Annotated in this window: 176 protein-coding genes, 1 tRNA gene, 2 pseudogenes and 1 riboswitch; of the genes and pseudogenes, 82 read left to right on the forward strand and 97 right to left on the reverse strand. The window is 64.2% G+C overall.

Features of this window, described 5'->3' with window-relative positions:
* Positions 1–139: 139 nt before the first annotated feature.
* Complete coding sequence (serA, locus tag FFS13_RS11625) at positions 140–1,369, reverse strand: phosphoglycerate dehydrogenase (protein WP_137819253.1); 1,230 nt, start codon at positions 1,367–1,369, stop codon at positions 140–142.
* 199 nt (positions 1,370–1,568) lie between these two features.
* Between serA and FFS13_RS11630 the strand changes: the two genes are divergently transcribed.
* From FFS13_RS11630 to FFS13_RS11645, 4 genes are all read left to right on the forward strand, one after another.
* The gene (locus FFS13_RS11630) at positions 1,569–2,960 is read left to right on the forward strand and encodes an FAD-binding oxidoreductase (RefSeq protein WP_171006472.1); all 1,392 of its coding nucleotides are present in this window, start codon (positions 1,569–1,571) and stop codon (positions 2,958–2,960) included.
* A 111-nt stretch (positions 2,961–3,071) separates the two neighbouring features.
* The gene (locus FFS13_RS11635; protein WP_137819255.1) at positions 3,072–3,737 is read left to right on the forward strand and encodes a fumarylacetoacetate hydrolase family protein; all 666 of its coding nucleotides are present in this window, start codon (positions 3,072–3,074) and stop codon (positions 3,735–3,737) included.
* A gap of 90 nt (positions 3,738–3,827) precedes the next feature.
* Positions 3,828–4,736, forward strand: coding sequence for an SdiA-regulated domain-containing protein (locus tag FFS13_RS11640; protein ID WP_137819256.1), 909 nt, complete (start codon positions 3,828–3,830; stop codon positions 4,734–4,736).
* A 72-nt stretch (positions 4,737–4,808) separates the two neighbouring features.
* Positions 4,809–5,729, forward strand: coding sequence for an SdiA-regulated domain-containing protein (locus FFS13_RS11645; RefSeq protein WP_137819257.1), 921 nt, complete (start codon positions 4,809–4,811; stop codon positions 5,727–5,729).
* 14 nt (positions 5,730–5,743) lie between these two features.
* Here the strand turns inward: FFS13_RS11645 and rpiA are convergent, their stop codons facing one another.
* The gene (rpiA, locus tag FFS13_RS11650; RefSeq protein WP_137819258.1) at positions 5,744–6,415 is read right to left on the reverse strand and encodes a ribose-5-phosphate isomerase RpiA; all 672 of its coding nucleotides are present in this window, start codon (positions 6,413–6,415) and stop codon (positions 5,744–5,746) included.
* A gap of 142 nt (positions 6,416–6,557) precedes the next feature.
* On the opposite strand from rpiA, the gene ilvA reads away from it, so the two are divergent.
* The gene (ilvA, locus tag FFS13_RS11655) at positions 6,558–8,072 is read left to right on the forward strand and encodes a threonine ammonia-lyase, biosynthetic (RefSeq protein ID WP_137819259.1); all 1,515 of its coding nucleotides are present in this window, start codon (positions 6,558–6,560) and stop codon (positions 8,070–8,072) included.
* 53 nt (positions 8,073–8,125) lie between these two features.
* Positions 8,126–8,566 carry a DUF2269 family protein gene (locus tag FFS13_RS11660; RefSeq protein WP_137819260.1) on the forward strand — a complete coding sequence of 147 codons (441 nt, stop codon included), beginning with the start codon at positions 8,126–8,128 and terminating at the stop codon, positions 8,564–8,566.
* A 1-nt stretch (position 8,567) separates the two neighbouring features.
* Here the strand turns inward: FFS13_RS11660 and FFS13_RS11665 are convergent, their stop codons facing one another.
* Positions 8,568–9,221 (reverse strand): HAD family phosphatase, encoded by a 654-nt coding sequence (locus FFS13_RS11665; RefSeq protein ID WP_137819261.1) that lies wholly within the window; start codon positions 9,219–9,221, stop codon positions 8,568–8,570.
* 156 nt (positions 9,222–9,377) lie between these two features.
* Between FFS13_RS11665 and FFS13_RS11670 the strand changes: the two genes are divergently transcribed.
* From FFS13_RS11670 to FFS13_RS11680, 3 genes are read left to right on the forward strand one after another with little or no spacing between them, the layout of a single operon-like run.
* Positions 9,378–9,857: an RNA pyrophosphohydrolase gene (locus tag FFS13_RS11670; protein WP_119952845.1), complete on the forward strand. Its 480-nt coding sequence runs from the start codon at positions 9,378–9,380 to the stop codon at positions 9,855–9,857.
* A gap of 38 nt (positions 9,858–9,895) precedes the next feature.
* Positions 9,896–12,175: a phosphoenolpyruvate--protein phosphotransferase gene (gene ptsP, locus FFS13_RS11675; protein WP_137819262.1), complete on the forward strand. Its 2,280-nt coding sequence runs from the start codon at positions 9,896–9,898 to the stop codon at positions 12,173–12,175.
* A gap of 16 nt (positions 12,176–12,191) precedes the next feature.
* A complete protein-coding gene (locus tag FFS13_RS11680) occupies positions 12,192–13,088 on the forward strand; it encodes an SMP-30/gluconolactonase/LRE family protein (RefSeq protein ID WP_137819263.1) in 897 nt (298 codons plus the stop codon).
* Here FFS13_RS11680 and FFS13_RS11685 read toward each other — a convergent pair.
* Positions 13,085–13,831, reverse strand: coding sequence for an NRDE family protein (locus FFS13_RS11685; protein WP_137819264.1), 747 nt, complete (start codon positions 13,829–13,831; stop codon positions 13,085–13,087). The two genes, FFS13_RS11680 and FFS13_RS11685, sit on opposite strands and share 4 nt — an antisense overlap.
* Before the next feature lie 113 nt (positions 13,832–13,944).
* On the opposite strand from FFS13_RS11685, the gene FFS13_RS11690 reads away from it, so the two are divergent.
* The 3 genes from FFS13_RS11690 to FFS13_RS11700 are packed head-to-tail and all read left to right on the forward strand — an operon-like array spanning position 13,945 to position 16,346.
* Positions 13,945–14,727 (forward strand): sulfite exporter TauE/SafE family protein, encoded by a 783-nt coding sequence (locus FFS13_RS11690; protein WP_137819265.1) that lies wholly within the window; start codon positions 13,945–13,947, stop codon positions 14,725–14,727.
* 9 nt (positions 14,728–14,736) lie between these two features.
* Positions 14,737–15,555, forward strand: coding sequence for a prolipoprotein diacylglyceryl transferase (gene lgt, locus FFS13_RS11695; RefSeq protein ID WP_137819266.1), 819 nt, complete (start codon positions 14,737–14,739; stop codon positions 15,553–15,555).
* Positions 15,552–16,346 (forward strand): thymidylate synthase, encoded by a 795-nt coding sequence (locus tag FFS13_RS11700; RefSeq protein ID WP_137819267.1) that lies wholly within the window; start codon positions 15,552–15,554, stop codon positions 16,344–16,346. The genes lgt and FFS13_RS11700 overlap by 4 nt, the downstream gene beginning before the upstream one ends.
* A 61-nt stretch (positions 16,347–16,407) precedes the next feature.
* Here FFS13_RS11700 and FFS13_RS11705 read toward each other — a convergent pair whose 3' ends face one another.
* Positions 16,408–17,310, reverse strand: a complete 903-nt coding sequence (locus FFS13_RS11705; RefSeq protein ID WP_137819268.1) for a LysR family transcriptional regulator — start codon at positions 17,308–17,310, stop codon at positions 16,408–16,410.
* A 128-nt stretch (positions 17,311–17,438) separates the two neighbouring features.
* Here FFS13_RS11705 and FFS13_RS11710 point away from each other — a divergent pair, with 128 nt between their 5' ends.
* Positions 17,439–18,269, forward strand: a complete 831-nt coding sequence (locus FFS13_RS11710; RefSeq protein ID WP_137819269.1) for an oxidoreductase — start codon at positions 17,439–17,441, stop codon at positions 18,267–18,269.
* Between the two features lie 17 nt (positions 18,270–18,286).
* Here the strand turns inward: FFS13_RS11710 and FFS13_RS11715 are convergent, their stop codons facing one another.
* Both FFS13_RS11715 and FFS13_RS11720 read right to left on the reverse strand, forming a co-directional pair.
* The gene (locus FFS13_RS11715; protein WP_137819270.1) at positions 18,287–19,654 is read right to left on the reverse strand and encodes a GTPase/DUF3482 domain-containing protein; all 1,368 of its coding nucleotides are present in this window, start codon (positions 19,652–19,654) and stop codon (positions 18,287–18,289) included.
* Entirely contained in the window at positions 19,647–21,047 is a 1,401-nt protein-coding gene (locus tag FFS13_RS11720; protein WP_137819271.1) for a DUF2868 domain-containing protein, read from the reverse strand. The genes FFS13_RS11715 and FFS13_RS11720 overlap by 8 nt, the downstream gene beginning before the upstream one ends.
* 103 nt (positions 21,048–21,150) lie before the next feature.
* On the opposite strand from FFS13_RS11720, the gene FFS13_RS11725 reads away from it, so the two are divergent.
* On the forward strand, positions 21,151–21,663 hold the full coding sequence (locus FFS13_RS11725; RefSeq protein ID WP_171006473.1) for a dihydrofolate reductase: 513 nt from the start codon (positions 21,151–21,153) through the stop codon (positions 21,661–21,663).
* A 54-nt stretch (positions 21,664–21,717) separates the two neighbouring features.
* Here the strand turns inward: FFS13_RS11725 and FFS13_RS11730 are convergent, their stop codons facing one another.
* From FFS13_RS11730 to FFS13_RS11740, 3 genes are all read right to left on the reverse strand, one after another.
* The gene (locus tag FFS13_RS11730; protein ID WP_137819272.1) at positions 21,718–22,188 is read right to left on the reverse strand and encodes a metallophosphoesterase family protein; all 471 of its coding nucleotides are present in this window, start codon (positions 22,186–22,188) and stop codon (positions 21,718–21,720) included.
* An 83-nt stretch (positions 22,189–22,271) separates the two neighbouring features.
* Positions 22,272–24,119, reverse strand: a complete 1,848-nt coding sequence (gene ilvD, locus FFS13_RS11735) for a dihydroxy-acid dehydratase (protein ID WP_137819273.1) — start codon at positions 24,117–24,119, stop codon at positions 22,272–22,274.
* Positions 24,120–24,424: 305 nt separating this feature from the next.
* Positions 24,425–25,618 (reverse strand): class I SAM-dependent rRNA methyltransferase, encoded by a 1,194-nt coding sequence (locus tag FFS13_RS11740; protein WP_137819274.1) that lies wholly within the window; start codon positions 25,616–25,618, stop codon positions 24,425–24,427.
* Positions 25,619–25,809: 191 nt separating this feature from the next.
* On the opposite strand from FFS13_RS11740, the gene mutM reads away from it, so the two are divergent.
* Positions 25,810–26,622 carry a bifunctional DNA-formamidopyrimidine glycosylase/DNA-(apurinic or apyrimidinic site) lyase gene (gene mutM, locus FFS13_RS11745; protein WP_137819275.1) on the forward strand — a complete coding sequence of 271 codons (813 nt, stop codon included), beginning with the start codon at positions 25,810–25,812 and terminating at the stop codon, positions 26,620–26,622.
* A 171-nt stretch (positions 26,623–26,793) separates the two neighbouring features.
* Positions 26,794–27,132 carry a multidrug transporter gene (locus tag FFS13_RS11750; protein WP_137819276.1) on the forward strand — a complete coding sequence of 113 codons (339 nt, stop codon included), beginning with the start codon at positions 26,794–26,796 and terminating at the stop codon, positions 27,130–27,132.
* A 39-nt stretch (positions 27,133–27,171) separates the two neighbouring features.
* On the opposite strand, the gene ggt is transcribed toward FFS13_RS11750, so the two are convergent.
* The 6 genes from ggt to FFS13_RS11780 form a co-directional block, all read right to left on the reverse strand.
* Positions 27,172–28,896, reverse strand: a complete 1,725-nt coding sequence (ggt, locus tag FFS13_RS11755; RefSeq protein ID WP_371922953.1) for a gamma-glutamyltransferase — start codon at positions 28,894–28,896, stop codon at positions 27,172–27,174.
* Positions 28,897–28,900: 4 nt separating this feature from the next.
* The gene (locus FFS13_RS11760) at positions 28,901–29,152 is read right to left on the reverse strand and encodes a YfhL family 4Fe-4S dicluster ferredoxin (protein WP_119952829.1); all 252 of its coding nucleotides are present in this window, start codon (positions 29,150–29,152) and stop codon (positions 28,901–28,903) included.
* 157 nt (positions 29,153–29,309) lie between these two features.
* Positions 29,310–29,789, reverse strand: coding sequence for a pantetheine-phosphate adenylyltransferase (coaD, locus tag FFS13_RS11765; RefSeq protein WP_137819277.1), 480 nt, complete (start codon positions 29,787–29,789; stop codon positions 29,310–29,312).
* A gap of 194 nt (positions 29,790–29,983) precedes the next feature.
* The gene (locus FFS13_RS11770; protein WP_137819278.1) at positions 29,984–31,579 is read right to left on the reverse strand and encodes a GMC family oxidoreductase; all 1,596 of its coding nucleotides are present in this window, start codon (positions 31,577–31,579) and stop codon (positions 29,984–29,986) included.
* A gap of 51 nt (positions 31,580–31,630) precedes the next feature.
* On the reverse strand, positions 31,631–32,176 hold the full coding sequence (locus tag FFS13_RS11775) for a twin-arginine translocation pathway signal protein (RefSeq protein ID WP_137819279.1): 546 nt from the start codon (positions 32,174–32,176) through the stop codon (positions 31,631–31,633).
* A gap of 30 nt (positions 32,177–32,206) precedes the next feature.
* Entirely contained in the window at positions 32,207–33,637 is a 1,431-nt protein-coding gene (locus tag FFS13_RS11780; RefSeq protein WP_137819280.1) for a coniferyl aldehyde dehydrogenase, read from the reverse strand.
* Between the two features lie 262 nt (positions 33,638–33,899).
* Here FFS13_RS11780 and FFS13_RS11785 point away from each other — a divergent pair, with 262 nt between their 5' ends.
* Entirely contained in the window at positions 33,900–34,565 is a 666-nt protein-coding gene (locus tag FFS13_RS11785) for a TetR/AcrR family transcriptional regulator (protein WP_137819281.1), read from the forward strand.
* Positions 34,566–34,581: 16 nt separating this feature from the next.
* On the opposite strand, the gene FFS13_RS11790 is transcribed toward FFS13_RS11785, so the two are convergent.
* The 4 genes from FFS13_RS11790 to FFS13_RS11805 are packed head-to-tail and all read right to left on the reverse strand — an operon-like array spanning position 34,582 to position 39,043.
* Positions 34,582–35,574 carry a hydrolase gene (locus FFS13_RS11790; protein WP_137819282.1) on the reverse strand — a complete coding sequence of 331 codons (993 nt, stop codon included), beginning with the start codon at positions 35,572–35,574 and terminating at the stop codon, positions 34,582–34,584.
* A gap of 40 nt (positions 35,575–35,614) precedes the next feature.
* Positions 35,615–36,214 carry a 16S rRNA (guanine(966)-N(2))-methyltransferase RsmD gene (gene rsmD / locus FFS13_RS11795; RefSeq protein ID WP_137819283.1) on the reverse strand — a complete coding sequence of 200 codons (600 nt, stop codon included), beginning with the start codon at positions 36,212–36,214 and terminating at the stop codon, positions 35,615–35,617.
* Entirely contained in the window at positions 36,214–37,695 is a 1,482-nt protein-coding gene (locus FFS13_RS11800) for a pitrilysin family protein (RefSeq protein ID WP_137819284.1), read from the reverse strand. Before FFS13_RS11800 ends, rsmD begins: the two co-directional genes overlap by 1 nt.
* Complete coding sequence (locus tag FFS13_RS11805) at positions 37,688–39,043, reverse strand: pitrilysin family protein (RefSeq protein WP_137819285.1); 1,356 nt, start codon at positions 39,041–39,043, stop codon at positions 37,688–37,690. Before FFS13_RS11805 ends, FFS13_RS11800 begins: the two co-directional genes overlap by 8 nt.
* 144 nt (positions 39,044–39,187) lie before the next feature.
* On the opposite strand from FFS13_RS11805, the gene ftsY reads away from it, so the two are divergent.
* The 5 genes from ftsY (at position 39,188) to FFS13_RS11830 (ending at position 44,017) form a co-directional block, all read left to right on the forward strand.
* Complete coding sequence (gene ftsY / locus FFS13_RS11810) at positions 39,188–40,678, forward strand: signal recognition particle-docking protein FtsY (protein WP_137819286.1); 1,491 nt, start codon at positions 39,188–39,190, stop codon at positions 40,676–40,678.
* A complete protein-coding gene (ftsE, locus tag FFS13_RS11815; RefSeq protein WP_137819287.1) occupies positions 40,675–41,343 on the forward strand; it encodes a cell division ATP-binding protein FtsE in 669 nt (222 codons plus the stop codon). The genes ftsY and ftsE overlap by 4 nt, the downstream gene beginning before the upstream one ends.
* Entirely contained in the window at positions 41,343–42,362 is a 1,020-nt protein-coding gene (gene ftsX, locus FFS13_RS11820) for a permease-like cell division protein FtsX (protein WP_137819288.1), read from the forward strand. Before ftsE ends, ftsX begins: the two co-directional genes overlap by 1 nt.
* Positions 42,363–42,473: 111 nt before the next feature.
* Complete coding sequence (rpoH, locus tag FFS13_RS11825) at positions 42,474–43,328, forward strand: RNA polymerase sigma factor RpoH (RefSeq protein ID WP_137819289.1); 855 nt, start codon at positions 42,474–42,476, stop codon at positions 43,326–43,328.
* A 77-nt stretch (positions 43,329–43,405) separates the two neighbouring features.
* Entirely contained in the window at positions 43,406–44,017 is a 612-nt protein-coding gene (locus tag FFS13_RS11830) for a hypothetical protein (protein ID WP_137819290.1), read from the forward strand.
* A gap of 9 nt (positions 44,018–44,026) precedes the next feature.
* Here FFS13_RS11830 and mtgA read toward each other — a convergent pair whose 3' ends face one another.
* Positions 44,027–44,719 carry a monofunctional biosynthetic peptidoglycan transglycosylase gene (mtgA, locus tag FFS13_RS11835; RefSeq protein ID WP_137819291.1) on the reverse strand — a complete coding sequence of 231 codons (693 nt, stop codon included), beginning with the start codon at positions 44,717–44,719 and terminating at the stop codon, positions 44,027–44,029.
* Positions 44,720–44,850: 131 nt separating this feature from the next.
* A complete protein-coding gene (locus FFS13_RS11840) occupies positions 44,851–45,195 on the reverse strand; it encodes a cupin domain-containing protein (RefSeq protein ID WP_137819292.1) in 345 nt (114 codons plus the stop codon).
* A 184-nt stretch (positions 45,196–45,379) separates the two neighbouring features.
* On the opposite strand from FFS13_RS11840, the gene FFS13_RS11845 reads away from it, so the two are divergent.
* The 5 genes from FFS13_RS11845 to FFS13_RS11865 all read left to right on the forward strand — a co-directional run bounded on the left by FFS13_RS11845 (position 45,380) and on the right by FFS13_RS11865 (position 49,372).
* Complete coding sequence (locus tag FFS13_RS11845) at positions 45,380–45,751, forward strand: DUF423 domain-containing protein (protein ID WP_137819293.1); 372 nt, start codon at positions 45,380–45,382, stop codon at positions 45,749–45,751.
* Between the two features lie 100 nt (positions 45,752–45,851).
* Entirely contained in the window at positions 45,852–46,052 is a 201-nt protein-coding gene (gene thiS / locus FFS13_RS11850) for a sulfur carrier protein ThiS (protein WP_137819294.1), read from the forward strand.
* Positions 46,053–46,127: 75 nt separating this feature from the next.
* Positions 46,128–46,922, forward strand: coding sequence for a thiazole synthase (locus FFS13_RS11855; RefSeq protein ID WP_137819295.1), 795 nt, complete (start codon positions 46,128–46,130; stop codon positions 46,920–46,922).
* A gap of 180 nt (positions 46,923–47,102) precedes the next feature.
* Entirely contained in the window at positions 47,103–47,774 is a 672-nt protein-coding gene (gene trmB / locus FFS13_RS11860) for a tRNA (guanosine(46)-N7)-methyltransferase TrmB (RefSeq protein WP_218568617.1), read from the forward strand.
* A 254-nt stretch (positions 47,775–48,028) separates the two neighbouring features.
* A complete protein-coding gene (locus tag FFS13_RS11865) occupies positions 48,029–49,372 on the forward strand; it encodes a DUF1329 domain-containing protein (RefSeq protein ID WP_137819297.1) in 1,344 nt (447 codons plus the stop codon).
* Positions 49,373–49,441: 69 nt separating this feature from the next.
* On the opposite strand, the gene FFS13_RS11875 is transcribed toward FFS13_RS11865, so the two are convergent.
* From FFS13_RS11875 to FFS13_RS11930, 12 genes are all read right to left on the reverse strand, one after another.
* Complete coding sequence (locus tag FFS13_RS11875; RefSeq protein ID WP_137819298.1) at positions 49,442–49,696, reverse strand: hypothetical protein; 255 nt, start codon at positions 49,694–49,696, stop codon at positions 49,442–49,444.
* Positions 49,697–49,715: 19 nt separating this feature from the next.
* Positions 49,716–50,039, reverse strand: coding sequence for a DUF3392 domain-containing protein (locus FFS13_RS11880; RefSeq protein WP_137819299.1), 324 nt, complete (start codon positions 50,037–50,039; stop codon positions 49,716–49,718).
* Positions 50,040–50,057: 18 nt separating this feature from the next.
* A complete protein-coding gene (hemW, locus tag FFS13_RS11885) occupies positions 50,058–51,248 on the reverse strand; it encodes a radical SAM family heme chaperone HemW (RefSeq protein ID WP_137819300.1) in 1,191 nt (396 codons plus the stop codon).
* On the reverse strand, positions 51,245–51,841 hold the full coding sequence (gene rdgB, locus FFS13_RS11890; protein WP_137819301.1) for an RdgB/HAM1 family non-canonical purine NTP pyrophosphatase: 597 nt from the start codon (positions 51,839–51,841) through the stop codon (positions 51,245–51,247). Before rdgB ends, hemW begins: the two co-directional genes overlap by 4 nt.
* Entirely contained in the window at positions 51,838–52,257 is a 420-nt protein-coding gene (locus tag FFS13_RS11895) for a DUF4426 domain-containing protein (protein WP_137819302.1), read from the reverse strand. The genes rdgB and FFS13_RS11895 overlap by 4 nt, the downstream gene beginning before the upstream one ends.
* 42 nt (positions 52,258–52,299) lie before the next feature.
* Positions 52,300–52,920 carry a methionine biosynthesis protein MetW gene (metW, locus tag FFS13_RS11900; RefSeq protein ID WP_137819303.1) on the reverse strand — a complete coding sequence of 207 codons (621 nt, stop codon included), beginning with the start codon at positions 52,918–52,920 and terminating at the stop codon, positions 52,300–52,302.
* A gap of 8 nt (positions 52,921–52,928) precedes the next feature.
* On the reverse strand, positions 52,929–54,068 hold the full coding sequence (locus FFS13_RS11905; protein WP_137819304.1) for a homoserine O-acetyltransferase: 1,140 nt from the start codon (positions 54,066–54,068) through the stop codon (positions 52,929–52,931).
* Positions 54,069–54,206: 138 nt separating this feature from the next.
* Entirely contained in the window at positions 54,207–56,189 is a 1,983-nt protein-coding gene (locus FFS13_RS11910) for a dynamin-like GTPase family protein (RefSeq protein WP_137819305.1), read from the reverse strand.
* A 158-nt stretch (positions 56,190–56,347) separates the two neighbouring features.
* Positions 56,348–56,650: a DUF167 domain-containing protein gene (locus FFS13_RS11915; RefSeq protein WP_137819306.1), complete on the reverse strand. Its 303-nt coding sequence runs from the start codon at positions 56,648–56,650 to the stop codon at positions 56,348–56,350.
* A gap of 1 nt (position 56,651) precedes the next feature.
* Positions 56,652–57,245 carry a YggT family protein gene (locus tag FFS13_RS11920; RefSeq protein ID WP_137819307.1) on the reverse strand — a complete coding sequence of 198 codons (594 nt, stop codon included), beginning with the start codon at positions 57,243–57,245 and terminating at the stop codon, positions 56,652–56,654.
* Between the two features lie 9 nt (positions 57,246–57,254).
* Positions 57,255–58,073: a pyrroline-5-carboxylate reductase gene (gene proC / locus FFS13_RS11925; protein ID WP_137819308.1), complete on the reverse strand. Its 819-nt coding sequence runs from the start codon at positions 58,071–58,073 to the stop codon at positions 57,255–57,257.
* Positions 58,074–58,104: 31 nt separating this feature from the next.
* Positions 58,105–58,791, reverse strand: coding sequence for a YggS family pyridoxal phosphate-dependent enzyme (locus tag FFS13_RS11930; RefSeq protein WP_137819309.1), 687 nt, complete (start codon positions 58,789–58,791; stop codon positions 58,105–58,107).
* A gap of 57 nt (positions 58,792–58,848) precedes the next feature.
* Between FFS13_RS11930 and pilT the strand changes: the two genes are divergently transcribed.
* Together pilT and FFS13_RS11940 are read left to right on the forward strand one after the other, a co-directional pair.
* The gene (gene pilT / locus FFS13_RS11935) at positions 58,849–59,883 is read left to right on the forward strand and encodes a type IV pilus twitching motility protein PilT (protein WP_137819310.1); all 1,035 of its coding nucleotides are present in this window, start codon (positions 58,849–58,851) and stop codon (positions 59,881–59,883) included.
* A gap of 132 nt (positions 59,884–60,015) precedes the next feature.
* Entirely contained in the window at positions 60,016–61,161 is a 1,146-nt protein-coding gene (locus FFS13_RS11940; protein WP_137819311.1) for a PilT/PilU family type 4a pilus ATPase, read from the forward strand.
* A gap of 74 nt (positions 61,162–61,235) precedes the next feature.
* Here the strand turns inward: FFS13_RS11940 and FFS13_RS11945 are convergent, their stop codons facing one another.
* On the reverse strand, positions 61,236–61,832 hold the full coding sequence (locus tag FFS13_RS11945; protein WP_137819312.1) for a C40 family peptidase: 597 nt from the start codon (positions 61,830–61,832) through the stop codon (positions 61,236–61,238).
* A 287-nt stretch (positions 61,833–62,119) separates the two neighbouring features.
* Here FFS13_RS11945 and FFS13_RS11950 point away from each other — a divergent pair, with 287 nt between their 5' ends.
* Positions 62,120–62,521: a TM2 domain-containing protein gene (locus FFS13_RS11950; RefSeq protein ID WP_137819313.1), complete on the forward strand. Its 402-nt coding sequence runs from the start codon at positions 62,120–62,122 to the stop codon at positions 62,519–62,521.
* 55 nt (positions 62,522–62,576) lie between these two features.
* Here FFS13_RS11950 and FFS13_RS11955 read toward each other — a convergent pair whose 3' ends face one another.
* The 7 genes from FFS13_RS11955 to gshB all read right to left on the reverse strand — a co-directional run bounded on the left by FFS13_RS11955 (position 62,577) and on the right by gshB (position 68,496).
* Entirely contained in the window at positions 62,577–63,848 is a 1,272-nt protein-coding gene (locus FFS13_RS11955; RefSeq protein WP_137819314.1) for a dihydroorotase, read from the reverse strand.
* Positions 63,848–64,858 carry an aspartate carbamoyltransferase catalytic subunit gene (locus FFS13_RS11960; protein WP_137819315.1) on the reverse strand — a complete coding sequence of 337 codons (1,011 nt, stop codon included), beginning with the start codon at positions 64,856–64,858 and terminating at the stop codon, positions 63,848–63,850. Before FFS13_RS11960 ends, FFS13_RS11955 begins: the two co-directional genes overlap by 1 nt.
* A 10-nt stretch (positions 64,859–64,868) precedes the next feature.
* Positions 64,869–65,384 carry a bifunctional pyr operon transcriptional regulator/uracil phosphoribosyltransferase PyrR gene (pyrR, locus tag FFS13_RS11965; RefSeq protein WP_137819316.1) on the reverse strand — a complete coding sequence of 172 codons (516 nt, stop codon included), beginning with the start codon at positions 65,382–65,384 and terminating at the stop codon, positions 64,869–64,871.
* 75 nt (positions 65,385–65,459) lie between these two features.
* Positions 65,460–65,909 (reverse strand): Holliday junction resolvase RuvX, encoded by a 450-nt coding sequence (gene ruvX / locus FFS13_RS11970; protein ID WP_137819317.1) that lies wholly within the window; start codon positions 65,907–65,909, stop codon positions 65,460–65,462.
* Positions 65,909–66,478, reverse strand: a complete 570-nt coding sequence (locus tag FFS13_RS11975; protein WP_137819318.1) for a YqgE/AlgH family protein — start codon at positions 66,476–66,478, stop codon at positions 65,909–65,911. The genes ruvX and FFS13_RS11975 overlap by 1 nt, the downstream gene beginning before the upstream one ends.
* Before the next feature lie 59 nt (positions 66,479–66,537).
* Positions 66,538–67,431, reverse strand: coding sequence for an energy transducer TonB (locus FFS13_RS11980; protein WP_137819319.1), 894 nt, complete (start codon positions 67,429–67,431; stop codon positions 66,538–66,540).
* Positions 67,432–67,527: 96 nt separating this feature from the next.
* Positions 67,528–68,496: a glutathione synthase gene (gshB, locus tag FFS13_RS11985; protein ID WP_137819320.1), complete on the reverse strand. Its 969-nt coding sequence runs from the start codon at positions 68,494–68,496 to the stop codon at positions 67,528–67,530.
* Between the two features lie 245 nt (positions 68,497–68,741).
* On the opposite strand from gshB, the gene pilG reads away from it, so the two are divergent.
* The 8 genes from pilG to FFS13_RS12025 all read left to right on the forward strand — a co-directional run bounded on the left by pilG (position 68,742) and on the right by FFS13_RS12025 (position 82,069).
* Entirely contained in the window at positions 68,742–69,149 is a 408-nt protein-coding gene (gene pilG / locus FFS13_RS11990; RefSeq protein ID WP_137819321.1) for a twitching motility response regulator PilG, read from the forward strand.
* Between the two features lie 46 nt (positions 69,150–69,195).
* Entirely contained in the window at positions 69,196–69,561 is a 366-nt protein-coding gene (pilH, locus tag FFS13_RS11995) for a twitching motility response regulator PilH (protein ID WP_137819322.1), read from the forward strand.
* Positions 69,562–69,608: 47 nt separating this feature from the next.
* Positions 69,609–70,145 (forward strand): chemotaxis protein CheW, encoded by a 537-nt coding sequence (locus FFS13_RS12000; protein ID WP_137819323.1) that lies wholly within the window; start codon positions 69,609–69,611, stop codon positions 70,143–70,145.
* Positions 70,146–70,232: 87 nt separating this feature from the next.
* Positions 70,233–72,281 (forward strand): methyl-accepting chemotaxis protein, encoded by a 2,049-nt coding sequence (locus FFS13_RS12005; RefSeq protein ID WP_137819324.1) that lies wholly within the window; start codon positions 70,233–70,235, stop codon positions 72,279–72,281.
* Positions 72,282–72,343: 62 nt separating this feature from the next.
* Complete coding sequence (locus FFS13_RS12010) at positions 72,344–73,210, forward strand: protein-glutamate O-methyltransferase (RefSeq protein ID WP_137819325.1); 867 nt, start codon at positions 72,344–72,346, stop codon at positions 73,208–73,210.
* Between the two features lie 24 nt (positions 73,211–73,234).
* A complete protein-coding gene (locus FFS13_RS12015) occupies positions 73,235–80,551 on the forward strand; it encodes an Hpt domain-containing protein (protein WP_137819326.1) in 7,317 nt (2,438 codons plus the stop codon).
* Positions 80,548–81,567, forward strand: coding sequence for a chemotaxis protein CheB (locus FFS13_RS12020; protein ID WP_137819327.1), 1,020 nt, complete (start codon positions 80,548–80,550; stop codon positions 81,565–81,567). The genes FFS13_RS12015 and FFS13_RS12020 overlap by 4 nt, the downstream gene beginning before the upstream one ends.
* 31 nt (positions 81,568–81,598) lie before the next feature.
* Entirely contained in the window at positions 81,599–82,069 is a 471-nt protein-coding gene (locus FFS13_RS12025; protein WP_137819328.1) for a chemotaxis protein CheW, read from the forward strand.
* Positions 82,070–82,121: 52 nt separating this feature from the next.
* Here the strand turns inward: FFS13_RS12025 and FFS13_RS12030 are convergent, their stop codons facing one another.
* Positions 82,122–82,841, reverse strand: coding sequence for a 16S rRNA (uracil(1498)-N(3))-methyltransferase (locus tag FFS13_RS12030; protein ID WP_137819329.1), 720 nt, complete (start codon positions 82,839–82,841; stop codon positions 82,122–82,124).
* Positions 82,842–82,845: 4 nt separating this feature from the next.
* Positions 82,846–84,249, reverse strand: a complete 1,404-nt coding sequence (locus FFS13_RS12035) for an adenosylmethionine--8-amino-7-oxononanoate transaminase (RefSeq protein WP_137819330.1) — start codon at positions 84,247–84,249, stop codon at positions 82,846–82,848.
* A gap of 174 nt (positions 84,250–84,423) precedes the next feature.
* Here FFS13_RS12035 and FFS13_RS12040 point away from each other — a divergent pair.
* The 3 genes and pseudogenes from FFS13_RS12040 to FFS13_RS12050 all read left to right on the forward strand — a co-directional run.
* Positions 84,424–85,665: pseudogene (locus FFS13_RS12040) on the forward strand (flavin monoamine oxidase family protein); the annotation flags it as partial.
* 235 nt (positions 85,666–85,900) lie between these two features.
* A complete protein-coding gene (locus tag FFS13_RS12045; protein WP_137819332.1) occupies positions 85,901–86,455 on the forward strand; it encodes a cytochrome b in 555 nt (184 codons plus the stop codon).
* Between the two features lie 50 nt (positions 86,456–86,505).
* The gene (locus FFS13_RS12050) at positions 86,506–87,081 is read left to right on the forward strand and encodes a YceI family protein (protein ID WP_137819420.1); all 576 of its coding nucleotides are present in this window, start codon (positions 86,506–86,508) and stop codon (positions 87,079–87,081) included.
* Between the two features lie 61 nt (positions 87,082–87,142).
* Here FFS13_RS12050 and FFS13_RS12055 read toward each other — a convergent pair whose 3' ends face one another.
* From FFS13_RS12055 to ahcY, 3 genes are all read right to left on the reverse strand, one after another.
* The gene (locus FFS13_RS12055) at positions 87,143–89,053 is read right to left on the reverse strand and encodes a DEAD/DEAH box helicase (protein WP_171006474.1); all 1,911 of its coding nucleotides are present in this window, start codon (positions 89,051–89,053) and stop codon (positions 87,143–87,145) included.
* Between the two features lie 357 nt (positions 89,054–89,410).
* The gene (gene metF / locus FFS13_RS12060; RefSeq protein ID WP_137819333.1) at positions 89,411–90,256 is read right to left on the reverse strand and encodes a methylenetetrahydrofolate reductase [NAD(P)H]; all 846 of its coding nucleotides are present in this window, start codon (positions 90,254–90,256) and stop codon (positions 89,411–89,413) included.
* A gap of 111 nt (positions 90,257–90,367) precedes the next feature.
* Positions 90,368–91,762: an adenosylhomocysteinase gene (gene ahcY, locus FFS13_RS12065; protein ID WP_137819334.1), complete on the reverse strand. Its 1,395-nt coding sequence runs from the start codon at positions 91,760–91,762 to the stop codon at positions 90,368–90,370.
* A gap of 21 nt (positions 91,763–91,783) precedes the next feature.
* Positions 91,784–91,907: riboswitch (S-adenosyl-L-homocysteine riboswitch) on the reverse strand.
* A 286-nt stretch (positions 91,908–92,193) separates the two neighbouring features.
* Here ahcY and FFS13_RS12070 point away from each other — a divergent pair.
* On the forward strand, positions 92,194–92,643 hold the full coding sequence (locus FFS13_RS12070) for a cytochrome c (protein WP_137819335.1): 450 nt from the start codon (positions 92,194–92,196) through the stop codon (positions 92,641–92,643).
* A gap of 94 nt (positions 92,644–92,737) precedes the next feature.
* Here the strand turns inward: FFS13_RS12070 and ligB are convergent, their stop codons facing one another.
* The 7 genes from ligB to tkt form a co-directional block, all read right to left on the reverse strand.
* On the reverse strand, positions 92,738–94,417 hold the full coding sequence (gene ligB, locus FFS13_RS12075; RefSeq protein ID WP_137819336.1) for an NAD-dependent DNA ligase LigB: 1,680 nt from the start codon (positions 94,415–94,417) through the stop codon (positions 92,738–92,740).
* Positions 94,418–94,589: 172 nt separating this feature from the next.
* A complete protein-coding gene (fba, locus tag FFS13_RS12080; protein WP_137819337.1) occupies positions 94,590–95,654 on the reverse strand; it encodes a class II fructose-bisphosphate aldolase in 1,065 nt (354 codons plus the stop codon).
* A gap of 158 nt (positions 95,655–95,812) precedes the next feature.
* Entirely contained in the window at positions 95,813–96,130 is a 318-nt protein-coding gene (locus FFS13_RS12085) for an MliC family protein (protein ID WP_137819338.1), read from the reverse strand.
* Positions 96,131–96,175: 45 nt separating this feature from the next.
* A complete protein-coding gene (locus tag FFS13_RS12090) occupies positions 96,176–96,430 on the reverse strand; it encodes a hypothetical protein (RefSeq protein ID WP_137819339.1) in 255 nt (84 codons plus the stop codon).
* A gap of 87 nt (positions 96,431–96,517) precedes the next feature.
* Positions 96,518–97,681 carry a phosphoglycerate kinase gene (locus tag FFS13_RS12095; protein WP_137819421.1) on the reverse strand — a complete coding sequence of 388 codons (1,164 nt, stop codon included), beginning with the start codon at positions 97,679–97,681 and terminating at the stop codon, positions 96,518–96,520.
* 19 nt (positions 97,682–97,700) lie between these two features.
* Positions 97,701–98,795 (reverse strand): erythrose-4-phosphate dehydrogenase, encoded by a 1,095-nt coding sequence (gene epd / locus FFS13_RS12100; protein WP_137819340.1) that lies wholly within the window; start codon positions 98,793–98,795, stop codon positions 97,701–97,703.
* A gap of 218 nt (positions 98,796–99,013) precedes the next feature.
* Entirely contained in the window at positions 99,014–101,011 is a 1,998-nt protein-coding gene (gene tkt, locus FFS13_RS12105) for a transketolase (RefSeq protein WP_137819341.1), read from the reverse strand.
* A gap of 339 nt (positions 101,012–101,350) precedes the next feature.
* On the opposite strand from tkt, the gene FFS13_RS12110 reads away from it, so the two are divergent.
* Positions 101,351–102,364: a metalloregulator ArsR/SmtB family transcription factor gene (locus FFS13_RS12110; RefSeq protein ID WP_137819342.1), complete on the forward strand. Its 1,014-nt coding sequence runs from the start codon at positions 101,351–101,353 to the stop codon at positions 102,362–102,364.
* Between the two features lie 12 nt (positions 102,365–102,376).
* Positions 102,377–103,567, forward strand: a complete 1,191-nt coding sequence (gene metK, locus FFS13_RS12115; RefSeq protein ID WP_137819343.1) for a methionine adenosyltransferase — start codon at positions 102,377–102,379, stop codon at positions 103,565–103,567.
* A gap of 193 nt (positions 103,568–103,760) precedes the next feature.
* Here metK and FFS13_RS12120 read toward each other — a convergent pair whose 3' ends face one another.
* The gene (locus FFS13_RS12120; RefSeq protein ID WP_137819344.1) at positions 103,761–104,450 is read right to left on the reverse strand and encodes a polysaccharide lyase family 7 protein; all 690 of its coding nucleotides are present in this window, start codon (positions 104,448–104,450) and stop codon (positions 103,761–103,763) included.
* Positions 104,451–104,998: 548 nt separating this feature from the next.
* Between FFS13_RS12120 and FFS13_RS12125 the strand changes: the two genes are divergently transcribed.
* On the forward strand, positions 104,999–105,517 hold the full coding sequence (locus FFS13_RS12125; protein ID WP_137819345.1) for a M48 family metallopeptidase: 519 nt from the start codon (positions 104,999–105,001) through the stop codon (positions 105,515–105,517).
* Positions 105,518–105,542: 25 nt separating this feature from the next.
* On the opposite strand, the gene FFS13_RS12130 is transcribed toward FFS13_RS12125, so the two are convergent.
* Both FFS13_RS12130 and FFS13_RS12135 read right to left on the reverse strand, forming a co-directional pair.
* Complete coding sequence (locus FFS13_RS12130; RefSeq protein ID WP_137819346.1) at positions 105,543–105,776, reverse strand: DUF2789 domain-containing protein; 234 nt, start codon at positions 105,774–105,776, stop codon at positions 105,543–105,545.
* Positions 105,777–106,169: 393 nt separating this feature from the next.
* Entirely contained in the window at positions 106,170–106,631 is a 462-nt protein-coding gene (locus tag FFS13_RS12135; RefSeq protein ID WP_137819347.1) for an aminoacyl-tRNA deacylase, read from the reverse strand.
* 262 nt (positions 106,632–106,893) lie between these two features.
* On the opposite strand from FFS13_RS12135, the gene FFS13_RS12140 reads away from it, so the two are divergent.
* A complete protein-coding gene (locus FFS13_RS12140; protein ID WP_137819348.1) occupies positions 106,894–108,132 on the forward strand; it encodes a DUF3422 domain-containing protein in 1,239 nt (412 codons plus the stop codon).
* 305 nt (positions 108,133–108,437) lie between these two features.
* Positions 108,438–109,175, forward strand: coding sequence for an ABC transporter substrate-binding protein (locus tag FFS13_RS12145; RefSeq protein ID WP_137819349.1), 738 nt, complete (start codon positions 108,438–108,440; stop codon positions 109,173–109,175).
* A 79-nt stretch (positions 109,176–109,254) separates the two neighbouring features.
* Here the strand turns inward: FFS13_RS12145 and yccS are convergent, their stop codons facing one another.
* A complete protein-coding gene (gene yccS, locus FFS13_RS12150; protein ID WP_137819350.1) occupies positions 109,255–111,444 on the reverse strand; it encodes a YccS family putative transporter in 2,190 nt (729 codons plus the stop codon).
* 254 nt (positions 111,445–111,698) lie between these two features.
* On the opposite strand from yccS, the gene FFS13_RS12155 reads away from it, so the two are divergent.
* The 4 genes from FFS13_RS12155 to FFS13_RS12170 all read left to right on the forward strand — a co-directional run bounded on the left by FFS13_RS12155 (position 111,699) and on the right by FFS13_RS12170 (position 116,139).
* Entirely contained in the window at positions 111,699–113,105 is a 1,407-nt protein-coding gene (locus FFS13_RS12155; RefSeq protein ID WP_256657881.1) for a nodulation protein NfeD, read from the forward strand.
* A 2-nt stretch (positions 113,106–113,107) separates the two neighbouring features.
* A complete protein-coding gene (locus FFS13_RS12160; RefSeq protein ID WP_137819352.1) occupies positions 113,108–113,866 on the forward strand; it encodes a slipin family protein in 759 nt (252 codons plus the stop codon).
* Positions 113,867–113,921: 55 nt separating this feature from the next.
* Positions 113,922–115,043, forward strand: coding sequence for an alanine dehydrogenase (gene ald / locus FFS13_RS12165; protein WP_137819353.1), 1,122 nt, complete (start codon positions 113,922–113,924; stop codon positions 115,041–115,043).
* A gap of 232 nt (positions 115,044–115,275) precedes the next feature.
* A complete protein-coding gene (locus tag FFS13_RS12170) occupies positions 115,276–116,139 on the forward strand; it encodes a type 1 glutamine amidotransferase domain-containing protein (protein WP_137819354.1) in 864 nt (287 codons plus the stop codon).
* Positions 116,140–116,187: 48 nt separating this feature from the next.
* Here the strand turns inward: FFS13_RS12170 and FFS13_RS12175 are convergent, their stop codons facing one another.
* The gene (locus FFS13_RS12175; protein ID WP_137819355.1) at positions 116,188–117,366 is read right to left on the reverse strand and encodes an NAD(P)/FAD-dependent oxidoreductase; all 1,179 of its coding nucleotides are present in this window, start codon (positions 117,364–117,366) and stop codon (positions 116,188–116,190) included.
* Between the two features lie 167 nt (positions 117,367–117,533).
* Here FFS13_RS12175 and FFS13_RS12180 point away from each other — a divergent pair, with 167 nt between their 5' ends.
* A complete protein-coding gene (locus FFS13_RS12180) occupies positions 117,534–118,268 on the forward strand; it encodes an ABC transporter substrate-binding protein (RefSeq protein ID WP_137819356.1) in 735 nt (244 codons plus the stop codon).
* Between the two features lie 92 nt (positions 118,269–118,360).
* Here FFS13_RS12180 and dbpA read toward each other — a convergent pair whose 3' ends face one another.
* From dbpA to betI, 4 genes are all read right to left on the reverse strand, one after another.
* Positions 118,361–119,740 (reverse strand): ATP-dependent RNA helicase DbpA, encoded by a 1,380-nt coding sequence (gene dbpA, locus FFS13_RS12185; RefSeq protein WP_137819357.1) that lies wholly within the window; start codon positions 119,738–119,740, stop codon positions 118,361–118,363.
* A gap of 216 nt (positions 119,741–119,956) precedes the next feature.
* Positions 119,957–121,639, reverse strand: a complete 1,683-nt coding sequence (betA, locus tag FFS13_RS12190; RefSeq protein WP_137819358.1) for a choline dehydrogenase — start codon at positions 121,637–121,639, stop codon at positions 119,957–119,959.
* A gap of 129 nt (positions 121,640–121,768) precedes the next feature.
* A complete protein-coding gene (betB, locus tag FFS13_RS12195; protein ID WP_137819359.1) occupies positions 121,769–123,241 on the reverse strand; it encodes a betaine-aldehyde dehydrogenase in 1,473 nt (490 codons plus the stop codon).
* Positions 123,242–123,293: 52 nt separating this feature from the next.
* The gene (betI, locus tag FFS13_RS12200; protein ID WP_137819360.1) at positions 123,294–123,878 is read right to left on the reverse strand and encodes a transcriptional regulator BetI; all 585 of its coding nucleotides are present in this window, start codon (positions 123,876–123,878) and stop codon (positions 123,294–123,296) included.
* 244 nt (positions 123,879–124,122) lie between these two features.
* On the opposite strand from betI, the gene betT reads away from it, so the two are divergent.
* Together betT and FFS13_RS12210 are read left to right on the forward strand one after the other, a co-directional pair.
* Positions 124,123–126,132, forward strand: a complete 2,010-nt coding sequence (betT, locus tag FFS13_RS12205) for a choline BCCT transporter BetT (RefSeq protein ID WP_371922954.1) — start codon at positions 124,123–124,125, stop codon at positions 126,130–126,132.
* A gap of 454 nt (positions 126,133–126,586) precedes the next feature.
* Positions 126,587–127,861, forward strand: a complete 1,275-nt coding sequence (locus FFS13_RS12210; protein ID WP_137819362.1) for a tyrosine/phenylalanine carboxypeptidase domain-containing protein — start codon at positions 126,587–126,589, stop codon at positions 127,859–127,861.
* Positions 127,862–128,028: 167 nt separating this feature from the next.
* On the opposite strand, the gene FFS13_RS12215 is transcribed toward FFS13_RS12210, so the two are convergent.
* Positions 128,029–128,616, reverse strand: a complete 588-nt coding sequence (locus FFS13_RS12215; protein ID WP_137819363.1) for a TetR/AcrR family transcriptional regulator — start codon at positions 128,614–128,616, stop codon at positions 128,029–128,031.
* 146 nt (positions 128,617–128,762) lie between these two features.
* Here FFS13_RS12215 and FFS13_RS12220 point away from each other — a divergent pair, with 146 nt between their 5' ends.
* Both FFS13_RS12220 and gloA read left to right on the forward strand, forming a co-directional pair.
* Positions 128,763–129,392 carry a hypothetical protein gene (locus tag FFS13_RS12220; protein WP_137819364.1) on the forward strand — a complete coding sequence of 210 codons (630 nt, stop codon included), beginning with the start codon at positions 128,763–128,765 and terminating at the stop codon, positions 129,390–129,392.
* A 160-nt stretch (positions 129,393–129,552) separates the two neighbouring features.
* The gene (gloA, locus tag FFS13_RS12225) at positions 129,553–129,975 is read left to right on the forward strand and encodes a lactoylglutathione lyase (RefSeq protein ID WP_137819422.1); all 423 of its coding nucleotides are present in this window, start codon (positions 129,553–129,555) and stop codon (positions 129,973–129,975) included.
* A gap of 195 nt (positions 129,976–130,170) precedes the next feature.
* Here the strand turns inward: gloA and FFS13_RS12230 are convergent, their stop codons facing one another.
* The 6 genes from FFS13_RS12230 to FFS13_RS12255 form a co-directional block, all read right to left on the reverse strand.
* Complete coding sequence (locus tag FFS13_RS12230; RefSeq protein ID WP_137819365.1) at positions 130,171–130,464, reverse strand: addiction module antidote protein; 294 nt, start codon at positions 130,462–130,464, stop codon at positions 130,171–130,173.
* Positions 130,457–130,759, reverse strand: a complete 303-nt coding sequence (locus tag FFS13_RS12235; protein ID WP_137819366.1) for a type II toxin-antitoxin system RelE/ParE family toxin — start codon at positions 130,757–130,759, stop codon at positions 130,457–130,459. Before FFS13_RS12235 ends, FFS13_RS12230 begins: the two co-directional genes overlap by 8 nt.
* 243 nt (positions 130,760–131,002) lie before the next feature.
* The gene (gene choV / locus FFS13_RS12240) at positions 131,003–132,247 is read right to left on the reverse strand and encodes a choline ABC transporter ATP-binding protein (protein ID WP_137819367.1); all 1,245 of its coding nucleotides are present in this window, start codon (positions 132,245–132,247) and stop codon (positions 131,003–131,005) included.
* Positions 132,244–133,092, reverse strand: coding sequence for a choline ABC transporter permease subunit (choW, locus tag FFS13_RS12245; RefSeq protein ID WP_137819368.1), 849 nt, complete (start codon positions 133,090–133,092; stop codon positions 132,244–132,246). Before choW ends, choV begins: the two co-directional genes overlap by 4 nt.
* Positions 133,093–133,188: 96 nt before the next feature.
* A complete protein-coding gene (locus tag FFS13_RS12250; protein ID WP_137819369.1) occupies positions 133,189–134,127 on the reverse strand; it encodes a choline ABC transporter substrate-binding protein in 939 nt (312 codons plus the stop codon).
* A gap of 304 nt (positions 134,128–134,431) precedes the next feature.
* Entirely contained in the window at positions 134,432–135,376 is a 945-nt protein-coding gene (locus tag FFS13_RS12255) for a choline ABC transporter substrate-binding protein (protein ID WP_137819370.1), read from the reverse strand.
* 327 nt (positions 135,377–135,703) lie between these two features.
* On the opposite strand from FFS13_RS12255, the gene FFS13_RS12260 reads away from it, so the two are divergent.
* Positions 135,704–137,080 carry an L-serine ammonia-lyase gene (locus tag FFS13_RS12260; protein ID WP_137819371.1) on the forward strand — a complete coding sequence of 459 codons (1,377 nt, stop codon included), beginning with the start codon at positions 135,704–135,706 and terminating at the stop codon, positions 137,078–137,080.
* A gap of 422 nt (positions 137,081–137,502) precedes the next feature.
* Positions 137,503–138,606: a GlxA family transcriptional regulator gene (locus FFS13_RS12265; protein ID WP_137819372.1), complete on the forward strand. Its 1,104-nt coding sequence runs from the start codon at positions 137,503–137,505 to the stop codon at positions 138,604–138,606.
* A 100-nt stretch (positions 138,607–138,706) separates the two neighbouring features.
* On the opposite strand, the gene FFS13_RS12270 is transcribed toward FFS13_RS12265, so the two are convergent.
* The 7 genes from FFS13_RS12270 to choX form a co-directional block, all read right to left on the reverse strand.
* Positions 138,707–138,967: a hypothetical protein gene (locus FFS13_RS12270; protein WP_137819373.1), complete on the reverse strand. Its 261-nt coding sequence runs from the start codon at positions 138,965–138,967 to the stop codon at positions 138,707–138,709.
* A gap of 429 nt (positions 138,968–139,396) precedes the next feature.
* A complete protein-coding gene (locus FFS13_RS12275) occupies positions 139,397–140,584 on the reverse strand; it encodes a gamma-butyrobetaine dioxygenase (RefSeq protein WP_137819374.1) in 1,188 nt (395 codons plus the stop codon).
* Between the two features lie 36 nt (positions 140,585–140,620).
* Complete coding sequence (locus tag FFS13_RS12280; RefSeq protein WP_137819375.1) at positions 140,621–141,565, reverse strand: alpha/beta hydrolase; 945 nt, start codon at positions 141,563–141,565, stop codon at positions 140,621–140,623.
* 2 nt (positions 141,566–141,567) lie between these two features.
* Positions 141,568–142,047: a thioesterase family protein gene (locus FFS13_RS12285; RefSeq protein WP_137819376.1), complete on the reverse strand. Its 480-nt coding sequence runs from the start codon at positions 142,045–142,047 to the stop codon at positions 141,568–141,570.
* 136 nt (positions 142,048–142,183) lie between these two features.
* Positions 142,184–143,149, reverse strand: coding sequence for an L-carnitine dehydrogenase (locus tag FFS13_RS12290; protein ID WP_137819377.1), 966 nt, complete (start codon positions 143,147–143,149; stop codon positions 142,184–142,186).
* Positions 143,150–143,226: 77 nt separating this feature from the next.
* Positions 143,227–144,114 carry a 3-keto-5-aminohexanoate cleavage protein gene (locus FFS13_RS12295; RefSeq protein ID WP_137819378.1) on the reverse strand — a complete coding sequence of 296 codons (888 nt, stop codon included), beginning with the start codon at positions 144,112–144,114 and terminating at the stop codon, positions 143,227–143,229.
* Between the two features lie 78 nt (positions 144,115–144,192).
* The gene (gene choX / locus FFS13_RS12300) at positions 144,193–145,134 is read right to left on the reverse strand and encodes a choline ABC transporter substrate-binding protein (RefSeq protein WP_137819379.1); all 942 of its coding nucleotides are present in this window, start codon (positions 145,132–145,134) and stop codon (positions 144,193–144,195) included.
* Between the two features lie 201 nt (positions 145,135–145,335).
* Here choX and FFS13_RS12305 point away from each other — a divergent pair, with 201 nt between their 5' ends.
* From FFS13_RS12305 to FFS13_RS12340, 7 genes are all read left to right on the forward strand, one after another.
* Positions 145,336–146,322 (forward strand): GlxA family transcriptional regulator, encoded by a 987-nt coding sequence (locus tag FFS13_RS12305; RefSeq protein ID WP_137819380.1) that lies wholly within the window; start codon positions 145,336–145,338, stop codon positions 146,320–146,322.
* A 171-nt stretch (positions 146,323–146,493) separates the two neighbouring features.
* Positions 146,494–147,471, forward strand: a complete 978-nt coding sequence (locus FFS13_RS12315) for a dipeptidase (RefSeq protein ID WP_137819382.1) — start codon at positions 146,494–146,496, stop codon at positions 147,469–147,471.
* Positions 147,472–147,617: 146 nt separating this feature from the next.
* On the forward strand, positions 147,618–148,148 hold the full coding sequence (locus tag FFS13_RS12320; protein ID WP_137819383.1) for a DUF5943 domain-containing protein: 531 nt from the start codon (positions 147,618–147,620) through the stop codon (positions 148,146–148,148).
* A gap of 30 nt (positions 148,149–148,178) precedes the next feature.
* Positions 148,179–150,239: a dimethylglycine demethylation protein DgcA gene (dgcA, locus tag FFS13_RS12325; protein ID WP_137819384.1), complete on the forward strand. Its 2,061-nt coding sequence runs from the start codon at positions 148,179–148,181 to the stop codon at positions 150,237–150,239.
* A 75-nt stretch (positions 150,240–150,314) separates the two neighbouring features.
* Positions 150,315–152,300: a dimethylglycine demethylation protein DgcB gene (gene dgcB / locus FFS13_RS12330; RefSeq protein WP_137819385.1), complete on the forward strand. Its 1,986-nt coding sequence runs from the start codon at positions 150,315–150,317 to the stop codon at positions 152,298–152,300.
* Positions 152,297–153,520, forward strand: a complete 1,224-nt coding sequence (locus tag FFS13_RS12335) for an electron transfer flavoprotein subunit alpha/FixB family protein (RefSeq protein ID WP_137819386.1) — start codon at positions 152,297–152,299, stop codon at positions 153,518–153,520. Before dgcB ends, FFS13_RS12335 begins: the two co-directional genes overlap by 4 nt.
* Positions 153,510–154,289, forward strand: coding sequence for an electron transfer flavoprotein subunit beta (locus FFS13_RS12340; protein ID WP_137819387.1), 780 nt, complete (start codon positions 153,510–153,512; stop codon positions 154,287–154,289). The genes FFS13_RS12335 and FFS13_RS12340 overlap by 11 nt, the downstream gene beginning before the upstream one ends.
* 47 nt (positions 154,290–154,336) lie before the next feature.
* Here FFS13_RS12340 and FFS13_RS12345 read toward each other — a convergent pair whose 3' ends face one another.
* Positions 154,337–154,528, reverse strand: a complete 192-nt coding sequence (locus FFS13_RS12345) for a hypothetical protein (protein WP_137819388.1) — start codon at positions 154,526–154,528, stop codon at positions 154,337–154,339.
* Positions 154,529–154,663: 135 nt separating this feature from the next.
* Here FFS13_RS12345 and FFS13_RS12350 point away from each other — a divergent pair, with 135 nt between their 5' ends.
* The 3 genes from FFS13_RS12350 to FFS13_RS12360 are packed head-to-tail and all read left to right on the forward strand — an operon-like array spanning position 154,664 to position 157,699.
* Positions 154,664–155,638, forward strand: a complete 975-nt coding sequence (locus FFS13_RS12350; RefSeq protein WP_137819389.1) for an HlyD family secretion protein — start codon at positions 154,664–154,666, stop codon at positions 155,636–155,638.
* Positions 155,625–156,578 (forward strand): ABC transporter ATP-binding protein, encoded by a 954-nt coding sequence (locus FFS13_RS12355; protein ID WP_218568616.1) that lies wholly within the window; start codon positions 155,625–155,627, stop codon positions 156,576–156,578. Before FFS13_RS12350 ends, FFS13_RS12355 begins: the two co-directional genes overlap by 14 nt.
* Positions 156,575–157,699: an ABC transporter permease gene (locus FFS13_RS12360; RefSeq protein ID WP_137819390.1), complete on the forward strand. Its 1,125-nt coding sequence runs from the start codon at positions 156,575–156,577 to the stop codon at positions 157,697–157,699. The genes FFS13_RS12355 and FFS13_RS12360 overlap by 4 nt, the downstream gene beginning before the upstream one ends.
* A 369-nt stretch (positions 157,700–158,068) precedes the next feature.
* On the opposite strand, the gene gbcA is transcribed toward FFS13_RS12360, so the two are convergent.
* Entirely contained in the window at positions 158,069–159,361 is a 1,293-nt protein-coding gene (gbcA, locus tag FFS13_RS12365) for a glycine-betaine demethylase subunit GbcA (RefSeq protein WP_137819391.1), read from the reverse strand.
* 391 nt (positions 159,362–159,752) lie between these two features.
* Between gbcA and gbcB the strand changes: the two genes are divergently transcribed.
* A complete protein-coding gene (gene gbcB / locus FFS13_RS12370; RefSeq protein ID WP_137819392.1) occupies positions 159,753–160,853 on the forward strand; it encodes a glycine-betaine demethylase subunit GbcB in 1,101 nt (366 codons plus the stop codon).
* 163 nt (positions 160,854–161,016) lie between these two features.
* Entirely contained in the window at positions 161,017–161,625 is a 609-nt protein-coding gene (gene gstA, locus FFS13_RS12375; RefSeq protein WP_137819393.1) for a glutathione transferase GstA, read from the forward strand.
* 89 nt (positions 161,626–161,714) lie between these two features.
* On the opposite strand, the gene fusA is transcribed toward gstA, so the two are convergent.
* Both fusA and FFS13_RS12385 read right to left on the reverse strand, forming a co-directional pair.
* Positions 161,715–163,760: an elongation factor G gene (fusA, locus tag FFS13_RS12380; RefSeq protein WP_137819394.1), complete on the reverse strand. Its 2,046-nt coding sequence runs from the start codon at positions 163,758–163,760 to the stop codon at positions 161,715–161,717.
* Between the two features lie 375 nt (positions 163,761–164,135).
* Positions 164,136–164,675, reverse strand: coding sequence for a hypothetical protein (locus FFS13_RS12385; RefSeq protein WP_137819395.1), 540 nt, complete (start codon positions 164,673–164,675; stop codon positions 164,136–164,138).
* A gap of 156 nt (positions 164,676–164,831) precedes the next feature.
* Between FFS13_RS12385 and FFS13_RS12390 the strand changes: the two genes are divergently transcribed.
* The gene (locus FFS13_RS12390; RefSeq protein WP_256657883.1) at positions 164,832–165,218 is read left to right on the forward strand and encodes a cytochrome c; all 387 of its coding nucleotides are present in this window, start codon (positions 164,832–164,834) and stop codon (positions 165,216–165,218) included.
* Positions 165,176–165,340: a DUF5666 domain-containing protein gene (locus FFS13_RS20120; protein WP_256657885.1), complete on the forward strand. Its 165-nt coding sequence runs from the start codon at positions 165,176–165,178 to the stop codon at positions 165,338–165,340. The genes FFS13_RS12390 and FFS13_RS20120 overlap by 43 nt, the downstream gene beginning before the upstream one ends.
* Positions 165,341–165,392: 52 nt before the next feature.
* Here FFS13_RS20120 and FFS13_RS12395 read toward each other — a convergent pair whose 3' ends face one another.
* The 13 genes and pseudogenes from FFS13_RS12395 to FFS13_RS12450 all read right to left on the reverse strand — a co-directional run bounded on the left by FFS13_RS12395 (position 165,393) and on the right by FFS13_RS12450 (position 179,903).
* A complete protein-coding gene (locus FFS13_RS12395) occupies positions 165,393–165,686 on the reverse strand; it encodes a hypothetical protein (RefSeq protein WP_137819396.1) in 294 nt (97 codons plus the stop codon).
* Between the two features lie 227 nt (positions 165,687–165,913).
* The gene (locus tag FFS13_RS12400; RefSeq protein ID WP_137819397.1) at positions 165,914–166,696 is read right to left on the reverse strand and encodes an N-acyl homoserine lactonase family protein; all 783 of its coding nucleotides are present in this window, start codon (positions 166,694–166,696) and stop codon (positions 165,914–165,916) included.
* A 328-nt stretch (positions 166,697–167,024) separates the two neighbouring features.
* A complete protein-coding gene (locus FFS13_RS12405) occupies positions 167,025–168,482 on the reverse strand; it encodes a multicopper oxidase domain-containing protein (RefSeq protein ID WP_137819398.1) in 1,458 nt (485 codons plus the stop codon).
* Between the two features lie 282 nt (positions 168,483–168,764).
* Entirely contained in the window at positions 168,765–169,808 is a 1,044-nt protein-coding gene (locus FFS13_RS12410) for a low specificity L-threonine aldolase (protein WP_137819399.1), read from the reverse strand.
* A 254-nt stretch (positions 169,809–170,062) separates the two neighbouring features.
* Positions 170,063–170,680 (reverse strand): SCO family protein, encoded by a 618-nt coding sequence (locus FFS13_RS12415; protein ID WP_137819400.1) that lies wholly within the window; start codon positions 170,678–170,680, stop codon positions 170,063–170,065.
* Positions 170,681–170,720: 40 nt separating this feature from the next.
* Positions 170,721–172,568: a multicopper oxidase family protein gene (locus FFS13_RS12420; protein ID WP_171006477.1), complete on the reverse strand. Its 1,848-nt coding sequence runs from the start codon at positions 172,566–172,568 to the stop codon at positions 170,721–170,723.
* A gap of 661 nt (positions 172,569–173,229) precedes the next feature.
* Positions 173,230–173,370 (reverse strand): hypothetical protein, encoded by a 141-nt coding sequence (locus FFS13_RS19780; RefSeq protein ID WP_171006478.1) that lies wholly within the window; start codon positions 173,368–173,370, stop codon positions 173,230–173,232.
* A gap of 768 nt (positions 173,371–174,138) precedes the next feature.
* A pseudogene (locus tag FFS13_RS12425) lies at positions 174,139–175,328 on the reverse strand (tyrosine-type recombinase/integrase).
* A gap of 208 nt (positions 175,329–175,536) precedes the next feature.
* A tRNA-Phe gene (locus FFS13_RS12430) sits at positions 175,537–175,612 on the reverse strand.
* Between the two features lie 77 nt (positions 175,613–175,689).
* Positions 175,690–175,977 (reverse strand): oxidative damage protection protein, encoded by a 288-nt coding sequence (locus FFS13_RS12435; RefSeq protein ID WP_137819401.1) that lies wholly within the window; start codon positions 175,975–175,977, stop codon positions 175,690–175,692.
* A complete protein-coding gene (mutY, locus tag FFS13_RS12440) occupies positions 175,974–177,041 on the reverse strand; it encodes an A/G-specific adenine glycosylase (protein WP_137819402.1) in 1,068 nt (355 codons plus the stop codon). The genes FFS13_RS12435 and mutY overlap by 4 nt, the downstream gene beginning before the upstream one ends.
* Entirely contained in the window at positions 177,038–179,269 is a 2,232-nt protein-coding gene (locus FFS13_RS12445) for an AsmA family protein (RefSeq protein WP_137819403.1), read from the reverse strand. The genes mutY and FFS13_RS12445 overlap by 4 nt, the downstream gene beginning before the upstream one ends.
* A gap of 277 nt (positions 179,270–179,546) precedes the next feature.
* Positions 179,547–179,903, reverse strand: coding sequence for an acetyl-CoA sensor PanZ family protein (locus FFS13_RS12450; protein WP_137819404.1), 357 nt, complete (start codon positions 179,901–179,903; stop codon positions 179,547–179,549).
* 131 nt (positions 179,904–180,034) lie between these two features.
* On the opposite strand from FFS13_RS12450, the gene hisB reads away from it, so the two are divergent.
* The 7 genes from hisB to FFS13_RS12485 all read left to right on the forward strand — a co-directional run bounded on the left by hisB (position 180,035) and on the right by FFS13_RS12485 (position 185,007).
* Complete coding sequence (gene hisB, locus FFS13_RS12455; protein ID WP_137819405.1) at positions 180,035–180,628, forward strand: imidazoleglycerol-phosphate dehydratase HisB; 594 nt, start codon at positions 180,035–180,037, stop codon at positions 180,626–180,628.
* Positions 180,628–181,266, forward strand: a complete 639-nt coding sequence (gene hisH, locus FFS13_RS12460; RefSeq protein ID WP_137819406.1) for an imidazole glycerol phosphate synthase subunit HisH — start codon at positions 180,628–180,630, stop codon at positions 181,264–181,266. The genes hisB and hisH overlap by 1 nt, the downstream gene beginning before the upstream one ends.
* A complete protein-coding gene (locus FFS13_RS12465; protein ID WP_137819407.1) occupies positions 181,266–181,526 on the forward strand; it encodes a DUF2164 domain-containing protein in 261 nt (86 codons plus the stop codon). Before hisH ends, FFS13_RS12465 begins: the two co-directional genes overlap by 1 nt.
* A gap of 51 nt (positions 181,527–181,577) precedes the next feature.
* Positions 181,578–182,312 (forward strand): 1-(5-phosphoribosyl)-5-[(5-phosphoribosylamino)methylideneamino]imidazole-4-carboxamide isomerase, encoded by a 735-nt coding sequence (gene hisA / locus FFS13_RS12470; protein WP_137819408.1) that lies wholly within the window; start codon positions 181,578–181,580, stop codon positions 182,310–182,312.
* 105 nt (positions 182,313–182,417) lie between these two features.
* Entirely contained in the window at positions 182,418–183,188 is a 771-nt protein-coding gene (gene hisF, locus FFS13_RS12475) for an imidazole glycerol phosphate synthase subunit HisF (protein ID WP_137819409.1), read from the forward strand.
* A gap of 165 nt (positions 183,189–183,353) precedes the next feature.
* Entirely contained in the window at positions 183,354–184,109 is a 756-nt protein-coding gene (locus FFS13_RS12480; RefSeq protein ID WP_137819410.1) for an ABC transporter substrate-binding protein, read from the forward strand.
* A gap of 142 nt (positions 184,110–184,251) precedes the next feature.
* A complete protein-coding gene (locus FFS13_RS12485; protein WP_137819411.1) occupies positions 184,252–185,007 on the forward strand; it encodes an ABC transporter substrate-binding protein in 756 nt (251 codons plus the stop codon).
* A 118-nt stretch (positions 185,008–185,125) separates the two neighbouring features.
* Here FFS13_RS12485 and FFS13_RS12490 read toward each other — a convergent pair whose 3' ends face one another.
* The 3 genes from FFS13_RS12490 to gpmI all read right to left on the reverse strand — a co-directional run bounded on the left by FFS13_RS12490 (position 185,126) and on the right by gpmI (position 189,489).
* Positions 185,126–186,463 carry a S41 family peptidase gene (locus FFS13_RS12490; RefSeq protein ID WP_137819412.1) on the reverse strand — a complete coding sequence of 446 codons (1,338 nt, stop codon included), beginning with the start codon at positions 186,461–186,463 and terminating at the stop codon, positions 185,126–185,128.
* Positions 186,464–186,497: 34 nt separating this feature from the next.
* Positions 186,498–187,760 (reverse strand): murein hydrolase activator EnvC, encoded by a 1,263-nt coding sequence (locus tag FFS13_RS12495; RefSeq protein ID WP_137819413.1) that lies wholly within the window; start codon positions 187,758–187,760, stop codon positions 186,498–186,500.
* A 181-nt stretch (positions 187,761–187,941) separates the two neighbouring features.
* Positions 187,942–189,489 (reverse strand): 2,3-bisphosphoglycerate-independent phosphoglycerate mutase, encoded by a 1,548-nt coding sequence (gene gpmI / locus FFS13_RS12500; RefSeq protein ID WP_137819414.1) that lies wholly within the window; start codon positions 189,487–189,489, stop codon positions 187,942–187,944.
* Between the two features lie 143 nt (positions 189,490–189,632).
* Here gpmI and FFS13_RS12505 point away from each other — a divergent pair, with 143 nt between their 5' ends.
* From FFS13_RS12505 to secB, 3 genes are read left to right on the forward strand one after another with little or no spacing between them, the layout of a single operon-like run.
* The gene (locus FFS13_RS12505) at positions 189,633–190,046 is read left to right on the forward strand and encodes a rhodanese-like domain-containing protein (protein ID WP_137819415.1); all 414 of its coding nucleotides are present in this window, start codon (positions 189,633–189,635) and stop codon (positions 190,044–190,046) included.
* A gap of 1 nt (position 190,047) precedes the next feature.
* Positions 190,048–190,302 (forward strand): glutaredoxin 3, encoded by a 255-nt coding sequence (gene grxC, locus FFS13_RS12510; protein WP_137819416.1) that lies wholly within the window; start codon positions 190,048–190,050, stop codon positions 190,300–190,302.
* Positions 190,303–190,338: 36 nt separating this feature from the next.
* Complete coding sequence (gene secB, locus FFS13_RS12515; protein WP_137819417.1) at positions 190,339–190,830, forward strand: protein-export chaperone SecB; 492 nt, start codon at positions 190,339–190,341, stop codon at positions 190,828–190,830.
* Positions 190,831–190,975 lie beyond the last annotated feature (145 nt).

The following is a 190,975-nucleotide window of genomic DNA, read 5'->3' on the forward strand; positions in this document are numbered from 1 at the left end:
CCTGCCGCATCGGCGAGAAGAGCGTATTTATCCTCGGGCTATCAGGCTCAAATCCCCGAAATATCCGATCAGAAACAAAAATGCCAATCAGCTTAACTGACTGGCATTAGGCCGCAGCCTCCCTTTTTTGCAGTAACGCTTAGAACAGCACGCGACTACGGATGGTGCCGTTGACGTGTTGCAGCTTCTCCAGCGCCAGGTCGGAGTAGTCGGCGTCGACGTCGATCACCACGTAGCCGACCTTCTCGTTGGTCTGCAGGTACTGGCCGGAGATGTTGATGCCGTTGTCGGCGAACACCTTGTTGATCTCGCTCATCACGCCCGGCACGTTCGCATGGATGTGCAGCAGGCGGTGCTTGCCGGGGTGGGCGGGGAGCGCCACTTCCGGGAAGTTGACCGAGGACACCGAGGTACCGTTGTCGCTGTACTTGACCAGCTTCTCGGCCACTTCCAGGCCGATATTGGCCTGCGCTTCGGCGGTGGAACCACCGATGTGCGGGGTCAGGATCACGTTGTCCAGGCCGCGCAGCGGGCTCTCGAACTCTTCATCGTTGGAGCGCGGCTCGACCGGGAACACGTCGATGGCGGCGCCGATCAGGTGCTTGTCCTTGATCGCATCGGCCAAGGCGTCCAACTCGACCACCGTGCCACGGGCGGCGTTGATCAGGATGCCGCCCTTCTTCATCGCGCGGACTTCCGGCTCGCCGATCATCCACTGGGTGGACGGCAGTTCCGGCACGTGCAGCGAGACGATATCGGCCAGGCCGAGCAGATCGTGCAGCTTGCCGACCTGGGTGGCGTTACCCAGCGGCAGCTTGGTCACTGTGTCATAGAAATACACCTGCATGCCCAACGCCTCGGCCAGCACCGAGAGCTGGGTGCCGATCGAGCCGTAGCCGACGATGCCGAGCTTCTTGCCGCGGATCTCGAAGGAATTGGCCGCGCTTTTGATCCAGCCGCCACGGTGGCAGGAGGCGTTCTTTTCCGGGATGCCGCGCAGCAGCAGGATGGCTTCGGCCAGCACCAGCTCGGCCACCGAGCGAGTGTTCGAATAGGGCGCGTTGAATACCGCGATGCCGCGTTCGCGGGCGGCGTTCAGGTCGACCTGGTTGGTGCCGATGCAGAAGCAGCCGACCGCGACCAGCTTCTTCGCGCAGTCGAAGATCTCTTCGGTCAGTTGAGTGCGCGAGCGAATGCCGATGAAATGGGCGTCGGCGATCTTTTCCTTGAGTTGATCTTCGGGCAGCGAGCCGGTCAGGTACTCAATGTTGGTGTAGCCGGCAGCCTTGATGGTGTCCACGGCGGATTGATGGACGCCTTCCAAGAGAAGGAACTTGATCTTGCTCTTGTCGAGAGAGGTCTTGCTCATCTGAGTACCTGTTGTCCCGGTAAAAATGTCAGGGAAAGCGGACAGCGCGGGCGGCCGAGCCGGCGTGGAGCCGCTGCCGCAAAGCGAGCCGAGGGCACGATTCGCGGGGTGCGTATGCTAGCATGTTCTCCTTTTTCCTTGCTCGGTTGCGACCTGAAACGTTCTCAGGGCGACCATGAATATTGCGAGAGTTCCGCAGATGACCGACGTTGCCCTGATTGAACAGCTGAAGACCCTGGTTGAGCCTGGCAAGGTGCTGACCGACGCCGACTCCCTGAACACCTACGGCAAGGATTGGACCAAGCATTTCGCTCCGGCGCCGCTGGCCATCGTCTTTCCCAAGAGCATCGAGCAGGTGCAGGCCATCGTCCGCTGGGCGAATGACCAGCAGGTCGCGCTGGTGCCTTCGGGTGGCCGTACCGGGCTGTCTGCCGCCGCCGTCGCCGCCAATGGCGAAGTGGTGGTGGCCTTCGATTACATGAACCAGATTCTCGCCTTCAGCGAATTCGATCGCACCGTGGTCTGCCAGCCGGGCGTGGTCACCAAGCAGCTGCAGCTGTACGCCGAAGAACGGGGCCTGTACTACCCGGTGGACTTCGCCTCGGCCGGCTCCAGCCAGATTGGCGGCAATATCGGCACCAATGCCGGCGGCATCAAGGTGATTCGCTACGGCATGACCCGCAACTGGGTGGCCGGGCTGAAAGTCGTCACCGGCAAGGGTGATCTGCTTGAGTTGAACAAAGACTTGATCAAAAACGCCACCGGCTACGACCTGCGGCAGCTGTTCATCGGCGCCGAAGGCACCCTGGGTTTCGTGGTCGAAGCCACCATGCGCCTCGATCGCGCCCCGCAGAACCTCACCGCGATGGTGCTCGGCGCGGCCGATTTCGATTCGATCATGCCGGTGCTGCATGCCTTCCAGAACAAGCTGGACCTGACCGCCTTCGAGTTTTTCTCCGACAAGGCGCTGGCCAAGGTGCTGGCGCGTGGCGATGTGCCGGCGCCGTTCGAAACCGATTGCCCGTTCTATGCACTGCTGGAATTCGAGGCCTGCACCGAGGAAGTCGCCAACGCGGCGTTGGCCACCTTCGAGCATTGCGTCGAGCAGGGCTGGGTGCTCGATGGCGTGATGAGCCAGAGCGAACAGCAGTTGCAGAACCTGTGGAAACTGCGCGAGTTCATCTCCGAGACCATCTCGCACTGGACCCCGTACAAGAACGATATTTCGGTGACCGTGGCGAAAGTTCCGGCCTTCTTGCACGATATCGACGCTATAGTCGGCGAACACTACCCTGACTTCGAGATCGTCTGGTTCGGCCACATCGGCGACGGCAACCTGCACCTGAACATCCTCAAGCCGGACAATTTGAGCAAGGACGAGTTCTTCGCCAAGTGCGCCACGGTGAACAAGTGGGTGTTCGAGATAGTGCAGAAGTACAACGGCTCGATCTCCGCCGAACATGGCGTCGGCATGACCAAGCGCGACTACCTGAGCTACAGCCGTTCGGAAGCCGAGATTGCCTATATGAAGGCGATCAAGGCCGTCTTCGACCCCAATGGCATCATGAACCCGGGCAAGATCTTCGCCTGAGACTTTTACTGTAGGAGCGGGCCATGCCCGCGATGCTTTTCGTCGCCGATTCGCGGGCATGGCCCGCTCCTACGTTCAACTGCATTTGCTCTACAGCACAGGAAAGCAGCGATGAGCTACCAGCATCAATACATCGATGGCACCCGCATCCACTTCCCGCTGGGCAAGGTGGTCTGCATCGGCCGCAACTACGCCGAGCACGCCAAGGAGCTGGATAACCCGGTGCCGAGCGAGCCGCTGTTATTTATCAAGCCGGGCAGCTGCGTGGTGCCGCTGGAGGGGGGCTTCAGCATTCCCGTGGATCGCGGCGCGGTGCATTACGAGGCGGAAATCGCCGTGCTGATCGGCAAACCCTTGTCGCGCACGCCGAACCAGGAAGAGGTGCTGGATGCCATTTCCGGCTTCGCCCCGGCGCTCGACCTGACCCTGCGTGACGTGCAAGCCAGGCTCAAGGAGAAGGGCTATCCCTGGGAAGTCGCCAAGGCCTTCGACGGCGCCTGCGTGCTCGCGCCCTTCGTGCCGGGCAGCGCAATCGAAGACCTGACCGACATCGGCATTCGCCTGAGCATCAACGGCGAAGTGCGCCAGGACGGTAACAGTCGCGACATGCTCAACCCGATACTGCCGATGATCCAACATATCTGCGGCCATTTCAGCCTGCAACCGGGCGACGTGCTGCTGACCGGCACGCCGGTGGGTGTTGGCCCGCTGAGCCAGGGCGATGAGCTGGTGCTGGAGTTGGTCGGACACTCGCGTTTCGTCAGCCGGGTGCTCTGACCCTGGGGTGCGGCGCCAACCGCGCCGGTGAAGGAACCTTAACCGATAAAGGTTAGTCTGAGCCCATATCGTTCAGCCGAGTCGTCGTCGATGCCTGCCTTGCTCTCCCGTTTTCTCCGTCCGCACTGGCTGGCCCTGACCGCCGCGCTGTTCGCCGGCGCCGCGCTGATCGACTACCTGCACTGGGACGCCCGCGCCTACTTCTGGCTCAAGGAGCAGCACCTGTCCAAGGGTGAGCGCGACGCCAGCGTCTGGCTGCCGGGTTACAGCGCGGTGCTCCAGGCCAAGCTGCTGGAAGGGCTGGAAGACGACGAGACCTCGGGCCTGACCTACAACCCGCTCAGCGGCACCCTGTTCACCGTCACTGGCAAGCATCCGCTGCTGGTCGAGCTGTCGCGTCAGGGCGAGGTGCTGCGGCGCATCGAGCTGCTCGGCTTCTCCAACCCCGAGGGCGTTGAGGTGTTGGGCGATGGCCGCCTGGCGATCATCGACGAGCGCACGCGGCAGCTGACGGCCTTCGCCCTGTCCGATGTCGCCGAGAGCATCGATGCGCGCGACCTGGAGTCCTTCGATCTGGGCTTTGCCGATGCCGGCAACAAGGGGTTCGAAGGCATCGCCTGGGATGAGCGCCACCAGCGCCTGCTGCTGGCCAAGGAGCGCAGCCCGCTGGGCCTGTTCAGCCTGCCGTTTCCCGGCGAGGAGGGCGGCGCCGGGGTGATGCAGTCGATGCCGGCCGGGCATCTATTCGTCCGCGATCTGTCGTCGCTGACCGTTGACCCGCGCACTGGCCACACCTTGGTACTGTCCGACGAGTCGCGGCTGTTGCTGGAGCTGGACGAGCAGGGCGAACCGCTCAGCTTTATCAGCCTGATCGGCGGGCTGAATGGCCTGGAACACGGCATCCAGCAGGCCGAGGGCGTGGCCATGGACGAAGCGGGCGATATCTACGTGGTCGGCGAGCCCAATCTCTTCTATGTGTTCCGCAAGGACCCCACCTAACTAGGGCGTTAAGCTTCAATTCGGTGTGGCTATGTTATTTCTAGCGGATCTTGCCCTAGTGAGCTCAACCGAATGCATCGCCTGCTAACCCTGAAGCGCCTGCTGGGCGTCCTGTTGCTGGGCCTGTTGTTGCTGTTGGCGGTGGCGGCTCAGGAGTTCCGCCTGTTCGAGCGGGCCTGGTTCCAAGTGCAGGAATGGCGCCATGGCAGTGAGTGGCGGGCGGTCTCGATCTGGCTGCCGGATTATCGGGTGGTCATCGAGGCGCAGCCGATTGCCGGGCTCGACGATGATGTCTCCGCACTGACCTACGACCCGGACCGCAAGACGCTGTTCACCGTCACCAACCAGAATCCGCAGCTCATCGAGTTGTCGCTGGATGGGCGGATTCTGCGGCGCATTCCCTTGCTGGGGTTTGGCGATCCGGAGGCGATCGAGTACATCAGCCCGGGTCTCTATGTGATCACCGACGAGCGTTTACAGCGTCTGATCAAGGTGCGCCTGGGCGAGGGCTCGGCACCGATCGAGGCTGCCGATGCCCAGCAACTGACGCTGGGCATCGGCCTCAGCGGCAACAAGGGGTTCGAGGGCCTGGCCTACGATCCGGCCGGCGAGCGCCTGTTCGTCGCCAAGGAACGCGACCCGGTGCGCATCTATGAGGTGCACGGCTTTCCCCACACCCATCCAGAGCGCCCCTTCGCCGTGCATGTGGTCGATGACCCCGAGCGCGATGCCGGCCTGTTCGTCCGCGACCTGTCCAGCCTCGACTTCGACCAGCGCAGCGGCCATCTGCTGGCGCTGTCCGATGAGTCGCGGCTGGTGCTGGAGCTGAATGCCGAGGGCCGGCCGATCAGCAGCCTGTCGCTGTTGCGCGGTCAGCACGGGCTGAAGAAATCCGTGCCGCAGGCCGAAGGCATTGCTAGCGACGATGCCGGCACTATCTACCTGGTCAGCGAGCCGAACCTGTTTTACCTGTTCAAGAAGAAGCCCGAGTGATCGGCTGCGGTCGATCAGCGGCGCAGGGTTCTTACCCCGTCCGCGGTGCCCAGCAGCAGCAAGTCGGCTGGGCGTGCGGCGAATAAGCCATTGCAGACCACGCCGACTATGGCGTTGATCTGCGCTTCCAGCTCGCGGGGGTTGCCGATCTGCAGGTTGAACAGGTCGATGATGATATTGCCGTTGTCGGTGGTCACCCCTTCGCGATACACCGGATCGCCGCCGAGCTTGACCAGTTCGCGGGCGACATGGCTGCGGGCCATGGGGATGACTTCCACCGGCAGCGGGAAGGTCCCGAGCAGCGGCACCAGTTTGCTGCCGTCGGCGATGCAGACGAAGGTCTTGGCCACCGCGGCGACGATTTTCTCGCGAGTCAGTGCCGCGCCGCCGCCCTTGATCAGTTCCAGGCGCTCGTTGCTCTCGTCGCAGCCGTCCACGTAGAACTCCAGGTCGCCGATGCTGTTCAGCTCGTAGACTGGAATGCCGTGGCCTTTCAGGCGCTGTGCGGTGGCTTCCGAGCTGGCCACGGCGCCGTCGAAGGCGGCTTTGTGCTGGGCCAGGGCGTCGATAAAGCAGTTGGCGGTGGAGCCGGTGCCGACCCCGACGATGCTCTTGTCATCGAGTTGTGGAAGGATGAAGTCGACAGCGGCCTGCGCCACTGCCTGTTTGAGCTGATCCTGAGTCATGCGGGCTCCACGGCGAACGGAAAAACTGAAGGCGCGGATTATAGCGGTATGGCGCGGCAAAACCCCGGGATTCGTATGGTCGTTCGGCGGACGCCTGGGGTAGACTCCGTGATCCCTGCAAGCCTGCCTGCGATGCCTCCCGATGCTCGAACAGTACGTCAAAAAAATCCTTACCTCGCGGGTCTATGACATCGCGGTGGAAACTCCCCTGCAATCTGCTCATCAGCTGTCCGAGCGCCTCGGCAACCAGGTCCTGCTCAAGCGCGAAGACCTGCAGCCGGTGTTCTCCTTCAAGATTCGCGGCGCTTACAACAAGCTGGCGCAATTGACCGCGGTGGAGCTTGCGCGCGGGGTGGTGACTGCCTCGGCGGGTAATCACGCCCAGGGCGTGGCCCTGGCGGCGAAGGAGCTGGGCATCAAGGCGACCATCGTCATGCCCAAGACCACCCCGGAGATCAAGGTGCATGGCGTGCGCTCGCGCGGCGGCAAGGTGGTGCTGCATGGCGATTCCTTCCCCGAGGCGCTGGCCTATTCGCTGAAGCTGGTCGAGGAAAAGGGCTACGTCTACATCCACCCTTACGACGACCCGCACACCATCGCCGGCCAGGGCACGGTGGCCATGGAAATCCTGCGCCAGCATCCCGGCCAACTGGACGCGATCTTCGTTCCGGTCGGCGGCGGTGGGCTGATCGCCGGGATCGCCGCCTACGTCAAATACCTGCGCCCGGAGATCAAGGTGATCGGCGTCGAGCCGGACGACTCCAACTGCCTGCAAGCGGCGATGGCCGCCGGCGAGCGCGTGGTGCTGAGCCAGGTCGGCTTGTTCGCCGATGGCGTGGCGGTGGCGCAAATCGGCAAGCACACCTTCGATATCTGCCGCGACTATGTCGACGAGGTGCTGACGGTCAGCACCGACGAGATCTGTGCGGCGATCAAGGACATCTACGACGACACTCGCTCGATCACCGAGCCGGCCGGCGCCCTGGGCGTGGCGGGGATCAAGAAATACGTCGAGCGTGAAGGCTGCAGCGGCCAGGTGCTGGTGGCCATCGATTCGGGCGCCAACGTCAACTTCGACCGCCTGCGGCATGTCGCCGAGCGCGCCGAGCTGGGTGAGGGTCGCGAGGCGATCATCGCCGTGACCATTGCGGAGAAACCGGGCAGTTTCAAGGCGTTCTGCGAGGCCATCGGCAAGCGCCAGATCACCGAGTTCAATTACCGCTACCACAGCGACAAAGAGGCGCACATCTTCGTCGGTGTGCAGACCCACCCGGAGACCGACCCGCGGGAGGCGCTGGTGAAAAACCTGCAGGTGCAGGGTTTCCCGGTGCTCGACCTGACCGACAACGAACTGGCCAAGCTGCATATCCGCCACATGGTCGGCGGCCATGCGGTGCGGGTCAGCGATGAGGTGGTGTATCGCTTCGAGTTCCCCGAGCGGCCGGGTGCGCTGTTCAACTTCCTGCACAAGCTCGGCGGGCGCTGGAACATCTCGATGTTCCACTACCGCAACCACGGCGCCGCCGATGGGCGTGTGGTGGTCGGCCTGCAAGTGCCGACGGGCGAGCGCCATCTGGTGCCGACGGCGCTGGGGGAGATCGGCTATCCGTACTGGGATGAGAGCGATAACCCGGCCTATCAACTGTTTCTCGGTTAAGCACCTGCGGGCGGCCTTCTAGGCTCAATAAGATTATTGACAGGGATGCAATGATGGATCACTACCTGCTGCTGAAGATTCTCCACAGTCTGCCCGCCGTCCTGCTGCCGCTCGGTGTGATTGCCCATCTCGTGCTGCTATGGAAGGCCCAGCGGCGCGGCGAGCCGGGCGTACTGCTCCGCAAGCTGCGCCGCACTCGCCTGATCAGCCTGCCGGTCATGGGCGTGTTGGCCGTGACGCTGCCCGTCAGCGGCTGGCAGTTGGTGCATGGGGTCGGCTGGCCGCTGGGCCAGTTCTGGCTGCTCGGCAGTGCCGTGCTGTTTGGCCTGCTGGTCTTCTTCGGCCTGCTGCTGGCCGGTCGCCTGGCCGCCTGGGAAGCGCTGGGCGATACGCCGGCGCCGCAGCGGCTGCTGCGTTTCAATCTGGCTTACGCCGCGGTGATCCTGCTGCTCCTGCTGGCGATTCTCGGCCTGATGGGGGCGAAACCGGCCTGATCTAGCGCAGGGAGATCACCGGCCAGCCACGGCGCTCGGCCTCGGCCCGCAGCTTCGGGTCGGGGTCGACGGCGATCGGACGGCTGACTTGCTCCAAGAGCGGCAAATCGTTCATCGAATCGCTATAGAAGCAGCTGCCTTCCAGGTCAAAGCCGTTTTCCTGCAGCCAACGGTTGAGGCGGGTGACCTTGCCTTCGCGAAAACACGGCACGTCGGTCATGCGCCCGGTATAGCGACCGTCAGCCAGCTCGCACTCGGTCGCCAGCAGGGTGTCGACGCCCAGGCGCGCGGCGATCGGCGCGGTGACGAAGCGGTTGGTGGCGGTGATGATCAGCAGCTTGTCGCCGGCCGCGCGGTGTTCGGCCAGCAGCGCTTCGCCCTTGGCCAGGATGATCGGCTCGATGCAGTCGCGCATGAACTCGCGATGCCATTGCTCGAGTTGCGCCATCTCGCTACAGCCAAGAATCTCCAGGCTGAAGTTCAGGTAATCGGTGATATTCAGGCGCCCGGCCAGGTAGTCCTGATAAAACGCATCGTTGCGCGCTTTATAGGCCACGCCGTCGAGAATCCCGCGCGCACACAGGTAATCGCCCCAGGCGTGGTCGCTGTCGCCGGCCAACAAGGTGTTATCAAGATCGAATAAAGCCAGGCGCATGTTAGATTCTCGCTGCACTAGTTGAAGCCGGGGGCTGGAAAAGGCCCACAGAATACGAGCTTTCGCCCAGCCTGCCCATAAGGTGGGCAGTCGCGTTGCTGCTGTCACGACCTTTGTGAAAGAATGCCGAAACAAGCGTTTACGAGGTCGTGTGCCGTGATCGATTCTGATGGTTTTCGCCCGAATGTCGGCATCATTCTGACCAATGATGTCGGTCAGGTGCTGTGGGCGCGTCGTATTAATCAGGATGCCTGGCAGTTTCCGCAAGGCGGGATCAATGATCACGAGTCGCCGGAAGAGGCGCTGTATCGCGAATTGAACGAAGAAGTCGGCCTGGAACAGCACGATGTGCAGATTCTTGCCTGCACCCGTGGCTGGTTGCGTTATCGTCTGCCGCAACGTTTAGTCCGTACCCACAGTCAGCCGTTGTGCATCGGGCAGAAACAGAAGTGGTTCCTCCTGCGTCTGAAGTCTGCCGAAGAGCGGGTGCGCATGGATCTGACCAGCAAGCCGGAGTTCGATGGCTGGAAATGGGTCAGCTACTGGTACCCGTTGGGCCAGGTGGTGACATTCAAACGCGAGGTCTACCGCCGCGCGCTCAAGGAACTAGCGCCGCGCCTGTTGGCGCGCGACTGACTACGCTGTACCACTGACTAAGGAGCCGACCCCGAGCCATGCTCAACACGCTGCGCAAGATCGTCCAGGAAGTAAACTCCGCCAAGGATCTCAAGGCGGCGCTGACGATCATTGTGCAGCGGGTCAAGGAGGCCATGGGCAGCCAGGTCTGCTCGGTTTACCTGCTCGACCCGGAAACCAATCGCTTCGTGCTGATGGCCACCGAGGGTTTGAACAAGCGCTCGATCGGCAAGGTCAGCATGGCTCCGAGCGAAGGCCTGGTCGGCCTGGTCGGCACCCGCGAGGAGCCGCTCAACCTGGAAGACGCCGCCAGCCACCCGCGCTTCCGCTACTTCGCCGAAACCGGCGAGGAACGCTACGCCTCCTTCCTTGGCGCGCCGATCATCCACCATCGGCGGGTGGTGGGCGTGTTGGTGATCCAGCAAAAGGAGCGCCGGCAGTTCGACGAGGGCGAAGAAGCCTTCCTGGTGACCATGAGCGCCCAGCTCGCCGGGGTCATCGCGCACGCCGAGGCCACCGGCTCGATCCGCGGCCTGGGCAAGCAGGGCAAGGGTATCCAGGAAGCCAAGTTCATCGGCGTCGCGGGCTCGCCGGGTGCGGCCGTGGGGACTGCGGTGGTCATGTTGCCGCCGGCCGACCTGGAAGTGGTGCCGGACAAAACCGTCGAGGATATCGCAGCCGAGCTGCTGCTGTTCAACAACGCCCTCGAAGCGGTGCGCGCAGACATGCGGGCGCTGTCGGCCAAGCTGGCGACCCAGCTGCGCCCGGAAGAGCGCGCGCTGTTCGACGTCTACCTGATGATGCTCGACGACGCCGCCCTGGGTAGCGAAGTGACCACGGTGATCAAGACCGGTCAGTGGGCGCAGGGCGCATTGCGCCAGGTGGTCGGCGAGCACGTCAGCCGCTTTGAGTTGATGGACGACGCCTACCTGCGCGAGCGCGCCTCGGACGTCAAGGACCTCGGCCGCCGGCTGTTGGCCTATCTGCAACAGGCGCGGCAGCAGACCCTGGTCTACCCGGATAACACCATTCTGGTCAGCGAGGAGCTGTCGCCGGCGATGCTTGGCGAAGTGCCGGAAGGCAAGCTGGTCGGCCTGGTCTCGGTGCTCGGTTCGGGTAACTCGCATGTGGCGATTTTCGCCCGGGCCATGGGTATTCCCACGGTCATGGGCGCGGTCGACCTGCCCTATTCGAAAATCGATGGCATTCAACTGATCATCGATGGTTACCACGGTGAAGTCTTCACCAACCCCAGCGAAGTGCTGCGCAAGCAATACGCCGAGGTGGTCGAGGAAGAACGCCAGCTGACCCAGGGCCTGAGTGCGCTGCGCGCGCTGCCGTGCGAGACCCTGGATGGCCACCGCATGCCGTTGTGGGTGAATACCGGCCTGCTCGCCGATGTGGTGCGTGCCCAGGAGCGGGGTGCCGAAGGCGTGGGGCTGTATCGCACCGAAGTGCCGTTTATGATCAAGGACCGCTTTCCCAGCGAGAAAGAGCAGCTGGCGATCTATCGCGAGCAGCTGGCGGCTTTCCATCCGCTGCCGGTGACCATGCGCAGCCTGGATATCGGCGGTGACAAGGCACTGTCGTATTTCCCGATCAAGGAAGACAACCCTTTCCTCGGCTGGCGCGGCATTCGTGTGACCCTCGACCACCCGGAAATCTTCCTGGTGCAGACCCGCGCGATGCTCAAGGCCAGCGAGGGGCTGAATAACCTGCGCATCCTGCTGCCGATGATCTCCGGCACCCATGAGCTGGAAGAGGCGTTGCACCTGATCCACCGCGCCTGGGGCGAGGTGCGCGACGAAGGCACCGATGTGCCGCTGCCACCGGTCGGGGTGATGATCGAAATTCCCGCGGCGGTCTATCAGGTGCGCGAACTGGCGCGCCAGGTCGACTTCCTTTCGGTCGGCTCGAATGACCTGACGCAATATTTATTGGCGGTGGACCGCAACAACCCGCGGGTCGCCGATCTCTACGACTTCCTGCATCCGGCGGTGCTGCAGGCGCTGCAGTTGGTGGTCGATGGCGCCCATGCCGAAGGCAAACCGGTGAGCATCTGCGGCGAGATGGCCGGCGACCCGTCGTCGGCGGTGCTGCTGATGGCCATGGGGTTTGACAGCCTGTCGATGAACGCCACCAACCTGCCCAAGGTGAAATGGCTGCTGCGGCAGATCAGCCTGAGCAAAGCCAAGGAACTGCTGGCACAGCTGATGAGCTTCGACAATCCGCAGGTCACCCACAGCGCCCTGCACCTGGCCTTGCGCAATCTCGGCCTGAGCCGGGTACTCAATCCCGCGGCGATGATTCAGGCCTAAGCGGCGTACTGTCTTGATGGAACAATCGGTTTTGCTGGGGCAGTCGGCTTTGCTGGCGCAAGCGGCTCAGCCGTTGTCGCTGTGCTTGCTGGCCAAGCTGCGGCTGTCGGCGGCCAGCGCGCTGGTCTGTCAGGGGCCGAGCCTCTGGCTGGTGGCCGACGATGCGCTGAGCCTGCAGCACTACAGCCTGACCGGTGCCTGGTTGGCTGAGCAGGCGCTGCTACCCGGCGAGCTGCCCGAAGACGCCAAGCTGCGCAAAAAACTCAAAGCGGATTTCGAGGCGTTGCTGCTGTTGCCCGATGGCGCCTTGCTGGCGCTCGGCTCTGGTTCGACCAAGCGGCGCCGTCGCGGTTGTCTGATCCGGGGCGGAGTCGTTCGCGTCATCGACCTCGGCCCGCTGTACCTGAAGCTCGCCGAGCATTTCCACGAGCTGAATCTGGAAGGCGCAGTGGTGCACGGCGGGCAGTTGCTGTTGGCGCAGCGCGGCAATGGGGTGGGCGGGGAAAATGCCTTGGTGTTTCTCGACCTGCAACAAGCCCTGGACGACCTCGACAGTGGCCAGTTAAGCGCGAGTGCTCTGTTGCGCATCCTGCCGTTGCAGCTGGCGGAATTGGACGGCGTGCCACTGAGCCTGACCGACCTCAGCGTGGATCCCGCCGGACGCCTGTATTTCAGCGCCGCAGCCGAAGCCACCGACTCCAGCTACCTGGACGGCGCCTGCGTCGGCAGTGTGCTCGGACGTTTCGATCAGGATTTCAACATCGTGCAGCTGGCTCGACTGGAACCACGAGTGAAGATCGAAGGCTTGGCCTTCCAGGCCGACGGCCGTTTGCTGTTGGTGGCCGATGCCGACGACCCGAGGATTGCGGCGCCGCTGTTTGCCCTGGATGGCCTTGGCGACAGGCTGCTCTAACACTCCAGGCTGACCTCGCCCAGATGCGCGCCATAAGGCCCAAAACTGCGCTCGACCAGTTGCCGCCGGCCATCGGCCTGGACGATCAGCGCGCTGCTGGCGCGCGTGCCGTAGTTGGGGCCGGCGATGAAAATGCTCGAGAGCAGTCGTTCGGTGGCCAAGCCGAGGCCGGTGTCCGGTAGGGAGGCTTCCGGTGCCTGCTGCGGATCGCCCAGAATCCCCAGTAATGTCGGCGCTTGCGGCGGGTCGAGGCATTCGGCGAGCGCCGCCTTGGCGCGCCGCACCTTCGGCCAGGGCGTATTCAGATTGGCATTGGACAGCCCGTAGATACCGCTGCCCAACCGCAGCGGCGCGCCTTCGTGAGAGTTGAAATGCCAGAGTTCGTGGGTGCTACCGACCAGTAGATTGAACCCGGCGTAGTCGCTCGCCCGTTGGGCGAGCTCGGCTAAAAAGGCTTCAGGCGATTGCGGGCCGCGAAGAAACTGTGCCACCAACTCTCCCCGCGAGCGGCCAATCTGTGGCTGGCGCGCGACGCGGATATTGGTCAGCGCGGCGAAACGGCCTTGCGGACCGATGCCCAGCCAGGTGCCGCCGGCCTCCAGGTCGCGCCCGGCGATCACCCCGGGGGCATCCTCCCAGGCGCCGAGCGGCAGGCTCGGACGGGCATAGAATTCGTCACGGTTGGCGGCGAGCACCAGGGGGATGGCATGCCCCGGGCGCCAGGCGAATACGATCAAACACATAGAGGCTCCTTGGAGAGCCTCACTGTACGAGAAGCGCGTCGTGGCATCCATAGTCGCGGTGGAGGGGTGGGGGCGCATCCGTTACCATGCCGCATGGTTTTTCGGGGGTGTCGATGGAATTTCTGCTCTATTTGCTGCTGGGAGCTGGTGCCGGTGTGCTCGCCGGGCTGTTCGGCGTGGGTGGCGGGCTAATCATAGTGCCGGTGCTGGTGTTCAGCTTCACCGCCCAGGGCTTCGATGCGTCGATCCTCACCCACCTGGCGGTCGGTACCTCCTTGGCGACCATCATCTTCACCTCGATCAACGCGGTGTTGGAGCATCAGCGCAAGGGGGCGGTGCGCTGGCCGATCTTCGCCTGGATGACCCTCGGGATTCTGCTCGGCGCCGGTTTCGGTGCGCTGACGGCGACGGCGATCAACGGGCCGCTGCTGCAGCAGGTCATCGGTGTATTCGCGATCATCATCGCGCTGCAGATGGCCCTGGAGCTGAAACCTCAAGCCAGTCGCGGTGTCCCAGGCAAGCTCGGTTTGAGTGCGGCCGGTGTGCTGATCGGTTGGGCCTCGGCAATTTTCGGCATCGGCGGCGGCTCCTTGACCGTGCCCTTCCTGAGCTGGCGCAGCGTGCCGATGCAGCAGGCGGTGGCCACCTCGTCCGCCTGTGGCTTGCCGATCGCCGCGGCCAGTGCGCTGAGTTTTATGCTGTTGGGCTGGCACGATCCGCTGCTGCCGCCGTGGAGCCTGGGCTTCGTCTATCTGCCGGCGCTGGCCGGGATTGCCATCACCAGTATGCTGTTTGCCCGCTTTGGCGCGCGCCTGGCGCATAAATTGTCGCCGCGCTTGCTCAAGCGTTTGTTCGCCCTGCTGCTGCTTTGCGTGGGCACGAGTTTCTTGATTTAAGGAGTCCACATGCTGGCTTACCCGCAAATCGACCCGGTGGCGCTGGCCATCGGCCCGCTGAAAATCCACTGGTACGGGTTGATGTACCTGGTCGGCATCGGCGGCGCCTGGCTGCTGGCCTCGTACCGGTTGCAGCGTTTCGACCCGGGCTGGAGCAAGGAGAAACTCTCCGACCTGGTGTTCTGGGTGGCCATGGGCGTGATACTCGGCGGGCGGTTGGGCTACGTGTTGTTCTACGACCTGCAGGCCTATATCGCCAATCCGCTGCTGATCTTCGAGGTCTGGAAGGGCGGCATGTCGTTCCACGGCGGCTTTATCGGCGTGATGCTGGCGACCTGGTGGTTCGGTAAGCGCAACGGCAAGAGCTTCTTCGAGCTGATGGACTTTATCGCGCCGCTGGTGCCAATTGGGCTGGGCGCCGGGCGGATCGGCAACTTCATCAATGCCGAGCTGTGGGGCAAGGCCACCGATGTACCCTGGGCGATGATCTTTCCGACCGACCCGGCGCAGCTGCCGCGCCATCCGTCGCAGCTCTATCAATTCGCCCTCGAAGGCGTGGCGCTGTTCCTGGTGCTCTGGGCGTTCTCGCGCAAACCGCGGCCGACCATGGCGGTCTCCGGCATGTTCGCGCTGTGCTACGGCTTGTTCCGCTTTATCGTCGAGTTCGTCCGCGTGCCGGATGCCCAGCTGGGTTACCTGGCCTTCGGTTGGCTGACCATGGGCCAGGTGCTCTGTGCGCCGATGATTCTCGGCGGTATAGGCCTGCTGGTCTGGGCTTATCGTCGCCCCGCCGCTGCACCACCCATTACTCGGGGAGCCGCACAATGAAACAGTACCTCGAGCTGATGCGTCTGGTGCGCGAGACCGGCACCTTCAAGCCCGACCGCACCGGCACCGGCACCTACAGCCTGTTCGCCCAGCAGATGCGCTTCAACCTGGCCGATGGCTTTCCGCTGGTGACCACCAAGAAGTGCCACCTGAAATCCATCATTCATGAGCTGCTGTGGTTCCTCCAGGGCGACACCAATATCAAGTACCTGCAGGACCACGGCGTGCGTATCTGGGACGAGTGGGCCGACGAAAACGGCGACCTCGGCCCGGTGTACGGCTACCAGTGGCGCAACTGGCCGGCGCCGAACGGCGGCTCGATCGACCAGATCGGCAAGCTGATCGAGATGCTCAAGAACAACCCGGACTCGCGCCGACTGATCGTCTCCGCCTGGAACCCGGCGCTGGTCGATGAAATGGCTCTGCCACCCTGTCACGCGCTGTTCCAGTTCTACGTCGCCGAGGGCAGGCTCAGCTGCCAGCTGTATCAGCGTTCGGCCGACATTTTCCTCGGCGTGCCCTTCAATATCGCCAGCTACGCGCTGCTGACCCTGATGGTGGCACAGGTCTGCGACCTCGAACCGGGCGAGTTCATCTGGACCGGCGGCGACTGCCACCTGTACGCCAACCATCTGGAGCAGGCCGATCTGCAACTGTCGCGCGAGCCGCTGCCGTTGCCGACCATGCAGCTGAATCCGGCGGTGAAGGATCTGTTCGCCTTCAAGTTCGAGGACTTCGAGCTGGTCGGCTATCAGGCGCACCCGCATATCAAAGCGCCGGTCGCGGTCTGAGGTCTGCACCGCCTCTGCATGGGGCGGTTGGATCAATAACGACCACCCAGCCTTGTCTGGGCTACGCGCTGCTATCTCGCTCTGCGCGGGCGAACTCGATAAAGGCCCTGAGCGCGGCAGGAACCTGGCGCCTGCTGGGGTAGTAGAGGTGCAGGCCGGGGTAGTGCGGACACCAGTCGCCTAGCACCTGCAGCAGGCGGCCGTCGGCGATCTGTTCGGCGACCATCTCCTCGAACACATAGGCGAGACCGCTGCCGTGTAGCGCCGGGCCGAGCATCAGGCCGACTTCATCCAGGGTCAGTGGGCCATCCACTTCGATTTCCTGGGCGATGCCGGCGCGCGCGAACTCCCAGCGATACAGCACCCCGCTGGGAAAACGGTGGCGAATGCAGGGTAAACCGTGCAAGTCCTCGGGCTTTTGCGGCATGCCATGGCGCTGGATGAATGCTGGTGAACCGACCACCACCGAGCGCATGGCGGGGCCGATGGGCAGGGACACCATATCGGCCTCCAGGCGTTCGCCGAAGCGCACCCCGGCATCGAAACCGGCAGACACCACATCCGCCAGGGCGTCGTTGACGCAGACCTCGACCCGCACATCGGCAAAGGTGTCGAGGAAGCGTTGGATCAGCGGCAGCAGCACCAGTTGCACTGCGGGGCGGCCGGCGTTGATGCGCAGGGTTCCCGTCGGTGTGTCGCGGAACTGGTTGAGGTCTTCCAGGGCGTCATCGATATCGCGGAACGCCGGTTTAATCCGCGCATGCAAGCGCTCTCCTGCCTCGGTAAGGGCCACGCTGCGGGTGGTGCGGTTGAACAACCTGAGCCCCAGGCGTTGTTCCAGTGCGCGCAGGGCATGGCTGAGCGCGGATGGCGACTGGTTCAGTTCGACCGCGGCGCGGCTGAAGCTGAGGTGCCTGGCAATGCACAGGAAGATCGCAAGATCAGAGGCGGAGACTGGTTTCATTTGTGAATTTTTCTCAAAAGCCCATGCTGTTTTGTTCGGATTATCACATCAATAGTTAGGTTCTAGAGTGACGTCAACTCATCGAGATAACCCCGCATGCGGCGGGTGCTCAAACAGGAGGAGTTGATATGCGTACTTGGTTGATTACTGGCGCGTCCCGAGGTTTTGGTGCCCTGATCGCAGAACAGGCATTGATCGCTGGTGATGCGGTGATTGCAACTGCCCGCAACCCGGCGGATGTCACCGCGCGCCTGGGGGCACAGCCCAATCTGCTGGCCGTACGCCTGGACGTCACCCGCGAGGACGAGGCCCTGCAGGCCGTTGCTGCGGGCATCAAGCACTTCGGGCGACTCGATGTGCTGGTCAACAATGCCGGCTACGGTCTGCTGGGCGCGGTGGAGGAAACCAGCGCCGCCGAAGCCGAGCGGCTGTTCGCCACCAATGTGTTCGGCTTGCTCAATGTGACCCGTGCGGTACTGCCGCAGATGCGTCGGCAGCGCAGTGGGCATGTGATCAATATCTCGTCCATTGGCGGCTACCAGGCTTACCTGGGCTGGGGCGTTTACGGTGCGACCAAGTTTGCCGTGGAAGGGATCAGCGAAGCGCTATCGCAGGAACTCGCGCCCCTGGGTATCCACGCCACCGTGGTTGAGCCGGGGTTCTTTCGCACCGATTTTCTCGATGCCCAGTCGCTGGTCAAGACTGCTCTGGAGCTGCCTGACTACGAGGAAACGGTGGGGGCCATGCGCCGCTTCGCACACGGCGCCAACCATGCTCAGCCCGGTGATCCGGCCAAGCTGGCGGGCGCGATCCTGGCGCTGGTGAACGCGCCGAATCCACCCCAGCGCCTGCCGTTGGGTAGCGATACGGTGGCGCGGATCGACGCCAAGAATCGTCTGGTAGAAGCGGAGCTGGCGCAGTGGGCGTCCTTGGCATTGTCCACGGATTTTGGCGCCTGAGCCCCGGCCTTCAAGAGTCAGTCGAACTGCTGCGCCAGGCGCTTCACCTGCTCCTGGCGCTCGTTGTCTTCAAGTGCGGCGCCGGGGTTGAGTGACGACCACTCGGGGTGGGCGCGGGCCCTGTTCAGGGCATCCGGCAGCTTGCCTTCACGCCAGCTGGTGTCCTGCGGGGTGGCTAGGCTGATGGCCTCGACCGCCGCATGGCCGCGGGCCTCCAGCGCCTGCAGCAGTTGTTGTTGGCGCAGGGCGAGCAGGCGCAGCACGGCGTCGTCCACGGTCAGCTCGCGCTGGCCCTTGAGCTTGTCCTTCAGCCGCGCGCCATAGCCGCGCAGGGTCTGCGCGCTGCCGCCGAGTAGCGCACCGAGGGCGGCGGCCGCGCCCAGGGTGATGCCGCCGACCAGCAGGTCGACGCCCACGCCGGTGGCCGCGCCAGCGGCCATGCCGCCGCCGACCTTGATGCCGAGCTGCTTGAGGCTTTCCGGGTTGAACAGGTCGTCGCCCCAGCGGCCATCGAGCAACGGCAGGTCGCCGGCCTTGGCGTCGTCCTGGCGGAAGGCATACAGGCGCAGCAGGGCGTCCACGCAGCCTTGTTCGCGTTGGCGGATGCACTGATGCAGTTCGCGGATCGCTCCTTGTTCCAGCGCGCTTTGCGCGGCCACGCTGCGCCGGCAGGCGGCGCAGTCCAGCAGCAGTTCGGCGATCAGCCGCGCGCCGCTGCTTTTGCGCAATTGGCGTTGCGCCTGGTGATCGTCGATCAAGCGTTGCAGTTGCGGGCGGGCTTTTTCCTGCAGCAGCGCCAGGCTGTCGTACAGGCGGCGCTCGCCATCCAGTGGCGGCGCGACGCTGTCAAAACACACCAGGGCATGCAGGCCCAGACGGGCCAGGGCGTCGCGCCAGTCATCCTCGCGGTGGTTGTGCCCGGCGACAAAATTCAGCACCGGCAGCAAGGGGCGGCCGCACATGGCCAGCACCGCCAGCTCGTCGCGGTATTTGGCCAGCACCGGTTCGCGGGCATCGATCACATAGAGGCCGGCATCCGAGGCCAGCAGCTGGCGCAGCACCTTGGCCTCCTGCTCGAAACGCTGGCGCGCCTCGCTGCCGTCGAGAAAGCGCGCCAGCAGTGCCGGGCCGTCCAGGCGTTCGCCGGGGCGCTCCAGCCGTTCCAGATAGTCGAGCAGGGCGATGGCGTCTTCCAGGCCGGGGGTGTCGTACAACTCCAGCAGCGCCTGCCCGTCCACCGACAGCCGTGCGCCCTCGACATGGCGGGTGGTGCTGGGGCGATGGGACACCTCGCCGAAGTCGACGTCGCGGGTCAGGGTGCGCAGCAGCGAGGTCTTGCCGACATTGGTATGGCCGACCACGGCCAGTTTCAGCGCTTTAGTCATGGCCATGCTCCAGCCAGCTGAGCGGCGCGCTGTCGCTATGGCTGAGCTGTAGTTGCTCCAGCGCGCGGTGCCAGTCGCCCAGGCGCGCGCTGTCGAGGGCTTCACCGGGCGGCGGCTGCAACAGCCAGATCCGGGTGGCGGCTGCGCTACGCGCCAGTTCGCCGAGCAGCGCCAGGCTGCCGCGGTCTGGCGAACGGCGCGGGTCGCAGGCAATCAGCAGGCGCGCCGGGGGGAAGCGGCTGAGCTGGTCGAGCAGCTGTTTGCGCTGCTCGCGGCTGTCGATCACCCCGGCGTCGCCGATGCCCTTGGGCAAGGCGGGCGGCCAGCTGCGCTGCGGGTCCAGCTCGATGGCCACCAGCAGCGCGCCCTGGCTGCCTTCCCCGTGGCTGCCAGCCTGGGGCTGATGCAGCTGGCTGGGGGCGGCATCGCACACACCGAGGCGTTCGCTGCTCGGTTGCAGGCGTTCGCGCAGCAGGCTGTAGCCGGGCAGGCTGAGGTCCAGACTGAGATCCGCGTAACCACGTTGCCAGCGCCACAGGCAGAGCAGCAACAGCAGCAGGCGCGGCAGTACGCCGTAAACCAGCAGCACGCCGACCAGCCAGGCGGCCCAGGCCTGCCGGGCGCTCTCGACGGCCAGCGGACTAGCGCCGCTGGCGCGGATCAGTTCGGCATCCGGCAAGGCAAACCCCAGTAGCGCGGGGAATGCGCCGAGCCCCTGGGTCAGCGCGACAAAGGTCTCGCTGCCGAGGATGGTGGTCTCCCAGACAAAGCCATAGCGGCGAGTGGCCAACAGGGCCAACAGGCTGAGCAGCGCAATCAGTAGCGCCACTAGCCAGAGGCCATGCACCAGCAGACCCAGAGCCCAGCGGCTGAGACGCTGGCGTTGCAGCAAGAGCAGCAGGGCCGGCGCGAGCTGCGCGGCCTGGGCGTCTCGTGCGAGTTTTTCACTCAGCCATAGCCAGAGCCGACCCAGCGTACCGCCGCCGTCCCCGGCGAATACCAGACCCAAGGCCCAGCCGAGCAGCATCAGCAGGTGCAAGCCGAGCAGGCTGCCCAGCGCCCAGAACACATTGACCGGCCGTTGTCCGTCGCCCAGTGCGGCGAGCGCCAGGCCGGCGCCGCTCAATAGCGCCAGGCCCAGCAGGACGATCAGTGCCAGCCGCGCGCCTTGGCGCCAATGCTGCAATGCGCCGAGCAAGCCATCGCGTTGCGCCAGCCATAGCGCACGGGTCTCGATGCGGCTGGCCAGGTCGCCGCCCGCGGCCTGGGCGCGGCGGTTGGCTTCGCGATCCTCCAGCGGGCCGGCGTGCTCTTCGCGCAGGCGCACGGCTTCGGTGAGCCAGAGGCGTTCCAGGGAGGACAGGGCGTGGGTGGGGCGGTTCGGCTCGGTCACGTGGCGGCTCGTGTTTGGGCTGTGCCCAGAGGATAACCACTCGGGGCCAGCCCATCATCCGTTTGCTTTCTTTCCGGTCCCCGGAGCCGTTATCCTCGCGGCCATGAAAAAAACACTCCCCCTCTGCCTCATCGCCGCCCTCGCCGACAACCGCGTGATCGGTCGCGACAATCAACTGCCCTGGCATTTGCCGGCGGATCTCAAACACTTCAAGGTGTTGACCCTCGGCAAGCCGATCATCATGGGCCGCAAGACCTGGGACTCCCTCGGTCGGCCGTTGCCGGGTCGCCTCAATCTGGTGGTCAGCCGTCAGCCGGGTCTGCGCCTGGAAGGCGCCGAAGTCTTCCCGTCGCTGGAGGCGGCGCTGATCCGTGCCGAAGCCTGGGCGCGCGCGGAGGATGCCGAAGAGCTGATGCTGATCGGCGGGGCGCAGTTGTACGAGCAAGGGTTGCGGCTGGCTGAGCGGCTGTACCTGACCCGTGTCGCGCTGAGCCCTGAGGGTGACGCCTGGTTCCCTGAATATGCGGACAACGACTGGCGCATGGCTTCCAGCATCGAGCATGAGGCAACGGCAGAAACACCGGGCTATGCCTTTGAGGTGTGGGAGCGGCGCTGAGGAGGCTGTCAGTTGGTCGGTTGAGATGCAGGCCGTGGCCCGGTTTGCATCCGGTTACGGGATGAGGTCGATCAGCTCGCCGCGCACGCCCTGGTCGTCCACATGCAGCAGGCCGACGGAGATGGGCAGTTTGAAGCGCCTCGGTCCGGCACTGCCGGGGTTGAGGTAGAGCACGCCGTTGCGCTCTTCCCGTTTGGGTTTGTGGGAGTGGCCGCTGACCACCACACGAATGCCTTCGGCGGCGGGATCGAGCCTCAGCTCGGCCAGGTCGTGTAGCAGATAGAGCGAGACGCCCGCCAGGTTCAGCTTGAGGTGCTCCGGCAAGCTGCTTACCCACTCGCCTCGATCGTTATTACCGCGCACCACGCTCAGTGGCGCGAGCTCGCGCAGGGTGTCGAGGATTTCCGCTTTGCCGATATCGCCGGCATGGAGGATATGCTCGCAGCCTTGTAGGGCAGCCAGTGCCTCGGGACGCAGCAGGCCGTGGGTGTCGGAGATCAGGCCGATTTTCACGTGGGTCTTCATGGGCTGATTCCCCTCTCGCCTTTTTCATAAAGGGTAGAAAGCAAAAGCCCGGCATGCTGCCGGGCTTTTGTTTTGCCGGGTGCTTACGGCATCAGCTTGTCGAGCATCGCCTTGTCGCGTACCGCACCCTTGTCGGCGCTGGTGGCGAGCAGGGCGTAGGCCTTGAGCGCGGTAGTCACCTTGCGTGGGCGTTTTTCCACCGGCTTCCAGCCGAGCTTGTCCTGCTCGTGACGGCGGTGGGCCAGTTCCTCATCGCTGACCAGCAGGTTGATGCTGCGGTTGTGGATGTCGATCAGGATCTTGTCGCCTTCACGCACCAGGCCGATGGCACCCCCGGCTGCCGCTTCCGGCGAGGCGTGGCCGATGGACAGGCCCGAGGTGCCGCCGGAGAAACGCCCATCGGTCAGCAGTGCGCAGGCTTTGCCCAGGCCCTTGGATTTCAGGTAGCTGGTGGGGTAGAGCATTTCCTGCATGCCGGGGCCGCCTTTCGGGCCTTCGTAACGGATGATGACTATGTCGCCGGCTTTCACTTCGTCGGCGAGGATGCCGCGTACGGCGCTGTCCTGGCTCTCGAAGATCTTGGCGTTGCCTTCGAAGACGTGGATCGATTCGTCGACACCGGCGGTTTTCACCACGCAGCCGTCGCGGGCGATGTTGCCGTAGAGCACGGCAAGTCCACCCTCCTGGGAATAAGCGTGCTCGACGCTGCGGATGCAGCCCTCAGCGCGGTCGTCGTCGAGGGTTTCCCAACGGGTCGACTGGCTGAACGCGGTCTGGGTCGGGATGCCCGCCGGGCCGGCCTTGAAGAAGCGGTGCACGGCTTCATCGGCGGTCTGGGTGATGTCCCACTGGGCGATGGCGTCGGCCATGGTCTTGCTGTGCACGGTCGGCAGCTCGGTGTGCAGCAGGCCGCCACGGGCCAGTGAGCCGAGGATGCTCATGATGCCGCCGGCGCGGTGCACGTCTTCCATGTGGTACTTCTGGATGTTCGGCGCCACCTTGCACAGCTGCGGGACTTGGCGCGACAGTCGGTCGATGTCGCGCAGGTCGAAGTCGATCTCGGCTTCCTGGGCGGCGGCCAGCAGGTGCAGGATGGTGTTGGTCGAGCCGCCCATGGCGATATCCAGGCTCATGGCGTTTTCGAACGCCTGGAAGCTGGCGATATTGCGCGGCAGGGCCGATTCGTCGCCGTCCTGGTAATAGCGTTTGCACAGCTCGACCACGGTGCGCCCGGCCTGCAGGAACAACTGCTCGCGGTCGCTGTGGGTGGCCAGGGTCGAGCCGTTGCCGGGCAGGGCCAGGCCGAGGGCTTCCATCAGGCAGTTCATCGAGTTGGCGGTGAACATGCCGGAGCAGGAACCGCAGGTCGGGCAGGCGCTGCGCTCGTACTCGGCGACCTTTTCGTCGGAGGCGCTTTCGTCGGCGGCGATCACCATGGCATCGACCAGGTCCAGGCCATGGCTGGCCAGCTTGGTCTTGCCGGCTTCCATCGGGCCGCCGGAGACGAAGATCACCGGAATGTTCAGGCGCAGGGAGGCCATCAACATGCCGGGGGTGATCTTGTCGCAGTTGGAGATACAGACAATCGCATCCGCACAGTGGGCGTTGACCATGTATTCGACAGAGTCGGCGATGATCTCGCGGCTCGGCAGCGAATAGAGCATGCCGTCGTGGCCCATGGCGATGCCGTCGTCGACGGCTATGGTGTTGAATTCCTTGGCGACGCCGCCGGCCCGCTCGATCTCGCGGGCGACCAGCTGGCCGAGGTCCTTCAGGTGCACGTGGCCGGGCACGAACTGGGTGAAGGAGTTGGCGATGGCGATGATCGGCTTCTTGAAGTCCTCGTCCTTCATCCCGGTGGCACGCCAAAGGGCTCGGGCGCCGGCCATGTTGCGGCCGTGGGTGGAGGTTTTCGAGCGATAGTCAGGCATGGTAGTTCCTGCGGCTAATCAGGTAGCGGATATATGCGTATGGTGAGCGTCGCTTGGATCGGAAGCAAACAGCAGTCGCTGTGTGGTCGGATCAAGGCCGGGAGACGTAGCGGGATCACCGCATGCTGGGCCTGGGCTCACATGCCCGCCGGGGATAGCTGGCGAGAGATGCCCGGATTCTACCCCTCACGCCTTCGCCGAGGAAAGGCTGGCGGTCGGCCGGGAGGGCGTAGGGTGTGTTACCCGTAGGGCAACGCACCGGCAGAAGGTTAATGGTGCGTTGCAACGCACCCTACAAGAGCGGCTTAGCTCGGCAGCAAACGGCAGGTCAGGCTCTTGATATAGCGGGTCTCGACTATCGCCGGGTGCACCGGGTGATCCGGGCCTTGGCCGCCACGTTCGAGCAGCTGCATATTGCGATCCAGGTGACGGGCGCTGCTGAGCAGGATGTTCTGCAGGTCGTCTTCCGGCAGGTGCATGGAGCAGGAAGCGCTGACCAGGATGCCGTCCTTGTTCAGCAGGCGCATGGCTTGTTCGTTGAGGCGACGGTAGGCGGCCTCGCCGTTTTTCAGGTCTTTCTTGCGCTTGATGAAGGCGGGTGGGTCGGCGACTATCACGTCGAAGCGCTCTTCGGCGGCTTTCAGTTCCTTGAGCGCTTCGAAGACATCGCCTTCCACGCAGGCCACTCGCTCGGACAGGCCGTTCAGCGTGGCATTGCGCTCGACGCCGTCGAGGGCAAAGCCGGAGGCGTCTACGCACATCACTTCGCTGGCGCCAAACGCCGCCGCCTGCACGCCCCAGCCGCCGATATAGCTGAACAGGTCGAGCACGCGCTTGCCTTTGACGTAGGGTGCCAGGCGCGCGCGGTTCATCCGGTGGTCGTAGAACCAGCCGGTTTTCTGGCCTTCCATGACCGGCGCTTCGAACTTCACGCCGTTCTCTTCCAGGGCCACCCACTCCGGCACCGTACCGAACGCGGTGTCGACGTAGCGGCTCAGGCCTTCGGCGTCACGGGCGGCGGAGTCGTTCTTCCACAGTACGCCGCTGGGTTTGAGCACTTGGATCAGCGCGGCGAGCACGTCGTCCTTATGTCGCTCCATGGTGGCGGAGGCCAGCTGGACCACAACGATATCGCCGAAACGGTCGACCACCAGACCCGGCAGCAGGTCGGAATCGCCATAGACCAGGCGGTAGTAAGGCTTGTCGAACAGACGCTCGCGCAGCGACAACGCGACATTGATCCGGTGCACCAGCAGGGACTTGTCCAGCACATGCTTGGTATCGCGGGAGATCAGGCGGGCGCAGATCAGGTTGTTCGGGCTCAGCGCGACTATGCCCAGCGGTTTGCCGCCGGCCGCTTCGAGGATGGCCTGGTCGCCGGCATTGAAGCCGTTCAGCGGGGTGGCGACGACATCGACTTCGTTGCTGTAGACCCACAGGTGTCCGGCGCGCAGGCGGCGATCGGCATTGGCTTTGAGGCGCAGGCTGGGCAGGGACATGGGTCGCTCTCCGGAAAAAGAGCGGGATTATAGCCCAGGCGACACGCTAGCTGGTTGCAGCGGGTGACCGTGCAGCGGCGAGTATGTGGCTAGGCCGTGGCGGGTTGCGCTCGGCGCGCCTCGTCGGCCTTGGCCTTTCCTGCTAAGGTGGCCGTCTGCTCTTCAATTTGCCGTTGCCGTGCCCGCCTTTTATGCCTGAGCTACCCGAAGTCGAAACCACCCGCCGCGGTATCGCGCCCTATCTCGAGGGCCAGCGCGTCAGCCGGGTGATAGTGCGTGAGCGCCGCCTGCGTTGGCCGATCCCCGAGGACCTCGACGTGCGCCTGTCGGGGCAGCGCATCGAGTGCGTCGAGCGGCGCGCCAAGTACCTGCTGATCAAGGCCGAGGCGGGGACTCTGATCAGCCACCTCGGCATGTCCGGCAGCCTGCGCCTGGTGCCTGCCGATACGCCGGTGGCCAAGCACGAGCATGTGGATATCGTCCTGGAGTGCGGGCTGGCGCTGCGTTACACCGACCCGCGACGTTTCGGTGCGCTGCTCTGGAGCATCGATCCGCTCAACCACGAGCTGCTGCGGCGCCTGGGGCCCGAGCCGTTGACCGAGCTGTTTGACGGCGAGCGGCTGTATCGGCTGTCGCGCGGCAAAAGCATGGCGGTCAAGCCGTTCATCATGGATAACGCGGTGGTGGTCGGGGTCGGCAACATCTACGCGACCGAGGCGCTGTTCGCCGCCGGTATCGACCCGCGCCGCGAGGCCGGCTCCATCTCGCGGGCGCGTTATCTGAAGCTGGCGGAGGAGATCAAACGCATCCTCGCCGCCGCCATCGAACGCGGGGGCACCACATTGCGGGATTTCGTCGGTGGCGATGGTCAGCCGGGTTACTTCCAGCAGGAATTGTTCGTGTACGGGCGCGGCGGTGAGTTCTGCAAAAACTGCGGCAGCACCTTGCGCGAGATTCGTCTGGGCCAGCGCGCCAGTGTCTATTGTCCGCGCTGCCAACGCTGAAGTTATCGGCCGGCTTTCTGGCCCAGTGGCAATGAGCGCTTCCATTCGCCTTATCTGCCGAAAAAGCCGCACTATGCGTTCTACGGCGATTGACGGCCGTCACGCTGACAATCGCCCGAGCGCTGTTATAGTTAGAGCCACCGCACCCTGAATAGCTGAAGGATCGCACTCATGAACCTGTTTCGCTCAACCGCTGTTGTCTTGGCGCTGACCACTGGCCTCCTGGCGCTGCCGGCACAGGCGGAAATGGTGCAGCAGAATGCCAGTGGTGATCCGACGTACACCGTCGAGGCACCACCGGCCTATTCGATGATCGGTGATTTGCTGATTGCCCGCCCCTTGCTGATTGGCGCTACGGCGATTGGCGTTGTGGCCTTTGTCGTCAGCCTGCCGTTCACGGCGCTGGGTGGCAATGTCGGCGAAGCCGCGCAAGAACTGGTGGTTGTGCCGGGCAAGGAGGCGTTTGTGCGCTGCCTGGGTTGCACCAGCAGCGGCTACAAACAAGACTGATCAGGTAGTACTGAACAGGTAGTAACGCTGAAAAGCCGGTCAATCGACCGGTTTTTTGGTTTCTGCGTTTGGCGTGAAGAGTATGGCCTGGCCAATTCCGCGCGGATCGCTGGCGGTCTCGACGCTGGCGCTGTCCTTGTTCCACAACAGCACCTGCTGATTCCCGTAACTGCGCCCTACGGCTTTGAGCCGATAGCCGCGGGCTTGCAGGGCGGTGATTTCTGCCGGGGTGAAGGCCGCGGGCTCGTACTCGATCTGGTCCGGCAGGTATTGATGGTGGTAGCGCGGCACCGCCGGCCAGCCCGCCACCGGTTGGTCATCGAGGTATTCGAGCACCGCCAGCAACACCATGCTGGGGATGCGGCTCCCGCCCGGGGTGCCGAACGCGCTGAACTGGCTAGGGCTCTCGATAAAGCTCGGGCTCATGCTCGACAGCGGGCGTTTACCGGCGGCGATCGCATTGGCCTGGCTGGCGCTTAGGCCGTAGGCATTGGCGCCTTGAGGATCGGCGGCGAAGTCGTCCATCTCATCGTTGAGCAGCACACCGGTGCCCGGCACGGTGAAGGCGGCGCCAAATGGCAGGTTGACCGAGAGGGTGGCGGCGACGGCGTTGCCGGCGCTGTCGAGCACCGCGAAATGGGTGGTGTGCTCGCCTTCGCGCCAGGCCGGAGCCGGCGGCAGGCTGCTGCTGGGTGTGGCTTGCAGCGGGTCGATGCCGCGCGCCAGCTGCTGCAGGTAGCGACTGTCGAGCAACTTGGCGATGGGGTTGGCGATAAAGTCCGGGTCACCGAGCAGGCCGCGGTCGCGATAGGCGCGGCGTAGCACTTCCACCACATAGTGACTGCGCTGCAGCTTGTCGGCCTGGCGCCAGGGCAGCTGTTGCAGCATGGCCAGGCTTTGCGCCAGGGCGATGCCACCGGCGGAGGGCGGCGGCGCGCTGATCAACTCACGTCCCTCGGCCAGCGGGTAGCGCAACGGCGCGCGCTCCACCACGCGGTATTGCTCCAGGTCAGCGAGGCTCCAAATCCCGCCGGCCGCCCTGACTCCGCTCACCAGTTTCTGCGCCGTTTCGCCGGCATAGAAGCCGGCCTTACCGTAGCGGGCCAGACGCTCCAGGGTGTCGGCGAGTTCCGGCTGCTGCAGCAGGCTCCATTGTTCGGGGACGGCGCCCTTATCGAGGAAGATCCGCGCGCTTTCCGCATCGTCGCGCAAGGCCGCCAGGCGCCAGGTGGCGCGCTCGCGGTAGACGCGGTCGATGGACACGCCGTCGCGCGCCAGGCGGATCGCCGGAGCCAGGGAGTCGATCAGGCGTAAGCGCCCGAAGCGCTGGGCCAACTCCACCAGGGCCGCGGGCAAGCCAGGAATGGCCGCGGCCAGGCCGCCATCCAGGGACAAGGCCGGCTGCACCTGGCCGCCGCGCCGGTACAGATCGGCGTGGGCGGCCAGCGGTGCCCGTTCGCGGGCGTCGAGAAAGCGGTAGGTCGGCGGCTCGCCCGCCTCGCGCAGCAGAAAGAAGCCGCCACCGCCGAGGCCCGAACCATAGGGCTCGACCACGGCGAGGGCGGCGCTGACCGCCACGGCGGCGTCGAAGGCGTTACCGCCCGCCGCCAGGGTTTCCAAACCCGCTACTGTGGCGGCGGGATGGGCGCTGGCGATGGCGGCTTGCTTGGGGGTTGGCGCGGCTTGGGCGAGCAGGGCACAAAACAGCAGCAGGGCGCCGAACAGCGCTCTGGCAGGCGAGCTGCCGCGGATCAGGCGGCTCACGGGCTCAGGCTTTGCCGGTGAGGATCAGGTATTTCTGCATCAGCTCGTCTTTGCTCTCGACGTGCGCCTCGTCGAGCGGGATGCAGTCGACCGGGCAGACCTGCTGACATTGCGGCTCGTTGTAGTGGCCGACGCATTCGGTGCACAGGTTGGGATCGATGACGTAGATCTCTTCGCCCTGCGAGATGGCGCCGTTCGGGCACTCAGGTTCGCAGACGTCGCAGTTGATGCAGTCGTCGGTGATGATCAGGGACATGGAACAACTCCTGCCGTGGCGGTTGCCGCGACATTGGGGAACTATGCGGTAATTGTGCCGCATCGGCGCCCGCAGTGCACGCGACCGCCATGGCGGGTGGAAATGCCGAAAATGCAGGGAGCATTTTTTCGGCCGGGCGCCTTACCGGTTGGCGGACTCAGCGCTTGAAGCGTTCGGTCAGGGCCTCGGCCACCACCGGGTGGACGAACTTGGTGATGTCGCCACCTAGGGCTGCGATTTCACGCACCAGGGTGGAGGAAATAAACGAGTACTTCTCCGACGGCGTGAGGAACAGGCTTTCCACGTCCGGCACCAGTTGCCGGTTCATATTGGCCAGTTGGAACTCGTACTCGAAGTCGGAGACGGCGCGCAGGCCGCGCAGGAAGACATTGGCGTTCTGCTCCTTGGCGAAGTGCGCGAGCAGGGTGGCGAAGCCCACGACCTCGACGTTCGGCAGGTGCTTGGTGACCTCGCGGGCCAGCTCTACCCGTTGTTCCAGAGGAAACATCGGGTTCTTCTTAGGGCTGGCGGCTACCGCGATGACCACTTGATCGAACAGGCGCGAGGCGCGCTCGACGAGATCGCCATGGCCCTTGGTGATGGGGTCAAAGGTACCTGGGTACAACACTCGATTCATCGCGACGTCCTGGCGGAGTCCGTAGGGGATTCGGATGGTAGCGCAGCAGGGTCCCGCCGGCCAAGTCAGGAGGTGCAGGCGCGCATCTTGGTGGCCAGGGTGAACCCAGCTGGGTTTCACCCTGGCGGGTTCCAGTCAGGCGTAGGGTGGATTCAGCGAAGCAATCCACCAATGCCGGCGCAGGCTAACCCGCCCTACGCTTTGCCGAGCCGCTCGGCCAGCCGCGTGGCCAGCTTGGCGGTGAGGCCATAGACCGACAGCTGCGGGTTGGCGCCAATGCTGGTGGGGAACAGCGAGCCGTCGTGGATCGACAGGTTGCTCAGTTGGTGGTGGCGGCCGAGGCTGTCGGTAACGGCCTGCTGCGGGTCTTCGCCCATGGCGCAGCCGCCCATCACGTGGGCGCTGCCGAGGCGGGTGCGATACAGCTCCAGGCTCAGATTGTCGATCAACGCATGGGCTTGCTTGGTCGTTTTCACGTAGTCGGCGTCGGCGTGCATCGGCAACACGGCCTTGGCCCCGGCGGCGAACTGGATCTCGGCCATGGTGTGGAAGGCGCGGCGCACGCCATCCCAGGTGTAGTCGGTCATCCGGTAGTCGAGTACCGGGCTGCCATCGCCGCGCAGCTCCACCCTGCCTTCGGCGCTGTCCGGGTGGAAGCCGTCGCGCAGCAGCGCCAACATCATGTTGGTATGCGGTAGCTGTTCCATGCGCAAGGCGTTGTCGACGCCGAAGCGGCCGAGCAGGGTGGCGGTCAGCGCCGGATGCAAGGGCGGTACTTCCAGTTTGTAGGACATGCGCCCGGTCGGGCCCTCGTCCCACTGGAAGTGGTCGGAGTAGATCGACTGCGGCGCGCCGTAGAACGGGTTGATCACCTGCTCGAACTGCGCGGCGGAGAAGTTCACCAGGTGCAGGAAGGTACGCTTGCCGGCCCGTTGGTGCGGATCCGGCGCCTTGGAGCGCAGCAGGATCGCCGGGCTGTTGATGCCGCCGCCGGCCAGCACGTAATGCTTGGCCTTGACCCTGATCTTGCGGCCGTTCGGCGCCACGCAGCGCTCGTCCATGCCCACGCATTCGATGCCGCTGACCCGCTCGCCGTCGAGCAGCAGGCGCTCGGCACGTGCCAGATAGAGCAGCTCGCCGCCTTTCTCCAGGGTCGCCGGGATGCTGGTGACCAGCATCGATTGCTTGGCGTTGGTCGGGCAGCCCAGGCCGCAGTAACCGAGGTTCCAGCAGCCGCGGACGTTGCGCGGGATGACCTTCCAGTGGTAGCCGAGCTTGTCGCAGCCGGCGCGGATCACCTCGTTGTTGGCATTGGGCGGCAGCAGCCAGGGCGCAACGCCCAGGCGCTGTTCCATCCTCTCGAACCAGGGGGCCATCTGCGCCGAACTGTGGCCTTTGACGCCGTGTTCCTTGGCCCAGTGTTCCAGGGTCGGGTCGGGGGTGCGAAAGCTCGAGGTCCAGTTGATCAGCGTGGTGCCGCCGACTGCGCGGCCCTGCAGGATGGTGATGGCGCCATCCTTGCTCATCCGCCCGATGCCTTCCTGATACAGGCTGGGATAGGCCTCGGCCTCCTGCATCTTGAAGTCGCTGCTGGTCTTCAGCGGCCCCTCTTCGATCAGCAGCACCTTGAAACCAGCGGCGCTGAGAATTTCCGCGGTGGTGCCGCCGCCGGCCCCCGTGCCGACGATGGCGACGTCGGCCTCCAGGGTCAGGTCATGCTCCAGGCGTGAGCCGTTGTGGGTTTTCCAGCCGCGGGCGAGGCCTTCGGCGAACAAATCGGGTACGGGCATGTCAGGCTGCTCTCAGGCTAATTCTTATGGTGTGCCGCTACAGGTGTTGCCTCAGACCGTCGGCGGCCCCGGGTAGCCGCAATGCGCCCAGGACTCCGGGCGCCCGTACCAGGCCATCATCACCAGCTGGAGCAGCGAGCTGTGGCCCATCTTCAGCAGACCGATGGAGCTGTTCTGCCAGCGCTCGAGGAAGTTGCGCACCTCTGTGTCGGACGCAGTTGCCCAGCTGCCCCAGACCCCGGTCAGCGGGCCGCGGGTGATCGGCAGGGCGAGCACATCGAACAGCTGTACGGTGAGTTTGAGCATCGCTGGCGACAGCCGGTTGAGGCTGTAGTCGAGGCTCTGCAAGGTGCCGTCGATGGCGTCCGGCATCTGCTCCGGGGCGACGGCGCCTTCGAGCAGTACCGGGATCAGGGCCTTAAGGAACGGCAGGTCGGAAGCCCGCAGGACGCTCAAGCCGCTGGCCGGCGTACTGGCCGAGCAGCCGCTGAGGGTCGCGGTGACCCCGGCGGTGGCGAGCAAGGCCGTGCCGAACAGGCCGACCTTGAGCAGGCCGCGGCGGGACAGGCCCGGCGCGTCGAAGCTGGTGTCAGTCATTGTGGTTATGCACCTCGCTCTAATGGCGACTTAACGGATAAACAGCTTGTACACCAGCTTCTGCAGCGCCTTGCCGTAGGGCGGGTAGATCAGCTTGGCGGCGTTGAAGCGCTGTTTGATAAACACGCCCTTGGCTTTGCTGAAGGTCAGGAAGCCTTCGTGGCCGTGGTAGTGGCCCATGCCGGACGGGCCGACACCGCCAAACGGCATGTCGTCCTGGGCCACATGCAGCAGGGTGTCGTTCAGGCACACGCCGCCGGCGTGGGTCTCGTGCAGCACGCGTTGCTGCTCGCCCTTGTCGTAGCCGAAGTAGTAGAGCGCCAGCGGCCGTGGACGGTGGTTGATGTAGGCGAAGGCCTCCTCGATGCGCTCGTACGGCACTATCGGCAGCAGCGGGCCGAAGATCTCGTCCTGCATGATCTTCATCTCGTCGCTGACGTTCAGCAGCAGGGTCTGCGGCATGCGCCGGCCCTGGCCTTCGGCGAACAGGGGGATCAGCTTGGCGCCTTTGCTTTCTGCGTCGCTCAGGTAGCTCTGCAGGCGCTGCAGCTGACGCTCGTTGATGATCGCGGTGTAGTCCGGGTTGTCCTTCAGGCTCGGGTAGAAACCCTGCACCGCCTGGCGATAGGCGGCGACGAAGCCGTCCACGCGATCTTTCGGCACCAGCACGTAGTCAGGCGCCACGCAGGTCTGCCCGGCGTTCATGGTCTTGCCGAAGGCGATGCGTTCGGCGGCATCCTGCAGCGGCACGTCGGCCGAGACGATAGCCGGCGACTTGCCGCCCAGTTCCAGGGTGACTGGGGTCAGGTTTTCCGCGGCGGCGCGCATCACGTGCTTGCCTATGCTGGTGGCGCCGGTGAACAGCAGGTGGTCGAAGGGCAGTTTGGAGAAGGCCATGCCGACCTCCGCTTCGCCCAGCACCACGGCGACCAGGTCTTGCGGAAAGATCCGCGCCAGCAGGTCCTTGAACAATTGCGAGGTGACCGGCGTCGACTCGCTCATCTTGACCATTACCCGGTTGCCGGCCGCGAGGGCGCCGACCAATGGGCCGACGGCGAGAAATAGCGGGTAGTTCCACGGCACTATGACGCCGACCACGCCCAGTGGCTGGTACACCACCTTGGCGCTGGCCGGCTGGAAGGCCAGGCCGACCGCGCGGCGCGAGGGTTTCATCCACTTCTTGAGGCGCTTGCTGGCGTAGTGGATGCCTTGCACGCTGGGCATGATCTCCGCCAGCAAGGTCTCCTCGGCGGCGCGGTTGCTGAAGTCCTGGGAAATCGCCTGGACCAACGCCTCCTGCTCGCCGAGCAGCAGCTCACGCAGGGCGTTCAGCCACTGCATGCGCTGCTCTGCCGTGGGCATCGGGTTGGCGCGGAAGGCCTCGCGCTGGCGGCTGAATAGGTCATCCAGTTGGGCGATCTGTTGCTGGCTCTGTTGCAGGTAAGCGATGTCGGCGACCATGCTGCGGCTCCTTGGCGATCCAGCGTGGGAAACCCGGAAACCGTTTGCATAGCGGTTTGGGGCTTCATGGAAAGTGCGTGCTGGATTTTTAGAGTAATTACTCTAATGTGTCAAATAGAATGCCGTGGCAGCTCGTCGGGTGCAGCCCAACGAAAAGTCAGTATTCGCTCGTCTGCGTGGTATTGCGTAACACTGCGCAGACTTGCCCCTGTACCTTTGGCACAGCACGGCGACGTACCCGTATCCAACCCAGAGCAGCTTTATGGCCGCGCCGATCAAAACCCGCGAACGTATCATCCAAGCCAGCCTGGAGCTGTTCAACGCCCAGGGCGAGCGCAACGTGACGACCAATCATATTGCCGCGCACCTGGGGATTTCCCCGGGCAACCTGTATTACTACTTCCGCAACAAGCAGGCGATTATCGCCGAGCTGTTCAGCCAGTATGAGCGGCAGGTGGACGTCTTCTTGCGCCGCCCGCAAGGCCGTGCGATGACGGTGGAAGACAAGACCTTCTACCTGGAGGCGCTGCTGGCGGCGATGTGGTACTACCGCTTCCTGCATCGCGATCTCGAGCATCTGCTGGAATCCGATGCCGAGCTGGCGGCGCAGTATCGGCTGTTCTCCCAGCGCTGCCTGAGCCATGCGCAGGCGATCTATCAGGGTTTCGTCGAGGCGGGGATTCTGCTGATGGATCGTCAGCAGATCGAGGCGCTGACCCTCAACAGCTGGATCATCATGACGTCCTGGGTGCGCTTTCTCTGCACTTCACGCGGGGATCCGGGCGATCTCAGCGAGGACATGCTGCGGCGGGGCATCTATCAGGTCTTGGCGCTGGAAGGTGGCTATATCGCTCCGGATGCGCAGACGGCTGTGCAGGCGTTGTATCAGAAACTCTATGTGCCGCTGGAGCTGGTGATTCCGAGCTAGACGCGCCGGGCGTGATTTATTCGCCCGACGCCTGTTCCGCCAGCCAGTCCGGAATGCGCCGCTCCAGGTAATAGCCGGGACGTACTAAGGAACCTTCGATAAAACCAACGTGGCCACCGCGCGGGTGCAGCTCGAGCCTGGTGTTGGCGGCCAGCTCCGAGGCTTCCGGCAGGCTGTGGCGGAATACGAAGGGGTCGTCGATCGATTGGATCAGCAGAGTCGGGATCGTGATCGTGCCGAGGTAGTAGCGGCTCGACGCGCGCCGGTAATAATCCTCGGCATCGGCAAAACCGTGCAGCGGCGCGGTGATGCGGCCGTCGAAATCCCAGAAGGTGCGGATGCCGTCCAGTGGCCCGAGCTGCTCCAGGGTGGTCAGGCGCTCGGCTTGGCCGTCGAGTTTGAAGCGCTTCTGCTTGTCGCGCACATAGGCGAGCATTTCGCGCATAAAGTGCGTTTGGTAGACCTTGGAAAAGCCGATGCCGATGCGGTCGGCGCAGTGATCCAGGCGAAACGGCACCGATACCGCGACCGCCGCCCGCAACCCGCACGCCGTGCCGGTTTCGCCCAGGTGCTTGAGCAGCACATTGCCGCCCAGCGAATAGCCGACGGCATACAGCGGCGCCAGCGGCCGCTGGCGGCGCAGGTGCTCGATGGCGGCGGCGAGGTCTTCGCTGACCCCGGAGTGATAGCCGCGCGGCAGCAGGTTCGGCTCGCCGGAGCAGCCGCGCCAATTCAGCGCCGCACTGGCCCAGCCCTGAGCGGCCAGGCTTTGCTGCAAGCCGAGCACGTACAACGAACTGGATGAGCCGGTCAGGCCGTGCAGGATCAGCACCAGCGGCGCCTCGGCCGCATGGGGGCCGTGCCAGTCCAGATCGAGAAAGTCGCCATCGGCGAGCCACAGGCGTTCGCGCCGCCGCTCGAGCACGGGTGGCCGCCGGCACAGCGCATTCCACAGGGTTTGCAGGTGGGCGCTGGGCAACCACCAGGCGGGTTTGAAGCTCGTGCTCATAGTTGTTGCTCATCGATCAGTCGCAGCCGCGCGGGTGGCTCTACGCCGTGCGTTGCCAAAGCGCGTAATAGACCTGGCCGGCTTTCTGTTCCCGATGCAGGCGCCAGTTGCCCGGCAGACCGAGGCCCGAGGGTGGAGTTTCGCTTTCGGTATAGATCCAGGCGTCGTCGGCTAGCCAGCCTTTTTCTTCCAGCAGGGTGCAGGTCGGCAGCAGCAGGTTCTGGCCGAACGGCGGGTCGAGAAACACCAGGTCGAAGGCGCTGCCCGGCTGATTCTCCAGATAGCGCAGGGCATCGCTCTGCAGCAGCTGGCCGTTGCCACATTTGAGGGTGTCCAGCGCCTGGCGCAGGCTGGCGATGGCCGCCGCGTTCAGGTCCAGCGCCAAGGCCATGCTGGCGCCGCGGGACAAGGCTTCCAGGTACAGCGCACCGCTGCCGGCAAACGGGTCGAGCACGCGGGCACCGGCCACATAGGCGGCGAGCCAGTTGAACAGGGTTTCGCGCACCCGGTTCGGGGTCGGCCGCAAGCCGTGGGCCATCGGGAAGCTGAACTGGCGGCTACGCCACTCGCCACCGATGATCCGCAGCTGGCCTTGGCCGCCGTGGGTTGGAACGTTGCTGGGTTTCGCGGGACGGCTCATCAGTGCTCCGGTACGCCGAGCGGCTGCTCGACGGGGTGGTCGGTGGGGGGCGGCAGTTGTTTCTGCGGCACGCTCGGGCCGGCGCTGACTATCACCAGGGCATCCGGGTGCAGGTGCTTGGCCATCGCGGTTTTGACCTGCGCGACGTCGAGCGCCTGAACCTGCCGCATGAAGTCTTCCAGGTAGGTTAACGATAGGTCGTAGAAGCCAATGGCACCCAGTTGCCCGACTATATCGGCATTGCTCGCGGTGGACAGCGGGAAGCTGCCGGCCAGTTCGCGCTTGGCGTCATCCAGTTCCTTTTGCGTCGGGCCGCTGGCCAGGTAGTCGCGGAGGATGTCCTGCACCAGTTTCAGGGTGCCTTCGCTGAGTTCGGCGCGGGTCTGCAGGCTGATCATAAACGGCCCGCGCGCCTGCATGGCGCTGAAGCCGGAGGATATGCCGTAGGTCAGCCCGCGTTTTTCCCGCACTTCCTCCATCAGGCGCGTGCCAAAACCGCCACCACCGAGAATCTGATTGCCCAGGTACAGCGCGGCGTAGTCCGGGTCGCGGCGGTCGATACCCAGTTGGGCCAGCAGCAGGGTGGTTTGCTTGGAGGGGAACTCGATATGGCTGGGCCCGGCTTTCGGCTCCTGCGGCTGGGCCACCTTGGCCAGCGCCGGACCTTTCGGCAGCGCGCTGGAGACCTGCGCCGCCATGGCCTCGGCCTCGGCCCGCGTGAGGTCGCCGACCAGCGCGATCACCACATTGCCGGCGGTGTAGGCCTTGCTATGAAAGGCGCGCAACTGCGCGATGCCGATAGCCGGAATCGACTGCGCGTCGCCTTCGCTGGAGTGGGCGTAGGGATGCGCGCCATAGAGCCGTTCGAACAGTTGCAGGCCGGCCAGTTTGCCGGGGTTCTGCTTCTGGTATTCGAAGCCGGCCAGCACCTGGTTCTTGATCCGCGCCAGGGCGTCGGCGGGAAAGCTCGGCTGGCCGATGACCTGGGCGAACAGCTGCAGCGCCGCTTCGCGTTTGTCGGCGGCGCTCAGGCTGCGCAGGCTGGCGACGGCCATGTCGCGATAGGCGCCGTTGCCGAAGCCGGCGCCGAGGTTTTCGAAGCCTTCGGCGATGGCGCTGACATCCTTGCCGGCCACGCCTTCGTTGAGCATGGCGTTGGTCAGCATAGCCAGGCCGGGTGTGCCGCCGTCCTGGCTGCTGCCGGCGGCGAAGGTCAGGCGCAGGTCGAACATGGGCAGTTGGTGCGCCTCGACGAACAGCACCTTGGCGCCCTCGGCGGTTTGCCAGGTCTGGATCTCCAGGGCCCGGTGGCTGGGCGCCTGGCCGTCGAGGGTGGCCAGCGATTGCAATTGATTGCTAGGTGCCGCTGCCGGGGTGGTCGGGGCTTGGGCCGGGCGGCTGACAAGGAAGGCCAAGACTGCCAGCAGCGCCAACAGGGCCAGACCGAGCAGGCCGTAACGCAGAGCGTTGCGCTCACTCATGGGAAGCCTCCTTCGGCAGGATCTCGGCGACGCTTAGGCGCTCGCGGGTGAAGTAGGTGCGGGCCGCTTGCTGGATATCGGCGGCGGTCACCGCCTCCAGGCTGGCAAGATCCTCATCCATCAGCTTCCAGGACAGGCCGACGGTTTCCAGCTCGCCTATGGTGGTGGCCTGGCTGGTAATGGAGTCGCGCTCGTAGACCAGGCCGGCAATCACCTGGGCGCGCACGCGCTGCAGTTCCTCGGCGGACGGCGGGCTCTGCTTGAGGTCGTCGAGTTGCCGCCAGAGGCCGGCTTCGGTGTCTTGCAGGGTCTTGCCGGTTTGCCCATTCGGGGTGGCGGACAGCACGAACAGGCTGTCGCCGCGGGTGTAGGCGTCGTAGTAGGCCGAGGCGCCGGACACCAGTTCTTCGCCGCGCTCCAGGCGGGCCGGCAGGCGCGCGCTGTAGCCGCCGTCGAGCAGCGCGGCGATCAGCCGCAGGGCATGCACAGCGCGGGCATTCTTGGCGCTCGCCAGGCCCGGCACGTTAAAGCCCATCAGCAGGCTCGGCAACTGGGTCTGCAGGTGCAGGCGAATGCGCCGCTCGCCCGGTTTGGCCAGCTCTACCGGCGGCTTCGCACTCGGCACTGCGCGGCGGGGGATGGGGCCGAAATAGCGTTCGGCGAGGCCCTTCACCTCGTCGGCACTGACGTCGCCGACCACCACCAGGGTGGCGTTATTCGGCGCGTACCAGGTTTCGTACCAGGCGCGCAGTTCCTCCACCGTCATGCGCTTGAGGTCGGCCATCCAGCCGATGGTCGGGGTGTGATAACCGCTGGCGGGGTAAGCCAGGGCCTGGAAGCGTTCATAGGCCAGCGCGCTGGGCTTGTCGTCGGTGCGCAGGCGGCGCTCTTCCTTGATGACCTCGATCTCGCGGCTGAACTCCTCCGGCGGCAGGCGCAGGCTGGCCAGGCGGTCGGCCTCCAACTCGAAGGCCACCGCCAGGCGGTCACGGGCCAGGACTTGGTAGTAGGCGGTGTAATCGTCGCTGGTGAAGGCGTTCTCCTCGGCACCCAGTTCGCGCAAGATCCGCGAGGCTTCACCCGGGCCGAGCTTGCGGCTGCCCTTGAACATCATGTGTTCGAGGGCATGGGACAGGCCGGTCTGGCCCGGCGTTTCGTAGCTGGAGCCGACCTTGTACCAGATCTGCGAAACCACCACCGGGGCGCGGTGATCCTCGCGGACTATGACCTTGAGGCCATTCTCCAGGCTGAATTCGTGGGTCGGCTGAGGGTCTGCGGCCAGTGTCGTCAGCGGCACGCAGAGGGCCGCGAGCAGCAGACCAGCGGCGCGGCGGGCTAGCATTTTCATTAAGTGGTCGACCTGTCGGGCGGCCCGCGTGGTCTTAGCGTCGGCGGGCGCGGAGGTGCTAGGATACTCATCCGTTTTACTGGCGGCCACGGCTGTTGGGTTTTTGCCCTGTCGGCGCGTCGCTCCCTTGAGATAGCCGTCTCCATGTTTGGTTCCCACGACGACAAGAAGACTCCAGCCGCGGCTGGAGAGAAAACGCCGGCTGAGTCCGGAGAGAAGAAGAGCCTGTTCGGCTGGCTGCGCAAGAAGCCGCAGGAGACTGCTGCCGAGGCGTCGGCCAAACCACGGCCCGCCACGCCTGAGCCGGTCGCAGTGGTGCCTGCCAGCGGCCCGGTCGAGCCGACCTTGACGGTTGAGTCGCCGCCAACGGCCGAACCGAGCCTCGCGCCACAGCCGCTGGCCAGCCCGCCGCCGCTTAGCCCTGCTGAGCCGCCCGCGCAGGCCCAAGCTGTGCCCGACAGTCGCGTGCCAACGCCTGCCCAGGCCGCTCTCGAAACTGTAGAAGAAGCCGCCAAGCCAGGCTTTTTCGCGCGCTTCAAGGCGCCGGAGAGCCAGGCGCCGAGCCCGGTGGCAGCGTCGCCGGCAACCGCCGAGCCGGTAGCGCCCGCAGCGCTCGAAACTGCTCCGCCGGTTGCGCCGCCGGTGCCGCTAACGCCCGCGCCGGTCAGCGTCACCAGCGTGGCTGCCAGTGCCGAAGAAACTAAAGCCGGCTTCTTCGCGCGTCTGAAGCAGGGGCTGTCGAAGACCAGTGCCAACCTCGGCGAGGGCATGGCCAGCCTGTTCCTCGGCAAGAAAGCCATCGATGACGAGCTGCTCGACGAGATCGAAACCCATCTGCTGACCGCCGACGTGGGCGTCGAAGCCACCACCGCGATCATCCAGAGCCTGACGCAAAGGGTCGCGCGCAAGCAGCTGACCGACAGTGGCGCTCTGTATAAAGCCTTGCAGGAAGAGTTGACGGCCTTGCTCAAGCCGGTCGAACAGCCGCTGCAGATCAATCCGCAGAAGAAGCCATTCGTGATTCTGGTGGTCGGCGTGAACGGTGCCGGGAAAACCACCACCATCGGCAAGTTGGCGAAAAAACTGCAGCTGGAAGGCAAGAAAGTCATGCTCGCCGCCGGCGATACCTTCCGCGCCGCCGCCGTCGAGCAATTGCAGGTCTGGGGCGAGCGCAACCAGATCGCGGTGATCGCCCAGCACACCGGCGCGGACTCCGCTTCGGTGATCTTCGATGCGGTGCAGGCCGCCACGGCGCGCGGCATGGATGTGCTGATCGCCGATACCGCCGGGCGCCTGCACACCAAAGACAATTTGATGGAAGAGCTGAAGAAGGTCCGCCGAGTGATCGGCAAGCTCGATGAGGCGGCGCCGCACGAAGTGCTGCTGGTGCTGGACGCCGGCACCGGGCAGAACGCCATCAACCAGGCCAAGCAGTTCAACCAGACCGTGAGCTTGACCGGTCTGGCGCTGACCAAGTTGGATGGCACGGCCAAGGGCGGGGTGATCTTCGCCCTGGCCAAGCAGTTTGGCCTGCCGATTCGCTATATCGGCGTCGGTGAGAGCATCGACGATCTCCGTACCTTTGAAGCCGAGGCCTTCGTGCAGGCCTTGTTCGCCGAGCGGGAGCATGCATGATTCGCTTTGAGCAGGTCGGTAAACGCTATGCCAATGGCCATGTCGGCCTGCACGAGCTGAGTTTCCGCGTGCGGCGTGGCGAGTTTCTGTTCGTCACCGGGCACTCCGGTGCCGGCAAAAGCACCTTGCTGCGGCTGATTCTGGCGATGGAGCGGCCGACCACCGGCAAGCTGCTGCTGGCCGGACAGGATCTGGCGCAGATCACCTCTGCGCAGATTCCGTTTCTGCGCCGGCAGATAGGTGTCGTATTCCAGAACCACCAGCTGCTGTTCGACCGTACCGTGTTCAACAACATCGCCTTGCCGTTGCAGATTCTCGGCCTGTCCAAGCCGGAGATCGCCAAGCGGGTCGACGCGGCGCTGGAGCGCGTGGCGCTGGCGGACAAACGCGAGCTGTTTCCCGGCGATCTGTCCACCGGTCAGCAACAACGGGTCGGTATCGCCCGTGCGGTAGTCCATCGCCCGGCCCTGCTGCTGGCGGACGAACCCACGGGTAACCTCGACCCGCGGCTGGCGGCGGAGATCATGGGCGTATTCGAAGACATCAACCGCTTGGGCACCAGCGTGCTGATCGCCAGTCACGATCTGGCGTTGATCGCCCGCATGCGCCATCGCATGCTGACCTTGCAGCGCGGCCGTTTGATTGGCGATGGGGAGGCCGGCTAATGAGTGCGACTCGCAACCCACAAGAGCCGTCGTCCGCGGCCGAGCGCGTAGGCGCTGCGCCGAAGAAGAACGACAAGAAGGATGACGGCGGGCCGGATTTCCGTACCCTGCTGCACGCCTGGCTGGAGAGCCATCGCTACAGCCTGGTCGACAGCCTGCGCCGGTTGGGCAAGCAGCCGATCGGCAGTTTCTTCACCTGCCTGGTGATGGCCATCGCCCTGAGTCTGCCGATGGGGCTTTCCCTGCTGCTGAATAACGTCGAGCGCCTCGGTGGCTCCTGGCAGCGCGCCGCGCAGATTTCCCTGTTCATGCAGCTCGATGCCAGCGATGCCGAAGGCGAACAGCTGCGGGCGCAGATCGCCGAGATGGCGGATGTCGCCGAGTCCGAGTGGATCAGCCGCGAGCAGGCGCTGGCGGAGTTTCAGCAGCAGTCGGGCCTCGGCGAAGCGCTCAAGGAGTTGCCGCAAAATCCGCTGCCGGGGGTGATTCTGGTCACGCCGAAGGAAGTCGATAAAGCCGGGTTGGAGGCCTTGCGTCTGCGTCTGGCGGAGTTGCCGAAGGTGCAGCAGGCGCAGCTCGATCTGCTCTGGGTGGAGCGCCTGAGCGCGATCCTCAAGCTCGGTGAGCGCTTCGTCTTCGGTCTGACCCTGTTGCTGGTGATGGCGCTGCTGTTGGTCATAGGTAACACCATTCGTCTGCATATCGAGAACCGCCGCACGGAGATCGAGGTGATCAAGCTGGTCGGCGGGACCGACAGCTATGTGCGCCGGCCCTTCCTCTATATGGGCGCGCTCTATGGTTTGGGCGCCGGGTTGCTCGCCTGGGCGGTGCTGGCCTTCGGCCTGGACTGGCTGAATGGCGCCGTGGTGCGGCTGGCAGGGCTCTACGGCAGTGATTTTGCCCTCGGAGGGGTGCCATTAGCCGATGGTCTATCTCTGCTGCTGGGCGCACTATTGTTGGGGTATATTGGCGCCTGGCTAGCGGTCGCTCGGCACTTGAACGAGCTCGCGCCAAAGTAGTAAGAGTTTGTTTCTATTTGTGTTTTCGTGCTTTTTGAACTTTTGAGTCAACTGTATAGTCTTATTCGCAGTGCTTGAAAGGCACATGTTTTCGTGAGTCGGAGGATTCGCATGAGCAATTCTTTGCAACCTGTCTATGCCTTGGTCCCGGGTGCCAACCTGGAGGCCTACGTGCATGCGGTTAACAGCATTCCGCTGTTGAGCGCCGAGCAGGAGCGCGAACTGGGCGAGAGTCTCTATTACCATCAAGACCTCGAGGCGGCCCGGCAAATGGTGCTGGCGCACCTGCGTTTTGTCGTACATATCGCCAGAAGTTATTCCGGTTACGGTCTGGCCCAGGCCGACCTGATCCAGGAAGGCAACGTCGGCCTGATGAAGGCGGTCAAGCGCTTCAACCCGGAGATGGGTGTGCGCCTGGTGTCCTTCGCGGTGCATTGGATCAAGGCCGAGATCCACGAATTCATCCTGCGTAACTGGCGCATCGTCAAAGTCGCCACCACCAAGGCGCAGCGCAAATTGTTCTTCAACCTGCGCAGCCAGAAGAAGCGTCTGGCCTGGCTGAATAACGACGAAGTGCAGGCGGTGGCCGAGAGCCTGGGTGTGGAGCCGCGTGAAGTGCGCGAGATGGAAAGCCGTCTGACCGGCCACGACATGGCCTTCGATCCGGCGGCCGAAGCCGACGACGACAGTGCGTTCCAGTCGCCGGCGAACTACCTGGAAGACCATCGCTACGATCCGGCCCGGCAGTTGGAAGATTCGGATTGGAGCGACAGCTCCACCGCCAATCTGCATGAGGCGCTGGAGGCTCTGGACGAGCGCAGCCGCGATATCCTGCACCAGCGTTGGCTGGCCGAGGAGAAGGCGACCCTGCATGAGCTGGCGGCCAAGTACAACGTCTCCGCAGAGCGTATCCGCCAGTTGGAGAAGAACGCCATGAACAAGCTGAAAGGTTCGATTGCGGCCTAAGAGCCGGTCAGTCGCCCTCGAAAAGCCGCACTCTGGTGCGGCTTTTTTCTGTCTGAATTTTTGCCTGGAGTAAACCTATGTCCATGCCGCCGTTGCGTCTGCAGCATTGGCTGTTGTTTGCCCTGGTGGCGCTGCTGTTCTTTGCCTGGGGTGGCTGGTTGATGCGTGCGCCGGACAAGGTCGCGCCATTGCCCGGCTTGGCCGAGTGGCGGAGCCAGCTGCTGACGCCCTTGGCCGAGGATCGACTGACATTGAGTGGCTTGAGCGCTGCGGCCGAGGGCGAGCTGTGGCTACAACCGCGTGTGGACGGGCCGCGTCTGCTCTATCGCGCGGAACTGGCGGCTGCCGGTGATGCTTGGCGGCTGGAAGCCGAACTGGCGTTGACTGACAGCGAACGCTCCAGCCTGATGGCGGCGACGGGGTTGGGGCCGAAGGACGCCGAGCAGCCGCTCGGTCAGCAGTTGCTGGCGCAATTAGGCCAGCATGGGTTGGTGACCTTGACCCTGACGCCGCTACAGCCAGTGAGCGGTGAGCGAGTCGCCGCGAGTCTGGGCCCGCCGCGGCTGCGTCTGGAGCTGACCGAGGGCGAGGCCTGGGTCTATCCGCTGCAAGGCTTGACTGCGCATGTGCAGGACGATCAGTTGCAGCTGCTGCGCGTCGTGCCGCGGCGGGCGCTGGGGCAGCACTGAGCGCTGCGCTCACATCTGGTTGAGGTAGTGGCTGCCGCCCAACTGGCGCATCTGTCGGCGAATCCAGCCGGCACGGCGGCTGACGTAACCCCCCGGGTGGCCGGCGCTCCACTCCCGTGGATTGGGCAGCACGGCGGCGAGCAGGCTGGCCTGTTGAGTCGACAGATAAGGCGCGGCGATCCCGAAGTGCTTGCGCGCGGCGGCTTCGGCGCCGAACACGCCATCGCCCCATTCGACACTGTTCAGGTACACCTCGAGAATCCGCTGCTTCGGCCAGAGCAGCTCGATCAGCCCGGTAAACCAGGCCTCCAGCCCCTTGCGCAGCCAGCTGCGGCCGGACCAGAGGAACAGGTTTTTCGCCACCTGCTGGCTGAGGGTGCTGGCCCCGCGCAGCGAGCCGCCGCGTTCGTTATGGGCCAGGGCGGCCTGGATGGCGTTGAGGTCGAAGCCCCAGTGCTCGGCAAATTTCTGATCTTCGCCGGCAATCACGGCGATCTTCAGGTCGTCCGGCAGCTCCTTCCAGGGGCGCCAGTCGCGCTTGAGGTCGATGGGCTTGCCGGCGACCCAGGACTCGATCTTGCGCTCGACCATCAGCGCCGTGCCGGGCGGCGGAATCCAGCGCAAGAGCAGCACCAGCAGCGCCGAGCCGGCCGCGAACCAGAACAGCGGTTTGAACAGGCGGGGAAACAGTGATCTAAGCATGCGCGGCTGGGCCTGGCAGTTGAGGCGGCCATTATAACCAGGGGGATGGCCAGTCGCGGATATCTGTCGGGGATGAGCCATGCCGCGCTGCCACCGTTATCGCCAAGCGGCGGCAGCGCGAGTACCGAGGATCAGGCAAACACAAAGTACTTCCTGACGGTTTCTACTACTTGCCAGGTGCCGCGCATGCCGGCTTCGACGATGAAAATATCGCCGGCCTTGAGGTGGATCGGCTCTTTACCTTCCGGGGTGATGATGCAGTAGCCCTCCTGGAAGTGGCAGTACTCCCAGCGGTCATAGTTCACTTCCCAGGTGCCCGGCGTGCAGATCCAGGTGCCCATGATCTTTTTGCCGTCTTCCGAGGTGTAGGCATTCAGGTTCACGGTGTGCGGGTCGCCGGCGATTTTCTTCCACTTGCAGGCATCCAGGGCGGGGAGTGGCTGGGTGTCTCTGAGTACGGTGATCGGATTAGGCATGGGGCATTCCACTGGCAGTTAATGGGCGCGGTTTGGGTCTTCACTATAGGGCGCCGGGTGGCGGCGGGGTTGTCTGCAGCCGACCTGGTATGGCCTGGTTCCCGCCACTATTTTTGCCGCTGCGGGTTTCTGCGGGCATGATGCTCGGTACCAACTGCGAATTGGTCATTCTGGAGCTCTGCGCATGCTGCGTGTATTTGTCCTGCTGGCCGCATTGTTCGGCTTCAGCGGCGTGGCCCTCGGCGCGTTCGCCGCCCACGGCCTGAAAAGCCGCTTGTCCGCCGAGTACCTGGCGGTGTTTCAGACCGGTGTGCATTACCAGTTGATTCATGCCCTGGCGTTGCTGGCGCTGGCGGTGCTGACGCCGCACCTGCCGGGGCGCTGGCTGACGGCGGCGGGCAGCCTGTTCACGCTGGGCATCCTGCTGTTTTCCGGTAGTCTCTATCTGTTGACGCTGACCGGCGTCGGCAAGCTCGGCATCCTCACGCCCTTCGGCGGCCTGGCGTTTCTCGCCGGTTGGGCCTGTTTAGGAGTGGCAGCCTGGCGTTTAACCTGACTTTGGCGTCAACTGTAAGACGAATGGCGCGCCTTTGCCTTGGTCATCGCCAGCGATAGGGCTAGAATGCCGGCCCCCCTCAAATTGTGATTGCCCCGTCATGCGCATTCAGTTGAACGGTGAATCTTTCGAGCTGCCCGCTGGCCAGACGGTCGCCGACTTGCTGGTTCGCCTCGAGCTGACTGGCCGCCGTGTTGCGGTCGAGCTCAATCTGGATATCGTGCCGCGCAGCCAGCACGCCGCCACGACCCTGCGCGAGGGCGACCAGCTGGAAGTGGTGCACGCCATCGGTGGCGGCTAGCGTTTAGCCGCGACAGTGCAGCCCCGACAGCAACAGAACTGGCGGCAACAGCGCCAAAGCCCAAGAGGATTTCCGATGAGCCAAGTTCGCAGCGATAAGCCCTTTACCCTGGCCGGTCGTACTTACCAGTCACGTCTGTTGGTCGGTACCGGCAAGTATCAGGATCTCGACGAAACCCGGCGTGCCATCGAGGCCTCGGGCGCGGAGATAGTCACGGTCGCGGTACGCCGCACCAATATCGGCCAGAACCCGGATGAGCCGAATCTGCTCGATGTGATTTCGCCTTCGCGTTACACCATCCTGCCGAACACCGCCGGCTGCTATGACGCCATCGAGGCGGTGCGCACCTGCCGCCTGGCACGCGAGCTGCTGGACGGGCACAAGCTGGTCAAGCTGGAAGTGCTGGCCGACCAGAAGACCCTGTTCCCCAACGTGATCGAGACCCTCAAGGCCGCAGAGGTATTGGTGCGGGACGGTTTTGACGTGATGGTGTACACCAGCGACGACCCGATCATCGCCCGGCAACTGGCCGAGATGGGCTGCATCGCGGTGATGCCGCTGGCCGGCTTGATCGGCACCGGGCTGGGCATCTGCAACCCGTACAACCTGCGCATCATCCTCGAAGAGGCGAAGGTGCCGGTGTTGGTGGATGCCGGTGTCGGCACCGCGTCCGACGCGACCATCGCCATGGAGCTGGGCTGTGAGGCGGTGCTGATGAACAGCGCCATCGCCCACGCGCAGAACCCGGTGCTGATGGCCGAAGCGATGAAGCACGCGATCGTTGCCGGGCGCCTGGCCTATCTGGCCGGTCGGATGCCGAAGAAGCTGTATGCCAGCGCCTCTTCGCCACTGGATGGTCTGATCCGCTAAAAAGCTGCGGGAAAACCTGTTGCCGTCGCTCCCGCGCCGGTGGGAGCCCGGGTGCCAGGGTGTATCTGGATAGCCGCCTACGCGGGTATGACGATGACTGCAGCGCAGCGTTAATTAAGTTAAGAGTTCGCCATGATCGAATCGCAACAGCCGTCCGCCCCGGCCGACGAAGAGCGCCATCTGCGCACCATCAAGAGTTTTGTCATGCGCGCCGGGCGGATGACGGACGGCCAACAACGCGGCCTCGACCAGGGCCTGCCGCGGTTTGGCCTGGAGCTGACGGCCGGGGCGGCGGATTTCGATGCGCTCTTCGGCCGTAGCGCGCCGCGGACTTTCGAGATCGGCTTCGGCATGGGCCATTCGCTGTTGGAGATGGCCGCCGCCGTGCCGGAGCAGGACTTCATCGGCGTCGAGGTGCACCGGCCGGGCGTCGGGGCGCTGCTCAATGGTTTGCTGACGCAGAACCTGAGCAACGTGCGCGTCTATCAGTGCGATGCCCTGGAGGTGCTGCGCAACTGCATCGCCGATGCCAGCCTGGATCGCCTGCTGCTGTTCTTTCCCGACCCGTGGCACAAGTCGCGCCACCATAAGCGTCGCATCGTGCAGCCGGAGTTCGCCCAGTTGGTGCGGCAGAAGCTGAAAGTCGGCGGTGTGCTGCATATGGCCACCGACTGGCAGCCCTATGCCGAGTACATGCTGGAGGTCCTGCAGGCGGCGCCGGGTTATCGCAACCAGGCGCAAGACGGCGGTTGCGTACCGCGTCCGCCAGAGCGCCCGACCACCAAGTTCGAGCGGCGTGGCGAACGCCTCGGCCACGGGGTCTGGGATCTGAAGTTTCAGCGCATCGACTGAGTCGATCGCGCGCGGTTATTTCTCTAGGGATTTGCACCTCGAATGGCTTTGGCGGCAGCGCCAGGGCTGCTCTTGGCGTGACCGGCAATAGCGCAGCACTGGCCGCTCGGCGGCGCAGGGATATTAAAAAAGACCGGCAGCAGCCGGCGCCAGGACGGCTCCTCACCGCACCAAACGGCAACGACAAGGCTCGGTCTAGACTGGCCAGATAAATAAAAAACGGCGTGGTTTTGCTGCGCTGCGAGGAGAAAGCTGTGTTGAGAAGTATTGCAGTTCTGCTGCTGACGGTTTTTGCGCTGCAGGCGCAAGCCAAGGTCGATGCTGTCCAGGCCAGTCGCCTGAATGGCGATCTCACCCCGCTGGGCGGTGAGCGTGGCGGTAATGCCGCGGGCACTATCCCGGCCTGGGCGGGTGGTTTGGCGCAACCCATCGCCGGCTACCAGACCGGCATGCACCATCCCGATCCCTATGCCGGCGATGCCGTGCAATATGTGGTCAACAGCAAGAACCTCGGCCAATACCAGGCGCTGTTGCCGCTGGGGCTGAAGACGCTGCTGGAGACCGACCCCGACTACTTCCTGCGGGTATTCCCCACTCGCCGCAGTGCGGCGGCGCCGCAACGCATCTATGACGCCACGCGTCTCAATGCGCTTAACGCCGAGCTGATTTCGGGTGGCAACGGCGTGCAGGGCGTTGCCGCCGGGGTTCCCTTCCCGCTGCCGCAAACGGGGCAGGAAGCCATCTGGAACCACATCATGCGTTACCGCGGCGAGCAGATTCACTTCGTCACCAATCAGGCGGCGGTACTCTCCAGCGGTGGTTACAACCTGCTCAAGCTCGAGCGCGACGTCTACTTCCGTTATGGTCGCGAGGGCGTCAGCCCGAAGGATCTGGATAACACCCTGTTCTTCTACAAGTACAAGGTGATCGCCCCGGCCAAGCTGTCGGGTTCGGCCCTGGTGGTGCAGGAAACCCTCGATCAGGTGCTATCGATCCGTAAGGCCTGGCGCTTTAACCGGGGTGAGCGGCGCGTGCGGCGTCTGCCCATGCTGGCGTTCGATAGCCTGCAGCCGGATACCAATGGCATGGCCACCGCCGACATGGTCGACTCCTACAACGGCGCGCCGGATCGCTACGACTGGCAACTGCTCGGCAAGCAGGAACTGTTGGTGCCCTATAACAGCTACGCGGTGCACCAGAAAGGCATTCCCTACGCGAGCATTCTGCAAGCCAAGAGCGTCAACCCCGAGCTGCTGCGTTACGAGTTGCACCGCGTCTGGGTGGTCGAGGCGGCTCTACGCACGGGTTTCAGCCACCCTTACGCCAAGCGCCGCTTCTACCTGGATGAGGACAGCTGGCAGATCCTTGCGGTCGACCTCTACGACAAGAACGGCGAGCTGATTGGTCTGCAAGAGAGTCATCCGATCAGCTATTACGACGTGCCGATGTTTGGCAGCACCCTGGAGACCATCTACGACTTCCAGGGCCGCCGTTATTTCGCCGATGGCCTGGATAACAACGAGCCGATGTACGACTTCCACGCGCCGCTCAGCCCGGGCGACTTCACCCCGCAGGCGCTGCGCCGCGAAGGTAACTGAGGCCACGCCGGCCGGATGAACAAACCGCCCCTCGAGGCGGTTATGGCCGAGGGTTTGGGCTATAGGGTCTTAGTCGACCAGTTCGGCGCCGATGATGGTCGGCTCCGGCAGGGCTGCGGGGGCGGGGCAGACTTGCAGGTACTTGATGCTTTCCCGCGGGATGAGCAGCAGATCGCCATCCACCTGGATGCTGAGGAACGGCGACTCCAACTGCTTGCGTAGGTTGCGGGCGATGCTGCCGGGGTCGTCACTTTGTTGCGGGAAGCGCAGGATCAGGCGCTGGCCGTCCTGAAAGTGCAGGTAGAGATGCTTGAGTGGCTTCATGGGTCTTCCTCCTGGCGGCCTAGTTGCGATCCGCGATCACGCCGATCAGGAAGAAGACTAGTAGCAGTACCGGCGCCAGGCTGTAGTTATTGAAATGCCCCAGCCCTTTGGCCAGCCAGGGCGTGAGAAACACCATCGCCAGGCCATAACCGAGCGCGCAGATCAGCACGAACAGCAGGGTGCGGAAGATGAAATTCAGCCCACCTATGCGTTGCTGCACCCAGGCGTTGATCCCCGGGCCGAACAGCACCAGCAGGGTGGCCATGATGGCCAGGGCGATGTCGTACAGATGTCCGCGGCTCCAGCGCGACAAGGTGGCAATCAGGTCGAGTAGCAAATCCATCCGGTGTCCTTAGCCCGCTCAGGGCAGAAAGTGTTGCAGGAGGTCGTTAAGAAACAGCTGCCCTTCACGGGTTGCGACTAAGCGTGTGGGGTCGGCCAGGAGTAGGCCGCGGGCTTCGGCTTCGCGGCGCGCGCCGGCCAGTTCCGCCAGCGGCAGGCCGGTGCGCTGCGTGAATAGCTCGGCCGCCACGCCGTCCGTGAGGCGCAGCACATTCATCAAAAACTCGAAGGGCAGCTCCGCGCGGCCGAGTATCCGCTCGCCCGCCTGGAAGGCTTTGCTCGGGTCTAGGTAATCCTTCGGCAGGCGGGTTTTCCAGGCGCGGACGATCTGCCCGTTCGGGCTGCTCAGTTTGGCGTGCGCGCCGGCGCCGATGCCGAGGAAGTCACCGAAGCTCCAGTAATTCAGGTTGTGCCGCGCGCGCAGGCCATCGCGCGCGTAGGCGGAGACCTCGTACTGCGCATAACCGTGCGCGGCCAGCAGCGCCTGGCCGGCCTCCTGGATATCCCACAGGGTGTCGTCTTCCGGCAGCGTCGGTGGCTGGTTCCAGAACACCGTGTTCGGTTCCAGGGTCAGTTGGTACCAGGACAGGTGGGTCGGCGCCAGGTCGATGGCCTGGCGCAGGTCGGCGAGGGCGTCGTCGAGGGATTGCTCGGGCAGGCCGTGCATCAGGTCCAGGTTGAAGTTGTCGAAGCCGGCATTGCGCGCCATGTCTGCCGCGCGGATCGCTTCAGCGCCGTCGTGGATGCGCCCCAGCGCTTTGAGTTTGGCTTCCTGGAAACTCTGTACGCCGATCGACAGGCGGTTGATGCCGAGCTGGTGGTAGGCGCGGAATTTGGCTTGTTCGAAGGTGCCGGGATTGGCCTCCAGGGTGATCTCGATAGCGCGGGCGAACTTGATCCGCTGTTCGACCCCGTCGAGCAAGCGCCCCAGGGCCCCAGCGCTGAACAGGCTGGGGGTGCCACCACCGAAGAAGATCGAGCTCAGCTCACGGCCGTGGACGTGCTGCAGATCCTGCTCGAGATCGGCCAGCAGCGCATCGACATAGGCCGTTTCCGGCAGCTCGGGGCTGGCGGCATGGGAGTTGAAGTCGCAATACGGGCATTTGCGCACGCACCAGGGGATGTGGATGTAGAGGGCCAGCGGCGGCAATTGCAACAACCCTGCGCCCTCGGCCGAACGCGGAGGGACGATCAGCCCACGCTCGCTCATGCCAGTCCCAGACGCTGACGCAGCAGCGCCATGGCGCGGGCGCGGTGGCTCAGTTGGTTCTTCTCGACGGGAGAGAGTTCGGCGCTGGAGCAGTCGCGCTCGGGCACCCAGAACAGCGGGTCGTAACCGAAGCCCTGTTCGCCACGCGCCTCTTCCAGGATGCGCCCGTGCCAGAGGCCTTCGCAGATGATCGGCAGCGGGTCATCGGCATGCCGCACCAGCGCCAGGGCGCAGACGAACTGCGCGCCGCGCTCGGCTGGCGGCACGCCTCGCAGGCTGGCCAGCAGCTTGGCGTTGTTCGCCGCATCGCCTTGACCCTCGGCATAGCGGGCCGAGTGGATGCCAGGGGCACCGCCGAGGGCATCCACCGCCAGGCCCGAATCGTCGGCCAGTGCCGGCAGGCCGGAGACGCGGGCGGCGTTACGGGCTTTGAGAATGGCGTTCTCGATGAACGACAGGCCGGTCTCTTGCGGTTCCAGGCTGCTGAACTCGCCCACCGAGCGCACGCGGATGGCGTCCCCGAGGAGGGCCTGGAGTTCTTTGAGTTTGCCGGCGTTGTGGCTGGCCAGCACTAGTTGGGTGAAAGGCATCATTCGTCGGGGAAGAACTCTTGGCTGAAATCGAGGCTGTTGATCGCGCCGTCGCCGGCTTGCACCTTGACGCTGAAGCGCAGCACTTCCTGTTGCTCGAAGGGAAACTGCGCCAGGTAGTAGATGGCGCCGCTTTCATTGACCTGCTTGAAGGTCAGGGTACGAGCCACGCCGAGCAAATCCTTGACCTCGCCGCTGACCTTGGCGGTGCTGGCCTTGCCGGCTTTCAGCACGGCGATATTGAGCACCCCCAGGGTCTTGCTGCGGGTCAGGCCGGCCGCCGCCGCGATGTCGGGCTGCAGGAAGCCGGAGTTGAAGGCGCTGTAATGCACATCCAGGTCACCGAAGCTTTGCTTGCGTTCGGCGGCGGCGGGCAGGGCCAGGCACAGGGCGAGAATGAATAGAGCGAAACGACGCATGATGGCTCTCCTTAAACTTATGGGCCTCGAGGCGGCAGGCAGTTAAACGGCGCTGCGCTGATCCACCATGCCGGGGCCGCTGACGCGATAGATGCCGATCTCACCTAATAGATTAGGCCAAACCCGGCTGGTCCAGCCGTGCCTGTGCTGGTGATCCACCGCCCGGCGGTCGAGCACGCGCACCTTGCGTTCGCGGCACAGCGCCTCGAAGTCCTGGAAGGTGCAGAAGTGGATGTTCGGCGTGTTGTACCAGGTGTACGGCAGGAACTCGGAAACCGGCATCCGGCCTTTGCTGGCCAGGTACCAACGGCAACGCCAGTGGCCAAAGTTGGGGAAGGTGATGATGCACTGGCGGCCGACCCGCAGCATCTCTTCGAGGATCTTGTCCGGGTATTGCACGGCCTGCAGGGCCTGGGTCATCACCACCACATCGAAGCTGTTGCTGGCGAAGTTGCCGAGGCCCTTGTCCAGATCCTGCTCGATGACGTTGATGCCCTTGCGCACGCACTCGGCGATATTCTCCGGGTCGATTTCCAGGCCATAGCCGCTGACCTGCTTGTGGTCACGCAGCCAGGCGAGCAGCTCGCCGTCGCCGCAACCGAGGTCGAGCACCCGGCTGCCGGCGGGTATCCAGTCTTGGATGATGTCCAGATCGGCTCTCACGGGAATCCTTAGATGCTGATGCGGTTCATGTAACTGCCGAAGGCGTGCAGGTAGCGCGCAATCGGCATGAGGAAGGCGTCATGCCCTTGCGGCGCGTCGACTTCCAGGTAGCAGACGTTCTTGCGCGCGGCCATCAGCGCGTCGACGATTTCGCGCGAACGCGCCGGCGAGAAGCGCCAGTCGGTGGTGAAGGAGATCACGCAGAAATCGGCCTTGACGCCTGCCAGGGTCTTGGCCAGGTCGCCGTCATGGGCCGCCGCCGGGTCGAAGTAGTCCAGCGCCTTGGTCATCAGCAGGTAGGTGTTGGCGTCGAAGCGCCCGGAAAACTCCTCGCCTTGGTAGCGCAGGTAGCTTTCCACCTGGAATTCCACGCTGTGGAAGTCGTAGTTGAGTTTCTCGCTCTTCAGGCCGCGGCCGAATTTCTCGCCCATGGCGTCATCCGACAGGTAGGTGATGTGGCCGACCATGCGCGCCAGCATCAGCCCGCGCCTGGGGATCACGCCCTGTTCCTGGAAGTGCCCGCCGTGGAACTCCGGATCGGAGAGGATCGCCTGACGCGCCACTTCGTTGAAGGCGATGTTCTGCGCCGAGAGTTTCGGCGCCGAAGCGATCGCCAGGCAGTGGCGAATCCGCTCGGGGTAGCTGATGGCCCATTGCAGGGCCTGCATGCCGCCGAGGCTGCCGCCGACCACCGCGGCCCATTGCCCGATACCCAGGCGGTCGGCCAGCAGCGCCTGGCTGTGCACCCAGTCCTCCACGGTCAGCACCGGGAAGTCCGCGCCGTAAGGCTTGCCGCTGGCCGGGTTGAGGCTGGAGGGGCCGGTCGAGCCGTTGCAGCCGCCGAGGTTGTTCAGGCTGACGACGAAGAATCTGCGGGTGTCGATGACCTTGCCGGGGCCGATACAGCTGTCCCACCAGCCGGGTTTGCGCTCGTCCAGGCTGTGGTAGCCGGCGGCATGATGGTGACCGGAGAGGGCGTGGCAGATCAGCACCGCGTTGCTGCGCGCAGCGTTTAGTTCGCCGTAGGTCTCGTAGACCAACTGGTAGTCGGCCAGGCTGCGGCCACAGGCCAGCGCCAGCGGCTCGGCAAAGTGCGCGACCTGGGGCGTGATCAGACCGACGGAGTCTGCGGGAAAGGCGGTGGGCATCGACCCTGCTCTCGCTGAAAGGAGGCGTCAGTCTAAAGAGCACCGCCCCAGGCGGCAAGCGCACGGGGCGATGGGGCAAGGCCTTGAAATACCAAGCCTAGCGACGATCTTGAACAGGTTCTAAGGGCTGCTTCGGGTTCAATCGACCGTGCTGTGCTGGCGGCTGGCGAGCGGCAGCGTGACCACCTTGCCCAGGCGCTGGATCGGTGCGGGGCGGCGAAAGGTGCGCAGCATCTCGTTGGCCTGACTCAACTGCTGTTCCAGCTCCTGGGTATAGCGCTGCATGTGCTGGCCGCGCAGGCGTGCCTGCTGGGTGTCTTGGGCCAGCGCCTTGAGCCGCAGCATATGGGTTTCCAGCAGTTGCTTGTGCTCCAGGGTGTGCTGCATCAGGGGCATCAGCGCATCGCTGGCCCATTGCTCGGTCTCCTGGCGCAGGCGTTGGTGCAGGCCGATGACTTCCTGCACCTGGGTGGCGAAGAAGCGTCGGGTCAGGCTGCGTTGCTCGGTCAGCAGGGTCTTCAGGTGCAGGCGGAACTGATCGGCCTTGTCCTGCTGTTGCTGCAGTTCGCGCAGGTAGCGTTTGACGTTGAACTGCGGCGCGTCCACCCCGTGCAGCGGATTCTCTTCGTTGTGCCGGCGGTAGATGGCGGCGACCATCTTGTTGGCCATCTCGGCTTCTTGCCCGAGGTTCTGCAGGTCGCTCTCTATCGAACGGAAGAAATGCAGAATGGCCTGGTTGATGCCGAGGGTGGTCCAACTGCCGGTGAGGTTCTTGCGCACCTTGAGCAGATGTTCCTCCAGGCGCTCGGGGCGCGCCGCGGCACGCAGCAGATCGCCCTGGCGCTTGAGCAGGCGCTGGTTGGTCTTCAGTCCGAGCAGGCGCCGATGGTGCTGGCTGTGATCGTCCTTGGTCTTGGCGGTCAGCTCGAACAGCAGCTGGCCGTTGTCCTGCTGGTGGTTGGCCAGCAGGCTGTGTTGCTCGCGGACTTTTCCCAGGCGCAGATTGAGCAGGTGCTGGCTGTTTTGCAGCAGGGCCAGCACCTGATTGACCACGCGCTCTTCGAGCAGGCGCTCCTTCTGCGCGACGATGCGCTCGCACAGCAGGTTTTCCAGGTCGCCGATCTGGCTGCGTGTGAGCAGTGGCTGATCCTTGCGCACTTTGGCCAGCAGGGCCTGTTTGGCCGACAGCGGCAGCACGTCCGCGCGGGCGATGCCGAGCTGTTTGGCGGTCGCCGCCTGGATCTGCTGGATGGCATTGTGCACGAAGGTGTCGCCGGCCAGGTCGTCCCACAGCACGTCGATCTTGTTCAGCACGGCGAACAGGCGGGTTGGGGTGTCCTCGTCGAGCTGGCGGATGTGCGTCTGCCAGACGGCCATGTCGCTGGCGGTCACCCCGGTATCGGCGGACAGCAGGAAGATGATCGCCTGGGCGCTGGGCAGCATCGACAGGGTCAGCTCGGGTTCGCTGCCGAGGGCGTTCAAGCCGGGGGTGTCGAGGATGCGCAGGCCTTGGCGCAGCAGCGGGTGGTCGAAGTTGACGATGGCGTGGCGCCAGGCGGGCACCAACACCTGGTCGGGCTTGCCGGCGCTTTCCAGCATGTCCGGGTGGAAGCCCAGCTGAATCGCCTGTTCCACCGGCATGGGTTTGGTCTTCGCGACTTGGGTGAAGGCCTGCACCATATTGTCGGGATCGCTGATATCCAGCGGGATGTTCACCCAATGCCGGGGAATGCGCTTGAACTGGGCGATGCTGGCCTCGGCCAGGCGCGTTTCGATCGGCAGCAGACGAATATAGGAGCGTTCCGAGCGCGGATCGAAGAACAGCTCGGTCGGGCACATGGTGGTGCGCCCGGCGTGCGAGGGCAGCATGCGCTGGCCGTATTCGGAGAAGAACAGGCTGTTGATCAGCTCGGTCTTGCCGCGGGAGAACTCGCCGATAAAGGCCAGGGTGATGTGGTCGGTGCGCAGCAGGCGCAGTGCGCCCTCGAGCTTGGCCTCCACGGCCTCGGAGCTGAGGCGGTTAGTAGCCAGCCAACTGCGATAGCGGGTGATCTCGCGCATCAACTCGCGCTTCCAGGTGACGTAAGCGCTCACCTGTTGACTGAGACGTTCCATGCTCATCCGTGCTCTCCTTTCGGCAACGCATCCTGCGGGTCATTGAGGAAGATCAGTACAGATCGGCCGAGCGGCATCCTCGCTTGCGCCGAACGCAAGGCATGTGGCAGCTGGCCACTGCGGTGCATTATGCGGGTCGTGGCGCGCGCGTCAATCAGGCGGGCTCAGCGGCCCGTCTTAAGGTCGGTCAGCCCGAGCTCGGGCGGGAGGCGCTTGGGGTTGTGGATGCGCACGCGCTTGTGCCGGTTCAGCTCGCCACTTTCCAGGCGGACCTGGCGCTTGGCGACGCCGAAGGCGCTGGCGAGAAAGGCCAGCAAGTGCGCATTGGCCTTGCCTTCCACCGGCGGGGCGGTGAGGCGAATCTTCAACCGCTCGCCATGCAGCCCGGCGAACTCGTCGCAACTGGCCTTGGGCTGCAAGTGGCAATCGAGGATCAGGTCATCGCCATCCCAGCGGTAGAACGGCATCTCAGAGGAAGGGGCTGAGGATCGGCGGCATGCCGGTGGCGATCGCCAGCTTGCCGAGGACGAAGCGGTCGATCAGGTTCAATGCGATAAAGGCGAAGATCGGCGAGATATCCAGGCCGCCCATGCTCGGCAGGATGCGCCGGATCGGCATCAGCATCGGCTCGCAGATCTGATTGACCAGCTGGGCGCCCGGATTGTGGCTGCCTTGGGCGACCCAGGAGAGGATCACGCTGACGATTAGGGCGAAGAAGAACACCTTGAGGAGCAGCGAGGTGACGCTGATGACCGACCAGACCAGCAACTGCAGCAGATAGTCGCCGATGCCGTAACCCATCAGGACCAGGGTGACGATCAGCAGCAGCAACTGCACCAGGATCGCCAGCACCAGCGAGGCCATATCCAGCCCGCCGAAGCCCGGAATGATCCGCCGCAGTGGCTTGAGCAGTGGCTGGGTGGCGCGCACGATGAACTGGCTGAGCGGGTTATAGAAGTCGGCGCGCACCAGTTGCAGGATGAAGCGCAACAGCACGATCAGCAGGTACAGGCTGCCGAGCGTCTGGATGATGTAGATGAGGGCTTCGATGAATCCGGACATTAATGGCTCCTATTGACCCAGTTGTTCGGCCAGCTCGGCGGAACGCCGTGCGGCGGCGGTGAGTGCCTGTTCGACCAGGGCCTCGAAGCCGCCGGCCTGGAACGTCTTGATCGCCGCCTCGGTCGTGCCGGCGGGCGAGGTGACGCGGCGGCGCAACTCGGCGGCCTCGACCTCGCTGCCGACGGCCATACGCGCAGCGCCCAGCGCCGTTTGCAGGGTCAGCTGGGCGGCCGTGGCGCGCGGCAGGCCGAGCTTCTCGCCGGCCGCAGTCATCGCCTCGATCAGCAGGAAGAAATACGCCGGGCCGCTGCCGGAGACGGCGGTCACCGCGTCGAGCAGCTGTTCCTCGTCCAGCCACAGCGCCACTCCGACCGCCGCGAGCAGTTGCTCGGCCTGCTGGCGCTGCGCGGCGGACACCTGGGCGTTGGCGTACAGGCCGCTAACGCCTTGGCGCAACAATGCCGGGGTGTTCGGCATGCAGCGCACGATTGGCTGGGCACCCAACCAGTTCTGCAGGCTGGCGCAGGTGATGCCGGCGGCGATGGAGACAATCAATTGCGTGCCGCTCAGGCTCGGCGCCAGGGCCTGGCAGACGGCTTTCATGGCTTGCGGCTTGACGGCCAGGACTATCACGTCGGCGCCCTGGATGGCCTCGGCGTTATCGGCAACGACTTCGATGCCGTGCTCGGCGGTAATCTTGGCGCGCTGCTCGGCGCCTGGGTCGCTGGCACGAATGCGCGCGGCCTCCATGCCTTGGGCGCGCAGGCCGCCGATCAGGCTGGCGGCCATGTTGCCGGCGCCGATAAAAGCAATGCGGGTGTTGCTCATAAAACGCTTCCTTTATTAAGAGCGGGCCGAGTCATCGGCGGCTGTAGTCGCGGGCGCCAAACAGGGCCGTGCCAATCCGTACCCAGCTGGCGCCCTCGGCAATCGCGGCTTCCAGATCGTGGCTCATGCCCATGGAGAGGGTGTCGAGTTCCAGGTTCAGGCTGGCCTGCAGCGCTCGTACTTGGGCGAAGGCCGCATGCTGCGCGGCGAGATCCTCGGTCGGTTCGGGAATGGCCATCAGTCCGCGGAGTTTCAGCCGTGGCAACTGCGCGACCGCGGCCGCTAGCACCGGTAAATCCTCGGGAGCACAGCCGGATTTGCTTGCCTCGCCGCTGACATTGACCTGCAAGCAGATATTCAGTGGCGGTAGCTGTGGCGGACGCTGTTCAGACAGGCGTTGCGCGATCTTCAGTCGGTCGACCGAATGTACCCAGCTGAAATGCTCGGCGATGGCCTTGGTCTTATTCGACTGAATGGGGCCGATGAAATGCCAAATCAAGGGCAAATCGCTCAGCTCGGCCTGCTTGCTCAGGGCCTCCTGCAGGTAGTTTTCACCAAAGTCATGCAAGCCCGCCGCGCAGGCTTCACGGATGGCTTGCGCCGGTTTGGTTTTACTCACGGCCAATAGGCCGATCGCCGCGTAATCGCGCTGCGAGGCTTGCGCCGCCTCACGGATACGCTCACCGACCTTTGCAATATTCTCTGCTATCGTGGACATTACCTGCGCCAGCCGCCTAGGGTCTGCGGCATTCTACCTTTGTCTTTAGGGAGTTCCATGGATATCACCGAGCTGCTTGCCTTCAGCGCCAAGCAAGGCGCTTCAGACCTGCACCTCTCTGCTGGTTTGCCGCCGATGATTCGGGTCGACGGCGATGTGCGGCGAATCAATTTACCCGCTCTGGATCATAAGCAGGTGCATGCGCTGATCTACGACATCATGAATGACAAGCAGCGTAAGGATTTCGAGGAGTTTCTCGAGACCGACTTCTCCTTCGAAGTCCCAGGTGTCGCGCGCTTCCGGGTCAACGCCTTCAACCAGAACCGCGGTGCCGGTGCGGTATTTCGGACCATTCCGTCCAAGGTGCTGTCCATGGAAGACCTGGGCATGGGCGAGATCTTCAAGAAGATTTCCGATGTGCCGCGTGGCCTGGTGTTGGTCACCGGGCCGACCGGTTCGGGCAAGTCGACCACGCTGGCGGCGATGCTCGATTATCTGAACAGCACCAAATATCACCATATTCTCACCGTTGAAGACCCGATCGAATTCGTTCACGAGTCGAAAAAGTGCCTGATCAACCAACGGGAAGTGCATCGCGATACCCTCGGCTTCTCCGAAGCGCTGCGTTCGGCGCTGCGGGAAGACCCGGACATCATCCTGGTCGGTGAGATGCGCGACCTGGAAACCATCCGTTTGGCGCTGACCGCCGCGGAAACCGGGCACCTGGTGTTCGGCACCCTGCACACCACCTCGGCGGCCAAGACCATCGACCGGGTGGTCGACGTATTCCCGGCGGAAGAGAAGTCCATGGTCCGCTCCATGCTGTCCGAGTCGCTGCAGTCGGTGATCTCGCAAACCCTGATCAAGAAGGTCGGCGGTGGTCGAGTGGCCGCCCACGAGATCATGATCGGCACCCCGGCGATCCGTAACCTGATCCGCGAAGACAAGGTCGCGCAGATGTATTCGGCGATCCAGACCGGTGGTTCGCTGGGCATGCAGACCCTCGACTCCTGCCTCAAGGGCCTGGTGGCCAAGGGCTTGATCACCCGCGATAACGCCCGGGAAAAATCCAAGACCCCAGAAAATTTCTGATCCGTATCCGCCCCGCCAGGTGGCGGGGCGGGTTACGTCGGTTGCGGTACACGCTCGCAATCGACTCGCCCTTCGGGCTGGCGGTACCTGCAAGACTGCCGTGAGTGAGTCGCGTGAGAGGCGAGAGAGTCCATGGAATTCGAAAAACTGCTGCGTTTGATGATGGAAAAGGGAGGCTCCGACCTGTTTATTACGGCGGGTGTGCCGCCGTCGATGAAGGTCAATGGCAAGATCATGCCGGTGACCAAGACTCCCCTGTCGCCCGAGCAGGCCCGTGAAACCGTACACTCGGTGATGAACGAGCAGCAACGTCGGGACTTTGCCGAAAACCATGAATGCAACTTCGCCATCAGTGCGCGCGGTATCGGCCGCTTCCGGGTCAGTGCCTTCTATCAGCGCAACCTGGCGGGGATGGTGCTGCGGCGCATCGAGACCAATATTCCGACTCTGGACGATCTCAAGCTGCCGGAAGTGCTGAAGAAGCTGGCGCTGACTAAGCGTGGGCTGGTGTTGTTCGTCGGCGCGACCGGTACCGGTAAGTCGACCTCGCTGGCGGCGATGATCGGTTACCGCAACAAGAACAGCAGCGGCCACATCATCTCCATCGAAGACCCGATCGAATACATCCACCAGCACCAGAGCTGTATCGTCACTCAGCGCGAAGTGGGGATCGATACCGAGTCCTTCGAGGTGGCGCTGAAGAACACCCTGCGCCAGGCCCCCGACGTGATCCTGATCGGTGAGGTGCGCACCCGCGAGACCATGGATCACGCCGTGGCGTTCGCCGAAACCGGCCACCTGTGCCTGGCCACCTTGCACGCCAACAACGCCAACCAGGCGCTGGATCGGATCATCAACTTCTTCCCGGCCGACCGGCAGAGTCAGGTGTGGATGGACTTGTCGCTGAACCTCAAGGCCATAGTCGCCCAGCAACTGGTACCGACCCCGGATGGCAAGGGCCGGCGTGCGGTGATCGAAGTGCTGATCAACACGCCGCTGGCGGCCGACTTGATCCGCAAGGGCGAGGTGCACGAGCTGAAGGCCTTGATGAAGCGCTCAACCGAACTGGGCATGCAGACCTTCGATCAGGCGCTCTACAACCTCTACAGCCAGGGTGAGATCACCTATGAAGATGCGCTGGCCTATGCCGATTCGGCCAACGACCTGCGCTTGATGATCAAGCTCGGTTCGGAGACCGATGGCGAGCATCTGTCCAGCATCTCTCAGGGGCTGTCGCTGGAGACCAGCGAGGAAGATACCGGCCGGCGTTTCCGCTAAGGCGCCGGTTAAACCGCTGGCGCGTGGACTTTATCTTCGTGCTGGCTGCCGCAGGGCGTGGTCTGGATGGCGCCTCAGCGCTGGCTGAGGCGCAGCTGCGAGCCGCTGGCGGGCTCGTTGTTCGGCAGCACGCGCTTGGCCAGCGCGTAGTGGCGTTTCCAGTAGGGTTTGTTCAGGGTGTCGATGGTGACGCTTTTGCCGCGGCGTGGCGCATGGATAAACCGATCGTTGCCGAGGTAGATCGCGACATGGTTGACCTTGCGGCTTCTGATGTTGAAGAACAGCAGATCACCCGGTTCGAGTTGGTCCCGCGAGACTCTTTGCCCGTCGGCGCGCGACATGGCGTTGGACGTGCGGGGGAGATCCACCTCGTCGATATTGTCGAAGGCGTATTTGACCAGGCCGCTGCAGTCGAAACCTTTTTCCGGCGTGCTGCCACCCCAGCGGTAGCGGATGCCGAGCGCGTTTACCGCGCGGCTCAAGACGCTGCTGCTGTGCTCGGCCGCCAGCGCCGAGGGGGACGGCTTGTGCGTGCTGCGGTTGCTGGCCGAATAGGCTTTGACCGTGTGTCCGGTGGAGCCGGCAGGCAGCGGCTGATAGCGGTTAGTCGCTTGCGCGGCGAGTGGCAAAGCAAGGCAAAGGGTTAGCCATGTCAGGTAAATCGAACGCATTTGGCAGGGCTCGTGGTTGGAGGCGCGCAACTTTATAACAGCTTTTTTGCACATTTTTTAACCATTGGTCGATTAGAACTCGTGTCCAATAGCCGAATCAGTGCGACAAAATGCCGCTTTTTACGGTGTTTTGAGTGAGGAAACCTGCCTCTGCGGTTGGCAGAATGGTGGTTGGGATACGTCCCATCGACCTGGGCCAGGCCGTCTGCTGTAGGCGTTCCAGTACCGATAAATCTGCGTTGGATTCAGCGCTCAGAACAGCATCAATCATCTGCCAGGAGGCACGCATGGACGTACGTCAGGATACCCACAGTAAGGTCATAGGTTATCTGTTGTGGATCTTCGGGTTCCTCGGAGCGCACCGCTTCTATTACGGCAAGCCGGTGACCGGCACCCTCTGGTTCTTCACCCTCGGCCTGCTATTCATCGGCTGGATCATCGACCTGTTCCTGATCCCTTCGATGGATCGCGAGGCAGATTTGCGTTTCAACGCTGGGGAGACGGACTACAACGTCGCCTGGATTCTGCTGACCTTTCTCGGTGTGTTCGGTGTGCATCGCATGTATCAAGGCAAGTGGATCAGCGGCATCCTCTACCTGCTCACAGGCGGTTTCTTCCTGCTGGGGGTGCTCTACGATTTCTGGACCCTGAACGAGCAGGTCTCGCTGCGCAACGCCCAGCGCGGCTAAACCGGCCGTAACGAAGAAGCCCGCCGATTGGCGGGCTTCTTCGTTACGGGTGGACTCAGGCCTGGTAGCTGATATGCCCATCCACCAGGGTGTAGCGCACGGAACCCGGCAGGCAGTGGCCGAGGAACGGGCAGTTCTCACCCTTGGAGTACCAGGTTTCACCGGCCAGGGTCGAAGCCTGGGGGTCGAATAGCACCAGGTCGGCGGGCTGCCCGACGGCCAGTCGGCCCGCGGGCAGGCGTAGAGCCTGGGCGGGGCCGATGCTGAGGCGGGTCAGTAGGGTCGGCAGGTCCAGCAGGCCGTCCTGTACCAGGCTCAGTGCCAGCGGCAGCAGCAACTCGACGCTGCTGATGCCGGGCTCGGTGGCGCCGAACGGCGCCAGCTTGGCGTCCGCTTCATGGGGCTGGTGATGGCTGGCGATGGCCTGGATCACCCCGGACCTCACGGCGGCGCGCAGGCCGTCACGGTCGGCGGCGGTGCGCAGCGGCGGCTGCACATGGTAGAGGCTGGAGAAGTCGATCAGCGCCTCATCCGTGAGAATAAGCTGATACAGCGCGACATCCGAGGTGACCGGCAGGCCGCGGGCTTGCGCCTCGGCGATCAGCTGGGCGCCGCGCGCGCTGGTCAGTTGGCTGAAGTGCGCGCGCACGCCGGTTTGCTCGACCAGCAGCAGGTCGCGGGCCAAGGCGACGGTCTCGGCGCTTTCCGGGATGCCCGGCAGGCCGAGAAAGCTGGCGGTCGCCCCTTCGTGGGCCAGACCACCTTCGGCCAGGTCGTGATCTTGCGAGTGGAACACCACGCACAGGTCGAAGGTCGCCGCGTACTCCAGGGCGCGGCGCAGGGTGCGGTTATTCTTGAAGCTGTCCAGGCCATTGCCGAAGGCCACGCAACCGGCGTCGCGCAGGGCGACCAGTTCGGCCAACTGCTCGCCGGCCAGGCCTTTGCTCAGTGCGCCGATCGGGAACACCTTGGTGTGGCCGGCGGCGCGGGCGCGGTCGAGGATCAGTTCGGCGACGGCCGGCGTATCCAGAATCGGTCGAGTGAGCGGCGGGCAGCACAGGCTGGTGATGCCGCCGGCCGCTGCGGCGAGGGTCTCGCTGGCGATGCTGCCTTTGCGGCTGTAGCCAGGCTCGCGCAGCGCGACACTGAGATCGACCAGGCCGGGGGCGGCGACCAGGCCTTGTGCGTCGATACTCTGTTCGGCCACGAAACCGGCTGGCGCCTGGCCAATTGCGGCGATTTTACCGTCTTGCAGGTACAGGTCGCCGAGCTGATCCAGTCCGCTGGCCGGGTCGATCACGCGGGCGCCGAGGATAACGATGCGCATCAGTTCTGCTCCTCGGCGTCTTGATTGAGTTGGCGCTGGGCGTTCTGTCCGCTCATGGCCATGGACAGCACCGCCATGCGGATGGCGATGCCGTAGGTGACTTGATTGAGGATCACCGACTGCGGGCCATCGGCCACCGCCGACTCGATCTCCACACCTCGGTTGATGGGGCCGGGGTGCATGACCAGGGCATCCGGCTTGGCCAGCTTCAAGCGCTCACTGGTCAGGCCGTAGAGGCGGTAGAACTCGCCCTCGCTGGGCAGCAGGCCGCCGGTCATGCGTTCACGCTGCAGGCGCAGCATGATGACCACGTCGACGTCCTTCAGGCCTTCGGCGAGGTCGGTGAACACGCGCACGCCGTATTGCTCGATACCGACCGGTAGCAGGGTCTTCGGTGCGATCACGCGGATGTCCGGGCAGCCGAGGGTCTTCAGCGCCAGCATGTTCGAGCGCGCCACCCGCGAATGCAGGATATCGCCGACTATCGCCACCGAGAGGTTTTCAAAGTCGCCCTTGTGCCGACGGATGGTCAGCATGTCGAGCATGCCCTGGGTCGGGTGCGCATGGCGGCCATCGCCGCCGTTGATGATCGCCCTGTTTGGGCAGACATGCTCGGCGATAAAATGTGCGGCGCCGGAGTCGGCGTGGCGGACCACGAAGATGTCGGCGGCCATCGCTTCCAGGTTGCGCAGGGTGTCGAGCAGCGTCTCGCCCTTGCTGGTCGATGAGGTGGAGACGTTCAGCGTGATCACGTCCGCGGACAGCCGCTGGGCCGCCAGCTCGAAGGTGGTGCGGGTGCGCGTGGAGTTCTCGAAGAACACATTGCACACGGTCTTGCCGCGCAGTAGCGGGACTTTTTTCACCGCGCGGGCGCCGACTTCGAGGAACGAGTCGGCGGTGTCGAGGATTTCGGTCAGCAGCTCACGCGGCAGGCCGTCGAGCGTGAGGAAGTGGCGTAGCTGGCCCTGATCGTTGAGCTGCAGCGGGCGCTTGGCGTCGGTCGGCGTCATAGCGAGGATCTCAGTTGGCGGCGGAGGCGGGGGGCTGCTGCTCGAGGGTGAGCGGCGCGGGGCCGAGCAATTTTACCCGCTCGCTGGGGGCGAGCGACAGTGTGGCACCGACCACGTCCGGGCGGATCGGCAGCTCGCGGGCGCTGAGGTCGAGCAGGCAGACCAGCGTCACGCTGGCGGGGCGGCCGTAGTCGAACAGTTCGTTGAGGGCGGCGCGGATGGTCCGGCCGCTCATCAGCACGTCGTCGACCAACACCAGATGCTGGCCTTCGATCTCGAACGGCAGTGCCGAGGGGCGTACTTGCGGGTGCAGGCCGTTCTGGGTGAAGTCGTCGCGATAGAAGGAAACGTCGAGAATCCCCAGCACCTCGTTGCGGCCGAGGGCCTGCAGCAGTGCCTGGGCGACCCAGACGCCGCCGGTGTGAATGCCGATAAAGCGCGGCTCGGCGATCTTGCGGCTGGCCAGGTGGGCGCTCAGCGCGGCAGCCATCTGCGGCAGCAGTTCGGCGGGGTTGGGCAGGCTCATGGGCGCTCCTCGGGACGTGTGGCAACCGTGCGCGGCAGGCTTCGGATGCTTGGCGCGAGTGGCAACTGTTCTGGGTCAAATATCTAGGTGTTCTTCCAGCCAGCCTTGCAGCAGCAGGGCGGCCGCCAGGGCGTCGACCGGGTTTTCCCGGTAGCCGCCGCGTTGGCCTTGGCTCAGCCGCTCGCCTTTGGCGGCATAGGTGGTCAGGCGTTCGTCGTGGGTATGCACTGGCAGGTTGAAGCGGCCATTCAGGCGGCGGGCGAATTTTTCCGCGCGCTCGCTCATCTCGCTGGGGGTGCCGTCCATGTTCAGCGGCAGCCCGACGACTATGGCGTCGGGCTGCCATTCACGGATCAGCGCCTCGACTTTCTGCCAGTCGGGTACGCCATTCTGCGCTTTTAATACACAGAGTTCGCGAGCCTGGCCGGTAATCGCCTGGCCGACGGCGACGCCAATCTGTTTGGTGCCGTAATCGAAACCGAGCAGGAGGCGCAGCGGCTTGGCGGCGGCGGGAGTCGCGGCCATCAAGCGTGCCCGGCCTGGGAAGTCAGCAGGCTGAGGTTGATGCCCAGGCGCTCGGCCGCGGCATTCAGGCGTTGCTCGTAGGGCAGGTCGAAGAGAATGTGGGGGTCCGCTGGACAGGTCAGCCAGACGTTATTGACCAGTTCGCTCTCCAGTTGTCCGGCCTCCCAGCCCGCGTAGCCCAGGGTGATCAGGTATTTCTCCGGGCCTGTGCCGTCGGCAATGGCGAACAGCGCATCCTGCGAGGTCGATAGCGCGAGCTCGCCCAATTCCAGGGTGGCTTGGAATTGTTGTCCGCTGGGGTGCAGGACAAAGCCGCGGTCGGTCTGCACCGGGCCGCCGGAAAAGATCGGCAGGCTCTGGCATAGGAGTGCTGGGGGGTTATCCGGGCGCAATTGTTCGAGCACGTCGGCGAGGCTCAGCCCGCTGGGTCGATTGATCACCAGGCCCATGGCGCCTTGGGCGTTGTGCTCGACGATGTAGCTGACGGTCTGCACGAAATGCGGATCGGCCATGTGCGGCATGGCAATCAGCAGGTGATGCTTGAGGTAGCTCGGGCTGGCGTCTTTCATGGGTAATAGTGTGGTCGCTAGGTGGCCACCCTGACAAGCAGCGCTGCTTCCTCGAGCGTCTATTTGCTCGACAGGTGGTCGCCGCGCTCGAAGCGCCAGGTGCGGATGATCTCTAGGCGATCGAACTCGGCAAGATCGCCGCTGAACGGCGAGAAGGGTGCGGCCAGGCGAACGATGCGCAGGGCCGCTTGGTCGAGGAGCGGTTGCCCAGAGGACTCCAGCACCTGTACCTCGTACAGGCTGCCGTCGTGGTTGATCGAGACCAGCAGCCTGAGGTTGCCGTAAATCCGCTGGCGGCGTGCCTCGTCGGGATAGTTGAGGTTGCCCACCCGCTCGACCTTCTTGCGCCACTCATCCTTATACCAGGCGCCTTTGTCGCGCATGGTCGAGGCGGCGTTCAGCCGGTGAATCTTCGGACGCTTGGCGTACAACTGCTGATCTTGCGCCAGTTCGGCCTCCAGGCTGGAGATCTCGGCGGACAGTTGTTCGCTATCGAACGTCGGTGCTGGACGCGTTTGCGGTTCGGGCTTGGCTTGCTCGCGCTTGACCGGCGTTTTTTGCCGTTGTGGCGTGCGGGTGGCGACCGCGGCTTTCGGGGCTTCCTGGCGCGTGGTGTGCCGCGGGGCGGCCGGCGGGGTGGTGCGTTTGACCGCTTTACCCTGAAACAGCGCCTGCTCGGTCGTCTTCGGTGCGGCTTTGTGCTCCAGGGTGCCGCTGCCCTGTTGGTTGTCCTGGGCGAGGTAGTCGGCCTGTTTGGGCTTTTCCTTGCTCTTGAACGTCGACAGGGTGATTTCCAGGGTCTTGCTGATCTGGCTCGGTTCGGCCAGGGTGAAGCTGATGCCGAGGATCAGCGCCACATGCAGCGCCGCGGCGAGAAACAGGGTAAAGCCCAGCCGATCCGCTGGGCGGACGCCAGCGGCAGACAGTTCGGGTGGGAGGGCGGCTGCGTTCATCGCTCATCGGGGTCGGTTCAGGTTGCCGCGCAGTCTGCCGAGGGCTCGGGAAAAAGTCTATGAAGCACTGCGCGGCTTGGTGAAGCACTGAGCATTTCAGCGTGAGGTTGTTCCGCGCTGGCTCAGCTGCCTGGCGATGGCCTCCATCAATTGCTCGCCAATCTTCGTCCCAAAGGCATTGTCGATCTCGCGGATGCAGGTCGGGCTGGTCACGTTGATCTCGGTGAGGTGCTCGCCAATCACGTCCAGACCGACAAACAGCAGGCCTTTCTCGCGCAGCGTTGGGCCGACCTGGGCGGCGATCCAGCGATCGCGCTCGCTCAAGGGGCGCGCCTCGCCACGCCCGCCGGCGGCCAGGTTGCCGCGGGTTTCGCCGGCGGCCGGGATGCGCGCCAGGCAATAGGGGATAGGTTCGCCGTCAATCATCAGGATGCGCTTGTCGCCGTCCTTGATCGCCGGCAGGTAGCCCTGCGCCATGATTTGCTGGGTGCCGTGGGCGGTCAGGGTCTCGAGAATCACCGAGAGGTTGGGGTCGCCTTCGCGATGGCGAAAGATCGAAGATCCGCCCATGCCATCCAAGGGTTTGAGAATGATGTCACGCTGCTCTTTGGCGAACTCGCGCAGAATGTCGGCACGGCGACTGACCAGTGTCGGCGGGGTGCAGTGGGGGAACTGGGTGGCAAAGAGTTTCTCGTTGCAGTCGCGTAGGCTCTGCGGGCGATTGACCACCAGCACGCCGGCGCGCTCGGCTTGCTCCAATAGATAGGTGCTATAGACGAACTCCATGTCGAAGGGTGGATCCTTGCGCATCAGGATCACGTCGAGTTCGCTCAGCGGGAGATCGCTTTCAGCGTCCAGTTCGAACCAATGTTGGGGATCTTCGAAGACTTTGAGTGGGCGCATGCGCGCCCGGGCCTCACCGCCAATTTGGTAAAGATCGGGCTGCTCCATATAGAAGAGAGACCAGCCACGGGCCTGAGCGGCCAGCAGCATGGCCAGCGAGCTGTCCTTCTTGAAGGAAATGCGCGCAATCGGATCCATGACTATGCCGAGGCGAACGCTCATGGGGGAATCCTCCGCAAAAGGAATGCGACAGCAAAAAGCTGCCGAGGCTAGACTGTGTGGCGCCAGGGTGGCGCCGACGACCTTCCCGGTCAAGGAAAAACCTTGCACTTCTAGGACTTATGGATTGCATCTAGAGAGTGTGCTAAAAAGGCCTACGATTGGGTCGCAGCCCGTCGCTGGTAGGGCCTCAGGCGCACTGAAAACGTAGAAAAATAACGACTCACCGAGGCGATGGTAGGGCGAACATGGAACAGCATTCCGAAGGGTTGAGGGTCATGGTGATTGACGATTCGAAGACGATTCGTCGCACTGCGGAAACCTTGCTGAAAAAAGTGGGTTGCGAGGTCATTACCGCGGTAGATGGCTTCGATGCGCTGGCTAAAATCGCCGACACTCATCCCAGTATCATCTTTGTCGACATCATGATGCCGCGGCTTGATGGCTATCAGACCTGCGCCCTAATTAAAAATAACAGTGCTTTCAAATCCACCCCGGTGATCATGTTGTCCTCCAAGGATGGTCTATTCGATAAGGCCAAAGGCCGTATCGTCGGCTCCGACCAGTACCTCACCAAGCCTTTTAGCAAGGAAGAGCTGCTCGGTGCCATTAAGGCTCATGTACCTAACTTCACCCCGGTGGAACAAGTATCCTGACGTCCGCCCGCAAGGGCGGTGACGCATCTTCCATATGGGGAACACCATGGCTCGAATTTTAATTGTTGATGACTCGCCGACCGAGATGTACAAGCTGACCGCCATGCTCGAAAAGCATGGGCATCAGGTGCTCAAGGCGGAAAATGGCGCCGATGGCGTGGCTTTAGCTCGCCAGGAAAAGCCCGATGCAGTCCTGATGGATATCGTCATGCCTGGCCTGAATGGCTTTCAGGCAACCCGTCAGCTGACCAAAGATGAGGATACCAGTCACATCCCGGTGATCATCGTCACCACCAAAGATCAGGAAACCGATAAGGTCTGGGGTAAGCGCCAAGGTGCGCGTGACTACTTGACCAAACCGGTGGATGAAGACACGCTGCTGAAAACCTTGAATGCGGTGCTGGTCGGCTGACCGTGCTAGTTCGTAGCTAATAAAATAAGAAAAAGGCCCAGGCCGACATGTCGGACGTACAGACCCCCTTTCAGCTTCTCCTTGAGATCGACCAACGCTGTCGACTGCTGGCGGCTGGGCTGCCGTCGCAGCGCGCGGTGGTGCAGACCTGGAGTGGCATTGGTTTTCGCATGGGCGAGCGACTGTTTGTTGCGCCCATGGGAGAGGTTGGCGAAGTGCTGCACGAGCCGAGGTTTACCTTGTTGCCGGGCGTGAAAAGTTGGGTCAAGGGCGTCGCCAACGTGCGTGGTCGCTTGCTGCCGGTGATGGACCTGTGTGGTTTCTTCGACAATGAGCTGTCGCCATTGCGTAAGCAGCGGCGGGTATTGGTGGTGGATCATCAGGAAGTCTTCGCCGGCCTAACAGTCGATGAAGTGTTCGGCATGCAGCACTTCCCGGTGGATAGCTTCTCCGAGCATCTACCACCGCTCGAGACAGCCGTTCAGCCCTTCATTCACGGGGTCTTCCAGCGCGAACAGCCCTGGCTAGTGTTCAGTCCTCATGCGCTGGCACAGCATCCGGGCTTCCTCGACGTGGCGTTCTAAATAGTTTTCGGTTGGGTCGGCGTTGCCGGCCCTTTGGCGTTACATGGGAAACAACGTAGTGCGGTAGGTCCAGGCGGGGGCCAAATAATGAAAAAACTAAACGCAGGCAATCTATTGGCTGGGATGCGCAGCAGCACCTTGATCGCGGGGCTTTTTATCGTCCTGATCGTCTCCATCGTGTTGTTGTTCGCCAACTTCGCCTATATCAACACCCAGTCGAACTATGACAAGGGCTACATCAGTCACTCCGGTGAGCTGCGTGTACTCTCCCAGCGGATCGCGAAGAACGCCACGGAAGCGGCAGCGGGTAAGGTCGAGGCCTTCGCCCTGTTGAAAGACGCGCGCAACGACTTCGAGAAGCGCTGGGGCTTCCTGGTCAAGGGTGACGAGTCGACGGGGCTGCCGTCAGCTCCAGAAACGGTGCAGGCGGAAATGGTCGCCGTGCAAAAGGACTGGGACAGCCTGCGGCAGAACGCCGATGCCATTCTCGCCAGCGAGCAGACGGTTCTCTCCCTGCACCAGGTCGCCGCGACCTTGGCGGAAACCATTCCGCAACTGCAGGTCGAGTACGAAGAGGTGGTCGACATCCTGCTCGAGAGCGGTGCGCCGGCCGCCCAGGTTTCGGTAGCCCAGCGTCAATCGTTGCTGGCCGAACGTATCCTCGGCTCGGTGAACAAGGTGCTCGCGGGTGACGAAGACTCGGTGCAGGCCGCCGACATGTTCGGCCGCGATGCCAGCCTGTTCGGTCGAGTGCTGAGCGCGATGCTGGAAGGCAATGCGGCGATGAAGATCGCCAAGGTGACCGACCAGGAAGCCCTCGAGCGACTGGCGGAAATTTCCGAGCTGTTCGAGTTCGTTTCCGGTTCGGTGGACGAGATTCTGGAGACCTCGCCAGAGTTGTTCCAGGTTCGGGAATCTGCCAGCAGCATCTTCACCGTTTCCCAGACCTTGCTGGACAAAGCCTCGCAACTGGCCAGCGGGTTTGAAAACCTGGCCGGCGGCCGTCACCTGAATACCCTCGCCGGTTATGTCCTGGGCCTGCTGGCATTGGCCTCGATTATCTTGATCAGCTTGGTCATGGTGCAGAGCACCCGTAGTCGTCTGGCTGAAACCGCCGAGAAGAACGAGCGTAACCAGGCGGCAATTCTGCGACTGCTGGATGAAATCGCCGACCTCGCCGACGGTGACCTGACGGTAGCGGCAACGGTAACCGAAGACTTCACCGGCGCCATCGCGGACTCGATCAACTACTCGATCGACCAACTACGTGACCTGGTCGCAACGATCAACTTGACCGCCGTACAAGTGGCGGCGGCCGCCCAGGAAACCCAGGCGACAGCCATGCACCTGGCCGAAGCTTCCGAGCACCAGGCGCAGGAAATCGCCGGTGCTTCTGCGGCGATCAACGAAATGGCCGTGTCGATCGACCAGGTATCGGCGAACGCCTCGGAATCCTCCGCAGTAGCGGAGCGTTCGGTAGCCATCGCCAACAAGGGCAACGAGGTGGTGCATAACACCATCACCGGCATGGATAACATCCGTGAGCAGATCCAGGACACCTCGAAGCGGATCAAACGCCTCGGTGAATCGTCCCAGGAGATCGGTGACATCGTCAGCCTGATTAACGACATTGCCGACCAGACCAACATCCTCGCCCTGAACGCCGCGATCCAGGCCTCTATGGCCGGTGACGCGGGTCGTGGCTTCGCCGTGGTAGCGGACGAGGTACAACGCCTCGCGGAACGTTCCTCCGCGGCAACCAAGCAGATCGAGGCGCTGGTTAAAACGATTCAGACCGACACCAACGAAGCGGTTATCTCGATGGAGCAAACCACCTCTGAAGTGGTGCGCGGTGCCCACCTGGCGCAAGACGCCGGTGTGGCCCTGGAGGAGATTGAAAAAGTATCCAAGACCCTCGCGGCCTTGATTCAGAACATCTCCAACGCCGCGCGGCAGCAAGCCTCTTCGGCAGGCCATATCTCCAACACCATGAACGTGATTCAGGAAATCACCTCGCAGACCTCCTCGGGCACCACGGCTACCGCCAAAAGCATTGGTAACCTGGCCAAGATGGCCAGTGAGATGCGTCGGTCGGTTTCCGGCTTTACCCTGCCGGAAGCCACGGATCAAGCCTGATCAGGAGAGGTGCGGCGACCTGAAGAGGTCGCCGCCACGCGGCCATGAGCGAGGGGCACGGCATGCAGCCAAGCGGGGCCTGGGCCTTGAAACCCCTGGTCGATATGACACCGGCAGAATTCTACGACTGGCAAACGTTGTTGGAAGAGCGTACCGGGGTAGTGATCAGCGAACAGCGCCAGGCATTTTTGCAGACCAACCTGAGCGCGCGGATGCGCGAATTGGGTGTGGCTGACTATGCCAGCTACTACCGGCAGGTCACCGATGGTCCGCGTGGGGCGGTGGAATGGTCGATCCTGCTGGATCGCCTGACGGTTCAAGAAACCCGGTTTTTCCGCCATCGCCCATCCTTCCAAGTACTCGAGCATTACCTGGGTGAGCGCTTGGCGCGAGCTGAAGTCGGTGAGCAACCCTGGGCCTTGTGGAGCGTGGGTTGTTCCAGTGGTGAGGAGCCTTACTCCTTGGCAATCAGCGCCGCCGAAGTCTTGCGTGATAGTGAGCGGCCCGCGCATTTTGGCGTGACCGGTACCGATATCAGTCTGAATGCCCTGAGCAAGGCGCGCGCCGGTCAATACGGCGCGCGCAAGCTCGAGCAAATGGATATAGAGCTGTGTGAGCGGTACTTTGACGCACAGTCCGATGGACGCTTCAAGGTAGTACCGAGCCTGGCTGCGCGAGTGTGTTGCGCCCGGCTCAATGTGCTGGAACTGGCGAAGGCGCCAATGTCCGGCATGGACGTCATTTTCTGTCAGAACTTGCTGATCTATTTTCGTCGCTGGCGCCGCCGCGAGATCCTCAACCGCCTGGCCGAGCGCCTGGCACCGGGTGGTCTGTTGGTAGTCGGCGTCGGCGAAGTGATCGGTTGGCAACATCCGGAGCTAGAACCGGTGGCCGACGAGCGAGTGCTGGCTTTTACCCGAAAGGGGTAACGTGCGGTTATGAGTGGAGTTGCTATGGGTGATCGGCACGACTATGTCGCCCTGGAGTGGGTCAAAGGCGAGATCGCGGAAACCCTGAAACAGGCGCGGCAAGCCCTGGAGGCGTTCGTCGAGAGCCCGCAGGACTCGACACGCATGCGTTTCTGTCTGACCTATGTACACCAGGTCCATGGCACTCTGCAGATGGTGGAGTTCTACGGTGCGGCGCTGCTCGCGGAAGAAATGGAGCAGCTGTCCCAGGCGCTGATGGAAAACCGCGTAGCCAACCAGGCTGAGGCCCTGGAAGTGCTGATGCAGGCGATTCTGCAGCTGCCGGTTTATCTGGATCGAATTCAGACCGCGCGACGCGATCTGCCGATGGTGGTGTTGCCGCTGCTGAATGATCTGCGCGCGGCACGCGGCGAGAAACTGCTGTCGGAAACCAGTCTGTTCTCGCCGGACATGTCGGCTCGTCAGCCGGCCCTGTCGGTGGAGTCGCTGGCACAACTGCGCACCGCCGAGCTCCCGGTCCTGCTGCGCAAGCTGCGGCAGATGCTGCAGATGGCCTTGGTCGGGGTGCTCCGCAACCAGGACCTCGGCACCAACCTGGGCTATATGGCGCGGGTTTTTGCCCGTCTCGAAGTGCTCTGCAAAGACGCTCCGCTTGGCCCGCTGTGGCAGATCGCGTCGGGCATGATCGAGGGCCTGGCCAACGGTAGCGTGCTCAACGGCAGCTCGGTGCGAACCTTGCTCCGCCAGGCGGATAAAGAGCTCAAGCGCCTGCTGGAACAGGGGGCGGAGGGCATCAATCAGGCCGCTCCGGACGAACTGATCAAAAACCTGCTGTTCTACGTGGCGAAGGCCCCGGCGCAATCGCCGCGGATCCGCGCCTTGAAAGAACACTATCGCCTCGATGACGCCTTGCCGGACCACGAGGTGGTGGACGAAGAGCGGGCGCGCCTGGCCGGGCCGGATCGCGATGCGATGCGCTCGGTGGTCGCCGCGCTGTGCGAAGAGTTGGTGCGGGTCAAGGACAGCCTCGACCTGTTTGTCCGCAGCGACCGCAGCAAAGTCGCCGAACTGGATAGCCAACTGGCGCCGCTCAAGCAGATCGCCGATACCCTGGCGGTGCTCGGTTTCGGCCAGCCGCGCAAGGTGATTCTCGATCAGATCGATGTGGTGCATGGCTTGTCCCTCGGCCAGCGCGAGCCGAGCGATGCGATGCTGATGGATGTCGCCGGGGCGCTGCTGTATGTGGAGGCGACCCTGGCCGGCATGGTTGGTCCGGCCGATGACAGCAGCCGCGAAGAAAGCCGGCTGCCGACCACCGATGTGGCGCAGATTCACCAGCTTGTGATTAAAGAGGCGCGCAACGGCCTGGAGCAGGCCAAAGACGCGATCATCGAATTCATCGCCTCGCAGTGGAACCACGAACACCTGGCCCGGGTGCCTGAGCTACTGACCCAGGCGCGTGGTGGCCTGGCGATGATTCCGCTGGCGCGTGCCGCGGCCTTGCTGCAAGCCTGTAATCGCTACATTCAAGAACAGCTGCTGGCCCGTAAAGCGGTGCCGAACTGGCAGAGCCTCGATACCCTGGCCGATGCCATCACCAGCGTCGAGTATTACCTCGAACGGCTGGCCGAAGACCATGCGACCCAGGGCGATCTGATCCTCGATGTGGCCGAAGAGAGCCTGGAGACCCTCGGCTACCCGCTGCAGGAGAAGCCGTCGATTCTTGATCGTGTCGAGCCTGCAGTAGAGTCTTTTGCGCCACTGGCTGATCCGCTGCACGACATCGAGGTGCTAGCCGACGAGCCGCTGGAAGAGCTTGAATTGGGTCTGCCGGTGGAGAGCCAGGAGGCCGATCCTGAGCTGACAAACCTGGAGTTCGGCGACGAACTGAGCCTGGAATTCGCCGAGGTTGCTGCCGAGGTTGCCGGTGAGGGCACTGAGTTGCTGGTTTCCGATGACAATTGGAACCTCAGTGAGCTGCCAGAAATGGCTCTGGAAGACATCGATTTCAGTCTGGCGGCAACGCTGGACGAGCTGTCGTCGTTGCCCGGCCTGGAATTGACCGAGGTTGAGGCGCCCTTGAGTTGGGGTGGCGATAGCACATTGGAGCTGGAAGAACTCAGCTTCGATGCGCTCAACGACAACCCGGCACAGTGGAGCGAGGCTGAACTGGCCGAGCTGGAACTTCCCGAAGTTGAGCTGCCGAGCGCGCCGTTCGAGCCCGAGGAGCAAGCCGCGCCCGCTTCGATGCCTCTGTCCATGGCCGAGGTCATGGCGACGCCGGTGCAGGCCATCAATCCGCCGGCCCAGGATGTACCCCCCAGCCTGCTACCGCCGCCGGCCGATGAAGAACCGGTAGACGAAGAGCTGCTGGAAGTCTTTATCGAGGAAGTCGGCGAGGTACTGGAAAGCATCGCCGAGTCTCTGCCGCAGTGGCGTGCGGACACCGACAATAAAGCAGCCCTCAGCGAAGTCCGGCGTGCCTTCCACACCCTCAAGGGCAGTGGGCGGATGGTTCGTGCGCTGATTATTGGCGAACTGGGCTGGTCCATCGAGAACCTGCTCAATCGAGTGCTGGAGCGCAGCATTCAGCCTGGCGATGAGGTGCAGCAAGTCATAGTCGAGGTGGTCGAGTTGATGCCGGCGCTGGTGGCAGAGTTCGCCGCCAAGGCTCAGCGTCAGCGTGACGATGTCGACCGCTTAGCCGCCACTGCTCATGCGTTGGCCAAGGGCCAGAGCCTCGCAAAAATTGATGCCCAGGTCTCCCAGCAGACAGCCGCAGCCATGGGCGAGCCTGTGACTGCAGCGGTTGTGGATGCAGTGTCCGATGCGCTCGATCCGCAGTTGATCGAGATCTTCCGCAATGAGGCGGAAACCCACCTGGATACCTTGCTCGGCTTCCTCGCCGATTGCGCCCAGGAGCTGCCACAAGCGGTCACCGATGATCTGCAGCGCGCTCTGCATACCCTCAAGGGCAGTGCGTACATGGCCGGCATTCTGCCGATCGCCGAGATCGCCACGCCACTGGAAAAGCTGGTCAAGGAATTCAAGGCCAACCTGATTCCGATGGATCTGGCCGAGGCTGAGTTGCTGCAGAGTGCCGAGCAGTTGTTCCGCCGCGGTCTGGAGCAGCTGGAAGAACAGCCGTTAGCAGCCATCGAGGGGGCTGCGGAGCTGCTCGAGCGCGCGCACAAATTACACCAAGACCGGCTGGACGCCGCACAAACTGCGCGTCAGGGCCAGCAAGGTGAAACTCGCGATCCGCAACTGATCGGCATCTTTCTCGCCGAAGGCATGGATATCCTGCTGGACGCCGAGGATCTATTGCGCCGCTGGCGCGAGCATCCGTCTGAGCGCCAGGAACTCAGTGCCCTGCTCGACGAACTGAGCACCCTGGGTCGTGGCGCCGAGATGGCCGAGCTGCCGCAGATCGATGAGCTCTGTGAAGCGCTGCTGGATCTCTACGGCGCGGTCGAAGAAGGTAGCTTGGCCGTCAGTGAGCGCTTTTTCAGTGAGGTTGAGAGTGCGCACGAAGAGCTGATCAGCATGATGGATCAGGTTGCTGCCGGGCTGCAGGTCAGCGCGCAACCCGAGCGGGTCGAAGCCTTGCGTGTATTGCTGGGCGAGGTTCTCGACCCGCGGACCCTGGCCTTGCTGACACCGGATGCCAATGCGCAGCTGCAAATCATCGAACTGGACGCGGCAACTGCCGAACTCGAATTGGCCGAGTGGGCGCTCGGCGAGGCGATGCAGCGCTCCGAGCCAGGGGATCAAGGCGCGGATATAGCGCTCGAAGTACAGTCGTGGCTGGCAGTCGAAGAAGAGTCGCCGGTCGCCACGCATGACCTGCAGGACGAGGAAATGGTCGCGATCTTCATCGAAGAGGCGGTCGATATCCTGGAAAGCGCCGGTCAGGCCCTGGAGCGTTGGCTGAGTGAACCGGACAATAATCGGGCGCTGTCTTCTCTGCTGCGTGATCTGCACACCCTGAAAGGTGGCGCGCGGATGGCTGAGATTGGCCCGATCGGCGATCTCGCCCATGAGCTGGAAGCGCTGTACGAAGGCCTGGTGGATCGGCGTTACAGCTATTCGCCAGTACTGAGGGGGTTGCTGCAACAGAGCCACGACCGTCTGGCCCTGTTGCTGGAGCAGTTGCAGGCCAAGCACCCGCTGCTCGATCCGATCGAGCCGATCCAGGCAATTCGCAGCTTCCGTCAGGGCGGTGGGCAAAGCCTGCCGGCGGCGGTTGTCATGCCGCAACCTGACTTTGAAGCCGAAGCCGAAGCCGAAGCCGAAGCCGAGTTGCAGGTGGAAGAGCTATTTGAGCTTGGGTTAGCGCCGTTGGCGGGCGAGCTGGTCGACGAGTCGCGCTCTGCGTTGAGCGCTGAGCCGCACGAGCTGTCGTTGGCTGAGCCGCTTGAGTTAAGTGCTGTAGCAGAAGCCGTGCCCGCCGAGCCGCTTGAGTTGGGCGAGCCGCAAGTCTTGGCCGCGGCAGCAGCGTCGACTTTCGAGGATGAGCGCGATCCCGAGTTGGTGGAAATTTTCCTCGAAGAAGGTTTCGATATCATCGATAGCTCCAGCGCGGCCCTGCAGCGCTGGAAGGAAGACCTCGATAACACTATCGAGCTCGAGTCTCTGCAGCGTGATCTACACACCCTCAAGGGTGGTGCGCGGATGGCTGAAATCCGTGAGATCGGCGACCTTGCGCATGAGTTGGAGTTCCTCTACGAGGGGCTTGGCGACGGGCGTTTGCGCGCCAGTCCTGAGCTCTTCAACCTGCTCCAGACTTGCCATGATCGGCTCGCCGAAATGCTCGAGGCGGTGCGTGGCAAGCGTGCCGTGCCGAGCGGCGAGGCGCTGATCGAGACTATCCAGAGCTTTCGCGCGAATCCGGATGAGCAACTGAGCATACCGCCCAGCGTGCACCTGAGGGCCGCGGTCGACGCGCTGGCGGAAGATGCCGAGGCAGATATTCTCGACATCTTCCTCGAGGAAGCTGACGACCTACTGGAGGCCATGGAAAGCGCCATCGGCCGCTGGGGAAAGCAGCATGACGATGACGCGGCCATCGACGATATGCTGCGCATCCTGCACACCTTGAAAGGTGGCGCGCGGCTGGCCGGACAGAACAGCCTGGGCGATCTGACCCATGATCTGGAGCAGCACCTGAGCGAGGCGCAGCAGCAAGACGCATCTTGGTCAGAGAGTCTGTCTCTCGATGTGCAGTCCGGTTTTGAGGGCCTGCAGCGCGAGCTCGAGCAATTGCGCCAGCGCCTCAATGAGAGTCTGGCGGCAGAGCTTGCCGATGAGTCGACTGAGGCGCCCCAGCTCGAGCCCGAGCCGGTTACAGCGCTACCCAGCCCACCGACAGCCCGTACCTTGAGCAGCCCGATCGTGGCGGCCAGCGAGCTGCCGACGGTGCCGCTGGCGGCGAAGGTCTTGCCGTTCGTCCGGCGTGCTCAAGAGGCGGCCCTGGAGGCCGCTGCCCGGCGTGCTCCGCAGGAGTTGGTCAAGGTGCCGGCCGAGCTGCTGGAGGGCCTGGTCAACTTGGCGGGGGAGACCTCGATCTTCCGCGGTCGCGTCGAGCAACAGGTCAGCGACTTTGGTTTCACCCTCGGCGAAATGGAAGCCACCATCGACCGGGTGCGTGATCAATTACGCCGGTTGGATATCGAAACCCAGTCGCAGATCATCAGCCGCTATCAAGCGGAGGCCGAGCGTGTCGGCTACGAAGACTTCGACCCGCTGGAGATGGACCGGCACTCGCAGCTGCAGCAGCTCTCGCGCGCGCTGTTCGAGTCGGCATCCGACCTGCTCGACCTGAAAGAAACCCTGGCGGCGCGTAACCGTGACGCGGAAACCCTGCTGCTGCAGCAGGCGCGGGTCAACACCGAGCTGCAGGAAGGCCTGATGCGTACGCGCATGGTGCCCTTCGATCGGCTGGTGCCGCGCTTGCGCCGCATCGTCCGGCAGGTGGCGAGCGAGCTAGGCAAGCAGGTCGAGTTCCATGTCGGCAATGCCGACGGCGAGATGGACCGCACGGTGCTGGAGCGCATCGTCGCACCGCTGGAGCACATGCTGCGCAATGCCGTCGACCACGGCATCGAGGCGGCTGAAGTGCGCCGCGCCGCCGGCAAAACGGATCAGGGCAGTATCCGCCTGAGCCTCGGCCGTGAGGGCGGCGATATTGTCCTGACCCTCGCCGACGACGGCGGCGGTATCAAGCTCGACGCGGTGCGCCGCAAGGCCATCGAGCGCGGCATGATGGATGCCGACTCCGACCTCACCGATCACGAGGTTCTGCAATTCATCCTGGAAGCGGGCTTCTCCACCGCCGAGAAGGTCACGCAGATTTCCGGGCGTGGCGTCGGCATGGACGTGGTGCACTCCGAGGTGAAGCAACTCGGCGGTTCCATGAGCATCGACTCGACCCCGGGCGAGGGCAGCACCTTCCGGATCCGCCTGCCATTCACCGTGTCGGTCAACCGCGCGCTGATGGTGCTGTCTGGCGAGGACCTGTACGCCATTCCGCTGAACACCATCGAAGGTATCGTGCGGGTCTCGCCGTACGAGCTGGAGGCTTACTATCAGCCGGATGCGCCGCGCTTCGAGTATGCCGGGCAGGCTTACGAGTTGCGCTACCTGGGCGACCTGTTGAACAACGGCCAGCAGCCGAAGCTGGTCGGCCAGAGTCTGCCGTTGCCGGTGATTCTGGTGCGCTCCAGCGAGCATGCGGTGGCGGTGCAGGTGGATTCCCTGGCCGGCTCGCGCGAAATCGTGGTGAAGAGCCTCGGCCCGCAGTTCGCCGGGGTGCATGGCATCTCCGGGGCGACCATCCTCGGTGACGGTCGGGTGGTGGTGATTCTCGATCTGTTGGCGACTATCCGGGTGCTGCACGCCCACCTGCTGACCCAATTGCTGCCGCGTACCGCGAGCCGTGCCGCCTTGCCCGCGGAGCTCGAGGTCGAACGGCCGACGCTGGTGATGGTGGTGGATGACTCGGTCACCGTGCGCAAGGTCACCAGCCGCCTGTTGGAGCGTAACGGCATGAACGTGCTGACCGCCAAGGATGGGGTCGACGCGATCTCCCTGCTGCAGGAGCACAAGCCCGACATCATGCTGCTGGACATCGAAATGCCGCGCATGGACGGCTTCGAAGTGGCCACCCTGGTGCGCCACGACGAGCGCCTGAAGGACCTGCCGATCATCATGATCACCTCGCGTACCGGTGAGAAGCACCGTGAGCGGGCGATGAACATCGGCGTCAACGACTACCTCGGCAAGCCGTATCAAGAGTCCTTGCTGCTCGAAACCATTGCACAACTGGTCAAACGGATATGACTGAGAAAACTGCCGCTCGCATCGCCGTGCTTGCCGATACCTCGCTGCAGCGCCATGTGCTGCAGCAGGCGTTGGTGGGTAACGGCTATCACGTAGTGCTCAACAGTGACCCGGCGCGCCTCGATGCAGAGGCGTTGGCCGCCTGCGAGGCCGATCTGTGGCTGGTCGATTTGGCGCAGTCGGAAGACTCGCCGTTGGTCGATAACCTGCTGGAGTACGCCAGCGCCCCGGTGTTGTTTGGCGAGGGCCATGCGCCGGAGCGGCATTCCGAGCATTACCCGCGCTGGGAGCGCCGCCTGGTCGGCAAGCTCAAGCGGCTGGTCGGTGATCCTACCCAGGCGGTCGGCCCCAGTTTGCAAGCGCTGCTCGACGAGGCTCAGCGGCCAGCGCGCCTGGATTTGCCCCGCGCACTGGCGGACACGCCGCTGGTGGCCGGTGCTCCAGCGCGGCAGGTGTGGCTGTTGGCGGCCTCGTTGGGTGGCCCGGCCGCGGTCAAAGTCTTCCTCGATGCCCTGCCGGGGGGGCTGCCGATCGGCTTCATCTATGCCCAGCATATCGATGCCAGCTTCGAAACGGCGTTGCCGCAAGCGGTCGGCCGGCATAGCCAATGGCATGTGAATCCGGCCAGGCAGGGGGATGCGGTACGTTGCGGCGAGGTGGTGGTCGCACCTATTGTGCACGAACTCGGTTTTGCCGAAGGTGGCACCATGCAGATCGCCGAACGCAGCTGGCCGGAGCCCTACAGCCCGTCCATCGACCAGATGATGCTCAACCTGGCGCAGCACTTCGGTGCCCTGTGCGGGGTGATCGCCTTCAGCGGCATGGGCAGCGACGGCAGCGCCGCGGCGGCCTATGTGCGCCGCCAGGGCGGCGAGATCTGGACTCAGCGGGCGGACAGCTGCGTCTGCCCGAGCATGCCGGACAGCCTGCGCGAAGGCGGCTACAGCGCCTACAGTGGCGACCCGCGCGAGCTGGCGGAGACGCTGGTCAATCATTTGGCGGCGCAGTGCGGCTGAGGCCGCGCGTTGCCGCGTACAGGACATTCCGATGAGCCAAGCTGTAACCACCCCCAATAGCGTGACCAGCCTGACCGGGCTGCTGGTGCCGTTGGCGGATCGCACCTTGCTGCTGCCGAACGTGGCCGTGGCCGAGCTGATTCCTTACCGTGCTCCGCAAGTGAGCCCGGGCATGCCGGCCTGGTTCTTGGGGCAGATGGCCTGGCGTGACCTGAGCCTGCCGCTGCTGTCCTTCGAGGCGGCTTCCGATGGCCAGCCACAGATTCGCCCGGGTGCCCGGGTGGCGGTGATCAACGCCTTGGGCGGTCGACCGAAGGTGAAGTTCCTCGCGCTGTTGGTGCAGGGGATTCCGCGCTCGCTCAAGGTCGGCGCGGAGTTGACGCGCGCGAGTGCGCCGCTGGCCCCGCTGGAGCTGGATGCGGTCAGCTTCGGTGAAGAGGTGGCGAAGATTCCAGATCTGATCGCACTGGAGCAGATGCTGGCGGATGCCGGTTTGATCTAAGTCGGCCGCCAATAAAAAGCCCGCTGCTGCGGGCTTTTTTGTCGCTGGTGAATTAGAAATCGCCCCACAGTTGCTGAGCGACGGCCAGCGCCACCACCGGTGCCGTTTCCGTGCGCAGTACCCGTGGGCCGAGGCGGGCGGAGTGGAAGCCCGCTTGCTGGGCCTGGGCTACTTCCGTGTCGGACAGGCCGCCTTCCGGGCCGATGAGAAAGGCCAAGGTGCCGGGCTTGGCATGGCTGGCCAGCGGTTCTGCGACCGGATGCAGCACCAGTTTCAACTCGGCCTGGGTCTGCTCGAGCCACTGGGCGAGGCTCTGCGGCGGATGAATCAGCGGTAGCTGTGAGCGCCCGCACTGCTCACAGGCGCTGATTGCCACCTGGCGCCAGTGGGCCATGCGTTTGTCGGCGCGCTCGTCTTTCAGGCGCACTTCGCAGCGCTCGCTGACGATCGGGGTGATTTGCGCGACGCCCAGCTCGGTGGCTTTCTGGATCGCCCAGTCCATCCGCTCGCCGCGTGACAGGCCCTGGCCGAGATGCACCTGCAACCTCGATTCCGGCTGGCCCGCCAGGCTTTCACCGAGGCTGACGCTCACGCGCTTTTTGCCGACCTCGATCAACTCGCCGAGAAACTCCGAGCCGGAGCCGTCGAACAACTGCACGGCGGCGCCTTCGCTCAGGCGCAGCACACGGCCGATGTAGTGCGCCTGGGCTTCCGGCAGCTCGTGTTCGCCGAGGCTCAAAGGGGCGTCGATAAAGAAACGGGAAAGGCGCATAGGGTTAACCCGGATCTCTGAAATTGGGATGACGACCGCTGACCGGCACCTGGATGCTGCTGCGGGTGGCGATGTCGATGCCTTCGCTGGCGACCTCGGCGAGGAAGTCGATCTGCTCCGGGGTGATCACATAGGGCGGCAGGAAATACACCACGCTGCCCAGCGGGCGCAGTAACGCACCCCGTTCCAGGGCGTGCTGGAAGACCTTGAGACCGCGCCGTTCCTGCCAGGGGTAGGGGGTCTTGCTGGCCTTGTCCTGCACCATCTCGATGGCCAGGACCATGCCGGTCTGGCGGACTTCGGCGACGTTCGGATGCTCGGCCAGGTGCGCGCTGGCCGCGCCCATGCGCGTGGCCAGCGCGCGGTTGTTGTCGATCACGTTGTCCTGCTCGAAGATATCCAGGGTCGCCAGGGCCGCCGCACAGGCCAGCGGGTTGCCGGTGTAGCTGTGGGAATGGAGGAAGGCGCGCAGGGTCGGGTAGTCGTCGTAGAAGGCGGCGTAGACCTCGTCGGTGGTCAGGCAGGCGGCCAGCGGCAAGTAGCCACCGGTCAGGGCCTTGGACAGGCAGAGGAAGTCCGGGCGGATGCCGGCCTGTTCGCAGGCGAACATAGTGCCGGTGCGACCGAAGCCGACGGCTATTTCATCGTGGATCAGGTGTACGCCATACCGGTCGCAGGCCTCGCGCAGCAGCTTGAGGTAGACCGGGTGATACATGCGCATGCCGCCGGCGCCCTGGATCAACGGCTCGATGATCACCGCGGCGACGTCCTGGTGATGCTCGGCGAGGCACTGCTCCATGGCCGCGAACATGTTCCGCGAGTGCTCCTCCCAGCTCATGCCCTCGGGGCGCAGGTAGCAGTCCGGGCTCGGTACCTTGAGGGTGTCGAGCAGCAGCGCCTTGTAGGTCTCGGTGAACAGCGCGACATCGCCGACCGACATCGCCGCGATGGTTTCGCCGTGGTAGCTGTTGGTCAGGGTGACGAAGCGCTTCTTCGCCGGCTGCCCGCGGTTGAGCCAGTAGTGGAAGCTCATCTTCAGCGCGACTTCGATGCAGGACGAACCATTATCGGCGTAGAAGCAGCGGGTCAGGCCTTCCGGCGTCATCTTCACCAGTCGCTCGGACAGCTCGATCACAGGCGCATGGCTGAAACCGGCGAGGATCACATGTTCCAGCTGGTCGACCTGGTCCTTGATCCGTTGATTGATGCGCGGGTTGGCGTGGCCGAACACATTGACCCACCAGGAGCTGACCGCATCCAGGTAGCGTTTGCCCTCGAAGTCTTCCAGCCACACCCCTTCGCCGCGCTTGATCGGCACCAGCGGCAGTTGCTCATGGTCTTTCATCTGGGTGCAGGGATGCCAGAGCACGGCAAGGTCGCGCTGCATCCACTGATCATTCAGGCCCATTTCAACACTCCTCGGAACTCAGGCAAGGTCCAGCAGACGACGGCTGAACTCAGGGGCGGCAAAGGCGCCCGGCAAACAGTTGCGCAAGCCTATGCAATGCCTGGGCGCGGGACAACCCGGATTGTAGTTTCGACGCGCGCCGGCGTCCGACGGGCACGTCTGGCCCGCCCTTGGGTGCTGGAAGCCAAGCCAAGTGTCGGCGGGCGTTCGGGCCTGGCCACCAGCGAGTGGATCGGCAACCAGAAAGCGCAGCCGGTACTCAATGCCTGCCTCGATGGCTTCAAGCTGAAGACCCTGGCTGCCCCGGAGTTTGTGCGCACGCCGAGTTACCTGATCGAGGGCCAGTACTTCACGGCCGCCGAGCTGGCGCAAAAACAACCGGCGACTGCCGACGCGCTGAAACGTTTCGACAAGAGCCTCGACGAGTTGGCCGCCTCCATCGGCGACCCACAGAATCCTGCGGCCAACAGCACCTTGTTCGCCCTCGATCAGATCAGCGTGGCCAAGTGGCTGGACAAGCTGGAGTTGCCCGGCACCGCGCGCCTGCTGGTGAATCAGCGGATTCGCACGCGCTATGACGAGCCTTCGCGCCTGTCGCTGCTCTATCTGGCGCAGCAAACCCGGGTGTATCGCGGCATCGACGACCGCGATCTGCGCGCCGCCCGTCTGCCGGCCATCAGCCAGGACCAGGATGGCGTGCTCGTCAAGGCTGGCGCGGTTGGCTACAGCGCCGATTACGTGGTGCTGGCGGTGCCGTTGCGGGCCTTGGCGCAGATTCAGCTGACGCCGGCCCTGGACGCCGCGCATCTGGCGGCATTGAAAAGCACCAACTACGGCTGTCACGACCAGATCATGCTGAAGTTCAAGACCCCGGTGTGGGACAGCAAGGCATGCCTCTCGGGTGAGATCTACAGTGATCAGGGCCTGGGCATGTTGTGGATCGAGCCGGCCATGAAGGGCGGCGCCAATGTGGTGGTCAATCTGTCCGGCGACAACGCGCGGCTGTTGCAGGCGTTCGGCGACAAGCAGATGGTCGACCAAGTGTTGATCCGCCTGCACAAGTTCTACCCGAAGGCGCGGGGCGCTTACACCGGCTATGAGATTCGTCGCTACAGCAGCGATCCGGCTACCGGTGGCGCCTATCTGGCTTTCGGCCCGGGGCAGCTCAGCCGCCATTGGCGCTTGTGGGAGAAGCCGTTGCAGCGGCTGGCCTTCGCTGGCGAACACACCGATGCGCTCTATCCGGGCACGCTGGAAGGTGCCTTGCGCAGTGGCCAGCGGGCGGCGGTGCAGGTGCAAGACTTGCAGGCCGGCAAGACCGTCGAGCCAGTCAAGCCCGTGGTTGCGGCGGCTGCTGCCGAGTCGAGCAAGGCTAAGGCGGGCGATGACAAGCCGGGCTTCTTCTCGCGCCTGTTCAATTGACATCACCTCAGGCGTGGTCGTAGCGGTCGCGCCTGAGGCCGCTTATCCCCGCCCAGGCGCCGTTCGGGTGGCGGCCGCTGAACTTCCCGCCGCGACGCCGGACTAATTCAGGCCTGGCTCGGCTCGACCTATCAATCGTATTTCTCGATATTTCAAAGCGAAATTTTCCGCTTTAAATCGATAGATTTGCCGTTAATCTTGTTCCCTCGTTTTTTACGGAAATCTCTCCATGCAGTGGCGCAACTCCTCCTCCCGTTATGGTCTGGTCAGCATCCTGCTGCACTGGGGTATCGCGCTGGCGGTCTTTGGGCTGTTCGGGCTGGGCCTGTGGATGGTTGGGCTGGATTACTACAGCGCCTGGAATCACCGCGCACCGGCGCTGCACAAGAGCCTTGGCCTGACCCTGTTCGCGGCCATGCTGCTACGCGCGCTCTGGCGCTTGATCAGCTCGCCACCGCCGGTCTTGAGCAGTTACGGCGCGCTGACCCGCTTGGGCGCCAGAGTGGGCCACAGCCTGCTGTATCTGGGGCTGTTTGCCTTGCTGGTTTCCGGCTATTTGATCTCCACCGCTGACGGCCAGGGCATCGAAGTGTTTGGCCTGTTTGCAGTTCCCGCATCGATCACCGGCATCCTCGATCAGGAAGATGTCGCGGGCCTAGTGCATGAATATCTGGCGTGGAGCCTGGTGATCTTTGCCGGTGTTCACGCCTTGGCTGCACTGAAACACCACTTTATTGACCGCGATGCCACCCTGACACGCATGCTCGGGCGCCGCACGGATTAACCCTAACCCTCAACTGCACAAGGACACTCGCAATGTTGAAGAGCCTCACGATGAAGAAAACCCTGGCTGCTCTGGCCTTCGGTACTGCGCTGCTGAGCGCCGGCCAGGCGCTGGCGACTGACTACGTTATCGACAAAAAAGGCCAGCATGCCTTCGTTGACTTCAAGATCAGCCACCTGGGTTACAGCTGGCTGTACGGCACGTTCAAAGACTTCGATGGCAGCTTCAGCTTCGATGAGAAAAACCCGGAAGCGAGCAAGGTTCAAGTAACGATGAACACCGCCAGCGTCGATACCAACCACGCCGAGCGCGACAAGCACATTCGCAGTAAGGACTTCCTCAACGTCAGCAAGAATCCGCAGGCCACCTTCGTGTCTACCGCGGTGAAGTCGACCGGCACCGACACCGCCGATATCAGCGGCGACCTGACCTTGAACGGCGTGACCAAGCCGGTGCTGATCAAGGCCAAGCTGATCGGCCAGGGTGATGATCCATGGGGTGGCTACCGCGCGGGTTTCGAGGGTTCGACCAAGCTCAAGCTGAAGGACTTCGCGATTCAGAAGGATCTTGGCCCGGCGTCCCAGGAAGTCGAGCTGATCATCTCGTTCGAAGGCGTGCGCAAGTAAGCTTCTGCGCAAAACAAAAACGCCGGCCTCAGGGCCGGCGTTTTTATTGCAACGGGAAGCCTTAGGCTTCGCGGTTGCGGGTCAGCAAGGCGGGCTTCTCACCGCGGGTGCGGCTCGGGAGCTGATCCAGTTGCTCCAACTGCTCAGGCGTCAGCACGCGATCAATCTTCGACTCTTTGTGCACGATCCGCGGTTGGCTGTCGCGTGGGCCTTTCACCGCTGGTTCCTGGCGCAGTTGGTCATCACGCCCCGGGCCGCGACCACGGGAGTCGTCACGCCGCGTCTGACTATCGCGCCCCGGGCCACTGCGACCTGGCTGGCCTTGGCGTTTGCCTTGGCCGCCGCCATCGGTACGCGAACCTGCCGGCTTGCCTTGGCCTTGTGGGCGTGGCGCTTGGCCACGCGGAGCCTGGCCGGCAGGGCGTGCGCCACCCAGGCCAACGCCATTGCTGGCGCTCGGGCCGGACGGCGCGGGAGCGCCAGGGCGGCGGCCACGGTTTTGCTGCTTGTTCTGGTAGGGGCTGACGTAGTCGGCACGGTTGCCGAAGTTGTCGACTTCGTCATCCAGGAACTCGTCCGGCGCGCGCTCGGCACGTGGCGTCGGCGCCGCGCTGCTGCGCGCTGGCCGCTGCTCGCGGGCAGGCTGCTGTGGACGGGCCTGGGCGGCAGGCTTGTCCTTGCCGGTATCCTTGCCCTTGTCCTTGCGCCCGCTACCGTGGCGCTCACCGCCGCCACCGCCACGCGGGCTGTTCGGGTCACGCGGTCCGCGTGGGCCACGCACGTCGGGACGCTCGCGGGCTTCCGGCTTTTCAGCCTCCACGCTGCTGGCATCGAAACCCAGCAGGTCGCCGTCGGCGATCTTCTGCTTGGTCATGCGCTCGATGCCTTTCAGCAGCTTCTCTTCGTCCGGTGCCACCAGCGAGATCGCCTCACCGCTGCGTCCGGCCCGGCCAGTACGGCCGATACGGTGAACGTAGTCTTCTTCGATGTTCGGCAGTTCGAAGTTGACCACGTGCGGCAGTTGGTCGATATCCAGGCCGCGGGCGGCGATATCGGTGGCGACCAGAATCCGTACGCCGTTGTTCTTGAAGTCGGCCAGGGCCTTGGTGCGAGCGTTCTGGCTCTTGTTGCCGTGGATCGCCACCGCCGGCAGGCCGTGTTTGTCGAGGTACTCGGCGAGGCGGTTGGCGCCGTGCTTGGTACGGGTAAACACCAGCACCTGCTCCCAGGCGCCAGCAGTCACCAGGTGCGCCAGCAGGGCGCGCTTGTGGCTGGCCTGGAGGCGGAACACCCGCTGCTCGATACGCTCGACCGTGGTGTTCGGCGGGGTGACTTCGATGCGCTCGGGGTTGTGCAGCAGCTTGCCGGCGAGATCGGTGATGTCTTTCGAGAAGGTCGCCGAGAACAGCAGGTTCTGGCGCTTGGACGGCAGGCGCGCGAGGACCTTCTTGACGTCATGGATAAAGCCCATGTCGAGCATGCGGTCGGCTTCGTCGAGCACCAGAATCTCGACGTGGGACAGGTCGACACTGCCTTGTCCGGCGAGATCCAGCAGCCGCCCGGGGCAGGCCACCAGCACGTCGACGCCGCGGGCCATGGCCTGCACCTGCGGGTTCATGCCGACGCCGCCGAAGATGCAGGCGCTGACGAATTTGAGGTCGCGGGCATAGACCTTGAAGCTGTCATGCACCTGGGCGGCCAGTTCGCGGGTCGGCGTCAGCACCAGCACGCGCGGCTGGCGCGGGCCGTGGCGGCGTTCGCGATCCGGGTGACCGTTGGGGAACAGGCGCTCGAGGATGGGCAGGGCGAAGCCGCCGGTTTTACCGGTGCCCGTCTGGGCGGCAACCATCAGATCGCGACCTTGCAACACGGCGGGGATAGCCCGCTGTTGCACTGGAGTGGGCTCGGTGTAGCCAGCTGCCTCGACGGCGCTGACTAAAGCCTCGGAGAGACCGAGGGAAGCAAAGGACATGAGTAATCCTGTCTAGTGAGGGCGTGGCCCAATGGGATGATCTTGCCGGGCTCGAAACGCGTTTAGGGGCGCGATCCCGTCCGGTCCTGCTGGGCCGCGGGGGCCGAGCGTCCGGGCGTAAGCCTGGCGGGAAGCCGGAGTATAACAGAGCGGCGAAACTGCGCTGCTTTCCTGCCGCTCAACGGTTTGTCGCCGTTGCGCGAGCCAAGGGACAGTGCCGAGCGGCCGTCGTTCGGGCTGCGCGCGGAGTTCTGGCTGAGCTTTGTGTGGCTGGCAGGTGACCAGTGCAACTGCGAGTACCAGGTGGCATAAACGCCAAGGTCGAGCATGGCCCGCCCTTGGCGTGACGGAAAGCCTCTAGCGTGGCAGCTTGAGGTTGTTCCAGATCGCCAAGCTGGGTTCGGCCTGGTTCAGGGTGTAGAAGTGCAGCCCAGGCGCGCCGCCTTGCAGCAGGCGCTCGCACATTTCGCTGATTACCTGCTCGCCGTAGCTCTGGATGCTTTCGACGTCATCCCCGTAGGCTTCCAGCTGCTTGCGAATCCAGCGCGGAATTTCCGCGCCGCAGGCGTCGGAGAAACGCGCCAGTTTGCTGTAGTTGGTGATCGGCATGATCCCCGGGACGACCGGAATGTTCACGCCCATCTTGCGCACGCGCTCGACGAAGTAGAAGTAACTGTCGGCGTTGAAGAAGTACTGGGTGATGGCACTGTCGGCGCCGGCCTTGGCCTTGCGCACGAAGTTGGCCAGGTCGTCTTCGAAGTTACGCGCTTGCGGGTGCATCTCCGGGTAGGCGGCAACTTCGATATGGAAGTGGTCACCGGTCTCTTCGCGGATGAAGCTCACCAGCTCGTTGGCATAACGCAGTTCGCCGCTGGCCAGGCCCATGCCGGAAGGCAGGTCGCCGCGCAGGGCGACGATGCGCGTGATCCCGGCCTCTTTGTAGTGGCTGAGCAGGGCGCGCAGCTCGGCTTTGGAGCCGCCGATGCAGGAGATGTGCGGTGCGGTTTGCACCTTGGTTTCGCTGTCCAGCTGCAGCACGGTGTTGACCGTGCGATCGCGGGTCGAGCCCCCCGCACCGTAAGTGCAGGAGAAGAAATCCGGTTGGTAGCTCGCCAGCTGATGCGCAGTGGCGAGCAGTTTTGCGTGGCCGGCCTCGGTCTTCGCGGGGAAGAACTCGAAGCTGTAACGGCGTTCTTGGCTCATAAAACAATTCCTGAAAAACCCATGGGCGGGCTTTGCGTAGGGTGGATAACGCGTGGGTTAGCCACCATTGGCCACGGCGGTGGATAAGCCGAGGGCTTATCCACCCCTGCATTAATAGCGGTAGGCGTGCGGCTTGAACGGGCCTTGCTGCGGCACGCCGATGTACTCGGCCTGCTGGCTGGTCAGCTGGGTGATAACGCCTCCGAAGCCCTTGACCATCTCCAGCGCCACTTCCTCGTCGAGCTTCTTCGGCAGCACTTCAACGCTCAGGCGCGCGGCCTTCTCGGCAGCCGGCAGGTTGGCGAACTGGGCGCCGTACAGGTGGATCTGCGCCAGTACCTGGTTGGCGAAGGAGCCGTCCATGATCCGGCTCGGGTGGCCGGTGGCGTTGCCCAGGTTCACCAGGCGGCCTTCGGCCAGCAGGATCAGGTAGTCATCGTTGTGCGGGTCGAAGCTGCCGGCGCCGGTGCGGTGAACCTTGTGCACCTGCGGCTTGACTTCTTCCCAGGCCCAGTTCTTGCGCATGAAGGCGGTGTCGATTTCATTGTCGAAGTGGCCGATGTTGCAGACCACGGCGCGCTTCTTCAGGGCGCTGAGCATGTTGGCGTCGCAGACGTTGACGTTACCGGTGGTGGTGACGATCAGGTCGATCTTGCCCAGCAGCTGGCTGTCGATGCTGGCGGCGCTGCCGTCGTTGATGCCGTCCTTGAACGGTGACACCAGTTCGAAACCGTCCATGCAGGCTTGCATGGCGCAGATCGGGTCGACTTCGCTGACCCGGACTATCATACCTTCCTGGCGCAGGGACTGTGCCGAGCCCTTGCCCACGTCGCCGTAGCCGATCACCAGCGCTTGCTTGCCGGACAGCAGGTGGTCGGTGCCACGCTTGATCGCATCGTTCAGGCTGTGACGGCAGCCGTACTTGTTGTCGTTCTTGCTCTTGGTCACCGAGTCGTTGACGTTGATCGCCGGGATCTTCAGCTCGCCCTTGGCGAGCATCTCCAGCAGGCGGTGCACGCCGGTGGTGGTCTCTTCGGTGACGCCGTGGATCTTGTCGAGCATCGCCGGGTACTTCTTGTGCAGGATCTCGGTCAGGTCGCCGCCGTCGTCGAGGATCATGTTGGCATCCCACGGCTGACCGTCCTTGAGGATGGTCTGCTCGATGCACCACTCGTACTCGGCTTCGGTCTCGCCTTTCCAGGCGAACACCGGGATGCCGGCCGCGGCGATAGCGGCCGCGGCCTGGTCCTGGGTGGAGAAGATGTTGCAGGACGACCAGCGTACTTCGGCACCCAGGGCCACCAGGGTTTCGATCAGCACGGCAGTCTGAATGGTCATGTGGATGCAGCCGAGAATCTTCGCGCCTTTGAGCGGCTGTTCGCCGGCGTACTTGTGGCGCAGCCCCATCAGGGCTGGCATTTCCGATTCGGCGATGATGGTTTCGCGACGGCCCCAAGCGGCCAAAGAAATATCCGCGACTTTATAGTCGGTAAAAGCAGCGCTCATGCGGTAACTCCATTCGTGGTGTGCGAATGGGCGCCGTTGATGCGTTTGAACAGCGGCTGCCTCTATCAATGACAGGGCAACCGGCTGTTGAGTACGCCCCATCCGAGCCTGACAGATGTGATCTGCTGCAGCGCCCCTCGGACAGGTGGCGGGAGCGGCCGAAACAGGTTGGCCGCCGTGAAGCCGGGCGATTATAGCCGCGTAAACAGGCTTGCCCAAGGCTTTCTGTCTGTTGCCGGGTGGCTAAAGCGAGGGCAAACGCGCCACCCGGGCCATTGGCCCTGGTGCTGAACCTGGCGTTCGCGCGCTCATGGACGGTGCGAGCGCGCGCCTGCACAAGGGCTGCGGCAAACTAAGGCAAACACCGAGTTTGGTATTCCGCCCTCCGGCGAGGATACTGTCGGCTGCCGTTTAGTCGCTCAGTACCGCTCATGACCTTGAAAAAACTATCCCTCGCCCTGCTGGCCTGCCTGGCATTGACTGGCTGCGGCGGGGTCGACCCCAATTCGCCGCAGGGCCGGCGCCAGGCGATCTTCAAGCAGATGCTGAAAACCAGCGAAGACCTCGGTGGCATGCTGCGCGGCCGCATCCCCTTCGAGGGGGCGCGGTTCGCCGCCGGTGCGGTCAAGCTCGACAGCCTGGCGCAGCAGCCTTGGCAGCACTTCCCGCAGGTCAAGGAAACCGACAAAAGCAGCGCCAAGGCCGAGGTCTGGGAAAACCAGGCGCGGTTCCAGGAGCTGGCGCGCCAGCTTGAAGGTGCGACCGCGGCGTTGGTCGTCGCGACCAGGCAACAGCCGCTGGACCCGCTCAAGCTCGGCCCGCCGGTACAGGCCGTCGAAGACGCCTGCGAGACCTGCCACAAGGCGTTTCGCACTCACTGATTAACGCTCCAGCTCGTCGATCTTCTCGGCATCACCCTTGGCCACGGCTTTGTGCAGCGCGCGCTCGCGTTATTCCACGTGCGCGCCGTTCAGCTTAGAAGCCCTCGGCGCCGACGGCCTGCAGCTGCGCGCGCAACGCCAGCACTTCCGGATGACGAAAGAACGCGCTGAGTTGCTGGGCGCGGGTTGCGCCGATGCCCGGCTCGGCTTGCCACTGCTGCTCGCTGCGTCGGGCCAGCTCATCCCACTGCTCGGGCAGTTTGGCGCTACCGGTGGGTGGTAGGCCAAGGGCGCGCAGCCAGGTCATGAAAGGGCGCTGGGGCGCGGCTTGGAAACTGCGGCTGAGGCTGCTCGCGCTGCGTTCGCCCAAGCCCGGAATGCGGGCCAGCTCCGCCTGTGACAGCGTCAGCCAGTCGAGCAGGCCCGCCAGGCGCTGAGCCTGCAGCAGTTTGTTCCAGGTGCCGGGGCCTACCCCGCTGAGCGCCAAACCGTGCTTGCCGCTCAGCCAGGCCAGGCGCGCGCGGAACTGGCTGGCGCAGTCGGGGGTTGGCCGCCAGCAACTCAGGGCGTGGTAATCGGCGGCCTTCGGGGCTTGCAGTTCGGCGCGCTCGGTGCTGCGCCAGACCACGCTGTCCAGGCGCGGGATGGTCAGGCCGGCGAGGGCGATGGCGACTTGGTCGCCGGGGCGGATATCCAGTTCGTTCCAGCGCTGCAACGAGCCGAGGCTGACGCGCCGAATCGTCCGGTCATCCAGGCGCACCGGACGTAGGCTCAGCACCGGCGTGATACGCCCGCTACGACCGATCTTGAACTGCACCGTGCGGACTTCGGCCAACGCTTGGGCGACCGGGTATTTCCAGGCAGCGGCCCAGTACGGCGGCTCGGCTTGCCAGCGCTCCGCTGCGGGCCGGGAGCCCTGGCGCAGCACCACGCCGTCGCTGGCGAAGGGCAGCGCACTGCGGTACCAGCGCTCCCGCCAATGCCGGGCCTGGTCGAGGTCGGCAATCGGCTGGCTGAGGCGCTGGGTGTCGGTAAAACCCAGTGCGCTCAGACCTTCCAGGCGATCCTGCATGGCTGACGGGCCGGTTGGCCAGTCCCAGACGAACAAGCCGATTTGAGCCGCTTCATCAGCGCTCAGGGTTTGCCGCGCCATGAGGCCCGCGACTTTGCTGCGGGCGCCGACGCTGCCGCTCTTGGCCTGCACATGGTCGGGCAAGCGCCAGTACAGCTCGCCCTGCAAGAGCAGTGTGCGATTGCTGGGTAGCCGTTGCGGGATCGCGCGCAACCGCCGTGCGTTTGCCGTCCAGTCCTGTCCAGTGCGGCTGTCACCGCGGCTGATGGCTTGCTGCAGTTGGCCATCCTGATACACCAGGGTCACCGCGACGCCGTCCACCTTCGGCTGAATCCAGAGGTCGCTACGACCTTCGATCCAGGCCTGTACGGCGGAGTTATCCGCCAGCTTGTTCAGCCCGGTTTGCGCGACGGGGTGCTTGAGCTGGCCGCCGCTGGTGGCGAGCGGGTCATTGGTCGTGGCGGCAGCGGGGAAGCAGCTACTCCAAAGCTCCAGGCGGGCGCGGGCCTGGTCGTACAGCTCGTCGGCGACCATTGAGATGCCCTGCCGATGGTAGGCGTCGTCCCATTCGGCAATTTGCCGGGACAAACCGGTCAGTTCGGTTTGGGCGCGCTGCGGCGCCCAGTCGGGGCAGGGGGCGGCGAGCGAATTACAGGCGAACAGGCAGAGAGGTACGGCAATCCAGCCTTGCATCGAGAGCATCCTTGCTCGGGAAATGACGCCGCAAGTCTAGACCGGATAAGCAGAGGTGTCGGTTATACCGCCAGGGGTAGGGCAACGGGATGCAGGGTTTACGGGCGATGAGCTGGTTTTTGCGGGCCAACAAAAAGCCCGCATCGCCGCGGGCTTTCTGTCTGACGCCTGACGCTAGGCCTTAATTGACCTTGGCGTTCAGCTCACCCTTGGCGTACCGCTGGAACATGGCTTCCAGGGAGATCGGCTTGATCTTCGAGGCGTTGCCGGCGGTGCCGAAGGCTTCGTAACGGGCGATGCAGACATCGCGCATGGCCTTGACGGTTTCGCCAAAGAATTTGCGCGGGTCGAACTCGCTCGGGTGCTGGGCCATGTAACGGCGCATGGCTCCGGTGGACGCCAGACGCAGGTCGGTGTCGATGTTGACCTTACGCACGCCGTGCTTGATGCCTTCGACGATTTCTTCGACCGGCACGCCGTAGGTTTCCTTAATCTCGCCGCCGTATTGGTTGATGATCGCCAACCACTCTTGCGGTACCGAGGACGAGCCGTGCATCACCAGGTGGGTGTTGGGGATGCGCGCGTGGATCGCCTTGATCCGGTCGATGGCGAGGATGTCGCCGGTCGGCGGCTTGGTGAACTTGTAGGCGCCGTGGCTGGTGCCGATGGCGATGGCCAGGGCATCGACCTGGGTCTTCTTGACGAAGTCGGCGGCCTCTTCCGGGTCGGTCAGCATCTGGCTGTGATCGAGCACGCCTTCGGCGCCGATGCCGTCTTCTTCGCCGGCCATGCCGGTTTCCAGGCTACCCAGGCAGCCCAGCTCGCCTTCCACCGACACGCCGCAGGCGTGGGCCATGGCCACGGTCTGCTGGGTGACGCGAACGTTGTACTCGTAATCGGTCGGGGTCTTGCCGTCTTCGCCGAGGGAGCCGTCCATCATCACCGAGCTGAAGCCCAGCTGGATCGAACGCTGGCACACGTCAGGGCTGGTGCCGTGGTCCTGGTGCATGCACACCGGGATATGCGGGAACTCTTCGATCGCGGCGAGGATCAGGTGGCGCAGGAACGGCGCACCGGCGTATTTGCGCGCGCCGGCGGAGGCCTGCACGATCACCGGGGAGTCGGTCTTGTCCGCCGCTTCCATGATGGCGCGCATCTGTTCCAGGTTGTTGACGTTGTAAGCCGGAACGCCGTAGCCGAATTCGGCGGCGTGGTCCAGCATCTGGCGCATGCTGATAAGTGCCATGGTTTACCTATCTCCCGGTTGGGGTCGTTAATCGTGCAAGCCTGCCACGGGGCGGGCCTTGTATAGAGCAAATTGTATAGGGCGAATAACGCACTGCGTTATCCACCATGACAGCGCCAAACGGCGAATCGATCTCGCCAGCCCTGCCACTTGAATCCTTACCGGGCTTTGCAGCCGCGGCCAATCAGGTCGTTGCTGGCGACCCAGTAAAGCAAACCTTCCTCGCCCTTGCTGTGAAAGGCCAGCACGCCATCGCTATAGAACGCCCCCGAGGCGGCCGGTTCCTGCTTGAGACGGTAGACGATATCACCGCCCCCCAGACGCAGATCGATCGCCTCCTGACTGCTAGCGGCGAAACGCCAGAGCACTTCGGCCTGGCTGTCGCAGACCCAACGCGTCCACTGCTCCGGCGGCTGCGGCGAGCCGGCACAAGCGGCCAACAGCACGAATGCCGCCACGGCAAAAAGGCCTTTCATCCAACACTCCCAAGCCAGCGCTAGCCGCTCGTCCTTAGTGGTTAATCAGGGGCACTCGTCCGGGGCCGCCGCTGCACCGAGCGGCTCCCCCTCCTTGAGCGCCGGCTTTGGCATGGCATCCTCGCCGAAGCGGCGGTAGAGCACCGGCCCCGTCTCCGCCCACCACCCCATCTGGTAGCAACTGCGCTCATGCGCCTCTGCTTGGTGGCCCTGGCCAGCCTGCTCGGCTTGCCCCTCTGGAGCGCCCGCGCACCCTACAGCAAGACCCGCGTTCAACAAAACCAGCAGGGGCTTGAGCATGTGCGGCATCCTCGTCTGAACCCTGCGCAGGCTTGTCTGGACCTCCCCGCCTAGCCACAGGGGGATAATCCACGACATTCATGCCATTCACGCCTTCGCGCGTTGTTCCAAAACTTCTACGGCCGGCAGGACTTTGCCCTCGACGAATTCGAGGAAGGCGCCGCCGCCGGTGGAGATGTAGGAGATTTTTTCAGCAACGCCGTATTTGTCGATGGCCGCCAGGGTGTCGCCACCGCCGGCGATGGAGAACGCCGGGCTTTCGGCGATGGCCAGGGCCAGGGCCTTGGTGCCTTCGCCGAACTGGTCGAACTCGAAGACGCCGACCGGGCCGTTCCACAAAATGGTCTTGGACGACTTCAGCAGTTCGGCGAACAACGCGGCGGTCTGCGGGCCGATGTCGAGGATCATATCGTCGTCCGCTACTTCGCTAACTGCCTTGACCGTCGCCACGGCGCTTTGCGCGAATTCCTTGGCCACCACCACGTCCACCGGCAGCGGCACGCTGACCTTGGCGGCGATGGCTTTGGCGGTGTCGAGCAGATCCGGCTCGTACAACGACTTGCCGACCGGGTAACCGGCCGCCGCCAGGAAGGTGTTGGCGATGCCGCCACCGACTATCAGCTGGTCGCAGATCTGGCTCAGGCTGTTGAGCACGTCGAGCTTGGTCGACACCTTGGAGCCGGCGACTATTGCCGCCATCGGCTTGGCTGGGGCGCCCAGGGCCTTGCCCAGGGCGTCCAGCTCGGCGGCCAGCAGCGGACCGGCGGCGGCGACTTTGGCGAACTTGGCCACGCCGTGGGTCGAGCCCTCGGCGCGGTGGGCGGTGCCGAAGGCGTCCATGACGAACACGTCGCACAGCGCCGCGTAGCGCTGCGCCAGCTCATCGCTGTTCTTTTTCTCGCCCTTGTTGAAGCGCACGTTCTCGAACAGCACGATGTCGCCGGCGTTGATCTCAACGCCGGCGAGGTAGTTGGCCAGCAGCGGCACTTCACGGCCGAGGGCCTTGCTCAGGTAGTCGGCCACCGGCTTGAGGCTGTTCTCGGCGCTGAATTCGCCTTCGCTCGGGCGCCCGAGGTGCGAGCAGACCATCACCGCGGCGCCTTTCTCCAGGGCCAGCTTGATGGTCGGCAGGGACGCCAGGATACGCGCATCGCTCGTCACCACGCCGTCTTTTACCGGCACGTTGAGGTCTTCGCGGATCAGTACGCGCTTACCTTGGAGGTCGAGGTCGGTCATCTTCGCTATTGTCATAAACGGCGTGGTCATGGAATCAGTCCTTCACGGGGGCTGGTTGTGCAGTTGAATTAGCCGAAACGCGCAGATAGTGGTCGGCGACGTCGAGCATACGGTTGGCGAAGCCCCATTCGTTGTCGAACCAGGCCAACAGGTTCACCAGCCGGGGGCCGGAAACGCGGGTCTGGCTGCCATCGACAATCGCCGAATGCGGATCGTGATTAAAATCGCAGCTGGCGTGCGGCAGCTCGGTATAGGCCAGCAGGCCCTTGAGCGGGCCCGACTCGGCCGCCTGGCGGAGCACACGGTTGATCTCGGCCGCATCGGTGTCGCGGGCGGTCTGGATAGTGATATCCAGGCAGGACACATTGACCGTCGGCACCCGCACGGCCTTGGCCTGAATCCGCCCATGCAGCTCGGGCAACAGCCGCTCGATGCCGCGCGCCAGCCCGGTGGACACCGGAATCACCGACTGGAAAGCCGAGCGCGTGCGGCGCAGGTCTTCGTGGTGGTAGGCGTCGATGACCGGCTGGTCGTTCATCGCCGAATGGATGGTGGTGATGGAGACGTATTCCAGCCCCACCGCCTCATTCAGCAGTTTGAGCAACGGCACGCCACAGTTGGTGGTGCAGGAGGCGTTGGAGACCAGCAATTCGGCGCCGCTCAGCGTCTGCTGGTTAACCCCGAAGACGATGGTGGCATCGATATCCGCCTCGCTGGCCATCGGCTGCGAGAACAGCACGCGCGGCGCGCCGGCGTCGAGAAAGCGCTGGGCGTCGGCACGGGTATGGTAGGCGCCGGAGCATTCGAGCACCAGATCGACCCCCAGCGCGGCCCAGTCGACGCCTTCCGGGGTGGCGCTGCGCAGGACTTGCACGCTGCCGCCATTGATCTGCAGGCAATCGCCATCGATCCGCACCTCGCCAGGAAAACGACCGTGGGTAGAGTCGAAACGCGTCAGGTATTCGAGGCTGGCCAGATCGGCCAGGTCATTCAGCGCGACGATCTCAAGGTTCGCCCCGGCGGCCTCGAACCCGGCCTTCGCCCCGCGCTCATACAGCGCGCGCAGCACGCAACGGCCAATCCGGCCATATCCGTTGAGGGCGACTCTGTAGGGGCGGTTATTGGACATGAGGTTCTCGATATGCGGGCTTTTGTCCCCTCCCCCTTCTTTATGAACGAAGCGCGGGAGAGGAGCGCTAGAGCACTCAGAATCTGTTCAAGGTCGTCGCGAGCGCAGGTCAGGCAAGGCGAAGACAGGCAAGGAAGCGGAGTTGACTGCAGTCAATGAGCATTCCGAGCCTGTTTTCAACGCAGCATCACCCAGCGCAGCAGACATTGAGCAGGTTCTCAGCCTTCCAGCAATTCGGCGGCGGTGTCCAGGATGTTCTCCAGGGTGAAGCCGAAATGCTCGAACAGCGCCGGTGCCGGTGCCGACTCACCGAAGGTGGTCATGCCGATCACTCGGCCTTCGAGGCCGACATATTTGTACCAATAGTCGGCATGGGCCGCCTCGATGGCGATCCGGGCGCCGACTTGCAGCGGCAGCACGGACTGCTTGTAGCCGGCGTCCTGGGCGTCGAACACGCTGGTGCACGGCATGGACACCACGCGCACCTTACGGCCTTGCTCGCTGAGTTTGTCGAACGCCTGTACCGCCAGACCGACTTCCGAGCCGGTGGCGATCAGGATCAGCTCCGGCTCGCCGGCGCAGTCCTTCAGCACATAACCGCCACGGCCGATGTTGGCGACTTGCTCCACTTCCCGCGCCTGATGCGTCAGGTTCTGCCGGGAGAAGATCAGCGCGGACGGGCCGTCGTTGCGTTCGATGGCCTGCTTCCAGGCTACCGCGGACTCCACCGCATCGCAGGGCCGCCAGCAGTCCAGATTCGGTGTCATGCGCAGGCTGGCCAGTTGTTCGATCGGCTGGTGGGTCGGGCCGTCCTCGCCCAAGCCGATGGAGTCATGGGTGTAGACGAACAGCACGCGCTGCTTCATCAGTGCCGCCATGCGCACGGCGTTGCAGGCGTATTCCATGAAGACCAGGAAGGTCGCGCCGTAGGGAATGAAACCGCCGTGGCGAGCGACACCGCTCATGATCGCGCTCATGCCGAACTCGCGCACGCCGTAGAACATGTAGTTGCCGTTGGCGTCGTCGGCGGTCACGCCCTTGCAGCCTTTCCACAGGGTCAGGTTGGAGCCGGCGAGGTCCGCCGAGCCGCCGAGGAATTCCGGCAGCAGCGGGCCGAAGGCGTTCAGCGCGTTCTGGCTGGCCTTGCGGCTGGCGATGGTTTCGCCCTTGTTGGCGACGTCGGCGATATAGGCCGCAGCCTTCGCCGCGAAGTCGGCCGGCAGCTCGCCCTTGATCCGCCGGCTGAACTCGCTGGCCAGTTCCGGGTAAGCGGCGGCGTAAGCGGCGAAGCGCTGGTTCCACTCGGCCTCGGCGGCGGCGCCGGCTTCCTTGGCATCCCAGGCGGCGTAGAGCTCGCTCGGCACTTCGAACGGGCCGTGACTCCAGCCGAGGGCCGCACGGGTCAGGGCGATTTCGTCGTTACCCAGCGGCGCGCCGTGGCAGTCTTCCTTGCCTTGCTTGTTCGGCGAGCCGAAGCCGATCACCGTCTTGCAGCAGATCAGCGTCGGTTGCGCGCTCTTGCGTGCGGTCTCGATGGCGGTCTTGATCTCGTCGGCGTCATGCCCGTCGACGTTGCGGATCACCTGCCAGCCGTAGGCCTCGAAGCGCTTGGGCGTGTCGTCGGTGAACCAGCCATGCACTTCGCCGTCGATGGAGATGCCGTTGTCGTCGTAGAAGGCGATCAGCTTGCCCAGGCCCAGAGTGCCGGCCAGCGAGCAGACTTCGTGGGAGATGCCTTCCATCATGCAGCCGTCGCCGAGGAACACGTAGGTGTGGTGATCGACGATCTTATGGCCATCGCGGTTGAACTGCGCCGCCAGGACTTTCTCCGCCAGGGCGAAACCCACGGCGTTGGCCAGGCCCTGGCCGAGCGGGCCGGTGGTGGTCTCGACGCCGGCGGTATAGCCAAACTCCGGGTGGCCCGGGGTGCGCGAGCCGAGCTGGCGGAAGTTTTTCAGGTCATCGAGGGTGACGTCGTAGCCGGTCAGGTGCAGCAGCGAGTATTGCAGCATCGAGCCGTGGCCGTTGGACAGCACGAAGCGGTCGCGGTCGGCGAACTCCGGGTTGCTCGGGTTGTGCTTGAGGTAATCGCGCCACAACACTTCGGCGATGTCGGCCATGCCCATGGGGGCGCCGGGGTGACCGCTGTTGGCTTTTTGCACGGCATCCATGCTGAGGGCACGAATGGCATTGGCACGCTCACGACGGCTGGGCATCGCTGATCTCCTGGGAGGGCTGCATTAAAACAGCGGGTCGAAAAAAGGCGGCTATTTTCGCCCAGCCAAGCCTGCGGGGGCAATCACAGATGGTCATGCCCCGGCCAAAAGCTCACATATTTGTCGCCGGCCGGCAGGTTCAGCAGCGCCTCAGTCACAGGTGCCTGCTCACTCAGGAAGACCGACGGGGTCAGGTAGCGACCGTTTATCCGAAGAGTTGTCAGTGCTGGCTGCCCCGAACAACCTGCAACTGGCGCGCACAGCCGCCCATCAGCCAATATCAAAACTTTTTGATATTGGCATTGCGAGCAGCAAAACCGGGGGCTAGACTGCCGCCCCATGAACCTGCGCGCGCCCTTAATCCGCCATGACGACTGCGACGAACTGGCCGCCCTGTGCAAAGCCGGCGGCGACCCGTTGCGCTTGAATGTGTTGCGCGCACTGGCCAACGACTCCTTTGGCGTACTGGAACTGGCACAGATCTTCGCCACCGGCCAGTCCGGCATGAGCCACCACTTGAAGGTCCTCGCGCAAGCCGGGCTGGTCGCCACCCGTCGCGAGGGCAACGCGATCTTCTATCGCCGCGCCTTGCCGCAGGGTGAGTTGTTCGGCGGCACGCTGCACGCGGCACTCTTGGAGGAAGTGGACGAGCTGACGCTGCCGGCGGACGTGCAAGCCCGCATCGGCGAGGTGCATGGCCAGCGCGCCGCGGCCAGCCACGACTTCTTCGCGCGGATGGCGGCCAGCTTCCAGGCGCAGCAGGATTTGATCGCCGGCCTGCCACAGTATCGCGATAGCGTGTTGGCGCTGCTCGATGCGCTGGGCTTCCCCGCCGGCGCCACGGCGCTGGAAGTCGGCCCCGGCGACGGCGGTTTTCTGCCGGAACTGGCCCGGCGTTTCAGCCGCGTCACGGCGCTGGATAACAGCCCGGCGATGCTCGAGCTGGCGCGCCTGCGCTGCGAGCGCGAAGGGCTGAGCAATGTCGATTTACGGCTGGCCGACGCCTTGGGCTCCGCCTGCGAGACCGCCGATTGCGTGGTGTTGAACATGGTGCTGCACCATTTCGCCGCGCCGGCCGAAGCCTTGAAACAACTGGCGCCGCGCGTACATCCCGGCGGCAGTTTGTTGATCACCGAGTTGTGCAGCCACAATCAGAGTTGGGCCAGGGAGGCCTGCGGTGATCTCTGGTTGGGCTTTGAACAGGACGACTTGGCCCGCTGGGCCTCAGCCGCAGGGCTTACGCCCGGTGAAAGCCTGTATGTGGGCTTACGTAATGGTTTCCAGATTCAGGTCCGACATTTTCAGCGGCCAGCTGGCGACACTCACCCATCGGTGCATCCATCGATAACCTAGGAAACCGTCGAGATGAGCGAATACTCTCTTTTCACCTCCGAGTCCGTGTCTGAAGGACATCCGGACAAGATTGCTGACCAGATCTCCGATGCGGTGCTGGACGCCATCATCGCCCAGGACAAGTTCGCCCGCGTGGCGTGCGAAACCCTGGTGAAAACCGGCGTGGCGATAGTCGCCGGCGAAGTCACTACCTCCGCCTGGGTCGACCTCGAAGACATCGTCCGCAACGTCATCATCGACATCGGCTACAACAGCTCCGACGTCGGCTTCGACGGCGCCACCTGCGCGGTGATGAACATCATCGGCAAGCAGTCCCCCGACATCAACCAGGGCGTCGACCGTTCGCGGCCGGAAGACCAGGGCGCTGGCGACCAGGGCCTGATGTTCGGCTACGCCAGCAACGACACCGACGTGCTGATGCCGGCGCCGATCTGCTATGCCCACCGCCTGGTCGAGCGCCAGGCAGAAGCGCGTAAGTCCGGCCTGCTGCCGTGGCTGCGTCCGGATGCCAAATCCCAGGTCACCTTCCGCTACGAAAATGGCAAGCCGGTCGCCGTCGATGCCGTGGTGCTGTCGACCCAGCACAGCCCGGAGGTGTCCTACAAGGACCTGCGCGAAGCCGTGATGGAGCTGATCATCAAGCACGTGCTGCCGGCCGAATGGCTGCACAAAGACACTCAGTTCCACATCAACCCGACCGGCACTTTCGTGATTGGCGGCCCGGTGGGTGACTGCGGTCTGACCGGCCGCAAGATCATCGTCGACTCCTACGGCGGCATGGCCCGCCACGGCGGCGGCGCGTTCTCCGGCAAGGACCCCTCCAAGGTCGACCGCTCGGCCGCCTATGCCGGTCGTTACGTGGCGAAGAACATAGTCGCCGCCGGCCTGGCCGAACGCTGCGAGATCCAGGTGTCCTACGCCATCGGCGTGGCGCAACCGACCTCGGTGTCGATCAACACCTTCGGCACCAACAAAGTAGCGGAAGACACCATCATCAAGCTGGTGCGCGACGTGTTCGACCTGCGTCCATACGCCATCACCAAGATGCTCGACCTGCTGCACCCGATGTACCGGGCCACCGCGGCCTACGGCCACTTCGGCCGCACCCCGGAAGAAGTGACGGTGGATGGCGACACCTTCACCACCTTCACCTGGGAAAAAACCGACAAGGCCGCCGCCCTGCGCGCAGCCGCCGGCCTGTAAGGGTCAGCCGGAATGTAAAAAGCCCCGCCATGTGCGCAATGCTGTTCACTTAAGCTGTAGGCCGGCAACTTTTGCCTCCAGCTACAAGGTGAAGCCTAGAAAAAACGCCGCTTTCCGGTAAGGAATAAGCGGCGTTTTTTCTTAACTGAACAGCATTGCCGCCATGTGCGAGGCTTTTGCTGTTCGGGCAGATTTACTGGGCGGCGGTGGGGCTGGCCAGCGGGCGATGTTCGATCTTCAGTTTGGTGAAGGTGGCGGCGCCTGCCTCGGTCTCGTAGCCGCTGTTGTCTTGGGTGTAAACGCCGGCCTTGAAATACACCGGCTGGACTGCCCAGGCCGAGTCGAGTTTGGTTCCCCATTTCACCCCGTTGAGGCTCACCGTCAGGCTGCCAGAGGGGCTGAGATGCACCGTGTAGTTGATCTTCTGGTTCAGCGCGACTCCGCGTACCAGCACGTAGCTTTGTGCTTCCGGGTCTGTTGGCTTGTGGCGGACCTTGAACGACAGATTGCCAGTCCCGGAGCTCTGCATCTGATACTCGAGCTTGAACAGTGGCCAATTGGTGGTGGCGGTATGAATTTGGCCGATGACCAGTTTGCCGGTTGAGGGTACCTGGGTGACCTGCAGGGTCGCGCTCAGGTAGTGATCGGCAGAGGGATAGACCCAGTTGCGCCTGCTCCCGTCGGCAAAGGTTTCCCGCAACTCGCTACGCGGGTAGCTGGAATTCGGCGTGGTGGTGCCGTTGACCGGAGCCCAGAAGAAAATGGCCCCGGAGTTGGACTGGAAGTAATGGTCCTGATAGCCGCCGACCAACAGCGGGGTGTCGATGGTGACGGCAGGTACGCCTACGGGGATGGTGAGGTTCCAGGTGGCAAGGTCGATCATGGGAATGACTCCAGAAAGCGGAATCGCTTTAGTTGTGGTGGCCTTCATCGCTGGTTTGCGGGCGAGCCAGAGCGCGCCGATGACTCACGGAGCAAGTCGACACTCGGTGTGGCTAAAGGCTGGCGGTACTGGCGAAGCGCTCGGTCGGGCGGCTCGCTGAATACTTTATAGGTCAGCTGGTGGGCTTGTTAAAGGCCGTTCGTCCGTATATTGACGCTAATAAAATGGCGCTATTTTGACTGGGTATCGGTTGGCCATTTTTCCGCTTGCGGGTGCCGTGGGTGGAAAAAGCATTAGGCATTGTTCGACAAAGATTTTTTCCGCGGGCGGTGCGTCATTTTTCCGGCGGCTGCAGGGATTTTCGCGGGAAACACAGTCGGCCAGCGGACGCCTCTAAATCACGGATTGCAGGTGGCTTACAGCGACTCCGTGCAGGCCTCTACATTTGCTGTTGGGGCGGAGTCTCGGCCAAAGCGCACCATCCCCCCTGGCGACCCGGTAAACTATCGCTCCGCCCCGAACAGCGCGAAAACCGGTTGCCTAGCAGCATGACCCCGCTCAAATACCTCCAGGCCTACTCCGCCACCCTGCAAGATCAGGTGCGCCAGCTGATCGCGCAACAGCGCCTGGGTGACTACCTGAGCCAGCGCTACCCGGCGCGGCATGCGGTGCAAAGCGATAAGGCGCTGTACGCCTACACCCTGGCGCTAAAGCAGGAGCATCTGAAGAACGCGCCGAGCATCGATAAGGTGCTGTTCGATAATCGCCTCGACCTGACGCACCGCGCCTTGGGCCTGCACACGGCGATCTCGCGGGTGCAGGGCGGCAAGCTCAAGGCGAAGAAGGAGATTCGCGTGGCGTCCTTGTTCAAGGAGGCGGCGCCGGAATTTCTCCGGATGATCGTGGTGCATGAACTGGCGCACCTGAAAGAGCACGAGCACAACAAGGCGTTCTATCAGCTCTGTGAATACATGCAGCCGGGCTATCACCAGCTGGAGTTTGATTTGCGCCTGTATCTGACCTACCGCGAGTTGGAAGGCCGCCAGGCGTCGAACGCCGCGCGCTAGCGTGCTTGCCGTCCTTACTCTTGGATTATTTGCGCAGCATCAGGCTGAGCTGATCGACGACTTCGGCCCAGTCGGCATCCTCGAGGATTTCCTCGCGCAGGAAAGCCGCTTGCGCCGCCGTCCAGAACGACGCGTCGGCCAGGGACAAGGAGGCTGGCAGGGGCGAGTGGGTGGAAATGAAGGCACTGATGCTGGCGGGGTCAGCCGGCAGTCCCAGCTGTTTGAACAGGGACGGGAGACTGTGCATGGGTGATTGCATGGGGTTCTCCAGAATACCGGCTTGGGTTGCTGAAGGTGCCGCAGAGGCTTGGCCCGGCAGCCGCCGCCTCAGCTAAAACCGTAGCGCAGAACGACCGCCGCGGGAGGATTTGTTCCTGCGGTTTGCCTTGGGCGTTGCGCAAAGCCTGTTTGCCTTGCTCCCGCACAGGCGCAACTCCCGGTGTCCGATGCCTCAGGAGGTTTGGGGGTCAGGCCGGCAGATGGCCTCGCCCTACCCGGTGCGGCTGACGGCAACCGATAGAGCGCCGGAAGTAGAAGCGCGCGGGTACAGCCGGTTGGGCCGCCCCGTAGCGGCACCCCTCACCCCCGCCCCGTTGAACGCCTGTCGCATCAACTGGGCGTTGCACTGGCCTGTGCAGTTGCCTGGCGGCCACTAGTGGCAGACCTCGCACACCTCAGCGCGAGGCACCAGTTTAAGGAACTCATCCATGCGCATGTGGACCAGGCTCTTGTGATCACCGGCCTCCAGATAAATGTCCTGCTGCCGGGTCAACAAGGGGTCGACCACCATGTTCATCCCGTAAGGTTCGCTCAACGCCGGCACGGCCCCGCGCTCGCAGTCCGTGAACAGGCCGGCGATCGTGCTTTCGTTGGTGAGTTGCCATTCTTCTGCGCCACGCACTTTGTCCAGGTCCAGGTGCCGACTGGCAGGTACCACCGCCATCAGATAGCGGCCGTGCCGATCATCCAGAATCACCGATTTGGCCACCCGTTCCGCCGGAATGCCGGCCACGCGAGCCGTCTCCAGGCTGCTCGCCGAATGCGGGTGGGCAATGATGTCGAATTCGCAATGCGCCTGTTCCAGACTGCGCTGTAAAGTTTTTGCCATACGCATGATGCACCTCCACGCCCTGTCGAATACACCAAGGCCACTGGTTATCAAAACTCCCCTAGTGAAAGTTTAGGCAGTGCGAGGGGCGGTGGCGGCTGGGCGGCTGTAACACTTGATGCTATGGGGTGGAGTCGATAGCGGTGATTGGCCTAAGCGGGAGCCGAATCACGCTGTGCCGCGAAGAAACTTGCGCCCTGCCTGTGACCCAATTCGAGAGCGGACACGTCACCCCTAAAGCCCTCTCCCGTTTTGAAGTGAGCTGCCGATGCACCCTCTGCGAAAAGCGCTGCATAACGAACTGCATTCGCGTCCCTCGATCTATTTCGACGGGCCCGCCTATGTCTACCACCTGGCCTTTATCGACCCCGATGATCAGTGCGACGCGATAATCAGCAGCCTCTATGCACAGGCTGGCGCGCTTTATGATCGCAGCACGCCGCAAGGGCTGATCAAGCTTGGGACCTTTGCGTTGAAGTGGGAACGGCACACCGAGTTTTTTACCTTGACGTTGGTCGCGCCCAAGTCCGACGGCGAGACCGCCGAGATCTGGCAGCCGCTTCCCGCGGTGCTCAAGGGCATAGTCGAAGCCCACCGCGATCTGATCATCAATGCCGATCTGATCCAGGTTGAAACGCAGCAGAGCTGGGCCGGCGATTATGCGTTCTATGGCTTCAAGGACCCGGCCGGCTCGAGTGTCGGTGGTGGCGATGCCACGGTCTGGAGTGACTTCAAGCTCGACCAGGAGGGCATGAACCGGATTCTGCTGATCAATCGCGGCTTGAATGCCTATCGCCTGGGTCGCATGATCCGGCGCCTGCTGGAGATCGAAACCTATCGCATGATGGCGTCCTTGACGCTTCCGGTCGCGCAGTCCATCAGTGTCTCGTTGAAGGAGTTCGACAAGGAACTGACTGGCCTTTCCGACAGCAATGCCGAGACCGCCTCCGGCGATGCCAAGCACCTGCTCAACGACATCGCCGCACTCTCCGCACGCATAGTGCGCAGCACGGCACGCTCGCGCCGGCGCTTCAGTGCGACCGACGCCTATTCGAAGATCGTCTTTGAGCGCATCGGCGAGCTGCGCGAGGCCCATCTGGGCGACTGCCAGCGGCTGGGCGTATTCATCGAACGGCGCTTCAAGCCGACAGTCCGCTACTGCGCGGCCACCGATCAACGCCTGCAACGCCTGGGGCACAGCGTCGCCAACCTCAGCGAGTTGCTCCAGGCCAGGGTCCAGGTCGAGGTCGAAGCGCAGAACTCGGAGATCCTCCATAGCCTGAACAGCAGAGCCAATACCCAGATCAAGATTCAGAAGGCGGTCGAAGGGCTTTCGCTGATCGCCATCAGTTACTACCTGCTCAGCCTGTTCAAACTGGTGTTCGAAGGCCTGCACACCGTCGGGCTGAAGATCGAGCCACTGACCGCGGCAACCTATATGACCCCTATCGCGCTGTTCATTCTTGGCTTTATCGCCTTACGCATCCGCCAGGCGAAGAGCCACTGAGGGGGGCCGCGATCTTAGCGTTCTGACCGGCGCAGCGCTGTTTTCGTGGCGAGCGTTGAGGGGTCTTGTAGGGCGCGAAGGCTCTGAGCCGGGGGTATTGCTGGAACCGTTTACGGGCGACTCGGATGAGTCGCTTGTCGCCACTAGCCGAGTGTCGGAATCTGGTTTATTAATGGCAGGTCGCCATTAGTGGTGTGGCGATTGCTGCGCCGCTGGGCTTGGAGCGGGCTGCGACCCTGGGTTGCGAGTAGCGGGCTACGGCTGTTGGCCCGCCTGGATTGCAAAGAATAAGAAGAATAAAAAGGATGAAACCCATGCCGCGTGCTCTGCTGTTGAGTGTGTTGTGGCTGCTGACGAGCGGCGCGTCAGCGCAGACGTTGCGTCTGGTGGCGGATGTCTGGCCGCCGTTTACCGATCAGAGTCTGCCGAACGGCGGCCTGGCCAGCGATTTGGTCAACACCGCCTTGACGCGCGCCGGTTACGCCACGGAGCAGGTGCAGGTGCCTTGGGCACGGGCGCTGCGTGGGATCGAGGTGGGCAGTTATGACGTGCTGGTGAACGCCTGGTTCACCGAGGAACGCACCCAGCTCGGGCAGTTCTCCTCGCCTTATCTGCTCAATCGGGTGCGCTTGCTCAAGCGCAAGGATTCGCCGATTGACTTCGCCTCGCTGGCGGACTTGCAGCCCTTCAACATCGCGGTGGTGCGCGGTTATGGCTACGGCGCGGAGTTCGATAGCGCGAGCAGTTTGCAGAAGGTTCCGGTGCTCGGCTTTGCCAGCGCGGCGCGGATGCTGCATGCCGGGCGGGTCAACCTGACGCTGGAGGATGAGTTCGTCGCGCGCTATTACCTCGACCGCGAGCCGAGCAGCGTGCGTGATGACCTGGAGTTTTTGCCCAAGCCGCTCAGCGAGAACAACCTGCATATTCTGGTCAGCCTGCAGAACCCGCAGCATGCGCAGATCGTCACGGCGTTCAACCGGGCGCTCAAGGCGATGAAGGCCGACGGCAGTTATGCCGCACTGTTCAAACGCCACGGGCTGTAGGCGCTTTAGTCCGTCGGCGCGGGGCTGCGCCGCTATCGCTCATGCGAGCGGCATGCGGCGCGTGGCGCTGGCCATGTTGTCAGGTGCTGATGGCCACGCGGTCACGCAGCAGGTGCGCGGCGAGGGTGCGCAGCGGGCCGAGTTGGCGGCAGATCAGCGCCAGTTCGCTTTGCACCAGGCGCTCGCGGTCGTCCATGTCTTCCGGCAACTGTTCCAGCGCCTTGGCGAGGTCTTCTTCGGCATCGCTGTGGATGCTGACCGGGGTCTTGCTCGCCAGGTTCTGCGCCACTTCATCGAGGCTGCTGGCCAGGCGCGTGGCGGCCTCGCTGAGCAGGCTGGGCGGCGCGGCACTGGGCAAGGCTGCGCCACGGTGCGCGCCGAGGGCCGAGAGGTAGCCGAGCAAGGTGTGCGACAGCACCAGGAAGCGGAAGCCGATATCCGCCTCTTTGCGAAAGTGACCGGGCTCCATCAGCATATTGGCCAGGGTGCTGGAGAGCGCGGCGTCGGCGTTGTGCGCATTGCGCCGGGCCAGGCGGTAGGCGAGGTCGTCGTGTTTGCCGCTGGCGTACTGCTGCATGATCTGCCGCAGGTAATGGCTGTTGCAGCTGAGGGTGTTGGCCACCACCTGATTGAGCCGTCGCCCTTGCCAGTCCGGCAGGATCAGGAACACCGCGAGGCCGGCGATCAGGCTGCCGAGCAGGGTATCGACCAGGCGCGGCACGATCAGCCCATAGCCGTCGCCGATCTGGTTGAAGCAGAACATGATCATCAGGGTGATGGCGGCGGTGGAGAGGGTGTAGCGGGTCGCCCGATTGGCGAAGAACACCACTCCGGCGACGACTGCGAACAGGGCCTGGATCAGCGCGCTGGGGAACAGGTCGAACAGCGCCCAGCCGAGCACCAGGCCGATCACCGTGCCGCTGATGCGCTGCACCAGTTTGCGCCGGGTGGCGCCGTAGTTCGGCTGGCAGACGAACAGCGTGGTGAGGATGATCCAGTAGCCTTCGCTCGGGTGGATCAGGTGCAACACGCCGTAGCCGGCGCTCAGGGCAAGCGCCAGGCGCAGGGCGTGGCGGAAGAGTAGCGAAGTGGGGGTCAGCTGCAGGCGCAGGCGCGTCCAGATGTCCTTCAGCGAGTGCGGCGAGCGGTCGAGCAGGCTGCTGTCCTGCTCCTCCGCCAGGGCATCCGGGTTGTTGGCGTTGCCCAGCAGGTTATTCAGGCTGCCGAGGTTGCCGGCCAGCGCGCGCAGCGAGCGCAACAGGCTGCGCCAGGCCGGATTGTTCTGGCTGCGCAGGTGCTCCAGCGAGGCTTGCAGATCGCTCAGGGCCTGGGCCGGCAGGCCGCCGTACTCGAACGTCTGGCGCAGCTGAATGGCCTGGGCCAGCGCCTGACAGGCCTCGCCCTGCTGGCGCAGCAGGCGTTGGCAGCGGAACAGCACATCGCTGTGGAAGAACGCCTCGGCCAGCTCGTTGTAGGGGTAGTGCGAGGAGCTGGCGCGTTCGTGGATGTCTTGCGCCATGAAGTACAGCTTCAGGTAGCGGCTGACTTGCGGCCCGGGCCGGCCATCGCCGACGCGGTGCAGGATGATTTCCTTGCTGGCGTTGAGCGCGGCCACCAGTTGGCCGTTCTGTTGCGCCAGCTGCAGGCGGCGTTGTTCCACATCCAGGCCGTGCACCGGTTCGAACAAGGCGGATTTGAGCTTGAGGTAGTGGCCCAGTTCGCGGAACAGGCGCGCCAGGCTCTGCTGCACCGGTTGATGGGCGAAGAGCGCCTGCCAGAGCACCGACAGCAGGCCATACCAGGCCGCCCCGGCCACCAGCAGCAAGGGTTCGTGCCAGAAGTTCGCGGTCGCGCCGTCGCGTTGATCGACCCCGATCATGGTGTACACCGAGAGGATCAGGGTGGCCTGGGCGATGCTGCCGTAGCGCTCGCCCAGCGCGCCGAGCATGGTCAGGCCGAAGCTCGCCAGCGCCAGCGCGCCGACGAATAACCAGGGATAGGGGAACAGCAACTCGACCGCGACCGACGCCACGCTGAAACAGCCCAGCGTCACCAGCAGCGCGGTCAGCCGGCCTTGCCAGCTGTCATCGGTTTCCGCCAGGGCGCTGGCGATGATGCCGAGGAACAGCGGAATCAGTTGGTGCATCGAGTCCAGCGCCCAAGACAGCGCCATGCTGCCGGTCAGGGCGATAAACGCGCGCAGGCTGTAGCTGAACTTATCCAGCGCCCACAGGCGGCGCAGGGAGTGGCTGAGTGAGCGGGAAGGCATCGGCGGCGAACGATCCGGTTGGCGAGAGATCGATTAGAGCGGATATGCGCGCCGCTGCGAACCGGCTGTGCAGACTTTTTAGCAAAAATCCTGCGTTGAGCGGACAGCCTTCGCGTACGCCCTGCGTCAACTAAGCTGAAACCAAACGCCGCGGTAAGCCAAGGTTGAGTGAATTGCCGTGGTCGTTTCAGCCGTTTCTCAGCTATCAGCCGCCGCCGGCAGGGCGGCCCATGGGTATTTACCAGGAGGGTCCTGTGAGCAGTCAGTGGTGGCGCAGTGTGCTCTTGCTGCTGGCGCTGGCCGGGCTACCGACCGGGCCGCTGCCGGCTGCGGATGCGGGGCCGGCTGCGGGCGCAGTGGTGGTGCTGACGGTGGACGGTGCGATCGCCCCGGCCAGCGCCGATTACATTGTCCGCGGGCTGGCGCGGGCGGTGGACGAGGGGGCGCAGTTGGTGGTGCTCAGCATCGACACCCCTGGCGGGCTGGACACCTCGATGCGCGCGATCATCAAGGCGATTCTCGCCAGTCCGCTGCCGGTGGCCAGCTATGTGGCACCGAGCGGTGCGCGGGCGGCCAGTGCCGGCACCTATATCCTCTATGCCAGCCATATCGCCGCCATGGCGCCAGGCACCAACCTCGGCGCCGCCACGCCGGTGCAGATCGGCGGCATGCCGGGCGCGCCACCGCAGAAGCCGGAACAACCCGCGGCACCCGAGGCCGACAAAACCCAGCCCGCCGCCGAGGCGGACGATGCCCTGACCAAGAAGCAGGTCAACGATGCCGCCGCCTATATCCGCGGCCTGGCCCAGTTGCGTGGGCGTAACGTCGAATGGGCCGAGTTGGCGGTGCGCGAGGCGGTCAGCCTGTCCGCCGAGGAGGCGCTGAAGCTGAGGGTGATCGACTACCTGGCGAACGATCTGGGCGACCTGCTCAAGCAACTGGACGGCAAGACACTGAGCGCCGCCGGCCGGGAGCTGAAGCTGCAAACGGCCGGCGCCGCGCTGATCAGCCACGAACCGGACTGGCGCACTAAGCTGCTGGCGGTGATCACCAACCCCAGCGTGGCGCTGATCCTGATGATGATCGGCGTCTATGGGCTGATCTTCGAGTTCTCCAACCCGGGCACGGGCATCGGCGGGGTAGTCGGCGGCATCTGCCTGATCCTGGCGCTCTACGCCCTGCAACTGCTGCCGGTGAACTATGCCGGGATCGCCCTGATTCTGCTCGGCATGGCGTTGATGGCCGCCGAGGCCTTCATGCCCAGCTTCGGCGTGATCGGCTTCGGCGGCATAGTCGCCTTCGTGGTCGGCGCGGTGATCCTGATCGACACCGAGGTGCCGGGCTTCGGCATCCCGTTCGGGCTGATCGTCGGCGTCGCCCTCACCAGCGCGCTGCTGATCGTGACCCTCCTCGGCATGGCGCTGAAGGCACAGCGCCGGCGGGTGGTCAGCGGCGATGCGGGGCTGGTCGGCAGCCTGGTGGAAGTGGCCGCGCTGCAGGAGGGCAATCCGCTCGGCGGCTGGGTGAAGTTGCAAGGGGAAAACTGGCAGGTGCTCAGCCAGGCGCCGCTGCGGCCCGGTCAACGGGTGCGGGTACTGGCGCGCAAGGGCCTGCTGTTGGATGTCGCGGCGGCTGACGAGACGCCGCCACAAGGAGGCTAGTCATGGGTTTTCCACTGAGTTTTGGCGCCCTGCTGGTGCTGCTGATAGTGCTGATCGTCTCGGCGATCCGCATCTTCCGTGAGTACGAGCGCGGCGTGGTATTCCAACTCGGACGCTTCTGGAAGGTCAAGGGGCCGGGGCTGGTGATCATCATCCCGGCGATCCAGCAGGTGGTGCGGGTCGATCTGCGCACCGTGGTGCTCGACGTGCCGACGCAGGACGTGATCACCCGCGACAACGTCTCGGTGAAGGTCAACGCGGTGATCTACTTCCGCGTGCTCGACGCGCAGCGGGCGATCATCCAGGTCGAGGACTTTCTCATGGCCACCAGCCAACTGGCGCAGACCACCCTGCGCTCGGTGCTCGGCAAGCACGAGTTGGACGAGCTGCTCGCCGAGCGCGAACGGCTCAACGTCGACATCCAGCAGGTGCTGGACGCGCAGACCGACGCCTGGGGCATCAAGGTGTCGAACGTGGAGATCAAGCACGTCGACCTCAACGAGTCGATGATCCGCGCTATCGCCAAACAGGCCGAGGCCGAGCGCGAACGGCGGGCCAAGGTGATCCACGCCGAGGGCGAGTTGCAGGCCTCGGAAAAGCTCATGCAGGCCGCCGAGATGCTCGGCCGCCAACCCGGCGCCATGCAGCTGCGTTATATGCAGACGCTCGGTGCGATCGCCGGCGACAAGAGCTCGACCATCGTCTTCCCGCTGCCGATCGAGCTGTTGAAGGGCATGGCCGAGTTGTCGCCAAAGACCTGAGCGGCCCGGTAAACAGGTGGTGTGAAAACTACTGCTCACCGATTTGGAGGTTGTCATGCGTATCGGAGTGCCCAAGGAAATCAAGAACCACGAATACCGCGTCGGCCTGACGCCGCAGTCGGTGGCCGAACTGAGCGGGCTCGGCCACCAGGTTTGGGTGCAGACTCAGGCGGGCGCCGCCATCGGCTTTAGCGACGAGGATTACCGCGCGGCCGGCGCGCAGATCGGCAAGGACGCCGCCCAGGTGTTCGCCGAGGCGCAGCTGATCGTCAAGGTCAAGGAACCGCTGGCCGACGAGCGTGCCCGGCTGCGCCCGGAGCACACGCTGTTCACCTACCTGCACCTGGCGCCGGATCTGCCGCAGACCGAGGAGTTGATGGCCTCCGGGGCGATTTGCATCGCCTATGAAACCGTCACCGACGCGCAAGGGCGTCTACCACTGCTGGCGCCGATGTCCGAAGTCGCCGGGCGGATGTCGATCCAGGCCGGCGCCAGTTGCCTGGAAAAGGCCCGGGGCGGGCGCGGCGTGCTGCTCGGCGGGGTGCCCGGGGTGGCGCCGGGCAAGGTGGTGATCCTCGGCGGCGGCGTGGTCGGCAGCCATGCGCTGGCCATGGCGGTGGGGCTGGGCGCGAATGTCACGGTGCTGGACAAGAGCGTCGATGTCTTGCGTCGTCTGGACGCGCAGTACGGTAATCGCATCACCACGCTGTATTCGACCCGTGCGGCCCTGCGCGAGCAGGTGCTGGCGGCGGATCTGGTGATCGGCGGGGTGCTGATCCCCGGTGCCGCGGCGCCGAAGCTGATCACCGCGGAGATGGTCCGGCAGATGCAGGCCGGCGCCGTGCTGGTGGACGTCGCCATCGACCAGGGCGGTTGCGCCGAAACCTCGAAAGCCACCACCCACACCGAGCCGACCTACGTGGTCGACGGGGTGGTGCACTACTGCGTGGCCAATATGCCCGGGGCGGTGGCGCGCACCTCGACCCTGGCGCTGAACAACGCGACCCTGCCGTTCGTCATCGCGCTCGCGGAAAAAGGCACAAGGCGGGCCCTGGAAGACGACCCGCATCTGCTCAATGGGTTGAATGTCGCCAAAGGCCTGATTACCTGCGGCAGCGTGGCCGAGGCCCACGGCTTGCCGTACCAGTCGGCCACCAGCGTGCTGGAGCATCTATAGGCGCGTCATCCCGGCTCCTACGAAGATGTGCTCAGTTGCGTAGGGTGGAAAACCCGCAAAGCGGTTTTCCACCATGGGGAATCCGGGTTGCTTCGTTGGTGGATAAAGAGAGCGTTATCCACCCTACGTCTGCGCGGGAACGACGGGTTTTTTTGTCTTGGCCTGCCGGGCCACTCGCCGCGCCAGGCGCGCCCAGCCTAAGCTTGGGCATCTTCCGCCGAGTAGTGCCGCGATGCCCGCCAAGACCGTTGTGATCCCTTTGCCGAACCGCGATTTCGACCCCAGCGAGGTCGCGCTGAGCTGGCAGATAGTGCGCGCGGCGGGCTACCGGGTGCGCTTCGCCACGCCGGACGGGCGGCCGGCCGAGGGCGACCCGCTGATGCTGACGGGCGTAGGCCTGGACCCCTGGGGTTGGATTCCCGGCTTGCGCCAGTTCAGGCTGCTCGGCCTGCTCCTGCGTGCCCGGCGCGGCGCGCGCGCGGCCTATCAGGCGCTGCTGGCGGATGCGCAGTTCCGCCAGCCGCTGCGCTATGAGCAGCTCGCGGTGGCGGACTTCGACGGCCTGCTGCTGCCCGGCGGGCACTGGGCACGGGGCATGCGCGACTATCTGGAGAGCGAGGTATTGCAGCGCTTCGTAGGCGCCTTCTTCGCCAGCGACAAGCCGCTGGCGGCGATCTGTCATGGCGTGGTATTGGCCGCGCGGAGCAAGGCGACGGACGGCCGTTCCGCGCTCTACGGGCGCAAGACCACCGGCCTGACCTGGACGATGGAGAAGAGCGCCTGGAACCTGACGCGTTTCTACGGCCGTTTCTGGGCGCCGAATTACTACCGGACCTATCTGGAACAGCCCGGCGAGTCGGCCGGCTATAGGAGCGTGCAGGCCGAGGTGAGCCGCGCCCTGGCCAGTCCGAATGACTTCCTCGAGGTGCCGGCGGAGGCACCGGACCACCTGCGCAAGACCAGCGGCCTGCACCGGGACAGCCTCGATGACAGCCGCCCGGCCTGGGTGGTCTGCGACGGCAATTACATTTCCGCGCGCTGGCCGGGGGATGTGCACAGCTTTGCCCGGCAGTTCGTCGAGCGGTTGCCTCGGTAACGCCCCGGTACGGTCAAGGCGCCGCAACCGCAGCGGGTTTGGCCGTGCTCAGACGTACTGCGCCGCCGCATAGCCCGAGGCCCAGGCCCACTGGAAGTTGAAGCCGCCTAGGTGGCCGCTGACGTCGAGCACTTCGCCGATAAAGTACAGGCCTGGTGACTTCAGCGATTCCAGGGTCTTCGAGGAGACTTCCCTGGTGTCGACGCCGCCCAAGGTCACTTCGGCGGTGCGATAGCCTTCGGTGCCGGCCGGCACCAGCTGCCAGCTCGCCAGTTGCTCGGCGATCGCGCTCAACTCGCCCGGGCTGTACTGCTTCATCGGCTTGGAGACGAACCAGTGTTCGGCCAGCAGGTTGGCCATCTTCTTGGTGAAGATCTCCCCGAGCAGGGTCTTCAGCTCGGAGTTCGGCCGCTGCGCCTGTTGCTCCAGCAGCCAGCTCGGCACGTCATGCTCGGGCAGCAGGTTGATTGCCACCGCCTGACCCGGCTGCCAGTACGAGGAGATCTGCAGGATCGCCGGGCCGCTGAGGCCGCGATGGGTAAACAGGAGGTTCTCGCGAAAGCTCTCGCCATTGCAGCTCACCAGGCAATCCACCGAGGTGCCGGACAGCTCGCCGCAGAGCGCCTTGAGCTGGTCGGTGATGGTGAACGGCACCAGCCCGGCGCGGGTCGGCAGCAGGTTATGGCCGAACTGCTTGGCCACCTGATAGCCGAAGCCGCTCGCGCCGAGGGTCGGGATCGACAGGCCGCCGGTGGCGATCACCAAGGACTCGCAGCCCAGCGGCCCGGCGCTGGTGTGCACCTGGTAACCGCTGGCGGCTTTGTCGATCTGCTGGATCGAGGTGTTCAGCAGCAGCTGCACGCCGGCCTGCTCGCACTCGGCGAGCAGCAGGCCGAGGATGTCGCTGGCCTTGTTGTCGCAAAACAGCTGGCCGAGCTTTTTCTCGTGGTAGGGCACGCCGTGTTTGCTCACCAGCTCGATGAAGTCCCACTGGGTGTAACGCGCCAGGGCGGATTTGCAGAAGTGCGGGTTCTGCGAGAGGAAGTTGCCCGGTTCGGTGTACATGTTGGTGAAGTTGCAGCGGCCGCCGCCGGACATGAGGATCTTCTTGCCGGCCTTGTTGGCGTGGTCCAGCAGCAGGACCTTGCGCCCGCGCCCGGCGGCGGTCAGCGCACACATCAAGCCGGCAGCACCGGCGCCAAGAATCACTACATCTGTACCGAGCACAGCCACACCCTCAAAACCCTGATCAAAGCCCCGCGTAGAGTCCGCTGGGGCCGGCAGTTTACCCCAAGCTTTGCGTAGCGCTTGGCGTTTCCCGCCGGTTGGTCTGGTGTTGCGTGGCGCAGCCTGACTAAGCTGGCTTATCCAGCAACCGGTTACGGAGGATCGGCATGGGGCTTTCACGCGGTATCGCGTTGTGGGCGGCGCTTTGCAGTTGCTGCGCCGTCAGCGCCGAGCCCCTGCGCTTGGTGGCCGACACCTGGCCGCCGTTTACCGATGCCAGCCTGCCGAGCAATGGCTTGGCCAGTGACCTGGTCAGTGCCGTGCTGCAGCGTGCCGGCTACTCCAGCGAATATATCGAGGTGCCCTGGGCGCGGGCATTACGCGGTTTGCAGGCCGGCGACTACGATGTGGCGCTGGGCGCCTGGTACGACGCGCAGCGAGCCCAGTACGGGCTGTTTTCCGAGGCCTATCTGGTCAACCGCATTCGCTTCTTGCAGCGCAAGGGCGCGGACATTCAGTTCGACCAGTTGGAGGACTTGCGCCCTTACCGCATTGCGACGGTGCGCGGTTATGCCTACCAGGCGCAGTTCGATCAGGATGCGCGGCTGCACAAGGTCCCGGTGATGGGGTTCGCCATGGGCGCGCGGATGCTCGCCGCCGGGCGGGTGCAACTGACCCTGGAGGACGAACTGGTGGCGCGCTATTACCTCAAGGGCGAGTTGCACGCGCTGCAAGGGCAGCTGGAGTTCCTGCCCAAGCCGCTCAGCGAAAATGGCCTGCACATCCTGGTGCGCCGCAGCCATCCCCAGCACCGGCAGATAGTCGCGGCCTTCAACCGTGCGCTGCAGGAGATGCGCGCGGACGGCAGTTACGCGCAGATTTTCCAGCGCCACGGGTTCTGAGGCCGGACGAGGGGACAAAGGGTGGGCATGGCCCGCTCCTACAAAGAGCTGCAGCGCAGCTCAAGACTCAACAGATAGACAGCCTGGCGTTCTCAGAGCATCCGCACGCGCAGCGAGCGGCCTTTGATCTTGCCGTCGTTCAGGCGTTGCAGCGCCTGTTTGGCGACTGCGCGTTCGACCGCGACATAGGCCTGGAAGTCGAAGATGGCGATCTTGCCGACCTGGGCACCGGGGATGCCGGCATCACCGGTCAGGGCGCCGAGGATGTCGCCGGGGCGGACTTTGTCCTTGCGGCCACCGGCAATGCACAGGGTGACCATGGGGGGCAGCAGCGGGCCGCCGCCCTGGGCTTTCAGGCCGTCCAGTTGCTGCCAGTTCAGCGGAGCCTTTTGCAGGTCTTCGATGGCTTGGGCGCGATGGCCTTCGGCCGGGGCCACCAGGCTCAGCGCCAGGCCTTTCTCACCGGCGCGGCCGGTGCGGCCAACGCGGTGGATGTGGATTTCCGAGTCGCGCGCCAGTTCGACGTTGATCACCGCATCCAGGGCTTCGATATCCAGGCCACGGGCGGCGACGTCGGTGGCCACCAGCACCGAGCAGCTGCGGTTGGCGAACATCGCCAGCACCTGATCGCGATCGCGCTGTTCCAGATCGCCATTCAAGGCCATTGCGGAGATGCCGCTGGCTTGCAGGTGCTCGACCAACTCCTGGCATTGCTGCTTGGTGAAGCAGAAGGCGACGCAGGACTGCGGGCGGAAGTGCGCCAGCAGCTGGGTCACGGCCTGCATGCGTTGCTCGGGGGCGATCTCGTAGAAGCGTTGCTCGATCTGGCTGTCGGCGTGCATCGCCTCGGCCTTCACTTGCTGCGGATCGCGCATGAAGGCGGCCGACAGCTGCTTGATGCTGGCCGGATAGGTGGCGGAGAACAGCAGGGTCTGGCGCTTGGCCGGGGTCTGCTGAAGGATCTCGGCGATGGAGTCGTAGAAGCCCATGTCGAGCATGCGGTCGGCTTCATCGAGCACCAGGGTGTTGAGGCCGTCGAGTTTCAGGCTGCCCTTGCGCAGGTGTTCCTGAATCCGCCCCGGGGTGCCGACTATGATGTGCGCGCCGTGTTCCAGCGAGCCGATCTGTGGGCCGAAGGGGACGCCGCCACACAGGGTCAGCACCTTGATGTGGTCGGTGCCACGGGCCAGCCGGCGGATTTCCTTGGCTACCTGGTCGGCCAGCTCGCGGGTCGGGCAGAGCACCAGCGCCTGGCAGCCGAAGAAGCGCGGGTTCAGCGGGTTGAGCAGGCCGATGCCGAAGGCGGCGGTCTTGCCGCTGCCGGTCTTGGCCTGGGCGATCAGGTCCATGCCCTTGAGGATCACCGGCAGGCTCTGCGCTTGCACCGGCGTCATCTGGGCATAACCGAGGGACTCGAGGTTAGCCAGCATGGCGGCGGACAGCGGCAGCGAATTGAAAGCGGTGGAGGTCACGGGGCAGGCCTGCTAAACGAAAATGGCCTGCAGTGTAACAGGCCGGCCTGCGGCTGTTGGCGTGGCGCGACCGGGGGCCGGCCCCACTCGCCCCACGGAGTTTCCCTCAGTTGCTCCACAGGCGGGTCTCCCTCTTCCAGGGGCGGTGAAAGACCGACGTGTTCGGCCGTCGCTCTCCGGCCCGGCCGCCGATCTGGCTGCCGGGCCGGCGGCGGCTCAGCGCAGCGCCTTGCCGCGTACCGGTGCGCCCTTGGCGACGTAATACTTGGCGGTGCTGCGCGGCAGCGGCTTGCGGCCACGGATTTGGTCGGCGATTTTCTCGGCGATCATGATGGTCGGCGCGTTGAGGTTGCCGGTGGTGATCAGCGGCATGATCGAGGCATCGACCACGCGCAGACCCTCCATCCCGTGCACGCGGCCCTGGCCATCGACCACCGCCATGTCATCGCTGCCCATCTTGCAGGAGCAGGAGGGGTGGAAGGCGGTTTCCGCGTGCTCGCGGATGAACTTGTCGAGGTCGGCATCGCTCTGGTACTCGAGGCCGGGGCTGAGTTCCTTGCCGCGGTACGGGTCCAGCGCCGGCTGCGCCATGATCTCGCGGGTGATGCGGATGCCGTCGCGGAATTCCTGCCAGTCCTGCTCGCTGGACATGTAGTTGAAGAGGATGCTCGGGTACTCGCGCGGGTCCTTCGAGCGCACCTGCACGCGGCCACGGCTGGGCGAGCGCATCGAGCCGACGTGGGCCTGGAAGCCGTGTTCCTTCACCGCGTTGCTGCCGTTGTAGTTAATCGCCACCGGCAGGAAGTGGTACTGGATGTTCGGCCACTCGAACTCTGCACGGGTACGGATGAAGCCGCCGGCCTCGAACTGGTTGCTGGCGCCGATGCCCTTGCCGAGGAACAGCCACTCGGCGCCGATGGCCGGCTGGTTCCACCAATGCAGCGAGGGATACAGCGAGATCGGCTGGGTGCATTGGTATTGCAGGTACATCTCCAGGTGGTCCTGCAGGTTGGCGCCGACGCCCGGCAGGTCGTGGACCACCGGGATGTCGAGGTCGCGCAGCAGGGCGGCCGGGCCGACGCCGGAGCGCTGAAGGATCTGCGGCGAGGCGATGGCGCCGGAGCACAGCAGCACTTCGCGGCGGGCCTTGGCGGTGATCCGCGTGTCACTCTCGCCTTTCAGGTAGGCAACCCCGACGGCGCGCTTGCCCTTGAACAGGATGCGGTCGGTCAGGGCGTGGGTGACGATGGTCAGGTTCGGTCGGGCCCGGGCCTGGTCCAGATAACCGCGGGCGGTGCTGGAGCGGCGGCCCTGCGGGGTCACGGTGCGATCCATCGGCCCGAAACCTTCCTGCTGGTAGCCGTTGAGGTCTTCGGTACGCGGGTAGCCGGCTTGCACGCCGGCCTCGACCATGGCCTGGAACAGCGGGTTGTTGCCGGCCTTGGGCGTGGTCACGCTGACCGGGCCGTCGCCGCCGTGGTAGTCGTTGGGGCCGATGTCGCGGGTTTCGGCCTTGCGGAAGTAGGGCAGGCAGTCGAGGTAGCTCCAGTCTTCCAGGCCTGGGGTCTGCGCCCAGCCGTCGTAGTCCAGGGCGTTGCCGCGGATGTAGCACATGCCGTTGATCAGCGAGGAGCCGCCCAGGCCCTTGCCACGCCCGCACTCCATCCGCCGGTTGTCCATGAAGGGTTCCGGTTCGGTCGTGTACGCCCAGTTGTAGCGGCGGCCCTGCAGCGGGAAGGCGAGGGCGGCGGGCATCTGGGTGCGGAAGTCGAGGCGGTAGTCCGGGCCACCGGCTTCCAGCAGCAGCACGCTGACGTCGGCATCCTCGGTCAGGCGGGTGGCCAGGGTATTACCGGCCGAACCGGCGCCGATGATGATGTAGTCGAATTCTTTGGTCATGGTTGCACCCTTAGTATGGGCATTTGCAGCGCCTAGGGTGGATCAGGCGTAGCCCTAATCCACCGTGGCGAATGTGAAACGGGGCGGTGGATTACGCCGCTAGGCGGCGAATCCACCCTAGGGGCTCGTTTAGAACACCGAGCCGTAGTCGCCCAGCTCTACCTGCACGGATTTGATCCGAGTGTACTGAGCCAGGGTGGTCAGGCCATTCTCACGGCCGACACCGGATTGCTTGTAACCGCCGACCGGCATCTCGGCCGGCGACTCGCCCCAAGTGTTGATCCAGCAGATGCCCGCCTCGAGCTTGTGGATCACGCGGTGGGCGCGGTTCAGATCCTGGGTGACGACACCGGCGGCCAGGCCGAATTCGCTGTCGTTGGCGCGGCGGATGACTTCGTCTTCGTCGTCGTAGACGAGGATGCTCATGACCGGGCCGAAGATTTCCTCGCGGACGATGCTCATCTCGTCGGTGCAGTCGCTGAACACTGTCGGTGCGACGTAGGCGCCCTTGGCGTAGTCGCCCTCGGTCACGCGCTCGCCGCCGGCCAGCAGGCGTGCGCCTTCGGCTTTGCCCTTGCCGATGTAGCCGAGCACGCTGTCCATATGGGCGAAGCTGACCAGCGGGCCGAAGTTGGTGGTCTCGCTCAGCGGGTTGCCCAGGCGGATGCGCTTGACGCGCTCCAGCACCTTGGCCTCGAAGCGCGCCTGCAGGCTGCGCGGAATGAACACGCGGGTGCCGTTGGTGCAGACCTGGCCGGAGCTGTAGAAGTTGGCCATGACGGCGATATCGGCCGCGCGGTTGAGGTTGGCGTCTTCGAAGATGATCAGCGGCGACTTGCCGCCCAGCTCCATGGTGACTTCCTTCAGCGAGGAGCTGGAGGCGCTGGCCATGACCTTCTTGCCGGTGTCGGTGCCGCCGGTGAAGGAGATCTTCTCGATGCGCGGGTGCTCGGTCAGCCAGGTGCCGACTTCGCGGCCGCTGCCGGTCAGGACGTTGAACACGCCGGCGGGCAGGCCGGCGGCGGTGTAGATCTCGGCCAGCTTGAGGGTGGTCAGCGAGGTCATTTCGCTCGGCTTGAAGATCATCGCATTGCCGGCGGCCAGGGCCGGGGCGGATTTCCACAGGGCGATCTGGATCGGGTAGTTCCAGGCGCCGATCCCGGCGACCACACCCAGCGGCTCGCGGCGGGTGTAGACGAAGGCCGTCTCGCGCAGGGGGATCTGCTCGCCTTCGATGGCGGGCACCAGGCCGGCGTAGTACTCGAGCACGTCGGCGCCGGTGACGATGTCGACGTTGCGGGTTTCCGAGAGCGGCTTGCCGGTGTCCAGGCTTTCCAGCTCGGCCAGCTCGTCGTTGCGCTCGCGAAGGATATCGACGGCTTTGCGCAGGATCCGCGAGCGCTGCATGGCGGTCATCGCGGCCCAGACTTTCTGGCCTTTCTCGGCACTGGCCACGGCCCGCTCGACGTCTTCTTTCGAAGCCCGTTGCACCGTCGCGAGCACCTCGCCATTGGCGGGGTTGATGGACTCGAACGTGGTGCCGCTGGTGGCATCCACGTAGCCGCCGTCAATGTAGAGTTTTTGCAGTTCGAAACGGGCCATAGTGTCCTCGCAAGTGCATGTGGGCTGGCGTTGGCGGGTCTGAGCGACCCGCCTATTTGGCCAGTTGTTGGTCCAGGTAGTCGTAAGCGATTTGCAGTGCCTGCTGGGTGTCGAAGGCCTCTCCGGACAACGCGCCGCGCAACCACAAACCGTCGATCAATGCCGCCAGCCCCCGTGCCGCGCTGCGCGCATCGGCGAGCGGCAAGACGCGGCGGAACTGGCAGCACAGGTTGGAATACAACCTGTGGTCGTTGATCCGCTGCAGGCGGCTCAACTCGGGTTGGTGCATGCTGGTCGCCCAGAAGGCCAACCAGGTTTTCATCGCCGGGCCGTTGACCTGGCTGTCATCGAAGTTGCCGTCGATGATCGCGCGGATCTGCGCGCCGGCGCTTTCGTCGCGCAGGAGCTGGCGGCGGTCGCGTACGGCCAGGCTCAGGGCCGCCATCAGATGGCGCATGGTGGCTTCGAGCAAGCCGTTCTTGTCCTGAAAGTAGTGGCTGATGATGCCGTTAGACACCCCCGCCAAGCGTGCGATCAAGGCGATGCTCGCATCACTCATACCGACCTGATCGACCGCCTGCAAAGTGGCGTGGATCAACTGCGAGCGGCGGATGGGTTGCATACCGATCTTGGGCATGTGGCAAATCTCCTTGGGCCTGGTAACGGACGGCAGGCGTCCGAGTCGGCGTAAGCCAGTCTATTTTATTTTTATTGAACGCTCAATCAACTAAGAATAAGCTCCGCGACCTCGAATGGTCTCGGTGCGTCACTTGGCCGCAGTCGTTCAGGCCGCCCCCGCTTCGGCGCGGGTGGCCCAGGTCTGTCGTTGCGCCCACTGCTGCTCTGCACGGGCGCCTGCTTTCACTGCCTTGGAGCCTCTCTTGAGTATCTCTCCCCCCAGTACAAACCCTGAACGGGTGCGTCTGAACCCGGTCGTGTTCTACGGTTCTACCGTGCTGATCCTGGTGCTGACCGTGGCCCTGATCCTCGCGCCCGAAGCCGCCGGCCAACTGCTGGGCCTGGCCCAGACCTGGCTGTCGCACAGCTTCGGCTGGTACTACATGCTGGCGATCGGGGCTTACCTGGTCTTCGTGGTATGGGTTGCCTTTTCGCGCTTCGGCACGCTCAAGCTCGGGGCCGACCAGGAAAAACCCGCCTTCAGCTACGGCGCCTGGGCGGGCATGCTGTTCTCGTCCGGGATCGGCATTTCGCTGCTGTATTTTGCCGCGTCCGAGCCCATCGATCACTTGGTCAACCCGCCGGAAGGCGAGCCGGGCACTCAGGCGGCCGCGCGCCAGGCCTTGCAGCTGACCTTCCTGCACTGGGGGCTGCACGGCTGGGCGATCTACGCGCTGGTCGGCCTGGCCGTCGGCTATTTCGCCTATCGGCACAACCAGCCGCTGGCGCTGCGTTCGGCGCTGCTGCCGATCTTCGGCGAGCGCCTGGTCAAGGGCGCGGTGGGTAACGCGGTGGATTGCTTCGGCATCTTCGTCACGCTGCTGGGCCTGGTGACCAACCTGGGCATAGGCGCGTTGCAGGTGTCTTCGGGCCTGGAATACCTGTTCGGCCTGCCGCACACCCAGTCCGGGCTGCTGCTGGTGATCCTGGTGATGAGTGCGGTGGCGACCCTGGCGGCCGTTTCGGGGATCGAGAAGGGCATCCGCCGCTTGTCCAACCTGAATATCGTCCTGTTCAGCAGTCTGCTGGTCTTCGTGCTGGTCTGCGGGCCGACGCTGATGCTGATGAACGGCCTGGTGCAGAACGTCGGTGATTACCTCAACGGCCTGCTGCTGAAGACCTTCGACCTCTACGCCTACACCGCTGCGCCGGCCAAGAGCGAGGCCTGGCTGGGGCTGTGGACAGTGTTCTACTGGGCCTGGTGGATTTCCTGGGCACCCTTCGTGGGCATGTTCATCGCGCGTATCTCGCGGGGCCGGACCATTCGCGAGCTGGTCGGCGGCGTGCTGCTGATCCCGCTGGGCTTTACCCTGGCCTGGCTGTCGATCTTCGGTAACAGCGCCCTGGATCTGGTGATGAACCAGAACGCGGTGGAGCTGGGCAAGGCGGCGCTGGAGCAGCCGTCGATGTCGATCTACCTGCTGCTCGAACATTACCCGCTGGCCAAGATCGTCATCGGCATGTCGATTTTCGTCGGTTTCGTGCTGTTCCTGACGCCGGCCGACTCCGGTTCGGTGATGCTCGCCAACCTGTCGCGCCAGGGCGGCGACCTGGACGAGGATGCGCCGTACTGGCTGCGGATCTTCTGGTCGGCGGTGATTACCCTGGTGACCATCGGGCTGCTGTTCGCCGGTAACTTCACGGCCATGCAGACCATGGTGGTGCTGGCCGGCCTGCCGTTCTCGGTGGTGTTGTTGCTGTACATGGTGGGCCTGTACAAGGCGCTGATCCGTGACGAGCAGGTGCGCCTGGAACAGGCCGAGCCGCTGGCCCGCGGCCGTCGCGCCTTCAGCCAGCGCCTGGCTGAGTTGGTGCAGCAGCCTGAGCAGGCGGTGGTGCAGGCGTTCCTCGATAGCGAGGTGCGCCCGGCCCTGCTGGCTGCCGCCGAGCAACTGCGTGGCCGTGGCCTGCAGGTGCAGACTCATCTGGGCCTGGGCCAGCACGAGCTGGGCTTGCGGGTGGAACATGCCGATGGCCAGCCGTTCGTCTACGAGGTGAGCCTGGATGGCTACTTCGCACCGCCGCGGGCGCTGGCCCTGGCCGAAGCGGGGAGTGTGGCGAGCGCGCCGTGCCGTTACTACCGTGCCGAGGTGTATCTGTTCGACGGGACTCAGGAATACGACCTGATGGGCTATAGCAGGGAGCAGATCACCCGCGATGTGCTGGATCAGTACGAGAACCATCGGCAGCTCCTGAGCCGGCTGTACTGCTAAGGGAGGTGCGCGGCCCTTCCTGGTGAAGGGCAGTGCGCGCACCGCCTGGTAAAACCTGGGCCCCATGCCAGTGACGGTGTAGGGCCTTTTTTATGGGTGTCGGTTACAGGTCTGTCAGGCAGTCTATTGAGTTTTGATTGAACGAGAAATCAACAAAACCGACCGAACATAGCTTGCCGCGACAAGCCGCCGGCAAGGGGCAGGCAAATGCTCAAAAGGAGGGGTGAGGCGCGTCGGTTTGCTAAAGGGGAGGAGTCCATATACGAGTGCAACCCGCGTGGATTTTTGCTCGAGCGGCGGCATGAGCGGGCGCTATCAGGCGCTGAAGGCTGTAGCGCTGGAATAGGCGTTTCTGCCGAAGGTATTGCGTCTGGTGCAGGGTACAGCCGCAACGCGATACATCGACAGGGCCTAAGCTTAGGAAAATTGATCCTCGGTTTCCAAGGAGACTCCTGTGAGCGTCGCCCCCCTGTCCGAACTCGATGCCGCCCTGCCCGGCTTGGCCCGCAAGATCCGCGTGCTGGATGCCCTGGCCTGGCCGGACGGGGTCGAGGAGGTATTCCTGGCGCGCTGGCGCGCCGGGCGTGCGCAACTGCCCAAGGTCGAGCTGCGCCCGCGCGAGCACGGCGCGGACATCGCCGCCCTGGAGGCATTTGCCGGCCGCTGCGATGAGGGCCATCCAGCCGGGCGCCACCTCGCCATGACGGCGCGCAGCTATGCCACGGCCGGGCGGATGCTTGGCGCCATAGGTACCCCGGCCTTCACCCTGTACTCGGCCGCGCTGTACCGGCGCCCGGACTTCTACTACCCGAGCCAGAAGCTGAGCATGCTGGACGCCGCCCGCTTCTTCCTCGAGACCAGCGACGCCCTCCTGGGCGGCGCCCATATTCCGCCGAGCCCGGCCGATATCCCCGCCGAGGCCTTCGCCGCCTGGATGCAGCCGGAACTGGATCGCTTCTTCGGCCCAGGCCGGGTCAGGGTCGTGCTCGATCCGACCCTGGCCGCCAAGGCCATCGCCGGGGCGAGCCGCATCCGCCTGCGCGCCAGCGCCCACTTCTCCGAGCTGGACAAGAGCCAGCTATTGCAGCATGAGGCCTTCGTGCATGTGGCCACGGCGCAAAACGGCGCGCTCCAACCCAACCTGAAGAGCCTGGGCCTGGGCGCGCCCCGCACGACCCAAACCCAGGAGGGCATCGCCACCCTGGCCGAGTTGTTCACCGGCAGCATCGACATCAACCGCCTGCGCCGTCTCGCCCTGCGCGTGCTGGCGATCCAACAGGCCCTGGACGGCGCCGATTTCATCCAGGTGTTCGAGGGTTTTCTCGCCGCCGGGCAGTCGCAGGAGGAATCCTTCCGCTCGACACAACGCATCTTCCGCGGCGCCGACCTGCGCGGCGGCTCGGCTTTCACCAAGGACGCCGCCTACCTGACCGGCTTGCTCGGCGTCCATACCCTGCTGCGCATCGCGATCCGCGACAACCGGCCGGAACTGGTGGGCTATCTGTTCGCCGGGCGCCTCAGCCTGGGCGACACCCTGCGCCTGGCCCCGCTCTTCGAGTCCGGCTGGCTCCAGGGACCGGTCTATATCCCGGCCTGGGCCGCCGATCTGCGTCGGCTCGCCGCCGCCCTGGCCTTCTCTGCCTTTATCGCCCAGATCAAGTTGGATGTGCTCAACCTCGAGGTGCTTATGGCCTTCGCGGACGAGCACGAGGCCGATGCCAGTGCCTGAGCCTGAGCCTGCAACTAAAGGGGGCGAGTCCAACTAAAGGGGCCGTAGTGATTTAGGCCACCCTTTTTTCAACAGTTAACGACGACATAGCCAAACAAATCACTACGACCCCTTTAGCTTAAAAAGCCGGTGCAGCCTATGGGATAGCGCTAGGTGGGTTCACGGCCCTACACCATGCCCGCCGCAGTCTGAGTCGGCAGCAGCACGCGCTCCGTTGCGTCCGCTATTTGCTCGGCCACCGCTGCATCGCTTACCGCCCGGGCGAGTGTTACCGCGCCGACTAGCGTGGCCAGGGCGGCCATTGCCGCACCGACATTGGCGGGTGCGTCCGCTGCAGCCGGCCCGCTCGCGACTAGGGTCGCGACCGCAAGCAACTCAGCCTCGAACTCTGCCCGGGCTGTCGCATCGGAGCGCGCCACTTCGGGGGCGAGGCTTTGCAAGGCGCAACTTTCGGGTAGCTCACACTTGCGCTTGGCACCCAAGTAAAAACGCACGAACTCTGACCACCAGGTCGGCCCGTAGCTTGTCTGGAAATGGCGTACGCCGTCCTTGAGGTTCGACATGCCCTGTCCGACCGACTCGCGGAACGCGGCGGCCTTGGAGTCGAAGTGCGCGTAGAAGGCGCCGGAGGTGACTCCGGCCTCTTTCGCCAAGCCATCGACACCTATGCCACCAAAGCCGCCTTTGCGAAAACCGCGCCCTGCCGCCTCGAGGATGCGCTGGCGAGTTTGCAGCTTCTGTTCGGATCGAGACACGGACTCACCCATAGCTTGAGGTTGATGAGCAGAAATTATACTTGGTCAAGTAACGATCGTTATGTATATTCGAATAACGGTCGTTATCTTGACTGCCGTTCTGGTCATGGCTATGACTGGATCAGTCCATTTACAGGAATACCGCTATGTCGAAGGCTTTTGTATACACCGAGCTGCAAATCTCTTTGCCATTCGAGCAGGCGCCGTGGCGCGAGCTCAACCCGGAGTTGCTCAGACAGCCGGGTTTGAAAAATAAAACCTGGTTGTCTGGGGCGGCGAATCTGTCGGTGGGTGGCTTCTATGAGTTCGACTCAATCGATAACGCGAAAAAATTCGTCACCGGGTACTTTCCGGCAGAGGCCCGTAAATTTGGCGTGGCGCAAACGACTCGGGTGTTTGCCATGGACGTGGTCGAGGAGGCCAGTCGGCAGCTGAATTCGGTGCATTTCGGTGGTATCGCCAGCCGCAAGCCGGGTGCATTCGTCTACACCGAGGTGCAGGTTTCGGTCCCGTTTGATCAGGCACCTTGGCGCACGATGAATCCCATTCTTCGCGAGCAGCCTGGGTTGTTGCACAAAACCTGGTTGAGTGGCGTGGATAACCAATCCGTCGGTGGCTTCTATGCATTCGATACGCTGGAAAACGCCCGCCGTTTCGTCACCGATTACTTCCCAACCGAGACCGCGGGGCTGAATGCGGCCTACACCACACGCTTGTTTGATGCTTCGGCGACCGAGGCGGCAAGTCGCGAAATGGGTTCGCAGTTTTATCTTTAATCGACCCTGCCCGTGCGAGGTGATGCCGCTTCGCGCGGGTTGAAGCGGCATGGCCGGATCGTCCTTTGAGCGCATGGCTCAAGTCGAAAAACGCTGTGGTAACGCCATTCTTAGGGAGAGAAATTGCATGCCAATCACTGTGTTCAGCTCACCCGCTCCCGTGCGCTTGCTGCACATCATGCTGCGGGTTGCTGATCTTGAGCGCTCGCTGGCGTTTTACACCGGCGCGCTCGGCATGCGCTTACTGCGCCAGGAGGAATATCCCAGCGGACGCTTCACCTTGGCGTTTGTCGGCTATGGCGCCGAACACGCCGGCGCGGTGCTTGAACTCACCTACAACTGGGATAGTGACAGCTATGAGCTGGGTTCTGCCTTTGGCCATATTGCGCTCGCCGTGGTCGAGTTGAGATCGACCTGCGCAGCGCTCGCCGCCTTGGGGGTGAAGGTGTTGCGCGAGCCTGGGCCGATGACATTCAGTGCAGTCAACTCTGGTGCGCCAGAGGTCATTGCCTTTATCGAAGATCCAGACGGCTACCAGATTGAGCTGATTGAAGTTCGCTCAAAACTAAAGGGGTCGGAGTGATTTGTTTTTGATCAGTTAAGCTGTTGGTCGTGTCGATTGGGCAAAAGGAGTTTGCCATGCCACGTAAACAGCGGATGTATCTGCCAGCTGAGTCGGCCCACAAGCGGCACTTGGGTCGGGTGGTTGGGCAATGCCATCGGGGACGCCTTTGGTTAAAAATAAATCACTCCGACCCCTCCGCTTTAGTTGCGCCCGTCAGTGAGCGGTGTGGGGGCGGGCAGTGATATCGACGCCGAGCGCCTTCATCACCGCCAGCATGGTTTTCAGGGTGGGGTTACCGCGCTCGCTGAAGGAACGATACAGCTGTTCGCGAGAGAGGCCGGTCTCTCTGGCCAACTCGGTCATGCCTTTGGCGCGAGCGACCACCCCCATTGCCTTGGCGATATAGGAAGCGTCGCCGGTTTCCAACGCGTCAGTCATGAACTCCGCGATAGCGGCAGGACTGGTCAGGTATTGCGCGGGGTCAAATTCGGTAAAGGTCTTAGTCATGTTGCGCTCTCCACGCCTGCAGTATCTGGTGGGCGGTATCAATGTCGCGGCTTTGGCTGCCCTTGTCGCCGCCACAGAGAAGGATCACCAGCGTGTCGCCCTGCTGGTAGAAATACACGCGGTAGCCTGGTCCGTAGTGAATCCGCAGCTCGCTGATGCCATGGCCGACAGGGGCTACATCACCCGGCAGCCCCTCCATCAGGCGGTTGATGCGAGCCACGATGCGGGCCCTGCCGGTATCGTCCTTGAGCTTCTTCAGCCACGAGTGGAATTTGCTGGATTCGATCCTCTTCATCGCATGACTGTATTTTATAAAATACGTGAAGGCAAGCCCGATACCTCGGAAGGCCGCTTCAGGGCATGCCTGAACTAAAGGGGGCGGAGTGATTTATTGTTGATCAGCTCCCGGCGTTCGCGGCAGTTGCGTGGGCAGCCACTATGCCCCCGTGGGGGCGGTGCGGTTGGCGGTGCGGCCTACAACGCAAACGAGGCGAGCAGTTTGCCTGCTCGCCTCGTGGGGTATTGCGGTTGTGGTGGATCAGCTGACTTTGGACGGTGCGGAGCGCTGCGTCAGCGTGGCGATTTGATCGCCTGGCTCTTCACCCTTTTCCAGGTTCTTGCCGAGCAGGGCGTGGTACAGCTCGCTGTCGCCGAGGATGCCGACCACGTGTTTGCCGTTTTGCAGCACCAGCTTGTGGCCGGTCTGGTAACGGATCTGCAGGGCGTCGCGCATGGTGATGCGCACATCCACCAGGGTCGGCTCGCGGCGCAGGCCGGCCAGCGGTTGGCCGGGTTCCCAGTGCTGCAGGCTGAGGTTCTGGCTGCCTTGGCGGGCGCCCTTGAGGCTGTTGTCGGCCGCCAGGCCGAGCCAGCAGTCGCGGCCCTGGTCGAGGCAGACCTCGTTGGCCTCGCGCCGGCATTGCTCCAGCGGGCGCATCAGGCTATCGCCGCAGAGCACGTTGAGCGGGTTGGTATGGGCGACGAACATCCGCACGTAATCATCCGCCGGGTTGAGCACGATATCTTCCGGCTTGCCGTATTGGATGATCCGCCCGTCCTTCATGATGGCGATGCGCGAACCGAGCTTCAGCGCCTCATCGAGGTCGTGGCTGACGAAGACGATGGTCTTGTGCAGCTTGCGTTGCAGATCCAGCAGCTCGTCCTGCAGGCCTTGGCGGATCAGCGGGTCGAGGGCCGAGAAGGGTTCGTCCATCAGCAGGATGTCGGCGTCCATGGCCAGCGCGCGGGCCAGCCCGACGCGCTGCTGCATGCCGCCGGACAGCTCGTCCGGGCGCTTGTTGCGCCATTGCGTGAGGCCGACCAGTTCGAGCTTTTCGTCGACCAGCTTCTTCCGCTCCTCGCTCGGGCGGCCCTGCATCTCCAGGCCGAAGCTGATGTTCTCGCGCACCGTCAGCCAGGGCATCAGGGCGAACTTCTGGAAGACCATGGCGATGCGCTTGGTGCGCATGGCTTTCAGGGTCGCCGGCGAGCAGGAGGCGATGTCCACTTCACTGCCTTCGTGCTCGATCAACAGGCGCCCGCGGCTGACCGTGTTGAGGCCGTTGATGCAGCGCAGCAGGCTGGATTTGCCCGAGCCGGAGAGGCCCATCAGCACGCAGATCTCGCCGCGCTCGACGCTCAGGCTGGCTTTCTCGACGCCGACCACCAGGCCGGTTTTCTTCAGGATCTGGTCACGTGTCAGGCCTTGGTCGAGCAAGGCGAGGGCCTCGCGCGGTTGCTTGGAGAAGATCACGTCAACATTGTCAAAGCGAATCATGCTCATGCCTCGGCCTCCTTCAGCTTGGACTCGGGTTGTTTGCACACCCGGTCGAGGATGATCGCCAGCAGCACTATGGCCAGGCCGGCCTCGAAGCCCAGGGCGATATCGGCGGTGTTCAGGGCGTTGACCACGGGTTTACCGAGGCCGTCGGCGCCGACCAGGGCGGCGATCACCACCATCGACAGCGACAGCATGATGCACTGGGTCACCCCGGCGGCAATGCTCGGCATGGCATGCGGCAGTTCGATGCGGGTGAGCAACTGGCGCCGCGAGCAGCCAAAGGCCTTGCCGGCGTCGAGCAGTTCGGTCGGTACGTCGCGAATGCCCAGGTAGGTCAGGCGGATAGGTGCGGCGACGGCGAACACCACGGTGGAGATCAGCCCCGGCACCACGCCGAGACCGAACAGGGTCAGGGTTGGGATCAGGTAAACGAAGGTCGGTACCGTCTGCATCAGGTCGAGGACCGGCTGCATCACGGTGTAGAAGTGCGGCTTGTGCGCGGCCACTATCCCCAACGGCACGCCGATGAGCACGCAGACCAGGGTGGCGAACAGCACTTGCGCCAGGGTTTCCATGGTTTCCTGCCAGTAACCGAGGTTGAGGATCAGCAGGAACGACAGCACGCAGAACAGGGTCAGGCCCCATTTGCGTTGAATCAGGTGAGTCAGCACACCAAACAGACCGATCAATACCAGCGGATTGAAGAAGGTCAGGCCGTTGGTCACGCCATGAATCATCATCTCCAGCGCCGCGGCGAAGGCATCGAAGTAAGCGGCGCCGTGCTGGGTCAGCCATTCCACGAAATCGGCTATGTTTTGACCCAGAGGGATTTTGTCAAAAGTCGGCATGGTATTGAACGTCCACATGCAGAGGGATGGAAGCAGATCGATGAACGCGTCTGCGAGTTGCCTTTACGCGTTCACACGGTCTGAGTTGCGGTTCTATCAGGGGGCTAATTTGGCCTTGGCCACTTCCGGCGCCGGCTTGCCGTCGCGGCTGCTGACGCCCGCCAGCCAGGTGTCGAGCACCTGCGGGTTGGCTTTCAACCAGGCCTTGGCGGCGTCACGCGGTTTCTGGTTTTCGTTGAGCACGGCGTCCATCAGCTGGTTTTCCATGTCCAGGCTGAACACCAGGTTCTGCAGCAGCTTGCCGACGTTGCTGCACTCTTGAGCATAGCCCTTGCGCACGTTGGTGTAGATGGTGGCGCGGCCGAGATCGGGGCCGAAATAATCGTCGCCGCCGGCCAGGTATTTCATCTTGTTGCGGGTGTTCATCGGGTGCGGTTCCCAGCCGAGGAAGACGATCCACTTGTCTTGCCGGGCGGCACGCTGCACCTGCGCGAGCATGGCCGCTTCGCTGGACTCGACCACCTTGAAGGTGCCCAGATCGAAGGCGTTCTTGTCGATCATGCTCTGGATCAAGCGGTTGCCGTCGTTGCCCGGCTCGATGCCGTAGATCTTGCCGTCCAGCTGGTCTTTGAACTTGGCGATATCGGCGAAGCTTTTCAGCCCGGCGTCATAGGCGTGTTCCGGCACCGCCAGGGTGTACTTGGCGCCTTCGAGGTTGGCCCGCAGGGTTTCCACCGTGCCTTTCTCGCGGTAGGCCTTGATGTCGTTTTCCATGGTCGGCATCCAGTTGCCGAGGAATACATCGAGGTCATTGTTCTGCAGTGAGCGGTAGGTCACCGGCACCGAGAGCATGGTGGTCTTGGTCTTGTAACCCAGCGATTCCAGCACTTCGCTGGTGACCGCGGTGGTGACGGTGATGTCGGTCCAGCCGACGTCGGAGAAGCGGACGGTGCCGCAGGACTCGGGCTCTGCCGCGTGGGCCAGCAGCGGTAGGCTGAGCGACGCGGCCAACAGCAATGATGTGGAACCTTTCATGGGACGGACTCCTTTCTGATTGTCGTCGGCAGCGTGCTGCTGAGCTCGGATTGCCGGGTTTTTGGTGTCACTGGTTGAGCTCAGAGGGGGAGTTCTGAGCGTCACCGCCATTCAGCCTAGCGGTCGTGTCGAGAACGATCATGGAACAGTGAAAAACAAACGCCTACAGGGTGCGTCGCATCCAGTGCAGAGGGCGTCGTATCCAGCATTAGTGAGGTCGTTTGCGGCCTTTTTGCCGACCAAAGTTGCGGCTTGGCAGACTCTGGTCGGCGAGTTCTCGGCAAATTGCGAGGGTTCTGCGGGGTTATTGCGCCAGTTCCAATTTGGCTTTGACGACCGCCAGCGCCGGCTGCCCGTCACGGCTGGAGACCCCCCGCAGCCAGGCGTCGAGCACCTGGGGATTGGTTTGTAACCAGGCTTTTGCCGCTTGCCGCGGATTCTGGCTCTGGTTCAGCACGGCATCCATCAACTGGTTTTCCATCGGTAGCGCAAACACCAGGTTGTTCAGCAACTGGCCGACGTTGCCGCACTCTTGGCTGTAGCCCTTGCGCACGTTGGTGTAGACGGTGGCGCCACCGTAGTCGGGGCCGAAGACCGCATCGCCGCCTTCCAGGTAGCGCATCTTGTTGCGGGTGTTCATCGGGTGCGGTTCCCAGCCGAGGAACACCAGCCACTGCTTCAGATGCGCCGCGCGCTCGACGCTGGCGAGCATCTTCGCCTCGTTGCTTTCCACCAGTTTGAAGCTGCCCAGGCCGTAGGTGTCTTCCTTGATCATCTTGCTGATCAACTGGTTGCCATCGTTGCCGGGTTCGATGCCATAGATCTTGCCGTCCAGCTGGTCTTTGAACTTGGCGATGTCGTCGAAACTCTTCAGGCCGCCTTCGTAGACGTATTCCGGCACGGCCAGGGTGTATTTGGCGCCCTGTAGGTTGGCTCGCAACGTCTCCACGCTGCCTTTGTCCAGGTAGGGGCGGATGTCGCCTTCCATGCTCGGCATCCAGTTGCCGAGGAACACGTCGAGCTTGTTGTCTTCCAGCGCCTTGTAGGTCTGCGGCACGGACATGCGTTTGACGCTGGTGACGTAGCCGAGCGAACCGAGTAGCAGGCGGGTCACGGCGGTGGTCATGGTGATGTCGGTCCAGCCGACATCGGCGAACCGCACCCGTTTGCAGCTGTCCGCTTCCGCCGCGCTGGCCAGCACCGGCGAGCTCAGGCTCAAGGCCAGGCACAAAGAGGTAAAACATTTCATAGGCGCGATCCTTAGCTGGAAAATGGTAGGGGCCGTCACGGTGGGCTCTTCAGCCTCGCAGGAAGCGTGCCGGGCGGCAGGATCATGGGCCAGGGTGGCTGCGGCGACTATGACATGGGTCGCGTTTGGCATCATGGGGGTCGTATTCAGCATGGTGCTGTGCGCTGGCTAGGGCCGGGTGTTTGGCGTGGTTGAAGCTTGCGGCGTTTGTGGATACGGCTGGGTCGGTGTGGGATCCCGGGGCGGCGGGGAAAAGCCGGATGATCCATGCATCAATGGGCTGGCCAATCTGGTGTGCGCCCGCGTTGCTCGGTTTAGGAGATAGCCATGGCCATCAGCGTATTCGACCTGTTCAAGATTGGTATCGGCCCCTCCAGTTCACACACGGTCGGGCCGATGCGCGCCGCCGCGCTGTTCGTGCAGGGGCTGCGCGAGCGCGGCGTGTTGGAACAGGTGCGCCGCGTCGAGGTGCGCCTGTACGGCTCGCTGTCCGCCACCGGGGTCGGCCATGGCAGCGATAACGCGGTGATCATGGGCCTGATGGGCGAATGGCCGGATGCCATCGACCCGGCGCAGATCGCCCCGCGCATCGCCAGCCTGCGCGCGAGCCAGTGCCTGCTGCTCGATGGCCATTTCGAGGTGCCGTTCGACTGGGCGCGCGACCTGCTGCTGCTCGACGAGAACCTGCCCTATCACCCGAACGCCATGACCCTGATAGTCGAAGGCGCGGCCGGCGAGCTGCACCGCGACACCTACTACTCGGTCGGCGGTGGCTTCGTGGTGGATGCCGCCCAGGCCGCCAGCGGCTCCCTGGATCAAGACCAGACCCAACTGCCGTACGACTTCTCCAGCGCCGCCGAGCTGCTGAGCCTGTGCCAGGAACATGGCCTGCGGGTGTCCGAACTGATGATGGCCAACGAAAAGGCCTGGCGCAGCGAAGCGGAAATCCGTAAAGGCCTGATGCGCCTGTGGCAGGCCATGCGCGACTGCGTCGACCAGGGCCTCAAGCATGAAGGCATCCTGCCGGGCGGACTGAACGTCAAACGCCGCGCCGCCAAACTGCACCGCAGCCTGCAGGAGCTGGGCAAACCCAACGTGATCGGCACGACCCTCAGTGGCATGGAGTGGGTCAACCTGTTCGCCCTGGCGGTCAACGAAGAAAACGCCGCCGGCGGGCGGATGGTGACCGCCCCAACCAACGGCGCGGCGGGGATCATCCCGGCGGTGCTGCATTATTACGTGCGCTTCAGCCCGGCCGTGACCGAGGCGGACGTGGTCGATTACTTCCTCGCCGCCGCGGCGGTGGGGATTCTCTGCAAGAAGAACGCCTCGATCTCCGGGGCCGAAGTCGGCTGCCAGGGCGAGGTCGGTTCGGCCTGCGCGATGGCGGCCGCCGGCCTGGCGGAAATCCTCGGGGCGACCCCGGGGCAACTGGAGAACGCCGCCGAGATCGGTCTGGAACATAACCTCGGGCTGACCTGCGACCCGGTCGGCGGGCTGGTGCAGGTGCCGTGCATCGAGCGCAACGCGATAGCCGCGGTGAAGGCCATCAACGCGGCGCAGATGGCCCTGCGTGGCGACGGCGAACACTTCATCTCGCTGGATCGGGTGATCCGCACCATGCGCGACACCGGCGCCGACATGCACGACAAATACAAGGAAACCTCGCGCGGCGGTTTGGCCGTCAGCGCCATCGAGTGCTAAGCCGATTCACGCATAGAACTTGCTCGCTTTTCGCTCATGCTCCCCGCGCCGCGCGACCTTTTGGCGCGCGGCTCCCCTCCCGCGGTCGTACTGAACGACACGCGGAACTCTGCTCGATTGCGCCTGGGGTGACACTCAACCCGGGCCTCGGCTCGCCGTCACGCTAAAGTGCTACGAAAGTGCTCAAGCCCCAACGCTGGCGGGTATTCCGACAGCACGCCGGGCGGTCGCCCCGGCGGCTGGCTGGCCGCCAACTAGAGGCTTTGCGGCGTCGTTTTTAGGTTTTGTTGAATGCGCGTTCAAATTAGGCACGGCATTTGCGTTGTGTTAGCTCATAGCCAGGGCGTCGTTCGCGCTGCCCATGGCAATAAAACAAGAGCCTCGCCTGAGGCCATACCTGCGTTGCGTGAGGAGATACCGTGATGTCGCCGTTCAACCAAGGGGCGCAGCCCCAGAACCGTGCTCCACAATCCATCGGCTTTCTGCTGTTGGATAATTTCACTCTGATTTCATTGGCTTCGGCCGTTGAACCCCTGCGTATGGCCAACCAGTTGTCTGGCCGTGAGCTGTATCGCTGGACCACCCTGACCCTCGATGGCGGCCAGGTCTGGGCCAGCGATGGCCTGCAGATCACCCCGGATTGCGCGGTGAGCAAGGCGCCGCCCCTGGACATGGTGATCGTTTGCGGCGGCATCGGTATTCAGCGCAGTGTTACCCGAGAACACGTGGCCTGGTTGCAAACCCAGGCGCGCCAGTCGCGCAAACTCGGCGCGGTCTGCACCGGCAGTTGGGCCTTGGCCTGTGCCGGCCTGCTCGATGGCTTCGATTGCAGCGTGCACTGGGAATGTCTGGCCGCGATGCAGGAAGCCTTCCCGCGGGTGGTCATGAGCACCCGTTTGTTCACCCTCGACCGTAACCGTTTCACCAGCTCCGGTGGCACCGCGCCGCTGGACATGATGCTGCACGTGATCTCCCGCGAGCATGGCCGCGAGCTGTCGGCGGCGATCTCGGAAATGTTCGTCTACGAGCGCATCCGCAACGAGCAGGACCACCAGCGTGTGCCGCTCAAGCACATGCTCGGCACCAACCAGCCGAAGCTGCAGGAAATCGTCGTGCTGATGGAAGCCAACCTGGAGGAGCCGATCGACCTCGACGAACTGGCGGTTTACGTCAACGTTTCGCGTCGCCAGCTGGAGCGGCTATTCCAGAAGTACCTGCATTGCTCGCCCTCGCGCTATTACCTGAAGCTGCGCCTGGTGCGTGCCCGGCAACTGCTCAAGCAGACGCCGATGTCGATCATCGAAGTGGCGTCGGTCTGCGGTTTCGTCTCCACGCCGCACTTCTCCAAGTGCTACCGCGAATACTTCGGCATTCCGCCGCGGGACGAGCGCATGGGCTCGAATACCGCGCAGCAGGTGGCGTTGCTGCCTATCCCGCAGGCGTTGGTGCTGGCGCCGTTGTCCGGTGCCATGTCGGCCTTGAGTCAGGCGCGCAGCGAGTCGACTTTCGCCAGCGTGCGCTTGTAGCGACGCGGTCCCTGTAGGAGCTGCCGATAGGCTGCGATTGCGATCTGTGAAATTGCGACCGCGTTGCGGTCGATCGCAGCCTTCGGCAGCTCCTACAAAATTACGAATGGTTCTGCTTGTACTGCGCCAGCGCCGGTAGCAACTGCCGGGCGATAGCCTCGCGCACCGCTGGCAGCATCACCGCGCCACTGGCCAGCATCTGTTCGACCAGGCTGCGCAAGGCCGCCGCCCGTGCTTCGTTAAGGCCCATCAAGACCCGCTCGCAAGCCTGCTCGGCACTGGCGCCGGACGGTACTTCGAAACCCAAAGCCAACAGCCGTTCACGCAGGTCATCCTGGTCGATCAAGTCTGCATGCATCATCGCGGTGGTCCTCATCCGGGGTCGTGGTCGCATCGATTCTGGTGATGTGGCGAGGCCGCTACAAGGGTGTTGGTCGGGGAGTGGCTTGGACGCACACGAACAGGTCGCTTTCAACTAATTGATCCGTGCGGCCAGCCCGCACAATTGGTCCCAAGAACGTCCACTTCCCCGCGCACAGCGTGCGCTCAAGGTAGGTTTGGTCACCCGCCTGGACGGCTTAACAGACAGTGGTTCCTCCTACATAAGAACCACATTTCGCCCCCCAGTTTGTGTCGGCTTACTGGGGGGCTTTTTTTTGTCTGGGATTCGGGCTGGCGTGCCTTGTAGCAGGCCGCTTGCAGCGCCCGGGAGTGTAGGGCGGACTCAGGAGCGTAGCGAACAGTCCGCCGTTCGAAATGGCGTACTGCTTTCGCGAGTACGCCCTACGCGCTAGCGTTGCAGCACATGAATCCGCGACAGCAACTCATCGCGATCCACATAGCAACCCTGGAAGTGGCGGGCGCCACTGGCCGGGTCGAAGGCGTTGCGCGCGTGCAGGGTGCGGCGGTTGTCGAAGCACCAGAGTTGCCCGGCATCCAGCCGGCGGATCAGGCGGAAACGTGGATCGCGGGTCAGCGTCTGGAAGTGCCGGTACGCGCGGTAGAGCAGGGGCATCTGCTGCGCTTCGACATCGAAAGGCCCGCGCAGGAAGTTGGCGATGCGGATCTCGCTGACCGCGCCGTAGGCATCCAGGGCGATGATCGGCGCCAGGCAGCGGTAGTCGCTGTGGCGATCCTTGTTGCGAAACTCCACCGGCATCTCGCACAGCGTGCGGAAGTCTTCCGGCGCCTCCTGGCGCAGCGCCTCGGCGATGGCGAAACCGTCGACGAAGATGCTCTCGCCGCCCACCGCGTCATTCACCAGGCAGTGCAAAAATTGCAGCCCCGGTTGCAGCTCGCGGGTCGGCAGGTCGCTGTGCAGCGGCAGGTTGAAGGCGGTGTAGGCGTTGCTGTCGGCATCGGCCTTGGACTGCACGTTGAACAGCACGCCGAAGTTGCTTTCGCGGATAAAGGAAATCCGCTGGGCAATGGCTTGCAGCGAACCCGGCGCGGTCGGCACGCCGCGCACCTGGGTCAGGCCGCTATCACGCACGGCCAGCAGCCAGGCGAGCAAGGCCTGCGGGTCCTGCATCACCGCGTCGTATTCGAACACCGGCAACCGTTCGCTCAGCTCGGCCCTCCACAACTGGCTTTGTGGGCGTTGCTGGCGGCGCTCGGCGCGCGAAGTTTCGTCATAGGCGTGGGCGCGCAGCCAGCCGGGATGGAAGCGGCTGCGGTGACCATCCTGCCAGTCGACCAACAGATGGCCCTGGTCGTCGATGCGCGTGCGCTGGGGGCGCAGCTCCTCCGGCACGTCGACTATCTCCAGAACCTGCTCGCGGGTGACCCTGTACACGCAACTGGAACAGGGGCAGTTGTCGCGCAGCCACTGATGATGGAAGGGGCTGACGCGGCCATCGCTCCAGACCACGTCCAGGCGCTCGGCCGCGGGCCGCAGGGTGGCGAGGCCGGCGCTGACCGGATAGCTGCGCCAGTCGGCGATGGCCGGCGCTTCGGGGGGCATATCCACGACGTTCATTGCTATCTCCTTGCAGGGTGTATGGGGACGACTGTTTCAGCTCGCGCCTCTACCGAGGAAACGGCTCAGGGCCGCCAGTAGCTGTGCGTACAGCAGGTCGACTTCGGCCGCCAGGCCACGGGCGCGCAGGCAGCCGTGGACCAGGCCCAGGCCCGGGTGAAAAGCCACCGGCACGCCGGCCTCGAGCAGCGCATCGCGGTAACAGTGGCCGTCGTCGCGCAGGGGGTCGAACTCCGCCACGGCAATAAAGGCCGCCGGCAGCCGGGTGAAATCCGTCGCCGCCAGTGGCATGGCGTAGGGGTTGCGCAGTTGGCGCGGGTCGCTCAGGTAGAGCGCCAGGTAGCAGTCCAGGTCGGCGCTGCTGAGCAGCGGCGCGTCGGCGCATTGGCTGCGCGAGGGCAGGTCGGCGCGGCCGCCCAGGCTCGGATAGATCAAGGCCTGGCCGCAGGGCAGCGGTTCGCCGGCGTCGCGCAGGGTCAGGCAGAGGCCGGCCGCGAGATGGCCGCCGGCGCTGTCGCCGGCGACCGCCAGGCGTGTCGGGTCGATGCCCAGGCGCCGGTGCTCGGCCTGGAGGCCGCGCCAAACCGCCAGGCAATCGTCGAATGCGGCGGGAAACGGGTGTTCGGGGGCGAGCCGATAGTCGACGGCGATGACCACGGCATTCAGCTGCGCAGCCAGGTCGGCGGTGATGAAGTCGTGGGAGTCGAGGTCGCCCACCGCCCAGCCGCCGCCATGCAGGTAGAGCAGGCAGGGCCAGCCGTTTGCCGGCCGGGCGCCGCTCGGCCGGTAGCAGCGTATGGGCACCTCGCCGAGGTCGCTATCGGTCACCTGCAAGCCCGCCGGGCGCGCCGGGGTAAAGGCCCGACTCATGCGCGAGTAGGCTGCGCGTAGACCGTTCAGGCTGGGCTCGGTAGCGCCGAAGCTGAGGCTCGCGGCGACAAAGTCGGCGAGCGGCGGCGACAAGGGGTAGGGCGCGGGCATCTTCAACCCGGCAGGCCGATCACGCGCCCGACATAGGCGGGGCGCGCCAGGGCGGCATGGGCGGCGGCGAGGCTTTCGACCTTGGCCAGCACCGCGCCGGCGAAGGGCGCCGAGCGCGGCCCGGCGAGGTCGACGTGCAGCAGCATCTGCTCGCTGACCGCCAAGGCCTCCTCGGCGCCCGGCAGATGCAGGCTGTGATAGAGGTGCAGACGCTTGCGGTCGTGGCCGAGCAGCTGGGTGCGGACTTCCACCGTGGCGCCTTCTTTCACTTCATGCAGGTAGTTGATGTGGCATTCCAGGGTGAACAGGGAATTGCCGCTGGCCTCGCGATTGCTGCTGTCGAGGCCGATTTGATCCATCAGTGCATCACCGGCATAACTGAAAATCAACAGATAGAAGGCATCGCGCAGGTGACCGTTGTAGTCGACCCAGTCGGGCAGGATGGCGGTGCTATAGATGGTGAGGGGCGTGGTGCTGGGCATGGTGAGATACCTAATGGCTTTCCCTAACGAGGAGACTCACGCCACGTCGCCCCCACGAAAGCGGGGGCCCAGAGGCTGTGCAGCTGGATTCCCGCCTTCGCGGGAATGACGGGGTGGAGGCGAATATCTGTAGGCTTCACTCGGCAAAGGCGAAGCCGTGTTTAGCCTTGGTGGTTTTCACCGCATCGAGCACCGCCAGCAGGCAATCATCACGATAGCGCTCCAGCTCGGCGATGCTGCGCTCGCCCTGTTGCGCGCTGGTGCCTTCGACCACGCTGTCGATCAGGGCTTCGGTCAGCTCCGGTGCCGGCAGGTAGGTCCAGGGCAGCTGCAAGGCCGGGCCGAACTGGGCCATGAAGTGCCGCATGCCGGCATCGCCGCCGGCCAGGGTGTAGGTCAGGAAGCTGCCCATAAACGACCAGCGCAATCCTGCGCCGAAACGGATCGCGTCGTCGATCTCGCCGGTGCTGGCGACCCCGTCGTTGACCAGGTGCAGCGCCTCGCGCCAGAGCGCTTCGAGCAGGCGGTCGGCGATAAAGCCGGGGACTTCCTTGCGCACATGCAGCGGGCGCATGCCCAGCGACTCGTACACCTGGATCGCCGCCTGCACCGCTTCCGGCGCGGTTTTCACGCCGCCGACCACTTCCACCAGCGGCAGCAGATACACCGGGTTGAACGGGTGGCCGACCACGCAACGCTCGGGGTGCGTGGCGTCGGCGTAGAACTCGCTCGGCAGCAGGCCCGAGGTCGAGGAACCGATCAGCGCATCCGGTTTGGCGGCGGCGCTGATCTTGGCGTGCAGCTCGCATTTCAATTCGAGGCGTTCCGGCGCGCTTTCCTGGATGAAGTCGGCGTCGCGTACGCATTCCTCGATGGTGGCGACGAAGCGCAGGCGGCTCTGGGCCGCGCCGGGCGTCAAACCCTGCTTCTCCAGCGCCGGCCAGGCGTTGGCGATGCGGCTGCGCAGGGCCGCTTCGGCCCCTGGCGCCGGGTCCCAGGCGACCACGTCGAGGCCGTGAGCGAGAGCGCGGGCAACCCAGCCGCTACCGATAACGCCACTGCCGAGGGCCGCAAAGGTTTTGATTTGGGTGATAAAAGACATGGTGGCTCCTTGATGGGCAATAGGGTCGAATACCCCCTCTCCCGCTTGCGGGAGAGGGTTGGGGAGAGGGGAGAAAGTCAGGCGCGGCGCTTGAGGCCCATCTTCACGCGGCCTTCGGCCGGGGTGAGGATGCGGGCGCCCAGGCGGGTGAGAATCTCGCCGACCCGTTCGACCAACTGGCCGTTGCTCGCCAGTACACCTTTGTCGAGCCAGAGGTTGTCTTCCAGGCCGACCCGCACGTTGCCGCCGAGCAGCACGGCTTGCGCCGCCATCGGCATCTGCATGCGGCCGATGCCGAAGCCGGCCCAGGTCGCGCCAGCGGGCAGGTTGTCGACCATGGCTTTCATGGTGGTGGTGTCCGCCGGTGCGCCCCAGGGAATGCCCAGGCACAGCTGGAACAGCGGGTCGTCGAGCAGGCCTTCCTTGATCAGCTGTTTGGCGAACCACAGGTGGCCGGTGTCGAAGATCTCCAGCTCGGCTTTCACGCCCAGCTCGGTGATGCGTTTGGCGCCAACCCGCAGTTGCGCCGGGGTGGAGACATAAATGCTGTCGCCATCGCCGAAGTTCAGGGTGCCGCAATCCAGGGTGCAGATTTCCGGCAACAGTTCTTCGACATGCGCCAGGCGGGTCAATGGGCCAACCAGGTCGGTATTCGGGCCGAACTCCATCGGGCGTTCGCCGGGGCCGATTTCCAGGTCGCCGCCCATGCCGGCGGTGAGGTTGACGATGATGTCGACGTCCGTTTCGCGGATGCGCTCCATCACTTCGCGGTAAAGGGCTACGTCGCGGCTGAATTTGCCGGTCTCGGGATCGCGCACGTGGCAGTGCACCACGGTGGCGCCGGCCTTGGCGGCTTCCACGGCGGCGGCAGCGATTTGTTTGGGCGTGATCGGGACTAGATGGCTCTTCCCGGTGGTATCGCCAGCACCGGTCAGCGCACAGGTGATGATGACGTCATGGTTCATGTTCGGACTTCCTTCAGGCGTTCGGAGCCGCCCCCGGCCATGTCGGCGCGAGGGCGGTCTGTTCAGTTCAGAGGTGAATCAGGGTTGCTTGCTGAGTTGCAGGTTGGCCGCGGCATCGCGACCATCGAAGGTCTTGACCCCGGCCAGCCAGCGCTGCAGGTCTTCGGGGTGATCACGCAGCCATTGCCGGGCGACGTCCTGCGGCTCTTGGTGTTCCATGATCGGCACCATCAGCTGGCCTTCCTGGGCGGCGCTGAAGCTGAGGTTTTCCAGCAGGCGCTGGACGTTCGGGCAGCGTTGGGCGTAATCCGGGGCGGTCACGAACGAGACGGTGGCGGCGCCCTCGTTGGGGCCGTAGACGTCCTCGCTGCCGGTCAGGTAGGCGATCTTCATGTTGATGTTCATCGGGTGCGGCTGCCAGCCGACGAACACCACCCATTCGTTGCGTTTCACCGCCCGCTGCACGGCGGCGAGCATGCCGGCTTCACCGGACTCCACCAGTTGGAAACCGCCGAGGCCGAACTGGTTTTTTTCGATCATGCCTTTGATAGCGGCATTCGCCCCGGTGCCGGGCTCGATGCCGTAGATCTTGCCGCCCAGCTTGTCCTTGAACTTGGCGATGTCGGCGAAGGTTTTCAGGCCGCCGGCGGCGACGTATTGGGGGACTGCCAGGGTCGCCTGGGCGTCGGACAGGCTGGGTTTATCGAGGACCTTCACCTGGCCGGCGGCGATGAAGGGCGCGATGTTCTTGTCCATCGCCGGCTTCCAGTAGCCGAGGAAGATGTCCAGACGGTCGTCGCGAATGCCGGCGAAGATGATCTGCTGGGCGGCGCTGGTCTGCTTGTTTTCATACCCCAGGCCAGTCAGCAGGACATCGGCCACGGCGCTGGTGGCGATCACGTCGGTCCAGTTGACCACGCCCATCCGGACTTTCTGGCACTCGGCCGGTTCGGCGGCGAGCAGGGCGGTACTGCTGAGCATCAGCAAACTGCAGCTGAGATGACGGATATAGCTTTTCATGCGTGCTCCCTCATACGGCTAATCATTGTTGTTGGATAGCGGCGTGCGGGTGACGCCGTGTGTAAACAAATTACGCAGCGTCACGGGGCCGAAAACGCACCTGAGCGACCAGCTCTTGCACGGTAGCGACCTGATGATTGCTAAAGCCCGGCGACTGGCGTAAGCCGGGAATCCGCTGGCCAACTTTCGAGCGCGCCTGTCATGGCCCAAGACTTCTGGTTCCTCCTGCTGCCCGGTTTTTCGGTGATGGGCTTCGTCTCGGCCGTCGAGCCCTTGCGGGTGGCCAATCGGTTTCGCGGCGAGCTGTACCGCTGGCATGTCCTGAGCCTGGACGGTGGCCCGGTGTTGGCCAGCAACGGCATGTCGATCAACGCCGATGGCGCGCTGGAACCGCTCAAGCGTGGCGCCACGCTGCTGGTGGTGGCCGGTTTCGAGCCGCTGCAGGCCTATACCCCGGCGCTGGAGCACTGGCTCAAACGCCTCGACCGCGAGGGCGTGACCCTCGGCGGCATCGATACCGGCAGTTTCGTGCTGGCCGAAGCCGGCCTGCTCGGCGGCCATCGGCTGACGCTGCACTGGGAGGCGATTGGCGCCTTCCAGGAGTCCTACCCTAATCTGACGGTGACCCAGGAGCTGTTCGAGATCGACCGCACGCGCATCACCTCGGCCGGCGGCACCGCCTCCATCGACCTGATGCTCGACCTGATCGCCCAGGCCCACGGCGCCGAGCTGGCGGTGCAGGTCTCCGAACAGTTCGTGCTCGGCCGTATCCGCCCGCGCCAGGACCACCAGCGCCTGCAGATCGCCACGCGCTACGGGGTCAGCAACAAGAAGCTGGTGCAGGTGATAGGTGAGATGGAGCGGCACAGCGAGCCGCCGCTGAGCACCCTGGAGCTGGCCGAGCACATTCAGGTGACCCGCCGCCAGCTGGAACGGCTGTTTCGCCTGCATCTGCAAGACACGCCGTCGAACTTCTACCTCAACTTGCGTCTGGACAAGGCCCGGCAACTGCTGCGGCAAACCGAACTGAGCGTGCTGGAGGTCGGCCTGGCCTGCGGTTTCGAGTCGCCGTCGTACTTTTCCCGCAGCTATCGCGGACGTTTCGGCTTCTGTCCGAGCCAGGATCGTCAGGGCCTGTCGGAGCGCTCCCGGCAAGCCAACGGGCTGCAGATCGGCGCCGCTCCGTAGCCGGCAGGCTTGCCGGGGAGGCCGAAGGTCGTCGGTTTGACGCTTTCGACAATTCCCCTGTCGTTTTTGCGCGATAGCGGCGAATCCCCCAGGGCTATGCTGGCCCCAAAGCGCCGGCAGAAGATTCGGCGCACCGAACTCCTAGCGCATCTAGACAGAGGGGACCGCCCGATGAGCCCAGCCGAACTGCACGCCGACAGCATCGTTATAGACGGGCTGATCATTGCCAAATGGAACCGCGAACTCTTCGAAGACATGCGCAAAGGCGGCCTGACCGCGGCCAACTGCACCGTGTCGGTGTGGGAGGGCTTCCAGGCCACCGTCAACAACATCGCCGCCAGCCAGAAGCTGATCCGCGACAACAGCGACCTGGTGAGCCTGGTGCGCACCACCGCCGATATCCGCAAGGCCAAGGCCGAGGGCAAGACCGGGATCCTCTTCGGCTTCCAGAACGCCCATGCCTTCGAAGACCAGCTGGGCTATGTCGAGGTGTTCAAGCAGCTCGGCGTCGGCGTGGTACAGATGTGCTACAACACCCAGAACCTGGTCGGCACCGGCTGCTACGAGCGTGACGGCGGGTTGTCCGGCTTCGGTCGCGAGATCGTCGCCGAGATGAACCGGGTCGGCATCATGTGCGACCTGTCCCACGTCGGCGCGAAGACCTCCGAGGAGGTCATCCTCGAATCCAACAAACCGGTCTGCTACTCGCACTGCCTGCCGTCCGGGCTGAAAGAACACCCGCGCAACAAGTCCGATGAGGAACTGAAGTTCATCGCCGACAACGGCGGCTTCGTCGGCGTGACCATGTTCGCGCCGTTCCTCGCCAAAGGCATCGACTCGACCATCGACGACTACGCTGAAGCCATCGAGTACGTGATGAACCTGGTCGGCGAAGACGCCATCGGCATCGGCACCGACTTCACCCAGGGCCACGGCCAGGACTTCTTCGAGTGGCTGACGCACGACAAGGGCTACGCCCGTCGGCTGACCAACTTCGGCAAGATCGTCAACCCGCTGGGCATTCGCACCGTCGGCGAGTTCCCTAACCTTACCGAGACCCTGCTCAAGCGCGGCATGCCCGAGCGCGTGGTGCGCAAGGTGATGGGCGAGAACTGGGTGCGGGTATTGAAAGACGTCTGGGGCGAGTAAACGCTTGTCTCCCTTCTCCCTCCGGGAGAAGGGCCGGGGATGAGGGATCTTGAATCCAACTCGCTACCCGTAACTTCCCTCACCCCAACCCTCTCCCAAAGGGCGAGGGGGCTAAAAGCACAACCGAATTCTGGAGTTTGAACACCATGGCTAAAACCGCCCCGCAACTGCCCATCGAAGTCGACAGCGAAACCGGCATCTGGACTACCGACGCCCTGCCGATGCTCTACGTGCCGCGGCATTTCTTCGTCAATAACCACATCGGCATCGAGGAAGTGCTGGGCGCCGAGGCCTATGCGGAAATCCTCTACAAGGCCGGCTACAAGTCCGCCTGGCACTGGTGCGAGAAGGAAGCCGAATGCCACGGCCTGCAGGGCGTGGCGGTGTTCGAGCACTACATGAAGCGGCTGTCGCAACGCGGCTGGGGCTTGTTCGAGATCGAAGCCATCGACCTCGACCAGGGCACCGCCTCGGTACGCCTCAAGCACTCCGCCTTCGTTTACGTCTACGGCAAGGTCGGGCGCAAGGTCGACTACATGTTCACCGGCTGGTTCGCCGGCGCCATGGATCAGATCCTCGCCGCTAAAGGCAGTGCGCTGCGTACCGTCGCCGAACAGGTCTACGGCGGTTCCGAAGAAGGCCACGACGACGGCCTGTTCGTCGTTAAACCCCTTTAAGTCGAGCCGCTTTTTATTTGAGGTGCCGTCATGGCTTTCGAAGCACTGTTCCAGCCGATCCAGATCGGTAAACTGACCATCCGCAACCGCGTCCTCAGTACCGCGCACGCCGAGGTGTATGCCACCGATGGCGGCATGACCACCGAGCGCTACATCAAGTATTACGAGGAGAAGGCCAAGGGCGGTATCGGTCTGGCCATTTGCGGCGGCTCCTCGGTCGTGGCCATCGACAGCCCGCAGGAGTGGTGGAGCTCGGTGAACCTGTCCACCGACCGGATCATCCCGCACTTCCAGAATCTGGCCGACGCCATGCACAAGCACGGCGCCAAGATCATGATCCAGATTACCCACATGGGCCGTCGCTCGCGCTGGGACGGCTTCAACTGGCCGACCCTGATGTCGCCGTCTGGCATCCGTGAACCGGTGCACCGCGCCACCTGCAAGACCATAGAGCCGGAAGAAATCTGGCGGGTGATCGGCAATTTCGCCCAGGCGGCCCGGCGCGCCAAGGCCGGTGGCCTGGACGGCGTCGAGCTGTCCGCCGTGCACCAGCACATGATCGACCAGTTCTGGTCGCCACGGGTGAACAAGCGCACCGACGAGTGGGGCGGCAGCTTCGAGGGCCGTATGCGCTTCGGCCTGGAAGTGCTCAAGGCGGTGCGTAAAGAAGTCGGCGACGACTTCGTGGTCGGCATGCGCCTGTGCGGCGACGAGTTCCACCCGGACGGCCTCAGCCATGAGGACATGAAGCAGATCGCCAAGTACTACGACGACACCGGCATGCTCGATTTTATTGGGGTCGTCGGTTCCGGCTGCGACACCCATAACACCCTGGCCAACGTCATCCCGAACATGAGCTACCCGCCGGAGCCGTTCCTGCATCTGGCCGCCGGGATCAAGGAAGTGGTGACGGTGCCGGTGCTGCACGCGCAGAACATCAAGGACCCGAACCAGGCCACGCGCATCCTCGAAGGCGGCTATGTCGACATGGTCGGCATGACCCGCGCGCACATCGCCGACCCGCATTTCATCGCCAAGATCAAGATGGGCCAGGTCGACCAGATCAAGCAGTGCGTCGGTGCCAACTACTGCATCGACCGCCAGTACCAGGGCCTCGACGTGCTGTGCATCCAGAACGCCGCGACCTCCCGTGAATACATGGGCGTGCCGCACATCATCGAGAAAACCACCGGGGTGAAACGCAAGGTGGTGGTGGTCGGCGGTGGCCCGGCCGGGATGGAAGCCGCACGGGTGGCGGCCGAGCGTGGCCACGCCGTGACCCTGTTCGAGAAGAAGGACGCCCTCGGTGGGCAGATCACCACCGCTTCGAAGGCGCCGCAGCGTGACCAGATCGCCGGTATCACCCGCTGGTATCAGCTGGAGCTGGCGCGTTTGAAGATCGACCTGCGCCTGGGCACCGCGGCAGACCCGGCAACCATCCTCGACCTGCGTCCGGATGTGGTGGTGCTGGCCAACGGCGGGCATCCGTTCCTCGAGCAGAACGAACACTGGGGCGCTGCCGATGGCCTGGTGGTGAGCAGCTGGGACGTGCTCGACGGCAAGGTCGCGCCGGGCAAGAACGTGCTGGTCTACGACACCATCTGCGAATTCGGCGGCGTGTCGGTGGCGGACTTCCTCGCCGACAAAGGCGCCCAGGTCGAGATCGTCACCGACGACATCAAACCGGGCGTGGCCGTCGGCGGCACCTCGTTCCCGACCTTCTACCGCAGCATGTACCCGAAAGAAGTGATCATGACCGGCGACATGATGCTGGATAAGGTCTACCGCGAGGGCGACAAGCTGGTCGCGGTGCTCGAGAACGAATACACCGGCGCCAAGGAAGAGCGGGTGATCGACCAGGTGGTGATCGAAAACGGCGTGCGCCCCGACGAGGAAATCTACTACGCGCTCAAAGCCGGCTCGCGCAACAACGGCCAAATCGATGTCGAGGCCCTGTTCGCCATCCAGCCGCAGCCGTGTCTGAGTGAGCCGGGCGAGGGTTACCTGCTGTTCCGCATCGGTGACTGTGTGGCCCAGCGCAATACCCATGCGGCGATTTATGACGCCATACGGCTGTGTAAGGATTTTTAAGCCTGTCTCCCCTCTCCCTCCGGGAGAGGGGACTTGTCCTGCGTTGCTTTCACGGTCCCGCGAAGGAGACCAACGATGTTGAACACCATTCTCCCTATTCTGCTGTTCACCGCCCTGGCGCTGGCCGTCATCGGCGCGGTGAAGCGCATATTGCTGTGGAATCAGGGCCGGGCCTCGAAGGTCGACCTGATCGGCGGCCTGCTGGCGATGCCCAGGCGCTACCTGGTCGATCTGCACCATGTGGTCGAGCGCGACAAATACATGTCCAAGACCCACGTGGCAACGGCCGGCGGCTTCGTGCTGGCGGCGCTGCTGGCGGTCATCGTGCATGGCTTCGGCCTGCATAACCGCATCCTCGGTTTCGCCCTGCTGGCGGCCACCAGCTTGATGTTCGTCGGCGCGCTGTTCGTGGCCAGGCGTCGGCGCAATCCGCCGGCCCGGCTGTCGAAAGGACCCTGGAGCCGGCTGCCGAAAAGCCTGATGGCGTTCTCGCTGAGCTTCTTTATCGCCACCCTGCCGGTGGCCGGCATTCTCCCGGAAGACTTCGGTGGCTGGCTGCTGGCCGCAGTGCTGGCCCTTGGCGTGGCCTGGGGTGTGTCGGAAATGTTCCTCGGCATGACCTGGGGCGGGCCGATGAAGCACGCCTTCGCCGGTGCCCTGCACCTGGCCTGGCACCGCCGCGCCGAGCGCTTCGGGGGTGGCCGCTCGACCGGCCTGAAGCCGCTGGATCTGAGCGATCCGAGCGCGCCCTTGGGCGTGGAGAAACCCAAGGACTTCACCTGGAATCAACTGCTTGGTTTCGACGCCTGCGTGCAATGTGGCAAGTGCGAAGCCGCCTGCCCGGCGTTCGCCGCCGGCCAGCCGCTGAATCCGAAGAAGCTGATCCAGGACATGGTCGTCGGCCTGGCCGGCGGTAGCGATGCCAAGTTTGCCGGCAGCCCCTATCCATCATTAGACGGCAGGGGCATCCCTCTCGGCGAGCACAGCGGCGGCCCGCACCTGCCGATCGTGTCCCTGCAAGGCAAGGCGCTGGTGGACGCCGAGACCCTCTGGTCCTGCACCACCTGCCGTGCCTGCGTTGAGGAATGCCCGATGATGATCGAGCACGTCGATGCCATAGTCGACATGCGCCGCCACCTGACCCTGGAAAAAGGCGCGACGCCGAACAAGGGCGCCGAGGTGCTGGACAACCTGATCGCCACCGACAACCCCGGCGGCTTCGCCCCTGGCGGGCGGATGAACTGGGCGGCGGACCTGAACCTCGAGCTGCTGAGCGAGAAGCAGAGCGCCGACGTGCTGTTCTGGGTCGGCGATGGCGCCTTCGATATGCGCAATCAAAGAACCCTGCGCGCCTTCGTCAAAGTGCTCAAGGCCGCCAACGTCGACTTCGCCGTGCTCGGCCTGGAAGAGCGCGACAGCGGCGACGTGGCCCGTCGTCTGGGCGACGAGGCGACCTTCCAGCAACTGGCCAAACGCAATATCGAGACAATGGCCAAGTACCGTTTCAAACGCATCGTCAGCTGCGATCCGCACAGCTTCCATGTGCTGAAAAACGAATATGGGGCGCTGGGTGGCAACTATGAAGTGCTGCACCACAGCACCTATATCGCCGAGCTGATCGCCGCCAAACAGCTCAACCTCGGCACTCATAAAGGCGGCAGCGTGACCTATCACGACCCCTGCTACCTCGGCCGCTACAACGGTGAATACGAGGCGCCGCGCGAGGTGCTGCGCGCCCTCGGGATCGAGGTGAAGGAGATGGAGCGTTCCGGCTTCCGCTCGCGTTGCTGCGGCGGTGGCGGTGGCGCACCTATCACCGACATCCCCGGCAAGCAGCGGATTCCCGATATGCGCATGGTCGATATCAAGGAAACCGGCGCCGAACTGGTAGCGGTCGGTTGCCCGCAATGCACGGCGATGCTCGAAGGCGTGGTCGAGCCACGGCCGCAGATCAAGGACATCGCCGAGCTGGTGGCCGATGTACTGATCGACGGGGCGCCAAGCGCACCGGCCAAGCTCGCTCCTACGACGAGCATTGCGTTTTCGGAGGCCCGCCCATGAGCGACATCATCCGCCGTGACCCGCGGGCCGAATGGATCGCGCGTAACCGCCTGCACCCGCTGCATGCGGCCATGCAGCGCAGCGAAACCAGCTGGATGGGCCCCAATGGGCTGATCCGCAAGAACCCCCATGCGGTCGGTTTCATCGGCCCCAACGGGATCAAACGGATCGACCGCAGCGGCGCCCAGCAGGGTGGCGCGAGCAAGCGCGCGACCCAGGCCGCCGTGGTTCAGCTGCCGCTGCACGTCATCGCCCAACCGCGCTTCCACATAGTGGTGGTGCCGGACATGGTCGGTGGCCGGCTGACCAGCCACGACCGCGACCTGCTGGGCCTGGCCCGCAAGTTGGCGGGCAACGACGGCTCGGTGTTGGCGGTGGTGTTCGGCGAACACAAGGAAACCCGCTTCGATGTCGCCGGTGTCGACCGCCTGCTGCAGCTCGAGGGCGCGGAATATGCCGGTTATGCACCGGAGCAGCAGGTCCAGGCGCTCGGCGCCGTGGAGCGGCAGTTCCAGCCGCGCCACTGGTTGCTGCCGGACAGCCGCACTGGCGGCGCCGAACTCGGTCGGCGCCTCGCCGCGCTCCTGGGCGAACGCCCGGCGACGCGGGTCTGGCAGGTCACCGATGAACAGTGCATCGGCCGTGCCGGTGCCGGCCGCGAAGACCTGCTGCGGCCGTTGACGCGGCTGATCCTGGCGGCCAGCGAATGTGCCGAGCCGGTCAGCGATACGCGCCATGAAGTGCTGTCGGTCGCGTTGGCGCAGCCCGTCGCGCGCAGCCTGCCGCGCATCGAGGATCTCGGCGCGGTGGCGGTCGACCCGGCGGCGACGCCGATGGCCGAGGCCGAATTCATCCTCTCCGGCGGTAACGGCGTGAAGGATTGGGCGCTGTTCCACCGCGCCGCCGAGGCTCTCGGCGCCACCGAGGGTGCCTCACGGGTGGCGGTGGACGATGGCCACATGGTGCGGAATCGCCAGGTCGGCGCGACCGGCACCTGGGTCACCGCGCGGGTCTATCTGGCGGTCGGGATTTCCGGCGCGATCCAGCACCTGCAAGGCATAGGTGGCTGCGACAAAGTCGTGGCGATCAACCTCGACCCCGGCTGCGACATGATCAAACGCGCCGATCTGGCGGTGATCGGTGATTCCGCCGCGATCCTCAGCGCGCTGATCCAGCGGGTGGCCGACTACCGTGCGGGAGACAAACGCGATGCCGCATAACAGCTTGAATATCATCGCCCTGGTGTCCGTCGGCGCGCATCCCACCTCGGGTCGCGCTCGCCGCGCCGAACAGGATGCCCGCGCGGTCGAACTGGGCCTGCGTCTGGCCGGCGAGCGACTGCAGGTGCTGCACGCCGGCGATACCCAGGAAGAGGCGCTGCGCGCTTACCTGGGCATGGGCCTGGCGGAACTCAGCGTGCTCGAGCAACCGCGCGGCGCCGACGCCTTGCCGGTGCTGGCGAGCTATCTGCGCGAGTCCGGGGCCCAGCTTGTACTCACGGGTAGCCAGGCGGAAACCGGCGAAGGCTCGGGGATGCTGCCGTTCCTGCTGGCGGAACAGCTCGGCTGGCCGCTGGTGGTCGGGCTGGCGGAAGTGGAGCGCGTCGAGAACGGCGTCGCCCAGGTGCTGCAAGCCTTGCCGCGCGGCCAGCGGCGGCGTTTGCGGGTGCGTCTGCCGTTTCTCGCCAGTGTCGATAACGCGGCGCCGAGCGCTCGGCAAAGTGCCTTCGGCCCTGCCCGGCGCGGCGTGCTGAAGGCCGAAGAGGTCGAGGTGATAGACGATGCCTTGCTCGCCACCGCGCAGTTCCAGCCGGCCCGGCCACGGCCCAAACGCCTCAAGGTGATCAAGGCGAAAACCGGTGCCGAGCGGATGAAAGCCGCCACGGCCAAGGCCGCGGGCGGTGGTGGGCAAGTGCTGAAAGACCTCAGCCCGCAAGACGGCGCCGAAGCCATCTTCAAACTGCTGTTGGAAGAGGGCGTGCTGCGCTAGTGAGCCAACCCGCTCCTACGAAGAGCTAAGGCCCTGTGTGCTGACCGTCATTTTTGAGACGGCACACCGGGGCCTTGCTGGGCCCAGTACAGCTGCTTGTGCCCGCGCGCCTGGTAGGCCTGGGCCAGGCTTAGCGCCTCTTCCTGGCTGTGGCCGCGGCTGACGACAAACTCATTGCCGTTATCGTCCAGGCGCAGCAGGCACCAGTCGCGGGTCGGATCCTGAGGCGTGTGCCGCATGGCGTTATTCCACCTCTCTGCTTGGCCGGCCGCCCCGGCGCCGGCCCTCTACCGCTTTATGCTCAGTATGGGTGCTGCCGGTGCTGCCGGCGCATGGCCTACGCTTGTTCATAACCAACTCAACGAGGTTTGAGCGTGCGTGCAGAGCGTGGGTGGCTCCTCCCTTTATGGTTGCTGCTGATCGCCGTTTCCGGTTGCGAGCGCGAGGGCAGCCCGACCCTGCTCGGCACCCTGGAGTGGGACCGGGTCAGCCTGCCGGCCGAAGCCTCGGAAACCATCCTCGCCTGGCATACCGTCGAGGGCGAGCGGGTGCAGGCCGGTCAGCTGTTGCTGGAGCTCGACCCGCGCCGCCAGGACGCGCGCATCGCCCAGGCCCAGGGCGAGGTCGCGCAGGCGCAGGCGCGGCTGCGCGAGCTGAGCAATGGCCCCAGGCCGGAGGCCCGCGAGGCGGTCGCGGCGCTCCTGCTCGGTCGGCGTGCCTCCCAGACCGTCGCCGAACAGGACTTCGATCGTAGCGAAAAGCTCTACCAGCGCGGTCTGCTGGCTATCGCCGAGTTGGATAAGGCCCGCGCCAACCGCGACCAGGCGCGCGCGCAGCAGGCCAATGTCGCCGCCCTACTGCGCGAGCTGAGGAGCGGCAGCCGGGTGGAACAGCTCGAGCAGGCGGCTGCAGCACTGGCGGCCGCCCAAGGCAACCTGGCGCAACTGCAGGTCGGGCGCCAGCACCTGAGCCTGCGCGCGCCGCGTGCCGGGCGGGTCGACTCCTTGCCGTTCAAGCCCGGCGACCAGCCGCCGCAAGGCGCCACCCTGGTCAGTCTGCTGGTGGGCGAGGCGCCCTATGCGCGGGTGTTCGTGCCGGCCTCCCAGCGCAGCGCCTTGCACATCGGCGAGTCGCTGCGGGTGAGGGTCGAGGGCAGCGCCGAGCCCTTCGCCGCCAGGGTGCGCAGCATCAGCAGCGAAGCTAGTTTCACCCCGTACTTCGCCCTGACCGGTGATGACGCCAGCCGCCTGGTCTACCGCGCCGAGTTGCTGCTGGAGGGCGAGGCGGCGCGGCAGCTGCCGGCAGGTCTGCCGCTGAGCGCCGAGCGGATAGTCGATGAACGCCCCTGAGCCGGCGCCGGTGATCCTGGCGCGCGGGCTGAGCAAACGCTTCGGAGCGCTGACCGCGGTCGATCGCCTCGACCTCAAGGTCCAGCGTGCCGAGGTGTTCGGCTTTCTCGGCCCGAATGGCAGCGGCAAGTCCACCAGCATCCGCATGCTCTGCGGCCTGCTGCGGCCCAGCGCCGGCGAGATCGAGGTGCTGGGCTGCCAGATCCCCCGCGATGCCGAGGCGTTGAAGCGGCGCATCGGCTACATGACGCAGAAGTTCTCGCTCTATGACGACCTCAGCGTCGGCGAGAACCTGCAATTCCTCGCCAGCGTCCACGGCCTGTCGAAGGCCGCCAGCCGCCAGCGCATCGAGGAGTTGCTGGAGCGCTATTGGCTCGGCGAGCTGACCCGGCAGTTGGCCGGCACCCTCAGTGGCGGCCAGCGGCAGCGCCTGGCCCTGGCCGCGGCGGTGCTGCACCAGCCGGATCTGTTGCTGCTCGACGAGCCGACCAGCGCGGTCGACCCGCAGTCGCGCCGGGAGTTCTGGGATTCGCTGTTTGAGCTGGCCGACGCCGGCACCACGCTGCTGGTGTCCACCCATTACATGGACGAGGCCGAGCGCTGCACGCGCCTGGGCATCCTCGACGGCGGCCGGTTGGTGGCCGACGGCAGCCCGCGTGAGCTGATGGCGCAGTTGCCCGGGCGGCCCTTCCTGGTCGAGTGCAGCCAGCCCCGTCAGGCGCAGCTCGCCCTTAGGGGCACGCCGGGCGTGCTCGCCCAGGCGCAGATCGGCGCCAGCCTGCGGGTGCTCAGCGGCGCCGCCGACGGCCGCGAACTGATCACCCGGCGCTTGCAGGAGCAGGGCCTGCAGGCGCGGGTGGTGGAGACCGAACCGAATCTGGAGGACGTCTTCGTCGCCGTCACCCAGCGCCCGGCGCCACCCGGGCGGGAGGGCGGATGAACCTGCGGCGGATCCTCGCCATAGTGCGCAAGGAGTTGCGCCAGCTGCGCCGCGATCGGCTGACGTTCGCCATGATCGCCGGCATCCCGATCATCCAGCTGGTGCTGTTCGGCTACGCCATCAATATGGACGTGCGCGGGCTGGATGCGGCGGTGCTGGACCAAGCCAACAGCGCGCGCTCGCGCGAAGTGATCGCCGAGCTCGCCTCCAGCCGGGTGCTCGACCTGCGCTACCGGCTCTCGAGCCCGCAGCAGATCGACCAGCTGCTGCGCCAGGGGCGGATCAGCGTGGCGCTGGTGGTGCCGGCGGATTTCGAGGCGCGCCTGGAGCGCGGGCCGACGCAGCGCCAGGGCCGCCCGTCGCAGAGTGGGCTGCTGCAGGAGCGCCGGCCGTTACAGCTGCTGGTGGATGGCTCGGATCAGACGGTGCAGGCCGCGGCCCGCCAACTGGCGAATTACCCGCTGCCGAACTGGAGCCAGGCGGTGGGGGTCGAGGTGGTGAATTTCTACAATCCGGAGCGGGTGGCGGCACTGAACACGGTGCCGGGGCTGATCGGGGTGATCCTGACCATGACCCTGGTGATGTTCACCGCCATCACCCTGGTGCGTGAGCGCGAGCGCGGCAACCTGGAGATGCTGATCGCCACGCCGCTGTCGCCCTGGGAGCTGACCATCGGCAAGGTGCTGCCCTTCATCGCCATCGGCCTGGTGCAGATGAGCCTGGTGCTGCTGCTCGGCAAGGCGCTGTTCGCGGTGCCGGTGCGCGGCTCGCTGGGCGAGCTGTACCTGGCGACGCTGCTGTTCATAGTCGCCAGCCTGGGGCTTGGGGTATTTCTCTCGACCCTGGCGAAGACCCAGTTTCAGGCCATGCAGATGGCGTTCTTCACCTTCCTGCCGCAGATCCTGCTGTCCGGCTTCATGTTCCCCTTCGCCGGCATGCCCAGGCTCGCCCAGCAACTGGCCGAGCTGCTGCCCTTGACCCATTACCTGCGGCTGGCGCGCGGCATCATGCTGCGCGGCGCCGGGCTCGGCGAACTGTGGATCGAGGTGGCGGCGCTGGGGCTGTTTACTGTGCTGATGTTCAGCATCGCGGTGACCCGCGTGCATAAGCGCCTGGATTGAGCGGGCGCCCTGAGAATGTAGGAGCGCGTAGGGCGTACTCGCGAAGCAGTACGCCATTTCGAACGGCGGACTGTTCGCTACGCTCCTGAGTCCGCCCTACGCCCGGGAATTAATGTAGGAGCGAGCTCTGATCGCGATCGCGAGCAGCGCGTAGGGCGTACTCGCGAAGCAGTACGCCGTTTCGAACGGCGGACTGTTCGCTACGCTCCTGAGTCCGCCCTACGGCTCATGCCGCAAGCAGGCATATAGCCCATAGCCCGCCAGCGCGATGACGAAACACAGGTTCACAGTCGACATGGCGGGGCTCCTGAAAGGGAACTGGAAAAACGAAGCCCCGCACCTTCTGCTGCGGGGCACTTTCGGGTCGCCTTACTGGCTCTTGATGCCGTGCAGATAGGGCGCCGGCGCCGCGCCGAGGTTGCTCAGCAGGCGCTCGCTGTACCAGTCGATAAAGTTGACCACGCCGAACTCGTAGGTCTCCGAGTAGGGGCCGGGCTGGTAGGCGGTGGAGTTGATGCCGCGCTGGTTCTCTTCGGCCAGGCGGCGATCCTGGTCGTTGGTCGCGTCCCAGACCTCGCGCAGGCGGGCCACGTCGTAATCCACGCCCTCGACCGCGTCCTTGTGCACCAGCCACTTGGTGGTGACCATGGTCTCCTGGGCGCTGATCGGCCACACGGTGAAGTTGATCAGGTGGTCGCCCATGCAGTGGTTCCACGAGTGCGGCAGGTGCAGGATGCGCATCGAGCCGAGGTCGGGGTTCTTGATCCGGCCCATGAGCTTCTTGCAGCCTTGCTGGCCGTCCATGGTCATGGACACCGTGCCCTTGAGCAGCGGCATGCGCACGATGCGGTTGCGCAGGCCGAAGCCGGCATGCAGGTAGGGGATCTTCTCGGCTTCCCAGGCGGCGGCGTTGGCGGCCACGTGGTCCTTGAACTCCTGGGTGGCCCGCGGGTCGTTGGTGTCGTCCCACTCCAGCAGGGTCTTCAGCAATTCCGGGTGCGAGCCGCTGCAGTGGTAGCACTCGCGGTTGTTCTCCAGCACCAGTTTCCAGTTGGCCTTCTCCATCAAGGTGGTTTGCACTGCCACCTTGGTGTTCTCCATGTCGTAGGGCTCCATGTAATGGGCCAGGGTGGCGAGGAATTCGTCGATGGCCGGCGGCTTCTCCGCCAGGGAGATGAAAATGTAGCCGCCCGCGGTCTTCACCTGCACCGGCTTGAGGCCGTACTGCTTCATGTCGAAGTCGGCGCCCATCTCGCTGCCGGCGAACAGCAGGCGGCCGTCCAGCTCGTAGGTCCATTGGTGGTAGTTGCACACCAGCTTGGCGACCTTGCCCTTCTCGCTGGTGCACAGGCGCGAGCCGCGATGGCGGCAGACGTTATGGAAGGCGTGCACCACGCCTTCGGCACCGCGGATGACGATGATCGGGTTCTTGCCGATCTGCAGGGTCAGGTAGTTGCCCTTGGTCGGGATCTCGCAGGTCATGCCGGCGATCAGCCATTCCTTCTGGAAGATCTCCTGCAGGTCGATATCGAACAGCCGCTCGTCGCAGTAGAAGGGTTGCGGCAGCGAATAGGTGCGTTCGCGGGTCTGCAGCATTTCGGCGGTGGCCTTGCGTGCTGGTTCCAGCGGATCGCCCAAACTCAGGGTAGTGGTGACATCCATCGGTAAGTCCTCATGGCTGGTCGCGGCGGGCGGCCAGCGAAAAAGTGGCGGTTACGGTGTGCACGCAAGGCGCTGTGGTCGCGCTCTGATTCGGCCGCTGGCGGATACTCCGGGCTACGGCTCGATTGGATTGAAGTGTGGGGTCGGGCGTGTTCGGAGCCTTACCTATGGGCGACATGCTCGCATCCGTTTCCGACGCGCCAGCCCCGGTGGTTAGGGGCTGGTCGCGATAAGCATGTGGATGTCGCTGATAGGTAAGTGGCCACTTATTGCCTTGCCCACAATCCGTTCCATCAGCCTGAATCAGCGTTTCTGCTGGCGGGCGCTTGCCCACTGCGTCTTGAGCTATCGTTGGCGCAGCGGCACTCTAAAAATGGCGCGGGAGCAAACCATGTCCAACACCTTCCTTAATCCTGTCAACACCCGGACCTGGGCCAACGGCCGCCATCTGGTGCGTTGCGTCAAGGTGATCCAGGAAACCTGGGATGTGCGCACCTTCTGTTTCATGGCCGACCAGCCGATCATGTTCTTCTTCAAGCCGGGGCAGTTCGTCACCCTGGAGCTGGAGATCGACGGCCAGCCGATCATGCGCTCCTACACCATCTCCAGTTCGCCCTCGGTGCCCTACAGCTTCTCCCTGACCATCAAGCGAGTGCCGGGCGGCAAGGTCTCCAACTGGCTGCACGACAACCTGAAAGAGGGCGACGAGCTGGCGGTGCATGGCCCGGTCGGGCTGTTCAATGCCATGGATTTCTCGAACGACAAAGTGCTCTACCTCAGCGGCGGGGTAGGGATCACGCCGGTGATGTCGATGGCGCGCTGGTTCTTCGACACCAACGGCAATGTCGACATGGTCTTCGTCCACAGCGCCCGGGCGCCGCGCGACATCATCTACCATCGCGAGCTCCGCCACATGGCCTCGCGGATCAACAACTTCAAACTGCACCTGATCTGCGAGAAGTACGACATAGGTGAAACCTGGTCGGGTTACCGCGGCTATCTCAACCAGAAGATGCTCGAGCTGATCGCCCCGGACTTTATGGAACGGGAAGTCTTCTGCTGCGGCCCGACGCCCTACATGCACGCGGTCAAGCGCCTGCTGGAAGCCAACGGTTTCGACATGCGGCGCTACCACGAAGAGTCTTTCGGTGCGACCCCACCGGAGGCGCGCGCCGATGCCCTCGAGCACGCCGAACAGGCCGCCGAGGCACCGGAGGTGGATGCCGCCGATCTGCTGCAAGTGGAGTTCACCACTACCGGCAAAAGCATCCGCGTGGCGCCCGGCGAGACGGTGCATGCCGCCGCCGCCAAGCTTGGCCTGCATATCCCCAAAGCCTGCGGCATGGGCATCTGCGGCACCTGCAAGGTGCTGAAAACCGCCGGCGAGGTGGAGATGGAGCACAACGGCGGGATCACCGACGAAGATGTCGCCGAGGGTTACATCCTCTCCTGCTGCAGCGTGCCCAAGGGCGATGTCAGCATCGAGTACTGAGGCGTCGGTGCTTGCGCCTGGCGGGGCGACGAGGGGCACACAGCCTGGCGCAGGGCTGATCTACGCTGAATGAGTCACGCGCGGGCGCTGCTGCGAAGGTTCCGGTGGCGCTCGCGCTCAGCCCGCTCTGCGGACTGTCACTCATCCCTGCGGAGCCCTAGCCATGAAACTTTACTACTCACCCGGTGCCTGCTCGCTCGCCCCCCATATCGTCCTGCATGAATCCGGCTTGCCCTTCAGCCTGGAGCGGGTCGACCTCGCTACGCACAAGACCGAGACCGGTGCCGACTACTACGGCATCAACCCCAAAGGTTACGTGCCGACGTTGGAACTGGACAACGGTGAGCGGCTCACCGAGGGCCCGGTCATCACCCAGTACATCAGCGACAAGGCCGGCAATACCGAGCTGATGCCGGCCGCCGGGAGCCTGGCGCGCTATCGGGTGATGGAGTGGCAGAGCTACCTCAACTCGGAGGTGCACCAAGCCTTTGCGCCGCTGTTCAACCCGAGCTTCGACGCGGCGAGCAAGGCGCTCTTCGCCAGCCGCCTGCAAAAGAAATTCAGCTGGATCTCCACGCAGTTGCGCGGCCAGCCGTACCTGACCGGCGCCAGCTTCACCGCCGCGGATGCCTACCTGTTCGTCCTGGCGGGATGGGCGCCGTATCTCCAGCTCGAGCTGCCGAACACCGAGGAACTGCAAGGCTACCTGCAACGGATAGCCGCCCGGCCGGCGGTGCAGAAAGCCATGAAGACCGAAGGCTTGCTGGGCTGAGCCGGCCCAACGGTCTGGCCCCAGCGCACTGCAAGGGCTGGGGCTAGAGCACTTTTGTAAAGACCCTGGGCTTGGCCCCCGGTGGCGACTCAATCCTCCTCCTGCACGGCTTTATAACCGGCCGCCAGGCGCTGTTGCACCTCCTGCGGCACGGCGCTGTAGTGGCTCAGCACCAGGCTGTAGGCCCCCTGACCGGCGGTGATGGACTTGAGCCGGCCGCCATAGCCGTCCAGTTCGGCCAACGGCACCTGGCCGCGGATCAGCGCCATGCTCTGCGACAGGGTCTCGGTGCCGGCCACCTGGCCGCGGCGGCCGATCAGGTCGGTGGTGATGTCGCCGAGCTTGGCTTCGGGGGTGGTGATCTCGATGGCGACGATCGGCTCCAGCACTATGCAGCCCGCCGCGCGCAGGGCGTCCAGCATGGCCTTGCGCCCGGCCGCCTGGAAGGCGATGTCCTTGGAGTCGACCGAGTGGCTCTTGCCGTCGTGGACCGTCACCTTCACATCCTCGACCGGATAGCCGGCCAGGGGCCCGGTGGCCAGCATCGAGCGCACGCCTTTTTCCACCGAGGGGATGAACTGCCCCGGGATCACGCCGCCCTTCACCGCGTCGACGAACTCGAAGCCGCTGCCGCGCGGCAGCGGCTCGACGCGCAGGAAGACTTCGCCGAACTGGCCGGCGCCGCCGGTCTGCTTCTTGTGCCGGCTATGGCCCTCGGCCGCCTGGGTGATGGTTTCGCGGTAGGGCACGCGCGGCGGCTGGGTCTGCACCTCGAGCTTGTAGGTGCCGGCCAGGCGATCGAGCAGGTAGCGCAGGTGCAGCTCGCCCATGCCGCGCAGCACCGTCTCCTGGGTGGTCGGGTGGTAATCGAGCTTCACGCAGGGGTCTTCGGCCAACAGCCGGTGCAGCACTTCGGAGATCCGCTGCTCGTCGCCGCGCCGCTTGGCCTCGATGGCCAGCCCCTGCATCGGGGCGGGGAAGGCGAGCGGCTTGAGGTGGATACTGTCCTCGTCATGGGAGTCGTGCAGCACGGCGTCGAACTCGATCTCGTCGACCTTGCTCACGGCGCCGAAGTCGCCGGGAATCAGCCGCGTCACCTCGTCATAGCGCTTGCCCTGCAGGCGCAGCAGGTGGCCGACCTTGAACGGCTTCTTGCCATCGCCGATGAACAGCTGCATGTCGCGCTGCAGCGTGCCCTGGTGCACGCGGAACACGCCGAGTTTGCCGACGAACGGGTCCATCACCACCTTGAACACATGGGCCAGTACATGGCGCTCCGGGTCGGGCACGGAGCGAAAGGGCTTCGCCGCGGCGCCTTCGCCCTTGAAGAACAGCGGCGGGTTGCCTTCGAGGGGATTGGGCGCGAGCCGCGCCAGGATCTCGAGCAGCTCGCTCACGCCGGCGCCGCTGCGCCCCGAGACGAAGCACAGCGGAATCAGATGGCCCTCGCGCAGCGCCCGCTCGAAGGGGGCGTGCAGCTCCTCCGGGCTGATCTCGCCCTGCTCCAGGTAGCGCGCCATCAGCTCTTCGTCGACCTCGACCACCTGGTCCACCAGCGCCTGGTGCGCCTCGGCCACCGACGAGAAGTCCGCCTCGCCGGCCGGGTTGAAGAAGCAGTCGACCACCCGGTTGCCGCCAGCGCTGGGCAGGTTGAGCGGCAGCACCTCCTTGCCGAACATCTCGCGCAGGTCGGCGACCAGCGCCGGCAGGTCGATCCGCTCGGCATCGATCTTGTTCACCACCAGGATCCGGCACAGCCCGCGCTCGCGCGTCGCGTGCATCATCCGTTGGGTGGTCAGTTCGATGCCGGTCTGCGCGTTGACCACCACCAGCGCGGTTTCCACCGCCGCCAACGCGGGCAGCGCATGGCCGATGAAGTCGGGGAAGCCGGGGCTGTCGATCAGGTTGATCTCGGCGCCGGCGTGGCTGAAATGCACCAACGAGGCCGACAGTGAGTGGCGGTATTCGCGCTCCAGCGGGTCGAAGTCGCAGACCGTGTCGCCACGCTCCAGCGTGCCCGCCACGGGGATTGCGCCGCTGCGCTGGAGCAGCGCCTCGGCCAGGGTCGTCTTGCCGCTGTCGCCGTGGCCGACCAGGGCAACAGTGCGAATGTTTTCGACCGAGTAGTTCGCCATGACGACCTCCGCGCGCTGAGTGTTTGCAGTATAGGCAGGCACCGGAGGGCTGTTGGTAGACGCGGAGCGTCCTGGGCTACATGCCCACGCAGAGCGCGGGAAGGATCAAGATCCCCTTGAGCAAAATTCAACCAGAAGGCCGAGGCCCGCGGCTGGCGGCGGCTGCAGCCACCTATCCACAGCTTGTATACGCTTCGCTGCACAGCTTCTGTGTCCAACCTGAAAGTTAAGCTACTGAAATTGTTCAGAAAACACTCAGAAGCTCGCAACCCTTGCCAGGCGTGGCCTGGAGCGGGGGCTGTACAGCTTATCCACAGCTTGGTCCACCGAGTTCGGGGGTAAGTGCCAGGCAACCCCGCGGCGCCGGCTCGACGATCAGAAGCGGCGGCGGGCGTTCATTTCCTGGTGCAGCACCTGGGTCGTCCAGTCATCGCGCGACTCCACATGCCGCCAGTGGAACGAGTCCGGGGTGATCTCGGAGAAGATCCAGCGCGACACGCTCCCCGGCATGAAGGCGCCCTCCAGGACGATCTCGTTACCCACCGGCCGGGCGATAAAGGGCTTCACGTAGCCTTTGCAGGGGCCGATCCAGGTCGAGCGCCAGGCGCCGAGCTCCAGGTCGAAGAAGCGCAGCGTCGCGCCATAGTCGCCCAACTCATCGCCGGACTGCCGGCGCATGCCCCGGCGCGGGGCGATCCAGACATCCTCAATCGCGCGCCCTTCCAGCACCCAGCCGAAATGCCACTCGGCCTCCATGACGCGGCGACTGCCATCGGACAGGTAATTGATGACCTCGACATCCCAACTGCCGACGAATTGGCCGAACAGCTTGAGTTTGCCGGCCAGCCCGGGATGCGGTCCGTCCGCGTGAAGCGCTTCCAGCATCGCAGGTAGTTTTGTCTCGTGGCTCCTCATGCTGTTCCTCTTTGCACAAACGACTGGCAGAACTCAGGGAGCAGGGCGCTTGGTCTTTAATCAAACAGTAGCGTTTGCCCCGGCCGGATGCTTCTGCCCTTAAGCATAGCCATTGGCAAAGCCGCCCCGCCCTGATCGCCAGAGGCCCATGTCGTCATGAAACAGCCCCTTTGCCGAGTGCTGGTCATCCAACTGTCCATGCTGCTCGCCGCTGCCGTGAGCGTTCAGGCCGACGAGGTGACTTACGCGGATGTCGCGCCGATCTTCGCGTTGCGTTGCAGCAAGTGCCATTCGGCCTCTGGGCTGATGGGGGCGGCGCCGGAGGGTTATGAGCTGAGCTCATACCAGGCGATCCTCTCCAGCGCCGAGCGGGTGGAGGTGGTGCCGGGTTTTGCCGAGGCCAGCGAGCTGGTGCGGCGCATTCGCGGCGATGCGCTGCCGCGCATGCCTTACGACGGGCCGCCCTATCTGAACGACGCGGACATCGCCTTGATCGTCGCATGGATCAACCAGGGCGCGCGGGCTGGAAGCTGGATTCGCTGAGCCTCGGCGTCAACGCCGAGACCCGGCTCGACAAGTCCCCCGGGGTGGGCGACTACGTGGAGGTGCGCGGCCGCCTGGGGTCGGGCGGCGCGGTGATCGCCGAGCGCATCCGGCCGCGCTGAATGCGTGGCGCAGGCCGGTAAACGGGCCCCAAACTGCGCTATGAGCCGGTGGTTATTTGACCAGGTTCATGCGTTTATTGGTGAACACGCAGATGACGCCGGCCTTGTTGTACATGACCTGGTGGTTAAAGTCGCAATAGGCCGCCGCCACACTGAGCGGCAGTTGCTCGTTGCTCCATTGCTCAGGCTTGAACCAGGCCAGTTGCCCGTCCTTGCAGCGCTCGGCTTGCGCATCGGTGCTGTAGGTGCAGAGGACCGACTGGTCGACTTCGGACGTTTGCCCGAAGCAGCCCGCCAGGGCAAGGGCGCTGGCGCCGATCAACAGGAAAGTCGCGATTTTTTGCATGCTTGCTCCGTAGCCTGATTCAGGCCGTTAACGATCAGATTGTGCGGTTATCGACCCTGCGGCCTTCGTCGAGCATGAGCGCTATGCGCTCGCGGACGTCGGCCGGCAGGGACGCGCTGCCTGGTGGTCGCCGCCAGAATCGCGGACTGCATGGAGACCACGGCGCCGGCCGGCAGTTCACGCGGCTATTCGCTGTGCCGCTCGACAGCCAGGATGCCGGCGCGGCCTCAATCCCGCCACAGCGGGAAGCGCGGCAGGCTTTGGTAGAAGGCCATATCGTGGTTGGGCCAGAGCTGCGCGTCTTCGTCGCGCGCCAGGGTGTTGAGTTTGCGGATGCTGGCGAGGGCCAGCGCTTCATTGTCTTGCCAGCAGTAACCGGGGGCGATTTCCTCGGTCAGATTCTCGCTGAGGTCGGCGGCGTCGCCGCAGAGGATCACCGGCCGGCCTTTCGGCAGCTCGATAAACAGCGACATGTGCCCGGCCGTGTGGCCGGGGCTGGCGATGGCATGCACACCCGGGGCGACCGTGTACTCGCCGGTCTGCAGGCGCCATTGGTCGGCATTGCTCAGTTCGTCGGCAAACACCCCCTCATCCAGACCGGTGCGCGCGGCCGCCAGTTCGTCGGCGTGCAGGTGCACCTCGCAGCCCGGCAGGTCGCAGATGCCGCCGGCGTGGTCGAAGTGCAGGTGGCCGATGAACACCACATCGATATCCGCGGGCGTCAGCCCCAGTTGCCCCAGGTAGCGGGGTATGCGTTGTTCTTCATGCATGCTGGGTGCATCGAACTGGGGGCGCATCGGCTCGAAGTAGCGTTTACTCAAGCCGGGATCGGCCACCTTGCGGTAGTCGCAGCCGACGTCGTAGAGAATGCGGCCGTTGGTTGTCTCGATCAGGTAGGCGAGGATCGGCGCTTGAATGAACTGCCCCTGGCCGCGCCCGCGGGTGGACACGCTCTTCTCATACCTGTGGGTGCCGGTCAGTAGGGGCCAGAGCTTGAGAGCACGAGACATGCGGAACTCCTCGCGACACGGAGCCTACCGAAGCTGCTGGCTTCAGCGGCTGCAGATTGCAGTGGCGAACGACGCCGGCTGGCGTTAGTCCGCTGTGGTTGCGCTCCCGTCAGGCGGGCAATGCAAAGATAAAGTATAGGTCGGCGTGGTTCGGGCGCAGGCTGGGTCGACAGCTGCCGCTGCGATACGAGCGGCAGCTGGATTGGGTATCTCTAAATTGAGTGCCGCTGGATTGGGCCTTAGCCGGCGGTCATCAGCTGGCGAATAGCCGCACGCGCTCTGCTGCGGTAGCCCCGAACAGATAAAGCCCGCGCCGCCGCCACGCCGGTCAGTGTCCCGGTGCGGTTTGCGCGCTGCCCGCGGGCTGTGCGTCGAGCCAATGGAAGTACTCGAGGTACTGCTGGATCTGCACCTCGCTCAGGTTCTGGTTCGGCATCGGCAGGTTGCCGTATTCCTTCAGCATGGCCTTGGCGTCCGAATCGGTTTCGAGCATTTGCTCCGGCGCCTTGAGCCAGCGCGCCAGCCAGGCGTCGCTGCGCCGCGTGGTCACGCCGGCGAGGTCGGGCCCGAGTTTGCGGCCGCCGCCGACCGAGTGGCAGGCGAGGCACTTGCTCTCGAAGTCGAGCTTGCCCTGCACGGCCTCCGGGTCGCTCGGGGCGGCCGAGGCGGGCAGGTTGTGATGTTCGAGGTCCTTGGTCGCGAACTTGGCGTCCGTGGAGATGAGCCCGATGGCGCCCTGCGCGGCATTGGCGAAGTGGTGGTCGACCAGAATGTAAGAGCCGGCTTCGGGGATCATGAACTCCACCGTGGCGCTGTTGGATGAGCCGAGCAATACCGTTTGCATGCCGCGCAACTGGTTGTCCGGATTGCCCTCGAGCCAGACCCGATCGAAGATCGTGCCGACGACGTGGAAGCTCGAGGTCCTGCTCGGGCCGACGTTGAGCACGTAGAGGCGCACGCGCTCGCCGGGTTTCGCCACCAGCGGCTGCCTTAGCATGCCGTTGTGCATCCCGTTGAACACCGTGTGGGTCGGCTGGGCGGCGCGCAGCCGCTCGCCGTCCAGCACGTAGAGCGGCGCGCCATCCACCTCACGCTGGCCGGGGTCCGGCTTGGCGTAGAACTCGCTTTGCACTATCACGTACTCGCGGTCCGCCTGGGTGGGATAGCCGGCGCGCGGCTCGACGATCAGCGCGCCGTACATGCCCGAGGCGATGTGCTCGAGGATCATCGGCGTGCCGCAGTGGTACATGAAGATCCCCGGATAGTTGAGGCTGAACTCGAACTCGATGGTCTGCCCCGGGGCGATCGAACGGTACTTGTCCTGCGGCGAGACCATGGCGGCGTGGAAGTCCATCGAGTGCATCATCGGCGCCGCCGCGACTTGCGCGGCGGGCAGCGGCTCGTCGCTGCGGTTGGTCATGCTGAATCTGAGCTTGTCGCCGACGCGCGCGCGGATCGTCGGGCCCGGCACCTGATCGCCGAAGGTCCAGGCGCTGAAGGTCACGCCGGGGGCGATCTCGATGAGCTTGTGAGTGGCGTCGAGCCGCACCGTCTTCACCGGCGCCGGGTCCAGCGGCTCGAGCACGGCGCCCAGGCTGAGGGCGTCGCCCACGGCGAAGGCGCCGGCATGACGCTCGCCGCCGAGTTTCGCCGGGGCGGGCTGGAGGTCCATCCGGCGCTGGTCGTAGGGGTCGGCCGGCGGCGCTGGGCCTTGCTCGCAGCCGGCGAGCAGCAGTGCGGCGGCGAGCGCATAGACGAGACCCGCGAGTGGGCGAGAGAGAGTCATAAACTGTCCTCCTGGCTCGCACGAAGTGACCGTGCGAGCGTCAAGCGCCAAGCGGTTGAGTTCAACCCTAGGCGCCTGGTCCAAGCCCGACATTGATCTGGGTCAAGCCGTGCGGACTTTTATCCGGCCGCGCAGTAGTCGGCTCTGCTCTCGCTCGGGCCTGCGCCGAACAGCCGCCGGCATGCGCGCGCATGCCGGGGCCCTGGGCTCGCTGCGGCGGGCGCTGGGCATGGCGCCGCACCGGTTGGCGCGCGCTCGGCTGGCGAGGGGCGGGGCGGGGGGTCAAGCCGCCGCCATCACCTGGCGAATATCCTTGGCCAACTCCCGCACGCGCTCTTCTGCGGTATCCCACGAACACATAAAGCGCGCGCCGCCGGCACCGATGAAGGTGTAGAAGCGCCAGCCGCGCTCGCGCAGGGCCTCGATCGCGGGTTCCGACAGTTGCAGGAACACGCCGTTGGCCTCGACCGGGAACATCAGGCTGACGCCGGGGATGTCGCTGACCAGCTCGGCGAGCAGGCGCGCGCAGTGGTTGGCGTGGTTGGCGTAATACAGCCAGGCGTCGTCCTGCAGCAGGCCGACCCAGGGGGCGGAGAGGAAGCGCATCTTCGAGGCCAGCTGGCCGGCCTGTTTGCAGCGGTAGTCGAAGTCTTCGGCCAGGTCCTTGTTGAAGAACAGGATGGCGTCGCCGACGGCCATGCCGTTCTTGGTGCCGCCGAAGCAGAGCACGTCGACGCCGGCTTTCCAGGTCAGCTCTGCCGGCGCTACGCCGAGGAAGGCACAGGCGTTGGAGAAGCGCGCGCCGTCCATGTGCAGGTTGAGGCCGAGTTCGCGGCAGGTGGCGCTGATGGCGCGGATCTCGTCCGGGCGGTAGACGCTGCCGACCTCGGTGGCCTGGGTGAGGGTGACTACCCGCGGCTTGGGGTAGTGGATGTCCTGACGCTTGAGGGCGATCTCGCGGATCGCCGCAGGCGTCAGCTTGCCGTTCTCGGTGCGCGCGGTGAGCAGTTTGGAGCCATTGGAGAAGAACTCCGGGGCGCCGCATTCGTCGGTCTCGACGTGGGCGGTCTCGGAGCAGATGACGCTGTGGTAGCTCTGGCACAGCGCCGACAGCGCCAGCGAGTTGGCGGCGGTGCCGTTGAAGGCGAAGAACACCTCACAGTCGGTTTCGAACAGGCGGCGAAAGTGATCGGCGGCGCGGGCGGTCCACTGGTCGTCGCCGTAGGCCCGTTCGTGGCCCTGGTTGGCTTGCGCCATGGCGGCCCAGGCTTCCGGGCAGATGCCGGAGTAGTTGTCGCTGGCGAATTGCTGCGTGTTGTCGGTCATCTGGCGCGTTCCTGTCGGCGGCTGTTTGGCTCACTTTAGCGGGATTGTTTCGCGCCGGGGCGGTTGTCTGCTCGGGTTTTTTGCAGGGGCTTTGGGTTATCGAGATTGGGGCTTTCACGCGTGGCCACGACTGACTCTGGCCGCGCAAGCGGGAACATGGCTTGGGGAAACGCGCTCGCCTGGTCGCTGACGGCAGCGTTGTTGCACAGCACTCCAGACCGCGCTCCTTGGCCTAGCAGCGGCGCCGTGTCGCTCTAACCCGTATGCACGACGGCGCTGTCCACATGATTGATAGTGGCCAGAATCTGCTCGGGGTCAGCCAGCGCGGGTGCCATGGTCCAGCGCTGGTAGGCATCGTTACCGATGCGCAGCATGCCGGAATGGTTCGCCTTATTGCCGTCGACCAGCGGGTCGGGACTGTAGAAGCCGAGGCTAAAGCGCAGTTGCTCGATGTCGGCCGGCGCGCCGGTCAAGAACCACCAGCCCGGGCCAACGTGATGCTGTTCGACGTAGGCCTTGAGGATCTGCGGCGTATCGACCTCGGGCTGCAGGCTGATCGAGTACATGAACACGTCGCGGCCTGCGCGTGCGCCCAACAGCTTCTGCACCAGCCGCAGGTTCGCCGTCGTGGTTGGGCAAATCCCTGTGCAGGAGGTATACATCATGTTGATGGCGACCACCTTGCCGCGGATCAGGTCATCGTAGAACCGCACCGCCTTGCCTTCGTGGGTATAGAGCCTCAGGTTCGGGAAATAGCTGGTGCCCGTCCTGTCGCGGCGGGCGGCTTCAGCTTCTAAGGTGTCGGCGCGCCAGGCAAGCAAGCCGAGCGCGGTCGCGCCCATGCCGACTAAGAGATTTCTGCGAGTGTTCATCTGCAATCCTCCTGGCCTGTGAGCCTTGCTGCCGCCTCACTTAGCCGCCGGGGCCCTGGTTGCCGCTTTGCTCGACGATGTCCCAGCGCAGCATCATCGCGTGGTCCTCGTGGATCAGGTTGTGGCAGTGCATGGGGTACTTGCCGAGGAAGTCGCGGAAGCGCAAGAACACCCGCAGGGTCTCATTCTCGCCGAGCAGGAAGACGTCCTTGCGGCCCTGCTCGTGCAACGGCACCGCCACGTTTTTCCCCTCCCTGGTCTTGCTGAGGATGCGCCCCTCCTCGAAGTGGATGTGGATCGGGTGTTGCCAGCCGTCATCGTCATTTTTCAGCTCCCAGACCTCGGCGGCGCCTTGGGGGATCAGGGCGCGGGGGACTTTCACGTTGACCAGCTTGCCGTTAATCACCCACACCCCGCGGTCGTGGTCGAAATCCCAGCGGCGCACTGGCGCGGCGGCGATTTCGGCGAGATTGAGTGGCGGCAGCGGGCGCAGCGCAGCCGGTACCTGGCTCAGGTCCTGCTCCGGCGGGTTGCGGTCGACGATGAACTTGAGGATGCGTGGGCCATTACTCGCGATTCCGGTTCCATCGGGTCCGCGGGTGCTGTCCTGACGGCGCCGGTTGATCAGGTAGAGTTCGGTACCGATCGGGTAGCGGGAAAAGTCCACCACTATGTCGGCGCGCTCCGCCACGCCAAAGCTGACCAGGGTCTGGTTCAGCAGCGGGGCCGGCAACAGGTTGCCGTCGTTGGCGATGTAGGTGAAGGTCTGCCGCACATTGCTCGGGGTCACCAGGGACAGGCCATAGAAACGGCTGGGCCCGGCATCGAGCAGGCGGAAACGGTACTTGCGCGCCGCCACCCTGAGCAGCGGCTCGATCTTGCCGTTGACTATCACCTTGTCGCCGAGCACCCCATCGGGGTTGACCTGGTCGAAGAACAGCTTGCCGTTGGCATCGAAGCGTCGATCGGCAAAGCCCAGCGGGTAGTCGTAGGGATGGCTCGGCAGGCGCAGGGCGCCGGGGGTCGGGTCACGTTCGTCGCCCGAGTCGAGCGGGTCGAAAATAAAGTAGAAGCCGAACAAGCCGCGGTAAAGGTTCGGTGCGGTGAAGTCCAGGGTGTGGTCGTGATACCAGAGCGTACCCAGGGCCTCGTTCGGATCGCCGATATGGTTTTGCAGCTGGTCGTAGCCGGCATAGATGTTGGGGTAGAAGTGGTCTTTGAAGTGCCCTGGCGCGGTCAGGGTCGGGCCGGCCTTGTTCGCACTGTAGTAGTCGCCCGGGAAGCCATCGCTCTCCGACGGCGTATGCAAGTTGTGCAGGTGGGTGGAGATCTCGGGCGTGCCGAACCCCGTGTGATTCTGCGGCAGTTGGTTGCGTATGCGGCAGAGGATCGGCCGGCCATAGCGCGCGAAGAGCGTCGGGCCCGGAGTGGTCGCACCGGGCGTAGTGCCTTCGTAACCCCAGATGCGCTGCGGCGGATAGGCCGGATTGAAGACCCAATCGGGGTTTTCCTTGGCCTTCAGCTCGTACAAGAGCGGTGCCCTGCCGAGCGCGTTAATTAGCTCGTTATAGCGTTGGTGCGGCGCACGCCCGGCTTCGCCGTTCGCAGTATTAGCCGCCACGCTGGGGCTCGGGCTCAGGGCCGCGACCGCTTGGAGTGGCGTGATCTGGGTCGGTAGTTCCTCCCGCCACGGCAGGGTGGGCGGGCTCGGGGGGAATACCGGGGGCTTTGGATCATCATCGGCGCCGGCGCTACGGCCGTTCAGCAGTAGCGGCGTCAGCATTGCGGCAGCGCCGAGCTTGAGGAATGTGCGGCGGGCCTCGACAGCGGCCGAGTCTTGCGGGGGCGGCAGCCGCGCTTTCCGCTGTCTCGAGTCGGTAGTTTTCATGGCGGTTCCTCTCTCAGGCGGCTTGCTCCTCGCTGACTGCGACCCGGCACTTGGCATGACGGCGAGGCGTCGGCTCCGTGTTCGAACCAAGAGTTCGGTCGTCGGGCAGTGGGATAACGCCCCACAGCCGAACGCCGCTGACGCGCTTGCGCTTATCAGCGCTCAGCCGTAAGTGGTTCTGGGCGTTGAGCACAGCGAACAAGCGGTCGGTATGGAGTTGCCGGGAGAGGACACGCCGATGGGTTGAGAAAGCGCTGCTTGGTGGAGGCTCCATCATGTGAGTGAGTTGCTCTCTGTCCATGATTTTCTCCGTCGCTGTGTTGGCCTCGGCACAGGGCGTAACACCCTTTCCCGTGCAACACAGCGCTCTGCAAAACATTCTCCTCTGTGGGACTGAGATGTGTTGCTAACAGGTGCCTACGCTAAGTGAAGTTCAAGTACGGTCTTTAATCTGTAGGCAAGTAGCTGTCTTGTCAGGGTTTTAATAGATCGTTGTGGCGCATTGATAGCGACTGTTAGGCCTGTGAGCCATGGCCGGCACTCCGGTGCGGATTCATCTGCGCGGGGTCGTGAGAGCAGCTGACCCGGCCAGTCCTGCTCAGGCGCCGTGCTGGTGCCGCTTCGGTCGCACTCGATAGCCCCAGGCGCCCGGCAAACAGACTCACGCAATCCATAGCAGCACCTCGATAGCGATCAGCAACACCAGATCAGCACCAGCCGGGGCCAGGGTGAACAGGTAGCGCTGAGCGGAATTTGGGCAAGCCGGGTTTGCTCCCGCCAATTTGCAGGTTTGGTTATTCATGGTGGGTTAAGCCCTCGGTTTGGCTTGCTGGTGCTCGGTTGGCGAGCCGCCGTATAAGCCAAGGCCGCGCAGGAACGCTAAGCCGGGTTGCTCAGCCTCCCGCGCCTCGATTACCCGCTGCTTGATGCGGTCGGTGGATGTGTTCAGCTTCGGCCCGCTCGCCACTAAAGCAACCGTGACGCGCCACTGAGACAGTCTCGCCAGGTAGATCGGCGCGCAGCATGTGTGCCAGTTCAAGGGCTAGGCCGCCGATAAACCCGACAGGGAAGCTTAGGTAGTGGTCAGAGCTCGGGCAGTACACGCGGACGCTGTAGCCAATAAAGCCACGGTCAAAGTCGAGGCTTTCGATGGGGGCACTCATTGCGCGCCCCCTTGCTTGCGCCCCTTGCGGTCGTTAATGGCTCGGCTGTTGTCGGCCAGCTTCGCGGACAGTTCACCTAGCGATTGCAGTAGCCAGCCAATATCGGTCGCCGCATCACGGCATAGGCCTGTTTCGCTGTTCGATGCCGTACACGCCAGCAGGTTCCGTTGTGCTCATTTCCAGCGCGTGAAGGGGGCGACCTAATCGTTCTGCGTCATCGTCTGTGATCCTCTGTGCGAGGATGGTTGGAACCCCAAAGCGCCAGGCGCCTAAGCCGTGAACTTGTATGCTGAACCCCTTTTTTTCCCATCCTTACGCCTCCCCAGCGCTCCCATCCTGAATAGATCGGCTGGCCAGGCAGGTGGGTGCCTGCTTTTCGCCCCGTCGGGCTAGGCCAGCCAAAACTGTTAAGCCTTGCGCTTGATGCTCACCACGTTGGCGCCAGCGCACAGGGCGTCGATTGAGTCCGCCCACGATTGCATCATCTCCCGGCGCTGCTCCAGGTAGGCGGCGTGGTTGTAGGTGGCGCGGATTTCGTCGTTGTCGCCGTGGGCCAACTGGCGCTCGATCCAGTCGCGGTTATAGCCGCGGCCGTTGAGTTCGGTGCTCAGCAGGTGCCGGAACCCGTGTCCGGTCTGGCGGCTTTCGTAACCCATCAGGCGCAGCGCCTTGTTGATGGTGTTTTCACTCATTGGCCGGTCGGCCTTCTGCTGGCCGGGGAACAGCAGCGGATAGCCCCCGCTGATTTCCTCCAGGGTGGTCAGGATAGCCACGGCCTGGCGCGGCAACGGCACCACATGCGGGCGGCGGGCTTTCATGCGTTCTTTCGGTATTGTCCAGGTAGCGCCGGCAAGGTCGAACTCGGACCAGGGCGCGGCGCGCAGCTCACCAGGGCGAACCGCTGTCAGCACCAGCAGGCGAATGGCATACCGGGTCAGGGCGTTGATGTTGGCGGCATCGCACTTGCCCAGCAGCTCGGGTAGTTCGGCAAGGGTGACGTGCGGGTGATGCTTGGCGGCCTTGGCTGGTGCGGCCACCACGTTTAGGTCGGTGGCCGGGTTGGTGTCCACTACGCCGCTGGCTAAGCCGAAGCGGAATATCTGGTGTAGCCATTGGCGAATTTTACCGGCTGCATTCAGCGTGCCGCGAGCTTCCACCTTGCGTACTAAGTCCACCAGCTCGGGGCGGGTGATGGCTTTTACCGGGCGCGCGCCGATGCCGGGTATTAGGTCGTTTTCCAAATACAGCTTGGCTTTGTAGCGGGTGCTTTCTGCCCAGCGTGGCGCGTTGTAGGCGAACCACTCCCGCGCCAGGGTTTCGAAAGTAAGTCCCGTGACCTTCTGCGCTGGCTTGGCGGCTTTTTCTGCTCGCCAGAGTCTATGCCGTCGGCTAGTTGCTCGCGTGCTTCTGTGCGGCGCTGGCGAGCCTTGACCAAGGAAAGGTCGGGGTAGGCGCCAACGGACAGTGGGGTTTTCTCTTGGCCGGCAAATCGGTACTTGAAGCGCCACAGCTTGGAGCCGCTCGGCTTTATATCCAGGTACAGCCCAAGGCCGTCAGTCAGCTTGTAGGGCTTTTCCTTGAGTTTGGCTGCCTTGATGGCGGAATCTCAGAGGCGTGACTTTGCGTGGCATGCGGCACCTTCGTAGGGTCATCGGAGATGACCGAACCGGCGATGCCCCTAAAGATGTCCCTAAACCTTTGGGCTTGCAAGGGAAGGATGGATAACCATAGGCAACAAAAAACCCGCACTAGGCGGGTTTCTTGTGGGCTTTCGGGTGGTTTTGACATCACCTGAAAACGAATGATGGTGCCCAGGGACGGAATCGAACCGCCGACACGGGGATTTTCAATCCCCTGCTCTACCGACTGAGCTACCTGGGCCAACGGGGCGCTATTAGACGGATTTGGCTTATGCCTGTCAAGCGCGAGCTATAAAAATATTTAGCTATTACGGGCGCTTACGGATTTTTGCCGGAATCGCTGGGCGGCACGTAGCCTTCCGCCTGGGCGTAGTCCTCGCCGGAGAGGAACTTATCCATCTCGGCTTGGAGGAACTTGCGGTCCTCGGCATTCATCATGTTCAGGCGCCGCTCGTTGATCAGCAGGGTCTGGTGTTTCTGCCACTCGTCCCAGGCTTGCTGCGAGACGTTGTTGAAGATGTCTTCGCCCTTGGCGCCCGGATAGGGCGGGCGGGCGAGGCCGGGCAGTTCCTTTTTGTGCTTGCGGCAATTCACGGTGCGGGTCATGACGATTCTCCTGCATTCAATACATCTGCGGCGCGCTTGAGCAGCTTTTTCACCGGGGCGGCGAGGCCCAGGCGCGGCGGGGTGGCGAGGTTATACCAGAGCCAGTCGGCCTCGGCCACGCTGGCTGCGGCGGCCTCGACCTGGATCAGCCAGGGTTCGATGGCCAGTTGGAAGTGGCTGAAGCTGTGGGTCAGCCCGGGCAGTTCACGGCGCGTGCCCAGCTCCAGGGCATGGCGGCTGGCCAGGAGGTCTAGGCTTTGCAGGTCGTCCAGTTCCGGCAGGCTCCATAAGCCGCCCCAGAGCCCGCTGGAGGGGCGGCGATAGAGCAGGATGGCGCCTTCGCGGTTGGCCAGGATGGGCATCAGGGTGCGCTTCTGCGGTAGGCTCTTGCGCGGCTTGGGCGTCGGGTAGGCGCTTTCGCGGCCCAGCAGGTGCGCCCGGCAACCGCTCTGCAATGGGCACAGCAGGCAACTCGGCTTGCTGCGGGTGCAGAGGGTGGCGCCGAGATCCATCATCGCCTGGGTGTAATGGTTGACCCGCTCGCGCGGGGTGAAGCGTTCGGCGGCGTCCCACAGCTGCTTGGCGACTTTCGGTTCGCCGGGGTAGCCGTCTTGGGCGGTGTAGCGGGCCAACACGCGTTTGACGTTGCCGTCCAGAATCGGCGCGCGCAGGCCCATCGACAGGCTGGCGATGGCGCCGGCGGTGGAGCGGCCAATGCCCGGCAGTGCGGTGAGGTGCTCGACATCCCGGGGAAACTCGCCGCCATGCTCGGCCATCAGCGTTTTTGCGGTTTTCTGCAGGTTGCGCGCACGGGTGTAGTAGCCGAGGCCGGTCCATAGGTGCAGCACTTCGTCTTCCGGCGCCGCGGCCAGCGCCTGCACGCTGGGCAGGGCGTCCATGAAGCGGTCGAAGTAGCCGAGCACGGTGCTGACCTGGGTCTGCTGCAGCATGATCTCGGAGACCCATACGCGGTACGGATTGATCTCTTGCTGCCAGGGCAGGTCCTTGCGGCCGTGGCGGTCGTACCAGCCCAGCACGGCGCCACTGAATTGCTCGGGACTCATCGCTTGAACAGGCCCTTGAGTGCGTCTTTCAGTTCCGGGCTGACCTTGTCGCCGAGTTTCTCTTCGATCTTCTCGTTGAGCTTGTCGCCGGCCAGTTTGCCGGCGACCTTGCCCATGCCGTCCTTGTCCAGGCGGCAGGCCTTGGCGCCCAGCTCCAGCGGGCCGCGGCAGCGCAGCGGCCACTCGATGCCGACGTAGCGTGGGTTTACCTGGCAGGCGGGATCGGGCATTGCGCTCTTGTCGCCGTCGATGACGATGCCCAGGCGGTAGTCCATGCCGAGCACGCGCAGGTCGAGGTCGCCGTTGCCTTTTACGCTCAGGCCGGGGATGCGGGCCTTCAGGTCGGGGTTGCTGGCGACTCCGTTGCGGAAACTCAGGTTGCCCTTGAGCTCTTCGAACGGCGTGTCTTTGCCGCGTGCCGGGCCGCTGAGCGACTTGCGGTTAAGCGTGGCGATGCCTTGGCAAAGTTGTTGCTCGAGATTGGCCTCGAGCAGCACGCCGTCGCTCAAGGCAAAGCTGGCGGTGCCGTTGAGGCCTTCCACCCAGGCTTTCTGGCTGTTGCCGCTGGTGCTGAGGTCCGCGTTCAGGTCGAGCAGGCCCTTGAGCGGTGGTTTCTGCCCTTGGCTCTCGAGCAGTTGCTCGACCGGTATGCGGCTGATGCGCTTCTGCGCGCTCAGTAGCGGGATGGTCGGGCGCACGTCGAGCGTGGCATTGACGGCGAAGTTGCCGTCGTAGAGCTCGCCGCGCAGACTCTCCAGGGTCAGCAGGCCGTCTTTGCCCTGGGCTTTCAGGCTGGCGTTTTCGATCGGCAGTTGGTCGAGGGTCAGTTGGCCGAGGCCGAGGCTAAGCTGCAGGTCCAGCTTGCGCAGCTGGTCGATCGGCAGCACCGGGGTTTCGCTCCAGGCCTGCTGGGTCGGGGCGTTGGGCAGTTCGGTGCTGCCGCTTTGGCTGGCGGTGGCGACGGTGCTTTTTACTTCGGCTTGGCGGCTGCTGCTGGCTGCTACGGCGGCCTTGGCCTGCGGCGGCAGGTAGCGGTCGAGATCCAGGCGGTCGCCTTTGAGCTGGGCGTGCAGCGCCTGTTTGGCGAAGTCGGTGACGGCGATGGTGCCGGTGAAGCTGCTGTCGTCGAGTTTCAGGTGCAGCTCATCCAGGCTCAGGCTGGTGGGGCTGCCTTTGAGGCGGGTGACCAGCTCGAACTTGCCGAGGCTGCTGGCATCGGCACTGGCAGGCAGCTGCTGGCCCAGGTCGGCGAGGAATTCGCGCAGGTTGAACTGGGCGATGGACAGGCCGCCGGTCAGCTTCGGCTGGTTGTTCAGGTCGCGAACGTTCAGCTCGCCGAGGGCGCGCAGTTGGTTGACGGAAAATTTCAGGCCGGTCCATTCGGCGACCTGGGCCGCTTGGTCGAGGAGCAGTTGGCCTTGGGCGGCGAAGGTCAGGGTCTTGCCCTTGAACGGTTCGCCGGACGCCTCGCCCGACAGTTTCAGGTCTTCGAATTGGTAGCGCTTGAGCACCCGATCGAAGCGCAGTTGCCCTTGCAGTTCGGTCTTGGCGCGCAGTACCGGCTGATTGGTGGCGAAGAGGGCGCTCAGCTTCAGCGGTATGCTGGCGCCTTCACGGATCGCGCCGGTGCTCAGCTCAATGCCTTCGGCGCTGAACTGCTGGCCGCTCTTGGCGTCGCGATAGTCGATGCGCGCATTGTTCAGCGTCAGGCTGTCGATATCCAGCTTGAGCGGCTGTGCCTTCGGCGCTTCGCCGGGCTCGGTGCCGGCAGTCGCTGCGCTCGGAGCGGGTTGGTTGATTGCCACAGGTGGCGCCGCCGGTTTGGCCGGATGGCCGATGTCTTGCCAGTTACCGCGGCCTTGTTCGTCGCGGCTGAGGGTCAGGTTCAGGCCATCGACCTTGATGTCGCTCATCTGCACCTGGCGGCGCAGTAGCGGCAGTACCCGTACCGACAGGCCGAGCATGCGCAGGTCGGCAAAGGGTTGGTCGGGGCTGGCGGCGCTGGCCAGGGTGGCCTCGTGCAGCTCCAGGCCCAGCCAGGGGAACAGGCTCCAGCCGATATCGCCGTTCAGCGTCAGTTCCAGGTTGGCCTTGTCGCGGGCGAGCTGGCGGATTTCGTCTTTGTAGTCGTTGGGATCGAACAGGTGGGTCAGGGCGAAGCCCAACGCCACGAGGATCAGCAACAGCCCGAGGAAAACCAGACCCAGGATTTTGCCGAGCGCTTTCATGGACGAGTCCTTGTAGTGAGTGCGATACAGGTGTGGGTAGCGAGTATACAGACTGGCTGAACACTACTGCGTTTGCTGCGCGGTTGGCGAGTCGCCGGCTCTGCGGCTAGGCGTGCAGAGGGTTGGACGGGGAGGTCGGTGTACGCTTCCCGGCTGTCGGCCAGTGCTGCCCGGGTCCTGGCCTAGAGCGGTTCCAGCGGCAGATGGGCGCGAGCGGTGACCCGCAGGGATGCGGGAAATGCCGCGAGCCCGCCGGGAGCGGGCGCGGCCCGGGGCCTCAGTTGTCCAGCTGGTCTTGCGCTGCGGCCAGATGCAGCGGCTTGCCGGCTTCGTGGGCCAGGCGCCGGGCCTCGTCGAGCAGGCGCCGGCCAACCCCGCGTCGGCGGGTGAGCTTGCGCACGCAGAGGTGGGATAACCGCCAGTGCGACTCCCCGCGCTCGAGCAGGGCGGCGCCGAGCAGGCGGTCATTGAAGCGCCCGGCGATCAAGGTGCCCTGTTCGATCGCGCTCTCGAGCAGCCTCTCGGCATCGCGGTAGGGGGTCAATAGCCAGGCCGGCGCGTCGGCGTAGATCTTCGCCAGGTCGCTTCTGTCCTGGGCCGACGGTGCGCTGACGACTTCGACGAATACGGGCATGGCGCGGCTCCAGGTGGCGGTTCGGGTGGGCGGGCGCGAGTGTAAACCGCAGCGACCGCCGCCGGTAGCCGCGTCGAGCCTCGCCGCCCTATAATGGGCGCCTTTTCCGTGAGCATTTTGTGGAGCTGGTGATGGCCGAACGTACGGCGTCCGTCGAGCGCAACACCTTGGAAACCCAGATCAAGGCCTCGATCAATCTGGATGGCACTGGCAAAGCGCGCTTTGCGATTGGCGTGCCGTTCCTTGAGCACATGCTCGACCAGATCGCCCGGCATGGGCTGATCGACCTGGATATCGAAGCCGAGGGCGACCTGCATATCGATGACCACCACATGGTGGAAGACGTCGGTATCACTCTCGGCCAAGCCTTTGCCAAGGCCATCGGCGACAAGAAAGGCATAGTCCGCTACGGCCACGCCTATGTGCCGCTGGACGAAGCCTTGTCGCGCGTGGTGATCGACTTCTCCGGCCGCCCCGGGTTGCAGATGCATGTGCCGTTCACCCGTGCCAGCGTCGGCGGCTTCGATGTCGACCTGTTCCAGGAGTTCTTCCAGGGCTTCGTCAATCACGCCCAGGTCAGCCTGCACATCGACAATCTGCGTGGGCACAACACCCATCACCAGATCGAGACCGTCTTCAAGGCGTTCGGCCGCGCGCTGCGCATGGCCGTCGAACTGGATGAGCGGATGGCCGGGCAGATGCCGTCGACCAAGGGTTGCCTGTGATGCAGACGGTGGCGGTTATCGACTACGGCATGGGCAACCTGCATTCGGTGGCCAAGGCCCTCGAGCACGTCGGGGCCGGGCAGGTGCAGATCACCAGTGACGCCAAGGTGATTCGCGAAGCCGATCGCGTGGTGTTCCCCGGCGTCGGGGCGATTCGCGACTGCATGGCGGAGATCCGGCGTCTCGGTTTCGATGAGCTGGTGCGCGAAGTCAGCCAGGATCGGCCGTTCCTCGGCATCTGCGTCGGCATGCAGGCGTTGCTCGAGCGCAGCGAGGAGAATGGCGGGGTCGACTGCATCGGTCAGTTCCCCGGCCAGGTGCGGTTCTTCGGCAAGGACATGGTCGAGGACGGCGAGCCGCTGAAAGTGCCGCACATGGGCTGGAACGAGGTCGCGCAGACGCTGGATCACCCGCTCTGGCACAACATTCCGGACCTGGCGCGTTTCTACTTCGTGCATAGCTACTACATCCAGGCCGGCAACCCGCGGCAGGTCGCCGGGCGTGGTCACTATGGCGTCGACTTCGCCGCGGCCCTGGCCGATGGCCCACGCTTCGCCGTGCAGTTCCACCCGGAGAAGAGCCATACCCATGGCCTGCAGCTGCTGCAGAACTTCGCCGCCTGGGACGGGCGCTGGTAATGAGCCGGGCCAAGCACAGGGCGCCAAGCCTGAGCCTCGACACCGCGCAGGAGGCTGTGGCGGTGGCGGCGATCAAGGACTTCCTGGAAGAGCGCTTCGAGCTGCAACTGGGCTCCTTCGAGGCGCAGGAAGTGCTCGAGCTGTTCACCCGCGAAGTGGCGCCGCTCTTCTACAACAAGGCGATTAGCGATGTGCAGGCGCACCTGGCCGACAGGTTCCTGAGCATCGAAAGCGACTTGTGGGCGCTCGAGAAGAGCTGACCCTTCACCGATTCCAAGAACTGAATTCCAAGACTTGAGCAGGTTCGACTGATGCTGATTATTCCCGCTATCGATCTCAAAGACGGCGCCTGCGTGCGTCTGCGCCAGGGCCGCATGGACGACTCCACGGTGTTCTCCGATGACCCGGTGAGCATGGCCGCCAAGTGGGTCGACGCCGGTTGCCGGCGTCTGCATCTGGTCGACCTGAACGGCGCCTTCGAAGGCCAGCCGGTCAACGGTGAAGTGGTCAACGCCATCGCCCGGCGCTATCCGCAGTTGCCGATCCAGATCGGCGGCGGCATTCGTTCGCTGGAAACCATCGAGGCCTACGTCAAGGCCGGCGTCAGCTACGTGATCATCGGCACCAAGGCGGTCAAGCAGCCGGAGTTCGTCGCCGAGGCCTGCCGCGCCTTTCCGGGCAAGGTGATAGTCGGGCTGGACGCCAAGGACGGTTTCGTCGCCACCGACGGCTGGGCCGAAGTCAGCACGGTGCAGGTCATCGACCTGGCCAAGCGTTTCGAGGCCGATGGCGTGGCCGCCATCGTTTATACCGACATCGCCAAAGACGGCATGATGCAGGGCTGTAACGTGCCCTTCACGGCGGCCCTGGCCGCGGCGACCCAGATTCCGGTGATCGCCTCCGGTGGCATCCATAACCTCGGCGATATCCGCGCCCTGCTGGAGGCCAAGGCGCCCGGGATCATCGGCGCCATCACCGGCCGGGCGATCTACGAAGGCACGCTGGATGTGGCCGAGGCGCAGGCGTTCTGCGACAGCTACGCCTGATTAGCGGGTAGATGTAGGCTGGGTAGAGCTTTGCGAAACCCAGCTTCGGATTGATATACCGCTGGGTTTCGCTGTGCTCTACCCAGCCTACGAGAGAGCATCACCATGGCCCTCGCCAAACGCATCATCCCCTGCCTCGACGTCGACAACGGTCGCGTGGTCAAGGGCGTCAAGTTCGAGAACATCCGCGATGCCGGCGACCCGGTCGAGATCGCCCGCCGTTACGACGAGCAGGGCGCCGACGAGATTACCTTCCTCGACATCACCGCCAGCGTCGACGGCCGCGACACCACGCTGCATACCGTCGAGCGCATGGCCAGCCAGGTGTTTATCCCGCTGACCGTGGGCGGCGGGGTGAGAACCGTGCAGGACATCCGCAACCTGCTGAATGCCGGGGCGGACAAGGTCTCGATCAACACCGCGGCAGTGTTCAATCCGGAGTTCGTCGGCGAGGCGGCGCAGCGTTTCGGCTCGCAGTGCATAGTCGTCGCCATCGACGCGAAGAAGGTTTCGCTACCTGGCGAGGCCCCGCGCTGGGAAATCTTCACCCACGGCGGGCGCAAACCCACCGGCCTGGATGCCGTGCTCTGGGCGAAGAAGATGGAAGAACTCGGCGCCGGCGAGATCCTGCTGACCAGCATGGATCAGGACGGCATGAAGAACGGCTTCGACCTTGGCGTCACCCGTGCCATCAGCGAGAGCGTTGGCATTCCGGTGATCGCCTCCGGTGGCGTCGGCAATCTGGAGCATCTGGCGGCGGGCATCCTCGAGGGCAAAGCCTCGGCGGTACTGGCGGCGAGCATCTTCCATTTCGGCGAATACACCGTGCCGGAAGCCAAGGCTTATCTGGCCAGTCGTGGGATTGTGGTGCGCTAATTGCCCAGGCCAAAACCCAGGACCGGCGCCGGCGCTCGATGTTAGCTACTGCTAAGTCTGTATCTGACTGGTCGGTCGCATTTTTCCAGCCAAGGCTGGGCGTCGACAGTGGAGCTGGGTATGCTGAGGCGGTCTGTCCACCCCATAAAAAAGAAGAGAGTCGCTATGTGTAAACGCCTATTGCTTGCGCTGACTGGCACCTTATTAGTGCTTGCCGGCAGTGCCCGCGCCGAAGTGGACGAGCACTACAGTGTCGTCCTGCTGACCGAAAACTTCCCGCCGTACAACATGGCAATCAACGGCAAGAACTTCGCCCAAGAAGACAATATCGACGGCATCGCCGTGGATATCGTCAAGGAAATGTTCAAGCGTGCCGGGGTCAAGTACAGCCTGACGCTGCGCTTCCCTTGGGATCGGATCTACAAACTGGCGCTGGAAAAGCCGGGCTATGGGGTGTTCGTCACCGCCCGTCTGCCGGAGCGTGAGCAAGCGTTCAAATGGGTCGGGCCGATTGGTCCGGACGACTGGATCATGCTGGCCAAACCTGACAGCAAGATTGCCTTGAACAGCCTGGAAGACGCGAAGCAGTACAAGGTCGGTGCCTACAAGGGCGACGCCATTGCCGAATACCTGGTACAGCAAAAGCTCGAGCCACTGACCGCGCTGCGCGACCAGGAAAACGCCAAGAAGCTGGAGAGCGGGCAGATCGACCTGTGGGCCACCGGCGATCCGGCCGGGCGTTATCTGGCCAAGCAGGAAGGGGTTTCCGGGCTGAAGACCGTGCTGCGCTTCAATAAGGCCGAGCTGTATCTGGCCCTGAACAAAGAAGTCCCGGATGAAGTGGTACAGAAGCTGCAGGGTGCGCTGGACAAGATGCGCAGCGAAGGCTTCGTCGACGAGATTCTCAGCAGTTATCTGTAATACCAGCTAGACGCAGCACCGGGCCGGCTTAGCCGCGGCCATGGCCAGGGATGGCAACGAGACGAGCATTCCGTGGCTGAGCCTTGGCTGGCTGCAGGAATGCCCCCGACCACAATAACAAATCATGCGGGCGCTCCTAACCATGCTGAAACTATTCAAACGCACCCTGTTGCTGGGCCTGATCCTGGCGGCGGCAACGGCTCGAGCCGAATTGCCGGCCGACTACAAGATCGTGCTGCTGACCGAGAATTTACCGCCGTTCAACATGGCGGTGGATGATAAGAACTTCGCCCGTGACGAGGGTATCGACGGCATCAACGCCGACATCGTCCGCGAGATGTTCAAGCGCGCCGGGATCGGCTACACCCTGAGCCTGCGCTTCCCCTGGGACCGCCTGTATCGGCTGACCCAGGACAAGGCCAACTACGGGCTGTTCTCCACCACCCTCACCGCCGAGCGGCAGCCGTTGTTCAAATGGGTCGGGCCGCTGACCAAGACCGAATCGGTGCTGCTGGCCGCGCCGGGTAAGACGCTGAGCGTGCCTAGTCTGAAGGAGGCCGGGCAGTACCGGATCGGCGCCTACAAGAACGATGCGGTCAGCCAATACCTGGAAAGCCAGGGGTTGCAACCGATCAACGCCCTGCGTGATCAGGAAAACGTGAAGAAGCTGACCAGCGGCAAGATCGACCTGTGGGCCACCACCAACCCGGTGGGTCACTATCTGGCCAAGCAGGAAGGCGTCAGTGGCCTGACCACGGTGTTGCGCTTCAACGAGGCCGAGCTGTATCTGGCGCTGAACAAGGACACCCCGGACGAGGTGGTGCAGCGCCTGCAGAAGGCCCTGGACGAGCTACGTGCCGAGGGCTTTATCGAAGGCGTCACCGGCAACTATTTGTAAGAACCTGTTCACGATCCGCTGCGGGCACGGCACTGGGCTGTGGCTCGCACGATCTTGAACGGTTTTCTAAGGCGTCGCCCAGTAGGAGCGGATAAATCCGCTCCTACTGGGGAGTCGCTTATTCGCCGCGGGTCACGCTCAGGCCTTTCAGCAGGTTGAGCGCTTGATCGAGCTGGAAGTCATCGTCCTGCGGGCGTGGCTGTTTGCTCTGCGCTTTGTCCTTGCTGCTCGGTTTGTCCGCGCCGCCGTTGCCGTTGCCCAGATGCCCGGCGAGGTCGGCTTCCTTGAAGCTTTCGCCATCCTGCTCGCGGGTAATCTTGGCGCGCGTCACTTCGATATCCGGCACTATGCCCTGGGCCTGGATCGAACGGCCGTTCGGGGTGAAGTACAGCGCGGTGGTGATCTTCAGGGCGCGCTCGTTACTCAGCGGCAGCACGGTTTGCACCGAGCCTTTGCCGAAGCTGTCGGTGCCCATCAGGATGCCGCGTTTATGATCCTGCAGGGCGCCGGCGACAATTTCCGAGGCCGAAGCGCTGCCGCCGTTGATCAGCACCACCAGTGGCACCCCTTCGCTGGCATCGACCGGGTCGGCGGAGAAGCGCAGTTCGGAGTTGGCGATGCGGCCTTTGGTGTAGACGATCAGGCCCTTCTTGAGGAAGTGGTCGGTGACTTCCACCGCTGATTGCAGCACCCCGCCGGGGTTGTTGCGCAGGTCGAGCACCAGGCCGCGGAGTTTCTTGTTGCCATTGTCTTTCCTCAGCTTGGTCAGGGCCTTGCCCACCTCATCGCCGCTGTTGACCTGGAACTGGGTGATGCGCAGGTAGCCGTAGCCCGGCTCGAGCGTCAGACTTTTCACGCTCTTGACCTTGATCACCGCACGGGTCAGCTCCACGTCAAACGGCTGGCCGCCTTCGCGTACCAGGGTCAGGACGATCTTTGCGCCGGCTTTGCCGCGCATCTTGTCCACGGCCTCCATCATCGACAGGCCCTTGGTCGGCTCGCCATCGATCTTCACGATCAGGTCGCCGGGCTGGATGCCGGCCTTGGAGGCGGGCGTGTCGTCGATCGGCGAAACCACTTTGACGAAGCCATCTTCCAGCCCGACTTCGATGCCGAGGCCACCGAATTCGCCGCTGGTGCTTTCCTGGAGCTCGGCGAAATCTTCCGGGCCGAGGTAGGCCGAGTGCGGGTCGAGGTTGCTGAGCATGCCCTTGATGGCATTTTCCAGCAGGGTCTTGTCGTCTACCGGTTCGACATAGGCCGCCTTGATTCGGTCCAGGACCTCGGCGAAGGTGCGCAGCTCATCGAGCGGCAGCGGCGCTTTGCCGTTCGTCGCAGCTGCTGGCGCGGCGGCCTCGTCGGCTTGAGCGGCATGCAGCAACGGCGCGCCGATCACCAGCGCGATAGCCAGGGCCAGAGCCAAAGCCGGAAACATAGGGCGGGACAAATGCGGCATATCGAACGGACTCCAGTAATAGGTGGCGTGGCGCTTATCCTTGCGCGCGACACCATTGTGCCGGATCGCTAGGGCGACCCTGCTGACGGATCGCAAAATACAGCGCCGGCGTGTCTTGGCCGCCGCTGGTGCCGACGGTCGCGATCGGCTCGCCGGCTTTGACAAGGTCGCCGGCGTCTTTCAATAAACTCTGGTTGTGGCCATAGAGGCTCAGATAGCCGTTGCCATGGTCGAGAATGACCAGAAGCCCGGCGCCCCGCAACCAGTCGGCAAAGACCACGCGGCCAGCGTGTACGGCGCGCACTTGACTGCCGGCGGAGGCGCCGATCAGCACGCCATCCCAGCTTGTCCGAGCGTCGCCGCCGCGAGGGGTGCCGTAACGGGCGACCAGGCGGCCATCGACCGGCCAGGGCAACTTGCCGCGGCTCTTGGCGAAAGGGCCGCCGTGGATGGCGCCGGCACTGGAAACCAAGGGGCCGCTGACGGATTTGCTGGCCGTGGGGCGCGCCTGTTGTGCCGCCAGTTGCTGCTGCGCCAGTGCGCGTTGGCGCGCCTCTTCGGCGGCTTTGGCTTCGCGGGTCTGGCGGGCGAGGGTCTCTTCGATGGTTTTCAGCACGCGGCCGAGCTCGGCGTGCGCCTGCTCGCGGGCCTTAAGCTTCTGGCCGCGTGCGCTGGATTCCTGGTTCAGCTTGGCCAGCGCCAGCTGGCGCTCCTTGCGGGCTTGCGCCAGTTGTTCGCGGCGCCCCTCCAGCGCGCTTTTCTGCTCGGCCAGTTGGGCTTGTTGGGCGGCGCTATCGCGCTCGACATTGGCCAGTTGCCGGAGGGTTTCGTTGAAGGCGTCGAGCTGTTCCAGGCGCGCCTGATTGAGGTAATCGTAATAGCTCAGGGTGCGGGAGAATTTTTCCGGGTTTTGTTGGTTCAGCAGCAGTTTGAGGTATTCCTGGCGGCCACTCTGGTAGGCGGCCCGTGCCTGAATGCCAATCAGGCGTTGCTGTTCAAGGCGTGCGCCTTCGAGTTTTTTTTTCTCGCTATCCAGGCGCTGGATCTCGGCTTCACTTTTTTCTAGCTCTTGCTGCAGGGCTTTGACCTGCTTTTCCAGCTGGCCCATCTCGGTTTCCGTGCCGCGCAGTTCTTTCTGCACGCCGGACTTTTCCTGCGCCAGCTGCTTCAGCAGCTTCTTCAGCTCGCCGATATCCTGCTGCGCAGCATCCAGCTGCTTCTGGGTCTCGGCGCGTTGATCGGCCATTACCGGGCTGAGCAGGCAAGCGAGGAAGACGGCAATCAAGGTGCGGAGCATGGGGTGGGCGATACCGGGGGAGGGCGACGCCCTAGTATGCCCGCGGCGGGCTGCAAAAAAAACGCCCGCAAGCCTGAGCGGGCGGAGGTTTTTTGGCGCGGGAAAGGTCGCGGCGGATAACGCCGTGGGTTATTCGCCCTAGACCGGGGGTTGGCCTAGGGCGAATAAACGGCGCAGTGCTTTAGCCGCCGTTGGACTGCAGATTCAGAATCGTGCGGCCGGTCATTTCTGCCGGTTGTTCCAGGCCCAGCAGATGCAGCATGGTCGGAGCCACGTCGGCTAGCACGCCGCCTGTGCGGATGCTCAGCGAACGCTTGCCGACATAGATGAACGGCACCGGCTCACAGGTATGCGCGGTGTGCACCTGGCCGGTGCATTCGTCCTCCATCTGTTCGACGTTGCCGTGGTCGGCGGTGATCAGCGCTTCGCCGCCCACTTTGTCCAGCGCCGTGACTATGCGGCCGACGCAGCTGTCCAGGCATTCCACGGCCTTGACCGCAGCCTCGAACACGCCGGTATGGCCGACCATGTCGCCGTTGGCGTAGTTGACGATGATCACGTCATAACGCTGCTGTTCGATGGCATCGACTATGCGGTCGGTGACTAGCGGCGCGTTCATCTCCGGTTGCAGGTCGTAGGTGGCGACTTGCGGCGAGGGGATGAGGATGCGCTCTTCACCTTCGAACGGCTCTTCACGGCCGCCGGAGAAGAAGAAGGTGACGTGGGCGTACTTCTCGGTTTCGGCGATGCGCAGCTGGGTCTTGCCGTGTTTCGCCAGGTATTCGCCGAGCACGTTGTCCAGGCTGGCCGGGGCGAAGGCGCTGGGCGCTTGGATGCTGGCGGCGTACTGGGTGAGCATGATGAAGCCGGCCAGCTCGGGCTGGCGAGCGCGGGCAAACGCCTTGAAGTCCGGCTCGACGAACGCCCGGGTCAGCTCGCGGGCACGGTCGGCACGGAAGTTCATGAAGACCACGGCATCGCCGTCTTCGACTGTTACCGGGGCGCCGATGCCGGTGGCCTTGACGAATTCGTCGCTTTCGCCGCGGGCGTAAGCGGCCTCCAGGGCGGCGAGGGCGCTGTCCGCCTGGAACTGGGCCTGGCCGTCGACTATCAGCTTGTAGGCGGCTTCGACGCGATCCCAGCGGTTGTCGCGATCCATCGCGAAGTAGCGGCCGATGATCGAGGCGGTGCGGCCTTTGCCGAGCCTGGCGAAAGTGCTGTCGAGCAGTTCCAGCGACGGCTGGGCGCTTTTCGGCGGGGTGTCGCGGCCGTCGAGGAAGGCGTGCAGGTAAATCTTCTCGGCGCCGCGCCGGGCTGCCAGCTCGGCCATGGCCACCAGGTGATCCTGGTGGCTGTGCACGCCACCGTCGGACAGCAGGCCGAGGATATGCACGGCCTTGCCGGCGCCGACGGCTCGATCCACCGCGCAGGTGATCGCCGGGTTGTCGAAGAACTCGCCATCGCGGATCGCCTTGGTCACCCGGGTGAAGTCCTGGTACACCACGCGGCCCGCGCCGAGGTTCATGTGGCCGACCTCGGAGTTGCCCATCTGCCCGTCCGGCAGGCCAACGTCCATGCCGCTGCCGGAGATCAGGCCATTCGGCTGGGTGGCGCGCAGGTGATCGTAGACCGGCGTGTTGGCGGCGTAGATGGCGTTGTATTCGGGGCTGTCACTGTGACCGAAGCCGTCCAGGATGATCAGAACCAGGGGTTTGGGCGTGGCAGTCATAGATCCGGCTCGCTTTTGGCGTGGTGGTCAAAAAGGCTGGGCATTTTAAAGCCAAGTCAGGGCAGCGTCACCGCCGGGCGGGGTTTGGCCGACCTTTGGGGCTGTGTATACTGGCCGACATTTTACCGTCCTGGAACCTCTTGATGCTCGCTCACCTGATTGAATTTGCCACTACCCACTATGTGCTCAGCGGTGTGTTCGCGGTGCTGCTGGCCTTGCTGATCTTCACCGAACTGCAGAAAGGCGGTCAAAGCCTGAGCACTCGCGAGCTGACGGCGCTGGTCAATGGCGAGCAGGGCCTGGTGCTCGACGTGCGCTCGAACAAGGACTTTGCCAGCGGGCATATAGTCGGTGCGCTGAATATTCCTTACGAAAAAGTCGCCAGCCGTGTCGCGGAACTGGACAAGCACAAGGCCAAGACCCTGATCGTGGTCGACGCCCTGGGCCAGCATGCCGGTACCGTCAGCCGCGAGCTGAAGAAAGCCGGTTTCAACGCCGCCAAGCTGTCTGGCGGGATTGCCAGCTGGCGTGGCGACAACCTGCCCTTGGTGAAGTGAGATGCCGTCCGTCGTCATTTATTCCAGCGATTGGTGCTCTTACTGCACTCGCGCCAAGCAGTTGCTGGCGAAAAAGGGTGTGCCCTTCGAGGAGATCAGCGTCGACGGCAAGCCCGAGGTGCGCGCTGAAATGACCCGCAAGGCGCGCGCCACCTCGGTGCCGCAAATCTGGATCGGCAGCACCCATGTGGGCGGCTGTGATGACCTCTATGCCTTGGAGCGCGCCGGCAAGCTGGATGCGTTGCTCGAGGCCTGAATTTTTGTAGAAACCTAAGGATAAGAAGGCTCTGCTATGACCGAACAAGTGACCAACGGCGCCGCTCAAGGCGACGAGAACCCACAATTTTCCCTGCAGCGCATCTATGTGCGTGACCTGTCCTTCGAAGCGCCGAAGAGCCCGGAAATCTTCCGTCAGGAGTGGAGTCCGAGCGTTGCTCTGGACCTGAACACTCGGCAGAAGTCTCTGGAAGGTGACTTCCACGAAGTAGTGCTGACGCTCTCCGTAACGGTTAAAACCGGCGACGAAACCGCGTTCATTGCCGAAGTGCAGCAGGCCGGGATCTTCCTGATCAAGGGGCTGGACGCCGCGTCGATGAGCCACACCCTCGGCGCGTTCTGCCCGAACATTCTGTTCCCGTACGCGCGCGAGGCCCTCGACAGCCTGGTGGTGCGTGGTTCGTTCCCGGCGTTGATGCTGGCACCGGTGAATTTCGACGCGCTCTACGCCCAGGAGCTGAGCCGCATGCAGGCGGCCGGCGAAGTCGCCTCTGCGGCTCAGCACTGAGTCGTTGCCGCACAAAAAAAGCGCCCATGGGGTAATGCCAGTCAGTTAAGCCCTTTCGCTTGACCTTGGGCCGCAAGAAATCAAAATCCGATGCCTGAATTGGCATCGGATTTTTTATGCGTCTCGCTCGGGCACTGCAACTGAC

The organism is Pseudomonas sp. 2FG (assembly GCF_005502935.1).
Lineage (GTDB): Bacteria > Pseudomonadota > Gammaproteobacteria > Pseudomonadales > Pseudomonadaceae > Aquipseudomonas.

Coding starts and splice junctions, on each gene's coding strand:
- serA (WP_137819253.1), bottom strand. CDS start 1,369: ATGAGCAAGACCTCTCTCGACAAGAGCAAGATCAAGTTCCTTCTCTTG.
- FFS13_RS11630 (WP_171006472.1), top strand. CDS start 1,569: ATGACCGACGTTGCCCTGATTGAACAGCTGAAGACCCTGGTTGAGCCT.
- FFS13_RS11635 (WP_137819255.1), top strand. CDS start 3,072: ATGAGCTACCAGCATCAATACATCGATGGCACCCGCATCCACTTCCCG.
- FFS13_RS11640 (WP_137819256.1), top strand. CDS start 3,828: ATGCCTGCCTTGCTCTCCCGTTTTCTCCGTCCGCACTGGCTGGCCCTG.
- FFS13_RS11645 (WP_137819257.1), top strand. CDS start 4,809: ATGCATCGCCTGCTAACCCTGAAGCGCCTGCTGGGCGTCCTGTTGCTG.
- rpiA (WP_137819258.1), bottom strand. CDS start 6,415: ATGACTCAGGATCAGCTCAAACAGGCAGTGGCGCAGGCCGCTGTCGAC.
- ilvA (WP_137819259.1), top strand. CDS start 6,558: ATGCTCGAACAGTACGTCAAAAAAATCCTTACCTCGCGGGTCTATGAC.
- FFS13_RS11660 (WP_137819260.1), top strand. CDS start 8,126: ATGGATCACTACCTGCTGCTGAAGATTCTCCACAGTCTGCCCGCCGTC.
- FFS13_RS11665 (WP_137819261.1), bottom strand. CDS start 9,221: ATGCGCCTGGCTTTATTCGATCTTGATAACACCTTGTTGGCCGGCGAC.
- ptsP (WP_137819262.1), top strand. CDS start 9,896: ATGCTCAACACGCTGCGCAAGATCGTCCAGGAAGTAAACTCCGCCAAG.
- FFS13_RS11680 (WP_137819263.1), top strand. CDS start 12,192: ATGGAACAATCGGTTTTGCTGGGGCAGTCGGCTTTGCTGGCGCAAGCG.
- FFS13_RS11685 (WP_137819264.1), bottom strand. CDS start 13,831: ATGTGTTTGATCGTATTCGCCTGGCGCCCGGGGCATGCCATCCCCCTG.
- FFS13_RS11690 (WP_137819265.1), top strand. CDS start 13,945: ATGGAATTTCTGCTCTATTTGCTGCTGGGAGCTGGTGCCGGTGTGCTC.
- lgt (WP_137819266.1), top strand. CDS start 14,737: ATGCTGGCTTACCCGCAAATCGACCCGGTGGCGCTGGCCATCGGCCCG.
- FFS13_RS11700 (WP_137819267.1), top strand. CDS start 15,552: ATGAAACAGTACCTCGAGCTGATGCGTCTGGTGCGCGAGACCGGCACC.
- FFS13_RS11705 (WP_137819268.1), bottom strand. CDS start 17,310: ATGAAACCAGTCTCCGCCTCTGATCTTGCGATCTTCCTGTGCATTGCC.
- FFS13_RS11710 (WP_137819269.1), top strand. CDS start 17,439: ATGCGTACTTGGTTGATTACTGGCGCGTCCCGAGGTTTTGGTGCCCTG.
- FFS13_RS11715 (WP_137819270.1), bottom strand. CDS start 19,654: ATGACTAAAGCGCTGAAACTGGCCGTGGTCGGCCATACCAATGTCGGC.
- FFS13_RS11725 (WP_171006473.1), top strand. CDS start 21,151: ATGAAAAAAACACTCCCCCTCTGCCTCATCGCCGCCCTCGCCGACAAC.
- FFS13_RS11730 (WP_137819272.1), bottom strand. CDS start 22,188: ATGAAGACCCACGTGAAAATCGGCCTGATCTCCGACACCCACGGCCTG.
- ilvD (WP_137819273.1), bottom strand. CDS start 24,119: ATGCCTGACTATCGCTCGAAAACCTCCACCCACGGCCGCAACATGGCC.
- FFS13_RS11740 (WP_137819274.1), bottom strand. CDS start 25,618: ATGTCCCTGCCCAGCCTGCGCCTCAAAGCCAATGCCGATCGCCGCCTG.
- mutM (WP_137819275.1), top strand. CDS start 25,810: ATGCCTGAGCTACCCGAAGTCGAAACCACCCGCCGCGGTATCGCGCCC.
- FFS13_RS11750 (WP_137819276.1), top strand. CDS start 26,794: ATGAACCTGTTTCGCTCAACCGCTGTTGTCTTGGCGCTGACCACTGGC.
- FFS13_RS11760 (WP_119952829.1), bottom strand. CDS start 29,152: ATGTCCCTGATCATCACCGACGACTGCATCAACTGCGACGTCTGCGAA.
- coaD (WP_137819277.1), bottom strand. CDS start 29,789: ATGAATCGAGTGTTGTACCCAGGTACCTTTGACCCCATCACCAAGGGC.
- FFS13_RS11770 (WP_137819278.1), bottom strand. CDS start 31,579: ATGCCCGTACCCGATTTGTTCGCCGAAGGCCTCGCCCGCGGCTGGAAA.
- FFS13_RS11775 (WP_137819279.1), bottom strand. CDS start 32,176: ATGACTGACACCAGCTTCGACGCGCCGGGCCTGTCCCGCCGCGGCCTG.
- FFS13_RS11780 (WP_137819280.1), bottom strand. CDS start 33,637: ATGGTCGCCGACATCGCTTACCTGCAACAGAGCCAGCAACAGATCGCC.
- FFS13_RS11785 (WP_137819281.1), top strand. CDS start 33,900: ATGGCCGCGCCGATCAAAACCCGCGAACGTATCATCCAAGCCAGCCTG.
- FFS13_RS11790 (WP_137819282.1), bottom strand. CDS start 35,574: ATGAGCACGAGCTTCAAACCCGCCTGGTGGTTGCCCAGCGCCCACCTG.
- rsmD (WP_137819283.1), bottom strand. CDS start 36,214: ATGAGCCGTCCCGCGAAACCCAGCAACGTTCCAACCCACGGCGGCCAA.
- FFS13_RS11800 (WP_137819284.1), bottom strand. CDS start 37,695: ATGAGTGAGCGCAACGCTCTGCGTTACGGCCTGCTCGGTCTGGCCCTG.
- FFS13_RS11805 (WP_137819285.1), bottom strand. CDS start 39,043: ATGAAAATGCTAGCCCGCCGCGCCGCTGGTCTGCTGCTCGCGGCCCTC.
- ftsY (WP_137819286.1), top strand. CDS start 39,188: ATGTTTGGTTCCCACGACGACAAGAAGACTCCAGCCGCGGCTGGAGAG.
- ftsE (WP_137819287.1), top strand. CDS start 40,675: ATGATTCGCTTTGAGCAGGTCGGTAAACGCTATGCCAATGGCCATGTC.
- ftsX (WP_137819288.1), top strand. CDS start 41,343: ATGAGTGCGACTCGCAACCCACAAGAGCCGTCGTCCGCGGCCGAGCGC.
- rpoH (WP_137819289.1), top strand. CDS start 42,474: ATGAGCAATTCTTTGCAACCTGTCTATGCCTTGGTCCCGGGTGCCAAC.
- FFS13_RS11830 (WP_137819290.1), top strand. CDS start 43,406: ATGTCCATGCCGCCGTTGCGTCTGCAGCATTGGCTGTTGTTTGCCCTG.
- mtgA (WP_137819291.1), bottom strand. CDS start 44,719: ATGCTTAGATCACTGTTTCCCCGCCTGTTCAAACCGCTGTTCTGGTTC.
- FFS13_RS11840 (WP_137819292.1), bottom strand. CDS start 45,195: ATGCCTAATCCGATCACCGTACTCAGAGACACCCAGCCACTCCCCGCC.
- FFS13_RS11845 (WP_137819293.1), top strand. CDS start 45,380: ATGCTGCGTGTATTTGTCCTGCTGGCCGCATTGTTCGGCTTCAGCGGC.
- thiS (WP_137819294.1), top strand. CDS start 45,852: ATGCGCATTCAGTTGAACGGTGAATCTTTCGAGCTGCCCGCTGGCCAG.
- FFS13_RS11855 (WP_137819295.1), top strand. CDS start 46,128: ATGAGCCAAGTTCGCAGCGATAAGCCCTTTACCCTGGCCGGTCGTACT.
- FFS13_RS11875 (WP_137819298.1), bottom strand. CDS start 49,696: ATGAAGCCACTCAAGCATCTCTACCTGCACTTTCAGGACGGCCAGCGC.
- FFS13_RS11880 (WP_137819299.1), bottom strand. CDS start 50,039: ATGGATTTGCTACTCGACCTGATTGCCACCTTGTCGCGCTGGAGCCGC.
- hemW (WP_137819300.1), bottom strand. CDS start 51,248: ATGAGCGAGCGTGGGCTGATCGTCCCTCCGCGTTCGGCCGAGGGCGCA.
- rdgB (WP_137819301.1), bottom strand. CDS start 51,841: ATGATGCCTTTCACCCAACTAGTGCTGGCCAGCCACAACGCCGGCAAA.
- FFS13_RS11895 (WP_137819302.1), bottom strand. CDS start 52,257: ATGCGTCGTTTCGCTCTATTCATTCTCGCCCTGTGCCTGGCCCTGCCC.
- FFS13_RS11905 (WP_137819304.1), bottom strand. CDS start 54,068: ATGCCCACCGCCTTTCCCGCAGACTCCGTCGGTCTGATCACGCCCCAG.
- FFS13_RS11910 (WP_137819305.1), bottom strand. CDS start 56,189: ATGAGCATGGAACGTCTCAGTCAACAGGTGAGCGCTTACGTCACCTGG.
- FFS13_RS11915 (WP_137819306.1), bottom strand. CDS start 56,650: ATGCCGTTCTACCGCTGGGATGGCGATGACCTGATCCTCGATTGCCAC.
- FFS13_RS11920 (WP_137819307.1), bottom strand. CDS start 57,245: ATGTCCGGATTCATCGAAGCCCTCATCTACATCATCCAGACGCTCGGC.
- proC (WP_137819308.1), bottom strand. CDS start 58,073: ATGAGCAACACCCGCATTGCTTTTATCGGCGCCGGCAACATGGCCGCC.
- FFS13_RS11930 (WP_137819309.1), bottom strand. CDS start 58,791: ATGTCCACGATAGCAGAGAATATTGCAAAGGTCGGTGAGCGTATCCGT.
- pilT (WP_137819310.1), top strand. CDS start 58,849: ATGGATATCACCGAGCTGCTTGCCTTCAGCGCCAAGCAAGGCGCTTCA.
- FFS13_RS11940 (WP_137819311.1), top strand. CDS start 60,016: ATGGAATTCGAAAAACTGCTGCGTTTGATGATGGAAAAGGGAGGCTCC.
- FFS13_RS11945 (WP_137819312.1), bottom strand. CDS start 61,832: ATGCGTTCGATTTACCTGACATGGCTAACCCTTTGCCTTGCTTTGCCA.
- FFS13_RS11950 (WP_137819313.1), top strand. CDS start 62,120: ATGGACGTACGTCAGGATACCCACAGTAAGGTCATAGGTTATCTGTTG.
- FFS13_RS11955 (WP_137819314.1), bottom strand. CDS start 63,848: ATGCGCATCGTTATCCTCGGCGCCCGCGTGATCGACCCGGCCAGCGGA.
- FFS13_RS11960 (WP_137819315.1), bottom strand. CDS start 64,858: ATGACGCCGACCGACGCCAAGCGCCCGCTGCAGCTCAACGATCAGGGC.
- pyrR (WP_137819316.1), bottom strand. CDS start 65,384: ATGAGCCTGCCCAACCCCGCCGAACTGCTGCCGCAGATGGCTGCCGCG.
- ruvX (WP_137819317.1), bottom strand. CDS start 65,909: ATGGCCGCGACTCCCGCCGCCGCCAAGCCGCTGCGCCTCCTGCTCGGT.
- FFS13_RS11975 (WP_137819318.1), bottom strand. CDS start 66,478: ATGAAAGACGCCAGCCCGAGCTACCTCAAGCATCACCTGCTGATTGCC.
- FFS13_RS11980 (WP_137819319.1), bottom strand. CDS start 67,431: ATGAACGCAGCCGCCCTCCCACCCGAACTGTCTGCCGCTGGCGTCCGC.
- gshB (WP_137819320.1), bottom strand. CDS start 68,496: ATGAGCGTTCGCCTCGGCATAGTCATGGATCCGATTGCGCGCATTTCC.
- pilG (WP_137819321.1), top strand. CDS start 68,742: ATGGAACAGCATTCCGAAGGGTTGAGGGTCATGGTGATTGACGATTCG.
- pilH (WP_137819322.1), top strand. CDS start 69,196: ATGGCTCGAATTTTAATTGTTGATGACTCGCCGACCGAGATGTACAAG.
- FFS13_RS12000 (WP_137819323.1), top strand. CDS start 69,609: ATGTCGGACGTACAGACCCCCTTTCAGCTTCTCCTTGAGATCGACCAA.
- FFS13_RS12005 (WP_137819324.1), top strand. CDS start 70,233: ATGAAAAAACTAAACGCAGGCAATCTATTGGCTGGGATGCGCAGCAGC.
- FFS13_RS12010 (WP_137819325.1), top strand. CDS start 72,344: ATGCAGCCAAGCGGGGCCTGGGCCTTGAAACCCCTGGTCGATATGACA.
- FFS13_RS12015 (WP_137819326.1), top strand. CDS start 73,235: ATGGGTGATCGGCACGACTATGTCGCCCTGGAGTGGGTCAAAGGCGAG.
- FFS13_RS12020 (WP_137819327.1), top strand. CDS start 80,548: ATGACTGAGAAAACTGCCGCTCGCATCGCCGTGCTTGCCGATACCTCG.
- FFS13_RS12025 (WP_137819328.1), top strand. CDS start 81,599: ATGAGCCAAGCTGTAACCACCCCCAATAGCGTGACCAGCCTGACCGGG.
- FFS13_RS12030 (WP_137819329.1), bottom strand. CDS start 82,841: ATGCGCCTTTCCCGTTTCTTTATCGACGCCCCTTTGAGCCTCGGCGAA.
- FFS13_RS12035 (WP_137819330.1), bottom strand. CDS start 84,249: ATGGGCCTGAATGATCAGTGGATGCAGCGCGACCTTGCCGTGCTCTGG.
- FFS13_RS12045 (WP_137819332.1), top strand. CDS start 85,901: ATGCAGTGGCGCAACTCCTCCTCCCGTTATGGTCTGGTCAGCATCCTG.
- FFS13_RS12050 (WP_137819420.1), top strand. CDS start 86,506: ATGAAGAAAACCCTGGCTGCTCTGGCCTTCGGTACTGCGCTGCTGAGC.
- FFS13_RS12055 (WP_171006474.1), bottom strand. CDS start 89,053: ATGTCCTTTGCTTCCCTCGGTCTCTCCGAGGCTTTAGTCAGCGCCGTC.
- metF (WP_137819333.1), bottom strand. CDS start 90,256: ATGAGCCAAGAACGCCGTTACAGCTTCGAGTTCTTCCCCGCGAAGACC.
- ahcY (WP_137819334.1), bottom strand. CDS start 91,762: ATGAGCGCTGCTTTTACCGACTATAAAGTCGCGGATATTTCTTTGGCC.
- FFS13_RS12070 (WP_137819335.1), top strand. CDS start 92,194: ATGACCTTGAAAAAACTATCCCTCGCCCTGCTGGCCTGCCTGGCATTG.
- ligB (WP_137819336.1), bottom strand. CDS start 94,417: ATGCTCTCGATGCAAGGCTGGATTGCCGTACCTCTCTGCCTGTTCGCC.
- fba (WP_137819337.1), bottom strand. CDS start 95,654: ATGGCACTTATCAGCATGCGCCAGATGCTGGACCACGCCGCCGAATTC.
- FFS13_RS12085 (WP_137819338.1), bottom strand. CDS start 96,130: ATGAAAGGCCTTTTTGCCGTGGCGGCATTCGTGCTGTTGGCCGCTTGT.
- FFS13_RS12090 (WP_137819339.1), bottom strand. CDS start 96,430: ATGCTCAAGCCCCTGCTGGTTTTGTTGAACGCGGGTCTTGCTGTAGGG.
- FFS13_RS12095 (WP_137819421.1), bottom strand. CDS start 97,681: ATGACAATAGCGAAGATGACCGACCTCGACCTCCAAGGTAAGCGCGTA.
- epd (WP_137819340.1), bottom strand. CDS start 98,795: ATGTCCAATAACCGCCCCTACAGAGTCGCCCTCAACGGATATGGCCGG.
- tkt (WP_137819341.1), bottom strand. CDS start 101,011: ATGCCCAGCCGTCGTGAGCGTGCCAATGCCATTCGTGCCCTCAGCATG.
- FFS13_RS12110 (WP_137819342.1), top strand. CDS start 101,351: ATGAACCTGCGCGCGCCCTTAATCCGCCATGACGACTGCGACGAACTG.
- metK (WP_137819343.1), top strand. CDS start 102,377: ATGAGCGAATACTCTCTTTTCACCTCCGAGTCCGTGTCTGAAGGACAT.
- FFS13_RS12120 (WP_137819344.1), bottom strand. CDS start 104,450: ATGATCGACCTTGCCACCTGGAACCTCACCATCCCCGTAGGCGTACCT.
- FFS13_RS12125 (WP_137819345.1), top strand. CDS start 104,999: ATGACCCCGCTCAAATACCTCCAGGCCTACTCCGCCACCCTGCAAGAT.
- FFS13_RS12130 (WP_137819346.1), bottom strand. CDS start 105,776: ATGCAATCACCCATGCACAGTCTCCCGTCCCTGTTCAAACAGCTGGGA.
- FFS13_RS12135 (WP_137819347.1), bottom strand. CDS start 106,631: ATGCGTATGGCAAAAACTTTACAGCGCAGTCTGGAACAGGCGCATTGC.
- FFS13_RS12140 (WP_137819348.1), top strand. CDS start 106,894: ATGCACCCTCTGCGAAAAGCGCTGCATAACGAACTGCATTCGCGTCCC.
- FFS13_RS12145 (WP_137819349.1), top strand. CDS start 108,438: ATGAAACCCATGCCGCGTGCTCTGCTGTTGAGTGTGTTGTGGCTGCTG.
- yccS (WP_137819350.1), bottom strand. CDS start 111,444: ATGCCTTCCCGCTCACTCAGCCACTCCCTGCGCCGCCTGTGGGCGCTG.
- FFS13_RS12160 (WP_137819352.1), top strand. CDS start 113,108: ATGGGTTTTCCACTGAGTTTTGGCGCCCTGCTGGTGCTGCTGATAGTG.
- ald (WP_137819353.1), top strand. CDS start 113,922: ATGCGTATCGGAGTGCCCAAGGAAATCAAGAACCACGAATACCGCGTC.
- FFS13_RS12170 (WP_137819354.1), top strand. CDS start 115,276: ATGCCCGCCAAGACCGTTGTGATCCCTTTGCCGAACCGCGATTTCGAC.
- FFS13_RS12180 (WP_137819356.1), top strand. CDS start 117,534: ATGGGGCTTTCACGCGGTATCGCGTTGTGGGCGGCGCTTTGCAGTTGC.
- betA (WP_137819358.1), bottom strand. CDS start 121,639: ATGACCAAAGAATTCGACTACATCATCATCGGCGCCGGTTCGGCCGGT.
- betB (WP_137819359.1), bottom strand. CDS start 123,241: ATGGCCCGTTTCGAACTGCAAAAACTCTACATTGACGGCGGCTACGTG.
- betI (WP_137819360.1), bottom strand. CDS start 123,878: ATGCCCAAGATCGGTATGCAACCCATCCGCCGCTCGCAGTTGATCCAC.
- FFS13_RS12220 (WP_137819364.1), top strand. CDS start 128,763: ATGTCGAAGGCTTTTGTATACACCGAGCTGCAAATCTCTTTGCCATTC.
- FFS13_RS12230 (WP_137819365.1), bottom strand. CDS start 130,464: ATGACTAAGACCTTTACCGAATTTGACCCCGCGCAATACCTGACCAGT.
- FFS13_RS12235 (WP_137819366.1), bottom strand. CDS start 130,759: ATGAAGAGGATCGAATCCAGCAAATTCCACTCGTGGCTGAAGAAGCTC.
- choV (WP_137819367.1), bottom strand. CDS start 132,247: ATGAGCATGATTCGCTTTGACAATGTTGACGTGATCTTCTCCAAGCAA.
- choW (WP_137819368.1), bottom strand. CDS start 133,092: ATGCCGACTTTTGACAAAATCCCTCTGGGTCAAAACATAGCCGATTTC.
- FFS13_RS12250 (WP_137819369.1), bottom strand. CDS start 134,127: ATGAAAGGTTCCACATCATTGCTGTTGGCCGCGTCGCTCAGCCTACCG.
- FFS13_RS12255 (WP_137819370.1), bottom strand. CDS start 135,376: ATGAAATGTTTTACCTCTTTGTGCCTGGCCTTGAGCCTGAGCTCGCCG.
- FFS13_RS12260 (WP_137819371.1), top strand. CDS start 135,704: ATGGCCATCAGCGTATTCGACCTGTTCAAGATTGGTATCGGCCCCTCC.
- FFS13_RS12265 (WP_137819372.1), top strand. CDS start 137,503: ATGTCGCCGTTCAACCAAGGGGCGCAGCCCCAGAACCGTGCTCCACAA.
- FFS13_RS12270 (WP_137819373.1), bottom strand. CDS start 138,967: ATGATGCATGCAGACTTGATCGACCAGGATGACCTGCGTGAACGGCTG.
- FFS13_RS12275 (WP_137819374.1), bottom strand. CDS start 140,584: ATGAACGTCGTGGATATGCCCCCCGAAGCGCCGGCCATCGCCGACTGG.
- FFS13_RS12280 (WP_137819375.1), bottom strand. CDS start 141,565: ATGCCCGCGCCCTACCCCTTGTCGCCGCCGCTCGCCGACTTTGTCGCC.
- FFS13_RS12285 (WP_137819376.1), bottom strand. CDS start 142,047: ATGCCCAGCACCACGCCCCTCACCATCTATAGCACCGCCATCCTGCCC.
- FFS13_RS12290 (WP_137819377.1), bottom strand. CDS start 143,149: ATGTCTTTTATCACCCAAATCAAAACCTTTGCGGCCCTCGGCAGTGGC.
- FFS13_RS12295 (WP_137819378.1), bottom strand. CDS start 144,114: ATGAACCATGACGTCATCATCACCTGTGCGCTGACCGGTGCTGGCGAT.
- choX (WP_137819379.1), bottom strand. CDS start 145,134: ATGAAAAGCTATATCCGTCATCTCAGCTGCAGTTTGCTGATGCTCAGC.
- FFS13_RS12305 (WP_137819380.1), top strand. CDS start 145,336: ATGGCCCAAGACTTCTGGTTCCTCCTGCTGCCCGGTTTTTCGGTGATG.
- FFS13_RS12315 (WP_137819382.1), top strand. CDS start 146,494: ATGAGCCCAGCCGAACTGCACGCCGACAGCATCGTTATAGACGGGCTG.
- FFS13_RS12320 (WP_137819383.1), top strand. CDS start 147,618: ATGGCTAAAACCGCCCCGCAACTGCCCATCGAAGTCGACAGCGAAACC.
- dgcA (WP_137819384.1), top strand. CDS start 148,179: ATGGCTTTCGAAGCACTGTTCCAGCCGATCCAGATCGGTAAACTGACC.
- dgcB (WP_137819385.1), top strand. CDS start 150,315: ATGTTGAACACCATTCTCCCTATTCTGCTGTTCACCGCCCTGGCGCTG.
- FFS13_RS12335 (WP_137819386.1), top strand. CDS start 152,297: ATGAGCGACATCATCCGCCGTGACCCGCGGGCCGAATGGATCGCGCGT.
- FFS13_RS12340 (WP_137819387.1), top strand. CDS start 153,510: ATGCCGCATAACAGCTTGAATATCATCGCCCTGGTGTCCGTCGGCGCG.
- FFS13_RS12345 (WP_137819388.1), bottom strand. CDS start 154,528: ATGCGGCACACGCCTCAGGATCCGACCCGCGACTGGTGCCTGCTGCGC.
- FFS13_RS12355 (WP_218568616.1), top strand. CDS start 155,625: ATGAACGCCCCTGAGCCGGCGCCGGTGATCCTGGCGCGCGGGCTGAGC.
- FFS13_RS12360 (WP_137819390.1), top strand. CDS start 156,575: ATGAACCTGCGGCGGATCCTCGCCATAGTGCGCAAGGAGTTGCGCCAG.
- gbcA (WP_137819391.1), bottom strand. CDS start 159,361: ATGGATGTCACCACTACCCTGAGTTTGGGCGATCCGCTGGAACCAGCA.
- gbcB (WP_137819392.1), top strand. CDS start 159,753: ATGTCCAACACCTTCCTTAATCCTGTCAACACCCGGACCTGGGCCAAC.
- gstA (WP_137819393.1), top strand. CDS start 161,017: ATGAAACTTTACTACTCACCCGGTGCCTGCTCGCTCGCCCCCCATATC.
- fusA (WP_137819394.1), bottom strand. CDS start 163,760: ATGGCGAACTACTCGGTCGAAAACATTCGCACTGTTGCCCTGGTCGGC.
- FFS13_RS12385 (WP_137819395.1), bottom strand. CDS start 164,675: ATGAGGAGCCACGAGACAAAACTACCTGCGATGCTGGAAGCGCTTCAC.
- FFS13_RS12390 (WP_256657883.1), top strand. CDS start 164,832: ATGAAACAGCCCCTTTGCCGAGTGCTGGTCATCCAACTGTCCATGCTG.
- FFS13_RS20120 (WP_256657885.1), top strand. CDS start 165,176: ATGGATCAACCAGGGCGCGCGGGCTGGAAGCTGGATTCGCTGAGCCTC.
- FFS13_RS12395 (WP_137819396.1), bottom strand. CDS start 165,686: ATGCAAAAAATCGCGACTTTCCTGTTGATCGGCGCCAGCGCCCTTGCC.
- FFS13_RS12400 (WP_137819397.1), bottom strand. CDS start 166,696: ATGTCTCGTGCTCTCAAGCTCTGGCCCCTACTGACCGGCACCCACAGG.
- FFS13_RS12405 (WP_137819398.1), bottom strand. CDS start 168,482: ATGACTCTCTCTCGCCCACTCGCGGGTCTCGTCTATGCGCTCGCCGCC.
- FFS13_RS12410 (WP_137819399.1), bottom strand. CDS start 169,808: ATGACCGACAACACGCAGCAATTCGCCAGCGACAACTACTCCGGCATC.
- FFS13_RS12415 (WP_137819400.1), bottom strand. CDS start 170,680: ATGAACACTCGCAGAAATCTCTTAGTCGGCATGGGCGCGACCGCGCTC.
- FFS13_RS12420 (WP_171006477.1), bottom strand. CDS start 172,568: ATGAAAACTACCGACTCGAGACAGCGGAAAGCGCGGCTGCCGCCCCCG.
- FFS13_RS19780 (WP_171006478.1), bottom strand. CDS start 173,370: ATGAATAACCAAACCTGCAAATTGGCGGGAGCAAACCCGGCTTGCCCA.
- FFS13_RS12435 (WP_137819401.1), bottom strand. CDS start 175,977: ATGACCCGCACCGTGAATTGCCGCAAGCACAAAAAGGAACTGCCCGGC.
- mutY (WP_137819402.1), bottom strand. CDS start 177,041: ATGAGTCCCGAGCAATTCAGTGGCGCCGTGCTGGGCTGGTACGACCGC.
- FFS13_RS12445 (WP_137819403.1), bottom strand. CDS start 179,269: ATGAAAGCGCTCGGCAAAATCCTGGGTCTGGTTTTCCTCGGGCTGTTG.
- FFS13_RS12450 (WP_137819404.1), bottom strand. CDS start 179,903: ATGCCCGTATTCGTCGAAGTCGTCAGCGCACCGTCGGCCCAGGACAGA.
- hisB (WP_137819405.1), top strand. CDS start 180,035: ATGGCCGAACGTACGGCGTCCGTCGAGCGCAACACCTTGGAAACCCAG.
- hisH (WP_137819406.1), top strand. CDS start 180,628: ATGCAGACGGTGGCGGTTATCGACTACGGCATGGGCAACCTGCATTCG.
- FFS13_RS12465 (WP_137819407.1), top strand. CDS start 181,266: ATGAGCCGGGCCAAGCACAGGGCGCCAAGCCTGAGCCTCGACACCGCG.
- hisA (WP_137819408.1), top strand. CDS start 181,578: ATGCTGATTATTCCCGCTATCGATCTCAAAGACGGCGCCTGCGTGCGT.
- hisF (WP_137819409.1), top strand. CDS start 182,418: ATGGCCCTCGCCAAACGCATCATCCCCTGCCTCGACGTCGACAACGGT.
- FFS13_RS12480 (WP_137819410.1), top strand. CDS start 183,354: ATGTGTAAACGCCTATTGCTTGCGCTGACTGGCACCTTATTAGTGCTT.
- FFS13_RS12485 (WP_137819411.1), top strand. CDS start 184,252: ATGCTGAAACTATTCAAACGCACCCTGTTGCTGGGCCTGATCCTGGCG.
- FFS13_RS12490 (WP_137819412.1), bottom strand. CDS start 186,463: ATGCCGCATTTGTCCCGCCCTATGTTTCCGGCTTTGGCTCTGGCCCTG.
- FFS13_RS12495 (WP_137819413.1), bottom strand. CDS start 187,760: ATGCTCCGCACCTTGATTGCCGTCTTCCTCGCTTGCCTGCTCAGCCCG.
- gpmI (WP_137819414.1), bottom strand. CDS start 189,489: ATGACTGCCACGCCCAAACCCCTGGTTCTGATCATCCTGGACGGCTTC.
- FFS13_RS12505 (WP_137819415.1), top strand. CDS start 189,633: ATGCTCGCTCACCTGATTGAATTTGCCACTACCCACTATGTGCTCAGC.
- grxC (WP_137819416.1), top strand. CDS start 190,048: ATGCCGTCCGTCGTCATTTATTCCAGCGATTGGTGCTCTTACTGCACT.
- secB (WP_137819417.1), top strand. CDS start 190,339: ATGACCGAACAAGTGACCAACGGCGCCGCTCAAGGCGACGAGAACCCA.